Raw genomic sequence first — 226540 nt, forward strand, 5'->3', positions numbered from 1 at the left:
CAGGACTCCTGACATGGCGCCATGGTTGTTGTGGTGTCAGGACCGCGTTTTCGTTTCGTATTTCAGTGTCTGGTTGGTGCCGGGGTAGCGGGTTGCGGTGTTGGTGAGGTGGTCGCAGAGCTCGGTGAGGGCGGTGGTGGCGCGTCGGGTGGGGAGGGGGTCGAGGCGGATGGTGAGGGTGTCGCTGGTGGGGATGATGTCTCCGGTTCCGGTGAGGGCTTGTCTGATCAGGGTGTGGGCCTCGTCGTGGGCGCGGGCGTAGCCGGTGTGGACGCGTAGGTCGCGGGCGAGGGTGGTGATGGTGTTGAACGCGGCGATCCGGATGGCGTGGGTGAGGAGTTTGGTTTCGACGTCGAGGACCTGTTGTCCGGGGTTGACCTGGGCCAGGGGTAGCCGGGCTGGGGTGTTGGTGTGGGCCTGGTGGGCCAGGTCGTGGGCGTCTTGGGCGTCGAAGAGGGGGGCGGTGATCTTGTTGTGGTCGGCGCTGGTGAGCAGCATGTCGGTTTGGCCTGGTTGGGGGGTTCGCCAGTCGAGGAGGGCTGCGTCGGTGGTGGCTTGGAGGCGGTCGAGGCGGTTGCGGGCAGCGGTGAGGGTGTCGCGGCTGGTTTTCTTGGCCGGGTTGGGCACCATCCGGTGCGGGTCGTCGGGGGTGGTGGTGTAGTGGTCGTGGGAGTCGAGGGCGAAGTGCATGCGGGCGTAGCGGAAGTAGTTCTCCTGCCGCCACCGTGATCCCATCCGGTGCAGGATTTCGCCGGCGGGCAGGTCGGTGCGGGTGGTGAGGATGTGGGCTTGCCGGGTGCCGGTCTTGGTGTCGAGCAGGCGGGTCAGTTGCCGCATTCCGAAGGTGCCGCCGTGGTCGTCGACGGGCAGCTCGACGCGGGTGTCGGCGGCCTGCCAGGTGTGCCGGGTGCCGTGGTCGTCGGTGAACGTGATCGGCGCGAACAGGGCGGGGTCGATGTCGGGGGCGGGGCCTTTACGCCACGTCAACGGGTCGAACCCGTGTCCGGTCATGTGGGCGAACAGGGCCGGGGACCAGCCGCCCCGGTCGAACCCGACCAGGACCCTGCGGTCGTCGCCGACCGCGCGGCGCAGCGCGGGGAGCAGGCGGCGTAGTTCCGAGGCCAGGGAGGCGGCCGGTTCGGCCATCACCACCAGTACCGGGTCACCGTGGCCGTCGGAGATCCACGTCTCCACGGTCGCGGGGGCGGGGAACCGGAGCCGGGCGGCATGGGTTTTGGCGATCCTGCGGGTCCCTTGGTAGGCGCGGACATGCCCATCGACATACAACACGGCCCCGGCCTTGCTGTCGTCGTGGTGGTGGGCCAGGTGATGTGCCGCCATCGACGCCAACAGGTCCTCGGCCTTGCCGTGGCCGGCCAGGAGGCTGATCCTGCGGCGGATGGTCTTCACCTCCGGGGCCCGGTCCAACCCGAGCACCCTGCCCAGGGCGTACGGGTCGATCCGGGTGGCGCCCTCAGCGCGGGGTTCCCCCGCCAGACACCGCAACACCCCCTCCACCAACATCGCCTCCAGGCCGTAGAACCCGGCCGGCAACCCTCCATACACGCGTGTCGCGCAGCCGAGCAGGCCGGTGGCCTCCAACCCGGGCAAGGCCAGGAACAAACCAGCCAACGGCACCCTTCCGGCGGCATGGAACACCGGCGGCGCCTGAGACAACAACCCGGCCCGGGCCAGACCCCGCTCCACCGACCGCGACACCGGCGCAGGCAACACCGGCACCACCTCCAGCACCGGATCGGGACCCGGTGCTGACTCCCGCTCCGGCTCCGGCTCCTGCTCCGGTTGTTCGAGGGCGCGCCGCACACTGGTGACCGAGATCCCCACCGCGGCCGCGATCGACCGCAACGAGCCCCCCTCGGCGCGACGCTCCCGCACCTCGGCAAGGACCGCATCAGTGACCTTGCTCGGCCCTTTCGGGCCGGTCTTGCCCGTCACCACCCCCGCCACCCCCTCGGCGCGGAACGCCTTCGACCACCGCGACACCGTGTACGGGTCCACCCCGAACGCGGCCGCCACCTGGATCGCCTGCGCGGCCTTGATCCGCACCAACTGGACCGCCGCCAACCGGCGACCAGCCTCATCACCGACATCCCACGCGTAGACGAGGTTCCCGTGCAGGAACACCCGGCCACCCTCAGCATCCTCAACCAGACCACCGGCCAACCCAACCTCGACCGCCTCACCCGGCACCCACGCCAGAGGAGGATCCGCAGTCATGACCGCCATCATCCCACCCCCCAAACCTAATCCCCGATACGCACCAATTATGGCACATCTGGGGCGGCACCGCAGGCATTCCGCGAAGAAGAAGCACTAGTCAACCCCAAACAACTACACCAACACCCTCGACCATGTCAGGAGTCCTGGGTCTGGCCGATCCCCACGGGCGCAGCCGAGCCGAGCAGGCCGGACAGGCACCTCCCCTGCTGCCGCAACGCGATATCGACATCGATAGGGTCATGGCTCACCGTGATCATCACCGCGGCCTCTCCGCGTCAGAGCGGCCCCGCGTGGATGGTGCAAAGATGCACGCCGGGCCGCTTGCTCAGGTGTTCATCGGCAGCCTGACGCCGCCGACCACCCGAAACCAAATCCGGCCCGGCCAGCGACCGTCGTCGCCGAGCGTGACACGATCATCTGCACCATACGAGACGCACAACAGGATGTCGCAACCGCCGTCGTGTGTTTGACAGTCGTAATTGTGGCGGTGTGTGAGGATGATCCTACCGATTGGGATGCTCAATAGTCACTGAGCATAGTAACTTTAGTCACCGCTTCTGCGGGCCTATCCGATTTACTCGGACGCTGCTGCTACGCTCCCTGTATTCACGTCAGAGGAGCAAAATGTCAAGCCGAAAATCACATGTCATGGGCGCTTTGATCGTTGGGTGCCTCGCCTTCGGATCTCCTCTATTGCCGATGCTGCCTACAGTTTTTCCGGAAGGACGGTGACGCAGAACGGAGTGGAAGCGGGGAGGGCCTACGGGAACATTGCCATGGATATCGTCTACGTGCGGAACAATGCAACAGCAAAGGCCGGCGTATACAACGTTCGGGGAATCTATGTGATGGGTTACGCATGGAACTCTGCCCAGACGGTGTCTGTGCGCAGCACGAACACGACGAGCACGTCCTACACCAGCGTGGCGAACAAGGTGAGTTACGGGGCGCCCACATACGGCCCGTGGACCGGCGCGGCGAAGACGTGCGTTGATGTCGCCTGGGCGATAGATCCATGCGGCAGCCAGTCTCAAGGCCAGATCTAGTTGATCCGTGCTGAGGCTCTGACCGTTCGGTATCCCCGGACGAGGGCTCCCTCGGTCTCTGATGCTTCGTTCGCTCTGACCGGAGGAGTGACTGCTCTGCTGGGCGCCAATGGCGCTGGGAAGACAACACTCCTGCGCGCTCTGTCGGGGGCTCTCGAACCCACCGCGGGACGGGTCAGCGTCGATGACCTGGACCCCTATGATCGCCGTCAACGTATGACGGCGCTCCAGCACGTCGCCTACATGCCGCAGTCCGGCGCTGTCCCCCGCAATCTCTCGGCTTTCGAGTTTGTCAGCTATCTCAGTTGGATGCGCGGCCTGAGCCGGCCAGTGGCTGAGGCCCGCACGGCCCAGGCGCTTGAGTCGGTCGGGCTCAGCGCCCGCAGCGGAGACAAACTGGGCAAGTTGTCAGGAGGAATGGTCCGTCGAGTGTGGTTGGCGCAGGCCTTGGCCGCGGAGGCTACGGTCCTGCTGCTCGACGAGCCAAGCACAGGTCTCGATCCGCGCCAGCGGGCGACCATGGTTCAGCTGATCCGAGAACGAACGAGCGGCACCGTTGTGCTGTCCAGCCACCTGATCGAGGACGTTTTGTCTTTGGCGTCCTCTGTCATCGTGCTGCGGAGTGGTCACATTGTGTACCAGGGGGCCATCTGTCCTGAGATGAATGAAGAATGGCTCCTTGGCATGATCGGAGAGGCCGAGGAGTGAGTGCTATCGGCATGTGGCTCCGAGCGACGTGGAAGTTGATTCTACCTGTCCTTGCTTTGGCTCAGTTGGCTGTGATGGTCAATGTGCAGCCCGTTGAAGGAGTCCCCTTCGGCTGGAGGCTTGACTGGGCCTGGATGCTCTCGGTATGGAGTGGGGCGACACTCCTGCTGTCGCCTGCATCGGCTGCTGCGATTGTGGCGCTTGTGCTGCTGAACATCGGCCCCGACGTTCAGGAAGGGCTCCCTGCGAGTGTGCCGCGTTGGCGCCCTGTGGCGCACATTTCGTTGGCAGTTGCAATCCAAGGTTTGGTCGTTCAGGCCGTGGCGCTGGCTGTGGGCAGTCTTACCTGCTGGTTTTGCGCAGCCGACGCCCGTGGCATGACGCTGCCCTGGCAGTTCTTCACCGGGCCAGCAGCATTGCTGGCCGGCGTGTCAGTTGGCTCGGCAGTCGCACTGCTTGTACCCACTTTCTGGAGCATCCCCGGGGCACTGTTCGCCCTCTTCCTGGGGCATCGGGCCTTCTTCTGGAGGGGTTGGCCCGAGTTATTCACAACCGAGATGGCGACGTGGATGGTGACGGGAGGCCGACCGATCCCCAGGTTCCTTGCCGCTACGACGTTTCTCAACCTCGTCACCACCGTCGCGATCTGCTCCGGCCTGGTCTTCGTTGTGCACAACGGCCGCCGTCATCGTCCCTGGGTGGCCTTCTTCCTGTGCATCGGCGCGATCGCCACAGCATTGGCGATCTACCTGCCGTTCGTGTTCTCAGACGCCATGGACACCTATGAGCCACAACAATGACCGTGCAGATGTCGGCACGACTATGGCGCTGGCCGCTGTTCCTCGCCTCCGTGCTCGTGTCAATGCTGTGCGTGTGGCTGTTCAAAGACCAGTCGATGCACATCCCAGTTGCTGACGGGCCGCGCTATACGCGTCAGTTCGTCGTGGCCTGGATGCCCGTGTTCGGATCCATCCTGCTGATCGACCCAACGCCAGACATCACAGCCACATTGCCCAGGGCCCGCCTCGTCTATCTATGCCTGCGCTGCTCGATGCTCATCGGCACCCTCACTCCTCTGATGGTGGTCTGGAGCGACTCAACCGACATCAACCACAACCTCTACGACGCCTTCGCCGCCGGAGCGCTACTCACCCTGGCTATCATCACAGCCTCCCGCTGGCACGCAGCCGGCCTGTTGACATCATCGCTGGTGTCGGTCATCTGGCTCCTCATCGGTGACACCCTCGCCACGGCTCTCCGGTTCTCCGACATCACGGGCCAGCAGCTGAAACCAGGACCCTGCAACTGGCTACTCGCAGCCAGCACCCTGGGCACGGCCGGAGTCTTCGCCCTCAGAGGATCGGGATCAACCAACTGGCGCTGACAAGACGCCACACTCGCAGACAATAGACAACACCTCGCGAACGTCCGCTCATGCCGCGGACCGAGCGGAAGTTCACAAGTTCCGGAGGTGGCGGAGCTGAGGTGCCGCGCAGCGGCCGCCAGGCGGAATTACACGCGCGTAGTTTTCCCCAGTTGTGGACAAGGCTGTGGGCAACTCCATCCGCGTAGGATCGGCCCATGGCACGACTCGACTCCTGGCTGTGGGCTGTGCGAATGTACAAGACCCGCTCGTCGGCCACGGCCGCGGTGCGCGGCGGCCACGTTCGCGTCGACGACAAGCTGGCCAAGCCGTCGCAGCACGTCGTGCCCGGGCAAGTGATCAGGGTGCGCCGCGAGCAGGAGGAGAAGCTGATCCAGGTGGTGGACCCGAACCTGGAGAAGCGGGTCGGTGCGCCGATCGCCCAGGCGGCGTACCTCGATCGGACACCCGAGAAGCCGCCGCCCATCCCGGAGATGGTGGGCCGGGTGGCGGTCCGCGATCGCGGCGCCGGCAGACCCACCAAGCGGGAGCGCCGCGACCTTGACCGGCTACGGGATCGCTGACCTCAACGTCGATCGCGTCGCCGGGCGCACGTCCTCCAGCAGAACCCGTGCAGCGCGGGTGGCTGAACGGCTCAGGCGGACGGCTCAGTGGGGCGGAGGATCTCGGGCGGCAGTCCGCTAGGTGTCTCGCCGAGGGTTTCGCGGTACCACGTCGCGTAGGCGCGCACCGCCGTCGGCAGCGTTGCGAAGATGCGGTCCTCGCCCACCTTCTCGACGAAGCCAGCCGCAGCCAACTGATCGTGGAGGTCCTGCTTGACCCTGGCCATGGTGAAGATCACTGTCCTGGCCTCGAGACGCTCGCGGAGGAACTCGAGGGTGTCGACGGCGGTGAGGTCCACCTCCACGTTTGCCTCCGCATTGAGCAGGAACCACCGGACGGGCTGCGGCGCAAGGTCCACGGCCGCCTCCGCCCTGGCGAGGAAGTCGTCGGAGTTGGCGAAGAACAAGGGGGAGTCGTAGCGGTACACCACCAACCCGGGCACCTGGGTGGCGTCTGGGTAGTCGTCGATGTCGTGCATGCCCGCGACCCCCGGTGCGTAGCCGAGCACCCCGTCGTGCGCGTGGGCCATCCGCCGGATGAGGTCGAGCAGGGACAGCGCGATGGCGATCCCGATGCCGCCGAGCACCCCGAAGACGATGACGGAGACGGTGGTCACGGCGGTGAGCGCGAGCTCGCTCCACCGGAATCGCGCGATGCGCCGGATCTCCGCGACATCCACCAGCCTGGTGGCGGCGTAGATCACCAGCGCGCCGAGCGCCGCCATCGGGAACGTGGAGAGCACCGGACCGGCGAAGAGCAGCGTGGCGACCACCGCGGCCAGCGCCACCAACGAATGGAGCTGCGTGCGCGAGCCGACGGCGTCGCCCAACACCGTCCGCGACCCACTGGAGCTCACCGGGAACCCCTGCACCAGCCCGGTGGCGACGTTGGCGACCCCGAGGGCGAGGAGTTCCTGGCCGGCATCGACGGACTGCCGCCGTTTCGCCGCGAAGGCGCGGGCAGTGAGCACGTTGTCCGAGTAGCCCACCACCGCGATGCCCGCCGCGTAGGGAAGCAGCGCCAGCAGCGAAACGTCCGCCAGCCCGGGAAGCCTGGGTGCCGGAAGCCCGGACGGCACCTCACCCACGACGTCAAGCCCGTAGCGCTCCAGTCCGAACACCGCCACCACGGCAGCGGCAAGCAGCAGCACGATCAGGGGGCTGGGCAGCTTCGGGGCCAACCACCTCGCCGCGAACAACAGCACGAGTACCGCCGCGGCCATCGCCACCGTCGGGAGGTGCGCGTCTCCGAGGCGCGTCACGAACTCCCAGGTAGCACCCAGCGTGGACTCGGCCTCGATGTCCAGCTTCGCCACCTTGCCGAACTGGCTGACGATCATCAGCACCGCGATTCCCACCATGTAGCCCACCAGCACCGGCCGCGACAGCAGCGCAGCCAAGAAGGACAGTCGCAGTGCCCACCCCGCGACGCACACCAGCCCGACGGCGATCGCGAGCAGCGCCGCCACCTCGGCGTACCGCTCCGGGCCGCCCGCGGAGGCCACCAGGGCACCGACCCCGGCCGCCGTCATCAGCGCCGTCGTCGACTCCGGGCCGATGGAGAGCTGCCGCGACGAGCCCAGCGCAGCGTAGACGAGGAGTGGCGCGAGGATGGCCCACAGGCCGGCGACGGCGGGGAGGCCGGCGATGACGGCGTATGCCATCACCTGGGGGATGAGGTAGGCGGCCACCGTCACGCCGGCGACAGTGTCGCCGCGCAGCCACCGTCGCTCGTACCGGCGCAGCACCGCGACCCCGGGGAGGTAGCGCTCCCAGGCGGCGGGCGTCGTCGTCGACGGGTCCATGGACCGAATCTAGTGTCCCGCGTCGGAGGTTTGCTGCGATTCTCGCCCCAGCGGGCCTCGGTGTCGTCCGGGGTGTCCAGGGCCGCGAGCACGATCGGCTCGGCCAGTCTCCGGATGGGGGGTGAGTTGAGCAAATGGCAAGGGTCGCGGTGGGTCGCGCGCTCAGGTCACGCGGGGCGGTTTCCGCGAACCCTGCCATTTGCTCAACTCACCCCCCGGAGGGGGCGGGAGCCGGTCATGGGCGCAGGGTCAGGACGCGACGTCGACGTCCTGGGCGCGGTCGACGAAGTAGGAGTCGTCCATCGCCGGGTCAGGGGCGATGGGGATGTACTGGCGACGTACCCGCGCCTGGTCCCACTGACGGCCCTCGACCTCCTCACGTGCGCCGTTGACGGCGTCGCACTGCTCCTGGTTGAGGTAGAACTCGATGGCCTCCACCGCCTTGTCGGCGCGCAGGAACCGGTCCCCGTCCTCGCCGTCGGACGCGGCGGCGACGAGCCGGTCGACCGCTCGCTGCACCGTCGCCCGGCGAACCCGCCGCTTGGTCTTGGGCAACAGGTCGATCTTGCCGTCCTCGGACACGATGATCACCATGGCGCCCCTGCCTGCGCCCGCGAGGTAGCGGATGGCGGAGCTGAACCGGGAGCCGCGGGACGGGTCCCCGGTGCCGGTGGCGAGCCCGTCGAGGATGACGCCGACGGCGTGGCACTTGCCGTCCGGCGAAACCAGGACAGCGCCGTCGATGCCGGTGGCGGCCGACAGCGCCTCGGGGCCCAGCCGGCTGGGGGTGATGGCGTAGGCCTGGGGCAGGAGCCGTTGCGCCTCTGATTCGGCCTCGGGGTGGACCACGAGCATGGTGCCGTGCGGCTGCTGCAGTGCGGCCCGGGCGATCTGCCACAGGTAGCGGGCATTGCGGGCGGAGACCTCGGGGAACACGCGGTCCACGGTGACGGAGAATTCGTCCTCGTCCAGGAGTTCGCGCGGCATTGCGGCCACGCCGTTGTCGACCCGCAGGAACGGGACGTCCCCGTCCCACAGCTCCCAGGAGCCGTTGCCGGAGATGCGCGCCACGAAGGTGTGTTCGCGGGTGGAGCCCTCTTCCAGCTTGCCGAGGCCGTAGACCTCGCGCCCGTCGCACAGCAGATGCAGGTCTCCGGCGGACAGCTCCAGCACCTTGCGCAGCGATTGGGCGCGGCCGATGGGCACCGGGTGCTCGAGCGACATCACCGTCTTGATTCCCTCCCCACCGCGCGACGCCAGGAGGAGCGACCCCTTGCCCGCGCGCCCCTCGTAGGGCTGCGCGGAGACCGCGTCGAACGCCTGCAGCGCCCCGAAGGCAAGCTCCTGGCCGGTCCTGGCCACGACGGCGGAGACGAACAGGTCCGCGGCGGAGCGCAGCACGAACTCCGGGTCGATCCGTACCAGGGAGCCTGGGATCTGCCGGTCCAGCTCGCGGGAGGCCACGTCGAGGACGCTATTGATCACCGCCTCCTGGAACGAGCGGGCGGTGAGGAAGTCGTCTCCGGCGTCGTCGGGCAGCTGGGGGAGCTCCTTCCACTGGTCCTCCTGCAGGGCGAGGACGGGAAACACGGTGTGATCGCCGATCGTCACGCCCACGCCCACGAAGTGGATGCGCCCTCCGGCCCGGGCGGCGGCGTCGAGCTTGTCCGCGACGGCGCGCCTACGCGTGCGCGCCTCCAGCGCGGCCAGGTACGTGGGGGAGTTCTCGGCGGTGGCGTCGTCGTCGCGGAGGAGCTTGTTGAACCGTCGGGTGCCGAGGTGGGTGGACTGGGCGACGATGGCGCGGTCGAAGTGGCCTCGCGCGGGCTCCACGACCACGCCGGCGTCCCGGTCCAGGGGAATCCCGACGACGAAGGCGCGGGCGTCGAGGCCCGTCCCGGCTGCGTCGAGGACATCATTGGCCACCTGCTCCAGAGAGCGCCGATAGGTGGCCTGGCCTTCCCACAGCTCTGCGTTCACGGTGGGATCGTCCCACGTCCACTCATCGATGAACAATGCAGCCCTTCCCTGTCGTTCCAGCCCAACGTACCTGCGGGGCCGGGCGTACGCTGGAGGACAGGAGGCTTGCAATGAAGCATGCGACGAAGAAGTGGGAGAAGTTGCCGCCCTGGCTGCGCACCGCGCTGGCGTTGGGAGGGATGGCGGATGCGGCGCTGCGGGTGTACGCGTTGGTAGACGTGGCGAGGCGCCCTGAGGGTGAGATCAACGGATCCAAGACGGTGTGGGTGCCTGCACTGGCCGTGGTGAGTTCCATGGGCCTGCTGCCGTGCGCCTATCTGCGTTGGGGTCGCCGAACCAGCTGACAATACCCCTGGGGGTATACACTGGGCACATGAAGACCCAATTGCCCCCGTGGAAGCGCGTCCTCGTCGTGGTGGCGCACCCAGACGACGAGTCCTTCGGCCTGGGAGGAGTCATCGGTCGCCTCGTCGACGACGGGGCCGAGGTCAGCGTCCTGTGCCTCACCGCCGGTGAGGCGTCAACCCTCGGCGCCGCGCCCGACTTGGCACACACCCGCGCGCTCGAGCTCGAGGCCGCGGCCGAGGTGCTTGGCTGCCGGACCACCACCCTGCTCAACCATCCCGACGGCGGGCTGGGCGGCCGCGAGGTGGAGTTGGTCGCCGACATCGAGGGAGCCCTCGCCACCACGGACCCCGACGGCCTGCTCGTCTTCGCGGTGGAGGGCGGGGTGACCGGCCATCCGGACCATGAGGCGGCGAGCCGGGCCGCCATCACGGTCGCGGGGAGGCGAGGACTGTCGGTGCTGGAGTGGGGGCTGCCGGCGTCCGTGGCGTCGACGCTGCGGGACGAGTTCGGGGGAGGGTTCACCGGGCACGACGAGGCTGCGCTGCCCATCGTCGTGGCCGTCGATCGCAGCAGGCAGGTGGCCGCCGCGCATCTGCATGTCACTCAGGCCGTCCCGGGCAGCGTGCTCTGGCGCCGGTTGGAGTTGTTGGGCGACCGCGAGCATCTCCGGCTCACCTCGCCGGCCTGACTTCACGAAAGCTTCACATTCCCCTGGCGGGAGCTTCATGACGGCGCGGTGAACTGGACTCATCACCAACCAGTGATCACATCCAGAAGGAGCTCATCATGAAGCGCACCGTTTCCCTCATCACCGCAGGGCTGGCAGTGGCCGCCCTCACCTTCGGCGGGGCCACCCTCGCCTCGGCCGACACCGCCGCCCCCGACGCCGACGAGAATTCGTCCCTCGCGTTCAGCCGCGAGGAGGAGAAGATGGCCCACGACCTCTACACAGAGTTCGGCAAGCTGTACGACAGCGCCGTATGGGACCGCATCGCGAACAGCGAGCAGCGCCACTTCGACGCCATGGGGCGGCTCCTCGATCAGTTCGGCGTCGCGGATCCCAGCGCAGACAACAAGGCCGGCAAGTTCGACAACAAGGACGTCCAGAAGCTGTACGACGACTGGCTGAAGCAGGGCCAGAAGTCCGAGGCTGACGCCTTCAAGGCCGCCATTGCGCTGGAGACGCGAGACATCGCGGACCTCAAGGTTCAGCTGGAGAGCAACACCAACGATGACATCGAGGCCGTCTACGAGCGCCTGCTCGCCGGCTCCGAGAACCATCTCGCGGCGTTCACCGCCTGGGCCAACGGCGAACCGGTCACCGGTCTGCAGCAGGGCCAGCGCATGCAGCAGGGTCAGGGCATGCAGGGTCAGCAGAACGAGGCGCGCCGTGCGGAGCGCAGCGCGGTCTGTGACGGCACCGGCATGGAAGACACCGACCGCGGCAACGCGGACGGCCCGCGTGACGGCTCGGGCGACCAGCTGCGAGACGGCACCGGCAACGAGGACGCCCCGCGTCGTGGAATGAACCGCGGCAACGCCTGATCAACTGAGGACGGCGCCACTCTTGGGGGTGGCGCCGTTGTCATGCCCGGACCGGAGAATCAAGGTGAACGTCGCGCCCCGACCCGGGCCCGCAGACGCCGCGACCAGGTCCCCGCCGTGGGCCCGCGCGATCTGCCGTGCGATCGTCAGGCCGATGCCCGATCCTCCGCCCCGCTGATCCCCCTGTCGGTGATCCACCCGGTAGAACCGCTCGAACACCTTCTCCAGGTCCTCGGCGGCCAGGCCCACCCCGTCGTCGACGACCGTGACCATCACCCGCCCGGACTCTGCGCGGCACCTCACCGCGACACTCCCGCCCCGCGACACCGCCCGCAGCGCGTTGCCCACGAGATTGGTCACGACCTGCCCGATGCGTTGAGCATCGGCGTCGGCCCAGGCGGGCGGGCAGTCGACGGTGAGGCTGATGCCCGAGTCGACCGCCTGGGGGCGCAGCCGCTCCGCGGCCTCGGCGGCTGTCGCCCCGACGTCGGTCCGCTCCAGGCGGAGCTCCGTGCCCTCCTCCTGTGACTTGGACAGCGCCCCGAGATCCTCGGCCAGACGACGCATCCGCTCCACCTCCCGCCCGATGAGGCCGAGGTGCTCGGAGTCTGCCGGAACCATTCCGTCGGTCATCGCTTCGACGTACCCGCCGACGACGGTGAGGGGGGTGCGGAGCTCGTGCGCCACGTCGCCGAGCAGCCTGACCCGGCGGGCCTCGGTGCTGGCCAGCGACTGGCCGAGCGTCTGGAGATCGGAGCCCAGGTCGCTGAGTTCCTGCTCACGCACCACGGGGACCGTCACGTCGTAGTGGCCGGCCGCCATCTGCCGCGCGGCTTCCTGGAGCTCGCGGATGGGACGCATGAAGCGGCGGGCGACGAGGAGCCCGAGGGTCGCGGCGACCAGGACGCCGGCCCCCGTTCCGATCAGCAGGGCCAGGTCCATCGTCTCGACGATCTGCTGCCGGAAGCCCTGCCCCTGGCCGGGGCGCGGGCCGCGCTGTTGCATGCGGTCGTACAGGGCCGGTGCCAGCGCGCGCGAGAGGAGGAACGTGACCAGGGCGCCGATCGCCACCACCGCGACATGGCTCAGCGCCAGCCGCACCGCCAGGCTCCTCATGGCTTCCCCGCAGGGGTCTTGAGGAACCGGTAGCCCACGCCGCGAACAGTCCCGACGACGGCGGTGCCGTCGTCGCCGAGGGCCGCGCGGATGGTGCGGATGTGGACGTCGACGACCCGCTCGTCGCCGTAGAAGGCGTAGCCCCAGACCTGCTCGAGCAGTTGAGCGCGGGAGAAGACACGGCCGGGTTTGCGGGCGAGGGCCAGGAGTAGATCGAAGTCGAGGGCGCTGAGCGTGACAGGCTCGCCGTCGAGCGTGATCTCGCGGGCCGCCGGGTCCATGGTGAGGCCCGGGAAGCGGAGGGTTTCGTCGGGTGCCTCGTCGGCGGCGCGCGGCCTGCGCATCATGGCGTGCACGCGGGCCACCACCTCGCGGGGGCTGAAGGGCTTGACGATGTAGTCGTCGGCTCCGAGGCTGAGGCTGACGATCTTGTCCACCTCTTCAGCCCGTGCGGTGACCACGATGACGTAGACCGACGAGTTTGCGCGGATCCTGCCGAGTACGTCCAGGCCGGAGAGGTCCGGGAGGCCGAGGTCGAGCAGCACCACGTCGGGGCGCTGCTCTCCGGCGAGCCGGACGGCCTCCTCGCCTGTGCCGGCGGTGAGCACCGCCATTCCCTCGGCCTCAAGATAGGTCCGGAGAAGGGTGCGGATCTCGGGTGCGTCGTCGACGACGAGAACGGTGGGTGCCACGGTGCCTCCTGGGTCACACAATACCCAGATGGGTATGGGCGGGCGCGGGGACGGGACCCCAGTGAGGCCGGTCACGCTCAGCCCAGGTCGAGGTGACCGTCGCTACGGGCACGATTCCGCGGCCGGCAGGGTACGGGGGAGTGGTGCGGTCGAGCGCTCACCCAACAGATGCGGCCGCCCACCTTGCCTTGCGTCCATTCGTCAGCACCTGTGCATAGTTATGCGGCACCAACTGGTCATTCATGAACGCCTATGTCAGGATGTGGGGATCGATGACCAATGCAGTCGGTGTGCACGTTGGTGCCGGAATGACCCGGGGGTGAAGTTGCCCACGCCGAACGTGCGGCAGCAATATTCGGAGGACTGATGACAAGAATCCCCTTGCCCGGTGTGGACTACGGTGTGTCACCCGCGAAGCGTTGGCGCCTGGGCGAGACCCCATGGCGCGGCGACGACGGGTATCCGGCGCCCAGCGCCCGCCTGATCATTGACAACGACTTCTCCGGCGACCCGGACGACCTGTACCAGCTCGTCCACCACCTGCTCTCGCCGAGCGTCGAGATCCGCGCCATCGTCGCCTCCCACCTGCGCCCCCGCGACGGGATGGACCCCTCGGAATTCACCGCGACCAACGCCGAGCTGGTGGCCCGCGACGTCTTCGCCCGCATGGGTCTGGAGAGCACCGAGGTGATTCACCGCGGCGCCGAGGTTGCGCTGGAGGACGTCGACACGCCTCACGACACCCCTGCCGCTCGGGCCATCATCGCCGAGGCCATGCGCGACGACACCGACCTACCACTGTTCGTTGCGGCTGGTGGCGGCCTGACCGACGTCGCGTCGGCCTACCTGCTCGAGCCTGAGATCGCCAAGCGGATGACGCTGATCTGGATCGGCGGCCCCGAGCACGATGGCCTGGCCGTCCCACCGAAGAACGCCATGCCGATCGAGTACAACCTGCTCATCGACGTGAAGGCCGGCCAGGTGCTGTTCGGCGCCCAGGACCTCGAGATCTGGCAGATCCCGCGCGACATCTACCGCCAGTGCCTCGTCTCTGAGACCGAGCTGCGGCTGCGCGTCGCGAAGACCGGCCCGCTGGGCCAGTATCTCTACGACGAGGTCCGCGCGATCATGGGGGCCATCCGCGATTACGGCATGCCTGCGTTCGAGACCTACGCGCTCGGCGACTCGCCGCTCGTCCTGCTCACGGCGCTGCGATCGATGTTCGAGCCCGACTCCAGCTCAAGCTTCCACGTCGAGAAGCCCGCGCCGGAGATCACTGAGCAGGGCGCCTACCGTCCAATGCGCGGCACCCGCCCCATGCGCGTCTACACGCAGGTCGACGTGCGCCTCATGTTCGAGGACTTCTACCTGAAGCTGCAGGAATTCGAAGGCTGGCAAGCCGGCTGACCCAGCGTGCGCAGCACACTCGGCGCTCGCGAAGACCGGCTTCACCGGGACTTCGTCCAGGGTGCCCTGGCGGGCGCGGTCGAGGGCTGATCGGGTCACATGCGTCCCCTAGAAGGGGACGCCCGAACGGAGGATCACGTTGGCGTAAGGGGTCGCCTCGCCGGTGCGAACGGCGAACGAGGCGTTGCGCACCAGCGCCTTGAACTCCTCGTGAGGCACCCACTGGACTTCCGCCTCCACGTGGTGGTGAAGCAGGTCACCGATCGGCCCACCGCGGGCTTCCTGGGCAGCAATGACGCCGTCGATGACGACCTCCGCGCTGATCGCCGAGAGCACCTCGGCGAATCGCGGGATCCCGAAGACCAGGCTCAGATCGATGATCCGTACAGTGGTCGGGATCGGGAGGCCGCAGTCCGCGATGACGAAAGTGTCAGTGTGGCCGAGCCGCGCGATGGCCGCCGCGAGATCCGGGTTCAGCAGGCCGCTGCGTTTCATGAAAGCTCCGGGAGTTGAGTACCTGGCTGTGGATACGAGGACTGGGCCCCCTCGAACTGGACCGTATGCGCGGCGAACCTTGATGCGTACTGCGCCGCCGTCACCAGATCCAGGCCTTCTGACAGTCGAGCGGCGAGGGCGCCGACGAAGGCATCGCCCGCCCCGACGGTGTCCACCGCGCGGACCCGAGGGCTGCGGACGTGCTGAACACCGGTCTCGTTGGCCACGAGCGCTCCATGGGCCCCAAGCGTCAACACCACCGAGGCGATGCCCCGATCGATCAATGCGACCACGAGCGCCTCGGGGCCGGACGCCGAGCCGCCCATCTGCACCAGAACCGCCTCGGCTTCATGCTCGTTGACCACCAAGGGATCAGCTCGACGGATGACGTCCGCGGGAAGTGGAATGACAGGGGCCAGGTTGAGCAACCAGCGCCCACGAACCATCTCGGCGACCGCCACGGTGGCTGCCGCCGGAATCTCCCCTTGGGACACGACGATGTCGGCATACGCGATGAGGGGTGCCCACGCCTCGATGTGTGAAGGCGCGACCTGTGCGTTGGCTCCGGAGACCACCACCACAGTGTTCTCGCCGTCCTTCGCCACCGAGACCACGGCCAGCCCAGTGGGCCCGGGCAATTGGACGATGTGGCTGGTGTCTACCCCGGCATCACCCAGCAGCCGCAGCGCAGTGTGCCTGGAGTCGTCAGAGCCGACCGCTCCGAGCATCGTGGTGGGGGCGCCTGCGAGCGCGGCCGCGCAGGCCTGGTTGGCCCCCTTCCCACCGGGGGAGAGGCCGCCGCCCCTGGCCAACAGGGTCTCTCCGGGCATCGGATGGCGTTCCAGCCAGAGGTGCAGGTCCACGTTGAGCGAGCCAACAACCACAACTCCCACTTCACCCATCCTCATCCGGAGCGCGATGCCCCCTGGTGACTCTCCCCACTGAGCTGTCTCCCGGAGCGTAGCGCCGTCTCTCGCCCTGGGGGGCCCCGGCCTCCCCAAGAAGGTCGGGGCGGGGCCGTCCCGGGGCCGAACTTGCCCACGCGGAAGATCGCGGGCGCAAGGGTCGCCTGCGATTGACCATCGCCACGACCCGCGCTAGGATGAATGTGCAAGCACGGGTGAATAGATATGTGATCGATCAGGTCGCAGGGTCAGCAGGTGGACCCGATTCGCCGCCCGACCTCATACGAAGGAGACGCATCATGACTGCACCCGAGTTCGGAGCTGGGCTCTGGAACTTCGCCACCTACCTCGACCGCTACGCCACCGACGGCTACGGCCAGCCCCGCGGCACGCTCGACCAGATCGACCTGGCCGCGAAGGTCGGCGACATCACCTGGGTTGACCTCAACTTCCCCTTCTCGCCCGGGGTCTCCATCGACGACGTGAAGGCCAAGCTGGCCGAGCACGGCATCAAGGCCATCGGCCTCACCCCGGACATCTACCTGCGCGAGCACTGCAAGGGCGCGTTCACCAACCCCGATCCCGCCAAGCGCGCCTCCGCCATGGCGATCATGAACGACGCGGCCAACGCGGTGCGGGAGCTCGGCGCCAAGTACGTCAAGATCTGGCCCGGCCAGGACGGCTTCGACTACCCCTTCCAGGTGGACTACCGCGAGCTCAACCGCCTCGCCGTCGAGGGCATGCGCGAGCTTGCCTCCGGCCACCCGGACCTCAAGTTCGTCATCGAGTACAAGCCCCGCGAGCCCCGCACCCACATGTTCTGGAGCTCCGCGCCCAAGACCATCCTCGGCATCCAGCAGATGGGGGTGGACAACGTCGGCGTCCTCCTCGACTTCGGGCACGCCATGTTCGGCGGCGAGCCGCCGGCCGAGGCCGCCCAGATGCTCATCGACCACGGCCTGCTCTGGGGCATGGACGTCAACGACAACTACCGCGGCTGGGACGACGACATGATGGTCGGCTCCATCCACATGGTCGAGATCTTCGAGTTCTTCCACGTCCTCAAGGTCAACAACTGGGAGGGCGTCTGGAACCTGGACCAGTTCCCGTTCCGTGAGGACGCCGTTGAGAACGCCCAGCTGTCCATCCGGTTCCTCAAGGCCATCCACCGAGCCCTCGAGACGCTCGACGAGGAGGGCCTCGCCGCCGCTCAGGCCAAGCAGGACGCGCTCGGTGCTCAGCGCATCATCCAGAACGCGCTGCTCAAGTCGATGGCGGTCGATCTGTGAGCGACACCTCCAAGTGGGACTTCACCACGCCCGTGCTGGGACGGATCGCGAAAGACGCCTCCCGTGAGGACGTCGTCGCGCACCTGAAGTCCGCGGCGTACGAGCTGCGACGCAGGGATCCGATCATGATCGCCCATTCGGGCAACGGCCACATCGGCGGGGACTTCTCGATCGCCGACGTGCTGGTCACCCTGATGCTGCATGAGCTGAACCTCGACCCGGCCGAGCCCCTCGCGCCGGAGCGGGACCGCCTCGTGCTGTCCAAGGGGCACACCGCAGGCGCCCTGTACATCGCGATGGCGCTGGCTGGGTACTTCCCCGTCGATGAGCTGATGACGTTCATGGATCCGCAGTCGCGGCTCAACGGCCACCCGAACCGTACCTACATCCCAGGGATCGAGGCCAATACCGGTCCGCTGGGGCACGGGCTCCCGATCGCGGTGGGCACCGCGCTGGCCGCGAAGCTCGACGGCTCCCCGCGTCGCACGGTGGTGCTGCTGGGCGACGGCGAGCTGCAGGAGGGGTCCAACTGGGAGGCCATGATGACGGCCGCCCACTACGGGCTGGAGAACCTCGTCGCGGTGGTCGACCGCAACCATCTGCAGCAGGGCGCCCTGGTGGCCGACACCATGGGCCTCGAGCCGCTGGCCGACAAGTTCCGCGCGTTCGGGTTCACCGTCCGGGAGATGGACGCGCACAACTTCGACGACATCCTCGACACCTTCGGGCAGGCCCCTGAGCCTGGCAAGCCGACCTTCATCATCTCCCACTCCCACAAGGGCCATCCGATCTCCTTCATGAGCGACAACGTCGCCTGGCACCACCACGTGCCCACCGAGGCCGAGATCGACGGCATCCTGGCCGAACTGGAGGCAGCCAAGTGAGCACGCAGACCTACGATTGCCGCGACACCTACTCGAAGACCCTCCTCGAGTTGGCCAGGAACGACCGCAACGTGATCGTCGTCGTCAACGACTCCGTCGGCTCCTCGAAGCTGGACACGTTCAAGAAGGAGCTGCCGGCCCAGATGGTCAACGTCGGCATCGCCGAGCAGGACATGGTGGGAACGGCCGCCGGCCTGGAGAACGGCGGGAAGGTGCCGTTCGTCTCCGGCGCCGGGTGCTTCCTCAGTGCCCGGGCCACCGAACAGATCAAGGCCGACCTGGCCTACAGCAAGCGTCACGTCGTGCTCTGCGCGCAGAGCCCCGGAGTCGCCTACGGTGCGCTGGGCGCGACCCACCACTCCATCGAGGACGTCGCCTGGATGAGGATCCTGCCTCACATGACCGTCCTCGTGCCGGCCGACCCGGCCGAGACCGAGCAGGCCATCCGCTGGGCATACACGCACGACGGACCGGTCTACCTCCGCGTCTCGCGCGCCAAGGTGCCGGCCGTCCACCCCGAGGGCTACACGTTCGCCCCCGGCAAGGCCGTCGTCCTGCGTGAGGGCACCGACGTCACCATCGCGGCGAACGGCACCGTGCTGCACCGCGCCTTGGCCGCCGCCGAGCTCCTCGCCGACCGGGGAATCCAGGCCAGGGTCCTGTCCGTGGCCTCGGTGAAGCCCCTCGACGAGGCCGCGATCATCGCCGCGGCCAAGGAGACCGGCGGCATCGTCACGGTCGAAGAGGGCCTCGCCAGCGGTGGTCTCGGCGGGGCCGTCGCCGAGACGGTCGCGCGCAACCACCCCGTCCGTGTCGCGATGCTCGGCCTTCCCGACGCCTTCGCGCCCACCGGCTCAGCCGAGTGGATCCTCGACCACTTCGGTATGGACCCGGCCGGGATTGCCGACACGGCGGCTTCGCTGGTCCAGCGTTAGCGGCTGCCCGCAGGGCCCTCCCCGGCAGCGTGGAAGCCTGGGCGGGCCGGCGGGAGCCCGGAGAACGACGGCTCGACGGGCGTCCGATCGTAGTCAGATCGTTATCGCGTCAGCTTGGCGAATCGACACGGATGTGGTTGGCTGGGTATCAGTGCGGCAATGAATGAATATTCACAGATCACAAGGAAGTGACAATGCAGTCTTCAACCAGGGTCCCCCTATGGCGACGCCCTGCTTTCGTCAGGGCGGGCCTGGGTCTGGTCCTCCTCACGGTCGTCGTCGCCGGGACCAGGTTCTATGCACCGGGCACGGAGCCATCCTCTGGGGCAGTCATCGACGAAAACGTCATCGCCGACCCTGTCAGCTACGCGCAGAGCGTCTACGACGCCGACGTCGTCCCCGCCATCACCGACAACGCCGTTGACCTCACCGAACTCCTGGAAGCCCTGGCCAAGGACGAAGCGGCCGCCGACGAGTATGGATTCCGCAACGGCGGTTCCCCGTACTCGTTCCCGGTCCGCGTGACCGGCACGGTCGTGGAGGGGGCCTTCGGCGAGGCGGGGCTCGAGGTGGAAGGGCTGCCGTCGGATGTGACGGTCGGCGTGCAGACGGGACCGGCCGTCACGGGAACCGCAATCCGGGACGCCACCGGCGAGATCACGTTCGAGATGTTCCTCAACCAGATCGACTTCGCCTCCGTCGCCACCGAGCTCAACAACCGGGTCAAGGAGAATGTTCTGTCCGTCACGGACTTCGAGGCGCTCCTCGGCGACGAGGTGACAGTGGTGGGTGCGTTCACCCACGATGACCCCAGCCACATCAAGATCACCCCAATCTCCATCGAGGCCGCTTCATGACCTCGTTCCAGACGGCCCCCGTCGACCAGGTGGTGATGTCGGCCCGGGACGTCTCGAAGGTCTACGGCGGGACGCGGGCCCTGCGCAACGTCGATTTCGACATCAGGGCCGGGAAGGTGACCGTCCTCTTCGGGGAGAACGGCGCGGGCAAGTCCACCCTCATGCGCGTGATGTCCGGGATCGAGACGCCGACCGGCGGCACGCTGACCCTCGACGGCGAGGAGGTTGCGTTCAGCAGCCCCACCGACGCGGTGTCGCGGGGCGTGGCCATCATCCATCAGGAACTGAACCTGAGCCCCAACCTGACGGTCGCGGAGTCGATTTTTCTCGGCCGCGAACTCACGCGCTTGGGCATGGTGGACACCGCGGCACAGCAGAAGCGCGCCAAGGCCGCGCTGGACCGTCTGCAGGAGCCGATCGATCCGCGCGCCGTCGTGGGTGACCTCCGACTGGGTCAGCAACAGCTCGTGGAGATCGCCCGCGCACTGGACCAGGAGGCCCGGGTCCTCATCATGGACGAGCCGACCTCCGCGCTGTCGGCCAGCGAGGTCGAGGTCCTGTTCGGCGTGATCCGCGACCTGACCTCGAAGGGAGTCGCCGTCGTCTACATCTCGCACCACCTCGACGAGACCCTGGAGATCGGCGATCACGCCGTGGTGCTGAGGGACGGCGCTGTCGTCGCGACGCAGGAGATCGCGAACATCGACATCGGTTGGATCGTCTCGGCGATGGTCGGACGCTCCCACGACGACATGTTCACCGAGATCAACGCCGAGGTCGGGGGAGTCGCGCTCGAGGTCCGGGAGCTGACGTTGGCGGACCCCAGTCAGCCGGAGCGGCTGGCGGTCAACAATCTCTCGCTCGAGGTCCGGGCAGGCGAGGTCGTCGGCGTCTACGGGCTCATGGGTGCGGGGCGCACGGAGCTGTTCGAGACCCTCATCGGCCGCAACAAGCCCCAGGCGGGGGTGGTCACGCTCCTCGGCGACGACATCACCGGATGGAGTATCCGGGAGAGGATCGCGGCGGGGATGTTCCTGGTCCCCGAGGACCGGCAGCGCGACGGCCTGATTCAGGGCCAGTCTGTCGGATCCAACCTCTCGCTGGCCTCCGTGCACGAGTTCACCCGGGGCTTCATCACCGACGGCGGCCGGGAGCGAAAGCGGAACGACGAGGTGATCGCGTCCGTCCGGGTGAAGGCGTCAGGGCAGAGCGCACCGATCGGGTCGCTGTCGGGCGGCAATCAGCAGAAAGTAGTTGTCGGTAAGGCTCTGCTCACCGAACCGAAGGTGATCCTCCTCGACGAACCCACCCGCGGCGTCGACGTCGGCGCGAAGGCCGACATCTTCGCCTTCATGGCTGCCCTCGCCGCCAAGGGCGTCGCCGTGCTGTTCGCCACCTCCGAGGTCGCCGAGGCCCTGAACTCGACGTCTCGCCTCCTCATCATGTCTCGTGGCCGAATCGTGGCCGAGATTTCACCCGCGACCGCAACCAGAGAGCAGGTGCTCGCCGCCGCTGACGACTCTGAACTGGTCGCACTGGAGCACACAACGGAAGGACAAGCCCGATGAGCGCAGCCGCTGCCGGGAAGCCGCAGAGCCGCTGGACCCGAGCCGTCATCGGTGACCGGTCGGTGGGTGAGTTCATCCTCGATCAGCGCGCCTTCATCGCGCTGATCATCCTCATCATCGTCTTCGCGTTCCTCTCCGACACGTTCCTGTCTGGGTCCAACCTCCTGACGATGACCCGCCACGTGGCCTACAACGCCATCCTGGCCCTGGGCATGCTGCTGGTCATCCTGACGGGCGGCATCGACCTGTCGGTCGGCTCGATCGTCGGCTTGTCCGGCATCGTCGCCGGCGTCATGCTTGACGGCGTCGGGCTCAGTCTGTTCGACCTCAATGCCTACCCGTCGGTCCTCGTGGTCGTCCTGGTGGCACTGCTGGTCGGGACGGCAGTCGGATGGATCAACGGGACGCTCGTGACCAGGCTGGGCGTCGCGCCCTTCATCGCTACCCTGGGCTCCCTGTACATGGCCCGCGGCGCGGCGCTGCTGATCTCCAACGGCTCCACCTTCCCCAAGCTGCAGGGAGACCCGGCGCTCGGCAACACCGGCTTCTGGTTCATCGGCACCGGGCGGCCGCTCGGCATCCCGACGCAGATCTGGATCACCATCCTCGTCGCCATCGCCGTGTGGTTCCTCATCGCGAAGACGCCCTTCGGGCGTTGGCTGTACGCAACCGGCGGCAACCCGCGGGCCGCCGAACTCTCCGGTGTTCCAGTCAAGAAGGTCACCACCACCGTGTACATGATCTCGGGGGCGTGCGCCGCCATGGCGGGCCTGATCATCGCCTCAGAGCTCACCTCCGCGGCTCCCCAGGCGGGCAACGCATTCGAACTCAACGCCATCGCCGCAGTCGTCATCGGCGGCGCGTCGCTCGCCGGCGGCCGCGGCAGCGTCAAGGGCACCCTGATCGGCGCCTTCGTCATCGGGTTCCTCTCCGACGGACTGGTCCTCGTGGGCGTGTCCAGCTTCTGGCAGGTCTTCATCAAGGGCGCCGTGATCGTGTTGGCCGTCATGCTTGACCAGGTCCAGCAGCGCCTGCAGATCTCTCGTGCGGCCGCGGCTGCCGCCGCCAGCGTCCGCAAGGAGAAGGAGGCCGCAGAACACCCTGCAACCGCCTGACCAACGCTGGGACTGACTGACGTCAGCCACGGCCTGAACCCATCCACCCGCGCACATTCACAACGGAGGAAATCATGCGCAGACCACCCCTTCTATCCCTCGCCACCGCCCTCTTCGCGGCCACGTTCGCGCTGGCCGGCTGTTCCGGCGGCTCGTCCACCACACCCACAGCGGAGCCGACGACAGCGTCGAGCTCATCGGCACCCTCCGAGTCCACCGGCGGAACCGGCGAGGCGGGCGGAACGATCGCCGTCATCACCCCGTCGCACTCGAACCCGTTCTTCAAGGCCGAGGCCGACGCCGCCGTCGCCAAGGCCGAGGAGCTGGGCTACGAGACGACCTCGGACTCGCACGACGATGATCCGAACAAGCAGTCTGAGCTGATCGACGCCGCCATCTCGAGTGGCGCGGTCGCCATCGTTCTGGATAACGCGGGTGCTGACGTCACCATCGGTGCCGTGCAGAAGGCCGTCGACGCCGGTATCCCGGTCTTCCTCATCGACCGCGAGATCAACCAGACGGGGCTCGCGACGTCGCAGATCGTCGCGAACAACTCGCAGGGCGCCAGCCTGGTCGCCGAGGCCTTCGGCGCGGCGCTCGAGGGCAAGGGCACCTACGTCGAGCTGCTCGGCCGCGAGACCGACACCAACGCGGCGGTCCGCTCGGAGGCGTATCACAGTGTCCTGGATCAGTACCCGGATCTCGAGATGGTCGCCCAGGAGACGGCGAACTGGGATCAGCAGGAGGCATTCTCCAAGGTGGAGACGCTGCTGCAGCGGTACCCGGATCTGACGGGCATCATCGCGGGTAACGACACGATGGCGCTGGGCGCCGTGGCTGCCGTGGACGCGGCGGGCAAGTCCGATCAGGTGACCATCGCCGGATTCGACGGGGCGCCGGATGCGGTGCAGGCGATCAAGGACGGCAAGCTGTTGGCGACTGGTCTTCAGCCGGCCGTGGCGATCGCTGAGCTGGCTGTGGAGCAGGCTGACGCGTTCATCCGCACGGGTGAGACGGGGCAGCCGGAGAAGCAGTCCATCGACTGCGTCCTCATCGACGCCTCGAACGCCGACGGCTACACGCTGTTCGCCGTCGAGTGACACCCTAGGCGCGGGGTGACTGTCGAGAGTTGGACAGTCGCCCCGCGCCGCTCCTCGTGTCAGGGCACCTCAGTCGGATTGGGCCCCTGGACCGTCCATCGCCCCCGAGTCGAACCCACAAGGATCCAGATGTCTCAGCACCTTTCAGCGCCCTTCGGGCTCATGTCCGTCCATCCGGCCGAGGGAACACGGCGATGATCCTCGCAGTCGACCAGGGGACCAGCAGCACCAAGGCGACGCTGTTCGACGCATCTGGCGCGGCCGTCGCGTCGGCCTCGGTGCCTCTGGGGCAGGCGCATCCGCGTCCGGGCTGGGTACAGCAGGACGCCATGGAGATCCTCGACGGCGTGCGGACGGTCATCGCCGAGATCGCCGCCCGGCACCCCGTCGACGCCGTAGCGTTCAGCACGCAGCGGGAGTCCGCCCTGGTCTGGGACCGGGCGACGGGGGAGCCGGTCGGGCCGATGCTCGGCTGGCAGGACCGCCGCACCGCGCACCGCGTCGCCGAGCTGTCTGCTCACGCCGACCGGGTGCGGGAGATCAGCGGCCTGCCGCTGGACCCGATGTTCTCGGCGCTCAAGCTGCAGTGGCTGCTGGACTCGGTGGACCCGGACCGCAGCCGCTCCCGCGCCGGCGAGTTGGCGGTGGGCACCGTCGACTCCTGGCTCGTCACCCAGCTGACCGGCGAGCACCGCATAGAAGCCGGCAACGCGTCGCGCACGCAACTGCTCGATCTGGCGACGGGGGAGTGGAGCGAGGAGCTCTGCGAGCTGTTCGGCATTCCTGCTGCGGTGTTGCCGAGGGTCGCGGCCTCAGACGAGGCCACTGGCGAGGTCGCGGGCCTGGGCGGGCGACGGATCCATGCGGTCCTTGGCGACTCGCACGCGGCGCTGTACGGCCACGGCGTCCGGGGACCGGGCTCGCTGAAGGCTACGTTCGGCACCGGCTCGTCGGTCATGGGCCTGGTGGACGACGCGGCGAGCGTGCCCGCCGGGCTGGTCGGCACCGTCGCCTGGCGACTCGGCGACCGCACCGCGGTTGGCGTCGAGGGCAACATCCTGGCAAGCGGGGCGACCGTGGCGTGGTTGTCGCGGCTGTTGGGGCGCAGCGTCGAGGAGCTCGCCGGGCTGGCCCGCAGCGCGCCGGAGGATCACGGCGTGGTCCTGGTCCCGGCCGTCGCCGGCCTGGGCGCACCGCACTGGGACCCGACTGCCCGGGCGGTGCTCGTCGGTTTCGATCTCGGGACCGACCCCGGCATCCTGGCCCGAGCGGCCATGGAGGCGATCGCCCATCAGATCACGGACGTGGTCGACGCGGCGGAGGTCGCCGGGCCGGTGGAGGCGATCCTCGCCGACGGCGCCCCTGCCGCGGATGACTTCCTCATGCAGCTTCAAGCCGACCTCGGTGGTCGCACCGTCCGGCGTCCGAGGTATTCCGGCTTGTCCGCGCGCGGCGCTGCCCAGTTGGCCGCCGATGCGCTCGGCGGTGGGTTCGCCCCCGTCGAGTCGGATACCTTCGAGCCCCGCGGAAGCAACGCCGTCGCCCGGTCGCGGTGGGCCTCGGCGCTGGCCCTCACCCGCCGATAAGGCAGGAGGGCCGGTCTCCTTCGCTCCCTGAGGAGGGCCGTCCGCGCAGGGGCGGGTCCCGTCCCCGTCGCTCCCTGAGGAGGGCCGCCCGCGCAGGGGCGGGTCCCGTCCCCGTCGCTCCCTGAGGAGGGCCGCCCGCGAAGCGGCGCTGGCCGTCTCGAAGGGTTGTGACTGCCACCTTCACGCGCTTCTTGGGGTCGGGTGCGGGGAGCCGTGAGTCGATGCCCGGGCGGCCCTGGTCCAGGGTGTGGTTGATGGCTGCTGGTCAATCGGTGGTCGGGTGGTTGAGGCCGCCCGGGCATCGTCTCCCGTCTCCCCGCACGCGGTCTTCCTGTGGCGTGGTCTGCTCCGGGTATGGGCCGGCAGGGCGGCGTTGGTGTTGGGTCTGCTTGAGCGGGATGCCGGTTGGGTGGTCGTCGGGTTGGGCACCGCTGCGCAGTGCCGCCCTGCCATCCCTCACCCTTTGCTCTCGGGAGGGGGTTCGACCCTTCGAATACCCTCCGCGGTCTGGGCGTCCTGACTCGCCACGAGATCCACGAACCGGGTGAACGAGGTTTCGACGCGGGCGCGCGTCGCTTCGCTCCTTGCGGCCCGGCTCAACCAGCGTCATTCCGCTGGGTGAGCCGGGCCGAGCCGCGGAGCGGCGCGCCCGCGTCGAAGCCCCTGGCATCCGGTCCGGGGGCTTGACCGACGCTCCGCCGCGGGGGCGGGACGCCAGTGCAGCCCTTCACGCTCAGCCGAGGGCAGGGTGACCGGCACACCCTGGTGAGACTCGCGTGACTATCTAACCAGTCCCGAACAGTTATGCCGTCGCATCGACGGTCCGCGCATCACCGTGCTAGTTTCCGAGCGTGCCCATTCGCATTGCGCCCGAGCGGCTCCCCCTCGTCGTCAAGGTCGCGCGCCTCTATCACGAGCACGGACTTCGTCAGCCGGAGATCGCCGCGCGGTTGAACATGTCCCAGTCGCGGGTGTCGCGGCTGCTCAAGGAAGGCGTCGAGGCGGGCATCGTGCGGACCATCGTCGTGGAGCCGCCGGGAATGTTCTCCGAGCTCGAGGACCAGGTGCGAGACGCCTACGGGCTGCGTGACGTCGTGGTGGCGGGAGGGCCGGACGAGGCCGGCGAATCAGACGCGGCCCTCCTCAGCGCCATCGGCAGTGCGGGCGCACGCTACCTCGAGTCCACCATGCTTCCGAGCGACCGGGTGGGGCTGTCATCCTGGTCCGCATCGCTCCTGGCGGTGGTGGATGCCATGACCCCCCGCACCACCCGGACCGCCGAGCGCATCGTGCAGGTGATCGGCGGCGTCGGAGACCCCCGGGCCCAGGTGCAGGCCACCCGGCTGGCGGACCGTCTGGCGCAGGTCACAGGCGCGGAGGTCCACTACTTCAACGCCCCCGGTGTGGTCTCAAGCCCCGAGGTGCGGGCGTCGTTGATGTCGGACCCCCAGATCGCGGCGATCCGCGACGAATGGACCGGGCTCACGATGGCGCTCGTGGGCATCGGGAGCGTCCGGCCGTCCGCGCTGCTCGTCTCCTCCGGTAACACGCTCCCAGAGGCCGATCTTGAGGCCCTCGCGCGGCTGGGCGCGGTCGGCGACGTCTGCCTTCGCTTCTTCGACGCGCACGGCGTGCACGTCGATACCGAACTGGTGGACCGCACCCTGGGGATCGACGAGGAAACGCTCAAGGCCATTCCGCGGCGCATCGGTGTGGCCGGCGGCGAGCGGAAGCATGCCGCGATCCGAGCCGCGCTCGTGGGCGGGTGGTGCGACGTTCTGATCACCGACTCGCGGACCGCTCGCGCGCTGCTTGCCGACGGCTGAGCGCGGCAGAGGGGCCGACTGACGGGTTGCCCACTCAGCCCCCGGCGCTCCACGCCTTCCGCCACGACAGGCGCCCCGTCGTGTGGAGGAGGGCGCGACGGTACAGTCTGGCCCCCGCCAGGATCGTGACCGCGCAGAACGCCAGGGTCAACAGCAACGCCACCGCGGGCTCCCACCAGGTGGTCTCGCCGGCCAGGATCCGCATCGGCATCAGGATGGTCGACATCACGGGCACGAACGAGCCGATCACCTGAGCCTGGCCGTCCAGGTTAATGCCCAGGACGAAGACGCCGACGAGGATCAGCGTCAGCGGCATCGAAGTCGCCTGCACGTCCTCGATCCTCGACGCCATGGACCCTGCTGCGGCCCAGATGCAGGCCAGCGCGAGGAAGCCGAACAGGAAGAACGGCAGGTACCAGGCCACCGCCCCGGCCAGCCCAGGAAGCTCGATGTTGAGGTCGATGAACTGCAGGCCGAGCAGCCCCACGCCCGCGATCAGCGCCAGCTGCAGCAACGCCAAGGCCGTGCTTCCGAGCACCTTGCCCAGCAGCAGGTGCCGCACCGGAATGGCCGCGGCGAGGATCTCCACGATCCGCGACTGCTTCTCCTCCACCACGCTGGTGGCGATCGCCATCCCGAACATCAGCGACGACGTGTAGAAAAGCACAGCGAAGATCAGGCCGACGATATAGACCACCAGCCCCTGATCCGTGTCACCGCTCAGATCCCGGGTGACCAACTGGGTTCCGGCGAGCAGGTCATCGACCCCGACACCAAGGCGTTGCGCGTTGTCCTCGAGCGCCGACGCGGACACGAGCTCGATGAGCCCCAGCTGCAGCATCCGTCCCGACTGCCCGTCCGTCGCCATCGTCCAGACTCCGCCCTCTCTCACCAGCAGGGCGTCGGCGTCCCCGTCGCGCACCTGCTGTTCCCCGGCCGCGACGTCGGTGACCCGGACGGCGGTGGCCCGCGCCTCCGGATCGGCGGCCTGCATCCGCGCGTCGAGGCCGGCGACGAGCCGGGCCCCGTCGTCGTCGGTCACCGCGACCGTGTAGGTGGAGGCCCCGGCTGTGAGGAAGAACTGCACCACCATGAGGCCGACGATCAGGGCCAGGCTGAAGCCCGTGGAGAGCAGGAAGTTGCGGTCGCGGAGCTTGACGCTGATCTCGCGGGCCGTGACCAGGGCCCATGGATGCGTCCGCCTCCCCGGCTCTGCGTGGGCGGGGCGTGCGTCGGTCCTGTTCATACGGAGGCAACCTCCCTGTAGATCTCGCTCAGGCTGGGCACCACCCGCGCCAGCTCCCTCACCGGGCCCCGCCCGACGGCGTCGACGAGCAGCCGCTGCACCGCCTCGTCGCTCTCCGGCTCGATGACCACGCTCGTCGCCCCCGACGACACCACCCGTACGCCGCCGGCCGCATGCACCCAGCCGACGTCCCCGTCCACCACGAGCCGGTACCGCACAGGTGCCGTGCTTCGTAGTTCGTCGACGGTGCCATCAGCCACCACGCGGCCCTTGTGCAGCACGATCAACCGGTCGCACAGCCGCTCGACCAGCTCCAGTTGGTGGCTGCTGAAGAGCACCGGCACCCCGGCCGCGGTGTGTTCCCGCAGCAACGCCGCCATCTGGTCCACCGCCGTGGGGTCGAGGCCGGAGAATGGTTCGTCGAGGATCAGGGCTTGTGGGCCGCCGAGGACGGCGGCGATGATCTGGGCGCGCTGCTGGTTGCCGAGCGAAAGGGACTCCACCTTGTCCCGGGTCCGATCACCCAGGCCGAAGCGCACCAGCAGCTCCTCGGCGTGCTCCCGCGCCGCGCCCGCCCGCATGCCGTGGAGGCGACCCAGGTACACCAGCTGGCTCAGCACCGGCTGCTTCGGGTAGAGCCCGCGCTCCTCAGGCAGATAGCCGAACCTCGCCCGGTCCGACTGCCCGGCCGGCCGGCCGCGCCAGAGCACCTCGCCGGCAGAGGGCTGCAGCACTCCCATGATCATCCGCATGGTGGTGGTCTTCCCTGCGCCGTTGCCGCCGACGAACCCCACCATCTGCCCGGCGGGGACATCGAAGGAGACGTCGTCGACCGCGGTGAGCTGTCCGAACCGCCTGGTCAGGCCCCTGAGCTGCAGCATCCTCGTCCCCTTGCCTCGCCGCCACAGTACCGGTCGCGCAGCGCGGCTCCGCCGGCCTCAGCCCAGGCCCAGAAAGTCCACCAGCTCGGCGATGGCGGCCTCCGCCTCAGCGAGGGTGGGCATTTCGGCGAAGACGCGCAGGACGGGCTCGGTGCCGGAGAAGCGCACCACGAGCCAGCCGCCGTTGGAGAAGTAGACCTTGCAGCCGTCGAGGTAGCTGGTGTGGTCCACGGCAGGGGTGAACTCGGGCAGTTCCCGGCGGTCGAAGAGGGTGGCGACGAGCTCGGCGCGCCGCGCAGGCGTGAACGAGTAGGCGTTCTCCACCATCTGAGCGTCGCCGTACCGGGCGACGACGTCGGCCCACAACGAACTGAGTTTCCGGTTGCTGGCCGCCAGCATCTCCACCAGGAGCGACCCGGCGTACACGCCGTCCTTGCCCGCGATGTGGCCCCGGACCGTGAGCCCTCCGGAGGACTCTCCGCCGATCACGGCATCCGTCTCGGCCATCTTCGAGCTGATGTGCTTGAAGCCCACGGGCACCTCGTAGCACTTCTGCCCGTGGGCGGCCGCGACCCGGTCGAGCAGGTGCGTGGTGGCGATGTTGCGCACCACCGGCCCCGTCCAGCCCTTGCCGGTCAGGAGGTACTCGTACAGCAGCACCATGATCTGGTTCGCCGACAGGTAGTTGCCCTCGTCGTCGATGATGCCCAGCCGGTCCGCGTCACCGTCGGTGGCGATGCCGAGATCGGCGCCCCTCTCGATGACCGTCTGCCGCAGCTGGTGCAGCGTCTCGAGCTTCGGGGACGGCAGCCGTCCCCCGAACATCGTGTCGTGGCGGGAGTTGATGACGTCCACCTCGCAGCGGGCGGTCATCAGGACGGTCTGCATGCAGGTCTGTGACACGCCGAACATCGGGTCGAGCACCACACTCAGATGACGGTGCCGGATCGTCTCGACGTCGAGCTGCTCGAGGATGGCGTCGATGTACCAGTTCATCGAGAACTGCACGGTCACCAACGGATGGGTGCGCACCTCGAAGTCGGGCACCGACCGCACGTCCGCTGGCGTCAGCGCGTTGATCTGCTCCTGGAGGGAGGCGGTGACCTCGACGTCCGCGTCACGACCCCCTTCGACGAACACCTTGACGCCGTTGTAGACGGCCGGGTTGTGGGAGGCGGTGATCGCCAACCCGTAGGCGCACCCCAGGTTGCGCACCGTCCACATGATCATGGGCGTGGGGGCGGGGCGGTCGATCACCGTGACCGGGATGCCGTTGGCCACCAGCACCTCCGTGACCCACCACGCCGCGTCGGAGGAGAGGAAACGTCGGTCGTAGCCGACGACGGTGCCGCGGCCGGCGACCCCCTCGGCGTTCATGCGGTCAGCGAGACCCTGGGCCAGCAGCCGGACGTTCTCCTTGGTGAAGCCGTCGGCGATGATTGCGCGCCAGCCACCCGTGCCGAATTCGATCATGCTCGCACGGTAGCCGAGCCCGCACCCGGCGAGGAGCATCGGGGCAGGACCATTGCGCGTTTGCGCAGTGCCCCTGAGCGCGGACCCGCCTCCTCGACGGCGCCGCCTCCGTGGGGCGGGCGGAAGCGCACAATGGCTGCGCGAAGGAGGAGCCGGGCCGGGCGCTGATCCTAGGATGAGGGCCATGAACGAGACCATGCCCACCAAGGCCGTCATCCTTGCCCGCGGCCTCGGGACCCGGATGCGCCGCGCGGCCGACGTCGACCTCGACGAGGATCAGCGCAGGGCGGCTGAACTGGGGCTCAAGGCGATGATGCCGGTCGGTCTCGGCGACACCTCCCAGGGAGGGCTGCCGGCACGCCCCTTCCTCGACCATGTGATCAGCGAGCTTGCCGACGCCGGGCTCACCGACATCTGTCTGGTCATCGGACCCGAGCACAACCTCGTGCGCGACTACTACGCAGCGCTCGACCTGTCGCGGGTGCGGATTTCCTTCGCCGTCCAGGTGGAGGCCCTCGGCACCGCCGACGCCGTCCGGGCGGCCCGCGGATTCGCAGGAGGGGACCGCTTCGTGATGGTCAACGCCGACAACTTCTATCCCGCCGAGGCCGTCCGCGCACTCCTGCGGGCGCCCGGGACGGCCACGGTCGGCTTCGACGCGGCGGCGATGGTCAGCAGGTCCAACATCCCCGCCGACAGGATCGCCGCCTTCGCGATCCTGGACACCGACGCCGAGGGTCACCTCGTTGACCTGATCGAGAAGCCGTCCGCCGACGTGGTGGCGCGCTTCGGCCCGAATGCGCGGATCTCCATGAACTGCTTCCTGTTCGGTGCGAGCATCTTCAATGCCTGCGACGCCATCACACCCTCGGCGCGGGGCGAGTACGAGATCGTCGACGCCGTCCGCTGGCTGATCGCGGCCGGCGAGCCCGTCACGGTGGTCCCGGTGGCCGAAGGGGTGCTGGACATGTCCGGGCGCACCGATGTGCCCCTGGTGGCGGCCGCCCTCGCGAGCCGTCCGGTGCTGTTGTGAGCGGCTGGTTCGCCCCCGGACGCATCGAGGTCCTCGGCAAGCACACCGACTACGCCGGCGGCAACGTGCTGGTGTGCGCCGTCGACAGGGGCGTGACCGCGACGGTGAAGCCGGGCCGACGGGGGATCGAGGCGCGCAGCACGGCGCAGGAGGACGCCATCACCCTGGAGCCGGGCGTCGCGGTGCGCCTTCCTGCCGGGCACTGGGGCCAGTACCTCAACGTGGTGGTGGACCGGCTGGGCGCCAACTTCGGGCGCCTGCGCCCCGCGCGGCTTGCCATCGACGCGGACCTGCCGCTGGCCAGCGGCATGAGCAGTTCCTCGGCACTGGTCGTGGCGTCAGCCATGGCGTTGGCCCAGTTCAACGGCTTCGACGAGTCCGAGGCCTGGGTCGCGGCGATCCGGGACGACGTTGCGCTGGCCGGGTACCTGGCCTGCGTCGAGAACGGGAGCGCGTTCGGTGCGCTGTCAGGACGGGCCGGCGTCGGCACGTTCGGTGGATCCGAGGATCACACGGCCATGCTGTGCAGCAAAGCCGACCACCTCGGACTGTTCAGTTTCAACCCGGCCGCGCTCGTGGAGCGCGTGCGGCTCCCCGACGACCTCGCCTTCGTGGTGGCGGTCAGCGGCGTGTCGGCGGAGAAGACCGGCGCGGCGAAGGACGCCTACAACCAGGCCTCACGCGGGGTCGCTGAGCTGCTGGCCCGCTGGAACGCCGCCGCCGGGCGCGGAGACGCGAACCTGGCCGCCGCCGTCGAATCCGACCCGGAGGCCGCAGCGGTGATCGAGTCGCTCGTCGCGGACGAGCCGCGACTGCTCGCGCGCCTCCGCCAGTTCGTCGCCGAATCCACCTGGATCGTGCCGGCGTCGGTCGAGGCGCTTCGCGCCGGTGACCGTGCCGCGCTGGGCGAGTTGGTCGCGGCTTCCCAGAGGTGGGCGGCCGACGGTCTCGACAATCAGATCCCCCAGACCGAGGCGCTGGTCGAAGACGGCCGACGGCTCGGTGCGGTGGCCGCCTCCTCCTTCGGGGCCGGGTTCGGTGGCAGCGTGTGGGCGCTCGTGGATCGCGACGGTGCCGACAGCTTCGCCGCCGAATGGCTCGCCGGCTATGTGCGGGCCCACCCGGAGCCGGGAAGCCGTGCCGCCACCCTGGTCACCAGGCCCGCGGGGCCGGCTCACGCTCTGGCCGATTGAGGGAGAGGGAGGCGGTCTACCCGCCGTAGGTGATTCTCGACGACGGGTCCGGCTCCTCCTGGCGCAGCCGTTCCTCGATGGTCTCGTCGTGATCGGTGTCGTCGGTGTGGAGAGCCGAGTCCACCGGCGTCTGGGGATCGTTCGGGACCATCGAGGCGGCGTCAGCGCCGTCGTCGATGAGGTCAGCGGTGCCGAGGTCTTCGGCTGTCACCTCGCCGTAGGGGTGCTCGGCGTCGGCGACGTCCTCGGCGTCCAGCTGCTCGAGTCCGTCAATGCTGCCGTCTTGCGCGTCCATGCTCATGCGCCCAGCCTTGCACGGGATCGGTGCCAGACAAGGAGTTTGCGCGCCTCCTTCTGCGTGCCGGGAGCGACGCGGCCCAGCGGCGGAGGGCCTACTCGTCGAAGAGGCCGCGGATGTCTGCGGCCGTGATGGCCCCGGAGGAGAAGGAGCCCGAGTCGATGACCGAGGTGAACAGGTCCCGTTTGCGTTCCTGCAGCGCCACCACCTTCTCCTCGATGGTGTCCTCCGAGACCATCCGGTACACGTTGACCGACCTGGTCTGGCCGATGCGGTGGGTCCGGTCGATCGCCTGGCTCTCCGCAGCCGGGTTCCACCACGGGTCCAGCACGAAGACGTAGTCCGCCTCGGTCAGCGTCAGCCCGAAGCCGCCGGCCTTCAGCGAAATCAGGAACACCGGGTCCTCGCCCTCGCGGAACGCGGCGATGCGGGCCGGCCTGTCGCGGGTGTGGCCGTCGAGGTAGACGTGGCTGATGCCCGCCTCGCTCAGCGCCTCCCGCACGAGCTTGAGGTAGCCGGTGAAGCTGCTGAACACCAGCGCACGGTGGCCCTCCGAGGCGAGCTCCGTGACCTGCTCCACCAACGCGGACACCTTCGCCGACGGCGCCCCCGAGGCGTGCTCCGCGTCCACCAGGACCGGGTCCAGCGCCAGCTGCCGCAGCTTCGTGAGCGCACGGAAGATCGCCACCCGGTTGCGGTCCATGTCCTCCAGCATGCCCAGCACCCGCTGCCGCTCCCGGTGCAGGTACTTGTCGTAGACCCTGCGATGGGCGGGGGTGAGCTCCACCCGTTGCACCTGCTCGATCTTCTCGGGCAGCTCCTGCACCACTTCGCGCTTGGTCCGGCGCAGCACGAACGGCTTGATCCGCCGTCGAAGGGTCTCGAGGGCCAGAAGGTCGCGCTCGTTCTCGATGGGCTTCCGGAACCGTTCGGTGAAGTGGTCCGGGCGCGGGAACAGGCCGGGCGCCGACAGCGACAGCATGGACCACAGGTCCATCAGCGAGTTCTCCAGGGGGGTGCCCGTGATGGCCAGCGTGAACGGGGCGCCGAGCCGTCGGGCGGCCTGGTAGGTGCGGGAGCGGTGGTTCTTCACGAACTGGGCCTCGTCGAGGATCAGCCCGCTCCACTGCAGCGCCCGGTACTCGGCGTCCTCCAGCCGCATCAGCGTGTATGAGGTGACCACGACGTGTGCGCCCGCGACAGCCGCCGCGACAGTGTCGCCCCGGCGCTTCCCCGTGGCGGTGATCACCGCGACATTCAGGCCTGGCGCAAACTTCGCCGCCTCGTCGGCCCAGGTTCCCACCACGCTGGCGGGGGCCACGACGAGCACCGGCGTGCCGTCCAGCTCCCCGGCCTCGCGCGCCCGCTCCAGCAGGGCGAGGGTCTGGAGCGTCTTGCCGAGGCCCATGTCGTCGGCGAGCACCCCGCCCAGCCGCGCGTCCCAGAGCGCGGCCAGCCATTCGTAGCCGCGGAGCTGGTAGGGGCGCAGCGTGGCGCGGATCCCGTCCGGGAGGGCGGGCGCCGGGCGGTCGGCGTCGGGGAGGAGGTGCTCCACGGAGGCCAGCCATCGCTTGCTCTGGCGCGCGATCACGCCCAGCTCGACGAGCTCCTCCCACAGGGCGGCCTGGTAGGGGCCGATGCGAAGCGGGCCGTTGGGGCTTCCGTCGGTGAGCTCGCGGGCTTCCTCGATGAGCCGTCGGAGGTCCTGCAGCTCCGGGATGTCGAGGCGGAACCAGGTGCCGGAGTCCAGGAGCAGGGCGTCGTCCCCTGCGGCCAGGGCTCTGAACAGTTCCTCGAACGGCACCTCCTGGCCGTCGACGGAGACGGTGATGTGGAGGTTGAACCAGTCGCGGTCCTCGGTGTCGTCTGCTGTGAGGAGCACGACGGGGGCCTCCGAGGCCTCCTCGTAGGCCACCGCATCGCCCTCCTCCTGCACCTGCACCCCTGCTTCGAGCAGGTGGGGGAGGACGTCGGCGAGGAACGCGGCGGCCGCCATGCCCTGCAGCTCGTGGTGGGCGATCAGGACTGGGCGGGGGGTGGCCACCAGCAGTGAGGCGCCCACGACGCTGAGCAGCGCGACCACCGCCTCGGTGAGGCGCCGCTCCACCGGCACATCGCGCGGCGGATCCCCTGCGGCGTGCGCGAGAGGGACGACGGTGGGGCCCTGTCCGGCCACCGGCGACGGATAGGCGAACCCCCACCTGAGGTGCGTGACGTGGCCGGGGAGGTGCGTGAGGGTGAGGTGCAGGACGGGTGGGACGATCTCCGGGGCCTCGACGGTGCCGTCAGAGGTGGACACCGCTCCCGTGCGAGCGAGGGCCGGGTAATAGAGGGTCAGGAAGCGATTGACGTCCTCGGCGGGGATCTCGACCGCCTTCCCGTCGGCGAGGAGCCGGTCCAGCCCCTCGGCCGGTGGGGCGGCGAGCGGCCAGAGAGTCAGGGCGCCGCCGTCGAGCTGCCCCACCCCGTGGGCCGGGTTGCCGAACAGCAGGACCCGTCCTGGGGCGTGGGGATCCACCAGGGAGACGCGCGGCTGCGCGGTGATCCCGCCGTCTGGTGAGCGCGTGAGGTCCAGCGCGACCGTGGCGGAGTCGTCGCCGATCCGTACGGACCGCAGGCCCTCGCCGGCCAGTAGGACGACGCCGGCCGAGACCGCGCGCCGCAGCAGCGGCCAGGCGAGGGGGCCGAGGCTCGCGAGGTCCACTGTCGCGGGGACGCCGTAGGAGTAGGCGTTGTCGGGGCTCAGGAGGTGCAGCTGCGCCAGGGCCGCCCGATGCGCGGGGTTCAACTCCGCTGCCCGCCACGGTTGGGTGATGTCGCCCCACGAGGCGCCGGTCTTCACCCACGGGGTGCGGGCGCCCTCGCGGAGGGGCTGCAGCGTGATGCGCGACACGGCGGCCCCGTAGTGGACGGTGGGGACGGAGAACTCGAGGGCGAGCGCCCGTCCGGCGGTGGCGGAAGCGTCGCCGAGCTTGATCAGGTGCGCGAGCTGACTCTCCCATGTAGTGCTGGCGGGGCGTTGGCGGAGCCGTGCGCGCGCCGCGAGCATCACGGCGGCGACGTGCTTGCAGGAGCGGCCCATCGGGCAGCTGCACCAGTTGTCGAGGCGCCGGCCGCTGCGGGTGACCTCGACCTCGTAGACGTGGCGGCCGCTGCCGGTGACCAACGCCCCGAGTTCGTCGGGTGCGACGGTGAGGTCGCGGACGTGCCCGGCGTCGAAGTAGCCCTTGCCGCGGAAGTAGGTGGATGCGCCGAAGACCCGTTTCAGCTCGGGCTCGGAGAACTCCCGAACCCACTCCACGTCGTCAGGGTCCATAACGGACGAGGGTACCCGCTACGGGCTCGTGCCCGCGTCGCGTCGCTGGTCGTCCCGGCTCCTGGCGTTCATCCCGGACAACGACCAGGTTGGGGACAGTCGTCGGAAGTTATCCACAGGGGGTCGATGAAGCCCCGAATCGGCCGCGGCGGCTGCTGTGATGGGGCGACCTCAGAGAGAAGGGCGACGCAGATGGAAACAATGGACGTGCAGGTGGGCGAGGTCTGGGCGCACTACCCGGACGACTACCGGCCCAACGCGAGCAGAGTCGAGATCGTGCAGATCGTGCCTCGGCCCAAGAAGGACCGTTACCTCATCCGCTTCGAGGACGGTCGGGAGCGGGAGGTCGCGCGGACGCGCCTCAAGTGCAGATGGGAGGACGCCCAGGCCTACGAGGAGAAGCTGGCCGCGGAGGAGCTCATCCGGAATCAGGCCCCGGATTCCCGCCTGTCAGGATCCATCCGACGTGTCTTCCGGCTGGTCCCGCGCGAGGTGGCCACGCTGGAGCACTCTGGTCAGGTCGTCATCCACGACACTGCTCGGCTGGCTGCCCGGACGGGGCTGCCGATGGATGTCCTGCTGGCGGCGTGTGGACAGGTTGCGGAAGGCAGCAGTCTTCGTGTGTCGGCGCTGGGAGGCCAGAGGATCGCGATGGCGCTGTGCGTCGCGCACCCGGCCGAGGCCCTGCAGATCGCGCGCGGGCGAGACAGCTACGCGGACCACTACGACGACGAGCGCCCCGGCTACTTTTCACCCCGCCGGGACTATCGCTGGTACGCCGATGAGGAGGCCCCCGCCGGGGAGATCATCAGAAGCTGGTGTGGGGCGTTGCCCACCTCCCGGGCCGAGGCGGCCGCCGCGGCCGAGGCCGAGTGCCACCGGCTGTGGCTCCTCGCCCACCGGCTGGTCAATGAGCTGAGCAAGCACGCTCTCCCCTTGGCCGAGAACCTGCGCAAGGATCTGGTGAACAACCAGATCTCGGCCGACGACGTCCGCGCGGCCTGATTCGCGGCTTGGTGATGCTCCCAGGCGGCAGCCAAAGGTGATGTATCACCGGTGATACAGTGAGGAGATGGGAAGTGTGACGGTGCGAGACCTGCGCAACCGCAGCGCGGATGTGCTGGCGCGCGTGGCTCGCGGTGAGAGCCTGACGGTGACGCGAGACGGCGAGCCGGTGGCGGCAGTGGTTCCGCTCCCGCGTCGTCCACGAGGTGCCGCCGAGCTGGTCGACAGATGGAGGGCGCTGCCACGGGTGGATGCGGCAGCGCTCAAGGCAGACATCGACACCGTGCTGGATCCGTCGCTGTGAGTGAAGGGATTCTGGACACCTCCGCAGTGATCGACCTGGGCATCCTGGAACCCGCCTCGCTGCCTGCCGAGCCCATGATCACCGCAGTCACGATGGCGGAGTTGTCAGTGGGGCCGCACGTTGCGCGCTCGGATGTGGAACGTGCGGCCCGCCAGGCGCTGGTGCAGCAGGCGGAGGCGGACTTCGACCCCATCCCGTTCGACGGTGCCGCGGCGAGGGCCTTCGGGGTGGTGGCCGCCTCGCTGAGGTCTGCGGGGCGAAAGCCTGCAGCGCGCGCGTACGACGCGCTCATCGCGGCCACTGCGCTGTCACGCGGGCTGCCGATCTACACGGCCAACCCACGTGACTTCGAGGGGATCGCGGGGCTCGACGTGCGGGCCGTCCGGGCCGCGCACGCCGAGTCCTGAGGCGTCAAGCGGGGCTTCGATAGCGCAGCCGCGCCAGTGCCGGGCCGTCCCTTGCGTCCCCGAGAACGTCGCCACGGACGGCTACCACCGTGGACTTCGCCGGAGAGCCGGTCGTCCCCGCGCCCGGCCGAGTCGCGGTTGGTCGCCTCTGAGGCGCTGGCCGGGGCTATCGGTTTCCTTCCCCCGGGGTGGGGGATCCGGCGGGCCGGTGGGTGGCCAGCCGAACCTCCAGCCCGTCGAGGATGAGCTCGAGGCCGTAACCGAATTCGTCTGCGAACGTGTAGCCCGTCGCCACCTCGTCGATGAGCGCGGCCAGGTGGGGGTAGGGCTGAAGCAGCGATCCCACCGCGGCCGCGTAGTCCTCGGCGCCCTCAGCGCGGGAGGAGTCGAACGGGAGGTTCTGCTCGGTGAGGGCGAACCCGTAGACGTAGGCGTCGATCACGGAGAACGCGTGAGATGCCAACCTCGGCGGGAACCCGCCGCCCACCAGGCACCCGAGCACCGCATCGTGATGGTTGAGCAGCGCCGCGCCGGGGTTGGTTCGCGACTCGATGAGCCCCAACGTCCACGGGTGCGCGGCGAGCACCGCTCGCGCCGACGAGGCCCGGCGAACCATCCCGGCGCGCCATGGCTCCCCGCCCAGCGGCAGCTCGATCCGGGAGAAGATCCAATCGGCCAGCGCGTCGAGGAGGGCGTCCTTGCTGGCCACGTGGTGGTACAGCGACATGGCCTCCACCCCGAGCTCCCGCCCCACTGTGCGCATGCTGACCCCGCTGAGTCCTGAGCGGTCCGCGACGGCGACGGCGGCCTCGACGATGCGCTCCAGGCTGAGTGGCGTGCGGGATTCCATGGCTCCTCCTTGTGTTCTTACAGGTGTAAGGCTACAGTGAAGCGAGCAGACTTACACCCGTAAGGAGAGTCGTGAGAGCAGCAGTGGTGCACCGCTACGGCCCCCCCGAGGAGGTGGCGATCGTCGAGGTTCCCATCCCCCAGCCCGGCCAGGGCGAGGTGGTCGTCCGCGTCGAGGCGGTGGCCGTCACCTCCGGCGACGCCCGGATGCGGGCCGGCCGGTTCCCGGCCGGGTTCGGGGTACTCGCCCGGCTGGGTTTGGGCATGCGCGGGCCGCGCCGTCGGGTATTGGGCGGCAGCCTCTCGGGGGTCGTGGTCGGTGTGGGCGCCGAGGTCGCGGGGCTCGCGGTGGGCGACGAGGTGGCGGGCATGTCCGGCGCCCTCGGGGCGCACGCGCAGTACGTGGCGGTGCCGGCAGCCCGCATGGTGCCGAAGCCCGCCGGCATCACCCACGCCGAGGCGGCCGGAGTCCTGTTCGGCGGCACCACGGCGCTGTACTTCCTGCGCGACAGGGCCGGGTTGCGGGCCGGTCAGACCGCGCTGGTCAACGGGGCCTCCGGATCTGTCGGGTCCGCTGCTGTGCAGCTGGCCAAGGTCATGGGCGCGGACGTCACGGCGGTCACCAGCGCGGCGAACGCCGCCGTCGTGACCCGGTGGGGAGCGGACAGGGTGGTGGATTACTCGCAGACGCCGGTGTCGCGGCTGACCGGCACCTACGACGTGATGTTCGACGCAGTCGGCAACGTCTCCCGCTCTGAGGGGCTCCGGCTCGTCTCACAGGAGGGTGCTCTGGTCCTCGCCGTCGCCGGGCTCTGGGACACCCTCCGGGCGCGCGGCCGGGTGCATGCCGGCCCAGCTCCCGAGCGGCCCGAGGACTTCGCCTACCTGCTGGCCCTCGTCGCCGAGCGCCGGCTGGACCCCGCCGTCGAGGAGTTCGAGGGGCTTGGCCGGCTGCCGGAGGCGTACCGGCGCGTTGATTCCGGCCGCAAGGTGGGCAACCTCGTGCTCATCCCCGAACCCGATGAGGCAGGCTGAGGCCATGAGCGGCGAGACGGAGCTGACCACCCTGCTGGCGACGATGTCCCCCGTCGTGTGCCCTGGGGCCTTCGTCTTCGTGGTTGGCCCCGGGCCTGTGGAGGCTGAGGTGCTGGCCAGCGTCGTCGAATCGGAAGGTCTGAGCATGGTGCTTCGCAAGGAGGACGCGGACCGGCTCGGGTTGGACTACGACTATGTCGCGGGGTGGATCACGCTCACGGTGCAGTCATCGCTGGCCGCCGTCGGGCTGACCGCGGCTGTGAGCACGGCGCTGGCGGAGGCGGGCATCAGCTGCAACGTCGTCGCGGGGTACCACCACGACCACCTCCTGGTCCCGGCCGACCGGCTGGACGACGCCCTGGCGGCCCTTCGTCGCCTGGCCGGAAACGCGCGGGTGTGAGCGAGCCGGCCCAGCGATGAGGAGATCGACGGGGGAGGCTCGCAGCCGCGATCCGTCGCTTAGCCTTGAGGGATCCTGGTTGCGGAAGGCAACCCTGAACGAGGGAGTTCGCCATGACTGACCACACCTACAAGGTGACCGAGATCGTCGGTAGCTCGAGCGAGGGCCTGCAGCAGGCCATCGATGGGGCTGTCGCGCGGGCGTCGCAGACGCTGTCCCACCTGGACTGGTTCGAGGTGACCGAGATCCGCGGCCACATCCAGGACGGCCAGGTTGCCCACTACCAGGTGGGCCTGAAGCTCGGATTCCGCCTGGAGGACCACACGGCGTGAGCGCGACGCAGGACCGTCGTCGTCAGTAGATGAAGAAGGCGAACATGTCCGGGTTGTGGGCGTGCACGATGGCCATGAACACGATGGCGTCGAACAGCAGGTGCACCACCAGGACGTAGAGCAGGGAGCCCGTGCGCGCGAACAGGAAGCCCTGGATCAGTGCGAACGGGATGGTCAGAAGCGGTCCCCACTCGCGGTAGCCGAGCTCCCACAGGAACGAGACGAAGATGGTGGCCTGCAGAGCGTTGGCCAGCCACACCGGGAAGTGCCGCCTCAGCAGGGCGAAGCAGGTGCAGATGAAGAACAGCTCGTCCCAGGTGCCCACCGCGTTGACGCCGACGAAGAACCGCGCCAGTTCACTGGCGTCGGTGATGTGCGGCCAGTTGAGGTAGGCGCCGGAGCGGATGAAGTAGAACGGCAGGATCGCCCAGCCCAGGAACGGCACCGCGACCACGTAGATGACCTCTAGCCGAGACCATCGATGTTCCCCTCGCCAGGGGAACGTGATTGCCCGGCGGCGGTAGACGAAGCGGTCGATCAGCAGCGGCACCGAGACGGCGAGGATCAGCACCGCTCCGATGATGAGGAAGCGGTCCCAGCTCACGTCGGCCTCGACGGAGGTGGCGCTGACGATCGCCACACCCACCCCGATCAGCAGCAGGTCCCTGCCCAGCTCGCGGTTCACGAGACAGGCGGCCAGCAGGCTCAGTAGCAGCAGCGCGTGCCCCCATCCGGCCAGCTGGAACGCGAACAACAGGACCGCAGAGATCGACACCCCCGCCGCGGGGATCAGATCGCGCACCGACCATGCCTGAGCCGACGACGGGTCCTGAGCGAGGGGCGTCGGTGGGGAGGCCATGGGTCCAGCATTCCGCATGAGACGCCCGACGGTGGGGCGCGCGGCTCATGAATGGACCCAGGAGCCGCGCTGTCGAGTGGGGCCGGCGTCTCCCGCGCCGTCGAGGTGAGTAGGCTCGGTGGGGTAGTCAACGACGACCACGGGAGGATCACCATGCCCACGCTTGCCATCATCGGTGCCGGAGCCGGACTCGGCGCAACAGTCGCCCGCCGCTTCGCCAAGGAGGGCTTCTCGGTGGCGCTCATCTCTCGCACCGCCGAACGCGTCCATGCCCTCGCCGAGGAACTGACCGCGGAGGGCATCACGGCCCGGGGCTACGTGGCAAACGTCCGCGACCACGATTCCCTGCGGTCCGCGCTCGACGACGCGGCCGCTGACCTCGGCCCCATCGACGTGCTGCAGTACAGCCCGCTGCCGGCGAAGGAATTCCTGCGCCCAGTGCTGGAGACCACCGTCGAGGACCTGCAGCCGGCCATCGAGTTCTCCGTCTACGGGCCGCTCGTGGCGATCCATCACGTCATGCAGCACATGCGCTTCCGCGGAGGCGGCACGATCCTGCTCGTCAACGGTGGCAGCGCGGTGCGCCCGGTGGCGAAATTCGCCGGCACGTCGGTGGCGTTCGCGGGGGAGTCGGCATTGGGTCAGATGCTGCACGACGCCTTGGCGCCGGACAACATCCACGTCACCCAGCTGATCATCCCCGGCGGGATCATCGAGGGTCACCCCCGCAAGGACCCGACGGTGCTCGCCGAACGGCTCTGGGAGATGCACGCCACGAAGGAGCAGTTCCGTCACTTCGCCGGCGATATGGACCTCGACGGCTGACGGTCGAGGCCCGCACGGGGCCACTGGTGGGAGCCGAGCCGGGCCCTGACAGGATGGACCCATGACTGACGAGCGCCCTTGGGTGAAGCACTACCAGCCGGGGGTCCCGGCAGACATCGCCACCCCGCCCACCTCACTGGTGGAGATGTGTGAGGAGGCGGTCGCCAAGGGCGGCGACGGCGTGGCGCTGCAGTTCTTCGGCCGCGAGACCAGCTACCGGAGTCTCGGGAAGCAGATTGCCCGCGTCGCCGAGGGCCTGCGCAGGCTGGGCGTCCGCGCAGGCGACCGCGTGGCACTGATCCTGCCCAACTGCCCGCAGCACGTCGTCGCGTTCTACGCGGTCCTGCGGCTGGGCGCGATCGTCGTGGAGCACAACCCCCTCTACACCGCGCGCGAACTGCGTCACCTGTTCGAGGACCATGGCGCCCGGGTGGTCATCGCCTGGGACGCGGCCGTGGGCAAGATCCGCGAGCAGCCGAGCGACATCGAGGTCGAGCATGTCGTCTCGGTCAACCTGCTGCGGGCATTCCCCCTCGTCAAGCGCTTGGCGCTGCAGCTGCCTGTGCCGAAGCTGCGCGCCGCCCGCGACCGCCTCACCCAGCCGGCGCCCGGCACCATGCCCTGGGAGGACCTGCTCCGGGCGCCCGCCCTCGAACCCGCGCATCCGCGCCCCGCGGTCGACGACGTGGCCGTCATCCAGTACACCAGCGGCACCACCGGCCGCGCCAAGGGCGCGATCCTCACCCACCGCAACCTCTACGCCAACGCACTGCAGGGCGCGGCATGGATGCACGACGCCGTGGACGACCGGGAGGTGATCTACGCCGTCCTGCCCATGTTCCACGCGTTCGGCATGACGCTGTACCTGACCTTCGGCATCCTCAAGCGCGCCCGGATCGTCCTGTTCCCGAGCTTCGACGCAGACATGGTCCTCGACGCCGCCCGCACCACCCCGCCGACGGTGTACTGCGCGGTCCCGCCGATCTACGAGAAGACCGCCCGACGGGCCCTCGAGCGTGGCGTGAGCCTGAAGTCGGCCCGCTTCTGCATCTCCGGGGCGATGAACCTGACCGACCCGATCGTCGAGCTCTGGGAGGGGGTGGCCGGGGGGCTCCTCGTCGAGGGCTACGGCCTCACCGAGACCGCCCCCGTGGCGCTGGGGAATCCGTTCCACCCGTCGCGGCGCACCGGCACCATCGGCATCCCGTTCCCCAGCACGCGGATGCGCGTGGTGGACCCGGAGGACCCGTCCCGTGAGGTGCCCCAGGGGGAGCGTGGTGAGCTTCTGCTGGGCGGTCCGCAGGTGTTCCAGGGGTACTGGAACGCGCCAGGGGAGACCGAGGCGGTGCTGCTGCCCGGCGGATGGCTGCGCACAGGCGACCTGGTCACCGTTGACGCCGACGGCTTCACCACCATCGTGGACCGCGTGAAGGAGCTGATCATCACGGGCGGCTTCAACGTGTCGCCGACGGAGGTGGAGGCGGTCCTGCGTGCGCACGAGGACATCGACGACGCCGCCGTCGTCGGCCTGAAGCTGGAGGGCGGGGGAGAGCGCGTCGTGGCGGAGGTGGTTCCGCGCCCGGGCGCCACGGTGCATCCGGAGGCGGTGCGCACGTGGTGCAGGGAGCGGTTGGCCGCCTATAAGGTGCCGCGCGAGGTGGTGGTGGTCGACGAGCTGCCGAAGTCGATGCTGGGCAAGGTGCTGCGCAAGCAGGTCCGCGACCGTCTCGCCGCACGGGCCGTCTCCGCTCCCTGATCTTTCCCGCTGGTTGAGCCGCGCCAAGCCGCGAAGCGGCGCAACGCGCGTAGAAACCGAACCGCGCCCGGTGCAGGGAGCCCTGACCCGAGGCCCGGGCGGCCCCCTTGTCCACAGCCCTCCCCGTCGGCCTCCGGCCGGCCGTTGGTTCAGTTGTGGAGGCCGCCCGGGCCTCGTGCCAGCGCTCCCTGCACTCGTTTCCCTGTGGCGTGCTCGAGTCCGGGAGTGTGCCGTCAAGGCGGCCCTGGCTCGGATCTGCTCAGGCGGGATGCCAGTTGGGTGATCGTCGGGTTGGGCATCACAACGCACAGCCGCCCTGCCGTCACCCGCCCTCGCGGGCATCGCAGCGTCCTGCCGGACCTTCGCCCCTCGCCCCTCGACCCCGCCGTCGCCCTCGCGGGCAGCGCGGCGTGCAGCCGCCCTGTCGTCCCCCACCCTCGCGGGCCACGACGCGTCCTGCCGGACCCTCGCCCCTCGACCCCGCCGTCGCCCCTGCTGGGCATCTCGCGTGAGTGGGCCGATTCTGGCCCCGGGCTCTGGCTGTCCGGTGGGACTGGGCGCGTAGTCGGCACCAGATCCACCGAACAGGCATCGCGGGTCGCGGCTCGGGAGCAGTGTGGGCACGTCGGGTCTGGTTCGCTGATCCCAGTGCAGTGAAGCGGACCACTCACCGCGTCTACAGGGTATGGAGGCTGTGATGGAGCACCCGGTCGAGGTGATGACCAACGGGTTTGACAGGTACGTCGCCGCCCGCGGCGGCGAACTCTGGGTGGCCGCCTGGCTGCTCACCGGGGATCGGCAGCACGCCGAGGACCTCGTCCAGACGGCGCTGTCCAAGACCTACAGCCGCTACGACTCCTTCGACAACGACCACCACTTCGAGGCCTACGTCCGCACGACGATGTACCGCACGTTCATCTCCTGGTGGCGCCGGCTCCAGTGGCGCTCGGAGGTGCCCTCCGACAGCCCGCCGGACCGGCCGTCGGACGCAGGCGAACCATCGCTCGGCACCGACGTCCACCGCGCCCTCGCCGCACTCCCGCGACTCCAGCGCACCTGCCTCGTGCTGCGCTACTTCGAGGACCGCCCCACCCGCGAGGTGGCCGAGTTGCTGCGCATCCCCGAGGGGACCGTCACCTCCCACGTCAGCCGCGGGCTCGCCGCCCTGCGCATCTCCCCCCACCTCGCCCAGGAGGACAGGCCATGAACGAACAGGAATTCTCCGACGCCCTCCGCGACGGCGTCCCGCCCCGCCCGAGCGCTCGCGGCTGGGCGGCCGCCGCCAGGAACCGTGCGCGGAAGCGGCGAATGGGCGTGGCTGCGGCCGCGGTGGTGGCCGTCGTGGGCATGGCCACGCCGCTGGCGCTCCAGCTCACCGCGCCTCCGTCGGTGGTGTTGGCCACGCCCGAGCCCACCGCCGCCGCGACACCACTGGTCCCCGACCCCTGCCGTGACCCTCTCACCGGCGCCGAGACCCTTGTCGACGACGACCTCCCCGACGGCGCCACCCGCGTCTGGCTGTGCGGGCGCTCCGACACCGGGTCCGAGTTGGAGCTCGTGGGCGCGCCTGATCCGCTGGTCGCGCACGCCCAGGACGCCGTCGCGGCGTTCAACGCGCTGGAGAGGTCTGAGGGGGTGCTCGACTGCATGCCGAATCCGCTGGATTACACGGTGGTCGTCGAGTACGGCGACGGCGTGCACCGGGCGGTGCGGATCGCCGGCTGCGGCGACCTCCGGGACGCGACCGACATGTTCGACATCTTCCGAGCCGACGGCGCCGGCTACCTGAGCACTCTCCGCGAGCTGTGGAAGGCCGAGCGCGAGGAGTCCGGGTTCCAGTTCACGGGGGCGGCGCTCTGCGACTCCTCCTACGCCTCCGTCCTCCGGCCCTTGGAGTTGGACGGTCTGACGCGAGCGGTCGCCTGCCGTGCGGACGGCTCGGCGGTGGAGCTGGACTCCGAACTCACGGCCGATCTCCTCGCCGCGCTCCAGTCCGGCGACGCGTTGGCAAGCACGGAGGTGGGGTGGCAGGCGCCGCTCCCGGCCCTGGTCCTACTCACGCCCACGGGCGATCCCGTCTCGCTCCACCGGAATGACGCCACCTACTGGTGGGACGACGGCACGGCGCGCTGGATGTGGGGCCCGTTGGACGTTGCCCTAGAGGCGCGCATCGTCGAGGCGCAGGGCGTCGACGGCGGACCTGTTCCGTCCCCGTCCCCGACCCCTGTCGTGCTGCCGGACGAGCGTGGCGACGGCCTGGTCTCGACCGTGTGCGACGACATCCAGACCGGCACCCTCGCGGCCGAGGAGCTTCCCGGCACCGAGAACCTGCCCGACGGTGCCGCCCGGGCATGGCTCTGCGGCGACCGCTGGGCGACGTTCGGCGGGGTGGGCCCCATCGAAGCGCTGACCACGGACCCGGACCGCGTCGTCGACGCCATCAACCAGCTGCCCAGCCCCAACTATGAGGCGTGCACCGAGATGGGCGGCACCACCTACCACGTGGTGCTCGACTATCCGGACGGCACCCGTCGCGTCGTCTCCGCCGAGACCGTGAACTGCGAGTGGGTGGGCGGCTGGGGCAACCGCGCGGGCGGCGCCCAGCTGCTCCAGGACCTGCTCCCGCTGTGGACGGCCCAGCGCGAGGCGAACCCCGAGCCCTTCCTCGACGAGGTCTCCCTCTGCAGCGACAACGCGGGGATCGTCGGACTCAACTCGCTAGGCCCCGTGGAGCGCGGCTCGCTCTACCGCGGCTACGTGTGCGGCCTTCCCGCGGACCCCGCCGTCGGGGACGAATGGATGCAGCGTGAGCTCCCGGGCGACCTGGTCCTGGCCATCTCCCAGGCCACGGCCACCCCGGATGACCAATGGAACATCCCGGAGGACGGGCCGTACGTGGTGATGCTCACCCAATACGGCGACCCGGTCACCTACCTGATCGACGAGGACCTGCAGCTCCGGCTGGATCCCCTCGGCGTCCCCGACGGCGGTCCCTGGACCCCCGACGGCGACCTGGCGGGGGCGTGGAGTGAAATCCTCGCTGGCCTACGCGGCGGCACCCCCTGAGTGGACGGAACGCGTGCACGAAACGCCGCCCGAGTGCGAGGCCGTGTCCGCATTGGGCACCGGGTGGCCATCGGAACGGCGTGTCGTGCACGATGGGGACGGGGGTGCCGCGTCCGCCCACAGCGTAATTGAAAGATCAAGCAATCTCGTGCCATAGTTGACGCGTGAACAATCTCGCCATCATCGTCTCGTCCACCCGTCCGCAGCGCATCGGCGGCACCGTCAGCGAGTGGGTGGCCGACACCCTGGACTCCCACTGGGATGTCACCATGCTCGACCTCGCGGAGATCAAGCTCCCGTTCATCGACGAGGGCGCTCCCGCCGGCTCCGGCGTCTACACCCAGCCCCACACGCTGGCCTGGAAGGCCGCGATCGACGCCGCCGACGCGGTCCTGATCGTCACCCCCGAGTACAACGGCTTCTTCCCCGCGCCGCTCAAGAACGCCATCGACTACCTCTACGCCGAGTGGGACTCCAAGCCCGTCGCGTTCGTGGGCTACGGCTTCGGTGGTGGTGGCCGCGCGACGAAGGCCCTCACCCAGCTGATGGAGAACCTCAAGGCCGACGTCGTGGGCGCCACCGGTCTCGCCTTCAACACCGATGTCACGATGGAGGGCCGCGTGACGGCCGGCGCCGACAAGCTCGCCGAGCTGCACGCGCTCTCCGACAAGCTCGCAGACGCCGCCGCCTCGGACGACGCCGCGGCCTGACGAACCTCCCTCCGGCCAGTGGTGACTCAGTTGTTGCCGCTGGCCGGAGGCGTGCCCAGCGCCTCGATGGCGGCGAAGAACTCGTCCGCGACCTCGGCCTCGATCAACCCAGCCAGCGCGTCGAGCCTGGCCAGCGACGGAATGCCCACCACCGTGGTGTCCACCAGCGGGCTGCGCATCGAGAACTGCAGTGCAGCAGCGGCCAGATCGACGCCGGCCTCCCGCGCCAACTCGCGGACCCTCCCGACGTGCGCCGCGAACTCCACCGGCATGCCGTGGTACCCGTAGGTGCTCTCCCCGTTGGCCAGCGTTCCGCCGCCGAACGGCGCCGCGTTGAACACCTGCATCCCGAGCTCCCGCGCCCGCACATAGAGCTCCTCCGCGGAGCGGTCCACCAGCGTGTAGCGATTGTGGTTGAGCACCACGTCGAACAGCCCGGTCTCCACATACGCGCGCGTCTCTTCCAGCGGCCCGTACGCGATCCCGATCGCCCCGATGACGCCCTCGTCGCGCAGCGCGATCAGCGCCTCGACGGGGCCGCCAGGCGCGAGTGCCTCGTCGATGGTGATCGTGAACGGGTCGTGGAACTGATACAGGGGCAGCCGGTCGAGGCCCAGCCGCCCGAGTGACTCCTCGAGCGATCGGCGAACGCGCGCGGCGTCGAAGCTCCCCGTGACCGGATCCCGGTCCGCCTTGGAGAAGATCGCCTTGCCGGGCGGCAGGCCACCCGCCCGACCGATCGCGTCGCCGAGGAGGTGCTCGCTGCGTCCGTCGGCGTAGTTGTTGCTGGTGTCGACGTCGCCGAGCGGGGACGCAAGGAGCGCGTCGGCCAAGACCTCACCGTCGGGGCGCTCGCCTAGGCGTGACGCGCCGAGGGTGACGGGGGTGGTGTGAACGTGCGCCATGGGTGCCTCCTGGGTTCTGCTTCTGAGCCCGACCCTAGACGACGCCGCCCTACCCCAGCGGAAGAGTCAGGCCGGTGAGCTCCGCTGCGGCGTCCATGAGTCGCCCGGCGCCCACCGGATCCCGCGTCGCCCGTGAGGACCGGGCGAGCACCGGCAGTCCCTTCGTGATCCGGCGCGGGCCCCAGTAGTCGCCGTTGCGCGCCTCGGGGCACGCCGCGGCGGTGAGCACCGGCAGGGCGCCGTCGTGCTTGCCGTGGGCGAAGAGGCGCACGGGCGCCCGCAGGAGGCGGGCGCCGTCGGGCTGGTTGGTCGCGACCCCCGCGCGCGGCGGGGAGAGGAAATCGACGGCCGTGCCCGGGTGTGCGCCCATCGCAGCCGCGCCACCGCCGTGGCGTGCAAGGCGCCGGGCGAGTTCGTGCATCAGGGTTGTCGTGGCCAGCTTCGACTGGCCGTACTTCGCGAGGTCCGAGGCGCGGAGGTCAGGCCGGGGCACCGCGTCCGCCGCCAGCGGAGCTCCCCGGTCGCCGATGCTGCCCACGAGCACGCACCGGCCGTTCGAGGCGTTGATCAGCGAAAACAGCGGGGCGACGAGCGCGTAATGGCCGAGGAAGTTGGTGCCCCAGAAGAGCTCGTGCCCGTCAGCGGTCGTCCGCCCCCGAATGCCCTTGTCCGCCTCGGGCTTGACGTGGTTGGGGTAGCCGATCGCCCCCGCGTTGGCCACGAACAGGTCCAGCGTGGGGAGGCCAGCCAGCTGCTCGGCCGCGGCGCACACCGTCGACAGATCCGCCAGGTCCAGTGGCTGGTACGAGACCTCCGCCCCCCTGATCCTGGCCTGGATGGCGTGTTGCGCTGCGCGGAACCTGTCGGCGTTGCGCCCCGCGATCACGACGTGCGCCCCGAGGGCTGCGAGTCCCTCGGCCGTGAAATAGCCGATCCCCGTCGAGCCGCCGGTGACGACGGCGGTCAGGCCGGTCAGGTCCATCAGGCGGTGCCGATGGCCCCGCGCCGGACACTGGTTGTGTGGCTCAGGGGCTTCCATCCGTGACTCCTGGGGTGTGCGCGGGATGCCTCCACATCCGCGGCCCATCCGCCGGCCGCTACTCACCAGGAGGCTGTCCGGCACACGCTAATACACCCCGGGGGTCAGCCTGTTCCTGCTTGCGCTACGCGTCCTCGGGGCGTCCGCGACCGCGCTTGATCTCCCCGTGGCGGCGCTTGGTGGTCAGCCTGCGCTCAACCGAGCCCCGCGTCGGGCGGGTGCGGCGTCTCGGCGGCGACGGCGGGGCGAGCCCTTCACGGAGCATCGCAGCCAGACGCTCCCGCGCCGCACCCCGGTTCTGGCGCTGCGAGCGGGACTCGGCAGACACGACGGTGAGGACGGTGCCCGCAAGCCGGGACCGCAACCGGTGCAGGAGCCGCTCCCGCTGGACGTCGTCAAGCACGGCGGAGGCGGCCACATCGAAGGACAGCTGCACCCTCGAATCTGAGGTGTTCACGCCCTGGCCGCCGGGACCGGACGCGTGCGAGAACCGCTCGGTCAGCTCACCTGCCGGGACCACCAAGCCCTCCGGCAGCCCCGGCCCCGGTGCAATCCGCAGCTCGCTCACAGTGTCCAGGGTAGGCCGCTACGCCTCGCCTGGCTCAGCCGACGAGCCGCCCGAGCGAGTAGCGGGCGATGGGCGCATAGCCGAGGACCACCGGCCACGGCCCGTGCACGACGAGCCACGCCACACTCGCGCGACCCGACCCGGGCGCCGCCGCGTCGACCCCGTGCTCGAAGGACAGCCTCAGCGGGCCGCTGCGGACGCTCCAGGACCAGGTCCGCGCCGCCTCGTCGACCGCATCGATGCGGAAGTCCGCAACGATCCCGCCCAGGCCCGTCACCCGGCCGGTCGTCCCCGGCGTCACCATCGGTTCCGCGTACTCCACGCCGCGCAGATGCGGCGCCCATCGGGTCCACCACACCGGCCGGGTGTAGCGCTCCCACACCTCGTCCACCCGTAGCGGACCGCTCGCTGAGAGACGCAGCGCGCCGGACAGAGAGAGGTTCACCTCCTCAGTGTCCATCCCGGCACCCCCGATGAGGTCGACGGGGGCCGAACTCGCGCTCCTTCCGCACCCGCCACGGCAGGGTCCTGCCGCGGCGGAACCCGTCAGGACGTCACGTCGGCGGAGCGGAACCTCGCCCACGCCAGCGACGCGAACACCGCAACCCACCCAACCTGCACCAGCAGCCCCGATCCCAGCACGCCCCAGTCCACCTCGAGGCGGAGGAACTCGGCGAAGTCGAACCAGTGGTGCGTCAGCAGGTAGGGGTGGATGGCCGCGAGTTGCGGCAGGGAGTCCAGCACCGTGGAGACCACCGCCACCACGACCGTCGCGGCCATCGCCCCGACCGGGACCTCGGTCAGCGTGGAGATGAACACCCCCACCACCACCAGCCCCGTCAGGGACAGGGCGACATACCCCGCGACACCCAGCATCCGCGCCATCCCGGCCCCCAGGGAGACGGTGGTGCCCGACAGCAGAGTCATCTCTCCCAAGCCGAAGAACGCGCCCCCGGCGGCCAGCGCCATGACGGCGATCACCAGCACCGCGACCACCGCGAACGCCAGTGCCACCAGAGCCTTCGCCAGCAGCAGCCGTGTCCTGGCGACGGGCAGGGTCAGGAGGTAGCGCAGCGTTCCGGCCTGGGCCTCGCCCGCGATCGTGTCGCCCGCGGTGATGGCGATGGTCAGCGGCAGCAGGAACGGCAGGCACATGAACAGGGCCGCGACGACGAGGAACAGCCCGTTGCCGGTGACCCGTCCGATGAACCCCGGCCCCTGACCCTCCAGCCCGGAACCCTGCGCGATGAACAGCACGACGGCGAGGAGCAGCGGCACCAACGCCAGCCCGACGAGGAGCGCCAGCGTGCGGCGCCGGCCGAAGAGCAGCCGCAGCTCGCTGCGCAGCAACCTCCCGAAGGAACCCCTAGCGCGCGACATCGAAGCCCTCCCCAGTCAGTTCCACGAACAGCTGCTCCAGGCTGCGACGGCGGACGGTGAGACCGACGAGGTCCACCCCCGCATGCACCAACGCGGCGGACACGCGCTCCGGGGGCGTGGCCCCGAGCCGCGCCTGGACCTCCACGCCGTCGACGCGCACCTCGGCCAAGCCGAGGGTGCCGAGCACCTCGGTGGCCCCGGCCACGCCGTCGACGTTGGTGGTGACAACCACGCGCGGATCGTCGTCTGCGGCCAGTTCGTGGCGCTCCGCCTGGGCGAGGAGCTTGCCCTGGCCCATGATGCCGATGTGCGTGCAGACCTGCTCGATCTCGGCAAGCAGGTGGGAGGAGACCAGCACGGTGGAGCCCTCCGCGGCGAGCTCACGGATCAGGTGGCGGACCTCGCGGGTGCCCTGCGGGTCCAGGCCGTTGGTGGGCTCGTCGAGGACGAGCAGCTCGCGCGGACGCAGCAGGGCGGCCGCCAGGCCGAGGCGCTGCTTCATGCCGAGCGAGTACTGGCGGTACAGCTTCCCCGAGGCGGCGGTGAGGCCGACCCGTTCGAGCGCCGAGTCGATCCGGGACCGTGAGGTGCCCGGGTCTGCCGTGGCGTCGCACGCGTCGAGGCGGACCAGGTTGGCCCGCCCGCTGAGGTACGGCTGGAACGCCGGCCCCTCCACCAGCGCACCCACCCGCGGCAGCACCGACCCGCCGCTCTCGGGCATGGCCTCGTCGAGCAGCCAGGCGGCACCCGCCGTCGGCTTCACCAGCCCGAGCAGCATCCGGATCGTGGTGGTCTTCCCCGACCCGTTGGGGCCGAGGAATCCGTAGACAGCGCCGCGGGGCACCACCAGGTCGATCCCGTCGACGGCCACCTGGCCGGATCGGAATCGCTTGGTGAGCCCCTCGGTGCGGATTGCCGGGGCGCTCACGCCATCGCGCGCAGGGTCTCGGCGGGAACCGCCCCCACCAGGATGCGACCGTCGTCGGTCACCAGCACGCTGAGCAGCGCGGAGGTGAGCAGGCGACCCTCGGGCACCTCGGTGGTGAGCTGCTCGTAGAGGGCGGCGGCGTCGAGGTCCATGCCCGGCCCATGCTCGGGCTTGAACTCGTCCATCAGGTCCTGCGCCTCGTCGGAGCCGGTCGACGGGGTGGGCATGCCGCTCATCGCGCCCGGATCCTGGGCGATCATCGCGGCGACGTCCACGCCGGTGAGCTCGACCACGCTCTCCCAACCGGTGCCGTACACCGTGGGCTTCTGGTGGTCGCCCTCATGGGCGGGCATCTCGGTGCCCTCGGCGGGGATCGGGATCACGACGTCGCGCTGGGTGGCGCCGGCGGGGGTAGAGAACTCGAACACGGACTCGTTGGGGGCGGTGAAGTCCACGTCCGTGAACGACACCTCGACGGCGGGGGCCGCCTCGTCCTGCGTGCTCCAGGTTTGCACCCGCAGCGGGGTCATGGTCTCACCGTCGACTGCCAGCACCACGTGATCGACGAGGGTGCCGTCGGTGTCAGGGGTGACGACGAGCTGGTAGGCATCGCGCCCGGCGACGCTGATCTGCGAGTCGACGCGCACCGTCGAGTACTCCTCGACGTTGGCCAGCACCTTGGCCGCGGCCTCCTGCGGGGTGGGCAGCTCGTCCTGGCCTGCGAGGGCCTTCTCGCGGGCCTCGTCGCTCATCGTCTCCAGGCGGGCGCGGTCCGCGTCGCTGACGGTGTAGCGGACCACCTCATCGTCGGAGCTGGAATAGGTCCACATGTCCGTGCCGTCGGCCACCATCGAGTACTCGCTCATGGTGCCCAGCAGGGAGACGCGGGCGCGCTCGTCGCCGTCGGTCCAGACACGAAGCGTCGAGCTGCCGCCGAGAAGAGACATGGGATCAGCGCCGGACGCCTCGGTGAAGAGGAGTTCGGGGAGCCCGAGGCGGGCGGTGTGCACGACGGTGCCGGACATGGCCTGGGGCTCGGACTCGAGGACCCGCGCCACCAGTTCCTCGGCGGTGAGGTCCGGCAGGTTGCTGGACTCTCCGGAGGCGAGCAGCGGCTGCACGAGGAGGCCGACGGCGACAACGCCGGCCACGGCTATGGGGGCGATCCAGGGGGTGCGGAGGGCAGAGCGTCGTTCGGTCATGCGCCCACGGTAGACCGCCGTCGCTGTGAGGACGCTGAGAGCGCCCGCCCGCCGCCACTGGCCCGCTGGCAGGATGGGGGCGTGCGGGTACTGGTGGTCGACGACGAGCGGGGGCTCACCCGGGCGTTGCAGCGCGGCCTGGCGGCGGAGGGGTTCGCGGTGGACTGCTCGCACGACGGCGAGACGGGCCTCTCGCTGGCCACCCACGGCGATTACGACGCGATCGTCCTGGACGTGATGCTGCCCCGGCGCAACGGCTACGACGTGGTAGCCGCGCTGCGTGAACGCAAGGTGTGGACCCCGGTGCTGATGCTGAGCGCCAAGGACGGCGAGTACGACGTGGCGGATGCGCTGGACCTCGGCGCCGACGACTACCTCACCAAGCCCTTCTCCTTCGTCGTGCTCGTGGCCCGGCTCCGTGCCCTGGTGCGCCGTCCCGCGGAGGCCAGGCCGTCGGTGCTCGCCGTCGGCGCGCTCGTGATGGACCCCTCCGCCCGGACCGTGACACTCGACGGGGTGCTCGTGGATCTCACCACCCGCGAACTGGCGCTGCTGGAGTACCTGATGCGGCACGCGGACCGCGTGGTGGGCAAGGTGGAGCTGCGCGACCACGTGTGGGACGGCACAGGGGAGGACCTCAACGTGGTGGAGGTCTACGTCGGCTACCTGCGGCGGAAGCTGGGCCGCGACGTCGTCCTCACCATGCGCGGCGCCGGCTACCGAGTGGTGGGCTGACGGCGTGCCCGGCGAGGGGCGACGGTGGGGCGGGCTCTCACTACGGTTGCGGCTGACTCTGGTGACCGCCGGATTGTTGGCGGTGGGGCTCTCCCTGGGGGCGGTCGCGTTGTCGACGGTGGTGTCCGCGAGCCGGGTGATTGCGCTGGACGAGCTGGCGGAGGCTCGGGCGCTGACGGTGTCGCGGCTGGTGGCCGATGACCGGCTGCCCGAGCCGCTACCGGTGGCGGAGCCGGGGGAGATCGCGCAGGTGCTCGACGGCGACGGCCTGGTGGTGGCGAGCTCGGCCAACGCGAGCCGGACGCTGCCGGTGGTGGCGCCGTCGGAGCTCCCGGCGCTCACGGGAGCCGGCCCCGCGACGATGCCGACGGCCTACGACGCGCGGGCGCGGGTGGTGGCCCGAGCGGCGGACTGGCGGGGGGCACCGGTGACGGTGGTGGTGGCGCTGCCGCTGCGCGACGTCGAGGGGGTGCTGCAAGCGCTGCGGGTGTCGCTGGTGGGGGTGGTGCCCACGTTGACGCTGCTGCTCGCGGGCGTCATCTGGCTGGCGCTCGGCCGGGCGCTGCGGCCGGTGGAGCAGCTCAGGGTGGCCGCCGCCCGGGTGGCCCGCGAGGGCGGGCCGGGCGCGTTGCCCGTGCCCGCAGCCGACGACGAGCTCGGGGCGCTTGCGCGGACCTTGAACGAGATGCTGGACCGCCTGGACCGGGCCGCGGCTCGGCAGCGCGGGTTCGTCGAGGACGCGGCCCACGAGCTGCGCTCGCCGATCTCGTCTCTGCGCGCCGCCGTCGAGGTGGCGGAGGCGCACCCGGCGGCCTTCAGCAGCGGGGAGTTGGCGGCCGAGCTTGCGCCGGAGGTGCGGCGGATGCAGGCGCTCGTCGACGATCTGCTGCTGCTGGCGCGGGTGGGTGCGACGGGGGCGCGGCGAGACGACGCTGACCTGGCTGCCCTCGTCGGTGACGCTGTGGCCGGCGTGCGCGCGGGTGTCGCGGTGGAGGTGCGCGGAGCCGGCCGGGCGTGGGTGGACGCGGCCGCCGTCGGGCGGGTGGTGCGCAACCTGGTGGAGAACGCGGCCCGGCACGCCCGTGGTGTGGTGCGGGTGACGGTGTCCGACGGGGTGGTGGTCGTCGAGGACGACGGGGCGGGGATCCCGGCTGGGGATCGCGAGCGGGTCTTCGAGCGCTTCGTGCGGTTGGACGAGGCGCGTGAGCGCGAGGGCGGCGGCAGCGGGCTGGGCCTGGCGATCGCGCGGGAGATCGCCCGCGACCACGGCGGCGAGGTCACCCTGGGGGAGTCTGACCTGGGCGGGTTGAGCGCGACGGTGTCGCTTCCGGTGGGCCGTCCAGACGTGGACTAGGTCTCGCGCCGCGACACCATCTCCGCGATCCAGATCGGCGCGAACGGCGAGGTGCAGCCGGGCGGCGTCGGGTAGTCGCGCAGCACGCCCAGTCGCTCGCCGATCGAGACGGCGCGCTCACGCAGCGACGGGTTCTCGATGCCGATCTGCGCCAGGCAATGGTTCATCGCCCACTGCAGCCGCTCGGGCGACTCCGCCATCTGCGCCTCGATCAGGTCCAGAAGCCCGTCCAGATCGAGCCCCTCAGGGCTGCGCACCACGCGCTCGCTGGTCAGCGCCCACCCCGCGCTCGCGACGACCGGGTCCGGGTCCGCGAACCAGGCCAGGCGCAGCGACTCCGCATGGGTGCTCTTCTTGACGACGTAGTTGACCAGCCAGTCGTGCACCTTCGGCGAGCCGGCCCCGCGGAGCATGGCGTCCAGCTCGTCGAGGGAGTACAGCTTCGGCCGGCAGATGAGCAGGGCGAGCAGCCGGGCGGCGGAGTCGCCGGTGGACCACAGCTCGACGGCGAGGTCGTGGTTGGTCCTGACCCGCTTCGCCACGGCCCGCAGTCTCGTGAGGTTCACCCCGTGATCGTCGCCGTGGCGCTCGTTGACGGCCCGGATCTTGGGGTCCTCCAGCGCAGCAAGCTCGGTCAGCAACTCGGCCGCGGTCGCTGCGGTGGTCGCCGCCTCGCTCATGTCGTCTCCCTCGTGATGTGCGGATTCAGCCTACGTCGGCAGCGGCGGGGCAAGCGCCCTAATGTGGCGACATGAGAATCGTTGTCATCGGCGGAAGCGGGCACATCGGGAGCTACCTTGTCCCGAGGTTGGTCCGGGCCGGGCACGACGTGGTCAGCATCAGCCGTGGTCAGCGAGCCAGCTACGTCGAGGACCCGGCCTGGCGGGATGTGCGTCAGATGGTCGCCGATCGGGAGGCCGAGGAGCGCGAGGGGACCTTCACCGACCGCGTCGCTGCGCTCCGGCCCGACGTCGTCGTGGACCTGATCTGCTTCACGCTGGACTCTGCCACCGCGCTGGTCGAGCGACTCCGCGGGGAGACTGGGCACCTGCTGCACTGCGGGTCCATCTGGCGTCACGGCCCCAGCGAGCGCCTCCCGATCACAGAGGATGGCGGTACGCCGCCGGCTGGGGAGTACGGGATCGCGAAGTCCGCCATCGCGGCCATGCTGAAGGAGGAGACGAGGTCCGGCGGGTTGGTCACCACGTCGCTGCATCCGGGCCACATCGTCGGCCCCGGCTGGCATCCGATCGGCCCGCTCGGCAACGTCGATCCGACGGTGTGGCGCACCCTCTCAGCCGGCCAACCGCTCGAGATCCCCGGGCTCGGCGGCGAGTTCCTCCATCACGTGCACGCCGACGATGTGGCCCAGGCCTTCGAGGCGGCCATCGTGCACCGCACCGCGGCCGCGGGGGAGGACTTCAGTGTCGTGGCTCCGTCGGCGTTGAACGTGCGGGGGTACGCGAGGATCGCGGCGGGATGGTTCGGGCAGGCGGCGGAACTGCGCTCGGTGAGCTGGGACGAGTTCCGCGCGTCCGCCGCCGAAGGCGCCGCAGAGGCCAGCTGGGAGCACCTGCTGCGCAACCACTACCTCAGCATCGGGAAGGCGCGATACGCGCTCGGGTACGAACCCAGGTATCAGCCGGACGAGGCCATCCTCGAGTCAGTGAGGTGGCTGATCGAGCACGGAGAGTTGGAGGTCGCGGCGCCGCTGGTGGTGTAGCGAGCGCAGCCACCCTGAGCGATCACTCAGACGTCGAGTGCCTTCGCCTGCGTCACCCAGTCCTCACACTCAGCTACCGACAGCCCGATCACCGCTCCGTGACGGGTCTCGATCATCTCTTTCAGGTTGGCCGCGTTGCGGTGCCGGAGCTCCTTGACGGAGTCCACCCCGATGCTCTTGAGCATCTCCGCGTACTTCGGTCCGATGCCCTTGATCCTGGCGAGGTCGTTCTCTACGGATGCCATCACAGCTCCTCGAAGTGTTCGGTGCAATCCTTCGTTGGACTCATCCATCGTATCCAGCCCTGTCGCCGCGGGTGTCGATCTGACTAGGCCGCTCCTGGCTTTCTTGTCACGCCTCGTGCCCGGGTGTGAACCACAGAGCGTAAGCTCCGAGGCGGTCGCGAGGACCTCGGGGGTTCGGCACCCGGCACGCCTCGGTGAAGCCGGCCGGTGGAACACCGAGGGCCTGGATCACCCGCGCCCAGTAGTTCACCTGGGCGGCAGTGGTGGCAAGGATCACGATTTCACGCTCGCTGAACTCCGCCCTGAGCCGCGCCAGGTGCTCTGTGGGAAACGTCAGCGGTGTGGATGAGATCAGCCTTGCGTACTCGATGGCCAGCCGCTCCCGGTGGGTGAAGGTCTGGATGCCGTCAGGGTCGCCGCGGGCGAGCGCGGCCAGTTCGGCGTCGCTCAGCCCGGCGCGGTCATGCTCGTAGCTGTTCATGTCCACACAGAACGCACAGTTGGCGGTGATGGACGCGGTGACGCGGACCAGCTTCAGCAGCCGCTCGGAAGGTTCGCGATGCGCCACCAGCATTTCCAGCAGGCCGGAGCCGATCGCAGCCCTGGGATACCAGGCGAGCAGCCGGGCGGGCTCCATCCGGCGCCCTGTCGTGCGCTCGGCGATCCTGACCCCGAGTCGCAGCAGCGGATTCATCCGGCGCGGTTCACCGATCAGTGCCATGGCGCCATCATGGCAGCGCACTCGGACAATGGGCGGGAACTCCGCAACGCCAAGACCACGCGCGTCTTGTGGATGTCCCGGCCCAAAGGGTCGGGGTCTTAGGTTGTCGTCAGACAGCTGAGCGTTCGCTGTGGGGCTCAGCCACACACGCCATCCCGGTGGCTCAGGTGGCGCCCAGCGCCGTCGAAGCCCCGGACTGTGCGCTTCACGCTCCTGCCGAGGTGCTGATGCCGCCGGAATGGTGTCGTTGACGACGAGGGGTCTGCAACTTGCTACCCAGAGGGCGGCTTCTGCATATATGCGCAGATGCCGCTCTATGGGTAGCAAGTTGCAGACAAACACAAACCAGGGGGACCGTCTTTCCTCGCATGAGGGCGGGTTCGGCCGGGATACCACTCCGGCCCGCACGCGATGAACAACTACCGGATCTGCCGCGGACCGCTCGGACGTTCACAAGTTCCGGAGGTGGCGGACTGGGGTGTCGAGCTGCGCTTCACTCTGTGCACTTCTGCGCTCGGTAGTTTGTAGATCGGGACGCCCGGGGGAGGGTCGTCAAAAGTAGGGAGTGGGTCTTCCTGCTGCGGTGGCGGCGCCCCGTTCGTCAACGTTGGGTCCTGGAGGGATGTCAACGATGGCCGTGCGGTTCACGCTCATGCTTGATGAGCGAGCCCTGGCTAAGCTAGCTGGCGGCACCCGACCTCCAGCAAATATCCGGCAGCATCGGGCTTGAGTCGCAGTCGTCAGACCACGCCAACAGCACAGCCCCCTCCTGCCGTGAGCTATGTTGTGATCACCAATTCCCACCGGAGTGATGCTGCCATGAGCTTGACGATCCGAAAGATCCTCGAACGCGTTCAGAACGGGACCATTCGAGTCCCTGCGTTTCAACGCGGGTTTGTCTGGGACGCTGAACGTGTTGCGTATCTCATGGACTCCATTTACAAGGGCTACCCTTTCGGCGCGCTGATCCTGTGGCGGACAAAGGAGAAGCTTACGCATGAGCGACAGCTTGGCCCCTTCGTGCTTCCAGACGCGGAGCCCGATTATCCGATCGATTACGTCCTCGACGGCCAGCAGCGCCTAACTTCTATCTTCGGCGTCTTCCAGACGGACTTAACCGCCACCGAGGACGCGCCTTGGACGAAGGTGTACTTCGACCTCCGCGCGGAAGACGACCTGCAGGAGAGCCAGTTCCTAGCGCTTACGGACGAGTTAGTCGATCCAGTCCGTCACTTTCCCATCGGCACCTTCTTCGACGTCACTACCTATCGAAGGGCGACAGCGAAACTGCCCGAAGGAGATGCTAAGACGATCGACCAGGTTCAATCGATCTTCAAGGAGGCTGATATTCCGACACAGGAAGTCGCGACGGAAGACCGAGCCAAGGTCGCCATCGTCTTCGAGCGTGTGAATCGGCTGGGCATGGAGCTGGACACTTTCCAGTTGCTCAGCGCCTGGACCTGGAGTGAGGACTTCGATTTGCAGGAGCGCATCAAGGCGCTGGCCGACGAAGTTTCCCCCCACGGCTTTGGCGACCTATCTGAAGATACGAACCTGATCCTGAGATGCTGTGCGGCAGTTGTTGCCAAGGACGCGTCGCCTGCCGCACTGATGGGCCTCAAAGGGGTTGAAGTCCGGTCGCGGTTCGACGAGATCGAAAACGGAGTTCAAGGGGCGATTGATTTCCTGCGCAAGAATCTTCCTGTTCGCAACTTGAGTAACCTCCCCTACCCTTCTCTAATTGTTCCCCTGGCCGTCTTCTTCGCGGTGCCGGATGGCAAGACGGTTCAACTAAAGGACGATCAGCGCCGTGCAATGGAACAGTGGTTCTGGAGGTCCTGCTTCTCGCGTAGGTTCAGCGCCGCCGTTCTCCGCAACTTAAAGCGAGACATCCAAGAAGCAGAGAAGCTCCGAAATGACGGGGTCTCCCAACTTTCCAATGTGAGTGTATCTATCGATAGCGATTACTTCACAGATCAAGGCTTTACGATCGGGACCGTACACACTCGCACGACGGTACTCATGCTGGCCAGCTTGAACCCACGCAGTTTCGTTTCAGGGGCAAAGGTTGATCTGGATCGTGTGCTACAGGCGTACAACCGGGAAGAATTTCATCACCTGATGCCACGGTCATTCCTAAAAGAACGTGGAAAGACTGTCAGCGAAATCAACAGGCTAGCCAACTTCGCTATCATATCTGCCGCCGACAATAAGACCTTAGGAGGCGTGGCGCCTAGCATTTACAAGGCAAAAATGCCCTCGGGATCGATAGACGAGATCTTGGACGCGGCCGCGTGCCCTCACTCTCTCTTCGACGATGACTATGGAAGATTCCTGAGTGCGCGTGCGGACCGCCTAAGCACCGTTGCGAACGCATTAATGGGAGTCCCGCCCGTCACCGATCCCGCATAGCAGCGGTGACAGCGTCGCCGAAGGGACTGCGCCGAATGGGCAGCGAGGCGAACGCACTGTCTTACCGCGCCGCGGCCGATAGCCTTCGGCTGATCGCCGCGACCTCATCAGCCGAAGGCCCGGCGTCGCGAGGTTGGGCTGCTTCTACCGCTGACCGACGGCCAGGACATTTGATTTGGCGCGATTCAGCGAAGTTTGGGGACTAGGGTTCGGAGATTAACAATCTCGACTCTTGCCGCGCGGGTGAACTGTGACACTGTCATCTCCTCGGTCAGGCCGTCGGGTGTTCTCAGTTTGAGAGCGGCCTTAGACAAGGTCTTCGCCGCATTGCGATCGCTCTTTGTGAGGAAATGGACGGGGCGTTCGCCTACAACGAAGACTTGGCGCAGCCGGTCGGTAGAATCCAGCGACAAGCCCACAACGTCCGCGAACAGACCCCGTTGCCTCCCGCCGTCGGCGCCCTTCCACGACGAGAGCTTGAACTCGGCAATGCGATGGGTGGTTTCCAGATCGTACCGACGTTCGGGGTCATTCCCGGCCCCGAGCGACGGTCGCTTCAGCACCCGCTCGCCGGGTCGAAGAATTGAAGGAAGGACCTGCACAATCACGGCCGCATGGATCAGCGTGTCGATCATCCCAACGCGCTCTCGCACGATCAGTGCACTGTCGACTAGGTCCTCGTCGAGCCCCGACGTAGCGAGTACGTCGGCGGCGATGCCCGCGTCGGCGACTGACAGGCGTGCCTCTAAAGAAGCGATCGTCTTGGTCAGCGACTCAGAGGCCATATAGCGGTCGAGACGCTCAAACGCTTGAAAAGCAGCGCTTTGGTCTAGGACATCGGGCGCTTCATTCGTCCTGTCTGTGACCTGTGTTGAGCCGCCTCCCGCGCCAGGAATAGGACTAGTGAGAAACCCCAGCCTCTGGAAGAGCCGCAACGCGAAATGGCTGATGAAGGGCTCGTCAGTGATACCGGTTGATACTCGAAAGGCCTGCTTCGGAGGCCACCGCCGCCCCTTGACTTCCACCCAGTGGGTCTGGATCGGGTCTGGCGGCACGGCAGGCACACGGGCCATAACCGTCTCAGCGTCGAGTGACCGCACCACACCGTTCAGGGTGAACTCCATAGGGACAGCGTATGGCTGCCGGGCAAGCAAGCACTGCCCCCCTGGCAGCCTAAAGAAGCAGCCAGAGCTAGGAGCGAGCCCGTCCTGCGCGCGACACCTGCGGACGTTTCCTGTGCGAGACACATCCAGGACGGTCAGGAAGGGGCGCCTGTCCACACGGCCCACCTCGCGCAACGGTCCAACGTGGCTAGGTCAAGAGCCTTTCGGAACGCGCGGATCTGCCGCGATGAGCGCAGCCGGCAGGGAGGGCAGCCTCAGCAGAGGCCCAGCTACGTTCCCGAACCCGCACCGGAAATATGGTCCGTCCAAGCCCTCTCGGCTTCTTCGAGTGTCATCTCTTGGACCTGGGAGGCCGGGAGGTGCACCACGTAGAGCAGTGCGTCGGTCAACCATCTCGGGACTGGCTCAGGCTTCTCCGGTTCCGGGGTCGCGGTCAGGTCGCTTGCCTGCTTGGCGAAGAGCTCTAGAACCTCCGTGAGCGCCTTGGTCTTCGGTGAGGAGCCAGCGTTAGCGACGCGTTGCCTGATCTCTTCGTAGACCTCGTTGTCCTTGCGGTACCCAACTGCCCAGACCTCCGCGACCTCCACTCGGAAGTCTCCTGCGTCGTCCTGCACGACTCGCCATACGACGCGCCAGTCACGATCGCCGACGGCGATCTTGCGGTAGCCGATGAGACCGCCCAGCAAGGGGGCGCCTGCGTTGGGGTCGCGCTCGATCTGGATCATCTTTTTCAAGGCCCAGCGCACGATCTGCGGGTCGGCCTTGAACAAGGTCTCCAGGTCCTCGACCGCATCCCCGGTCAGGCGCACTAGACACCCGGGTACTTCCGGGTGCTTCTTCTCAACCATGCGTAACCGCTGGCCCGGGGCCGGACCGGAGTTGCGTTGTCACTCGCGGCCGGTGGCTAGGTCAGCGTCGAGCTCGGCCTCGAGTTCCACCCGGGCGAACCCGAACGCGGCGATGGCGTCGTCCAGATCGGTGCGGCTGCCAGTGTCAGAGAGCTCGCGCGACAAGACGAGGGAAGCGGCGATCAGGTCAGCCCGAACACGGTGAAGCTCGTCGAACTGTTCAACGGAGATAACGGCAGCGACCGCGCGCCCGTGGCGCTCGACGATGATGTCCTCACCACGCTCCGCATCCTTGACCAAGCCCGCGACACCGCGGCTGGAGGCTGCGGTAACGGACAGAGTCCGCTCGCGGTGCAGGTCAGCGAAGATGGTCATGACAAGAACTGTATAGGAATCTGTGCAGATTGCAAGAGCGTGCGCGTACCTCCCCGGTGAGAAGCTATCGATCCTGCGACTAGAGGTCTGGCCCAAGAGGGCCCTTGAACGAGAGCTGCGCAACGTCCGGTCATGCCGCTGGTTGGGGGTCGTGATGTCAGCGTCCGAGCCCGAATGACTGGCATGATGCTCCGGATAGCTCGTCTTGGTAGTCGCTGAGTGTGGTTGTACCTGTTGTGTGGCGGCCGTCGTGCATTTCGTCGCGGTCGCTGACCACTTGCTGGGCTGCCTGCGAGTCGAACCGTTGAATGGTGCGGTCGATCTCGCGGAGTTGCTCCAGGTCGGCCTCGGCTGCGCCGTTGCGTAGTTCCTCGCCGATCCAGGAGCACCGCCAGACCTCCAGCGCGATGTACTCGAACATGGTGTCCTCATACAACGCTTCCTCGCCGGCGGCAGGGTCGACTGCTTCCACTTCTGGGAAGTGGTCGCCGGCGGCGAGAGGGCCAGGCACTTTGGTGATGGCATCGGCCCAGACGGCCCTGATCTGCACTGAGGAGATCGCTTGCTGCCCGTTGGCCATTTCGATGGCGGGCTCGGCTTGACCTTCAACCCGGGCGGCCAGGGTGGGATCCCTCAGTTCAGCGGCAGATTCGACGGTGGTGCGGTCGCCGGGTTCGGCTTGCACGAGTTGAGTCACTCCCACGGCCAACGCCACGATCGCCATCACGGCAACGGTTCCGGCTATCACGATTGTGGTGCGTGTCACGAGGATCCTTCTCTTCTTGAGGGTCGGGGTGGGCGATTTAGGTGCCGATGAGGAAGGGCGCTCCGGTAGTCACCAGGTTGGTGTGAACCACAAGCCCCCCAAGGCTCGACGTGTCGACGGGACCCAGCCCCGGGTTGAACGCGGCAACTAGTACCGCGTCAGGCAACCTTGGCCCTCCTGATGATCGCGGCGCGTTTGAGGACTTTGCGGAGTCGTGGGTCGGTGGCGTGGGAGTTGCGCCAGATGATGTAGCGGCGGATCAGGCTGGCTTGCTCGCGATGGCTGTTGTGATCGGTGCCGTCGAGGGCGAAGTACCGCAGGCCGGTGAATTGCGCCTCGATCCGGTTGAGCCAGGAGCCGTAGAACGGGACGAAGGCGAGCTCGACGTTGTTGGCTGCGGCCCGGTCACCGACGCGGGTGTCGGTCTTGGTGGAGCGGTGCGGGCTGAAGTTGTCGAGCACGATCGCGATCCTCGTCTCGGGTGGGTGGAGCGTGCGGAGGTAGCGGCAGAACGCGTGGAACTCGGTGCGGGTCTTGCGGGTCTTGATGTGTCCGTAGAGCCGGTCGGTGGACAGGTCGTAGCCGGCGAGTAGGTGCCGTACTCCGTGTGGCCGGTTGTAGGTCGCTCGGCGCCGCCTCCGCCGGGGAGCGTCTTGGCTTCCCGTGCCGGTGGCGATCGGGGCCCACTGTTTGCCGGGGTGGGGCTGGAGGTTGAGGGGTCCGAACTCGTCCATACACATCACCACGGACGGATCACCCGGTGCGGGTTCCTTGCGGCCATCGGCGATGGCGTACAACTCCAGGACCCTGTTCTTCTTGGTCTCGTAGTCAGGGTCGGTGCTGGTCTTCCAGGTTTTCACGGCTTGGAAAGGAGACGCCTTGGTCACGCAGCAGCTGCCTGAGCCCTTCGTGAGAGATGTCTTCGACCACCCCCTGAGCGACCAGGTAGTCGGCCAGTTTTGACAGTGACCAGGTCGAGAACGGGAGCCCGTGATCACCGGGCCTGGCCAGGGCGATCTGGGTGATCGCGGCCCGATGCGCGGTGGTGAACTTCGGGGGCCGGCCACCGGCATACTTCGGGCGCAGCGAATCGAACCCGTCGGTGTTGAAGTTGTGGATCACATCACGGACCCGGTCGGCGCTGGTGAACGTGACCGCCGCGATCTGCGGAGCTTCCATGCCCTGGGCCGAGCGCAGCACGATCTGGGCTCGTCGCCAGGTGACAACCGACCCTGAGTCGCGCCGCACCGTGCGCAACAGCCGGTTGCCCTCGTCGTTGGTGATTTCCCGGACCCGAACACGTTCGGCCATCACGACACTCCTGAGGGGAAGAACAGGAACTGACCCCCACACGATCCCGCGTCCCGCAAGAGACCAGCGGACCCCAACCGGCGTGTCAGTCAATGTCGAGCGGCGTCCAACGTTGGTTGCTCCCGCGCTCAGTAGTCTTCGGGTCGGGCCAGTCTTCAAGTCGGCCCGCGACTCAGGGTTGTGTTCGCAGGAACCGGAAGATGCCGTAGGAGCGTCGGTGGTTGAGTCTTAGGTAGCGGATCCTGGGGTGCCACGGGCACTTCCGGCCGTGGAGCGGCCCGTCCAGCCAGAGGTCCCCGCCTCGGATTCTGCGCATGATGAGGTCACGGGTCACGTTAAGGGCGACGAACGCGCCGCACCACAGCCACCACTCGACTCCGAGCGGGGCCCACTGCGGGTGGTCTTCGCGATTGACAGCGAACCCGACCATGAACGCGAGCATCAATCCCACGTCCAGGCCCGACCCCGCCCCCAGTGGCAGACCGTCATCTCGGATGGCCATGAACAGCCGGACCCGGTACCACCCCAGGGTCCGGTGCAGGGACGTCGCAGCCTGTGCGACGGCTGCGTCATAGTCCGCCGCGCTGAACCACATATCTGGGATCAGCTCACCGGTCCTCGAGTCCATCATGTTGTGCCAGCTGACGTAGTTCGCATCGCGCGTGATGTCGGCGACCACCCGGCAGTCGTAAGCGCCGCAGTCGCATGACAGGAGTGGCACCCTGGCGCCCATTGCCAGGTCCTTGAATCGGCTCGCGTCCCTGGTTCCGAGAGCAAGCCCCTCGAGTCCCCGCACCACGCGCAGACACCTGAATCGCTCGATGATGGAGGTTCCGTCGATCACGGGGCAGATTCGCAAGGTGAGTTGTCGGTCCACCCAAACCCTGAACGACAGATCGTGGAGGCCCCTGTCCACACCACTCCCTACTCCCGTGAGTCGGCATCGGCGCTGGCGATGCGGCTCCAGCCTAGACGTCACGGCGGGCTGACGCCCCGCAGGTCGCGCAAGCGTAAGGCCACACTGCTGCACCCCATCACCCCGGGCTCAGAACCTCCGCCGGCAGCACGGACGATCAAGATTGACTCGAACACGACCTGGGCCAGGCCGAGCGGAACCTACTGCGTGGTCTCCGCCGTCGCGACAGCAGCCACGGCAATTCCGCAACAGGGCAAACGTTGACGGCCGCGGTACTAGCCCTCCCGTCGAGGCTAGCACCGGCGCCGCTCACTCCCGACTGCGCCAGGCCGTCGCCTGAGGGCCGGGTTCGATGGCCCGCGGTTCGGAACGCACGCTTCTGCCGCGGACCGCTCGGACGTTCACAGGTTCCGGAGGTGGCGGACTGGGGCGCCTCGCCGCAGGCCCGAGAAGCCGAAATTACACCGACGTAATCTGTGCACAGCTGTGGATAAGGCTGTGGAGAGATCACGCGAGGCCACCCAGGCGAGCCAACGCGGCGGCGGCAGCCCCGGCAATCACCACGAGCAGGAATGGCGCGCGCAGCACCAGGGCCACGGCGGCCACAAGCAGGGCCGCGGCGCGCGCGTCGAGCGCCACCGCAGTGCCAGATACGAACGCGTTGGTGGCCACGAGCGAGGCGAGCAGCCCCACCGTGACCCCGTGCGAGAGCTTCACGACCCACGGATTCTCGAGCCATCGCTCGGGAAGCAGGTAGCCGACCAGCTTGGTGACGTACGCGATCGCGCAGGCGGCCATGATCCAGAGCCACATCGTCATCGTGGGACACTCCGATCGACGTCCGGCGCGACCGTCGAGTCGCGGCGATGCTGGGCCAGAGTCATCGCCACCGCGACACCTGCCGCCACGATGATCGGAATCCCCGGCGGTACGAACGGTGCCACCGCCACCGTCACCACGGCGGCCATCACCGCGATCGCGATCGGGTCGCGGCTCCGTAGCCGCGGCCACAGCAAACCCAGGAACGCCGCGACAGCCGCGCCGTCGAGCCCCCAGGCCTTCGGGTCGCCCAGGGCGTCGCCGAGGAGGGCCCCCAACAGTGTGAACAGGTTCCACAGGACGAACACCGCGACACCTCCAGCCCAGAACCCCCGCCGCTCCTCGACGGGGTCCTCCGCGGCCGACGCGGTGGCGATGGACTCGTCGATGGTCAGGTGCGCGGCCACGAAACGTCGCCAGCCGCGCGGGCGGAGCATGGCGTTGGCGGTGACCCCGTAGATCGCGTTGCGGACCCCCAGCAGCGAGGCGGCTGCGGTCGCCGACGCCAGCGCCCCACCTCCGCCGACGACGCCGACGAACGCGAATTGCGAGCCGCCGGTGAACATCAGCAGGCTGAGCACGCATGCCTGCCCCACCGTCAGGCCGGCAGCCACGGCCAGTGCCCCGAACGAGATCCCGTAGAGCCCCGTCGCGACGCCCACCGACAGCCCGCGCCGCTGCGCGGGGCTCAGCGCCACCCTCACTCCACTGACCTCACAGGACAGACTGTTCCGCGGACTCGGCGATCACCGGCAGCCGCAGCACGAACTTCGCCCCGCGGTCCGGGTCGTTGCCCGCGCGCACCGAGCCGCCGTGCGCCCGCGCCGTGTGATCCACGATGGAAAGCCCCAACCCGGTGCCGGGGGTGTTGCGCGCCCGGTCCGAGCGGTAGAAGCGGTCGAAGATCAGCGGGAGGTCCTCGTCGGCGATGCCCGGGCCCTCGTCGACGACGGTGAGGGTGCCGTCTTCCAGCGTGACCACGATGGTGCCGTAGGAGGGCGAGAACTTCACGGCGTTGTCCAGAAGGTTGGTGATCGCGCGCTCCAGCGTCGACGGATCGCCCATGACGGGGGTGGGCTCCAGGGTGACGTCGAAGGTGATGTTGGGGCCTCGACGGCGGGCGCGCTCGATGGCGGACTCCGTCACCTCCGCCATGTCCAGGAGCTCGTGCGGGCGCTGGAGGTGGTCGTCGCGGGTGAGTGCCACGAGGTCTCCCACCAGTGCGGAGAACTCGCCCAGCTGCGCGGCGACGTCGCCCAAAATCACCGAGCGGGCGCCCTCCGGGAGCATGCCGGAGGTGTCGTCGGCCAGCAGCAGCTCGATGTTGGTGCGCATCGACGTGAGGGGGGTCCGCAGCTCATGCCCGGCGTCGGCGATCAGCTGGCTCTGCTGCTCCCGCGACGTCTGCAGCGAGCGCAGCATGAGGTTGAACGACTTGGTCAGCTCACCCAGATCATCTCGACCGTAGATCCGGATGGGGTTGAGCTGATCGGTCTGCGTGACGGATTTCACGGCCTGCGAGAGTCGACGCACGGGAGCGAGCACCGTCTGCGCCGCCCACAGCGCCGCGAGCGTGGTGGTCAGAACGCCCAGCGCGCCGGCCGCCAGCAGCGCGGCCCACAGTGAGCCGAGCGTGGATTCCAGTGCGACGGTGGGCCGCCCGTAGATCACGGCGTAGAACGCCCCGTCCACCGACATCGGCACCGACACCACGCGGTAGGAGGTGCCGTCCGCATCCAGGGTGCGGGCCGAGGACCCGGACTGCATCCGCGCCACCGCGATCTCCTCGGACCCGGCAGGCAGGGACACCGGCTGGCCGGGCACCTGCTTGACCAGCCCATCCGCCGCGACAAGAGCGAGCAGCCCATCGGAGGACCCCATCAGGTCACCCGAGAGCCCGCCCATGTTGGACACGTTCGACGCGATGGTCCCGGACGCCGTCTGGGCCACCGCCACCAGCTCACGATCCAACTGCTCCAGCAGGGACCACCGCGTCACGACGTAGGAGGTGGTGCCGACGACCAGGACCGACAGCGCCACGCTGATGCCCGTCAGGAGGGCAAGGCGCCACTGCAGCGACTGGCCACTGACGAGGCGGCCCAGGCCGCGGCGAAGCCGGATCCACCAGCTTCCGATCACGGGGGAGTTTCACGCAGGACGTAGCCGATGCCGCGCACTGTGTGGATGAGCCGGGGCCGGCCGCCAGCTTCGGTCTTGCGCCGCAGATACCCGATGTAGACCTCGAGCGAGTTGGCCGTGGTGGGGAACTCGAAGCCCCACACCTCATTGAGGAGGGTATTGCGCTCCATGACGCGGCGCGGGTTCTCCATGAACACCTGCAGCAGCGCGTACTCGGTGCGGGTGAGCGAGATGTGCTGCCCGGCGCGCGTCACCTCGCGGTGCTGCGTGTCCAGCGTGACGTCCTGGAAGGTCAGGACCCGCGACTCCGCCTCCGGCACGGGCTTCGAGCGCCGGGTCAGCGCCCGCAGGCGCGCCAGGAGCTCGTCGAGGGCGAAGGGCTTGACCATGTAGTCGTCTGCGCCGGCGTCGAGCCCGTCCACGCGGTCCCCGACGGCGTCGCGCGCAGTCAGGATGAGGATGGGGGTGTCGTTGCCGCCGTCCCGAAGCATTCGGGTGGTCTCGAGGCCGTCGAGACGGGGCATCATCACGTCCATGATGATGGCGTCGGGTGTGTAGCTGACCAGCTTCGCGAGGGCCTCGACGCCGTCTGCGGCGGTCTGCACATCGTCGCCCGTGTAGGTCAGTGAGCGGGCGAGCGAATCGCGTACCGCCTGATCATCGTCAACCACCAAGATCTGCATGATCGTCCCCCCAAACCTTCCTCCACGCCGGTGGCTCATTCTAGCCACCTGTGCCCCCGGCCTCGGTGAGCCAGACCCGCGCGGCTAAAGTGTGACCAATGTCAACGATTCTCTTCGTATGTTGGGGCAACATTTGTCGCTCCCCGATGGCCGAGCGGGTTGCACGGCGCCGAGCCGAGGAGCGTGGGCTCGACGTGCGGATCGCCAGCTTCGGGGTGTCCAGCGACGAGGTGGGCAACCCCATCGACCACCGCGCCGCGCGCACCCTGGAGCGTGCCGGCTACGACGCTTCGGGGCACCAGGCGCGCAAGATCGGGGCAGCCGACATCAAGGGCGCGGACCTCGTGGTGGCCGCAGAGCCGCTGCACGTCGCCCGCCTGCAGCGCATCGCCCCGTGTGCCAAAAACATCGTTCTGCTCAACGACTTCAACCCGGACAAGACCAAGGGGGAGCCGCTGACTGACCCGTGGTACGGCACGGAGGAGGGGTTCGAGGAGACGCTGGCAGACATCGAGGCCGCCGTCGACGGCGTGCTCGAGGCCGTCACCCGCGACTGATCCGGGGCGCGGCTATCGCACCCAGTCCGCACCAGCAGTGGTGGCTGGATGGAAGGATGCGGGGATGGCACTCACACGCAATCCCCTGGACATGCTGTTCATCGGCGGCAGCGGCATCATCAGCCACGCGAGCGTGGAACGGGCAGTCCGGCTCGGCCACCATGTGACGGTCCTCAACCGGGGGCAGTCCACCACGCACCCGCTTCCCGAGGACGTGGAGTTCCTGGTGGCCGACGTGCACGACGGTGCCGCCGTCGACGAGGTCCTCCGCGGCCGCGGGTTCGACGTCGTGGCCCAGTTCATCGCCTTCACCCCGGACCACGTGGGGCGCGACGTGGCCCGCTTCGCCGGGCGCACCGACCAGTACGTGTTCATCTCCTCGGCTTCGGCCTACCAGAGCCCGCCGTCGCGGATGCCGGTGACCGAATCGACCCCGCTGCGCAACCCGTTCTGGGAGTACTCGCGCAACAAGATCGCCTGCGAGGACCTCCTCGTGGCCGAGTACCGCGACAACGGATTCCCCGCCACGATCGTGCGCCCCTCCCACACCTACGACCGCACCCTGCTGCTCACCACCGGAGGCTGGACGGACATCGCCCGGCTCCGGGCCGGCCGGCCCGTGGTGGTGCACGGCGACGGCACCACGCAGTGGACCGTGACGCACTCGGCCGACTTCGCCGTCGGGTTCACCGGTCTCCTCGGCAACCCGCAGGCGGTGGGCGACACCTTCCAGATCATGGGCGACCACGCACCCACCTGGGACCAGATCTACACGTGGCTGGCCCATGCGGCCGGGGTGGCCAGCCCCGAACTGGTGCACGTGGCGTCGGAGACCATCGCGCGGGTGCTGCCCGACGTCGGACCCGGGCTCCTCGGAGACAAGGCGCACTCCATGGTCTTCGACTGCTCGAAGCTGCGGGCACTGGTGCCGGAGTTCAACCCGACGATCACCTACGACCAGGCGGTCGCGGAGCAGGTCGCCTGGTGGGACGCGCACCCGGAGAGGCAGATTGTCGACAGGGCGATGGATGCGGGCTTCGACAGGCTCGTCGACCACGCCAGATCGGTGTGACGGCCGGCCGCGGCGGGCCGCGGACGGCGCGGTAGCCTGTGTCCTTCCCTGGATCGCGAGCGAAAGGCGACGACGATGAGCCTGCTGGGCCGCAGCTTCCTCAAGGAGCTGGACTTCACCCCCGACGAGTGGCGCGAGCTCCTGGACCTCGCGGCCGAGCTGAAGGCGCAGCGCCGCGAGCGTCGCGAGAGCCCGCTCCTCGCCGGAAAGCAGGTGGCCCTGCTGTTCGAGAAGACCTCCACCCGCACCCGGTGCGCGTTCGAGGTGGCTGTCGCGGATCAGGGCGGCACCACCACCTATCTGGACCCGGCCGGCTCACAGATCGGCCATAAGGAGTCCGCCGCGGACACCGCCCGCGTCCTCGGCCGCTGGTACGACGCGATCGAGTACCGCGGTTCCGGGCAGAACGTCGTCGAGACCCTGGCGGCCCACGCCGGTGTCCCCGTCTACAACGGGCTCACCGACGACTGGCACCCCACCCAGATGCTGGCGGACCAGCTCACCATGATCGAGCACAGCGGCAAGCCGTTGGAGGAGGTTTCGTTCGCGTTCCTCGGCGATGCCCGCAACAACGTGGGCAACTCTCTGCTGATCAGCGGCGCACTGATGGGCATGGACGTGCGGATGGTGGCGCCGGCGTCGCAGCAGAACGCGGCCGAGATCGTCGCTGAGGCGCGCCGCCTCGCGGAGTCGACGGGTGCGCGGATCACCGTCACCGACGACGTGGCCGCGGGTGTCGCGGGCGTGGACTTCGTCTACACCGATGTCTGGGTCTCGCTCGGTGAGCCGAAGGAGGTGTGGGCCGAGCGAATCGAGCTGCTTCGCCCGTATCAGGTCAATGCCGAGCTGATGCGGGCCACCGGCAACCCGGCCACCAAGTTCATGCACTGCCTGCCCGCGTTCCACGACCTCAACACGACGGTGGGTCGGGACCTGTTGGAGCAGTTCGGCATCGAGGGCGTTGAGGTGACCGACGAGGTGTTCGAGTCCGAGGCGAGCGTCGTGTTCGACCAGGCGGAGAACCGGATGCACACGATCAAGGCGGTGTTGGTCGCAACCCTCGCCGGCTGACCTCCTCTGCTGGCTGAGGTGCCGCGCAGCGGCCTCGCTCCCTTTCCCGCTGGCTGAGGTGCCGCGCAGCGGCCTCGAAGCCTCAGAAACGCGAGCTGACAACGTCACTTCTCTTGGGCTTCGAGGCTCGTCGCTGCGCTCCTCGCTCCTGAGCCAGCGAGGGGTCTGCCGCTGGAGTCCCTTTCGAGGCGCCCAAGACGTAAGCTACGGATGCGTAAGTTAGTGGAGAGGAGGCCGCGTGCGCGGTCAAAGCCAGGACATGGTGCAGCTGCTGACCCCTGAGGGTCGACGCGTGAGTCACGACGACTTCGAGTTCACCGGCACCACCGCGGACCTCGTCGGCTACCTCCGCGACATGGTCCTCGCCCGGCGCTTCGACGCCGAGGCCACCGCCCTCCAGCGGCACGGCGAGCTGGGCCTGTGGACCCCGCTGATCGGGCAGGAGGCCGCCCAGGTGGGCTCGGCCCACGCACTCCGCCCCGCCGACGTGGTGTTCCCGTCCTACCGTGAGCACGCCGTCGCCATGGTGCTCGGCGTCCCGCTCACCAACATGCTGTCGCTGTTCCGCGGCACCAACGGCGGCTACTGGGAGAAGCTGGACGCCTTCAAGAACTACCAGATAGTCATCGGCTGCCAGGCGCTGCACGCCACCGGCTACGCGATGGGCCTGCAGCTCGACGGCGCCGTCGGCAACCACGACGACGAGAAGAACGCCGGCGTCATCGTCTACCACGGCGACGGCGCCGCCAGCCAGGGCGACGTCAACGAGGCCTACGTGTTCGCCGCCTCCTACAACGCGCCGGTGGTGTTCTTCTGCCAGAACAACCAGTGGGCCATCTCGGAGCCCATCGCGCTGCAGTCGCGCATCCCCCTGTTCCAGCGCGCCCAGGGGTTCGGCTTCCCCGGCGTGCAGGTGGACGGCAACGACGTGCTGGCCGTGAAGGCCGTCACCGACTGGGCGATGGCCCGGGCCCGCGCCGGCGAGGGGCCGGCCTTCATCGAGGCCTTCACTTATCGGATGGGCGCCCACACCACCTCCGACGACCCCACCAAGTACCGCGAGCGGTCCGACGAGGAGGAGTGGCGCGGCCGCGACCCCATCGCCCGCCTCAGCACCTATCTCCGCGCGGAGGGCGCCGTCGACGACGAGTGGTTCGCCGGCGTCGACGCCGAGGCCAAGGAGTTGGGGGCCGCCGCCCGGGCGTCGATCCCCCTGATGGAGAACACCACCATGGACAAGCTGTTCGCCACGGTCTACGCCGAGCCCACCGTCGCGCTGGAGGCGCAGCGCCGCGAGTACGCCGAGTTCGCCGCGAGCTTCGGGGAGGACGCGTGAGCGAGACCCTGACCATGGCCAAGGCCCTCAACCGCGGGCTGCGGCGCGCCCTGCAGGCCGACCCGAAGGTGCTGCTCGCCGGTGAGGACATCGGCAAGCTCGGCGGCGTCTTCCGGATCACCGAGGGCCTGCAGCAGGAGTTCGGGGAGAACCGGGTGGTCGACTCGCCGCTGGCCGAGTCGGGCATCATCGGCACCGCTGTGGGCCTCTGCATGCGCGGCTACCGGCCGGTGCTGGAGATCCAGTTCGACGGCTTCGTCTTCCCCGGCTTCTCCCAGATCGTCACGCAGGTGGCAAAGCTGCACATGCGCACCGGGGGACACACCAGGATGCCCATGGTGATCCGGATCCCCTACGGCGGTGGGATCGGGGCCATCGAGCACCACTCGGAGTCGCCCGAGGCCTACTTCGCGCACACCCCCGGGCTCAAGGTGGTCACGTGCTCGAACGCCAACGACGCGTACTGGATGATCCAGCAGGCCATCGCCTCTGATGACCCCGTGGTGTTCTTCGAGCCGAAGCGGCGCTACCACGCCAAGGACACCGTCAACTTCTCGGCCCGCCCGGCTCCGATGCACCAGGCGCAGGTGGTGCGCTACGGCACGGACGCCACGCTCCTCGCCTACGGGCCGATGGTCAGGACCTGCCTGGATGCCGCGGTGCTCGCAGCCGAGGAGGGGACGTCCCTGGAGGTGGTGGACCTGCGCACGCTGAGCCCCATCGACTGGGTCACCATCGAGTCGTCGGTGAGGCGCACGCGGCGCGCCGTCGTCGTGCACGAGGCGCCGAAGACGCTGGGGCTGGGCGCGGAGATCGCGGCCAAGCTGCACGAGGACCTGTTCTACGTGATGGAGGCCCCGGTGCAGCGGGTGGCCGGCTACGACATGCCGTATCCGCCGGCCAGGGTGGAGGAGGAGTACCTTCCGAGTGTGGACCGGATCCTTGACGCCGTCGACCGTTCGCTCGCCTACTAGGAGCCTGAGATGAAGCATCAATTCCTGCTACCGGATCCGGGCGAGGGCCTGCTCGAGGCGGAGATCGTGGCGTGGAGGGTCGCGGCCGGTGACGTGATCGACGTCAACGACGTGCTGGTGGAGATCGAGACGGCCAAGTCACTCGTCGAGCTCCCCTCACCGTTCGCCGGAACCGTGACCGAACTGCTGGTGGCGGAGGGCACGACGGTGGAGGTCGGGAGCCCCATCGTGGAGATCGACGACGGTGTGAGCGGCGATGAGGCGCCCACTGAGGAGGCGCCTGCTGAGGCCGGCCCCAACCTGGTGGGTTATGGGCCATCCGATCCGGGACCCGCGCGACGTCGTCGTCGGGGGCAGGGGGCGGACAAGGCCTCGGTGGCCGAGGCGATGTCCGCGGCCTACGGGCACCACGAGCCGGGGCGCCGGGCGGACGAGGTGCACCCCGCGGGGGCGGTCCACGCCCAGGCCTCCGGAGATCCGCTGCCGGCGCCGGGACGGGCGCCGTCGGAGTCCCAGTTGGTGTTGGCCTCGGATCATGGATCGTCGCGGGCGAAGCCTCCGGTGCGCAAGTATGCGATGGATCTCGGCGTGGACCTGGGCACGGTGGTGGGCACCGGGCCGGAGGGCACGATCACCCGCCGCGACGTGGAGGCCGCCGCCGCATTCCGCTACCTCGACGAGCAGCCCAAGCAGGGGCGCATTCTCAACGATCAGGCGGCTTTCCAAGCCGAGCCGAGGCTCGGCGAGGCTGCAGGTGGTGCTTCTGGGCAGGCGCACGCGGGGACCTCGTTCAGAGGGTCCAGCTTCGGCGGCGGATTCGGGCCGACGGAGGGGCTCGGGGGCTCCAACCCGCGGCAGGGCCGCGCCGAGCGCCGTGTCCCCATCAAGGGCGTCCGGAAGGCGACGGCGGAGAACATGGTGCGCTCCAGCCAGACACATGTGCACGTCACCGAGTGGATCACCGTCGATGTCAGCGCCACGATGGACTTCGTCGAGACGCTCAAGGGTCGCCGCGAGTTCACGGGCCTGAGGGTGTCGCCGCTGCTGGTCTACGCCAAGGCCATCTGCCTGGCCCTTGCGCGCAATCCGGAGCTGAACTCGTCGTGGGATGAGGAGCGGCAGGAGATCGTCTACTACGGCGACGTGAACCTGGGCATCGCGGCCGCCACACCCCGCGGACTCATGGTGCCCAACATCAAGTCCGCCCAGGATCTGAGCCTGCTGCAGCTGTGCCAGGCGGTGACTCAGCTGGTTCAGGTGTCGCGCGAGGGGAAGCTCCAACCCGGCGACTACTCGAACGGCACCTTCACCATCACCAACGTCGGCGTCTTCGGCATCGATGCGGGCACCCCCATCATCAACGGCGACGAGTCAGCCATCTTCTGCATGGGCTCCATCGAGCGACGCCCGTGGGTCGTGGGCACCGGGGCAGACGAGCGCGTCGTGCCCAGATGGGTCACCACGTTGGCGGTGGCTTTCGATCATCGGATCGTCGACGGAGAGCAGGGATCGCGGTTCCTGCACGACGTGGCCTCCATTCTTCAGGAGCCGGCCTTGGCGCTGCTTTATTGAGCGCGTTCCGGTCGATGCTGTTTAGTCGGCCGGATTGTGGGTACGTCACTACTACCAACCCACTACGAGGAGGAATCATGGGAGTCGACGACAAGATCAGCAATGCAGCCCAGGAAGCGGCCGGGAAGGTCAAGGAGGGCGTCGGCAAGGCGACCGACAACGAACGACTCGAGGCTGAGGGACACGCCGATCAGGCGTCGGCCGATGTGAAGCAGGCCGGCGAGAAGATCAAGGACGTCTTCAAGTAGAGCCCCCCCGGGCGAGCTTATTCAGTCTGACTTCGCATCAAGGCGAAAGCGCGGCCGGCCACTCACGTGGTCGGCCGTTGCTGTGTCCGGAGCGGAGTACGGCGCATCGATGTGGGCTCGCCCCGTCTGTGGATTGCAGGTGGCATGGTGACAACACCCCCTGAACCTGAGGCGCTCGCTGAGGTGCACCCGCCACTGGCGGAGGTGCTTCACCAAGTGCGCGTCGGCGTCCCGCAGAGCAGGGACGCGGCCTTCGACACCCTGAGGCGGCTCCTGGCCGTCCACGCTGACCCCGAACGGCTCGTGGCGCCGCGCGGCTCCCTCGGCGGCACCTGGAATGGCAAGGCCGCGCGTTCCCAGAGGGCCATCGCCGCGTCCATCGCCTTCCTGGAGATGGCTCGCCGGGATTCATTGGACTTCGTGATCGAGGCCGGGTTGCTGGAGGAGATCCTCGACGACTACCTGGCGCCAGGTCCGGCGGCCGAGCCGCCGGACGCGGAGAAGCGCGGGGAGTGAAATTGAGCCGGGCCTCCTGATCGCTGGCTGCCCTTGGCCCTCCTCCTCCGCTAGTGTGCGAAAGTACGGCGACCCACGCCGTCGCCTCACCCAGAGGAACCTCGAATGACCCTCGGTCTCAGTGGCGAAGAGGGGGCTCCGACCTCAGCGGCGCCCCGTGTCGGCATCGACATGTTCGTGCCGGATCCTGAGCTGGTGGCACCGCCGCGGGCACGGCTGGCTCTCGTCCAACCGGGGTCCCAGCGGGCGCAGCTGCTGAGCAGTGCGCTGGATGACAGCTACGACGTCGTCGCGGTGACCGATATCGAGGGCGCCATCGACATTCTGCTGGCCAATCCCCCGGAGATCGTCCTGGCGGATCTGGCAGGCTGGTCCGCGGGCCTGGACTTCCTTCGCGCCCTCCGTGCCGAGCCGGCGCTGGCTGGGAGCGCGGTGGTCCTTCTCGATGACCCGCCGGAGAAGTCGGGTGAGGTCGCCGTGGATCTTCCCCAACTGCGAATCCGCCTCGCGGCCGCGCTGGCCAGGGCCCGGCAGCGTTCCTTGGACGCGGCGTGGCGGCGCGCGCTTCTGTCCTCGCTGCACGACGGCGTGCTGATCTTCGACGCGGCGGGCGTTGTCATGGACATGAACCCCGCTTTCTCCCAGTTGTCCGGGTACACGATGGCCGATGGACCGTTCCGGCCTCCCTACCCGTGGTGGCCGACCGAGGAGGAGGACGCGGAGCAGAGAGCGGCGATCGCCCAGCGCCACCTCGAGGCCCGGGAAGGGTCATCGGGGACCAGCGAGGCGATGTTCTACGACTGTGAGCGTCGACCCTTCTGGGTCTCGGCGGCGGACGCCTCGGTCACGGATCCTGAAACGGGCCTCACTGCCACCATCCGCACGTTCCGGGACATCACGCGTCAGAAGGAGGCCGAGAGTCGCCGCGCGGCCGCCGCGCAGGTCAGCGCGAGCTTCGCGGGTGAGGACGACATCGCGACCCTGCTGGGGCTCTCGACCCACGGCTTCGAGTTGCTGTTCGTGGGGCGGTGCACCATCCAGATCGACCTGGGAGGCCCTGTCCTGTTCCACGGTGGGTCGACGGTGTCGGCCGACGAGCTGCCCCCGGAGGTCCTCGCCGGCATCGCTGGACGCCCGAGCGCCGACAGCGTCAGCCTGCGGCCCGGCATCCTGCTCGTCCCGCAGACGAGCCTCGCCGACTGCCGGGCGTGGATCCAGTTCCCGCGACCCAGGCAGGTCAGGCCCGACGAGATGATCGTGGCGGACCTTCTCGCGCAGGCCTTCGGCCTAGCCGTCGATCGCCTGATTCTCGCGCAGCAGAGCGCTGACAGGCAGGAGCACATGGCCCGCGGGATCGAGAGCCACCGCCTGATCGGTCAGGCGGTGGGCATTCTCGTCGAGCGGCACAGGCTGACGCCGGCCGACGCCTTCGAACGGCTCAAGCGCGCCAGCCAGGACCGAAACCTGAAGCTCCGCGCCGTGGCGGAGCTCGTCATCGAGACCGGCGCGGACCCGGAGACGCTTTAGGCGCCGCCGGCCGCCGCCGTGGCGTTGGCTTCGGTCTCGGCGATCTTGGTGAGGAGCTCGTCGGTGCGCGACTCCTCCTCGAGAGACTGGGTGAGGAGGTCGTAGCCGTCGTTGAGTCCGAGCATCTTGGCCCACCGTCGCATGGTGCCGTAGCGGGTGATCTCGTAGTGCTCGACAGCCTGTGCCGAGGCGATGAGGGCGGCGTCGGCGGCAGGGCTGCCCTGGTACTCCTCCAGGTGCTCATCGCCCTCCTTCAGGATGCCGTCGATGGCGTCGCAGCGCTTGCTGGTGGGCTTGCGATCGATCATGGCGAAGACCTTCTCGAGGCGATCGATCTGCCCCTGGGTCTCCCCGAGGTGGTGCTCGAGCGCCGCCTTCAGCTCGTCGGAGACCGCCGCCTCCTGCAACTTGGGGAGTGACGAGAGGATGTGTCGCTCGGCGTAGTACATGTCTCGCATGGTTGCGAAGAACAATGCGGCCAGATCCTTTTCAGCCATGGTTTCTGTTCCTTTCTCGGGGTGTGTGGAATGTGCTCCACGCTAGTCCGATCGGCCCGGCTATCAAGAGGTGGACAGGGGGAGTATTTCGCCCTGAACCGCCCCTGTTTAGAATCTGCGGAAGTGGGTACGTAATAGGGCTGACTGGCTCCGCCTGTCCAATGTTCGATGGGCTTATCCGGCGTGATCACTTTGCTCGATCCATGTTTAGACATCGCGATTGTGGGTAAGGACTGTGCAGGAGAGCACAAGCTCTCGCATGACCGAAACGTAATGGAGGATCACCATGGCGTACCCGAATGAGACACCCGCCGGTGGGCAGAGCGAGTACGGCGCAACTGTGGCGCCCCCCACTGTGCCAGGGCAGTCCGGCGCAACCACCTGGACCGGGTCTTCCGCCGATCAGAAGGGCACCGACCAGGCCAAGGAGGTCGCCTCTCATACGGGTGACCGGGCCAAGGATGTCGCGGCCACGGCCCAGGACGAGGCGAAGGCCGTCACCGACACCGCCAAGGATGCGGGTGGCCACGTCGTCGACACCGCCAAGCAGGAGGCCGCTGAGGTCATCGACGAGGCCAAGGCGCAAGGCCGGCGGCTGCTCGACGAATCGGTGTACGAGCTTCGGGCCCAGGCCGGGACCGGTCAGCAGATGGTCGCGGAGTTGGCCCGCTCGTTGAGTGGAGAGCTCCGGTCCATGTCACAGGCGGACCAGGACGGCATGCTCGCCGGCCATGTGGACAAGGCGCAGCGGTTCAGCGACGACGCGGCCGCCTGGCTGGAGAGCCGGCAGCCCGACGAGGTCCTGGAGTCGGTGCGTCGCTACGCTGCTCGCAACCCGTGGCAGTTCCTGGCCATCTCTGCCGGCGTCGGCTTCATCGGGGCGCGCATCTACCGCGGGCTCCAGGGCGCGAAGCCTGATGAAGACAGCCGGGCACAGCCCGCAGCCGCGTATCGTCCGGGCGCTGCCGTTCCAGGCTCGTATCCCACGCCGCACCTCAGCGACCAGTACCCACCGACGCCCTTGGGCGCTACCCCTCGTCGCGAGTCGCAGGTGGCCAACGAGACGTTCGTCGAGCCTGAGTCCCAGTACGAGGATCTCACCGTCGAGGGTGGGGATCCCTGGCGGGAGGGTCTCCGATGACCTCCCCCTACACCGATCCGGGCCCCACGGCCCGAGACCCCTACGGCTCCGGCTACGCGGACCCGACCATCCCGCTGGGCATGGACCCCGAGGAGGCTGAGAAGGAAGCCAGCTACGCCCGGTACCGGGCCGAGGAGCGGTCGCTTGGCGACATCGCCTCGGACCTGATCGACAACGCCACCACCCTGATCCGTCAGGAAGTGGAGTTGGCCAAGGTCGAGGCCAAGCAGTCGGCGTCGAAGGCGGGAAAGGGCGCCGGCATGCTCGCCGGGGCCGGCGTCACTGCCTTTCTGGGCCTGATCGCTCTCACGCTGGCCCTCTGGTGGGGCCTGGCCGTCCTGATGGGGTCGGCCCAGAACCCATCCCTGGGATGGAGCGGGGTGATCGTGGCCGTGATCTGGTTCGCGATCGCCGCCATCCTCGCCATGGCTGGGAAGAGTGAGTTCGCCAAGGTGCGGGGACTGCCCCGGACCGCTGAGACCGTGAAGAAGATCCCGAACGCTGCCACTGGCAATGAGGAGAAGAACTGATGAGCACCAACCCGGATGAGATCCGTCGAGATATCGAGCGCACCCGCGCTGAGCTGAGTGACAACGTCAACGCCCTCGGCGACAGCGCCAAGCCGAGCAACATGGTCCGCGAGCAGGTGGACCAGGTCAAGGAGGGCGTCCACAGCTTCAAGGAGCGGATCTTCGGCTCCGACACCAACCCCTACGACCATGGCGCGGTGGGCGAGGTGGGGGACAAAGCAGGCACTGCGGTGGCTGATGCCCGCGACGCCGTGGCCGCCGCGCCGCGCCAGGTGAAGGCGTCGACCCGGGGCAACCCGCTCGCCGCGGGCCTCATCGCCGCCGGCATCGGGGCGCTCATCGGAGGGCTGATCCCCGCTTCGCAGATGGAGAAGGAGCGCGCCACGCAGCTCAAGAACGCCGCGGAGCCGGCGATCGAGGAGCTCAAGGCGATGGCGACGGAGGCGAAGGACAACCTGCAGCCGCTCGCCGAGGAGGTCGCGGGGAACGTCAAGGAGGTGGCGCAGGGCGCCGGCCAGAACATCAAGGCCGACGCGCAGGCCGCCACCGACGAGGTCTCCGAGCAGGCCAGGGTCTCTGCCGAGACCGTCAAGGCCGACGCTCAGGTCAAGGCCGACGAGACCAAGGCGGAAGTGGACCGGCTCCGCACCACCTGACCGATGGGCCGGCCCGGGGGGTTTCCGGGCCGGCCCCGAGCACGCTGCAGACGGCGGCCCCTGCCCCGCCGCTCCCGGGAGTTCTGTGGCAACACCCCAGCGGGCTTCTGTCACGAGCCGACGACGTCTTCGGCGTCGAGGGTTTCGCCACTCACCACGTGCCCTCTACCGGGCTCAGGCAGGGTGTCTACACCTTGTTCCGTGAGAAGAAGGACGGATGTGTCGAGGTGGTCCTGCACCCTGGAACTGCGGGTGTTCAATCAGAGCCACCACCGCCAGTAAAGGCCTACTGAAGGGGATTCAGGCCCGAACGAGCATCAAATGCTGGAACAGGTTTCGGCCGGACGTATTCCGCCCTCCATAACTCACATGGTGAATTCGGTGCGGAGAGCGTGGTCATCGTCAACAGCGGGCCTGGAACCTCATCGCAATCTCCTGGTCGATGGTGTCGTTCCTTGTCCCGACTTAGAATCCCGCCCGCAACACGGCCTTTATGGCAACACGGCCTTTAGTTAGTGCTCGGCCTTATTGGCTCTCGGGGTAGTCGCCAGGGGTGAGAGACCTTGCGGGATGGCGTCGCTGACCACAACGACCGTGTCGATGGTCTTCCAGTCCACGTCGGAGCACCGTCGGCGAAGGTCCTCGATCTGAGCCACGGTGAGCACCGCGCCCTCCACAGGCACGACGAACACCTCGCTGTGGAACACGTGGCCCATGTCGCGGGTGCGGACCTCGGCCTCGGCCACCCACTCGGTCCGCAGCGCGGCCTGGCGGAGCTTCTCGATCACGGGGTGCGGGTCGTCGGAATCGATCGGGGTCGCCCGGGCGTCGAGCAGGGCCGCGACCGCTCCACGGACGTTCGTGACGCCGTCCTTGACGATGCTGGCCGAGACCAGGGCCGCGGCCACCGAGTCCGCCCACCACAGGCCGAACCCGATTCCCGTGACACCGGCCACGGTCGCCAGACCGGTCTGCCAGTCGGCCTTGAGCATGTCGGCGTCGGCGGCGAGCGTCTTGTCGTGCAGCTGCTCGGCGAGTCTCAGCTTCATCCGGCCGAGGATGACCGGTGGGATGGCGCTGAGCGTCATCACCACGATCATCAACCAGCCGGACCAGAAGGTGTATCCCAGGAGGGTGACGGCGCCCACTGGTGGCCGCTCGCCCTTGATCAGGCCCGAAGCCCCGTTGTAGAGCAGTGACGCTCCGAAGGTCAGGAGGGCCACCGCCGAGACGAGGTGACCTGCCGCGATGGCGCGGTGGTGCCCGTAGGGATGCTCGGGTGTGCGCGGCTTGCCGGCCCGCCACACCCCGATGAGGAATGCCACCGGCGGCAGGAGGGCGAGCGAGTCCTCGACGAAGGCCGTGCGCATCGCCTGGGACTGGCCGGCCGTGAGACCGACGGCCGCGATGATGAGGCCCATCACCACCAGCGAGATCCACTCCAGCCGGATGGCCCGGTGGAGGAGTTCGGACTGCTTCGGGGGGAGCACCGAATCGCGGGCGCTCATGCCCGGAGCCCTTCGGCGGCGAGGAACCGCTCCAGGTTGGTCAGCAACGCGTTCTCTCCCAGGCGGACCGCGATGATGAGTTTCACGGCCTTGCCGTCCGCGCCGATGGTGGTGGTGTACGGCCGGGTGAGGGCGGCGTGGGTGGACCACGGCGAGTCGGAGGTGAGGCCGCCGATGATGAGGTCCAGCTGGCCCAGCTTGATGAGCTCCATCAGCTCACTCTCGGCCCCCTCGCGCCACTCCACGGTGGCGCCGATGGTGTCGGCGTAGGCCTCGACGATCTCGGCCTCGGGACCTCCGACCGTCCCGTCGTCGGAGACCTCGGTGTGCGGCGGATGCGAGGCGACACCCACCAGCAGCGGGCCGTTCGTGGCGCGCTCCAGGGTTCCCTCCGGGTCCCGGGGGAAGGCCGGCTCGGCGCACCCGCTCAGCAGGACCACCAGGACGACTGCGATGCGCCACAGGCTGCGGATCATCTTCGGAGTCTGCCACGCGGGCCGACCCTTGGCCAGGGGTCCGTTGGGGCCCCGCGACACCGGGGGGCCCGACGCCTGTTTCGGATACGCCTGATGTGGGTACGTCCTCGACGGGGGCGCCAGCGGCCCCCGACAAGCAGAGACACGCCAGCCGGCCGGACCGGACCTGGCGCCGCTAGTGAAGGAGGGGCACGCCATGTCGCCCGGTGAACGATCCACGCGAGACAGCGAGCCTGAATCGGTTGAGCAGACCCGGGAGAAGGCCGCGACCGCGCCGCACCCCGACGACCCGAGGAAGCCGGACTCCCCGTCGGACCTGCACGGACCCTCCTGGCGGTACGCGCTCAAGCGGGCCGCGTCCGAGTTCTCCAAGGACCACGTCACCGATCTGGCCGCGAGCCTCACCTACTTCGCCGTGTTGTCGCTCTTCCCAATGCTGCTGGCGCTGGTCTCACTGCTGGGCGTCTTCGGGCAGGGGGAGCAGACGGCGCAGGGCATCAACCGGTTGATCGAGACCTATGCGCCGGCGGAGCTCTCGGATCTGCTCGGCGACACGATCACCGGCCTGGCCACGCAGGGGGGTGCGGGGCTGGCGTTGGCGACCGGCCTTGCGGGCGCGCTGTGGGCCGCGTCCGGGTACGTCGGGGCGTTCTCCCGTGCGATGAACCGGATCTACGAGGTGGAGGAAGGCAGGCCGTTCTGGAAGCACAAGCCGCAGATGCTGCTCCTGACGCTGGTTCTGGTCATCATCCTGGCCGTCATCGTCTTCGCGCTGGTGCTGTCCGGGGACATCGCACGAGGCATCGGTGGGCTCGTCGGTCTCGAAGACACCACCGTCCTGATCTGGGACATCGCGAAGTGGCCGGTGGTCATCGCCTTGGCGGTGCTGCTGATCGCCCTGCTGTACTATTTCACCCCCAACGTGAAACAGCCGAGGTTCCGCTGGATCAGCGTCGGCGCGGTGGTCGCGCTGCTCGTGGCCGCCCTGGCTGTGGCCGGCTTCTCGGTGTACGTGTCCAACTTCGCCTCCTACAACGCCACCTACGGGGTCATCGGTTCGGTCATCGTGCTCCTCCTCGGCCTGTGGATCATCAACAACGTCCTGCTCTTCGGCGCGGAGATCGACGCGGAGATCGAGCGGGGGCGCCAACTCCAGGCAGGGATCGAGGCCGAGGAGACCATCAAGCTGCCGCCGCGCGACACCAGGGCCTCGGAGAAGCTCTCCGACAAGCACGGCGAACTCGTCAGCCGCGGCAGAGAGCTGCGGGTCGAGCGGGGGAGGGACCACTCCCAGGACGAGTGAGGCCGGATCCACGTGTCGGGTCCTGGGCCCGAGAGTACGACCGCGACACCGACAGTGAAACACTTGTTGCCATGCCCTCGCCCACCCGGTTCCACGTCGACCTCGACGCCCTGCACGCCAACCTCGCCGTCGCCCGCGACCTGGCGGGCGGGCGGAAGGTCCTGGCGGCGGTCAAGGCGAACGCGTACGGACATGGACTCGTGGAGGTGTCGCGGAGCATCCAGCAGCGGGGCAGCGCGGACTGGCTCGGGGTGGCCCTCACGACGGAGGCGCAAGCCCTGCGTGACGTCGGAGTGACCCTGCCCATCCTCAAGTTCACCCCCACCCTGGCCGAGGACCTGCCTGAGGCCATCGCCGCGGGCGTGACGCTGTCCGTCGGGGACTCCCGCTCCGTGGATGAGACGCAGGCGGCGGCCAAGGCGGCGGGGGCCACCGTCGACGTGCACCTCAAGATCGACACCGGGATGCGGCGCGTGGGCGTCGACCCGGGAGACGCCGTCGCGCTGGCGGAGAGGCTGGCCGCGTCGTCGCGCCTGAGAGTCGGGGGCATCTTCACGCACCTCCCGGTCAGCGACGTGGCGCCAGGAGAGGAGTTCACCCGCGGTCAGCTGGCGCTCTTCGAGGCGACGGTGGCGCGGGTCGAGGAGGTGGTGGGCCCCGTCGAACTGCTGCACGCGGCCAACTCCGGGGCGGTCCTCGGTCACGACCTCGGCCGCACCACCATGGTGCGCCCCGGGATCATGATCTACGGCTCCTACCCTGACGCCGCCACGCCCCCCACCCGGTCGCTGCGCGATGTGGGCCGCTGGACCTCCCGCGTGAGCTTCCTCAAGCGGATCGCGGCGGGGGAGACGGTGGGATACGGGCGTACCTGGACCGCCCCCCGCGACACCTGGGTGGCCACGGTGGCAGTCGGCTACGGCGACGGGTACTCGCGGCTGCAGTCGTCGCGGGGCCGGATGCTGATCGACGGCCGCTCGTACCCGATCATCGGGCGCGTGTGCATGGACCAGACGATGCTGGACCTCGGTCCCGAGGAGCCGACCGTGGGGGTGGGCGACGAGGTGGTCCTGATGGGAACCAGCGGCGGCGAGCGCATCGGCGTGGAGGAGATCGCCCAGCTGATGGGCACCATCACCTACGAGGTGACCTGCCTGATCACCGCCCGCGTCCCCCGGACCTACTGACCGCTACTCGGCGGGCGCGCCCTCGGCGCGGCTTCGGGGCAGCTTGGGTCGCCTGCTGGGAAACTCATTCATGGCATGAATGCCGATGCTCCGGGTGCTCCACCCGTCGACGGCAGCGCCCACGCCACCACCCACGAACGGAATCCCGCGCAGCGCCCGCACACCAAGGCGCTTCCCGCTGACCTGATACAGCACCCGGTCCAGCAGCGCCCGCGACACCTGCCCGTCGAGCCGCGCGTCGAACACCGGCGCCGTGGCTACCACGAGCGGCGAGCTGGGCAGCACGCCCTTGCTCACCAGGTCCGCCATGGTGGACGGGCCGAGCATGACCATGAGGATGGCGGTGCGGACGCGCGGATCGCTGAGTTCATAGCCGCGCAGGTGCGCGATGCCCGCCACCAGCCTGGCCTGGAGGAACGTGGCTGCGGCGATGTTGGCCGGCACCGCCACCAGGGCCACGAAGAACCCACCCCAGTTCGTCACGAAGCCCTGGCCGCCGGCCATGGCGACGTGCTGGTTGATCATCCAGGAGATGGCCGACTCGGCGTCCGAGCGCTGCGCCAGCAGCTGCTTGGCGGCGTGTTTGGCGCCCGGCAGCTTGCCCTTGCCGTCGATGGCCAGCTGCAGGAGCTCATGGAGGACGTCGGCGGTGAAGTTCTCGGCTACCGCCACGACGTTTTGATCACTCATCAGCACACCCCTCTCTGCCCCAAGCGTCGCACACGCCCGCAAGCGCGTCGACCCTGGAAATGTCCCTAGGGGCTGCCAGACTGGGGGGATGCTGGGCGCCACGTTCGGCCGGCCCGAGGAGTGGCCGAGCCAAGATCTCATCGGATACTCCGAGGAGTTCGGCGCCGGTCTGGCGCTCGAGGCCTACGCCTGCGGCGTGTTCCCGATGCCGATCTACCACGACGGGGACGAGATGGGCTGGTGGTCGCCCATGCAGCGCGGGCTGTTGCCCATCCGCGGCCTCCACGTCACCAGGTCGCTCAGGAAGTCGGCCAAGCGCTACACCACGACGGTGGACCAGGCCTTCGGAGACGTGCTGGAAGCGTGCGCGGACCCGTCGCGCGACGGCGGATGGATCGACGCGCGGGTGGAGGAGGCTTACACGACGCTTCATGAGAAGGGGTGGGTGCACTCCGTCGAGACGTGGGATGCGGAGGGGCGTCTGGCTGGCGGGCTGTACGGCGTTCACGTCGGCGGCGTTTTCGCGGGGGAGTCGATGTTCCACCATCCCGAGCTGGGGCGGGACGCGTCGAAGGTGGCGCTGCTGCGCCTCGCCGTCGAGCTGGCGGACGCGGGCGTAGCGCTGCTGGACGTGCAGTGGCTGACCGAGCACCTCGGGTCGCTCGGCGCCTACGAGGTGCCACGGGAGGAGTATCTGGGGAAGCTCAGTGTGGCACTGGAGCTTCCCCGGTTGTCGTGGCGGCCACGGGAGGCCATGGACGGGGCGGAGTTGCTGAAGTCCTGGGACGTGGTGCGCTCAGCGGGCACACTGTCTGGGAGAGGAGGCGGCGATGCCTGAGCTGCCGGAGGTGGCCGCCCTGGTGGGCGCGCTCGACGAGAGGCTGCGCGGCCGCGTGATCGCCGCGGGCCACCTGGTGTCCTTCGCAGCACTGAAGACGTTCCGGCTCCCGCTGGAGGCGCTGGCCGGGCTGGAGGTGGCCGGCGTCTCCCGCCACGGTAAGTTCGTCGACGTGGACGCGCAGGGCGTCCACCTCATCTTCCACCTCGCCCGCGCGGGCTGGGTCACCTGGCACGACGAGGCCCCGCCGGTCCCGGCGAGGCCGGGCAAGTCCGGGCTGGCGCTGCGCATCGTCCTCGACGACGGCTCAGGTTTCAGCATCACGGAGGCCGGCACTCAGAAGCATCTTGCCCTCTACGTGGTGGAGGGACCCGAGGAAGTGCCGGGGGTCGCGGCGCTCGGCCCAGACCCGCTGAGCCCCGAGTTCACCGTCGATGACTTCCGGGCCGTGCTCGCCGCTGCGGGTCGCTCCCAGCTCAAAGGGGTTCTGCGTGATCAGAAGATTCTGGCGGGGATCGGAAACGCCTACAGCGACGAGATCCTGCACGCCGCCAGGCTGAGTCCCTTCAAGCCCGCCAACAGCCTCGACGAGGTGGCCTCGGCTGAGCTCTTCGGGCACCTTCGTGACGTGCTGGGCCAGGCTGTCGCGGCGGCCGCCCAGGTGCCGATCGCGCAGCTCAAGGACGCCAAGCGCGCCGGGATGCGGGTCCATGGGCGCGCGGGCGAAAAGTGCCAGGTGTGTGGCTCGACCATCGCCGAGGTGTCGTTCGCTGACTCGTCGCTGCAGTACTGCCCTGGCTGTCAGACCGGCGGGAAGCCGCTGGCGGACCGTCGGATGTCAAAACTCCTCAAGTAGCACTCTCGCCGGCGCCCTACGATGAGGAGATGAGCGACGGCGGAGTCATCGGCGACATCCAAGACAAGGCCAAGGACGTCGAGCACCATCCGGCCGCCGCCTGGGTCGCCGGAGCAGGGCACGTCGTCAACGGCGTCGTGCACGCCATCATCGGGGCCATCGCCATCGGGATCGCCCAGGGGGCCGCGGGATCCGCGGACCAGTCCGGCGCCATGCGGGCGATCAGGGCCAATCCGATGGGCGAGGCCGCACTGTGGCTGGTCGCCGGGGCGCTGTTCGCCTTGGCCGTCTATTCGCTGGCGGTCGCCGTCGGTGAGGTGACGCGGGAGAAGCGGGACGCGGCCAAGAGCGTTGGCCGGGCGGTGATGTACGCGGTGGTGGGCTCGGCGGCGCTGGTCTACGCCATGGGTGGAACGGCGGACGGTGAAGAGACCACCGAATCGCTCAGCGCCGAGTTGCTGCAGAGTTGGTGGGGCTCGTCGCTGCTGGTGCTGGCCGGCGTGGTGATCGCCGTGATCGGTGCGGCGATGATGGCCAAGGGCATCACGCGCTCGTTCCTCGAGGATGTTGAGCTTCCTCCGCGGTTCCGCCTGGGGTTCACGGCGCTGGGCATCGGTGGATACCTTGCGAAGGGGCTCGCGGTGGTGATCGTGGGCGTGCTGTTCGTGGTTGCGGTCTTCACCCGGGATGCGTCGGACACCGGCGGCCTCGACGGCGCGCTGAAGTCGCTCGCGGGCGTCCCGGGCGGCCAGGTGGTGCTCATCGCCATCGGGGTGGGTCTGATCCTCTACGGCGTCTACTGCATCGCGAGGGCGAGGACCACGGCGCGTAAGGGTCGCTGACGGCTCCGTCGTCGCCGTCGGCCGATGGCCTACCCTGAGGGGCGTGCTCGGATACTTCGGCCCCGCGGGGACCTTCACCCATCAGGCGTTGCGCACCATCACCGACGATGACGCGCTCGCGTTCGCCAGCGTCCGCGAGGCGCTCGACGCGGTGCGGCTGGGCCACGTGCGCGGCGCCGTAGTGCCCATCGAGAACTCCGTCGAGGGCGGGGTCTCGGCCACCCTCGATGAGCTGATCGCCGGCGCCCCGCTCGCCATCCGCGGCGAGATCGTCATCCCCGTCGAGTTCGGGCTGTACGTGCGCCCGGGCACCCGGCTCGATGAGGTCCAGCAGGTGCTGACCCACGGCCACGCTGCCGCCCAGTGCCGCGACTGGCTCGGCCTCATGGTGCCCCAGGCACACATCACCGAGGCCGGGTCCACCGCCGGCGCCGCCGCCGAGGTGGCCCGCCCGGACTCGCGCTACGACGCGGCGGTGTGCGCGAGGGTCGCGGGGGAGCTGTACGGCCTGGATGAGCTGGCCTATCAGATCGAGGACAACCCGGGTGCGGTGACGCGGTTCGTGGAGGTGGGTGTCGCGGGGCCTGTGCCTGAGCGGACAGGGGCGGACAAGACCACCCTGGTGGCCTACATGCGCGAGGACCACGCGGGCGCTCTGCTGGAGATCCTAGAGCAGTTCGCGGTACGCGGGGTGAACCTCAGCCGGATCGAGTCGCGGCCCACGAAGACGACGCTCGGCTCCTACTGCTTCTCGATCGACGTGGAGGGGCACCTGCACGACAAGCGGGTCGAGGAGGCGATGGAGGGCCTGCACCGGGTCTGCCCCACGGTGCACTTCCTCGGGTCCTACCCGCGCGCGGATAGGGCCCGCCCCGTCGTCGGCCACGGGTTCACCGACGAGGAGTTCGACGCCGCCGCGAAGTGGATCCGCACCCTGGGCTGACCCTCGCGGCTGAGCAGGGGGAGGGGCCTTCCAGCTAAATGTCATGCTGAGTGTCGACTACGACTCTGAGCCTGACAATTAGATAATCCGGAGTCTGGCTGGCTGAGGTGCGAGGAGCGCCAGCGACGAGCCTCGAAGCCTACGAAACGTGCGCTGACAAGGTCACTTTCTTCAGGCTTCGAGGCCGCTACGCGGCACCTCAGCCAACGGGAGGGGCCGGCAGGACCACCCGCACCGCCGCCGGCACCACGTCGAAGCGGATCCTCCGCACCGTCCCCACCACGTCGCCGTCCACCTGGCACAGCACCGGCTCGGCGTACTCCGCCGTGACGCTCCGGGCGTCGAAACGGTCCAGGAGCGGCTCCTCCGACGCCTGCCTGAGCACCCCACCGATCATCCGGGCCACGTCGCCTGCCGTCCGCGGCGACGCGACCAGCACCTCCAGCGATCCGTCGTGCGCGCTCGCCGCGGGCATCAGCGACACCCCCGGGTACAGGTCGCCCACGTTGCCCACCTCCACCAGAGACGCGTCCCGCTCCAAGGGCTCCCCGCCGTCGACGGTGAGCCTCAGCGACACCGGCCGTGCCCTGATGTGACCGAACCCCGCCCACACGTAGGCCGCGGGTCCCAGCGCGCGCTTGAGGGCCTCGTCGGTGTCGTGGAGGACGGCGGCATCCGCGCCGAGCCCCACCATCACCGCCGCGACACCCGCGACCCCGCCGTCGAGGTCCTCGTAGCGCATCAGGTCCATGTCCTGCGCCTCGCCCGTGAGCGCCAGCGCGATCGCCCGTCCCGCGTCGCGCGGCACGCCCAGGTTGCGGGCGAGCAGGTTGCCGGTGCCGGAGGGGAGGATGGCCACGGGCACTGCGCTGCCTGCCAGCGCGGCGCACACCTCACGGACGGTGCCGTCGCCACCGACGACGAGCACCAGGTCCGCCTCCGATTCCAGCGCGGCCCGCGCCATGCCCCCACCGGGATCGTGCTCGGTGGTGGCCAACCAGATCGGCGGCTCCCAGCCGTGCACTTCCGTCTCGTGCCCGACGAGGCGGTGCAGGACGGCGAGGTCGCGGACCTTCGTCGGGTTGTACACCACGACCAGACGCCCTGGCCCTGTGTGGGCGGGAGGCACGGGAAGCATGTGTACGTCCGCGATCAGGCATGCCAGGGAGGCGACGAAGCCGCCGAACAGGAATCCTCCCACCACGTCGGTGACGAAGTGGGCGCCGAGGAGCAGCCGGTCGGCCGCCACCACCAGGACCGTCGCGGTCCCCACCGCGCGGGCAGCCAGCACGACCCGCCGCGGCCGCCGCGTGATGGTGGTGAGGATGCCCAGGAGCATCGCCGCGACAGTGATGGCGACGGTGTGCGCCGACGGGTAGCTCAGGGGGTCGCTGCTGACCAGGTAGTCCCAGGGGCTGTCCGGACGGTCGCGGCCGATGGTGAGCTTGAGCAGTGCCGTGCCGGCGACTGCCAGCACCACCGCGATGAGGATCGCCCGGGCGATGGCGAGGAATCGTCGCCGGGACGCCCACCAGGAGGTGACGAGCAGGGCCGGATAGACGAGGGTGGGCGCGGTGATGAACGCCACCGCGGCAGCGGCCTGTCCCACCACTGAACGGTCGGAGACGGGGGAGTGCGGCCAGAGGTCGTCGACGAAGGTGGGCAGCAGCAGTGTCCACAGCAGGAAGGCGGCGCCGAAGGCCAGTGTCGCCGCGACCGTCACCGGCGACCGTCGCATCATGGGTCCGATTCTTCCACCGCACGCCGGGCTGGGGGCGGGGTGCGGTGGGCTCGGTCAGGTTCGGGCGCGCCAGGGTCGTCCGCGGACGAACAACCAGGGCAGCACGGCCGCGCCCATGACGATGCCGGTGACGGCGAAGGCCCAGCCGAAGCCGACGGCGTCGGCGATGGCCCCGGCCACCAGGGTGCCGGCGATGGATCCGAGATCCATGGACATCGAATAGCTCGACAGGGCCTGGCCACCGCTGCGGTTGGAGCCGATGATGTCCGCCATCAGGGCCTGCGAGGCGGGCGCGATGAACGCGGCCCCGGCCCCGGCCAGCGCTGAGAGGGCGAGGAAGATCCACAGGTTGTCCACCCAGCCGAAGAAGACCGTGGCCAGCGCGGACACGGCGAGGCCCACCACCAGGAAGGGCCGGCGCCCAACCCGGTCCACCAGGCGGCCGGTGGCCTGCTGGGTGACGGCGTTGCCGAGCGCGAAGAGGGTGAGCGCGATCCCGGCGGCCTGGGTGCCGATGGTGGGGATGGCCGCGGCCATCAGCGGCAGCAGCGCGATCCGCACCCCGAAGTTGGACCAGCCGTGCGCGAAGCCGGTGACCAGCAGCGCCCGGTAGTAGGGAAGCCCGATGGCCTCCGCGAGGGAGAGGGTGTCGCGGGCTTCCCCGTCGACGGGGCGGCCTCCGGTGCCGCCGCGCAGGAACACCACCACCACCGCGGCCGCGGTGAACACCGCACCGGCGTAGATGAAGAACGGGATCCGCAGCCCCAGGCCTTGCATGGCGGAGCCCAGGATGGGGCCGAAGATGCTGCCGAGCAGGAATGCGGTGCCGTAGAGGGACGACGTGTGCCCGCGCTGGGCGGGGGGAGACAACCGCACCAGCAGCGCCATCGCCGAGACGGTGAACATCACCGAGCCCATGCCGCCGATGCCCCGGAACACCAGTAGCCACCAGAAGTTGGTGGCCAGCCCGCTGAGCACGCTGGAGGTCCCCACGACGAGCAGGCCGACGATGTAGACCCGACGCTCCCCGAGCTTGTTGACCAGGGCGCCGCCGGCCGGGGCGAACAGCAGCCTGACGAGGGCGAAGACCGACACGATCGACGACGCGGCCATCAGCCCGACGTCGAAGGAGCGGGCGAACTGGGGGAGGATGGGGGCGACGATGCCGAAGCCGAGCGCGATGATCATCGCGGCGGCAACCAGCACCCAGATCTCGGCGGAGATCGGCTCACGTCGCCCCGTCGCCTGCCCGTCCTTCACCCACCCACCCTAGGCGACCCGGGGCCTGGGGCCGGGGCCGGGGTTGAGGGGTTTGAGCAAATGGCAGGGGTCACGGAGGCCCTCCTGCGGGGGCCGAGCGTGGGCCTCGCCGTGAACCCTGCCATTTGCTCAACCCCCCCACCCACGCCAGTTCCGCACCCCGCACGGGCGATGGCCGGCGGGTGGTGAGGGCCGAACTCGGTAAGGTTGGGGCCATGATCGATCCCAAGTGGCTCCGCACGGATCCAGACCGCATCCGACGCTCCCAGGCCGCACGCGGCGCCTCGGTCGAGCTCGTCGATGACCTGATCGCAGCCGACGAGGCCCGCCGCTCCTACATCCTCGCCTACGAGACCCTGCGCGCCGAGCAGAAGGGCCTCGGCAAGGAGGTGGCCAAGGCGAAGGGCGAGGAGCGTGCGGCCCTGCTTCAACGCACCGGGCAGCTGGCGGCGGACGTGAAGGCGGCCCAGGCCTCCGTCGACACCACGGAGGCCCACTTCACCACCCTGATAAAGCAGCTCGGCAACCTCGTCCTCGACGGCGTCCCCGAGGGCGGCGAGGACGAGGGCGTGGTGCTGGAGACCGTCGGCACGCCGCGGGACTTCGCCGCGGAGGGCTTCCAGCCGAAGGACCACCTGGAGATCGGCGAGCTCCTGGGCGCCATCGACATGGAGCGCGGCACGAAGATCTCCGGGTCGCGGTTCTACGTGCTCACCGGCATCGGTGCGCAGCTGGAGCTGGCGCTGCTGAATCTCGCCATGACGAAGGCGGCGGAGTGGGGCTTCACGGCCATGATCCCGCCGGCGCTGGTGAAGCCGTCGGCCATGGAGGGCACCGGATTCCTGGGCCAGGCGGCCCAGGACGTCTACCATCTTCCCGCCGACGACCTCTACCTCGTCGGCACCTCCGAGGTTGCGCTGGCCGCCTATCACTCGGGCGAGATCCTCGACGGCGCCTCCCTGCCCCGGCAGTACGTCGCGTATTCGCCGTGTTTCCGCCGCGAGGCCGGCTCCTACGGCAAGGACACGCGCGGCATCTTCCGCGTGCACTGGTTCGACAAGGTGGAGATGTTCGTCCACTGCGATCCGGCGGATGCGGAGGAGTGGCACCAGAAGCTGCTCGGCTTCGAGAAGGAATTCCTCAACCTGCTGGAGGTGCCGTTCCAGGTGCTCGACGTGGCCTCGGGGGATCTCGGCCTGTCGGCGGCCCGCAAGTTCGACTGCTACGCCTGGCTGCCCACGCAGCAGCGCTACCGCGAGGTCACCTCCACGTCCAACTGCACCGAGTTCCAGGCCCGGCGTCTCGGTATCCGCGGGCGGTTCGACGACGGGGTCCGCCCCGTCGCCACCCTCAACGGCACCCTGTGCGCGATGACCCGCATCATCATCATGCTGCTGGAGAACCACCAGCAGGCCGACGGCTCGGTGCGCGTCCCCGAGGCGCTGCGCGCCTACCTGGGCGGCCGTGAGGCGCTCGTCCCGCCGGCTTAGCTCACCCGTCGTTCGGCCGGAGGTCACCGGCCGTTCACGCGGATCTGGCAGGCTCACGGGACGCCCGGCCCGCCGGAGCCAGACAAGAGAGGTAACGCGTTGACGCAGTTCAGCCCCCAACTGGTGGCGCTCGACATCGACGGCACGCTCGTCGACCCGTTCGGCGACATGCCGCCGGAGGTGCGGGCCGCCGTACGCAGGGTGGTTGACGCCGGCGTGCCGGTGGTCCTGTCGACGGGTCGGTCCTGGATCTCCACCGAGATCATCCACACCCACCTGGACCTCCCGCCCGGCTGGGCGGTGACGTCCAACGGCGCCATGGTGGTCACCCACCCGCCCTTCGAGGTGCGCCACGAGACGCGCTTCGACCCCCGCGAGACGGTCCACAGGGTCGCAGAGTTGGCTCCCAGCGCCTGCATCGCGGTCCAGGACGGGCTGCACTGGCGGGTCAACCGGCCGTTCCCCGACGGCGAGCTGCAGGGGGACGTGGCGATCGAGAGCATCGAGGAGCTGGCGTCGCGGGAGGTGTCGCGCGTCATCGTGCGCGACCCCCACAGCTCCGAGGAGGTGTTCAACGGCATGGTCAGCCAGCTCGGGCTGCACGAGGTGGCCTACTTCATCGGCTGGTCCGCGTGGCTGGACATCGCCCCGAAGGGCGTGGACAAGGCCCACGGGCTGCAGATCGTGTGCGACGAGCTGGGCATCGACCCGGCCGACGTGTTGGCCATCGGGGACGGCCGCAACGACATCGAGATGCTGGAATGGGCGGGTCGCGGCGTGGCGATGGGCGACGCCCCAGACGTGGTCAAGGAGGCCGCGGACGCCGTCACGGGCAATTTCGCAGACCTCGGCACGGTCGACGAGCTTGCCCGCTGGTTCCCCCCGGTCGTGGCTTTCGGTCCCTGAGGAGGTGCCCCGCCTTAGGCGCGTGCGGGCCTCCTCAGAGAGGGGGGCGTCGCACGCGGAACCAGCGGTAGCCGTACCCCTCCAGGGTGACCGACAGGGCGCCGTCGTGCACCACCGTCGCGTCGCCGTCGAGCAGGTCCTCCACCAGGTCGTCGTCTCCGAGGACATCCGGCAGCGACACCGACACCGGATCGGCCGAGAAGTTGTGCACCGCGACCGCCGCAGACCCCTCCAGCGACATCCGATGCGCCAACACTGACCGCGCCTCTGTCGGGATCACCGAGAACTCTCCCCATCCCATCTCCGGCCGACGGCGCCGCACGCCGATCAGCGTGCGCAGGAACGCCCACAGCGAGTCCGGATCGTGCTCCTGGTCCGCGAAATTGACGTGTTGGGGCCCGTATCCGTCGGGCACGACCCGCTGGATCAACTTGCCTGGGGCCGCCGTCGAGAAGTCACCGTTGCGGCCGGGCCCCCACTGCATGGGGGTGCGCACCGCCATCCGGCCGGGCGCCTCAAGGTCCTCGCCCATCCCGAGCTCCTCCCCGTAGTACAGGGTGGGGGTGCCGGGCAGGGAGAACATCAGGCTGTAGGCCATCCGCACGCGGCGCGGGTCGCCGCCCAGCATCGGCGGCAGGCGGCGCTTGAGCCCGCGCCCGTAGAGCTGCATCTCAGGCTCCGGCCCGAACGCGTCGAACACCTCCTGGCGCTCGGAGTCGGTGAGCTTGTCCAGCGTCAGCTCGTCGTGGTTGCGCAGGAACGTGGCCCACTGGCACGTCGGGTGGATCTGAGGGCGGGTCTCCAGGGCCTTCACCAGCGGGCGGGGGTCCTCACGCGCCATCGACAGGTAGCTGGCCTGCATGGCGATGAAGTCGAACATCATCTGCAGCTCGTCGCCCGCGTCGCCGCCGAAGAACTTCCGCTGCTCCGCGTGAGGGACGTTGACCTCGCCCAGCAGCATCGCGTGACCCTTGCGGCGCTGCATGAACGCGCGCAGCTGCCTGATCACGTCGTGGGGATCGACCGCCATGGTCTGCGTGCCGGTGTTCTCCGCGTTCTGCATGAGGAACGGGACCGCGTCCACCCGGAATCCGTCGATTCCCAGCTCAAGCCAGAAGCCGACGGTGCGCAGAATCTCGTCCATCACCGCAGGATTGGCCAGGTTGAGGTCCGGCTGGTGCGCGTAGAAGTGGTGCAGGTACCACTCGCCGGTGCGATCGTCCTTCGTCCAGATGCCCTCCTCCTCGTCCGGGAAGACCACCTCGGCCGAGGTGTCGCCTGGGTCGGTGTCGCGCCATACGTAGTAGTCGCGGAACGGGTTGGTGGTGCTGCGCCGCGAGGCCACGAACCAGGGATGCTGGTCCGAGGTGTGGTTGACGATGAGGTCCGCGATCACGCGGATGCCCCGGTCGTGGGCGGTGCGGATCACCTCGACGAGCTCGCCGTGGTTGCCCAGCCGCGGGTCGACGCCGTAGAAGTCCTTGACGTCGTAGCCGTCGTCGCGGTCCGGGGAGGGGTAGAACGGCATCAGCCACAGGCAGGTGATGCCGAGTTGGGCGAGGTAGTCGATGCGTTGCGAGAGGCCGCCGAGGTCTCCCACCCCGTCGCCGTTGGAGTCGAGGAAGGTCTCGATGTCCAGGCAGTAGACCACTGCGCTCTTCCACCACAGGTCGCTGGTGTCGGTGATCCTCATCGCCGTCACCGGACCTTGGGGAGGACGTGCGCGCCGAACGCGTCGAGGTAGTCGGACTGGTCCTGGCCCACGTAGTGCAGGTAGATGTCGTCGAACCCGAGGTCTGCGTAGTCGCGGATCCACGCGACGTGCTGGTCCAGGTCCGGCGAGATGCGCACCACGTCGCGCACCGATTCAAGGGTGACGTGCTTCGAGGCCGCGTCGAAGCCTTCGACGGTGGCGATGTCCCAGGCGAGCGGCTCGCCCAGCACGTTCGAGCGCCATTGGTCGAAGGCGATCTGTTCGGCCTCCTCCATGGTGGGCGCCCACGACAGATGGAGCTGGAGCGCCACCGGTCCGCGCCCGCCCGCCCCTCGGTAGGCCTCGATCACCTCGCGCAGCACCTCGAGGTCCTGGTTGACGGTGATGAGGCCGTCCGCCCAGGCCGCAGCCCTCGCCGCGGAGGCGGCCGACACGGCCGGGACCAGCAGCGACGGCGGCTCCTCAGGCCGGTCCCACACCTTCGCGCGGTCCACGGTGATCAGGCCGCTGTGGCTGACCTCCTCGCCGTCGAGGAGGCGGCGGATCACGTCGACGCACTCCTCGAGGCGCTCGACCCGTTCGTCCTTCGCGGGCCAGCGGTCCCCGGTGATCGACTCGTTCATGGCCTCGCCGCTGGCCAGAGCCGTCCAGAACCGCCCCGGGAACATCTGCGCGAGCGTGCCGATCTTCTGCGCCACGACGGCGGGGTGGTAGCGCTGGCCGGGCGCGCAGACACACCCGAACGCCAGGCCGGTGGTCGCCAGCGCGGCACCGAGCCAGGACCAGGTGTAGCCCGAGTGCCCCTGCCGCTCCGACCACGGCTTGTAGTGGTCCGAGCACATCGCCATGTCGAAGCCGACGCGCTCGGCCCGCTGGACGTCGAGGAGCAGTTGGCGCGGCGAAATCTGTTCGTGGGAGGCGTGGAAGCCGATTCGGGTCATGCCCCCACTCTCGCCCGATCACCGCGACGGATTCAAGGATTTGCCGAAACTGCTCCGAGCTTCCCGCGACGGTGGGTTCAGGCGGCGACCACCCGTCGCGACCCCCGCAGCACGTCGGAGGCCACCGTCATCACCTCGACGGGGGTGGGTGCCGGCCGTTCTGGTCTGCGCCAGTCGAGCCCTTCCTCCTCGATCCTGCGGAGGTGACGTTTGATGGTGGAGACGGAACAGCCGATCCGGCTGGCGATCACCACCAGCGGGAGGTTCGGATGGGCGGTGCGGAGCCGGTAGATCTCGTGCGGGTCGTACTGGCGGCCCGACCTGACCCCGACGGCCGAGTCGAAGTCCTCCGGAGCCACCTCGATGGCGAGCCGGGCGCGGATCTCCTGCCGCTGCCGCCTGGTGGTGCCCGCCACGAAACCGGCGACGTCGAACTTGGTCACGGCGTCGGTGAGGCACGCGGCCAGCCGTGGACATTGGGCGCACATCGTCTCCGCCTGCGCCCGCACCATCGCCTGTTCGCGCCGCTCGCTCCGGGAGTCCGGAGTGACCCCGTCGTCGAGTAATGGGTGGAGGAAGACGTTTCTGTACCTCACACACTCTGTCATTTCAGCCATAGCTGCCCCTCGCTGCTGCTGTCGTCCTGGGTGGAATCCCAGGCACCAACGTTGCCAACAGCCGGGCCGTGTCCCGGTCCCAGGGATGGGAGTGCCTACCTGAATAAGCTGAGTGCTTGGCGACGGTCAATTGAGTATGGATACTCATTTCCGTCGTGTTGAGGGCGCGGACCAGATGCGCGGGAGCGGGATGACCAGCGATGTTGCGTGCCGTTCACCCACCGGTGGGAGGAGTTGACTTTCGGCCACTATGAAACCGCCGCTCACCATGCTGGGCAGGTGAGCGGCGGCTTGAGTGTCGCGGGGGAGGGCGAGGGGGTCAGTCGGTGCCGGACTCCATGGAGGAGCTGGCGACCGCCTCGTCGACGTCCGACGGGCCGGTGGCGCCGAGCTCGGCGATGGCGGCAGCGCCGCCCGCCTCGAGGCGCCCGATCAGGTCTTGGTGGCCCGCCAACAGCGTTCCCTGTGCCGCGTACAGCTCCAGCTTCTCGCGCGAATCGGCGATGTCCAGGTTGCGCATGGTCAGCTGTCCGATGCGGTCCGTGGGGCCGAAGGCGGCGTCCTCGACGCGTTCCATGGACAGCTTGTGCGGCTGGTAGGAGAGGTGGGGGCCGCGCGTGTCCAGGATGGTGTAGTCGTCGCCGCGTCGCAGCCGCACATCCACCTCGCCGGTGACGGCGGAGGCCACCCAGCGCTGGATGGATTCGCGCAGCATCAGCGACTGCGGGTCCAGCCAGCGGCCCTCGTACAGGAGCCGGCCGAGCTGGAGGCCCTGGGAGCGGTAGTTCGCGAGCGTGTCCTCGTTGTGGATGGCGCTGAGCAGGCGCTCGTAGGCGATCCACAGCAGCGCCATGCCGGGGGCCTCATAGATGCCGCGGGACTTCGCCTCGATGATGCGGTTCTCGATCTGATCGCTCATCCCCAGGCCGTGGCGGCCGCCGATGGCGTTGGCCTCCATGACGAGCGCGACGGGATCGTCGAAGCGGGTGCCGTTGAGCGCGACGGGGCGGCCCAGCTCGAAGCGGACGGTCACGTCCTCGGTGGCGATGGCCACCGCCGGGTCCCAGTACTTGACGCCCATGATGGGCTCAACGGTCTCCAGCGACACGTTGAGGTCCTCGAGGGTCTTGGCCTCGTGCGTGGCGCCCCAGATGTTGGCGTCCGTGGAGTAGGCCTTCTCCTTGGAGTCGCGGTAGGGGAGCTTGCGCTCGGAGAGCCACTGGCTCATCTCGTCGCGGCCGCCGAGTTGGTGGACGAACTCCTCGTCCAGCCACGGCTTGTAGATGCGCAGCTGCGGGTTGGCCATCAGTCCGTAGCGGTAGAACCGCTCGATGTCGTTGCCCTTGTAGGTGGAGCCGTCGCCCCAGATGAAGACGTTGTCCTCAGCCATGGCGCGGACCAGCAGCGTGCCTGTGACGGCGCGGCCGATGGGGGTTGTGTTGAAGTACGCCCTGCCGGCCGAGCGGATGTGGAAGGCGCCGCACGCGAGGGCGGAGAGGCCTTCCTCGACGAGGTGGGCACGGCAGTCCACCAGCCGCGACAGCTCGGCGCCGTACTGCACGGCTCGGCCGGGAACCGAGTCGATGTCGGGCTCGTCGTACTGGCCGATGTCGGCGGTGTAGGTGCAGGGCACGGCTCCGGCCTCGCGCATCCACGCGACGGCGACGGAGGTATCGAGCCCGCCGGAGAAAGCGATGCCGACGCGCTCGCCGACGGGGAGGGAAGTCAAGACTTTGGACACGGGGTCACTGTAGATGATGCGTGCCGGGCGCCTCGGAAGCGTCCGGCCCGGGAGAGCGTCGGCGCGTGGCAGGGTCGGCGTGCTCTGCACCCACTCTCGGCAGTTGTGTGACGCAACATTTGTGGCCGCCGCGATCGCGGTGCTCGGGGCTGACAAGGCTCTGAGCCGCACGATTGCTGGTCCCTCGGCGGCTGAATCCCGGGCTGGTGCTTCACCCGTCGTCCGGGGTGACACTGGCCTGAGAAGCAGAATGGTGGTGTGCCATGGGTACCCGCAGGCGACTGTCGGTCAAGGCGATCGCGTCGCGTCTGGTCATTGTCGCTCTGATCCTCTTCGGGGTGGCTCCAGTTCCATCAGCGCAGGCAGCCGACCTGTTTGGCCACGATGTGTCGTGGCCCCAGTGCCCGGCGCCAGGCGGCTATGGCCTCCCGATGCCGCCGTCGAGCACCCAGTTCGTCATCATCGGACTCACCAAGGGGTTGGCGTTCACAGAGAACCCCTGCCTGGCGAGCCAGGTGCAGTGGGTGACCTCGCGGTCAAAGCCCGCCCACGCCTACGGGATGGCCACGTATCCGACGGCGGCGCAACTCACTCAGTACGGGTCAACGGGGCCATGGCGGACGACCACGCTGGCTGGCCGGCTAAGCAACGTCGGCTACGCGGAGGCGAAGTATGCGGTGGCCTCTCTGCAGAGGATCGGCTGGAGGCCGCCCGTCGTGTGGATCGACGTGGAACCTCGGCCCAAGCAGCCGTGGCCGGCTGGGACGGCAGCCAAACGTGCCCTGAACCGCGCGATCATCGAGGGCTTCATGCGTGGGCTTTCGGACTCCAGCTTCAGCTACGGGCTGTATTCATACACGAACGGATGGAACGAGATCGTCGGGGCATGGAAGCTCCCAAACGTTCATGTGTGGGCCACGGCTGGGCGGCTCGACTACCCCAGTGAGGCTCTGGACCGGTGCACCCAGGCGAGCTTCTCCGGCGGCCCGGTACGCATTGCACAGTGGTATGACGACACGCGCGACTACAACCGGACCTGCGGCACCTACCAGTTCACATCGTTGGCCAAGCCGCGGCCGACGATGACGGGGTTCGTCAACGACCTGAACGGAGACTGGAGGAACGACCTCCTTGCCCGCAGCCCTGACGGAAAGCTGTGGCGCTACGCGGGCAACGAGCGGGGTCAGTTCACCAGGCAGCAGATCGGCACTGGGTGGGGAGTGATGAACCACCTCGAGGTTGTGGGCGACCTCAACGGAGACGGGGCCAGTGACTTCGTCGCGCGAGAAGCGTCCACTGGGTACCTGTACCTGTACGTCGGATACGGCTACGGAGGAGGGAGCCGCAAGCGGGTGGGTACAGGCTGGAACAGCATGGGCGACATCGCGGGCGTCGCAGACTTCAACGGTGATGGAAGGGCGGACCTTGTGACCGTCCAGAAGTCCACCGGTGAGCTCTGGCTTTACAAAGGAAACTCTCTGAGCACGCGCAGCCGGATCGGCACAGGCTGGAACGTGATGGATCTGCTGATCTCGACGGGTGACTTCAACTCCGACGGGACCTCGGACCTGATCGCACGGGAGCGCAGTACGGGCTACCTGTGGTTCTACCCCGGGAACGGGAGCGGCTCACTGCTCGCGCGAAGCCGTATCGGTACCGGCTGGGGTGTGATGGACATGATCGAGGGCATGTCGGACCTCACCGGGGACAGGATCCCGGACCTCATGGCACGACAGAGGTCCAACGGTGTGCTCTACCTCTACCCGGGAAACGGCACCGGGAGCCTCACCACGCGCTGGGCCGTCACTCATCCCGCTGGGGGATTGTGGGCCGGATTGAATTCCATCGCGTAGCCTCAGCTGCCGCGGAGTAGACCGTTGCGCCCGTCGCTAACCAAGAGGCCGAGGGCTTCGCGGTGGGCTCCTGCCGGGCGCGTTGGGCAGCGCCCAGAGGTTCCAGCCCATATTGACGCCACGAGGGCCCCGCCCTGACGAGCGAGGCGGCACGGACCGAGACCGTGCACAGTGCCGTAGTGAGTGTCACCTATTGGTGGCCATGCGCTGGGCGGCTAGTCTGTGTCCTGCCTCGCCGATGTAAACGCAGGCTCGTGTCAACTTGAGGAGTGATCGTGAAGCAGGTGATGGTCGTGTACGGCACGCGGCCCGAGGCCGTGAAAGTTGCTCCCCTGATCATGGCGCTTGAACGTTCCTCGGAACTCTCTCCCGTCGTGGTGAGTACGGGGCAGCATCGGGAGATGCTCGATCAGGTCAACAATTGGTTCGGGATCCACCCCGATCTGGACTTGGCCGTCATGCGGCAGGGTCAGTCACTCACTGATTTGGCTTCCCGCATTCTCGCGGGGCTGCCGGAGGCTCTAGACCGGGTGAAGCCAGACGCCGTCGTCGTTCAAGGGGACACATCAACGGTCGCCATGGCGGCCATCACGTGCTTCTACACAGAGGTGCCGGTGGTTCACTTGGAGGCGGGTCTTCGGTCAGGGGACATCCACTCTCCTTTCCCGGAGGAGGGAAACCGGAAGATCGTGGGGCAGCTCGCAGCGCTGCATCTCGCACCCACGGCAGAGTCTCGTTCGAACCTTCTGCGTGAGGGCGTGAACCCCGCTTCGATTGCGGTGGTGGGTAACACGGTCATCGACGCACTCCAGTGGACCTCGGAGAAGCCGGTGGAATTCACTGACAAGCGTCTGCACGCGGCAGCGCAGTCTGGACAGAGAGCCGTCCTCATCACCGCTCACCGGCGGGAGAACTGGGGGGACCGGATGGTGCAGATCGGCCGTGCAATCGCACGTCTCGCCGTTCTGTACCCCGATCGGATCTTCGTGTTTCCGGCTCATAGGAACCCCAAGGTGCGGGAGGCTGTGTCGCCTAGTTTCGTAGGGTTGGACAACGTCCTGATGATCGAACCTCTTGACTACCCGGAGTTTGTCCACGCGCAGAAGTGGGCGGACGTGATCCTGACGGATTCGGGTGGAGTGCAGGAGGAGGCGCCAAGCCTTGGGCGTCCCGTACTGGTGTTGAGAGAGAACACGGAACGGCCTGAAGCAGTGACTGCGGGGACCGTGAAGTTGATCGGAACCGACGCGGACCGCATTGTTTCTGAGACGCGGGCCCTGCTTGATGACCCCTCGCGCTATGCGGAAATGAGCCGTGCTGTGAATCCCTATGGGGATGGGCAGGCGTCTGTGCGCAGCGTGGCTGCCATCGGCGAGCTACTGGGGGTTGGTTGTCGCGTAGCCGACTTCGGCGCAGAGTGAGAAGGTGAGCGGTGAAGGTGGAGGCTGTACCGGCCGCTTCGTTGAAGGTGGTGACCGACCGTGGCTGATGAAGCAGCGCGTAGCTCCTCTGTAGGCCGTCAAGAGATCAGTGATGCTGGTCTGGTTCGCATCGGTGCTCGTCCGGGGATGATTGAGTATCTACGTCAATTGTGGCACTTTCGCAGATTCATCTGGTATGACTCCAGAGCCCGTGTTTCGGCGGGCAACTACGACGATTCGTTGGGGTTGGCCTGGATCATCATCAATCCGATTCTCAACGGGTTGACGTACTACCTCATCTTTGGAGTGCTCCTGGGAACGGGACGAGGTGTACCGAATTTCATCGCCTATCTCATCGTCGGAGTTTTCGTCTTCCGGTTCACATCCGCCTCGATCATGTCGGGTTCCCGAGCCATCACCTCTGGAAAATCTCTGCTTCGGGCGTTCAGCTTCCCCCGTGCAACACTCCCCATCGCCTCGAATGTGCGCGAGCTGTTGCAGACGGTGCCCACCTACATCGTCATGGCGATACTGGTCCTGCTCATTCCTCCCCTGGAACCCGTTACTGTCTGGTGGTTGGTGCTCATTCCGTTGACCGTTGTGCAGTTCACCTTCAATGTGGGGGTGTCGTTCATCTTGTCCAGGTTGGTGTCGCATCGCAATGACTATACGCATCTGATCAGTTTCGCCCTCAGGATCTGGATGTATCTGTCGGCTGTCTTCTTCTCAATCTCCCGCTTCGAAAGCAATGCGACAATCTATCTGATCATGCAACTCAACCCAGCATATGCCTTCCTCGACATCGCTAGGGAAGGGCTTCTCTACGGTGGACCCGCAGGGTGGCTCAGTTGGACCGTGGCAACGGTTTCGGCGGTGGGCGTCGCAGCAGTGGGTCTGCTCTACTTCTGGTTTGGTGAAGAGGCGTACGGAGAGGAATGATGACTGACAGTGCTCTCCCAACACCGTCGCTGGTTGTGGACCAGGTGGCGGTGACGTACCACGTGCGGACGAATCAGCTGAAGGAAGAGCCCCGAGGCTTGATGGCTCGGATCCGGAGCGCATCCCGCACTCATCATGAGGCGATCAAGGCTCTTCACCCGCTTAGCCTCGTCATCCGGCACGGTGAGAGCGTAGGTGTCATAGGCACCAACGGCTCAGGCAAGTCAACCCTGATGAAGGTTGTCTCAGGTCAGATTCAGCCGACGCAGGGGCGAATCATGGCCACCTCGACTCCTATCCTGCTTGGGGTCAATGCTGCTCTGCAGCCCTCCCTTACCGGCGATGAGAACATCCTGCTGGGGTGTCTGGCAATGGGCATGACACGGGAGCAGGTCCGTGAGCGTAGGGCAATGATCCTCGATTTGTCGGGTCTGGCAGACCATATCCATCTCCCGCTGCGGTCGTACTCGTCCGGTATGGCGGCCCGTCTGCAGTTTGCAATTGCCACAGCCCTTGACCCTGACATCCTGATCATCGATGAGGCGCTCAACACTGGTGATGCCCAGTTCAGAGACCGCACGCGGGGTCGAGTCGATGAGTTGCGAGCACAGGCCGGCTGTGTGCTGCTGGTCAGCCACTCGATGGAGACCATCCGTGACATGTGCACGCGAGCGATCTGGTTGGAGCAGGGCGATCTGATCATGGATGGTGACGTCCAAGAGGTGACCGAAGCGTATTCCACGTATGCGATCCATCGCGGTCGGAAGAGGGAACGCAGCGCTCGGCTACTGCGCGAGGAGAAGCAGGCTGCCCTCGTCCGTACCGAGGTGGCCTGGGTGCGGGGCTGAGTGTGCTTGGCCGTCTCGGAAAGCTGCGCTCTGCCGTCATGTACCGGCTGCGACGGCTCTGCGAGCGATTCGGTCGAGTAGGCGCCTCTGCTCGTTGGGGAGTCAGTGGGGTTCTGCGGCGGGCGTTCCATGTTGCACCACCGGGCGCAATCTGGCCAGAGGGTCGGCTTGCCTGGGGGGAACCCGCTCCGCCTTGGGATCCGCTCGTCCGATGGCTTGGGGGAGGGGCTCGTATATACGCGATCACCAGAGGCGTCACCATTCCGTCGGCCATCGAGCTCGACGGCGTGCGCACGCCTCTGGTGTCACTTGACCTTGAGCACCCATGGATCGAAGGCCTTGATGCTGGACAGCTCGAGGTGCTAGCGGGGTGTTGCTCGTTCACAGTGGGGACTGATCTGGGGGAGCGGCTTGGCATTCCCAGGCTCGCCCTGCACGAGCTTGAAGTACCCATATCCCGGGCAATGCTGAGCCGGCGGGCGGCGGAATCCAGACTGGCCCTCTTGGGCGATTGCCCTGCATCGGCTTCAGTCGCCGCAATCAGGTCTGTTGAGCGGCCGCGCACGGTTCTGATTGCAGGCCATGACCTCAAGTTCGCGCAGGGCTTCATCGCCTATCTGGCTAGCTGTGGTCACCGGGTTCTGGTGGACCAATGGGCGGGACACAACCGCCACGACGTGTCCCGGAGCGAAAGTATGCTGGCAGATGCGGACGCCGTGCTATGTGAGTGGGCACTCGGTAACGCCGTGTGGTATTCCCATCATCGAATGCCCCAGACTCGGCTGGCAGTGCGACTTCATCTGCAGGAGATCAACGGGGAGTATCTGCACCGGATGAAGCACCCAGATGCGTTGATCGTGGTGGGTCCATATATGAAGCGCATCGTCTGCAGGAACTTCGGCTTGCCCGAACAGCTGGTCGTTGCTGTACCCAATTCGGTGCGTGTGCCTGACACAACCGCAACGCACACTGATGTTCGCCGGTTCACGCTGGGATTGGTCGGCCTGGCGCCTGCACGAAAGCGACTTGACTTGGCACTCGACATCCTCGCGGGTTTGCGCGTCGATGATCCGAGGTACCGGCTGATTCTCAAAGGGAAACTTCCGGGGGAGCATGAATGGTTGAAGAACCGGACGTCCGAGCAGCGGTACTTTTCAGAGCAGTTCGCCCGGATTGATCACGAGTCGGCCCTGCGCGGCGGAGTGATCTTGAGCCCGTTCGAGCCGGACTTGTCGACGTTCTGGGCTCAGATCGGGTTCGCGCTCTCAACCAGCGACTTTGAGTCCTTCCACTACACGCTCCCGGATGGCGCGGCTCATGGTTGTGTTCCTCTGTCGCTCCCATGGAGGGGAGTGGACGAGCTTTACCCCAAGGCGTGGGTCACGACCGGCGTCGAGGACATGAGGTCCCAGATCCTCCGAGAATCCCGTGACTCGAGTGCGTGGGAGCAACGCGCGACTCAAGCCCGTTCTTATGTGCAGGCAAGCCTATCCGAGCGCACCGTTTACCACCGCCTCGAGGCGGCCGTCCTGGGCAGCCGGTAGAGCGCACCGAGCGTCCCGCGCGGTTGGTTCGTTGCTGGGCCCACAGTGCTGGGCCCCACCGGGCAACCGGGGATGGCTGGTCACCCTCTCAGGACTTCCATCCAGGCATGATTGGTGTGCTGGATATCGTAGGGTGCCACAATGTCGCGTGCGCGATCCGTGGCGTCGGCGTAGACATCCTCCGCACGCAGGCTCATGATCAACTCAGCGGCGGCCGGAGTTGAATCCACCAAGAAGTCCGAGCCGAAGACCTCTGCGGCCCCTGGTCGTGCCCACACCACTGGCAGCGCACCGCTCGCCATTCCTTCGGCGGGAGCCAAGTGGAAACTCTCCTCGTCAGACGGGGAGAGAATCCACCCCATCTTGGTCAGCCAATTCGCCATGTCCGCACCGAATGGTTCGAACACCACATGCTCCGCCAGCCGCGACGACCCGATCCGGTCAAAGAGGCCGAGGAAATACTCCTGCTGTTTGGGTTGACCCCAGATGTGTGGATACTCCCAAGGCATTCGGCCTTTCACGTGCAACGAGTACCGGGGATCGCTCTCGACGAGACTCTCCACGAGATCGATGGCACGGTCAAGGCGCTTGAGGCGAGGCACAATGCCCACGATGCCAAGACGGAAACGGGCATCTGTGTGTTTTGGCCGATCGAGGTCTTCGGTGTCGATTGTATTCGGGATGACCACGATCTTGTCTGCAGGCCATCCTGTGACTTCCACGATCTGGCTTTTCATATAGTCCGACACGGTGACGATGGCGTCAATGTTCGTGATGTTGATGTCTCGAAGCCAAGGAGCTCTATTCCTTACCTCGAAGCCATGTAACCGTACGACGAGTCGTTGGCGAACGTCTTTGTGCTGGGAGTACCACGCGGCGTTGGGACCGGCCCACTCGCAGATGATTGTGTGGGCGCCGCGCAGCAGCTGTGCAGAGCGTCTCGCATCGTGCTTGTGCAGCGTCTCCCACGGGTCCACGGCGAGATCGATGTCCACGCGGGATTTCAGCATCTCGAGAAGATCGCCGGCGAACTTGAGGTCGTGGCTGGCCACGAGGACCGTGGACTTCTGGCTCGGCGGATGCGCAGTGTAATCCGGTTCTACACGTCGAAAGTATGATTCAAGCCGGGTGGCGGTGGCTGCACCGGAGTACCAGGTGACGGCCTTGTGTGCCTGTCGTCTAGCCTCCGAAAGGAGTGGTACTGCATCGGCGATAGTACTTGCCACCGCCGTCGGATCCTGAGTGTCGACAAAGAGGGGGTAGTCGCTTCCGAAGATCGCCTCGTGCGCCGCTGTGCGGTTGATTAGCGGAGGAGTACCGGCCGCCGCATACTCCAGCATTTTCGTCGAGACTTCGACGCTCCCGTCGAGAGCTGGAGAGCGCCAACTCAGCCCAATGTCAGCGTTCGTCACCACGGCCACGGCATCCTCTCGTGACTTGCCGCCGAGAACGTTGACTCCCGCTGGAGGGCTCTTGAGGAGGGCTGCCATCGTCGTGGCCCACTCAGGCTCGCCCGGCCTTGCCTGTACCTTGTCCCCGACGACGTCGAGAGTGGCATTGACCCCCGACTCACGCAGCCATCTGGGGAGCTCGAATATGGAATCCGTGTGCCAGTCAGGGTGCAGTTTGCCCGAATATACGAGCCGCAGCAGTTCGGGCACCTCGTCGTGTTGATCCTGCTCGATGTCGACAAAGAAATCGTCAGGGACAACAGGGTTCATCAGGAGCGTCTTCCCGGCCAGGCTTGGAATCACAGCCTCCAGATAGGCGCGAGCTTCGGGGGTCTGCGCGAAGAAGCGGCGAGCCCTCTGTCCGACGTAATCAATCAGCTGTCTCTGCCGGGGAGTTGCCGGGACATGATAATCCGTGATGTAGGCCCAGACCTTGCCTTCGAGTGTTGGTTCGTCAGCGGCCGCTCTGTTGAGCCTGCTGCCGCGCAGGATGACGATGCCCGCGTCTGTCCGACGCGCCAGATCCCCGACGATCTTGGGGGCATGCTCACTCGGAATCATCGTCTCGCCCAGAGGGACTCTTGCCTCGTGCACAGTAACGTTCGGCAACAGCCTCAGCCGTCGCAACAGGCGATCGGTGACCACCGGCGCCTTGAGCTGCACATGAACATGTGAGTCGGTGCGAGCGATTGTCTCCGCGAGCGACACCAGCCATACCGCAGACCCGTCGATCACGTTGAGGTCAACGTCACCGTACAAGACAATCTGTCGAGTCATGTGTGAACCCCTTCACGACGTTCGCCAACGAGAGTGGTCAGGGCCTGCATGACTCCCGAGGCGCCCCCTTCCTTCGAGTCTTCCGGGAGCGCGACAATGTGCGTCCGCAGTGAGCGAAGGACGGTTGACCCGAGAGGACTGGTACCGCCACCGGGTACAACGTGCACCGTCATGCTTCGCTTCGCCGCCCACTCCACGACTTCGGCGATCTCTTCGAAAAGAACTGCTCCAACGGGCTCGAGGGCGGTCGCCCAGGGGCCTTCGGAGTTGGCTGTCTCATCAATGACAACCGCGCTGGGTAGGTGGTAGCTGAGCTCCGCCTGTGACAAGCTCGGGTGCAGCATGACTACGTGACAGTGCTCGCTGAGCCGGTCCGCCGTCGACTTTGGGCCAATGAGCGCTATCACTCGCCCCCGATGAGGTGGCGCGAGTGCTGCGCCCATCCCGTGGGTGGCCGCGAACAGTCGGGCTGAAGCCTGAGGGTCACGCTCAACGGCAGCCGCCTGTCTGCCTGCCAGCCGTGATGTCAGGTGTGCCTTCGGGGTGTAGGCCCCGATGATTCGCAGTTCCTCGCCGGTGTGTGTTGGTATGGCTGCGCCAAGTGCCGGAGCGCTCGGGTAGCCGTCTGTCCTGCGAAGACTCTTCATGACCCGGGACGTGAGGGCGCTCGTTCTGCCGAGTTTGTGAATTACAAATCCAGCGACAACCGTCAGCGGTATAGTCCCTGCTGCCGCGAACCAGAGATCCGATCTAGCGAGTTCGATCAACAGCAGCGCCATCCCGGTTGCAAGCAGCAGGATCGCGAGGGTCACGCTGCGGGTCTGGTCTCGTAATCTCGTCAGTAGCCGTCTCAGGGTCACTCGCATCTACGCGGCCTTATCGGAACAGCCCGCGCGTGTCGATGATTCGTTTCTCAGTGACAAGGTTCTTGTCGAGCGCTCTGAAGTCGCTGTGATCGACCAGAACAACCACGAGTTCGGCCTCATCGATGGCCGCTTCGGCGGTGGTTAGCGTGACATTGCGCTGGTCGCTCAAGGAGGCTGGGAGCTGCTGGATGTGAGGTTCAGCGATGAGGAATCGAGTATCGGGCAACTGGGCCGCGACTCTGACTGCTATCTCCACGGCTGGAGATTCACGCAGGTCGTCGATATCAGGCTTGAAGGCCAAGCCGAGCAGGGCGACAGAATGAAGCGCATGGTCGTTCACGTTCCGTGCGATCTGGGCGGTCACGTGCTCGGACTTTCCGTCATTGACCTCGCGGGCAGAACGGATCAACTTCGCCTGGGCAGGTGCGCTGGCGATAATGAACCATGGGTCCACAGCGATGCAATGGCCACCAACGCCCGGGCCCGGCTGAAGAATATTCACCCGGGGGTGATGGTTGGCCAACTCTATGAGCTCCCACACGTCGACGTTCAACTGCTCAGCAATGAGCGAGAGCTCGTTCGCGAAAGCGATGTTGACATCGCGATAGGAGTTCTCGACCAGCTTGGCCAGTTCTGCGGTGACCGCCGTCGTGGTGAGGATCTGTCCCTTGCAGAAGAGCCTGTAGAGGGCCTTCGCTGCCTCAGCCGCCTCCGGCGTGAGGCCTCCGACGATCCGGTCGTTCTCTACGAGTTCCACCATGACGCGGCCAGGGAGGACGCGTTCGGGGCAATGGGCGAAAAGCAGCCGTGCGCCGGAGAGATCGGGCCGGGAGTTGACGATGACCTGCGCCATGAACTCCGTCGTCCCAGGTGGCGACGTCGACTCCAGAATCACCAGTTCTGAACCGGTCAACTGGGTTGCGATGGCCGTCGCGGCAGCTTCAACGTAGCTCAGGTCAGCGGAGCGATCCTCCTTGAAAGGGGTGGGGACTGCGATGACGAACACGTCGGCCTTTTCGGGGGTCAGTGCGGCACGCAGCCTCCCGGACTGAACACCTTCTGCCACGTAGCCCGCGAGATCTGGTTCAACGAAGGGGACCGTTCCCGCGTTCACAGCGTTGACGGTCCTCTCGTTGACGTCGACGCCGACTACCTCGACGCCCTTGTGTGCCAGGATGGCAGCGGTGGGCAGGCCGATGTACCCGAGGCCTACGACGACAACTTTGGGGTGCTGAGTCTGAGGCACAATCAACTTCCTTTAGCTTGGACGCTTGGACGCGGGCGTCAGTCTAGGTGCTGTGCGCGCCCAAATGGTGCGCCGAGCACACGCGATCATACCAGCGACCTTAGGCTGGACTCGCTCCAAGAGACCGGTAGACGTGCCCGTAACGTTCAGCGTTGCTCCGCCAAGTCCTTTCGGACAGTACCCAGTCCCGGCCCTGGCGCCCCAGACGGTCAGCCAGTTCGGGGTCCGCAAGAAGGTGCCGGAGCGCCTCAGCCAGTGATTGGGGGTCGTCCGGGGCGCAGAACAGTCCGGTCTCATTCTCCTTCACTAGCTCCTGCAGCGCGGGAAGCCGGCTTGCTACGACGGGGCGTGCTGCTGCTGAGGCCTCGACGGGCTTTAATGGCGTCACTTTCCGGGTGACCTCCAGGTCCTTCCGCGGGACCGTGAAGACGTCGAGGGACTGATGCCAGAGCACTGCCTGGTCACGTGGCACCCGACCCGGGAACAGGCATCGTCCTTCGATCTCCAGCTGCCTTGCCAGTTGATGAAGGTACGGTCCCTGCACCCCATCTCCGACGAGCAATAGCCTCAAGGTGGGGAAGTCCCCCTGAAGGAGAGCGAACGCTCGAAGAAGATCGTCGTGTCCTTCGTACCCGACGAGCGACGAGACCGCGCCGATGTAGGTGAGATCAGGATCCAATCCCAGGCGTGATCGTGCTGCCCGCTTCGTCAGCGGCGATTCGAGGAAAGCCTGCCCCACTGCGTTGGGGCACAGCGTAATGGTCTCCGGATCGACGCCTGAGTCGAGGAGAGTCCGTCGCATCTCCTCGCCGAGCGTGACCACCGCGTCAGCGGCCCGCGCAGCGGCGGCTTCCCGCTCGTGGAACAGCCGGTGGTATTGCGAACCCTCAGACGTCTCTCCGTGCTTCGCAACCCAGGTGTCGGCTTGCTGCCCCCTGACTTCATAGATCCACGGTATTCCGTAGGCTTCTGCGACTGCTTTGACTGGCGCGGCGTTGTGGAACGGGGTGGTGGTATGCAGGATCGCAGGCCGGAACTGGTGCACGATCGCGCGCATCTCCTCCGCCTGCTGCTGCCGAGCCTCGAAATCATCCCCGGCGACACGCCATGGAAGGATGCGGTGGTATTCGATCCCATCGATGATGTCGATGTCGCGAGCCGTCAGCTTTCCCACTTGAACCGGGTATGCGATTCGTGTTACAGCCATGACGTCCCATCCCGCTTCGCGAAGGGCGAGCAGGATCGAGTGCGTGCGCTGTGGATAGCCGCTTGGCGAGTGCGGCAGCGAGTTTGTCAGCACATGTAATACTCGGTTGTTGATGGGCTTGTATTCGCCACCTGCCTTGATCTTGATCTCTCGACCGCTCAGCAGGTCGAGTCGGCCAGTGAATCTCCGAGCCACACTGCTGGCGGCGCCATATCTCCGGGCCCACCTGACGGCCCCGTCAATATCCCCGTCATACGCAGCCATCCTCGACGCGACGGACTGGACCAGCTTGAGGTTGTACTTGCTCTCTGGTATGGCGGCGAATGCACTGGTCGCCCATTCGCGTTCGTGGACGGCCAGCGCCATGTCGGCCAATCGAGCAAGCGTGCGCGGGCGCGCCTCGCGCGCGATCGCTGCGGTTATTCTCCGATGAAGATCAGGCTTGTCCCCGCTGATTGCCGCTGCCAGCGCGCCCAGTCGTGACGCAGGCGACGGCAGCAGTCGCTGAGTCGCTCGCGCAAGCGGCTGGATGATCCTACGCGGGAACGTCTCACTTGCCTGGACCACCAGGACAACGGGATCGTCCACCATGTGGTTCCACGTGAACGTGGACGCGAGTGAGAAATTCCGGAGAACCGACAGCACGCGGAGGTTGACGCGCCTCAGAGGCCGCGTGGTTGAGGGAGCGGCAGAGGCACGCCTCGCCTGTGCGTCTGGCTGGTGCATTCCCACAGGTTAGCTCCTGCATGGGGTGGAGCAGCTGCACTGTAGGGTGATGATCCAACGAGGGGTTGGCGCAAAGAGGGGCTGGGATGACGTTCTTAAGGGCAGGTTCCTTGGTGCTGGGCTGTGCGCTACAGGCGGTGCTAATGTCGCTGCCAGCAGCCGCTGACGACGGAGCGGTGGATGATCCTGTCGCTGTGATGCCCGCTGTCATCCAACGCACGCCGGAGCAGCGAATTGGAGGAGTCGATCGTTACGGCACCGCCGCCAACGTGGCGCGGTGGCTGCCCACCGGGGACGGCCGCCGCGTCATCGTGACCACGGGAGAGAACTTTCCCGATGCCCTTAGTTCTGGTCCCATGGCGGCTGGAACGGGTTCCCGAATGCTTCTTACACGCCGGGATTCGCTTCCCGAAGCGGTTGAACTCGAGCTGGGCCGATTGGCCCCGGAGGAAATCGTGATCGTGGGCGGCCCCACGGCTGTGTCGCCAGAGGTGGAAGCGCAGCTCGCCGCAGTCGCGCCTGTTACCAGGATCGAGGGGGTTGACCGCTACGCAACTGCGGCGAGCGTTGCGGGCTCCATCTCCACGTCTTCGCGAGTAGTCGTTGCTTCAGGGGAGGTCTATGCGGATGCACTTGCTGGCGGACCCCTCGCGGCAGAGTTGGGTGCCCCTTTGCTGCTCGCGCGTAGACTGAGCCTCCCATCGGCGAGCGCTGAGGCCCTCCGAAGGCTTGCCCCAACAGAGGTCATCCTCCTGGGTAGTTCCAGCGCCATCAGCGACGCCGTAGCCAGCGAGATCCAGCAGGTGTCCGGGGCCACGGTTCTGAGGATCGGGGGGGTCAATCGGTACGACACCGCGGCACAGGTTGCCAGTAGATTTTTCGAGCAGGCCGACACCGTGCTCATTGCGTCTGCCAACGCATTTCCTGACGGGTTGAGCGGGACGACCTTGGCGCATGCCTACGGCGCCCCTATCCTCCTCAGCTCTGATGGATGTGCGTCTCCGTATACCGCATCTGCTCTCGCAGCCCTCACGCCGGCGCACCTCTTCTACCTTGGCGGGCCGTCGGCTGTGACCAGCCAACCGATGCCGTGCGGCACTTCGGCTGTTCGCGCTGGGGTCAACCCCGCCGCGGCGAAGTTGCCGAACATCGTTCCCAGCGGCAGCCCTGGTGACGAGGCCTTCTATTTCGTACCGCACCAGGATGATGAGCTGATTTCCATGTCCGGCGGAATAGGCCGTGACATCAACGGAGGTCTGCGTGTCCATCTGTTCGTGATGTACCCCGGGACAACGACGAGGGTCAAGGAGACCCTCTGCACGCAACTGGATCGGTGTCTGAGTGACGAACAGATCTCTGCCTCCCGAAATGCCGAACTACTCACATCTGCAGAACGGCTGGGAGTCCCGGTCGGGAACGTCCATTTTCTCTACGTGGACGAGGAGTCGTCTGACGTCGACGAGGTGGTGCGCAGAGCGATGGCCAATGTCGTGTCCAGCGCTGGAGCGATGTCGCGTTACCGAAGCATGAGTTGGCTGGACGCGCACCCAAGCCACTTTCGTCTGGGCCACGGACTTCGGGATCTCTGTGACGCGCACGGGGTGGAGGATTGCGTGTTCTACCAGTCTCCGCTGTATCAGGATCGTCCAGAAGCGCTCGGGACAAGCCCCGTGGTGACTCCTGTCGGTGCTGCGTTGAGCGCCCTGCCGGCCAGGGTCACCTTTGCAGCCGCCGGCTACAAAGAGGACTACCCACTGATCGGGCGGCATTCGGTGGGCTGGCGCTCAGTGCCGCAACAGATCACCTGGGTTGAGGAGAATGCGTACTCCTGGGCACACGGTCGGGTGTGGGCCTCTGAAGCTGACGAAGCAGCGGCAGCAGATTGGATGGACCTATACCAGTCTCGATACTCGACAAGCACCGCTATGGCTCGAACGCAGACGCTGCAGCTTCCTTCGGAGGAGGAGTATGCCGGTGGCTGAACCCGCAGCTGCGGGGTCGACTCGGGCTGCTAATTAACCCACCCGGTAATTCCACAGCTGCTCGGCCACGCTCGGGTTGATGGCTGCGGGGCCGCCGAGGATGACGATTCGTTGAGGCTTGAGGCGCTGGAGTTCTGTGGCGATGACGTCTGGGATCGTGTCGGGGCGTACGAGGAGGAGAGGGCCGCCGAGGGTGGCGGCCGCTGCTGATCCTGACAGTGCGTCGGGAAAGTTGATTCCGCTGGCCACGTACGCCACGGGAGCGCCTGGTGCGAATACTGCCTGGGACACTGCGGCGGACGTTGAGAATCGGTCGGCTCCGGCGAGACGGGTCACCTGGCCGGCTGTGAGGGCAGTGAGCTGTTGGTCGATGGCGGGGTTGATTGCTGCTGGGCCGCCGAGGATGACGATGCGTTGAGGCTTGAGGCGCTGGAGTTCTGTGGCGATGACGTCTGGGAGTGTGTCGGGGCGTGTGAGGAGGAGAGGGCCGCCGAGGGTGGCGGCCGCTGCTGATCCTGACAGTGCGTCGGGAAAGTTGATTCCGCTGGCCACGTACGCCACGGGAGCGCCTGGTGCGAATACTGCCTGGGACACCGCGGCTGACGTCCCAAATCGGTCCGGTCCGGCCGTCACGGGCACGGACCACGTTGCCGACACCTGAGGGGAGCTGAGAACCACTCCGCCCGCTGTGGTGAGCCGCGCCCGGAAGCTGCGGGTTCCGGCCGTTGACTGGCCATAGGTCAGTGGGAGGTCGAAGCTCCCGTCGCTGTTGACGGTGCCCGTCGTGTGGTTCTGCCAGGCGCCGCTCACCAGCACCTGAGACGTGACCGTGCGGCCGCCGTATCCGGCGGCGTTGCCCTTCAGGCGGGCGGTCTGGCCCACCAGCACACCGGCCACAGGCTGCACCGTGATCGTGCCGAGGCGGTCCACCGTGAACTCCGCGCTGGTCAGCGTCCCCGCGGCCGAGGCCGCCTGCACCCGGTAGCGGGTACTGCCCACGGTGTTGGTGCCGAAGGTGAGCGGGATCGAGAACTGGCCGCGGGTGCCCGAGGTGACCCTCTGGTCCGTCGACCACCCGGAGGGGGTGTAGGCCTGCGTGAGGATCTCACGACCTCCTCCGCCGGGGCTGAGTAGGCCGGTGACGTACGCCGTCGCGCCCACCTTGGCCTGGGTCTGCGGACGGATCACCAGTTCGCTGGCGCCTGTGGCGGGGGCGGTCACGTTGTATTGGTACAGGTTGTACTTGACCATCAGGTTGATCACCTTGTTGGCGTACTGCGGATCAGTCGCGTAGCCGCCCAGGTGCACCTCAACGATGAAGCGGTCCGGGTTGTTGGTGTAGCTAAACGCCTTGGCGTATCGGGTCAACCTGCTCAGGAAGTAGCCGTGGTCGATGAACGAGTTCTGGTCGGTGTCGTACTTCCGGAACTGCGCGGTCGTGGTGTATGCAGTGCCGCTGGAGTTGTACTCGGTGGTGCTGACGGCGTAGCACCCGTTCTGATGCGGGCTCACCGTTGACGAGCACTTGATGCCGAACCAGTTCTTCGCATTCTTCGTCAGCGAAGACTCCCCCCAGCCGGACTCGAGGATCGCCTGCGCCATCGCCACCGACGCCGGCACCCCGTACTCTCGCTCCTCGGCCTGAGCCCAGGCCGAGGTCTTCGCAACAAACGTGGCTGCGTCCAAAGCGGCCGCGGGCTTGGCGATGGGCAGGAGCGTGGCCGCAAGTGCCACGGCAAGCAGCACTCTCAGGAGGATGCGCGGGGAAGGCATGGTGGTCATTCAATCTGCCGCCGCGTAGATCCGTCACCCGGAAGGTGAGGCGAAGGTTGAGGTTCACCGCCGCCGACGGGGGTGGGTTGTGGCCCGAAAGTCAGTGCACCAGGACGATCTTCCCTAGGTTGTCGCCGCCGGTCAGCTGCTCGTGCGCCCGGCACACCTCGTCGAACGGGATCCGCGTCTCGGGTGAGAGCCGGATGCGGCCGTCGGCGAGCATCGGCCACACCTCGGCCTCGACGGCGGCGCAGATTTCCGCCTTTTCCTCGGCTGGGCGGAACCGGAGCGAGGTGGCGGTGATGGTGGCCTGCTTGCTCAGCATCGCGCCCAGGTTGAGGGTGCCCTTCACCCCGCCCTGGAGTCCGATCACCACGATCCTTCCCCTCTTCCTCAACGACGAGACGTTGGCCTCGAGGTACTTGGCCCCGATGATGTCCAGGATCACGTCGGCGCCCTTTGTGGCCGCCTTGAGGGCCGCCACCCAGTCGTCGTGATAGTCGAGCGCGTAGTCGGCGCCGTGCGCGAGACAGTGCTCGAGTTTGGCCGGGCTCCCGGCAGTGGCCACGACGGTGGCCCCGAGGGCCTTCGCGTACTGGGTGGCGAACGTGCCGATCCCTCCGGCGCCGCCGTGCACCAGGAATACCTCTCCGTCCCGCAGCCTCCCCTCGCGGAGGTTGGACAGCACCGTCGCCGCCACCTCCAACACCCCGGCAGCGGACACCAGATCCACGCCCGGCGGTGGCGCGATGAGCTGGCCCGCCGGGGCCACGAAGTACTCGGCGTAGCCACCGCCGGCCAGCAGGCCCACCACCTCGTCGCCCGGCCTCCAGCGCTCGACACCCTCGCCGACCGCCTCGACGACGCCCGAGGCCTCGAGCCCGATGATGTCGCTCTCGCCGGGCGGCGGGGGATAGTGTCCCTGACGTTGCAGCACGTCGGCTCGGTTGACGCCGGAGGCGACGGTGCGCACCAGCACCTCTCCCGGACCAGGGGTGGGGGTGGGGACCTCACCGAGGGTGAGGGCGTCGACGTCTCCGGGGGTCTCCACGATCACTGCGCGCATGCTCCCACCCTGCCACACGCGCGCCCCTGGACGGAGGGCTGTGCGGCCCCTAGCCGTCCGTGGGATCGTCTTCGTCGCGGCCCTGCCAGGTGCAGAGGCACACCTCGTTGCCCTCGGGATCGCACAACACCCAGAACCGGGGCGCCGCCTCGTCGCTCACCAGCGTCCCGCCCGCGGCCAGCGCCCGGTCCAGCCGGTTCCTGGCCTCGTCGTGGGCCACCGTGAGGTCCAGGTGGATCCGGTTGCGCTGCGTCCTGGGCGCGTCCATATGCTGGAACCAGATGGGTGGGCCGATCAACTGGGGGTCGATCAGCGCCTCCGGCCCGTCGTCGGCGTAGCCCGTGATCGCGCGCCAGAAGGGGAGTACGGCGGGGATGTCGAGCGCGTCGATGGCGATCTCGATCTCGGCCAGGTTCGACGTCACCGGCTCGAGACCCCGAGCGGCCACCAGGTCCGCGACCGCTGACCCGAAGGCCACGTCGCGCTCAGTGATGCCGCCGGCGTCGTGGCTGGCCACGGCGAGGTGGACCCGCGAGTAGCGCAGGTCGATCTCCGGGTGGTGGTTGTGCTCCTCCGCGATCCGGCCGACGTCGTTGACGAGGTCGAGCGCGGACGTGAAGGAGCCGGCGTCGACAGTGAGGTGCATCCGGCCGAGGAGGTAGCGCCAGACGGGGAGAGCCTCGGAGGCTTGTTTGCGCGAGAGTGCCATGTTTCACACTAACCGCAGACGCGCGGAGTCGAGTCAGCCGGGCCAGACGAGTCCCCGGCGGCTCACAAAGCTGCGCGGGGCGCCGTCGACCGGGTCGGGGAACTCCAGGCGGTGGGCGAGCAGCCGCAGCGGGGTGGAGAAGTCGTCGATCTCCGTGGGCAGTACAACCGGGTACAGGGGGTCCCCGAGGAGAGGAATGCCCAACTGGTGGAAGTGGGCGCGGATCTGGTGGGTGCGGCCGGTGAGGGGACGCACCTCATAGAGCGCATGGTCCCCCCGCACCTCAAGGACGTCGATGTTGGTGATTGCGTTCGGCGGGAGGTTGAGAGTCTCGGTCTGCAGCGTGCCCACGCGTTTGACCAGGTGTGATTCGACGCGCCTCGGTAACTCGAGGGCCGGGTCGAACCGGGCGATGGCGTGGTAGACCTTGGTGGCGAGCCGATCGGCGAAGACGCTCTGGTAGGCGCCCCTCCATCGCTTCGCCGTCGTCATGAGCAGGACGCCGGCGGTGCCGCGGTCCAGGCGGTGGGCGGCCGACAGCTCTGGCAGGCCAAGCGCCGCCCGGGCCTTGACGACGGCCGACTCCAGGACGTGCCGCCCGCGCGGGATGGTGGACAGGAAGTGCGGTTTGTCGAACACCGCCACTCGATCGTCGAGGTGGAGGAGCGTGAGTTCTCCCGGCACCGGTGCCTCGTCGCGCAATTCCCGATGGAACCACACGAAGGTGTGGGGGCTGTAGTCCTCGAGCCCGGTCCACGGCCGGCCGTGGTGGTCGACGAAGACGCCCCGCGCCAGCATCTCGTCGACGTCCTCCGGGGACGGCGCTAGCTTGTGGACCAGCCAGTCACGCATCGTGGGCCAGGGCGCCGGATCGGAGGGGTCGCGGTCCGGGGTGCGCACCCAGGCGGCCTGCAATCCGTGGCGGGGCGGCAGTGGTGACTTCGGCGGCATCCCACTCCTCTCCAGCTCGGATACCGCACCCTACCCGCCGGCGTCGAGGCGCTAACATGGTCGGGCACTGGCGAGGTCGCATAGTGGACTAGTGCAGCCGCCTTGAAAGCGGCCGAGGGGCAACTCTCCGTGGGTTCGAATCCCACCCTCGCCGCTTCCGCGGGCCCGGAGCCCACTCTGAGTAGTCTTGGCCCATGCCCGAGAGCACCCACGTCATCAAGCCACAGCCACCCGTGCGCGCCTTCGTCACCGCCGCGGTGGCAGACCTTGCCGGCGCACTGCTGCTGGTGGCGGCGCTAAGCCAGGGGTGGCATGTGGCGTTCGTGGTGGTGGCAGTTCTCCTGCTCGTCGCCGGAACTGCACTGATGATCGGCGCTTTCGTGTCGCTCAACAGGCTGGCTGTCCGGTTCACCCTGACAGACGAGGGCTACCGGCTCCTCGGCCCAGGCGTCGATCACGCGGGGCAGTGGGCAGACGTGAGCAAGGTGACGCAGTCACAGGAGGGCTCGCACGTGACGATCTACCACGGCGCCGTCCGCCGCACCCACCTGCTGTTCCCCGGAGGGGATCGCGCCCAGATCGACGAAGTGCTGGCCGAGGTCCGTGCTCGCCTCAAGGCCGCGAAGGGCTAGACCGGGCCAGACCTCCCGACCTAGACCTAGCCCCCACCTCTAGATGCGCCTGGATGGCCTTTAGCACCTAACGAGTGATCCGCGCCGCACACCGCCACCGGCCACCAGGGTGACGGTGGCCGGTATGAGCGGGGTGAAGGAGGCCTCTGGGCAGTGTCGGTGTCGCCCGCTACGCTGAATGGGACTAGACGCGACGGGAAAGGAGTTGCAGCCATGGAAGCGCGCGTGCTCTACCAGGACCTCTTTCCTTTCGAGACTCCGCGATCGCTGGATGCCTTGCGAGGCCCCGCCACTGGGGTGCTTATCTTGCCTCGTACGGTGCACTGGGGCCCTGATCCGACTGCCGACCTTGACACGCGAAGCGGCCTCCACAAGGCGTACCGCAACCTGGTGCGGGAAGGAACCACTGACCTTCAGGAGGCCATGCTCAACGCGGCCCGGCTGGTCGAGGTGTGGCCTGACCTCGCGCTGCCTCCACGATGCCTTGCCCTCTGGGAGTCCCGGTTCCCCGAGTTGCGTCGGGCGGCGTCGACCTGATGCCGACCGGTGAAGAGCACCAGCGGCAAGCCGCTCGCATCATTCTGGCTGCGATCGGTCCGGCAGGATTCGCTCTCGCAGGCTCGGGTGCTATCCGCGAGCACGGGCTGATCGATCGGCCGACCAACGATATCGACCTGTTCGCGCCGGCCCGGGCCGCGGCTGGGTTCAGCGATGCCATCGACACGGCGATAGCGACGCTGACTGCCCACCGCTACACCTGCGAAGTGGGCCGGCTGAGCAGCCATTTCGCTCGCTTGCTGCTCACCACACGTGAGGGTTACGTCTTCGAGGTGGATCTGGGGCTTGACTGGCGCGCCCACGACCCAATCCGGCTGGAAGTTGGACCGGTCTTGGCGATCGAGGACGCAGTCGCGAACAAGGTGGGCGCGCTGTACAGCCGAGGCGAGCCACGCGACTACCTCGATGTCGATGCGATCCGAGAATCCGGCCGCTTCGCCGAGGATCATCTCCTGTCTTTAGCCGCCCAGCATGACCCGGGATTCGACGTGACCCTGTTCGCCACGCGACTCCGCGCTGTCGAATCGCTTGTTCCCGATGACATCGCGGAGTACGGCATCAGCTCCACAGACCTGGACGCGATCAAGCGTCGCCTCCTGACCTGGGGGCAGGGCCTCACGGGACACAGTCCCGAACCGACCGTCAGCCCAGACGCGTAGGATCGTGTCGAACCAGTCGCCAAGAACCCTCGGAGGCGACCATCAACGGCCCTCCGTCAGCCGTACCGAGGACCCTCGACCCCTGCACTGCATCAAACGCCCTAAGCACAGTAGGCCAGGATTAAGCCTGGGCTAAGCCGGACCTAGCCCTCATCGTCCTCCCCGCCGTGCCATGCGCACGCGTCCGTGACGTTCTGCGCGCCGTCGGTCAGGTCGCCGGTGGGGGAGGGTGAAGCGGAGCTGGCCGACGGTGACGCCGAAGCGGCGGCGGAACCGGTGGGCGATGCGACGGCGCTGACCGACGGAACGGCGGTGGGGCTGGGGGACGCGATGGTGGCCGCGATGGCCTCCTCAGCGGCGGCGCGCATCGCCTCGAAGTCCGGGTACTCGTAGGAGTACCCGTTCTTGCCGGGCGAGTACACGAGGCGCGTCACCGGAGCATCCTTGACCCGCAGCGCGAGCTCGACGATTGCCGGCAGGTCCCGCTGCGGAATGTCGGTGACGATCATCTGCGACGAGGCGGCGGCGATCGCCTCGTAGCGCGTCAGCATGGTGGCTGGGTTCGCCTGTCGGATGATGGCGCTGACGAGGCAGGATTGGCGGGCCATCCGGTCGTAGTCCGAGTAGTCCAGGCGGCTGCGGGCGTACCACATGGCGTCATATCCCATCAGGTGCTGGTCCGGGCCGGGCTCGAGGTAGCCGGAGGGCTTCATTCCCTCGCTGTTGCCGCCGATGGCCAGGCGCTGGTTGATGTTGACGGTCACCCCGCCCATCGCGTCGATGAGCTGCTGCACCCCGTCGATGTTGAGCATCGCGAAGTAGTCCACCTTGAGCCCGGTGATCCCCTCCACCCCCTGCTTGAGGGCCTCAGCGCCGCGGTAGGTGGAGCCGGCGAACAGGTCCGGGAAGCCGAGTTCGGTGTGCGCCCAGATGCTGTTGATATACCAGTCGCCGGCGGGCTCCCCGCGGAACCCGTTGGGGAAAGCCTCGTCCATTTCGCTGCCCTCGGGGAAGGGCGTGTACTGCACATTGCGCGGGATCTGGATGAGTGTGGTGGCGCCCGTGCCGGTGTCGATCGAGGCCAGCATGATGGTGTCGGTGCGGATGCTGAATTCCTCCACCTGATCAGCGCGGGAATCGCTGCCGTCCGCGCCGAGCAGAAGGATGTTGATGCGAGGGATGTCGGCCCACGGGTCCTCGTGCGCCTCGGCGGTGAGCGTGGGCCTCGAGGAGGAGGTCACCTCGTCCTCGCCCGTTGTGAACACGTTGTCGAGAAGAAGCGCCTGGTCGCGCGCGTAGCGGGCGCCGATGGCTGTGGGTGCCGTGACGCCGAAGGCCAGCACGGTCACCAGCACCGCACCGATGGCGCGCTTTACGCTGCCCAGCCGACGGGGACGCGTGGAGAGTTGGGTGACGGTGATGAGAGTGACCCAGACGAGCCCCAGGGCGATCAGAGTCACGCTCGCGATGGCGAGGAACTGAGTGCTCACCGCCAGCGTGGCCAGCCGGGTGGTGTTCGTCGCGGCGGAGTAGGCGAGGGAGAGCACACCGACGATCGCGGCCAGCCCGGTCAGGAGGCCGAGTGAGCGCAAGGCCGGCCGTGTGGCGCCCAGCAGACCGAGGCCTGGGACGAGGGCCGAGATGACCGTGAGCCCCATCGACTTCCTCAGGGACTGCCGAGGGCCGCCATCGGTGGCCATCCGGCGCCGCACGTTGGCCGGGAAGGGGATCTCGGCCCCGCCGTCCGCCTCGTATCCACGCGACGGAGTAGCGCCCGATGACGGAATGGCGTCACCGTCATCGTCGGGCGCGGCGCGTCGTGCCGGGCGGTCTTCGCTCATCAGGCTCCTCCTGCGGCAAGTCTAACCCCGGGCCGGTCAGGGCTCTGCGGCGGTGCGGGTGGGTGTTTGCCGCTGCGCCGAGCGCTCGGCTAGGCTGTGACGGCACTGGAGGTGTCGCCTAGTCCGGTCTATGGCGCCCGCCTGCTAAGCGGGTTTGGGGCTTCAACCCCATCGCGGGTTCAAATCCCGCCGCCTCCGCCAGTTGTGATCAAGCCCCTGGGAGCTGTGCTCCCGGGGGCTTTGTCGTTGCCGTAGAGAACCCCACTCCGCTACAAGGCGAGGTGACTGCGTTCCAGATCGAGGAGGAACTGCTTGCGTTCCGGGCCGCCGGAGTAGCCGGTCAGCTTCCCGTCGGACCCCACCACGCGGTGGCAGGGCACCACGATGCTGATCGGGTTGCGGCCGTTCGCCAGGCCCACGGCCCGTGAGGCGCCGGGGCGGCCGACGGCGACGGCCAGCTGTCCGTAGCTGCGCGTCTCCCCGTAGGGGATCGCGGCGAGCGCCGCCCACACCTCCTTCTGGAAGTCGGTGCCCGACGGGGCCAGGGGAAGATCGAACGAGGTGCGTTCCCCGGCGAAGTACTCCGTGAGCTGGCGGGTGGCGTCAGGGAGCGCGTCGTCGACGCGGTCGCCCCACGCGGACCCGGGCACCGGAGGGCTCTTGTGTCCGTCCATCAGCACAGCCACGAGGGCTCCGTCGCTGACGACGAGGGTCAGGGGGCCGATGGGGGAGTCCATCACGCTGTGGGTCATGTCGCGCACACCTTCCGCTGTGGTGCCAGGATACGACCGCCGAGGCGTTCGACAGGCCCCGAGGATCACTGGCCCTTGGCGGCGTACCTGGCCTCGGTGGCGGCCTTGAGGGGGCGCCACCAGTCCTCGTTGGTGCGGTACCAGTCGATGGTGGCCTGCAGGCCTAGGCGGAAGTCGGTGTAGTGGGGCGTCCAGGCGAGTTCCTCGCGGAGCAGGGCGGCGTCGATGGCGTAGCGGAGATCGTGTCCGGCGCGGTCGGTGACGTGGTCGTAGGCATCTGCCGGTTGGTCCATCAGTTCGAGGATGAGCTCGATGACCGTCTTGTTGTCCTGCTCGCCGTCGGCTCCGATGAGGTAGGTCTCGCCGATGCGGCCGTGCGTCAGGATCCGCCAGACGGCGGAGTTGTGGTCGTCGACGTGGATCCAGTCGCGCACGTTCGCTCCTGCGCCGTAGAGCTTGGGGCGGATGCCGTCGATGACGTTGGTGATCTGGCGCGGGATGAACTTCTCGATGTGTTGGCGGGGGCCGTAGTTGTTGGAGCAGTTGCTGAGGGTGGCGTTGACCCCGAATGATCGGACCCAGGCGCGGACGAGGTGGTCGCTGGCGGCCTTGGACGCGGAGTAGGGGCTGGACGGGTTGTAGGGCGTGCTGGGGGTGAACTTGGCGGGGTCGTCGAGTTGGAGGTCGCCGTAGACCTCGTCGGTGGAGATGTGGTGCAGGCGCTTGTCGAACTGCCGCACGGCCTGCAGGACGTGGAAGGTGCCGAGGATGTTGGTCTCGACGAAGATCCCGGGGCCTTCGAGGGAGTTGTCGTTGTGCGACTCGGCGGCGAAGTGGACCACGGCGTCGTGCTCGGCCACCAGTGTGCCGAGAAGCGGCGCATCGAGGATGGACCCGTGGACGAAGCGCACCCGTGCGGGGTCCAGGCCGGCCAGGTTGGCGGTGTTGCCCGCATAGGTCAGCGCGTCCAGGACCGTGACCGACACGTCCGTGTTGTCCACCAGCCAGTGCGCGAAGTTGCTGCCGATGAACCCGGCTCCACCGGTGACCAGAATCGTCTTCACAGCCAGTGAGCCTACCTGGCCGAGGCCCGAGCCACCGGTCAGGCCGGGGGCGGGCATCCGCGTCCGCCCTGTGTGCGTCTATGCCAAGGTAAGACCCATGCGGGGGATCATTCTTGCCGGCGGGACCGGCTCCAGGCTTCATCCGATCACTCTGGGTACCAGTAAGCAGTTGATGCCGGTCTATGACAAGCCGATGATCTACTACCCGCTGGCCACGCTGATCTTCGCCGGGATCCGCGACGTCCTGATCATCACCACGCCCCACGAGGCGCCCGCCTTCCATCATCTCCTGGGCGACGGCGAACAGTTCGGCGTCCACTTCACCTTCGCGGTGCAGCCCGAGCCCAAGGGGTTGGCGCAGGCGTTCACGATCGGGGCGGACTTCGTCTCCGGCGGACCTTCCTGTCTGATCCTGGGCGACAACATCTTCTCCGGCCCCGGCCTGGGATCGAGACTGCAGCGGCGCACCGAGTCGATCGACGGCGCCCTGGTGTTCGGCTACCAGGTGGCAGACCCCACCGCCTACGGCGTGGTGGAGGTTGACGGCAACGGGCTGGCCCTCTCGATTGAGGAGAAGCCGACCCACCCGAAGTCCCACTGGGCCGTGCCCGGTCTCTACTTCTACGACGAGCAGGTGGTCGACATCGCCACCAACCTTCGGCCGTCGCCGCGCGGCGAATTCGAGATCACCGACGTCAACCGCACCTACATGGAACAGGGCCGCCTCCACGTCGACCTCCTCCCCAGGGGCACCGCCTGGCTGGACACCGGCACCTTCGACTCCCTCAACGACGCCAGCAACTTCGTGCGCACGCTCCAAGCCCGCCAGGGCCTGCAGGTGGGATGCCCGGAAGAGGCGGCCTGGAGGCGGGGTTTCCTCACAGCCGACGAACTGGCCGAGCGCGCGGCGCGCTACGAGAAGTCCGGCTACGGCACCTACCTGCGCAACCTGTTGGGCTGACAACAGGTTGACGCCAGTCGGCTCGGGCCGCTGGACCTGCGTTTTTGCCGTTCACCTCAATGCCACGTATAGTTACGACTCGGCCAGCGCTCGTGGCTCAACGGATAGAGCATCTGACTACGGATCAGAAGGTTGGGGGTTCGAGTCCCTCCGAGCGCGCTGGAGATGGGCGTCGGGGTTTTCCCCGGCGCCCTTTCTTCTTCCCGGCCTAGCCAGGCCGCGGTGGTAGGTGGCGCCGACAGCGCCGAGTTGGAAGGATGTCCGCGTGACAACCGAAGTCTGGGCCCACCGTGGGGCGAGCGCCTATGCGCCGGAGAACACCTTGCCCGCATTCCAGTTGGCGCTCCAGATGGGGGCCAACGGCGTGGAGTTCGACGTTCAGCGCACCGCGGACGGGCACGTCGTAGCCATCCACGACGAGACCATCAACCGCACCTCCAACGGCTTCGGGCGCGTGGTCGATCAGACCTTGGAAGAGCTGCGCCACTGCGACTTCTCCAACGGCTTCGCCGGGCGCCGCAACGTCAAGATCCCCACCCTGCGCGAGGCGCTTGACCTGTTCCGGGGCACCGGGGTCCGCGTCAACATCGAGTTGAAGAACACCGTCGTGCTGTATCCCGGCCTCGAGGACGACGTGCTGGGCATCGTGCGGGACGCGGGCATGGAAGACCAGGTCCTGTATTCGTCGTTCAACCACTTCTCGCTGGCGAACCTGCGTGGCAGAGTGGCCCGCGAGCAGATCGGCCTGTTGTACTCGGATGGGATCTACGACCCCTGGAAGTACGCGAAGTGGTTCGGTGCCAGCGCCCTCCACCCCCACTACCTGGCCCTGCAGCAGCCCAACTTCGTCTGGCTCTGCCACGAGGCGGGCATCGAGGTCCACGCGTGGACGGTCAACAAGGACGACGACGCGCTCTGGCTCGCCGGTCTCGGCGTCGACGCGCTGATCACCAACTTCCCGGACCGGCTCGCCGAGGTGTTGCGCGCTCCCGGCCGCTAGCCGGATCGGTCGCGACGGCGCGTTGACGGCCACTAGGCTCGCCCCATGAGCGCCCCCGGCAACCCGTTCCGCCCCGAACTCTGGGAGGCGGTGGACGGCTTCGACTTCACCGACATCACCTACCACCGCGCCAAGAACGTCCCAGCGGTGCGGATCGCCTTCGACCGCCCCGAGGTGCGCAACGCCTTCCGGCCGCACACCGTCGACGAGCTGTACCGGGCGCTGGACCACGCGCGGATGTCCTCGGACGTCGGCTGCGTGCTGCTGACCGGCAACGGCCCCTCGGAGAAGGACGGCGGCTGGGCGTTCTGTTCCGGCGGTGATCAGCGCATCCGGGGCCGCGCCGGGTACCAGTACGCCGAGGGTGAGGGCGCGGACACCGTCGACGCAGCCAAGCTGGGCCGCCTCCACATCCTCGAGGTCCAGCGCCTCATCCGATTCATGCCCAAGGTGGTCATCGCCCTGGTCAACGGGTGGGCGGCAGGCGGGGGGCACTCGCTGCACGTCGTCGCGGACCTGACGCTCGCGTCACGGGAGCACGCGCGGTTCAAGCAGACCGACGCCGACGTCGGCTCCTTCGACGCCGGATTCGGATCGGCCTACCTGGCACGGCAGGTGGGGCAGAAGTTCGCCCGTGAGATCTTCTTCCTGGGCGACGTGCACGACGCCGAGGACGCGCACCGCATGGGCATGGTCAACCGGGTGGTGCCGCACGCCGAGTTGGAGGACCTTGGCCTGGAGTGGGCAGCGAAGATCTGTGGAAAGTCGCCGACTGCCCAACGGATGCTCAAGTTCGCCTTCAATGCCATCGACGACGGGTTGATCGGGCAGCAGGTGTTCGCCGGGGAGACCACGCGCCTGGCGTACATGACCGACGAGGCGGTTGAGGGTCGCGACTCGTTCCTGGAGAAGCGGGCTCCGGACTGGTCGAAGTTCCCTTACTACTACTGAGCGGCGGCGCCGCCGACTGACCGGTGTGAGTTGAGCCTATGGATGGAGTCGCGGCCGCTCTTGCGCTCAGCCGAGGAGGGTGAGTGCCAATGCCCAGGCCGACAGCAGGATCTCCAGCACGCCGATCTGCGCCGGGCGCCTCGGGGCCCGTGGCATCCAGAACGACCTCGCCACCAGCGCCACCGCCCACGGCAGCCACCACCACCCCAGCCAGCCGGCACCCCAGGCCGCGAAGGCCACCAGTGCGACGGCGGCGTGGTACGCCTGAGAGCGTTGGGCAGCGGACGGCTCGTTGCGCTCGCGGATCAGAGCCTTGACATGCAGCACGGTGCCCACGAAGTAGGCGGTGACCAGCACCATGATGGCCACGTCGCGCCACCTCGTCGGGTCCTCGGCGCCCCACGGCTGCAGCACCGCCATCAGCCCGCAGGACGCCATCACCATGAGGACACCGGAGGCCAGGGAGCGGTCGCGTCTCTTCCACGCCAGCCACAGTCCCGCCCCCACCAGCACCGCGTACACCGGAGCCCACAGCAGTAGCCCCCACCCTTTGAGGGCCACCGTCGTCAACCCCAGGACGGCCGTGGCGGCCCCGTAGGCGGCGAGAGCAGGAACGTAGCGGCCACGACGCTTGGCAGGTGCGCGGAGCAGGAGGGTCGCGGCGTTGTAGGCGAAGTAGGCGGCCAACCAGGTGAGGCCGAGCATCGCGTCACCCGCGTCGAGGGGGCGTGCGTCCCGCACCATCACCAGGCCCGCGAGGTATGGAACGACGAGCATGGCCCAAGCGCCGTGCTGCTTGGGCACCCAGCCCGCCGTCCGACCAGCCATCCGGCTACGCTAGCCCACCCGATTCCAGGCGCTGGGGGCGCCCCCAGCTCTGCACCGATCTATGTGGAGGGCGGTCTCTGTGCATATGCGCAGAGACCGCGCCATGGATAGATCGGTGCAGATCAGTTGGCCAGGCCGTAGAGACGATCGCCCGCGTCGCCCAGGCCGGGCACGATGTAGCCGTGCTCGTTGAGGCGCTCGTCGACGGCGGCCACCACCAGCGTGCACGGGACATCCAGGTCCGCCAGCAGGCGGTTCAGCTTCTCGATTCCCTCGGGCGCGGCGAGGAGACAGATGCAGGTGATGTCGTCCGCGCCGCGATCCACCAGATACTGCACCGCCCCACCGAGCGAGCCACCGGTGGCGAGCATGGGGTCCAGCACATAGCACTGCCGGCCCGACAGGTCATTGGGGAGACGCTCCGCGTAGGTCACCGGCTGCAGGGTCACCTCGTCGCGGATCATCCCGAGGAACCCCACTTCTGCTGTGGGCATCAGCCGAAGCATGCCGTCCAACATCCCCAGGCCCGCGCGCAGGATGGGCACCACCAGCGGCGCCGGCTGCGCCAACTTCACTCCTGTGGTGGCCGTGACCGGCGTCTCGATGTGGGTCTCCGTGATCCGCACCCCACGCGTGGCCTCGTAGGCCAGCAGCGTCACCAACTCCTCCACCAACCTGCGGAAAACCGGCTGCTCCGTGTTCTTGTTGCGCAGCAGTGTCAGCTTGTGATCGACGAGGGGATGGGTGACGACGCAGAGTTCCACGCCGCTTACCTTTCCACATCCGGCCCGGGCGTGCAGTGGTTGGGCCCCTGGGGATGTTTCCCGGGGATAGTCATGCAAGGATGGGGTGCGCATGCGACGAAAGGAGTGAGCCGTGGACGTATTTGAAGAGGACGCCGAGCCATTCGACCTCAACGACGTGGACAGCGAAGACTCCGCAGACTCGGAGGACTCAGAAGAGGACTTCGACGACCTCGAGGACGCCACCGAGGACGACGTGGACCTGGTGGTGGCTCTCTACCGTGAGGACGGCCGCGCGGTCGCGGTGCCCATGGACGTGGACCTCGCCAATGACCTTGACGAACTCATCACCCAGCTCGGACGCCTCCCCGGTGACTCGGGCGCCGACGGTTGGGTTTCGGTCGCGGGCGAATTCTTCGTGATCTGCCGCGTGCGCGGACGCACCGTCGAGGTGCTGCTCTCGGACGTGACGGCGGCCAACGACTGGCCCATCGCGCGCGACGTGGTGGACTATCTCGGCGAAGAGATGCCGGACGAAGACGACGATCCGGCCCCCCTCGGGGACCTATCCATGTACGCGGCCAGCGGTCTGCGGGCGATGGAGCTCGAAGCCATCGCCACGGACTACGACGAGGACTCCGACGTCCTCCTCGGCAGGATCGCGGCGAAGTTGAAGGTCGCGGCGGAGTTCGAGGGCGCCGTCGAGGCCTTCGACGACTAGAGCCGGCCAGTAGCGTGGGCACGCGCTGGCACGAGGCTATGCGCCTCGCGCTGGAGGAGGCGGAGGCTGCCCGGCGGCATGGGGACGTGCCGATCGGCGCCGTGGTTTTGGACGCGGCAGGTAGAGCAGTCGCACGGGCCGGGAACGAGCGCGAACTCACAGGCGACCCCACGGCCCACGCCGAGGTGGTCGCCATCCGTCGGGCGGCCGAGGCACTCGGTCAATGGCGCCTCACGAACTGCACCCTGGTGGTCACCCTTGAGCCGTGCACGATGTGCGCGGGGGCCATCGTCGCGAGCCGGATCGGGCATCTCGTGTTCGGCGCGTTCGACGAGAAGGCCGGCGCCGTCTCGTCGCTGTGGGACGTGGTGCGAGACCCGCGACTCAACCACCGTCCTACTGTCACGTCCGGCGTCCTCGCCGACGAGTGCGGCGCCGTCCTGGAATCCTTCTTCGGGGAGCGGCGCTAGTCAGCGTCAGTCCACCGCGACGATGCCGTCCCGCAGATCCGGCTGCACTCCCCGGAACACAACCGCCACCAGCACCGCCGAAACGGCGATCCCCGCCGCCACAAGGATGCCGCCGTGCCCGCCGGAGGCGTCGATGGCGATGCCAGCCGCGGCCGACCCGACAGAGGCGCCCAACAGTTGCCCGGTGCCGATCCATCCGTAGGCCTCGGCCGTGTCCGAGAAGGGGACGCTCCCGGCGATCACCGACGACACCGCGGCGAGAGCGGGCGCGATCCCGAAGCCGGCCAGGAACAGCGCCAGCGACAAACCCCAGAAGCCGCTGAGGATTGTGGCCAGCAGAAACCCGGCCACGACGACGAGCATGCGGAGCGCCATCGACCAGCGGGTGATGGGGCGGTTGCCGGCTGCCAGTCCGCCGAGGAGGGACCCGAACGCGGACAGGGCGAGCACACCGCCGGCCAGGACCGAGCCGTCGCCGAATGACGCGACGATGGCGGCCTCCATGGCGGCGAAGGCGCCGATCATCAGCAGCGACGTCACCGTCATGAGGAGCACCGCCGGGTTGGACAGAACCCGGCCGAAGCGTCGACGGTTGGGTGGGATCTCCAGGTGTCGGACCCGGGGTGTCAGGATGAACATCAGGCCGCCCACCACCTGGATCGCGATCACCACCAGCAGCGCCGGCCCGGACCCGAGAGCACCCACCAGCAGCGTGATCGCCACCGGCCCGATGATCCAGATGACCTCCTGCAGGGCGGCATCCAGGCTGAACAGCGCCGTGAGCAGGTGGCTGGGCGCCAGCTTCGGGTACAAGGTGCGGACGGCCGGGATCACCGGCGGCATCGCCGCGCCACCGACGGCGGCCAGAGCCATGGCGCCACCCAGCGGAACCGTCAGGAGGGCGAGCAGCGCGAACGCCGTCACCGAGATCACCAGCGTGGCAGTGAGCACGCGGAAGGTGCCCAGCCGGTTGAACAGCCTCGAGACGATCGGGCCCGCCACCGCCATGCCTACGGAGAACGAGGCGAGAACCAGCCCGGCCGCGGTGTAGCTGCCCTGCGTGTCGCGCACGTGCATGAGCACGCCGAGCGAATACATGCCCGCAGGAAACCGTGCAGCCAGTTGCGCGACCAGAATCAGGGCAAGCCCTGGGGCCTTGATCAATGCCGAAAAGTCACGCACCGGCCCAACCATACGGCCGCCCGTCGAAGCCCACCAACCGGCCGACGATACCGCCCCGCCAGCCAGAAGGGCATGCGATTGGTCAAAGCGAGGCGCCCTCGGTAAACTCTCCGGCGGTGATGTGTCTGAGCGGCCGAAAGAGCTCGCCTCGAAAGCGAGAGTGGGGCAACCCACCGGGGGTTCAAATCCCTCCATCACCGCGGAGTCCGTCAGGACGGAAAACCCCCAGCCTCAGGGCTGGGGGTTTCTTGCGTTCCTGCCCCTCTAGGAGCGCGACACTAGGGGGTCGGCGACGGTGCAGGCGGCGTCGGTGAGGGTGACACAGGCACCGACGGGGACGGCGAGGGTACCCGGCACACCTCTCCCGCCGGGGACTCCACCTGAGCCAGCGGAGCCTCGGCCATGCCGGCGAAATCTGTGCCCACCAGCACGTCGACGGTGCCGTCGACCCGGGTGTCGTAGTCGACCTGCGGCTCCACGAAGTAGGAGGAGACGAGCTGGATCTGCGCAGCCTCACGCTCGTTGGCCCGGATCATGGTGCCGACGACCCGCTCCTCGGTGTTGTCCACCTTGATGACGACGAAACCCGCCTTCTCCAGGTCCGTCTTCACCCTGTTGGCCAGCCCGCTGGTGAACCCGCCGTTGAAGACGCGCAGCGTGACGTCCACGGGCGTGACCACGGCGGCGGCTGTGGTGACGCAGGGGGTGGGCGACGGCGACGGCAACGGCTCGGTCAGCGCCTTCCATCCCCACGTCGCACCCCAGACGAGCAGGGCGAGCAGGCCCAGCAGCACGATGGGGGTGGCGATGAGCCTGAAGATGCGCACGGGCGAGGGTTCCTTCGTGGTCGTCCGGTGGGGGCTAGTTCAGTTCCAGGATTCTGGCATGCAGGGTCTGCCGCTGCTGCAGCGCAGCGCGCAGAGCCCGATGAAGGCCGTCCTCCAGGTACAGATCGCCCTGGTAGGACACGACGTGGGCGAAGAGATCGCCGTAGAACGTGGAATCCTCCTCAAGGAGGGCTTCGAGATCCAGGGTTCGCTTGGTGGTGACCAGCTCGTCCAGCCGGACCTGATGCGGCGCGATCGCGATCCACTGCTTCTGCGTGAAGCCGTGGTCCGGGTAGGGGCGGGAGTCGCCAACTCGCTTGAAGATCACGGGGCCACCCTACCGTGGGGCCTGAGCGAAGCGCCGTAGGTGTCCTGACTTGGCCTGCCGACGCGCCGCCCGCCCGCAGATCGACGGCGCGACCCTGTGGGCCTGTGCCAGAGTAGGGGGGTGAGCAACGAGGCACAGATCGAGACCATCACCGCGGGCTACACCTTCGACGCCCCCGCCGCGACACTGGGGGTCCTCAATGACGAGAGCCCCCTCGTCGACGCGAAGATCCGCATCCCGCTGGCCATGTTCAACCGGCACGGCCTGGTGGCCGGGGCCACCGGAACGGGCAAGACGGTGACCCTCCAGGTGCTCGCCGAGGCGCTCAGCAACGCCGGCGTCCCCGTCTTCGCCGCGGACATCAAGGGCGACCTCAGCGGCATGGCCTCGCCCGGCTCCCCGTCGGAGAAGCTGCTGGCCCGCGTCGCGAAGCAGGGCCAGGACTGGCAGCCGAAGGCATTCCCGTGCGAGTTCTACGCCCTGGGAGGCGAAGGCGTGGGGGTGCCCGTGCGCGCCACCATCTCGTCCTTCGGGCCCATCCTGTTGTCCAAGGTGCTGGGGCTCAACAAGGTGCAGGAGTCCTCGCTCGGCCTGGTGTTCCACTACGCGGACAAGGCCGGCCTCGCGCTGCTGGACCTCAAGGACCTCATCGAGCTGCTCAAGTACCTCACCTCGGACGAGGGCAAGCCCGAGCTCAAGGGCATCGGCGGCATCTCGACCGCCACCGTCGGCGTGATTCTCCGCTCGCTGATCACCGTCTCCGATCAGGGGGCGGACGTGTTCTTCGGCGAGCCCGAGTTCGACCCCGCCGAACTGCTGCGGGTGGCCCCCGACGGCCGCGGCGTGGTCTCGCTGCTGGAGCTGCCCCAGCTGTCGACGCGGCCGGCACTGTTCTCCACTTTCCTGATGTGGCTGCTGGCGGATCTCTTCACCTCGCTGCCCGAGGTGGGCGACATCGACAAGCCGAAGCTGGTGTTCTTCTTCGACGAGGCGCATCTTCTGTTCAACGACGCCTCGGATGCGTTCCTCGACGCCATCACCCAGACCGTGCGGCTCATCCGCTCCAAGGGCGTGGGCATCTTCTTCGTCACCCAGACCCCCAAGGACGTGCCCGACGACGTGCTGGCCCAGCTGGGCTCCCGCGTGCAGCACCAGCTCCGCGCCCACACCCCCAACGATGCCAAGGCCCTGCGCGCCACCGTCTCCACCTACCCCAACTCCGGCTACGACCTGGAGGAGGTGCTGCAGCAGCTCGGGATCGGGGAGGCCATCGTCACCGTGATGAGCGAGAAGGGTGCCCCCACCCCCGTGGCCTGGACGCGCATCTGGGCCCCCGAATCGCTGATGGGGCCGACGCCCGAGGACCAGCTCCGCGCAGGAGTGGCTCTGTCGTCACTGACCGCGAAGTACGGCACGCCGCTGGACAGGCACTCCGCCTACGAGGCGCTCACCCACAAGCTCGCGCAGGGGGCCGCTGCTGCCGAGGCGGAGCGCCTCGAGGCTGAGCGGGCGAAGCAGCTGCAGCAGATGGAGAAGGAGTTGGCGGCCGCCGAGAAGGAGCAGGCCCGCCTGGAGAGGGAGGCGCGGGCGGAGCAGGCCCGCCGCGACAAGGAGGCCCGCGCGGAGGAGGCCGCCCGCCGCCGCTACGAGCGGGAGAACCCGGGGCTGGTGGAGCAGGTGACCAAGTCCACCGTGTTCAAGGACCTCGTCCGCACTGCAGGGCGCGAGATCATCCGCGGCATCTTCGGCACCGGCCGGCGTAGCTGAGCGGCACAGTCGTCACTCGACGGTGTAGCGCTCCACGTCCGGGTCGTTACGGACGCGGTCCGAGATGGCCTGCAGCTGCTCGGCGAGGCCCTGTGCGGAGAGGGTGCCGCCCAGGAACTCCGCCCACGCGGCGTTGGTTTCCGGGCCCAACCCGTAGTGGGTGACGAATCGCCACGAGAACACGTGCTCCCCGGCGTCGGCCAGCAGACGCGCCTGGGAGGTCAACGCGGTGGACTCGAGGTCCGCGGGGACGCTCTCCCGCACGATCGTCGGCACGAGATGGGTTCGGGAGAAGTGGGCGGCGGTCTCCCGCGACAGCATCGTCCGCAGCAACTCCTTGGCGCCCGCGACGTTGCGCCCGTCCCTCGGCACCAGGAACTGCTCCGTCGGGGAGGCGTGCACCGCCGAGATCGGCAGTGTGGGGGCCGCGGTGAGGGTGGGCACCGGGGCGACCGTCATCGCGAAGTCGGCAGGGGCCACCTCTGACATTTCGCTGGCGATCCACGCCCCGGCCGGATACAGCAGGCCGGCGCCCTCGCGGACCCAGGCCGCCTGAGCCGTGAGGTAGTCGCCCCCGCGCAGCACGAACCCCTCGCGGACGCAGGTCTCGAGCTGCTCCAGCACGCCCTTCACGGCGGGGTGCGCCCACGCGTCCTCGGCCAGGTTGTCCAACGCCACCCGGACCTCGTCCCCGCCCTCCTTGACGGCCGACGCGATGGCCAGCTCCTGGTAGTAGTCGGCGGCCTCATCGCCCCACACGAACAGCGACCGCCCCAGCCTGCGCGCCGCGTCGCCCAACGCCAGGATGGCATCCCATGTCTGCGGCAGCTCCCAGCCCTGGGCGGCGAACTCGGAGGCCGAATGCCACAACCCGTACACGCTCAGCGCGTAGTTGATCGCCAGGAGCCTGCCGTTGAAGGTGCCCGCGGCGAGGACGTCGTGGTACAGGGTTTCGCGCAACACCTCGCCCTCCAGGGAGGGGGACTCGACAACGTCGTCGAGTTCGACGAAACGGTCCGCCAGCGTGGCCACGGGCAGCAGCGCGGCCCCAGAGTTGTCGACCAGGTCCGGAGGGGTGGCGCCGTCGGCCAGACGCGGCTCGACGGCGACCCGTACATCCTCAACGGCCGTCACCCGCACCCGCACGCCTGGATAGCTGGCCTTCATGATGTCGGCGGCGAACTCGACGTAGCCGGTGCCGAACGCGCCGTCGAAGATGACCGACTCCACCGTCGAGGGGGTGACCAGGCCGAAGGGGAGTTGGCTCGGGGAGGGGGAGGGCGCGGTGGAGGGGGAGGACGAGGGGCCGGGCGACGGATCGCCCGGGCACGCCGTGAGCGGCGCGACGGCGGCGACGGCGAGCGCCGACAGCACGCTGCGACGACTGGGACCAGACATGGGCTTCCTCCGGGTGAGCCAGGCAACTATAGGCCACGCCCCGGCCACGCCCCGGCCACCCCCCGAACGCGGCCTCCGCCGCAGGGCTCCGATCAGCGGCCGGTGCCCGCGTAGACGGTCGCGGCCTCGTCGGCGTCCAGACCGAAGGCGGAATGGGCGGCCTGGACGGCCCGATCCACCTCGTCGGCTCCCACGATGACCGAGATCCGGATTTCCGAGGTGGAGATCATCTGCAGGTTGACCTCCGCTCCGGCCAGCGCCTCGAAGAAGGTGGCCGACACGCCCGGGTGGGAGCGCATCCCCACGCCCACCACGGACACCTTGCCGATCTGGTCGTCGTAGAGCAGCTCGTCGTAGCCGACGGCGTCTTTGATGGCCTCGAGAGCGGCGATGGCGCGGGCCCCGTCGGCCATGGGCAGCGTGAAGGAGATGTCGGTGCGCACGTCCGAGAGGCGGGAGACGTTCTGCACGATCATGTCGATGTTGATGTCGTGCTCCGCGATGGCCTTGAAGATGCGCGCGGCCTCGCCGATCTTGTCCGGGACCCCCGCGACCGTGACCTTGGCCTCACCGCGATCGTGCGCGACACCGGTGATGATGGCTTCTTCCATGGATTCGTCCTTGTCGATCTCGTCCTGGCTCTTCACCCAGGTACCCGGCTTGTCTGAGAAGGAGGAGCGCACGTGGACCGGCACCCCTTCGCGGCGCGCGTACTCGACGCAGCGCAGGTGCAGGATCTTGGCGCCCGAGGCGGCCATCTCCATCATGTCCTCGTAGCCGATCGCGCGGATGTGGCGCGCCGACGGGACGATCCGCGGGTCCGCGGTGTAGACCCCGTCGACGTCGGAGTAGATCTCGCAGAAGTCCGCGCCGAGGGCCGCGGCCAACGCGACGGCCGTGGTGTCCGAGGCGCCGCGACCCAACGTCGTGACGTCCTTGGTGGTCTGCGACACGCCCTGGAAGCCGGCCACGATGGCCACGTTGCCCTCCTCCAGCGCCTTCTCGACGCGGCCGGGGGTGATGTCGATGATGCGGGCGTTGCCGTGGGTGGGGGTGGTGATCACGCCCGCCTGTGACCCGGTGTAGGACACCGCGTCCACGCCGAGGTCCGACAGCGCCATCGCCAGCAGGGCGGCGGACTGCCGCTCTCCCGTCGTCAGCAGCATGTCCAGCTCCCGCGACTTCGGCTGCGGGGAGACCTGAAGCGCCAGATCCATCAGCTCGTCGGTGGTATCTCCCATGGCGGAGATGACGATGATCACATCGTGGCCGTCCGCCCGGGTGCGGGCGATGCGCCTCGCGACGCGCTTGATCGACTCGGCGTCGGCCACCGACGACCCGCCGAACTTCTGGACAATGCGACCCATGCAAGACCTCCCTGGAACCCGTCACAGGATAGTTGCCACGGGGCATGGGCGGGAACTTCGTCCGAGGGTAGGGTCAGGCGTGTGACGCTGCCGATCCTCACCGCCGAAGAACAGCGCGTGCTCGGGTGCCTCCTGGAGAAGGAGATCACCGTCCCGGACACCTACCCCCTCACGCTCAACGCGCTGCGCAGCGCCTGCAACCAGAAGAACAGCCGCGAGCCCGTCGTCGAGTATGACGAGCGGACCGTGCAGGACGCGCTGCGCTCCCTGAAGGAACGCGGCTGGGTGCGGGTGACCTGGCTTGACTACGGCAAACGCACCCTCAAGTACGCGCAGTCGGTGGTGCCGGCGCTGGGGCTCGCCGACGACGAACGGGCGCTGCTCACGCTGCTGCTGCTGCGCGGCCCGCAGTCCGCAGGAGAGCTGAAGACCCGCGCCGAGCGGCTGCGCCCCTTCGCGGATCGGGCGGCGGTGGAGGCATGCCTGGCTGAGATGGCGGCTCGCGAGGAGCCCCTCGTGATTCAACTCGAACGCAAACCCGGACAGCAGGACGCCCGGTGGTTGCACCTCCTCGGTGAGCCGCCAGTCGGCGCGGCTCCAGCCGGTGTTGACCGGGAACAGGTGCTGGCGGAGGGGGTGGCGGCGCGCGACGCCGACGTCGTGGCCGCCTACGACGCGGTCGCGGCGGCCTACGCGGAGGACCGCCGGGCGCTGGGGGAGTTCGAGGAATGGTTCCTGGCCCGGATAGCCAAGCTCGCCGGCCCGCATCGCACCGCCGACGTCGGCTGCGGGGCGGGCGCGGTCACGGCGTTCCTGGCCGAGGAGGGCGCTGATCCGGTGGGCATCGACGTCTCGACGGCGATGGTCGCGGAGGCCGCGGCGCGGCACCCGAACATCGATGTCGAGGTGGGTGACATGCGCCGGCTGCTCCGCCCGACCACCGCCGCCGGATGGGGCGCCGTCGTGGCCTGGCACTCGCTGGCGCACTTCGCGCCCAGCGAGCTCGGAGGAATCATCCGTGGGCTCGCTGAGGTGCTGCTGCCGGACGGAGTGCTCGCGCTGGCGATTGAGACCGGCGTAACCCTGGACAGGCGCGACGAGTGGTTCGGGCAGGCAGTGAATCTGACTTTCGTGCGGCACGACGTGGCGGAGGTGCGCAGGGCGGTGGAGGCGGCGGGTCTCGGCTACGTCGAGACCTACCTGGTCTCCGACGACGAGCCGGTCGAGCGCCTCTACCTCATCGCCTGTGGCTGACACTCCCCGACCGGATATCCCGACGAGGTTCCCACACCTGGGCAGGAGTCCGGCACTAGCCTGGGGCCATGAATACCGTCCGGTGGGGGATCGTAGGAACAGGCGCTATCGCGCAAGGCGTCGCCGGTGACTTCCAGTTCGTCCCCGGGGCGGAGTTGGTGGCCGTCGCGTCGCGGACCAGGGGCAAGGCGCAGGAGTTCGCCGCCCACCACGACATCAGGCTCGCGTTCGGCTCCTACCGCGAGCTGCTCGAGTCCCCAGCTGTCGACGTGGTCTACATCGCCACGCCTCACCCGCAGCACCGCGACGTGGCTCTCGCGGCCATCGCCAACGGCAAGGCCGTCCTGGTTGAGAAGGCCTTCACCGCCACCCTCGCCGGGACCCAGCAGGTGGTCGATGCCGCCCGCGCGAAGGGCGTGTTCGCGATGGAGGCGATGTGGACCCGGTTCCTCCCCGTGATCGCCGCCGCGCGCGAGGTGGTGGCCTGGGGACGCATCGGCGACGTCGTCGGCGTCCAAGGCGACCTCTACTCGTTCCGCGAGTACCAACCCGAACACCGCCTCTTTGCGCCCGAGCTCGGCGGCGGCGCGATCCTGGACCTCGGCGTCTATCCGATCAGCTTCGCGCAGGCCTTCCTCGGAGACGCGAAGGAGATCTGCAGCCGGTCCCGGCTGTACCCGTCGGGTGTCGAGCGGGCCTCCGCGGTCAACCTCGTGCACGCCGGCGACGCCTTGTCGTCGCTGACGTTCGGATTCGACGGCTACGGCCCTGGCCGGATGGTCATCGTCGGGACGAAGGGCTGGATCGAGGTGGAGCCCCGCTTCCACCATCCGTCGATGCTCACCGTGCATCGCAACGGGGTGCTCCCCCGGATCATCGAGGCGATGCCGACGGGGCGCGGGTACTCCCACGAGTTCGCGGAGGTGACCCAGCGCATCCGCGAGGGGCTGACGGAATCCCCGACGATGCCGCTGAACGACACGCTCGAGGTGATGCGGATCGCGGAGGCGTGCCTGCATCAGGCGGGCATGACACACCAGGAGGCCACCGTCGACCTGGGGTGACGGCAGCCTCCTCGTCCCCCCATATCCGGCGTGTTGGGACTGGTGGTGACCACACAATGGATGTAGCGAGTCAACCGTGGACATCGTGCCCTGTCAAGGGTCCGACGCCCACGGCAGCTGGTCAGGCCTTGCGCAGGGCCACCCTGAGGCCGAGCTCGCTGTCCTCGTCCGTGGGAGCCTCGACGGGGCCGACGGTCAGCGCAACCGCCAGCACCTCGTCGGCGATGAACTGCCGGTGAGCCTCGACGGCCTCTGCCAGCTCGGCGTCCGCCTCGAGCTCCACCATGATCCGGTCCGACACGTTCAGGCCCGCGCGCTTCCGCGACTCCTGGATGAACCGGATGGCCTCGCGAGCCAGACCCGAGCGGATCAGCTCGGGCGTGAGCTCGAGGTCGAGAGCCACCGTCTCGCCCTGCTCGTTGACCACCGACCAGCCCTCGCGCGGGCGCTCCGTGATGAGCACGTCCTCGGGCGTGACCTCCACGGCCTCGCCCTCCACGTCGAGCACTGCGCGGCCGAGGTCGCGGAGCTGGGTGGCCAGCCAGGTGGCGTCCAACTCGGCGATCGCCTTGGCGACGATCGGGGTCCGCTTGGCGAACCTCTTGCCGAGGTTGCGGAAGTTGCCCTTGGCGAAGTAGTCCACCAGATCACCGTGGGCGGCGAAGGACTCGATGGACTCCACGTTGAGCTCGGCGCGGATCTCGGCCTGCAGGTCAGGCGAGAGTCGCTCGAAGATCGTCGACGGCACCAGCATCCGGCGCAGCGCCTGCCGGATCTTCACCTTCGACTCTGCCCGGGCCGCGCGGCCCAGTTCGACGGTGCGGCGGGTCAGCTCCATCGCCTCGCTGAGCTCGGGGATGATGAGCGACTCGTCGGCCACCGGCCAGTCCGCCAGGTGCACCGAGTCTGGGCCCTCGGGATCCGCCGCGTAGAACAGGTCCTGCCACACGCGCTCGGTGACGAACGGCATGATCGGCGCCAGCAGGCGGGTGAGCACGTTGAGCGTCTCGTGCAGGGTCCAGAGGGCGCCGTCGTCGCCCGCCCAGAACCGGCGGCGTGAGCGGCGCACGTGCCAGTTGGACAGCGTGTCGATGAACTGGCTGAGCACCGCGCCATAGTGCTGGGTGTCGAAATTGTCGAGGGCGCGGGTGGTGTCGACGACGAGCTGGTGGGTGGCCGAGGTGAGCCAGACGTCCAGCACGTGCCGCTCGGACACCGGTGGCGCCTCGCCCGAGGGCGTCCAGTTCGCGGCTCGCGCGTAGAGGGTGTGGAAGGCCACCGTGTTCCAGTAGGTGAGCAGCACCTTGCGGACCGTCTCGCCGATGGCCTGGTGGCCCACGCGGCGGGCCACCCACGGCGAGCCGGAGCAGGCCATGAACCAGCGCACCGCGTCCGCGCCGTGCTGATCCATGAGCGGGATCGGCTCCAGGACGTTGCCGAGATGCTTGCTCATCTTGCGCCCGTCGTCGGCGAGGATGTGTCCGAGGCAGACGACGTTGCGGTAGGAGGACTGCTCGAATACCAGCGTGCCGATTGCCATCAGGGAATAGAACCAGCCGCGGGTCTGGTCGATGGCCTCACAGATGAAGTCCGCCGGGTAGCGCTCCGCGAACACCTCCTCGGAGCCGGGCACGTGCGGGTAGCCCCATTGGGCGAACGGCATGGCGCCGGAGTCGAACCAGGCGTCGATCACCTCCGGAACGCGCCGCGATTCCTTCCCGCAGGTGGGGCAGGGGAAGGCGATGTCGTCGACGAAGGGGCGGTGCGGATCCAGCGCGCTCTGGTCGGTAGCGGTGAGCTCGCTCAGCTCGGCACGGGACCCGACGCACACCTGATGGTCATCCTCGCAGCGCCAGATCGGCAGCGGGGTGCCCCAGTACCGGGTCCGCGAGAGCGCCCAGTCCACGTTGTTGTTCAGCCAGTCACCGAAGCGGCCGTGCTTGATGGTCTCCGGGTGCCAGGTGGTGGCCTCGTTCTCCGCGAGCAGCTCATCCTTGATCTTGGTGGTGCGGATGTACCACGACGGCATGGCGTAGTAGAGCAGCGGGGTGTGGCAGCGCCAGCAGTGCGGGTAGCTGTGCGTGTAGTCCAGCACCCGGAACATGAGGCCGCGGGCCTGGAGGTCGGCGACGATCGCCTTGTCTGCGTCCTTGAAGAACTGTCCGCCGACCAGGTCGAGGTCCTCGTCGAAGGTGCCGTCGCGGCGCACGGGATTGACGAACGGGAGGCCGTAGGCGCGGCAGACGTGCATGTCGTCCTCGCCGAACGCCGGCGCCTGGTGCACGAGGCCGGAGCCGTCCTCGGTGGTGACGTACTCGGCGAGCACCACGAAGTGGGCGGGTGCCGGGAACTCCACCAGCTCGAGGGGGCGCTGGTAGGCCCAACGTTCAAGGTCGCGGCCGGTGAAGGTGTCGGTGAGGGTCCACTCGTCGCCGAGCACCTTGTCGGCCAGGGGCTCGGCGATGACCAGGGCCTTCTGCTCCGGGTGGGTCGCCACCCGGTAGGTGACCTCCGGGTGCACCGCGACGGCGGTGTTGCTGACCAGCGTCCACGGCGTCGTCGTCCACACCAGCAGGTCCACTTCGCCGGCGAGCGGGCCGGAGGTGAGCGGGAAGCGCACGTAGATCGACGGGTCGGTGATGTCCTCGTAGCCCTGCGCGAGCTCGTGGTCCGAGAGTGCCGTGCCGCAGCGCGGGCAATACGGCGCCACGCGGTAGTCCTCCTCCAGGAGGCCCTTGCCGTGGATCTGCTTCAGCGCCCACCACAGGGACTCGACGTACTCAGGCGTCATCGTCACGTACGCCTCGTCGATGTTGACCCAGTAGCCCATCCGCTCGGTGAGCTCGGTGAACGCGTCGACGTGGCGGAGCACGGAGGTGCGGCACTGCGCGTTGAAGGCCTCGATGCCGAAGGCCTCGATGTCGGCCTTGCCCGAGAAGCCGAGTTCCTTCTCCACCGCCAGCTCGACGGGGAGGCCGTGGCAGTCCCAGCCGGCCTTCCGCTCCACGCGGTGGCCGCGCATCGTCTTGTAGCGGGGGAACAGGTCCTTGAAGACGCGGGCCTCGATGTGGTGCGTGCCCGGCATGCCGTTCGCGGTGGGCGGGCCCTCGTAGAACGTCCACGGCTCGCCGCCGGCGGTGCGCTCGAGGGAGCGCGTGAAGGTGTCGCGCTCGCCCCAGAGGCTGAGGATCTCGTGCTCAAGTGCGGGGAAGTCCACCTGCGCGGGGACGGCGAGGTAGCCGGGGGTGTCCATGGTGGGGTCGTCGGTCATCGGGTGGTCCTTCTCATCGTTCTTCGCTGAGCTGTGAAGGGACGAGCCGAAGCCCGCGGTACCACCCTCCTTGGACGCCGAAGCGCCCCTCTTGTTCATGCCGCGGCCAGTTCTACTGAGCGGGGTGACCCCGCCGTTCTTCCGGCAGCTCCGAGGTGATGGCCTCATCAATGCCGTGCGGACGGGTCCATTATGCCGCTGGCGTCAAGATGAGGCGAACGGGCCGGTCGGAGGAGCTAGACCGCGGAAACGTGCCCGTAGTGGCGGTCTCCCTGGTCGGGGTTGAGCCTGGAGGCCGTTACTGGAGTCCCGCTGCCGCGATGGCCAGTAGGTTTGCCCCATGGCGATCTTCGACGTCCCCCTTCGCGAGCTGCGCCGGCGCGGCACCATCAAGTGGCGGCGCTGGGAGCCCGACGTGCTGCCCCTGTTCGTTGCCGAGATGGACGCCCACCTGGCGCCGCCCATCAGGGAAGCGCTGGAACGGGCGCTGGCCGACGGCGACACCGGCTACCCGGAGCTGCCTGCCTACCAGGAGGCATTCGCCGACTACGCCGATTGGCAGTGGGGCTGGCGGATCGACGTGGCGGACCAGAAGCTCGCCACGGACGTGGTCACCGGAATGCGCGAGGCCGTCCTCGCCTGCTCCGAGCCGGGCGACGCCGTCGTGATCAACTCGCCGATCTACCCACCGTTCCGGCACGTGGTGACCAGCACCGGGCGCCGGATCGCCGACGTGCCGCTGGTATCGGATCGGTTGGATCTGGACGGGCTGGAGGCAGCGTTCGCCGAGCAGCGGCCGAAGGTGTACCTGCTGTGCTCGCCACACAACCCCAACGGGACCATCCACACCGTCGACGAGCTGGCGAAGGTCGCGGAACTGGCTGAACGTTTCGGCGTCGTGGTGGTCTCCGACGAGATTCACGCCCCCTTGGCGGGGGAGGAGCACACCCCCTACCTGGCGGTGCCTGGAGCGGCCAACGCGCTGATCGTGACGTCGGCGTCGAAGTCCTGGAACCTGGCGGCGATCAAGGCCGCGCTCATCATCGGCGACCGCGGGCTGCTGAAGAAGCTCAACCCCATGACCCCCGACGGCGCCAGCTACTTCGGAGTGCTCGCACACTCCGCAGCGCTCAACGAGGCGCGCGACTGGGTGGCCGAGGCGGCTGCGGAGGTCGCGGCGAACAAGGAGTTCTTCGCCGACGAGCTGTCACTGCAGGTGCCTGAGCTCAGCTACACGCCCTCCGCCGGCACATACCTGGCGTGGCTGGACTGCGCGGCGCTGGGGCTCGACAGCCCCGGCAAGCACTTCCACGACGTGGGGCGGGTCCGGTTCAACCTCGGCCGCGAGTTCTCGCCGGAGACGAAGCAGTTCGTCCGGGTGAACCTGGCCACCTCACGGGAGATCATCGCGGAAGCGGTGGAGCGCATGTCGTCCGCGCTGGTGGGCATGCGCGCGGAGTCCGCTGCTGTGCGCGCCCGGCGTGCAGAGCCCATTATCGACGAGTGGGGCCTGGCCGACGCGCCCGGTCTGGACGACGCAACCCCCCTGCTGGGCGGGTACGCGGAGGTCCCGGGAAGCGAGCCCACCGTCGGCGTACCCACCTGGCACCAGACGGCGCCGATGCCGGCCGTGACCGACGCCGGACCCCCCACCGCGCCCATGCCGGCCATCATCGATGCGGGGCCGCCGACTGCGCCGATGCCGGCCGTCACCCACGCCGGACCCCCGACGGCCCCCATGCCGCTCCCTCCTCTGGCTGGGGTGCACACCAACTCGGGTGACTTCGTCAACGTGACCACCGCCGTCGTGATCGGCCGCGACCCCAAGCGGGCGGCCGGGTTCATCGATGCCGACCTGCTACGGGTGCCGAGCCCGCACCTGGACATTTCGCGCAACCATCTGGCGGTCGAGGTGGCAGGGGGCGGCGATATCCTCGTGCGAGACCTCCACGCGGTCAACGGCACTCTCGTGATCCCGCCCGACGGCACGCCGTTCACCCTGCGCGACGGCGCGTCCGCGCGGGTGGAGATGATGACGATCCTCGACATCGGCGAGGGAGTGTCGCTGCGGATCGAACCGCCCCGCGGCTGACCCACCCCTCGTGGGTTGAGCCGGGCCAAGCCGCGAAGCGGCGCAGCCCGCGTCGAAACCGACGTTGGCTCAAGGCGCGGTCGGGTGCGGTGAGCCGTGCGCCGAGGCCCGGGCGGCCGTTGTCCAGGGTCTCGTGGCTTGCCGCGGGCCCGTCTGCGGTTGGGTTGTCGAGGCCGCCCGCGTCTCTGCTCCCGTCTCCCCGCACTGGATCCCTCGTGGCGCGGTCGAGTTCGGGCGGGACCCGGCAGGGCGGGCCTGGGGCAGGTCTGCCCAGGCGGGACGCCAGTGGGTGATCCTCGGGTTGGGCATCACTGCGCGGAGCCGCCCTGCCGTCTCCCACCCTTGCGTCCAACTTCCGTTTCATCGGCAGGTCCTCACCTACCTCACCGTCACTTCTGGTGCCGTAGTCGACATCAGAAGTGACGGTCAGCGCCCTGGCGCCTCACCCCCGTTTCGCCAAATGTCATGGCTGGTGTCGACTACGGCACCGGCTATGACATTTTGGCACGCGGCGCAGACCCTGTCGAAGCCCCCGACGTTTCAGCCAGGCTCTGGGGAAGTCCCCAGGCGCGGCTCGCTAGACCTGTGTGCGGTGGAAGTTGAGGTGCGAGCGCGACGGCGTCGGCCCGCGCTGGCCCTGGTACCGCGACCCGTACTGCGACGACCCGTACGGATGCTCCGCAGGCGAGCTGAGCTGGAAGAAGCACAGCTGGCCGATCTTCATCCCAGGCCAGAGCTTCACCGGCAGCGTCGCCATGTTGGACAGCTCGAGGGTTACGTGGCCGGAGAAGCCCGGGTCGATGAAGCCCGCCGTCGAATGCGTGAGCAGGCCGAGGCGGCCCAGCGACGACTTCCCCTCCAACCGCGCCGCGACCGCCGGACCGAGCGTGACCCGCTCGTACGTCGACCCCAGCACGAACTCGCCGGGGTGCAGCACGAACGGCTCGTCCACCGGCGTCTCGATGAGGCGGGTGAGATCCGGCTGCTCCACCGACGGGTCGATCGACGGGTAGCGGTGGTTCTCGAACACCCGGAAGAACTTGTCGAGCCGCACATCCACGCTGGACGGCTGGACCATGCTGGGATCCCAGGGGTCGAGGAGGATCCCCCCTGTGTGGACTTCTCCGAGGATGTCGCGGTCGCTCAGCAGCATGGGCAGAGCCTAACGCCCCGCACGCCCTCAGCGACATCAGGACCATGCAGGCACGGCTAGGCTGGGTGAGCCGCGGCGCTGGCCCCGGCGACCAGCCCGACGGCGGGCGGCGAGGGGTGGCGGATGAGCGTCGGGCAGGGGGGCGGCGGCGGCATGGGCGGCGGCCGGATGCTCGGGCGCCTCGCGGCGGACCCGGCGATCAAGCAGCACAAATTGGACCGCGGCACCGCCCGTCGGGTGATCGCCTACGGCTCGCCCTTCAAGGGCCTCATCATCGCCTTCCTCGTCACCGTGATCGCCAGCAGCGCGCTGTCGGTGGCGCCGCTGCTGCTGTTCCAGCGGATCATCGACGACGGCGTGCTCGCGGGCGACATCGAGGTCATCATCTGGCTGGCGGTCGCCGTCGCCGGCATGGCGGTGGGGTCGGCGCTGCTGCAGATCGTGGAGCGATGGTGCTCGGCCAGGATCGGCGAGGGGCTGATCTATTCGATGCGCACCCAGATCTTCGACCACATGCTCCGGATGCCCATCGCGTTCTTCAGCCGCTCGCACACGGGGAAGCTGGTGTCGCGGCTGCAGTCGGACGTCAACGGCGCCCAGCAGGCGTTCACCTCGACGCTGTCCACCGTCGTCAGCAACTCCATCACGCTGGTGCTGGTGCTGGCGTCAATGCTGGCGCTGTCCTGGCCACTGACCCTGGCGGCGCTGGTGTTGTTGCCGATCTTCATGGTGCCGGCACGGATGGTGGGCACCAAGCTGGCGGGACTGTCGCGGCTGCGGATGACCCAGAACGCGGAGATGTCGGCCACCATGACCGAGCGGTTCACCGTCTCCGGGGCGCTGCTCGTCAAGCTCTTCGGGGACCTGGACACCGAGCATCGGATCTTCGCCAAGCAGTCCAAGGACGTGGCGGACTCGGGTGTGAAGATCGCGATGATCTCGCGGGTGTTCATGACGACGATGGGGCTCGTCGGGGCGCTGGCGACGGCGCTGTTCTACGGGTTCGGCGGGGTCGCGGCGGCACAGGACGAGTTGACCGTCGGGACGCTCACGGCGCTGGTGGCACTCCTCGCCCGGCTGTACGGGCCGCTGATGCAGCTGTCCAACCTGCGGGTGGACATCATGAGCGCGCTGGTCAGCTTCGAGAGGGTCTTCGAGGTCCTGGACCTCGAACCCCTGATCGTCGACGCCCCAGATGCCAAGCCCGTCTCCGGTCCTCCTTCGGTGGCGTTCCGCGACGTGTGGTTCACGTATCCGGACGCGGCGACGGTGTCGCTTGAGTCGTTGGAGCCGACGGCCGCCGCCGGGGAGTCGGCCAACCAGCCTGTGCTCAAGGGGGTGGCGTTCGAAGCTGAGCCCGGGCAGACGGTGGCGCTGGTGGGGCCGTCGGGGGCGGGGAAGACCACCATCACCCACCTGCTCGCGCGGCTGTATGACGTTGATTCCGGGAGGGTCGAGATCGCGGGGGAGGACGTGCGACGGCTGGCCCTTGCCTCGCTGCAGGATGAGATCGGCTACGTCACCCAGGACGCGCACCTGTTCCACGACACGATCGAGGCAAACCTCCGCTACGCCCGCCCGTCAGCAACGGCCGAGGAACTGTGGGCGGCGCTGGAGGCGGCGCAGATCGCGGGACTGGTGCGGCGGCTGCCCGACGGGCTGGGCACCGTCGTGGGCGAGCGCGGCTACCGGCTGAGCGGCGGGGAGCGGCAGCGGTTCGCGATCGCCCGGCTGCTCCTGAAGGCCCCGCCGATCCTGGTCCTCGACGAGGCGACGGCGCACCTGGACTCGGAGTCGGAGACGTTGGTACAGCGGGCGCTCGACACCGCCCGGGCCGGCCGCACCGCGATCGTCATCGCCCACCGGTTATCGACGGTGCGGCACGCGGACCAGATCCTCGTGGTGGAGGACGGCCGGGTCGTCGAGCGGGGAACCCACGCTGAGCTGCTGTCCGCAGGCGGGTCGTACGCCACGCTGTACGCCACCCAGTTCAGCGACTGAGGGCGCGACGGCGATCCGACCGGCTGACCGAAACGGCTGCCGGTGCCGGGAGCCGTGAGTCGAGACCCGGGCGGCCGCTGGTCCATGATCCGTTCGCACCCGCAGGTCTGCTTGGGTCGGGTCGTGAGGCCGCCCGGGCCTCGATTCCCGCCTCCCCGCACTCGTTCTGCGCGTGGCGTCGTCGGGTCCGGGTGCGGCCCGTCAGGGCGGCCCTGGCAACAGTCCGCCGAGGCGGGAGGCCAGCCGGGTGATCCCAAGGTTGGGCATCCCGACGCGGAGCCGCCCTGCCGTTCCCCACCCTCGAGGATTCGTTTCGATTCCCCATGCTCGTTTCAGCGACTGACGCCCTGGACCCAGCGAGCAAGGGGGACGGAGGCGGGGCGGCACTGCGCAGCGGTGCCCATCCTGAGGATCACCCAGCTCGCATCCCGCTCAGGTAGGCCCGGCCACAGCGCCGCCCCGACTACCGTCCTCCGGACCCGACCACGCCACAGGGCACATCAGCGGGGAGCCGGGAACCGCGCGGGCGGCCCTCAATCTGCCCAGCCACAGCAATGCCACGGACGAAGATCCGACCCGCCACCAGGGGGCCGCCCGCGCGTCGGCTCCCGGATCCCCGCACAACCCGCTCTAGTGCGGAGTAGTCACGCGACCAGGGTCAGTAGGCGGAGCCCATGCCGACGTGCTTCGAGGTGGCGACGCCGTCGGCTCCGTCGAGCACCGCCCGCGACCCCGACAGTCCCAGCCGCGTCGCCCCCGCCTCGACCATCGCATTGGCCGTCGCGTAGTCGCGGATCCCGCCACTGGCCTTGACGCCCAGGCGCTCGCCCACCGTCGCCGCCATCAACTCCACCGCGTGCACCGACGCCCCTCCCGCCGGGTGGAACCCGGTGGAGGTCTTCACGTAGTCCGCGCCCGCCGCCTCGGCGGCCTTGCACGCCGCGACGATCTCGTCGTCGGTCAGCGCAGCGGACTCGATGATCACCTTCAGCAGCCCGGTGGTCGCCTCGCGCACGGCGCGGATCTCCGCCTCGACGGCGTCAGCCCGGCCCTCCTTGAGAAGGCCGATGTTGATCACCATGTCGATCTCATCGGCGCCCAGCTGCGACGACTCCGCCGCCTCAGCAGCCTTCGTCGCAGCGGTGTGATTGCCCGAGGGGAACCCGCACACCGTGGCCACCTTCACGTCGCCCAGATCCTCTGTGATGGGCAGCATCGACGGAGACACGCACACCGAGTACACGCCCAGCTCGCGCGCCTCCGCGACGAGCGCGGAGACCTGGGCGCGGGTGGCGTCGGTCTTCAGCAGCGTGTGGTCCACCATCTGGGCGAGCGCAGAGCGCGTGATCTCCATGGATTGTCCTTCTCTTCCTGCTGGCCCGACGGTGGGCTGTTTCAACGGCCACGAGACTACGTGGATGCGGGGCGTTCCTGGTGTTTCGGAGCGGGCTACAGCCTTGGACGGCCCGATGAGCGGGACCGACGCCGCTGGGCGCATTTTCAGTGTGGGGTCAGGGACTGTCTACCGTCCCAGAATCCCCACTGGAAAAGCCCCTCACCCGGGGAGGTGGTCACCGGGCCGGATCGGAGTGTGGGCCGGCGCGAGCGGCAGCGTCACCGTGAAGCACGTCCGCCCCGGCCGCGACTCCACCGTCGCCGTCCCGCCGAATCCCTCGACGACCGCGCGCACGATCGCCAGCCCCAGCCCGGTGGACTGCGCCGCCGAGTGGGCCCTCGCATCGTCGGCCCGCACGAACCGCTCGAACACCTGCGGCAGCGCCTCCTCAGGGATCCCCGGCCCGTCGTCGATCACGTGGATCACCGCGACACCCGCGCCCGCCGCGTGCCCACCGAACGGCGCCCCCGGCAGCGCGGACACGGCGGTGGTCACCGTCGTGCCGGGCGGGGTGTGGGTGCGGGCGTTGGACAGCAGGTTCACCATCACCTGGTGCAACTGGTCGGCGTCCGCCAGCACCTCGACGCCCTGCTCCGGCAGGTCCAGCATCCAGCGGTGGTCGCGGCTGACGGCCTGCGCGTCGCTGACAGCGTTGAGCACCACCTCGACGGCGTCCACAGGCCTCAGGTCCACGGATGCGTCCGCGTCCAGCCGGGCCAGCAGCAGCAGGTCGTTGACCAGCTTCGTCATCCGCTCCGATTCGGCCCCGATCCGGTTCAGCGCGTGCGGGGTCCCCTCCGGTGAACGCTGCCCCAGCTCCGCGTATCCGCGGATCGCCGCCAGGGGATTGCGTAGCTCGTGCGACGCATCTGCCACGAACCGCCGAAGCTTCGCCTCCGAGCTCTCGCGCGCCAGCAGCGCCCCCTCGACGCGCCCCAGCATCTGGTTGAACGCCGTCGACAGCCGCGTCACTTCGTTGTTCTCGGGCAGCGGCCCGGTCTCGACCCGCGGCACAGCCACCGAGCCGCGCTCCAGCTCCAGCCGGCTCACCTCGTCGGCTGTGTCCGTCAGCGCCACCAGCGGCTGGGTGGCGCTCACCAGCACCGCGCGCGTCACCGCAGCAGTGGCCGAGATCGCCACGAGGCTCACAGCTGCCGCCAACAGCGACAACCACAGCACCGTCCGCTGAATGTCCGCCACCGGTAGGCCGACCACCACCGTCCCGATCGGGGTGGCGCGCGCCTGAACCCGGTAGTCGCCGAGCCCGGGGACGCTGACGGTGTGCTTGTTGTTGTCGACCGGGACCGCGAGCAGCGCCTCCCATGCCGCCACCGTCATCGACGAGCTGGTGGATCCGTCGCCGACGACCCCGCCGAGGGCCGTGCCGTTGGTGAGCTCCGCCGCGATGACGGTGCCCACCCTCATGCCGGGGGTCTCGAGGCCGGGTGGGCCGTCGTCGGGTCCGTCGCTGCGGCTCTGACGCACCTGCGCCGCGTCGAGTTCCGCGTCGAGCTGGTTGTAGAGGATGGTGCGCAGCGCCAGCACCGTGGTGAGGGCCACGAGGATGCCCATCACCGCGACCGTCAACACCAGCCGCGGCTGCAGCTGCCCCGCCAGCGACCCCCGCTGCTGCTCCCGTGTCATGCGCCCGCCGGGCGAAGCACGTAGCCGGCCCCGCGCATGGTGTGGATCATGGGCTCGCGGTCCGCGTCGATCTTCTTGCGCAGGTAGGAGATGTACAGCTCGACGACGTTGGCCTGGCCGCCGAAGTCGTAGTTCCAGACGCGGTCCAGGATCTGTGCCTTCGACAGGACGCGCCTGGGGTTGCGCATGAGGAAGCGCAGCAGCTCGAACTCGGTGGCGGTCAGCTTGATCTGCGCCCCGGCCCGGGTCACCTCGTGGGAATCCTCGTCCAGCACCAGGTCGCCGACCACGAGCTGCGTGTCGAGCCGCACGCTGGTGGCGCCGCTGCGACGCAGCAGGCCACGGAGCCGGGCGATGACCTCCTCCAGCGAGAACGGCTTGGTGACGTAGTCGTCGCCGCCGGCGGTGAGCCCGGCGACCCGATCCGACACCCCGTCGCGGGCGGTCAGGAAGATCACCGGCACGTCGGGTTGCTCGGCGCGGATGCGGCGCATCACCTCGAGGCCGTCGAAGTCCGGCAGCATCATGTCCAGCACCAGCGCGTCCGGCTGCGCCTCCCTCGCCACGCGCACCGCGTCGCTGCCGGTGGAGGCCGTATACACGTCCCACCCCTCGTAGCGCATGGCCATCGACAGCAACTCGATCAGGCTGGGCTCGTCGTCGACGGTGAGAATGCGGATCGCGGTGCCGTCGGGGCGCGTGAGGGGATCGGTGATTGCCATGGCACTACTGTGGCACCCCACCTGGGGCCCCAGCTATGGGTTACCTGTGAGAAGTCTGTGTGCCAGGCGCCTCGTCGATGAGGCTGTCTGTCTCGTCCCTGGGGCGCACGAACAGGGCGTCCAGCCCTGCGCGTCCGGAGCCGTAGACGAGGAAGAGCAGGCCGAGCGCGGCCTGGATGGCGTTGTACTCCCAGCCGCCCAGGTGCAGGTAGAACGGTCCGTTGGCGTTCGTGGTGAGGATGATGGCCACGTTGAGCACCACGATGCCCAAACCCACCAGGGGCGTTGCGAGCCCGAACGCCAGCAGCACTCCACCGATGAGCTCGAACGCGATGGTGGTCACCACCAGCCCAGTCCCGTAGGGGAGCCCGGCTGCTTCGAGGAGGGCCACCTGGGCGTCGATGCCCGTCTCCTGCCAGCGGTGCCACCCGTGCGCCACCAGCGTGACGCCTGCGACGATGCGCGCTATCAGCAGCGCGATGTCGCGCACCACCCGCAGAAATGCCTTCATGTTCAGCCCCCAGGCTTCAGTTCGTCCTTCTTACCTCTGATCAGCCTGCCAGAACTTCTCGATCCCAGGTGCTCCAACGCCAGGCGTCCCACCATTTGCTGATTGGTGACGACGCGCTGCGACCGCCCGTTGGTGAGGAACGTCAACGCCCAGCTCAGCAGCGTGGTGACGCGCTGCTTGAACCCGGCGATGTAGAGCAGGTGCAGGAACAGCCAGGCCACCCAGGCCACGAAACCGGTGAGCTTGATGGAGCCGATCGTCGCCACCGCCGCGAACTTGGAGATGGTGGCCATGGAGCCCTTGTCCTTGTAGGTGAAGGCTCCCGGATCCCCCGCGTGCTCGATGCGCGAGCGGATCTTGGCCGCGGCGTGCCTCGCGCCCTGGATCGCCCCCTGGGCCACGCCCGGCACGCCCGGCACGGACATCAGGTCACCCACCACGAACACCTCCGGGTGCCCGGGCAGCGACAGATCCTCGGCCACCACCACACGCCCGGCGCGGTCCAGCTCGGCGCCCGACTGGTCCGCCAGCGTGCGGCCCAGCTCGTTGCCCTGGACTCCGGCAGCCCACACCTTGGCGAACGACTCGATGCGCTCCTGCGTGCCGTCCTGGTACTTGATGGTGAGGCCGTTCTCGTCGACGCCCGTGACGAGCGCGTTCAGCTTGACCTCAACCCCCAGCCGCTCCAGCGTCTTCTGCGCCTTGGCGCCCAGCTCCGGGCCGAACGGCGGCAACACCTGCGCGGCGCCGTCGATGAGGAGCACGCGCGCCGTGCTCGGGTCGATGGTGCGGAACTCGTCGCGCAGCGTCGAGGTGGCCAGCTCGCGGATCTGCCCGGCCATCTCGACGCCGGTGGGCCCGGCGCCGACGACGGCGAAGGTCAGCATCCGCCGTCGCTCCTCCTCGTCGCGGGTGAACTCGGCGATCTCGAAGGAGCTGAAGATGCGCGCGCGCAGCTCGAGGGCGTCGTCGATGGACTTCATGCCCGGAGCGAAGGTGGCGAACTGGTCGTTGCCGAAGTAGGACTGGCCGGCGCCGGCGGCGACGATGAGTGAGTCGTAGGGGGTTTCGCTGAACTGGTCGTGGAAGCGCCACTTGACCACGCGGTTGGTCAGGTCGATGTCCTCGACGAGGCCCAGCAGCACCTGTGCGTTGGACTGCCTCCGCAGGATCTCGCGGGTGGCGGGCGCGATCTCGCCTTCGGACAGCACCCCGGTGGCCACCTGGTAGAGCAGCGGCTGGAAGAGGTGGTGGGTGGTTTTCGCGATGAGCGTGACCTCGACGTCGGCCCGCTTCAGCGCCTTGGCCGCGAACAGCCCGCCGAATCCGGAGCCGATGATGACTACGCGATGCCTGCTCATGCTGCCGCCTCAGGGGCTTGGGGGAGGGTGCCGGCCGTGTCGTTCATTCAGAAAGGGTAACCGCCCGCCGGCGGGGGCACCGCACTGTCGCGGATCGCGGCCGGGGTAGGCTGAACCGTCCTGGACCGAGGAGGAGGGCCCCCGCGTGACGTTGGCCGCCTGGCTCAGACCCACACCACACGGCCGGCCAGTGCACCCGTGGTGGTGGATCACGGCGGGCCTGCTGGCGGTGTTGATCCTTGTCGGGGCCCAATTCGCTGATGCGCCCGGATTGTTGGAGCGCGGCGACAGCTGGTGGCGGCCCCTGGTGTCCCTGCCCGCGCTGAGCGTCCTCGTGCTCGCCTGGTGGCAGCTTGGCCCCTTGTGGCGGCATCCCCTGGTGGCGGCGGCCATCTGGTCCGCGCCCATGATGTTCGCCCTGCCCATGTATTCCCGCGACGCGTACGCCTACGCCGCGCAGGGCTGGATGGTGGCGCGCGGCCTGGACCCCTACACCACCCCCCTGGGGGAGGCCGGCCTGCCCGGGCTGCTGGTGGGCGTTCACTGGCACAAGACCACCGCCGTGTACCCGGCGCTGTCGCTGGAGCTGTTCGGGATGATCGCGCGGCTGACCGGCAGCGACCTCTTCTGGACGACGGTGGCGCTCAGGGTGCCCAACGTGCTGGCCCTCATCGGCCTCGCCTGGGTGGTGCGACGGCTGGCAAGGCGGTTCGGCGTCGACGAGGGCCTCGCGCTGTGGGCGGGCGTGCTCAACCCGATCATGCTCGTGCAGTGGATCGGCGGGGTGCACAACGACGCAGTCATGGTCACCCTCGCCGTCGCCGCCGTCCTGGCCGTCACGGACCTGGGGTGGCGCGGGTGGCGAGGAGTCCTCGTCGCCGGTGTGCTGCTGGGGCTCGCCATGGGCGTGAAACAGACGGCGGCGCTGTACGGGCTCGGGGTGGTCGCCGTCGGGTGGGCGGCCCGCTTCCCGCACGGGCTTGCGCCCCCGACTCGCGACGGCGCAGCCCCAGCCCCAAGCCCGACGGCGGGCTGGTGGAGGCTCGCCGTGGTCGCGGCGGTGCCCGGCGCGGTCACGGTCGCGGTGTTCGCGCTGGTGTCGCTGCGGTTCGGCTTCGGCTGGGGCAACCCCACCGCCGGCAACCCGATCGGGGCCATGAGCAACGCGCCCCTGTCCTGGCTGGCGGAGGCGCTGCGCTACCCGCTGCCCGACGACGTGGTCAACCCGGCCGTCACCACCGTGTCGACGGTGCTGCTGCTGGCGGCCTTCGTCGCGTTGTGGGTCAAGCTCGGCCCCCGCGGCGACGACCCCCGGCGCCCGTGGGCGTTCATGCTGGCGGTGCTGGCCGCCTTCTGCGTGCTCGGCCCCGCGCTGCAGCCCTGGTATCTGACCATGCTGCTGCCGCTCTACGTGTTCTGGCTCGCCGGCCCACGCTGGGACCGGGCTTGGCTGGTGGTGGTGGTCGGTTTCACCCTGTTGCCGGCGTTGCAGACGCTGGTGGCGCCGCTCATCGCCATGCCTCTGCTCGCGGTGCCGCTGTGGTGGCTGTGGAGCGAGATGTCGCGGCGGGGCGTCTCGCCGCTGCCCCCGAGGTCCTCGCTTCGCTGACCCGGACGGAGACCACGGGGGGATGGCGGCAGCGCCCGCCGGGACTACCGTCGGGTCCTATGTCAGAGATCTCCTGGCCCGAAGGCGGCACCCAGTGGGCCGTCGAGGCCACCGGCCTGGTGAAGCGCTACGGCAGGCACCGGGTCCTCGCCGGCCTGGACCTTCACGTGCCACGCGGCGGCGTCCACGGCCTGCTCGGCCCCAACGGGTCCGGCAAGACCACCTCCATCCGCATCCTGCTGGGCCTCGTCCGCGCCCAGGCGGGCACCGTCACGCTCCTCGGGCACGACGTGCCCCGAGACCTGCCCGCCGTGATCGGACGGGTGGGCGCCATCGTCGAATCGCCGAAGTTCGCGCCGCGGATGAGCGGGCGGCACAACCTCGACGTGCTGGCCGACTCCATCGGCGTCACCCGCCGTCGCGTCACCGAGGTGCTGCTCGAGGTGGGCCTGGCCGCGGACGCCGACCGCGACTTCGGCACGTTCTCCCTCGGCATGAAGCAGCGGCTCGCGATCGCCGCCACCCTCCTCAAGCGCCCCGAGCTGCTGATCTTCGACGAGCCCACCAACGGGCTGGACCCGGTGGGCATCCGCGACATCCGCGCCACCATGCGTGACCTCGCCGACGCCGGCATCACGGTGCTGGTGGCCTCGCACATCCTCTCCGAGATCGAACAGATCGCGGACTCGGTCTCGATCATCGCGCAGGGCCGGGTGGTGGCGGAGGGGCCGATGGATCAGTTCCTCTCCGGTGCCGCGCCGCACGTCCGGCTCGGCATCGACCGCCCCGTCGAAGCCGCCGAGGTGCTGCGGCGCGGCGGGTGGCGGGTCGAGCCCGCCGAGGGAGGCCTGCGGGTGCTCGGCCGCGACGCAGCTCCGCCGGACCCCGCCGAGATCGCGCGCCAACTCGGCCGCGCCGACCTCTGGCCGGATCACCTCTCGCTGGATCGGCAGAGCCTGGAGCGGGTCTTCCTGGATCTGACCTCCGGCGCGGATCTCGTCGGCTCCCAGGGCCGTCGTCGGGACGTCGCATGAACATGCTGAGAGCCGAACTGTCGCGGCTGCGCTACAGGCGCCGCACGAGGTGGAGCCTGGTCGGGGTCCTGCTGATGAGCCTCATGGTGCCGGTGCTGTGGATGGAGGGCGCGCGTCCCCTGACCGGCGCGGACCACGACGAGGCGGCGGAGATCTTCGCCACCATCCCCGCCGAGCAGTGCCCGGACTGCAGGGTCGCGGACTACCTGCGCACCCCGTGGACGTTCAGCGACGTCGTCAACTCCGGCCTCATGCCGTACGCGATGCTGATGGGCGCTCTCGCGCTGCTGATCGTGATGTTGTCGGTGAGCTCCGATCTGCGGTCCGGGGCCATCGGAACCCAGCTCACCTTCACGCCCCGTCGATCGGTTCTGGTCGTGGCCCGTGCCGCGGTCGCCGGACTGCTCGGCGCCGCCCTGATGGCCACAGCGATGGTCACCAGCACCGTGGTGTCGGCGGTCTGGTTCGTGGCGATGAACGGATACGCCGCCCTCGACGCCACCACCAGCCTGCTCGCGCTGGTGCTGTCCGCCGGCTTCTACGGGGCCATCCTGGGCGTCCTGGGGGCACTGCTCACAGTGCTCCTCGGTGGAGCCTCGGGTGCCGGAGTGCTGGTGGTCGGCGTCTTCGTGGCCGACATCCTGGCTCAGTGGATCGGCTCCGAAACTGAGGCGGCGGCCTGGCTGCCTCATCTGCTCCCCACCCAGCAGGGCATAGCGCTGCTGGACGGCTTCGTCCTTGGCCAAGGCGCTCATGGGCAGCAGCTGTATGAGATCGGCCGCGCCGAGGCGGTGGTCTACCACCTCGTCGTCACCGCGCTGGCAGCGGCCGTCACCCTTCCGCTCTTCGAACGCCGCGACATCAAGAACTAGCGAAGACCAGCGGCTCGGTAGCATGGCGCCCATGCGTTACGTCTCCACCCGCGACACTGCAGGCCTGCCCGGCAAGCAGTTCAGCGACATCCTGCTCGAGGGCCTGGCCGCCGACGGGGGGCTGTACCTGCCGGAGAGCTACCCGACGGTGTCGCGGGACACCCTGGCCCAGTGGCGCACGCTGCTGGCCGAGAGAGGCTATGCAGCGCTGGCGTTCGAGATCGTGCGGCTCTTCGTCGACGACATCCCGGAGGCCGATCTTCGCGGCATCGTCGAGCGGGCCTACGAGCCGGCGAAGTTCCTTGACCCCGCCGTCGTGCCGGTCACCCGGCTGAGCGACGGGCTGTGGCTGGCCCACCTCAGCAACGGGCCCTCGGTGGCGTTCAAGGACATGGCCATGCAGCTGCTGGGAGAGCTGTTCGCCTACGAGCTGGAGCGTCGCGGCGAGACCATCACCATCCTCGGCGCCACCAGCGGTGACACCGGCTCGTCGGCCGAGTACGCCCTCCTCGGGAAGCCGCGGGTGCAGGTGTTCATGCTGTCCCCGCGTGGTCGGATGACACCGTTCCAGCAGGCGCAGATGTTCTCCATCGACGACCCCGCAATCGTCAACATCGCCGTCGACGGCGTCTTCGACGACTGCCAGGACCTGGTCAAGGAGCTCAACAACGACGCCGCATTCAAGGCCCGCCACCGGCTCGGCGCCGTCAACTCCATCAACTGGGCCCGCCTCATGGCGCAGGTGGTCTACTACTTCGCGGCCTGGCTGCAGCTCCCAGGGGACGAGCCGATCAGTTTCGCGGTGCCGTCGGGCAACTTCGGCAACATCGCGGCCGGGCACATCGCCCGCGAGATGGGCCTGCCCATTCACCGGCTCATCCTGGCCACCAACGAGAACAACGTGCTGGAGGAGTTCTTCCGCACCGGGCGGTACCGGGTGCGCGGGTCGGCGGAGACGCTGGCCACCTCGTCGCCGTCGATGGACATTTCGAAGGCCTCCAACTTCGAGCGCTTCGTGTTCGATCTGCTCGGCCGCGACGCCGCCCGCCTGCGCGCCCTGTTCGTCGACGATCTGGCCGACGGCGCGTTCGACCTGTCCGCCGCGCCCCAGTTCCTGGGCCAGCTGGGGCGATACGGGTTCGTGGCGGGCACCTCGACGCACGAGGACCGGCTGGCCGAGATCAGGCGGGTGTACGCCGCCGACAAGGTGATGATCGACCCGCACACCGCCGACGCGGTCCACGTGGCCGGCGGATCGGGCGTCGAGGGCAGGATCGTGGTGCTGGAGACGGCGCTGCCGGTGAAGTTCGCCGACACCATCGTCGAGGCCACCGGGATGGTGCCGCCGCGGCCGCCGCGGTTCGAGGGGATCGAGGACCTGCCCCGGCACGTGGTCGACCTCCCGTGCAGCGCGGATGCGCTCCGGGCGCTGATCGAGGAGAGGTCGGTTTCGCGCTAGGGGTTTGAGGCCGGCCTCTCGCGGGTAAGAGTTGGCCATGGACGCCTACGAGTTCGTTGGAGACTGGTCGGGGCAGCTCATCGCCACCTCGATCCACGCCGGCCATGACCTGCGCCCCGAGATCGCAGAGCTGTCGATCCTCAGCGAGGAGGACAGGCTCCGCGAGGAGGACCCATTCACTGACCGGATCGCTTCGCGCGCCCCCGCGCGGGTCCGGGTCAACCGCTCCCGCTTCGAGACCGACCTCAACCGCGTGCGCGACAAGACCGTCTACCGCCGCCCCGAGGACGCCTGGGGCCTGCGCATGTGGTCGCTCGATCCGCTTCCCGACGACGTGGTGGCCCGATCGCTGGAGGTCTACGACGGCTTCTTCGAGGCCCTCGGGGAGCGGCTCGACGAGGTGGCGGCCCGCGGGCCCTTCGTGCTCTACGACGTCCACTCCTACAACCATCGACGCCACGGCGAGGACGCCGACGCCGAGCCATGGCAGGAGAACCCCGAGGTCAACCTCGGCACCGGCAGCGTGGACCTGGACCGTTTCTCGCCCGTGGTGGAGGCATTCCGTGGATCCATGCAGGCGCAGGGCTTCGACATCCGCGAGAACGTGAAGTTCAAGGGCCAGAACCTGGCCTGGTGGGTCCACGACCGCTACCCGGGGGTGGGGTGCGTGCTGGCCATCGAGTTCAAGAAGACCTTCATGGACGAGTGGACCGGAGAGCCCGACGAGGCGCGCCTCGACTTCCTGACCGAGGCGCTCGGGCGAACCATGGACCCCGTCCTGCAGGCGCTGGCCGATGCCTGAGCCCAGCCCCCTGGCGGTGATCGACCGCGCCATCGACCACCAGCTGTCCCAGCTCGGGCAGAGCTTCCGGTTCGTGCTGGACGTCACCCCCGTCGACGCCGACGACGTGAAGGACGCGTTCCTGGCCGGGGACGTCGACGAGCCGTCGTTCACCTACCGGGAGCTGGAGACGGACCCCGAGGTGCTGCAGAACGTGCTGGAGCGGATCGACATCGGCGCCGTTCGGGACGGGAGTGTCGCGGCGCTGCTGGGCGGGAAGAAGCGCGAGCTGGGCCTGCAGCTCGCCATGCTGCGCGCCCGGGACTCCGCCGACTTCCGCCAGCTCAGCGTGGAACTCTACGGAGGGGTTCATCCCGACCTCCTCACCGCCGCCGAGTCGATCCTGGCGCGGGTGGAGACCCAATCGTGGGGCGGCGACCGGCTGACGCCGGAGGAGTTCCTCGATCTGGCCCGTGACGAGATCGACTACTACCGCTCCCTGGAGCCGGACGTCGACATCCATGCCGAGATCCGGCCGGACTCCACGGGCGTGATGGTCTCGGGCAACCTCCTGCTCATCGGGCCCGAGTCGTCGGTGGCAGCCGAGCGCGCCACCGCCCTCATCCAGCACGAGGTGGGCACGCATCTGGTCACCCAGGTCAACGGGTCCCACCAGCCGCTCCAGGTGCTCGGCACCGGGCTCTCGGGGTACGACGAGACGCAGGAGGGGCTCGCAGTGCTGGCGGAGGTGGCCTGCGGGGAGCTGACGGCGTCGCGGCTGCGGCAGCTGGCCGGACGCGTGGTCTCCGTGCACCGCATGTTGGGCGGGGCCTCGTTCCGTGAGTGCTGGGCCGCTCTGGTGGACACCGGATTCCACCCCGCGGGCGCGTTCACCACCATCATGCGCGTCTTCCGCTCTGGCGGGCTCACCAAGGACGCCATCTACCTGCGGGGTCTGCTCGACCTGCTCGCCCACCTGCGCCGGGGAGGCTCGCTCGATGCGTTGTTCCTCGGCAAGTTCTCGCTCGTGGACCTGCCGCTTGTCGACGAGCTCGCCGCCCGCGGCGTTCTCCACCCCCCCGTGATCGTCCCCCGCTGGTTCGACGACCCGGCCGGGCGCCGGCGCCTCGAGGCCGCCTCCCATGTCACAGACCCCACCGCCCTCATCCAAGGAGTTACCCCATGAAGATCGGATTCGTCGTCAACGACGTCATGACCGAGAAGCCCACCTACACCACCACCCGCCTCGCGATGCACGCGGCCAACCTGGGTCACGAGGCGTGGCTGATCGGCATGGGCAACTTCGCCTATGAGCCGGACGGCTCCCTCAGCGCCCGCGCCCGGGGTGGCGACGGTAAGAACTACCGGTCGTTGGAGCGATACCTGGAGGACGTTCAGCGCCCCGACGTCGAGGAGCGGCTGAAGCTCTCCGAGTTCGACGTGGTGATGCTGCGCAGCGACCCCGCCGACGACACGCAGGGTGCGGCCTGGGCCAACAACGCAGGAGTGGCGTTCGGGCAGCTGATCGCCTCGACGGGGGTGCTCGTCGTCAACGACCCCGGGTCGCTGGCCAACGCCTTGTCGAAGGCCTATTTCCAGCACTTCCCAGAGGTGGTGCGGCCACGGACACTCATCTCCCGCGACGAGACCCAGATCACCGCGTTCGTCAAGGAACTCGGTGGCAGGGCGGTGCTCAAGCCGCTGCAGGGCTCAGGCGGCAGCGGCGTGTTCATGGTCAACACTGACGAGTCGCCGAATCTCAACCAGATCATCGAGGCCATCGCCCGCGACGGCTACGTGGTGACCCAGGAGTACCTGGAGGAGGCGAAGAACGGCGACGTGCGCATGTTCGTGATGAACGGCAAGCCGCTGCAGGTCAACGGGAAGTACGCGGCGTTCCGCCGGAAGTCGGCCGGCTCGGACATGAGGTCCAACATGTCAGCCGGTGGCAAGGCGGTCGCGGTGAAGGTGACCGACGAGATGCTGGCCATGGTGGACGTGGTGCGGCCCAAGCTGGTGGCGGACGGGATGTTCCTCGTCGGATTGGACATCGTGGGGGACAAGCTGATGGAGGTCAACGTGTTCAGCCCTGGCGGGCTGGGCAGCTGTCAGTCCCTGTACGAGGAGAACTTCGCCATCCCGATCATCCAGGATCTGGAGCGCAAGCTCGACGTCCGCCGCCACCACCCCGGGCTGACCAACGTCAACCTCGCCACCCTCTGAAGGCCCCGTGGCGCCCTCCCTGCTGGCTGAGGTGGCGCGAAGCGGCCTCGAAGCCTCAGAAGCGTGAGTTGACAAGGAATGTCTCTGAGGATCCTGGTCAGGGTGCGCGGCGGCTGAGGGGGACCGGCCTCGCCCATGGGCGCCCTCGGCACGCCCAAACGCGGCGTGCCTTGCCCAACGCCCGACCCACCGCGACCGGTCCCCCTCATCCACCGCTCTTCCTTGACGCGCCCGTTCGCTGATGCCCAAGACGCCTCTCACCCGTTGGCTGAGGTGCCGCGTAGCGGCCTCGAAGCCTAGGAAACGCGCGCGACTAGGAATGTCTCAGAGGACCTGGTCAGGTTCACCAGACGTGCCATTGAGGCACTGGGGTCGAAGTCGCCGCACGGACGGGAGTTGAACGCGCGGGTGGGGGACGGCAGGGCGGCTCTGCGTCGGGATGCCCAGCGTGAGGGTCGCCGGACCGGCGTCCCGCCCGAACAGACTGTCACCAGGGCCGCCCTGACGGGCCGCGCCCGAACCCGACGACGCCACGGGGAATCGAGTGCGGGGAGACGGGGGGCGAGACACGGGCGGCCTCGATGCCCGGCCTGTGGCCAACTCGCGAGGGAAGGCTGAAAGCGGACAGCGGCCGCCCGTGTCTCGACCCACGACTCCTGGCACCGACGGCGGGGACCCTGGCACCGACGGCGGGGACCCTGGCACCGACGGCGGGGACCCTGGCACCGACGGCGGGGACCCTGGCACCGACGGCGGGGCGGGCCGGTCAGTCGGCGGCGACGATCTCGATCCAGTTGGCGCCCAGGCCCACGTCGTGCCGCGACACTTCGGTCAGCGCGCCGTCGGCGTCGGGCCGATAGAGCGCGACGACGCGGTCGATCTCGGAGGCCACCAGGAGCGTGTCGTCAGGCAGCACGACGAAGTGTCTCGGCTGCGCGACCACATCGGAGTGCGCGGTGGCTCGGCCCAGCGTCCCGTCCGCCGCGACATCCACGGCCGTGATGGTCCCGCGTGTGCGCTCGGCGCTGTACAGCCGCCGCCCGTCGGTGCTGAGGCGGAGGTCGGAGCACCAGATGAGGTCCTCCTCGCGCGGCTTGGCGCCGAACCGGCTGTGCGACAGCCCTCGATCGGTGGGGATGTTGGTGACCGTCTCGGCTGGGTCGAGGACTCCGGTGGCGGGATCGCGACGGTAGCGCAACGCCTCCCCGGAGTACTCGGTGTTGACGTAGAGGGAGGTCTCGTCCTCGTCGAAGATGAGGTGTCGGGGCCCGGAGCCCTCCGGGGCGGGGGACGACGGCGGGTCGAGCGGGGTGAGGGTCCCGTCGGCGCCGACAGCGAACTGCGCGATCAGGTCCTCGCGGAGGGACACGAAGTAGGCGAACCGGTCATCCGAGCTCAGCTGCACGCTGTGCATGTTCTGCCGGGGGATCGGCTCGCCGACGGGGGTGAGGGCCCCGTCGTCGGCCACCCGCCACACCTCGCCGAGGTGGTCGTGGTACGACGCGCTGAAGAGGAGCCCGCCGTCGGAGCTGAGCGTCAGGTACACGGAGGCGCCGTGCGCCGGGTAGCTGCCGAGCGTCTCCAGGGATCCGCCGGCGCCGAGCCGCAGCACCGTGACGCCCCGAGGGTCGCTGGTGCCGGCGAAGACCAGACCTCGCCCGCGATCCACTGCGAGGGGCAGTCCAGGCGCGACGACGGTGGTGGACACCTCGGTCAGGGTGTCATCGGCGATCCTCAGCGTGGTGAGGGTGCCGTCCTTGGAGTTTGCGACGAGGGCGAGGAGTGGTTCCATACCGCCAGCCTAGCTTTGGGGCGCAGATCGTTGGCTCTGGCGAGGAGTGTGCGGTAGATGTTCCTCCAGAAAGGGACTCGGGCGCCTGAGGGGCGCGAGCACCGTTCTGGAGGAACACCTGCCGCGGAGTCCGAGTCGGCTCGGCCGTGGCAACCCGAGAATCGCGTCTCGTCCCATCGTGAAGGCGCCTGGCCCTGTGCAGAAAGCAGGTTGAGCGCAGGGGGCTCAACCCGAACTTGATCGTTGCGGGGTCCTGTGTCAGACTTGAGTGAACTCGGCTCAAGGTCGAAGAATCAGACTTGTCTCCACAGGAGGAACTCCCATGGCTCGTGCAGTAGGCATCGACCTCGGCACCACCAACTCTGTCGTCGCCGTCCTGGAGGGCGGCGAGCCCACCGTCATCCCCAACGCGGAGGGCGCCCGCACCACCCCGTCCGTGGTGGCCTTCTCGACCTCCGGCGAGGTCCTCGTCGGTGAGGTCGCCAAGCGTCAGGCGGTCACCAACGTGGACCGCACCATCCGCTCCGTCAAGCGCCATATGGGCACCGACTGGAAGAAGACCCTCGACGGCAAGGACTACCGTCCCCAGCAGATCAGCGCCTTCGTGCTGCAGAAGCTGAAGCGCGACGCCGAGGCCTACCTCGGTGAGTCCGTCACCAACGCCGTCATCACCGTCCCCGCGTACTTCGGCGACGCCGAGCGCCAGGCCACCAAGGAGGCCGGCGAGATCGCGGGCCTCGTGGTGGACCGCATCATCAACGAGCCCACCGCCGCGGCCCTGGCCTACGGTCTGGACAAGGGTGACACGGAGCAGGCTGTCCTGGTCTTCGACCTCGGCGGCGGCACCTTCGACGTCTCCCTGCTGGAGATCGAGGGCGGCGTGTTCGAGGTGAAGGCCACCAAGGGTGATCCCCGCCTCGGTGGCGACGACTGGGACGCCGTCGTGATGGACTGGCTGGCGACGCAGTTCAAGAACAAGCACGGCGTGGACCTGTCCAAGGACAAGATGGCCCGCCAGCGCCTGCAGGAGGCCGCCGAGCGCGCGAAGATCGAGCTGAGCTCGGCGTCTGAGACCTCCATCAATCTGCCCTACATCACGGCCTCCGCCGAGGGACCGCTCCACCTGGACGAGAAGCTCACCCGCTCCGAGTTCCAGCGCATGACCCAGCATCTCCTGGACCGCTGCCGCGCCCCGTTCAACGCGGTGATCTCGGACGCCAAGACCTCCGTGGACAAGATCGACACCGTCCTGCTGGTCGGCGGCTCCACCCGTATGCCCGCCGTCGTGGACATGGTCAAGGAACTCACCGGCGGCAAGGAGCCCAACAAGGGCGTCAACCCCGACGAGGTCGTCGCGCTCGGCGCGTCGCTCCAGGCCGGCGTGCTCAAGGGCGAGGTCAAGGACGTGCTGCTCCTCGACGTCACCCCGCTGAGCCTCGGCATCGAGACCAAGGGCGGCGTGATGACCAAGATCATCGAGCGCAACACCACGATCCCGATCAAGCGCTCCGAGGTGTTCACCACCGCCGAGGACAACCAGCCCGCCGTGATGATCCAGGTGTACCAGGGTGAGCGCGAGTTCGCCCGCGACAACAAGAGCCTCGGCAACTTCGAGCTCACCGGCCTGCTCCCGGCTCCCCGCTCGGTCCCGCAGATCGAGGTGACCTTCGACATCGACGCCAACGGCATCGTGCACGTGGGCGCCAAGGACCTGGCCACCGGCAAGGAGCAGTCGATGACGGTCACCGGCGGCTCCGCGCTCGCCAAGGACGACATCGACCGCATGGTGCGAGACGCCGAGTCCCACGCCGAGGAGGATCGCAAGCGCCGCGAGGCCGTCGATATGCGCAACGAGGGCGACGCCCTGGTGTTCCGCACGGAGAAGCTTTTGGCCGAGCACGCCGATACCATCGGTGAAGACGTCAAGGCTCCGGTTGTGGAGGCCACCGAGGCGCTCAAGGAGGCCCTGAAGGGTGAGGACAACGATGTGGTGAAGGCCGCGATCGATGATCTCAACACGAAGGCCGCCTCGATGGGCCAGGCCATCTACTCCGCTGCCCAGGCGAAGCAGGCTCAGGAGTCGGCCGCGGCCGATGACTCCTCCGAGTCCGCTCAGGGTGACGACGACGTGGTGGATGCCGAGATCGTCGATGAGGAGAAGGACAACAAGTGACCGATTCGCAGTTCGTTCCGGACGGCGAGGCTGTGGGTGAGGGCGTCGAGGAGACGCCCTCACCCGAGGCCGTTGAGCCGGCGGAGGGCCTGGAGCTCCTGGAGGCCGTAGACAAGGTGGCCGAGCTCGAGGCGCTCGTCGCCGAGCGGACCCTGGATCTTCAGCGGGTCGCCGCAGAGTACGTCAACTACAAGAAGCGGGTGGACCGTGACCGCGACCTGGCCCGCCAGGCGGGCATCGAGGCCGTGGTCAACGACCTGATGCCGGTCCTGGACCACATCGAATTGGCCAGGCAACATGAGAACCTCGAGGGCGGCTTCAAGATGATCGCCGACGAGTTGGCGAAGGTGGCCGCGAAGCACGGGCTCACCGTCTTCGGCGCGGTCGGTGAGGCCTTCGACCCGAACCTCCACGAGGCGCTGATGGCGGTCCCCATGGAGGAACCGGTCGAGGTGGTCACCATCTCGCAGGTCATGCAGCAGGGCTACCTGCTGGGCAGCCGGGTTGTCCGGCCCGCGCGCGTCGCGGTCGCCAACCCCTGATCCACGCACGAGCGGAAAGGAGATGAACGACTAATGAGCACGAAGGACTGGCTCGAAAAGGACTACTACAAGGTCCTCGGCGTCTCCAAGAGCGCGAGTGCCGATGAGATCAAGAAGGCGTTCCGTCAGATCGCCAAGGACAACCACCCGGATCAGAACCCGGACAACCACGCCGCACTGGCGCGCTTCAAGGAGGCGTCGGAGGCAAACGCCATCCTGAGCGACACCGAGAAGCGCAAGGAGTACGACGAGGCCCGCAGCCTCTTCGGGGGCGGGTTCAAGTTCACCCGCCCCGGCCCGGGCGGCTCGCCGGGGTTCGAGGACCTGATCCGCAACGCCCAGGCCGGAGGCCAGGGAAACGCGGGCCTGGGCGACATCTTCGGTGGCCTGTTCGGGCAGACGGGTGCCACCCGTCGCGCCACCCAGCGGGGTCCGCGCCGCGGTGCGGACATCGAGGGGGACGTGACCATCACGTTCGAGCAGGCCGTCGAGGGCGCGACGGTGACCATGCGCACCATCTCGGACCAGCCGTGCCCGTCGTGCCGGGGGACCGGGGCGAAGGCCGGCTCGCTGCCGCGGGTCTGCCCGCGGTGCGAGGGGTCCGGGATGCAGTCCTCCCAGGCGGGCGGCGTGTTCCACATGAGCGAGCCCTGCACCGAGTGCCTCGGCCGCGGCCTGATCGTCGAGGACCCGTGCCCGGACTGCGAGGGCTCCGGCCGCGGACGGTCAGCCAAGACCATGCAGGTGCGGATCCCCGCGGGCGTGGCAGATGGGCAGCGGATCAGGCTCAAGGGTAAGGGCGCGGCCGGCGAGAACGGCGGCGCCTCCGGCGACCTCTACGTCTCAGTGAAGGTCACCCCACATCGGCTGTTCGGCCGGAGCGGCAACAACCTCACCCTCGAAGTCCCCGTCACGTTCACCGAGGCCTCCCTCGGCGCGGAGATCACCATCCCCACGCTGAGCGGGCCCAACGTGAAGCTGCGGGTCCCGCCGTCGACCCCCAACGGGCGCACCATGCGGGTACGCGGCAAGGGGGCCCGGAAGTCGGACGGCGCCATGGGTGACCTGCTGGTGACGCTCAACGTGCAGGTCCCCGAAGGCCTGACCGAGGAGGCCAAGCGGGCGCTGCTCGAGTACGCCGAGAAGGCCCACGAGTCCAACCCGCGGGCCTCCCTGTTCGGCGGGTGAGTGGGATGACGAGCCTGCCCCAACTCTTCGACGTGGACGCGGCCGTCTTCCCGGTGTCCGTGGCGGCGTCGCTGGCGGACATGCACGCCCAGACGCTTCGCGGCTACGACCGGCTGGGCCTGGTCGTGCCTCAGCGCGCCCGGGGCCGCGGCCGCCGCTACTCTCTCCGCGACGTGGCCAAGCTGCGTCACGTGCAGCAGCTCAGCCAGGTGGAGGGGATCAACCTCGAGGGCATCCGCCGCATCCTGGCGCTGGAGGCCGAGGTGGAAGGTCTGCGGGATCAAGTGGACCGCCTGAGCGACACGATCCGCCGCCTCCAGTCCCACGAGGCGGCGATGCGCGTGTTCACGGCGGAATCCTCCGGCGCGGTCCACGCGGGACGGTTCCGCCCTGTCCGGCGGCTCGCGCTGCCGGCCTCCGAGAACGAATAGGCCCAGGCCGGACCAGGGTCGGCTCCGGGCACAATTCAGGGCCTTCACCCCTGTGGCGACGGCGCCACTGGGGGCACACTGGAAGACGACGCCGGGCGATGCGCCCGGAGAGAAGGAAGAACCATCATGACTGAGCACGAGCACGACGCCACCCCCACGGCCAACTTCGTGGACGCCGAGGACGCGAAGGATTTCGAGGCCGAGCACGAGCAGGTGGTCGAGTCTGAGCAGCCTGAGAAGGTCTCCCCCGAGAACCTGGGAGACAACCTCGTCAAGGTGGCCACCGAGGCCGCGTACGCCGCCGTCGGTTTCGCCGGTTTCGTGGGCGACAGGGCCAAGACGTTCTACGAGGAGCAGCAGCGCCAGTACGTGGCCTCGCACCCCGACACGGACAGCAGCGAGGGCGCCAAGGCGTTCCTGGCGCAGATGCGCGAGCAGGTCAACAAGTTCGTCGATGAGCTCACCAAGGGGTACCGCGACATGGCTGAGCGCGGCCGCGGGGAGGCCCGCCACGCCGACGCTGAGAAGCCCGGCGAGCCCGAGGTGCCCGTCGAGCAGCCTGGACCACCCGCCTCCTAGACTGCTGGCATGTCCGACGAGCTGCTTCCCCACAGGCGCCTCAGGGCCGGTGACGCGGACCGCGACGCGGTGCTCAATGTCCTTCAACGAGCGCACGCCGCCGGTCGGCTCACCGTCGAGGAGCTGGGGGAGCGGCAGGACGCCGCCCTCCTGGCACGGTTCACCGACGAGTTCCCCCAGCTCGTCGCGGACCTGCCGGAGGGCGGCGAGCTCGCCGTCGGCCAGACGACGCTGTCGCCGCGGCCCCACCCCTTGCCAGCTGCTGTCGAGGGGGCGCATCCTTCCCTCACCATCCTGACGGGCAGAGAGGTCGACGTCGCGCCCGGCACCACCCTGTACCGCAACTTCGCGTGGTGGGGCGGCGACACCATCCACCTGGACGACGTGATGGGGCCGGGTGTGGTGCTCACGATGGAGCTGTCTGCGGTGATGGCCGGCCACGACATCTTCGTGCCGGCCGGCGTCCGGGTGATCGACGAGTCCATCGCCATCATGGCCGGCAACGACGTCGAGTCCGGGGCGAGGGGCGACGGATCCAACGGCACGCTCATCCTCAAGGGGTTCCTGTTCTGGGCGGGCAACGACGTGAAGCTGTCGTCCGGCCGCTAGCGATCCTCGTCCCCGTTGTTCACAGTGACCGTTGAGATTGCCTGTCAGCTCCAGTGACGACCCTTCGAGACGGGGCCACGCCGCTTCGCGGGCGGCCCTCCTCAGGGATCGGAAGCAAAGCGGTCGCGCCGCTTCGCGAGGCGACCGTGGAAGTCTCGAAGGGTTGAAAACCCGCGGCGAGACACAGGGGTGGGGGACGGCGGGGCGGCTAAGTTCGGTCCCTGAGGGTCCCGCGTCGCGAAGCGACCGCAGGACGTCTCGAAGGGTCGAGACCCGCGGCCAGACGCCAGGGTGGGGGACGGCAGGGCGGCTAAGTTCGGTCCCTGAGGGTCCCGCGTCGCGAAGCGACCGCAGGACGTCTCGAAGGGTCGAGAACCCGCGGCCAGACACAGGGGTGGGGGACGGCAGGGCGGCACTGCGCAGCGGTGCCCAACCCGACGATCACCCCACCGGCATCCCGCTCAAGCAGACCCGACCCCAGCGCCGCCCTTCCGGCCCGCACCCGGGACGAGACCACGCCACAGGGAGGACGAGTGCGGGGAGACGCGAGGCTATGCCCGGGCGGCCTTCACAATCCGACCACCGACCCGGCTGACCGGCACATCGAGACCCTGGGCAACGGCCGCCCGGGCATCGACTCACGGTTCACCGCGCCTGACCACAAGATCGGCGTGAAGGTGGTAGTCACGACCCTTCGAGACGGCACCCGCGCCTTCGGCGGCGCGCCTCCTCAGGGAGCGAGTGAGGGCGGCCCCCTCAGGGAGCGAAGGGGGCCGGCCTTCCTGATGCTCATTAAGCAAGACGCCCTTTGCGTAATGCTCAGGTTAGGTTACCCTTACTCGCGTGAGCATCTCGACCCTGCTGGAGAAGGCACAATCCCGGATCGCCAAGGCGACCAACCGGGGCGCTATGGCCCCCATGCCGGAATCGGCCGGGCATCGGCTGATCGAGGCCGAAGTGGTGGCCGTCGGATCGCCAGCCGCCTCCGTCCGGCGCATCACCCTCCATGCGGAGGGCTTCGTCGGGCTGGGTTTCGCGGGCGCCGACGAGTACTTCGGGCTCCTGATGCCCGGCCCCTCGGGCCGCCTGGTGCTGCCGGACCCTGACCGCCTCAACATCCGCGCCGCCGTCGCCGAGATCCCGCAGGAGGATCGGCCTGTTTTGCGCTGGTACACCGTGCGCCGCCACGATCCTGTGACGGGCACCGTGGATGTGGACATCGTCACGCACGGCACTGCGGGGCCTGGCTCGGCGTGGGCCTTGTCCGCAGCGGCGGGGGACCGCGTCGGCTTCCGCCAGTGCGGCGCGCTGTTCCTCCCTGGCGACGCCTCGCGCCTGTGCTTCGTCGTCGACGAGACGGCCGCGCCTGGCCTGTGCGCCATCCTGGAGTCACGCGACCTGGACCCGGACTGCCGCCTCATCGTCGAGGCCTCAGACCCGGCCCACCTGACCCCGCTGCCGTGGCACCCCGGTCTGACCGTGGTGAGCCGTGAGGGCGCGGCCCCGGGCGAGCGCGCCCTCGCGCTGCTGCGCGAGCTCGACGCGGAAGCGTTCGACTACTTCTATCTGTGCGGGGAGAGCGACCTTGCCTCCTCGTGCCGCCGCTACCTCGTCTCTGAGCGCGGCGTCGACAGGCACACCGTCCTGTTCTCCGGCTACTGGAAGCTCGGCCAGGCACGCGTCTGACCGGCCCTACCCTCAAGGAAACCCGATATGCCCCTCCTGTCCCGCGTAGCGGGCGCGGTTGCCGCCGTGCTCGCGCTCAGCGCCTGCTCCACCGGCCCCTCCGCCACGACCGACGGCGCCACCTCGTCGGCCACCGGCTCAGACTCAGCCTCGACGGCGAGCGACGCCTTCCCCGTCACCGTCACCCACGCCCTGGGGGAGACGGTCATCGAGGCCGAGCCCACCCGCGTCGCCACCATCGGCTGGACGGATCACGAGACGCTGGTCTCGCTGGGTGTCGTCCCCGTGGGTGCGGTGGAGATCACCTGGGGCGGCAACGCCGACGGCTCCACGGACTGGTTCGATGCGGCCGTGGCCGAGCTCGGCGGCGAGCAGCCCACCCGCTACGACGACTCGGCCGGCGCCCCGATCGAGGAGATCGTCGCGCTTGAGCCGGACCTGATCCTGGCCACGAACTCCGGTCTCACGCAGGAGGAGTACGACACTCTGAGCAAGGTGGCGCCCGTGGTCGCCTACCCCGAGGCACCCTGGTCCACCTCGTGGCAGGACTCGTTGGAGCTCGTCGGCGAGGCGGTGGGCCGCAGCGACAGGGCCGCCGAGGTTGAGGCCGAGACCAGCGCTCTGCTCGAGGACGCCGGGGCGGAGTACCCGGAGATCGCCGGGACGAGCGCGGCGTGGCTGTGGTTCGCGGCCGCCGACTACTCCAAGTTCGGCGTCTACACCGCCACCGACGCCCGCCCGCGGTTCCTCGACGCTGTCGGCTTCGACACCCCCGCCGTCGTCACCGAGCTCAGCGACGACGCCCCCGGCCAATTCTCGGTCGACGTCTCGGCGGAGCGCGCCTCGGAGTTCGACGCGGACGTGATCGTGTTCTACGTCGACGATTCGGTCAAGCTGGAGGACCTGCAGGCCGCCCCCCTGATCCAGGACCTGCCGGCGCTGAAGAGTGGGGCCTACGTGGCCTCGGGCGATCCGCAGCTGGCGCTGCCGCTGTCCAGCCCCACCCCGCTGAGCATCCCCGTCGCGGTGGAGAAGTTCCTGCCGCTGCTGGCGGAGGCCGCCGCCAAGGTCCAGTGACGCTGACCCGGGCGGCCGGCGGCCTCATCGCCGTCGGTTGCCTGGCGGTGGGTGTGATGGCCTCCTTCGCGCTCGGCTCGGTGCGCGTGCCGGTGGGCGACGTCGTGGCGTTCCTCACCGGCGGCGACCCGGCGACCGCCACGATCCTCGCCGCCCGCGTGGACCGCACCCTCGTCGGTGTGGTCTGCGGGGCGGCTCTCGCGTTGTCCGGGGCCATCCTCCAGGGGGTGACCCGCAACCCGCTGGCGGATCCTGGACTGCTCGGGATCAACGCGGGTGCGGCGCTGGCGGTGACGCTCGGCGTCGTGACGGGAGTGGGCGCCTCCCAGGGAACCGTCGTGGGGCTGAGCCTCCTGGGGGCGGGCGCGGCCGCCGTCTTCGTCGCGCTGCTCAGCCGCGGCCGCAACGACCCGGTCCTGCTCGTCCTCCTCGGCGCGGCCGTCACCGCCGCGTGCCTCAGCGCCGTGTCCGCCGTCACCATCCGCAACCAGGCGGCGCTGGAGGTGATGCGGTTCTGGCAGGTGGGCTCCATCGGGGGTCGCGGCCTGCCGCTGCTGCTGCCATCCCTGCCCGTTCTCCTCGCCGGTGCCGGGTTGACGGTGTGGGCCGGTAGCACGCTCAACACACTCGCAGTGGGCGATGACCTGGCCACCGCTCTAGGCACCCGCCTCGGTCGCACCAGGGCCGTACTCACCACCGGCGCGGTGCTGCTCGCGGCCGGTTCGGTGGCGGTCGTCGGCCCCATCGGGTTCGTGGGGCTCGTGGTGCCGCACGTCGTCCGGCTGCTGTTGGGGCCCGACTACCGCGTCGTGATCGCCGGCTCCCTGTTGCTCGGCCCGGTGCTGATGCTCGCCGCAGACATCATCGGCCGCGTGGTGATGCCCCCCGCGGAGATCTCCGCGGGCCTGGCGGTGCTCCTGCTGGGGGCCCCGGTGCTGGTGGCGTTGGTGCGCAGGTCGGTGCACGCATGAGCGCCGCCTCACTCCTCGCCGCGACGGTGCGCCGCCGTCGGCTCGTCCTGGCCGGTGCCGTCGTGGTGGTGGTCGGGCTGTTCCTCGCCCGGGCGCTGCTGGGTGACTACCAGATCGCCGCCGTCGACGCGGTGCGGATCCTGCTGGGCGCCGACCTGGGCCCGGCGAGCTTCATCTTCCTGGAGACCAAGCTGCCCATCGCGCTCGTCGCGCTCGCTTCGGGGATGGCGCTGGGCGGCTCCGGCGCGGCGTTCCAGTCCATGCTGCGCAACCCCCTGGCGAGCCCCGACGTGATGGGCGTGACGCTCGGCGCCAGCGCCGCCGCCATCACCGGTCTGGTCGTGTTCGGACTCAGCGGCGCCCAGGTCACCGCCGCGGCCTTCGCCGGCGGGCTCACGGTGGCGGTGGGGATCTTCGCGCTCTCCGGCGGCGCCCATTCGGCGTCGAACCGGATCATCCTCATCGGCCTCGGGCTGGCGTTCGCGCTGCAGGCGGTCATCCACTGGGTGCTCATCCGCGGCAGCGTCTACCAGGCCCGCGACGCGATGAGGTGGCTCGGCGGCAGCCTGAGCGGGGTGAACTGGGACGGCGTTGGCCGGATCTGGGTGGCTGTTGCGGTGGGGCTGCCGCTGCTGCTGATGCTGGGCCGTCCGCTGCGGCTGATCGAGGTGGGTGACGACCTGGCCGGTGGTCTGGGTGTGCGGGTGTCGCGGGTGCGGCTCGCGGTGCTGCTGGTTGTGGTGCTACTCACGGCGGCCGCGACGTCGGCGGCGGGGCCGATCGCCTTTGTCGGCCTCCTCGCCGGGCCCATCGCGCGCCGGCTCAACGCGGGGCGCTCGTCGTTGCCGCTGGCGGCGCTCGTCGGGGCGGTGGTCGTCCTCGGGGCGGACCTGCTGGGCGATGCGCGATGGCCGTGGGGCCCCCTGCCGGTGGGGATCATCACCGGGCTTCTCGGCGCGCCCATGCTGGTCGCGCTGCTGCTGCGTTCAACCTCGGAGGAGGAGATCCATGGGTGAGCTGATCGCACGCTCGGTCACGCTGGGCTACGGCGAGCGCGTCGTCGCACGGGACCTGGACGTGGAGGTGCCGGCCGGGCGGATCACGAGCATCGTCGGCCCCAACGGCTGCGGGAAGTCCACGCTGCTACGCGGGTTCAGCCGGCTGCTGGCGCCGTCGTCGGGGCAGATCCTCCTCGACGGCGACGACGTGGCCACGCTGCCGGCCCGGGAGCTGGCGCGCCGGCTGGGGTTGCTGCCGCAGTCGCCGATCACGCCGGAGGCGATGACGGTCGCGGAACTGGTGGGTCTGGGGCGTCACCCGCACCGGGGGATGCTGGGTGGATGGTCGCGGGCGGATCAGGAGGCCGTCGACGAGGCCCTGGAGATGACCCGGACGGCGGAGCTGGCGGGGCGACGCGTGGATCAGCTGTCGGGCGGGCAGCGGCAGCGGGTCTGGATCGCCACAGTCCTGGCGCAGCGCACCGCGACCCTGCTGCTCGACGAGCCCATCTCGTTCCTCGACATCGCGCGGGCGGTCGAGGTACTGGACCTCGTCGTCGACCTCAACCGGCAACGCGGGACGACGGTGGTGATGGTGCTGCACGACCTCAACCTGGCGGCGCGCTACAGCGACCGGTTGATCGCGATGCGCGAGGGCGCCGTTGTTGCGGCGGGTGCGCCGTCGGAGGTCGTCACGGAGGAGATGGTGAGCGACGTCTTCGGCGTGCCCAGCCGCGTGATCCCGGACCCCGTCTCGGGCACCCCGCTGGTGGTCCCGGTCGGCCGCCACCACGTCAGCCCTCCACCTCCTGGGTGAGGGGCGACGAGCATAGCGACGACCCCTTCCGTTGGCTGAGGAGCGAGGAGCGTAGCGACGAGCCTCGAAGCCTGCGAAACGTGAGCTGACAAGGTCACGTTCTTTAGGCTTCGAGGCCGCTTCGCGGCACCTCAGCCAGCGGTGGGGAGCGGTGGGGGACGGGATCGCGGCTCCTCAGCCAGCGGTGGGACGGCGGTTTTGCGGCGGCTGAGTCGGCGGCTGGGAGCGTTGAGGGCCCCTGCCGGTCAGCAGGGGCCCTCAGCGTCGGTGAACCGGGGTCAGATCATCGGGGTGGTGTGCCAGATGCGCTGCAGGTAGTCGCGCATCGAGCGGTCCGAGCTGAAGTAGCCGCTGCGCGCCACGTTGAGGATGGCCGAACGCGTCCACGCCTTCTGGTCGGCGTACTTCGCCTCCACCCTCGCCTGCGCCTCGATGTAGGGCTGGAAGTCCGCCAGCGCCATGAACCGGTCGTGGTGCAGCAGGTTGAACACCACCGAGTCGAACATGTGGGTGTCGCCGTAGCTGAACTCGCCCGAGAGGATGAGATCCAGCGCCGCCTTCAACTGCGGGTTGGACTCGTAGTACGAGCCAGGGTTGTAGCCCTTCGCGCCCAGCTCCGCGACCTCCGGCTCAACCATGCCGAACAGGAAGAAGTGCTTGTCGCCCACCAGGCGCCGGATCTCGACGTTCGCGCCGTCGTCCGTGCCGATGGTCAGTGCGCCGTTGAGCGCGAACTTCATGTTGCCCGTGCCCGACGCCTCCATGCCGGCCAGCGAGATCTGCTCCGAGAGGTCCGAGGCCGGGATCAGCTTCTCAGCCAGGGTCACGTTGTAGTTGGCCGGGAACGCCACCTTGAGACGACCCTCGAGCCGCTCGTCGGAGTTGACCTTCCTGGCCACGGAGTTGATCAGGTGGATCGTGTCCTTGGCCATCCGGTAACCGGGGGCCGCCTTCGCGCCGAACACGACGGTGCGCGGCGTGACCTCGGAAGCCTCGATCTTGCCGCTGATCACCTGCTCGTACAGCGAGACGATGTGGAGCAGCTTGAGGGACTGGCGCTTGTACTCGTGCAAGCGCTTGACCATCACGTCGAGCATGTGGCCGGCGGGGAGTTCGATACCGTCGCGCTTGAGCAGCAGATCGGTCAGGCGCTTCTTGTTCCACGCCTTGACTTCGCGGAACCTCTCCTGGAACTCGGGGTCGTCGGCGTAGGGCTCGAGCTCCTTGAGCCGCTCAAGATCCGTGACCCAGCCGGGGCCGATGTGGTCCGTGATGAGTTCGGCGAGCTTGAAGTTGGCCATCCGCACGAAGCGACGCGGGGTGACGCCGTTGGTGACGTTGGTGAACTTGTCCGGCCACAACTGGGAGAAGTCCGGCAGGACCTTGTCGCGGAGGAGCTGCGAGTGCAGCTCGGCGACGCCGTTGACCTTCGTGCCCGCGACGGTGGCGAGGTAGGCCATGCGCACCCCGCGCTCCGGGTATTCGGTGATCATCGACATTCTGCGGGCGCGCATCTCGTCGCCCGGGAACGCCTCTCGGACTTCGGCGAGGAACTCCTCGTTGATCCGGAAGATGATCTCCAGGTGGCGCGGCAACAGGCGGCCGAGCAGCTCGGTGGACCAGACCTCGAGGGCCTCGGGCAACAGCGTGTGGCAGGTGTAGGCGAAGCAGGACCTGGTGACCTCCCATGCCTCGTCCCACTCGAAGCCCTTGTCGTCGATGAGGACGCGCATGAGCTCGGGCACGGCGATGACGGGGTGGGTGTCGTTGAGCTGGAAGATGATCCGCTCCGACAGGTTGTGCAGGTCGAAGCCTTCCTCCAGTTCGTTGGTAAGGAAGTCGTGCAGCGACGCCGCCACGAAGAAGTACTGCTGCTGCAGGCGCAGCTCCTTGCCCTGCGGCGTCGAGTCCTCGGGATAGAGCACCTTGGAGATGTTCTCCGCGAAGGTCTGGGCGCGCACCGCCTGGGCGTAGTCACCTGCGTTGAAGATCTGAAGGTCGAACGCCTTGGTGGCCGATGCGCTCCACAGCCGCAGCGTATTGACGCGACCGTTCAGGTACCCCGGCACCATGTAGTTGTAGGGGACGGCCAGGACGTTCCAGGCGGGAACCCAGCGGGTGTGCTCGCGGCCGTCTTCGTCCAGGGAGGTCTCGGTGTGACCGCCGAAATTGACCTGGACGCTGGCCTCGGGGTGCGGGAATTCCCACGGCGAGCCGAGGGCCAGCCACGTGTCGGGCTGCTCGACCTGTCGCCCGTCGACGAAGGTCTGGCGGAAGATGCCGTACTCGTAGCGGATTCCGTAGCCGATGCTGGGGACGTCCATGGTGGCCATGGAGTCGATGAAGCAGGCGGCGAGGCGGCCGAGGCCGCCGTTGCCGAGGCCTGGCTCCACCTCCTGGGCGCGGAGCGTGGGGAGATCGATCCCGCACAGCTCCAGACCCTGCTTGGCGATGTCGCTCAGGTCCGTGGCGAGCAGCGCGTTGCCCAGCTGCCGTCCGAGGAGATATTCGGCGGACAGGTAGCCGATGGTCTTGACCTTCGCCTCGCGCGTGGTGCGCTTGGTCTCGAGCCAGCGGGCCATCAGGTAGTTCTTGACGGTGCTGGCGAGGGCGAGGTACTGGTCGTTGACGCTCGAGCCCGAGAGGGTCACACCCTGGTTGGTGTTGAGCTCGTGCAGGAACTCTCGCACGAAGCCGTCGACCGAGAACGGTGGGGCGCCGACGGGTGCCGTGGCGAGGGGGTGCGTCGGGGTGGAGGCGGGTCCGTATGTGCGGGTATCAGTGTTGGGCGTCTCGTCTGCGGGGAACGGCCGTCCAGGCTGCGCGATATCTGGCATGGCGCAAACATTAGTTGAGCGGCGGTAGAAACTCGCAACCCTCCGGGGTGCGGACGCCTCGTCGACGGCTGGTGGGGTGGATCCGCGCCGCGCCACAGTGTGGCACCCGACGACGACGTGCGGCTCCGGCGACCACCCCAGCCCCCCACTCGGATCCCTAGGATGGGGCCATGGTGATGCTCTACGTCCTTCTCGGGGCGATGAGCGTCGGGTCGCTGATGGCCATGATGACTGATCCCTTCAGCAGGTTGTCGATCGTTCGCCGTCCATATGTGGCGGAGATGAAGCTCAACGCCATCGAGGCGATCGACTCAAACGCCAGGCTGAGGGTGCGCACAGGCCTCCGCTACAGGGTGTTCGGGATGGCAAAGAACGCCTTTCACATCCTCGCCAGCCGGTACTCGTTGCGTCCCCGGACGGGAAGGGGCGCGTCAGTGGATCGGATCATCGAGGAGATCTACCGGCTCCGCTTCGATCCGTCCAAACTGTTGCTGATCTCGGGAGACCACTTCTCTTCGCTGTTCGTCCGCAATCTCGGCGTGTTCTACTACCCCACGCTGGACACCCAGCTGCCTGCCACCGACGATCAGTGGCGTGACCGGCAACTTGTCTATCTGCAGACGCTGGCCTACGCGCTCGGTGTTTTCGACAAGACCGATGACCTCGCCACCACCATCGTCCCGATTGGGCCGTGGGAGGCGACCTGCGTCAACTTCCATTCCTACCCGTCGGACACCCTCTACGGCATGCTGTACGCGCTCGGCGCGCTGCTCGGCAGAGAACCGGCTCGGGCGGCGAGCTACGGCGAGGAGCAGGCGGCACTCGGCACCCGGGAGGCTGCCGCACTGCTGCTTGACACCTACCGGGGCGCGTTGATCCGCCACTACCTGGGCTACCGTCGCCGCGTGTTCGACGAGGACCTCGGCCTGATCGACCCGTCGGTGACCATGTCCGGCGCCAAGGACATCGTGAAGCGTGAATCGTCCTTCTACGACAACGTGGTCTTCTGGAAGACCACCCACCTCGCCATGGATCTGGGCCTCATCCCCACGGACCTCAATTTCCTGGCCCGGCTGAAGTCGCGCATCCTCAACACGTTCTGGCTCGACGATGACGGACATTTCCTGGAGGACCTTTCCGCTGAGGGAACGTCTCGACGGCTCTACTCCTCGGATTGGCTCATCGTCCTGGCCACCCGCTTCCTGGATCCCGAGTCGCCTGATGAGCGGCACTATTTCGAGAGGTCCGTGGATTACATTCGCGCCGAGGGGATTGCGCACCCCTTCGCCATCAAATATCAACAGGAGCGGCGGTCGCATCGCCAATTCGCCGTGGTCCGCTTCGCGGTGCCGAACTACGGTGGCGACTCGATCTGGAGCTTCTGGGGCATGGAGTACATCAAGACACTCCTGCTGCTCTTTCGGTCCACCCGGTTGGAGGGGTATCTGGAGGAGGCGGATCGCCACATCGGGCATTTCGAGGCCGCCATGCGCCGCGATCGCGGCTTTCCCGAGGTGTACGACGCGCAGGGCGATCTGCTCCAGACGCCGCTCTACCGCAGCGTCCGGATGACGGGGTGGGTGATCGGATTCGATCAGGTGCGGGCCATGCGCAGGGCCTTGGCCGGAGGCTCGGCACAGCGCACGGCCGCCTGATTCTCAGGCTTCCCAGACCTCCAGCGCGTAGGCCCGTGCCCAGAACTGTTCCTCGTACCAGGTTGCGTCGACGAAGGCGGTGAGCATCCGCTCGCGGGTCGCGCCGTCGCTTGAGGCAGCCGTCTCATCGAGGAGTGTGATGGCCTCGCGCGTCACCAGTTGGAAGGCCGCGTCTGCGTAGGCGGCCACCCAGCCGGCGTAGGGGTGGCCGTCGAGGTGGGCGGCCCTGTCGGCGAGCGTGGCGCCGACGTCCGCGTAGACCCAGTAGCAGGGCAGCACCGCCGCCACCCCTACCGCGTACGGCTCGAAGGCGGTGGCCGCCAGCAGGGAGTTGACGTAGGCGCGGGTGGTGGGGGATGCGACGGCGGGGCGCGGAAGGTCGCGGAGGCGGTCGTCGGCCAAGAGAGCGTCGTGCATGAGGACCTCCGCCTCCACGGCCTCGCCGGCGCTCCGGGCCCAGAAGGCCGCCTCGCGGGAGGTGGGAGCGCGGGAGGCGAGCGTGGCCAGCGCACGGGTGTAGCCGCGGAGATAGAAGTCGTCCTGGCCGAGGTACTCGACGAAGCGACGAGGCTCCAGGGTGCCGTCGGCGAGCTCGGTGAGGAGTGGGAGACGGTCGATGCGCGCCCGGATGGCTGAGGTGGCCTCCCACGCCTGGGTGCTGAACGGGCCGGGGGTCCAGTCGATGCTCACAACCCCACCTCGGCGCGCCCCACGAGGTGGTCGACGGGGCCGTGACCCGAGTCGGGGGTGCGGCTGAGGGTCCACCGCGAGCCAGAGTCCAGGGCGCGCATCAGGTAGTCCCGGGCCTCCTCCACCGACTCCAGCCGCACGCCAGTGGCGCGAGTGTCGCCGCGGCGGGCGGCGACGGCGGCGATGGCGGAGCTGAGCGTGCAGCCGGTGCCGTGAGTATGGCGGGTGTTGAAGCGCGGGCCGGTCAGCAGCGCCAACTCTGTGCCGTGGGCGAAGACGTCGGTGAGCTCCGGGTCGGTGAGGTGCCCGCCCTTGGCCAGGACGGCGCGCACTCCTGCCGCCACCAGTTGCCGGGCCTGGCGGATGAGGCCGTTGGTGTCGGTCACGGGCGGTTGGTCCAGGAGGACGGCCGCCTCGGGGACGTTCGGAGTCACCAGGTCCGCGAGGGGGAGCAGGCGGGTGCGCACCACGTCGATGGCGTCGTCGGTGAGCAGCGCGTCGCCAGAGGTTGCGATCATGACGGGGTCCAGGATGATGAGGCCCGCGTCGTCGCGGCGTTCCTCCAGGACGTCTGCGACGACATTCGCGACGGCTGCGTTGGAGAGCATGCCCAGCTTCGTGGCGGCGACGGGGAGGTCGTCGAAGACGGCGAGGATCTGGTCGCGGACGAAGGCCGGGTCCACGGGGCGGGCCTGGCGGACGCCCTGCGTGTTCTGGACCGTGAGTCCGGCCAGCGCCGCCGCGCCATAGACGCCGAGCGCGGTGAAGGTCTTGAGGTCGGCCTGGATGCCGGCGCCGCCGCTGGGGTCTGAGCCGGCGATGCTGAGGGCGATCTTCGGGGTGGACGTGCGTGTCATCGGGTTCTCCAGAGTGCGAGCAGTTCGTCGGCGGCCGCTCGGGGATCGGGTGCGGTGGTGAGGGCTGAAACCACACAGATGCCGTCGACCCCGGTGGCGATCGCCACGGCGGCGTTGGTGGCGTTGATGCCGCCGATGGCGACAGTCTTGGCCCGTCCCGCGGTGCGCAGGACCAGGCGGGCGGCGCCGTCGAGGCCCAGGGCGGGGGCGGCGTCGGTCTTGGTGGGGGTGGCCCAGAGCGGCGAGAGGCCGAGGACGTCCGCGGTGAGGTCGCTCAGCTCCGCGTCCAGCTCGGCCTCGGTCGAGATGCTGAGACCGATGAGAAGGTCGCGGCCGAGGCGGGCGCGGGCCTGGCTGATGTCGCCGTCGTCCTGGCCCTGGTGGAAGTGGAGGCCGAGTTCCTCGGCGACGTGGAGGCGGTCGTTGACGACGAGCGCCGTGGTGCGTCCGGTGGCGTCGAATGCCCTGTCACGGGCGTCGACGCAGGCGCGGGCCAGGGCGAGGAACTCGGTGCCGTGGAGCTCCTTGTCGCGGATCTGCACCACGCCGGCGCCGCCGAGGATGGCCTGCTCGACGATCCCCGGCACGTGGGCTGGGCCACCCGACATCGCGGTGTCCGTGACGTAGTAGACGCGCCAGTCCACACCGTCGGCGAGGCCTGGCGTGGCCTGCGTCATGGCTGCTCCTCGACGGTGACGAGTGCGGCGACCTCGTCGGGGGTGAGCGCGTGAAGGGCGTCGAGCCAGGCGGTGCGGAAGCTGCCCGGGTGGCGGGCCTCGCGTGCTGCGGCCAGGCCCGCGGCGCCGAAGAGGGCGTGGGCGGCGACGACCGCGTCGTGGGAGGCGTGCGGGGCAGGGCCGTCGGCCCGGGTGGCGCCAAGGGTCGCCGCGACAGTCGCGCCCAGCGCGCACCCGGTGCCGATGACCAGCGGCATGAGCGGGTCACCGCCGGTGACGCGCGTGGTGCGGGTGGGGCTGACGATGACGTCGACGGGGCCGGAGATGGCCACGACGGCGCCGGTGCGTGCGGCGAGGCCTCGGGCGGTTTCGACGGCGGCCTCCACCTCGTCGGTGGCGTCCACTCCGCGCCCCCCGTCGCTGGCCCCGGCGAGGCCGAGGATCTCGGAGGCGTTGCCGCGGATGGCGGTGGGGCGGTGGGCGAGAAGGTCGCGGGCGAGCTGGGTGCGCACGGGGAGGGCGCCGACCGCGACCGGGTCCAGGACCCAGGGGGTGCCGGCGCCGTCGGCGGCCGCCGCCGCGCGCCGCATGCCCTCGTGCTGCTCGGAGAGCCCGTTGCCGACGTTGATGAGTAGGGCTGAGGCCACCGTCGCGAAGATGGCGGCCTCCTCGGGGAGGTCGATCATGGCGGGGGCGGCGCCGGCGGCGAGAAGCACGTTGGCGGTGATCTCGGGCACCACGGTGTTGGTCATGCAGTGCACCAGCGGGGTGGCGGCGCGGACGGCGGCGAGGATGGCGCTCGTCGGGTCGAGGGTGGAGGCGGCGCTGGCTTTGGTGGCGTCGTCGGGTGTGGAGGGTGTGGGGTTGGTCATGAGTGGTGGCTCCCTTCGCTAGCACGACCTAGATCAGGTGTTGCGGGTGTGTTCTCAGCCCCGACTTCGGGGCACCCCGGCGTCGGCGAGCCTACCAGCGCCCCGTCGGTCTCGCTCCGACGCCCGCCGCCGCGTTCGGCGCCTGCGTTCCGTCGCGGCGCCGCAGTCGGCCCCGTTCCCGAGCCCGCCGCCGCCTGCGTTCCGTCTCAGCGCCTGCATTCCATCCCTGCGCCTGCGTTCCGTCTCAGCGCCTGCGGTGCTATTCGACGCCTGCGCAATATCGCTGGCGTCCAGGAGCCGCCTGCGTTGCGTACAGGAGCCCGCGCTGTAGCTCTGGCGGCTCGAGTTTACGCAGGCGGCCCGGCGGCCGAGCACGTGCTCATCGGCTCGCGCCGCCAGCCAGGCAGGCTGACCTGGTCGTCGAGTTGAGCTGAGGACTTCGCAGCATGACCGGCCGACGCTCGCCCCCCTCACGTGTGGACAAGCCTGGTAGATCGCAGAAATTGGTTCCACTTATCCACAACTGACCAATTCACCCTGCCAACGAGGTGCCCACCGTCGTCAAATAGCTGGGTGAACGAACACTGGACGGCGCGACAGCTTCTTGACCTCGGCATCACCCCGAGCGACCTGAGATCCCGCGTGAAGAGCGGGGCCTTGCTGCGACTTCGACGGGGGCACTACGCAGCGACTTCTGAAGAGAGCCCGGAGGCCGAGCACCTGCGTCTGATCCGGGCGACAGTGCCCGAGGTGGCTTCTTCGAGCGTATTCAGCCACACTTCCGCGGCTGTGCTCCATGGGCTGCCCGTTCCGGCTGACGTGTTGGACGTGGTCACGATGATCCGGACAACTCCCGGGCACGGCGACGGCACAACCCACCTCCGAGTTCGCAACACGGCGTTGCTGCGCGAGCACATCACGGAGTTGGAGGGCTTGCCAGTGACCACACTGGAGCGAACGATCTGTGACGTTGCGCGGCTGTCCCCCTTCGAGTGGGGGGTGGCCGCGGCAGATGCCGGGTTGCGAGCATCTGCCGACGTGGCAGAGCTGCACCGCATTCTGCGGCTGCATCCACGGCTGCAGAGGGTATCCGTCGCCAAACGCGCGATCGCCGTCGCGGACGGTCGCGCTGAGTCCCCGGCAGAGTCGCTGAGCCGAGTTCAGATGATGCGCTGGAACGTCCCCGCGCCCGTGCTGCAGTACGAGGTCATCGACGAAAACGGTGTCCTCGTAGCTCGGACTGATTTCGGTTGGCCAGAGCTGGGGCTGGTCGGTGAGGTCGACGGCAAGGCCAAGTACGGTCGCCTCCTGAAGCCAGGGGAGAAGGCTGAGGACGCGGTGATGCGGGAGAAGCGCCGCGAGCAGGAGATCCGTCGTCAAGGACTCTGGCCCATTCGGTGGGGGTGGAAGGAAATCCACGACGGGCGACAGTTGGCGGCGCTCATCCGCGATGGGATCAAGAACGCCCTGCCCCGGGCCTCCTGATGCGCCTGCGCTGAGTTTCCCGGCCGGCGCTATAGCGCAGGCCGGGGTACGGAACACAGGCGCAAAGTGACCCAAGGCAGGCGTCGGGACTTAGGGCAGGCGCCGGGAGTCAACGCAGGCGCCGGGAGTCAACGCAGGCGTCGGGACCCAAGGCAGGCGTCGGGACTTAGGGCAGGCGCCGCGAGCGAACGCAGGCGTCAGCCGCCGACGGCGGCGCGGGCCGCCACGAACGCCTCCACCGCGACATCCAGGTCCGCCCGCGACAGTCCCGCAGACATCTGGGTCCGGATCCTGGCAGCCCCCCTCGGCACCACGGGGAACGAGAACGCCCGCACGTAGACGCCCCGGGCGAGCACCTCGTCGGCCATCCTCGCCGCCAGCACGGCGTCGCCGAGCATCACCGGCACGATCGCGTGGTCCGACTCCGGGATCTCGAAGCCCTCCTCCACCATCCGCCGCCTGAAGTACGCCGTGTTCTCGGCCAGCTGTTCCAGCAGCGACGACGACGACTCCAGCAGCTCCAGGCACGCGATTGTCGCCGCGACGATCGACGGCGCCAGCGAGTTGCTGAACAGGTACGGCCGCGACCGTTGACGCAGCAGCTCCACCACCTCACGCCTCGCGGACGTGTAACCGCCCGACGCGCCGCCGAGCGCCTTGCCGAGGGTGCCGGTGAGGATGTCCACGCGGTCGATGACCCCGAACCGCTCCGGCGTCCCGGCCCCCGTCTCGCCGACGAAGCCCACCGCGTGCGAGTCGTCGACCATCACCAGCGCGTCGTACTCGTCGGCCAGGGCGCAGATCTCGTCCAGCGGGGCGACGAAACCGTCCATCGAGAACACCCCGTCGGTGGCGATGACGCGGTGCCGTGCCCCCCGCGACGCCTCCAGCTGGGCGCGCAGATCGGCCATGTCGCGGTTGCGGTAGCGGTAACGGGCGGCCTTGCTCAGCCGCACCCCGTCGATGATGGAGGCGTGGTTGAGCTCGTCGGAGATGATGGCGTCCTCCGCACCGAAGAGGGTCTCAAACAGGCCGCCGTTGGCGTCGAAGCACGACGAGTACAGGATGGTGTCCCAGCCGTCGTGACCGTCGGGCCCGCTGCGCAGGAACGCCGTCAGGCGCACCTCGAGCTCCTGATGCAGCGTCTGGGTTCCACAGATGAACCTGACCGACGCCATGCCGAAGCCCCACCTGTCGTAGGCGCGCTTGGCGGCGGCGATCAGCACCGGCGAGTTCGCCAGCCCCAGGTAGTTGTTGGCGCAGAGGTTGATCACCTCGCCCGACGGCGTCCCGACGTGCGCTCCCTGCGCTGTCGTCAGCGGCGCCTCCGACTTGTACAACCCGTCGGCGCGCAGCTGCTCAAGCTCGCCGTGGATGTGGTCCAGGAATGCCATGGTGCTCCTCACTCGTCCCAGGTCAGGATGACTTTGCCGGCGTGCCCCGCCGCCGCGACATCGAACGCCTCGCGGAACCCTGTTGCGGGGAAGCGGTGCGTGATGACCCCCGAGATGTCCAGCCCGGAGCGCAGCAGGGCGCTCATGGCGTACCAGGTCTCGAAGATCTGCCGGCCGGTGACCCCCTGGATGGTCAGCATGTTGAAGATGATGGTGGTGAAGTCCACCTCGAGCGGCTTCGACGGCGTCCCGAGCAGCGCGATCCGGCCGCCGTGGGTCATGTGCGCGATCATCGACGACAGCGCCGCCCCAGATCCGGACATCTCCAGCCCGATGTCGAATCCCTCCCGCATGTCGAAGCGTTCGTAGACATCCGCCAGGTCTTCACGGGCGACGTTGACGGTGCTGCTCAGCCCCACGCGTCGAGCCAGTGCGAGCCGCTCGTCGCCGAGGTCCGTGATGACCACGTTGCGCGCCCCCTGGAACTTCGCGACGAGCGCCGCCATGATCCCGATCGGTCCGGCCCCACTGACCAGCACGTCCTCGGCGAGCGCCGGGAACTGCAGGGCGGCGTGGACGGCGTTGCCGAACGGGTCGAAGATCGCCGCGACATCCGGCTCCACCGGCGTGTGGTGCACCCACACATTCGACGACGGCATGGCGAAGTACTCGCAGAAGGCGCCGTCGACGCGGTACCCGATGCCCCGGGTGTTGCGGCACAGGTGCCGCTTCCCCGCGAGGCAGGCCCGGCAGCGCCCGCACACGTAGTGCCCCTCGCCGGAGATGAACTGTCCCACCTCGAGGCCTGTCACCGACGAGCCCAACTCCACGATCTCGCCGCAGAACTCATGCCCCAGGATGAGCGGGGTGGTCACCACCTGCGACGCCCAGCCGTCCCAGCCGTCGATGTGAAGGTCGGTGCCGCAGATCCCGGTGCGCATAACCCGGATGAGCACCTCGTTCGGGCTCGGGGTGGGACGCGGCAGCTCGATCAGCTCCAGCCCGGGGCCCGGCCGCGTCTTCGCTAGCGCCAACATGGACTCATCGTGGCAGATGACTCCCGGGCGGTGGGCCCGGGCGGGATGTGAACGTAGGCTTGACGGCATGTGTCGCAACATCCGGCCGCTGAACAACTTCGAGCCTCCCGCCACCAGCGACGAGGTGAACGCCGCGGCGCTGCAGTACGTGCGCAAGGTCGCGGGGGTCACCAAGCCCAGCAAGGCCAACGAGGAGGCGTTCCATCGCGCGGTCCACGCCATCGCCCACATCACGGCGGACCTGCTCGACGAGCTGGTCACCACCGCTCCGCCGAAGGACCGGGACGCCGAGCGCGTGAAGGCCCAGGCCCGCGCCGCCAAGCGCTACGCCACCGAGGCCGCATCGTGACGCGCGCCGCCGAGCTGCACGTGGGGGCCAGGCTCACGCCGTCGAAGATCGAGCTGCTCCAGGCCTGGCTGCCCACGCAGCGCTGGTTCTTCGGCGATCCCGCCACGCTCCAGCGCGCCGCCGGCTTCAGGCTGGTGGATCCCGACGGCGAGGTGGGGCTGGACTGCATGGTGATCTCCGCCGGAGGGGAGTACTACTTCGTGCCCGTGACGTGGCGCGCCGCGCCGCTCGACGGCGTGCAGCCGATCGGCACCCTGCAGCACTCGGAGCTTGGCCTGCGCTACTGCTACGACGCGGCGACGGACCCGGTGTTCGTCGACGAGGCGTCGCGGATCATCCGGGAGGCGGACCACGAGGCCGACCTGCGCGACGCCCACGGGGCGCAGCTCCCGATCACCATGACGGCGGACGGCACCGGAGCGCTCCCCGGAGAGGGCGAACGCCTGGAGGTCATGCGCCTGCTGATCAGGGCCGTGCCGACGCCGGACAACGCGGCCGGCTCGCTGATCGGCCGCTGGACGGACCACGAGGGCCCGCGCCACGACGTGCTCGCCATCCTCCACTGAGGGGACTCGCCACCGTGTGCAGGGTCGTGGCGCGACGAGCGACCGAGCCGATCTAGAAGCCCAACCCCTCTGACATCGCGCGGATGTGTTCCGCGCTGGTGCGCAGCCGTGACAACTCGTCCTCGGACACCGGAAGCTCCAGCTGCGTGCCCGCGCCGTCTCGGCCCACCACCGTCGGCACCGCCATGCACACACCCGAGATCCCGTGCCAACCCTCCAGCATCCGCGACACCGGCAGCACCCGCCGCTCATCGCGCAGCACCGACTCGATGATCCGCGTGGCGGCCAACCCGATGGCGTAGTTGGTGGCCCCCTTGCCCTCGATCACCTCGTAGGCCGCGTTGACCACACGGTGCGCGATGGCGTCCCGCTCATGCTCGCCCAGCCGCCCCGTCGTGCGCTCCCACTCGGTCAGGGGCACGCCGCCGATGGTCGCGGTGCTCCACATCGGGGTCTCGGTGTCTCCGTGCTCGCCGCACACGTAGGCGTGCACGTTGCCCACCGCGACATCACAGGTGGTGGCGATCAATTGCCGGAGCCGCGACGAATCCAGGACGGTGCCGGACCCGAACAGCCGGTTCGACGGCAGCCCGCTGATCTTGAGGGCGGCCTGGGTGGTGACGTCGACGGGGTTGGTGACCATGATGAAGGTCGCGTTGGGCGAGCGCTCGACCAGCGGCGGGATCACCTTGCGGATCAGCCCCACCGTCGAGCCGGCCAGGTCCATCCGCGTCTGGCCAGGCTTCTGCTTGGCCCCGGCCGTGACGACGACGACGTCAGCGCCGCGCGTGATGTCCACGTCGTCTGAGCCCTCGATCACCGCCTCGGGAAGGAACTGCCCGCCGTGGGCGAGGTCCAGCGCCTCGGCCCGCACCTTCGGGCCGTTGACGTCGTGCAGGACGACGTGCCGGGCGACGCCCCGGATGAGGGCCGCGTAGGCCAGTGACGATCCGACCGCGCCCGCGCCGACGATGGCCAGCTTGGCGCCTTCCCTGTACTGGGCTGATGACATGGGTCGATTCTGTCAGGTGTGCCAAGCTCCCGGAAGGCTCCGCCGGCGCGCCGTCAGTCCCGGATGATCATGGCCAACCCGCCGAAGGCCGGCAGCTCGACGCTGAACCCTCCCAGATCGTCGACGGTGCCCACCTTCCGCCGGGTGCTCAGGTCGAACACCCTCCCCGATGGCAGCGCCTCGGACTGAATGCGGGCCTCGATCTTCTCGGCCCCGAAGTTGAGGGCGGTGATCTGCGTGGCACCGACCTCCAGCTCGTTGACCAGCACCAGCAGCGCCTTGTGGCCCACCTCCGGCACGTCTACCAGGCGGCCCGACGCCAGGCCGTTGCGCTTGCGGACCTTGAGGACGGCCGCCAGGCGGGAGGCGAAGGAGGTATCGCGCTTGAGCTGCTCGGGCAGCGGCCCGTACAGCGTGCGGGCTCTGGGCATCCCCGAGGCGGACTTCCTCACCTCGGGCGCAACCCCGAGGATGTCGTAGGCGCCGCGCTCGATCCAGCGGGTATCGCCGCTGCTGATGAGGCTCTTCACCGCGTCGCGCTCCAGGGGCAGTGCCCCGACGAGGTCCCAGCCCGACAGCGCGAACACGCCCGGCTGCCACGCGTTGTACATGCAGAGCAGGAGGTGGGCGGCGGAGATCCGCCGGACGTCGCCGTCGGTGATGGTGCTCAGGTCCGAGATGCCGAGCGAGGCGGTGACGATCGATGCGGTGGTGCTCGCGATGCCGTTCTGCGTGAAGATCGCGTTGTAGGGCGCGGCGTCGCCGGTGAGCGTGTCGCGCATGGTCTGGCGGATGTGCTCGGCCAGGTCGTTGCCGCGGTAGTCGACCCCGCCCAGGGTGTACAGGTCGTCGCGATGCGCGGCCGCGAAGTGGACCAGTTCGTAGGTGAGCTCGTCGTGGTTCTGCATGGCGTGGACCAGCGAGGCCTGGTCGATGCCGATGTCCATCGCCTCGCGCAGCACCAGCCGCAGGAACTCGGTGTCGCTGGTGGCCAGCGCCACCTGGGCGGCGGGACGGGTGACGAAGTCGTAGGACAGGTCCGGGCCGACGGCGCCCGTGCGCTGGATGTCGTCCATCGCAAGGTTCAGCTCCTGGAAGGTGAAGCCGCCCACCTTGCGCACCAGTGAGCCGATGAGCTGGTTGGCGGCCTGGGACAGGGGATGGCCCTCGGACCAGGCCGGGGCGTCGACGGCGCGCTCCACGCCCAGGAAGCCGTTGGCGTCCAGCCGCAGTCCGCCCGAGCCAAGATCCAGCAGCGAGTGCAGGGCGTCGCCCATCACCAGGCGCATGCCGGCGCAGGTGGGGTCCAGCCAGTTGATGGTGGGCTGCCCCTCCTTGAAGTAGTGCAGGTAGACCCAGCGGCGCAGCTTGCCCTTGTAGTCGCGGATCGGCGGCGTGACGGACCAGTTGGTCTCCTTCACGCCCGGCTCGTAGAAGATGACGCGTTGCAGCGCGCCGATGATGTAGCCCTCGTCGGCCAGCGCCCTCTCCACCTCCGGCGTGAGGTTGACGGAGTCGCGTCCCTCAGGGACCTCTGGCAGCAGGTGCCACGCCGGTTCGGGGATGTCGACCATGTGGTAGATGCCCGGGTAGTCCCGGTAGTTGAGCTCCGCGAGCCTGAAGTCCGCGCCCTTGCCGGTGTGGCCAGGGACGATGTCGTCGATGATGGTGCCGTTGTGGCGGGTGGCCATTTCGCCCATCTCGCGGAACTCGTCCTCGGTGCCGAACAGCGGGTCGATGGCCATGGACATCCGGTCGAAGTGCCCGTCCACGCTGGGGGTCACCTCCCATCCGTCCAGCCCGCCGGCCAGCTTGACCGGGCCGGTGTGCAGCGCATCGATTCCGACGGCGGCGAACGCCTCCCACAGCTCGGCCGAGCCGAGCGCGCCGAGGAAGGACTGGCCCGGCGCGGTGATGTGCGACAGGGGATAGGCGGTGTACCAGACCGACGCCCGCTGAAGGGCGGCGCGGGGGTCCGGGTGGGCGTAGGGGTTGGACCACATGGTGTGGCTGCCGGCGAGCTGGCGGGCCACCTTCTGAGCGTCGTGGAGCATCGACTGCTCCTCCAGCCACTCGACGTAGGCGCGGTTCGAGCCCGACGGCTCGAAGGGCGGGGTGATGGGGCTCTCGTCGCCCTGACGACGGCGGGCGCGGGGGCGCAGCCTCGCCGGCCGCGCGGCGAAGCGGGCCTCGTCGAAGGTGATCTCGGGCATCTCCTCCTCATGGGGCTCGACGACACGGTCGGGCTCCTGGGCCGCTGTCTTCTCGGGGGCTTCGTCGGTGCGCTTGATCACGCGTCCGAGGCTACCGGGCCACGCGGCGGTGCCGCGGGGTTTCGCCGCTGCAGCCCCGTCCCGGCCCTGCCTGTGGACGCGCCACGGAGCAGGTGAGCGGGCACGACACGCCGTCGCACCTCGGCTCCGGCCACTCCTGAGGGCCTGGACCTCGATCGAAGCGGCGTTTCGTGCACGGTCGGCGGGCACTGCACGGAATCCGGAAATCAGGGTTGAGTGTAGTAGACTCAACTCTGAAACCGCTCCAAGGAGACACCCTGATGAACACCGAAAAGCTCACGACGAAGTCCCGCGACGCCGTTACGGCGGCGGTCCGACAGGCCCTCACCCACGGCAACCCGAACACCGAGCCCGTGCACCTGCTGCACGGACTCCTCCTCACCCCCGACAACACCGTCGGCGCGCTGCTCGAAGCCGCCGGTGCCGACCCCGCGCAGGTCGACGCGGCGGCCACCGCCGCGATCGGCAAGCTGCCCTCCACCAGCGGCTCCTCGGTCTCCCAGCCGGCGCTGTCCGGCCCGTTCGCGCGCGTCCTCGCCTCGGCCGAGACCCTCGCCGACAGCCTCGGCGACGACTTCGTCGCCACCGAGCACCTGCTGATCGGGCTGGCGATGGTGGCCTCGGACGCCAAGACCATCCTGGACCGAGCCGGCGTCACCACGGACGCGCTCAAGGCGAAGTTCGAGGAGCTGCGCGGCGGCAAGCGGGTCACCTCGGCGGAGTCCGAGGGTGGGGAGTCCGCGCTGGACAAGTACTCCATCGACCTCACCGAGCGCGCCCGCTCCGGCAAGCTGGACCCGGTCATCGGCCGCGATTCGGAGATCCGACGCGTCGTCCAGGTCCTCGCCCGCCGCACGAAGAACAACCCCGTCCTGATCGGCGAGCCCGGCGTGGGCAAGACCGCCGTCGTCGAGGGCCTCGCGCAGCGGCTCGTGGCCGGGGACGTGCCGGACTCGCTCAAGGGCCGACGCCTGGTCTCGCTGGACCTGGCGTCGATGGTGGCCGGCGCCAAGTATCGCGGCGAGTTCGAGGAGCGGCTGAAGGCCGTCCTCTCCGAGATCCGCGAGGCTGAGGGGCAGATCGTCACCTTCATCGACGAACTCCACACCGTCGTCGGCGCCGGGGCCTCCGGCGAGGGCGCGATGGATGCCGGCAACATGCTCAAGCCCATGCTGGCCCGCGGCGAGCTGCGGATGATCGGCGCCACCACGCTGGACGAGTACCGCGAGCGGATCGAAAAGGACCCGGCCCTCGAGCGACGCTTCCAGCAGGTCTACGTCGGAGAGCCGTCGGTGGACGACACCGTCGCGATCCTGCGCGGCCTGCGCGAACGCTACGAGGCGCACCACAAGGTGCGGATCACGGACTCGGCACTGGTGGCCGCGGCCGCCCTCTCGGACCGCTACATCACGTCACGGCAGTTGCCTGACAAGGCCATCGACCTCGTCGACGAGGCCGCCTCGCGGCTGCGGATGGAGATCGACTCCTCGCCGGAGGAGATCGACATGCTGCGCCGCGACGTGGACCGGATGACCATGCAGACCTTCCACCTGGAGAAGGAGGAGGACGAGGCGTCGAAGGAACGGCTGGCGGCGCTGCGCGCCGAGCTGGCAGATGCGCAGGAGAAGCTGCGCGGCCTCGAGGCGCGGTGGGAGTCGGAGAAGAGCGGGCTCAACCGCGTGGGCGACCTCAAGGAACGCATCGACCAGCTCCGCGTCGAGGCGGACAAGGCGCAGCGCGAGGGCGACCTCACCCGCGCCTCCCAGATCCTCTACGGCGATATTCCCGCCGTCGAGCGCGAGCTCACCGAGGCCGAAACCGCCGATACCACCCCCCAGATGGTCTCCGACGAGGTGGGCGCCACAGACATCGCCGAGGTGGTCGCGGCCTGGACGGGCATCCCCGTCGGGCGGATGCTGCAGGGCGAGAGCGAGAAGCTGCTCCACATGGAGGAGCGGATCGGGGAGCGCCTGATCGGCCAGGCCCCCGCCGTCAAGGCGGTCTCGGACGCCATCCGCCGCTCGCGCGCCGGCATCTCGGACCCGAACCGGCCCACCGGCTCGTTCCTGTTCCTCGGCCCCACCGGCGTGGGCAAGACGGAGCTGGCCAAGTCGCTGGCGGACTTCCTGTTCGACGACGAGACGGCGCTGGTGCGCATCGACATGAGCGAGTACTCGGAGAAGCACTCCGTGGCCCGCCTCGTCGGCGCCCCTCCCGGCTACATCGGCTACGAGGAGGGCGGCCAGCTCACCGAGGCCGTCCGCCGTCGGCCCTACTCCGTCGTGCTGCTCGACGAAGTGGAGAAGGCGCATCCTGACCTGTTCAACATCCTGCTCCAGGTGCTCGACGACGGCCGCCTCACCGACGGCCAGGGCCGCACGGTGGACTTCCGCAACACGCTGCTGATCATGACCTCCAACCTGGGCTCGCAGTTCATGGCGGATCAGCAGTTGTCGCGGGAGGAGAAGCGCACCGCCGTGATGGGTGTGGTGCGGCAGGCGTTCCGGCCGGAATTCCTCAACCGGCTCGACGATGTGGTGCTGTTCGACGCGCTGACCCCCGAGGAGCTGGGCCGCATCGTCGACATCCAGATCTCGAGGCTCAATCGCCGGCTGGAGTCGCGGCGGATCTCGATCGACGTGTCGGAGGCGGCGCAGCAGTGGCTGGGCGACGTGGGCTTCGACCCCGTCTACGGTGCGCGGCCGCTGCGTCGGCTGGTGCAGACCACGATCGAGGACCAGTTGGCCCGCGGGCTGCTGTCCGGGGAGATCCACGACGGCCAGACGGTGCGGTTCGACCGGATGGGCGACGCCATCTCGATGGTCTGACCGGCTGGCGCGCCGCGCCTGGAACTGGTCGCTCTGTGGGTGGGTAGACCAACCCGCAGAGCGACCAGTTCCGGAGGCTCAGTGGCCGATCTCGCGCCGCAGGGCCTCGACGGTCATCTTCGCGGTGTAGAGGTCCGCTCCGGTCAGCTCCCGGTACCGCTTGATGGCGGTGAGGGGGCGCCCGGAGCGGATCTCGTCCAGCAACTCCTCGCGCTCGTAGAACGTCAGCGGCCGAGGCGGCGCCGCGACCGCCTGCTGGCGCCGCTGCCGCTCCCTGCCCATCGCGGGGGCGATCACAAAGAGCCAGATGGCGACGGCGGGGATGAGAAACCCCATCCGGCCGCCCGTCATGGACGTGAGCACGATGGCCACCACGAAGATCCACCACTGCGAATACCAGGGCTTGCCGACGCCGTGGTGCGGGTGGGCGGAGGGCTCCGGCCGGGCCTCGTACCCGTAGATGGGTGGTGGCGCGGGCGCGCTCCAAGCGGCGTCGCCGAACGGCGTCATCTGCTCGTGCTGCTGACCGGGCCTGCGCCCGGGGAGGTCCGTGAAGAGGACGGTCAGGTCTCGCAGGGTCTTCGCCTCGAGGGCCTTCGACATGCGATCGCCGAACTCGTCGGAGGTCAGGCGGCCCTCGGACATGTGCTCCTGCAGCAACTCGACGGCCTCGTCGCGCTCCTGATCACCGATCCGCATCTCGTCGTAGGCCATGCTGACAAGGGTACGCCCGGCCGTCGGGCACGGCAGTCAGACCGGGGTCCCCCCCGACTCTGACTGCGGAGGTCAGGGTTGTTCGGCGGGATAGATCGGGTCGTCGTCGGTGTTGGGGTCGAAGAATCCCACCCCGTGCTTCCGGGCCAGGTTCCGGCCGGCCTCCACGGCCTTGTTCGCCTCCCCGTCGGGGCAGAGCGCCATCGTGAACGACGGGCCGCACCGGTAGGTGGTGGTGCCGTCGTCGGCGTCGGCCAGCGGACCGTTGACGGGCGGGAAGCTCTCGGCGAAGTCCGAGAACCAGCTGCGCAGCGCGAAGGTGCCGTTCTCGGGATCGTCGAGATCCAGGCCGGCGCCGCCGTAGCCGAGGCCTTCGGTCCAGGCGAGGAACGGCTCGATGTCGCGGGGGACCGAGGCGGGATCGAAGACGAGGATGTCGTAGCTCATGGAGGGCCTCCTTGCGTCGACGATATCCCCAGTGACTGGACGACGGGGCGAGTTCTGCGCCTCCGCGGCCCGGGTGCGGGTCCTGGCCGGGCCTTCCTCGGGCTTGCGCACGGCACCCCGGCATCCGCGCGCCCCTGGTCGCTGGTTTGATGAGGGCATGAATGCCACACTCCGAGACGTCAGGCGCGATTACTCCGGCGAGGGCCTCCCCTCAGACCTGGGCTCGTTCGACCCGTGGACCTTCCTGGACTCATGGATCGCGGATGCGTTGGCCTCCGAGGAGGCCGAGCCGACAGCCATGACTGTGTCCACCGTCGGCCTGGACGGTCGGCCGCGCAGCCGGGTCCTGCTGCTGAAGGAGGCGTCGCCGTCGGGGTTGGTGTTCTTCTCGCACTACGACTCGCCCAAGGGCGACGAACTGTTCGCAACCCCGTCGGCCGCGATCAACCTGTGGTGGCCCACCCTGATGCGCCAGGTCCGCGCGGTTGGCGACGTGGAGCGGCTGACCGCCCAGGAGAACGAGGAGTACTTCCGGAGCCGGCCTCGGGCCAGCCAGGTGGGGGCTTGGGCGTCGAAGCAGTCGCGGACGTTGGGGTCGCGGGCGGAGTTGGAGGCCAAGGTCGCGGCGGCGCAGGAGCGCTTCGCGGGCGTCGATGAGGTGCCCTGCCCCCCGGGATGGGGCGGCTACCGGGTGAGGATCGACGAGTTCGAGTTCTGGCAGGGCCAGCCGAGCCGGCTCAACGACCGGGTCTCGTGCCGCCTGACCAGCAGTGGCTGGGCCGCCAGACGACTCCAACCCTGAGGGCTTGGGCCCGGCCCGCGGAGGGCTACGCGGGCCTGAGCTCGAGCAGGCGTCCCCGGGAACCGTCCTGCACCAGCCAGATCGCCCCGTCCGGGGCCTGCGCCACCGCCCTGATGCGGGCACCCATGGGCCAGTTCTCCGCAGGGCTCGCCGCCTCGCCGTCGAGGTCCACCCGCACGAGGGCCTCTCCGGACAGCGCCCCGAGGAAGGCGTCGCCCTTCCAAGCGGGGAACAGGTCACCGGTGTAGATCATCAGCGAACCGGGCGAGATGCTCGGCGTCCAGAACGCCTTCGGGGGCTCGAACCCATCGCCGTCGGCGTGATCGGGGATCTCCCCGCCGCCGTAGTGCGACCCGTTCGAGGCCTCCGGCCAGCCGTAGTTGAGCCCGGGGGTGATGAGGTTGAGTTCGTCGCCGCCCTGGGGGCCCATCTCCGAGACCCAGAGCTGGCCCTCGCCGTCGACCGCCAGCCCCAGCGGGTTGCGGTGGCCGATGCTCCAGAACTGCGCCGCGACACCACCATCGGTGGCCCACGGGTTGTCAGGCGCAGGGTCGCCGTCGAGGGTGAGGCGCACGATCTTGCCGAGGTTGCCGTCCATCGCCTGCGCGGGGTCGAACTTCTGGCGGTCTCCGGAGCTGACGAACAGGTGCTCGTCCTGGATCAGCAGTCGGTGCGAGAAGTGGCCGTCGCCGTCCACCTTCGGGGTCTGCTCCCAGATGGTGTCGACGGCGCTGAGCGTGGCTGACTCGACGTCCAGACGGGCGCGCCCCACGACGGCGCCGGTCCCGCCGTCGCCCCGCTCCACCCAGGAGAGGTAGACGGTGCCGTCGTCGGCGAAGGTGGGGCCGGGGATGAGGTCGCCGAGGCCGCCCTGGCCCGCGGCCACGACGTCGGGGACTCCGCTCACGTCGCGCACCGTGCCGTCGGGGTCGCGGAGTTTGAGTGCGCCGCCGCGCTCGGTGACGGCCATGGTGCCGGTGCCGGGGAGGAACGCCAAGGCCCAAGGTTCGTCGAACTGCTCGTGCTCCACGACCGTGAACTCGTGCGTCTCCGGAACGGCGCTCTCCGTTGCGGGCGTTGTCGGGGAGGCGATGGGAGCAGTGGCTGAGGACGTGCCGGGGCTGGGCGCTGACGTAGGAGTGGGTGCCTCGGCCGGGCCCGAACAGGCGGCGAGTCCGGCGAGCGCAAGGGCGGCTGGGGCGAGTCGTCGCATGCTCCGACGCTACCCGCCGCCCTCAAGCCGGCGGCGGGGCCGCGCCAGGCAATGCCTCCGGCGGGGCTGAGCAGCGAGGAGCGCAGCGACGAGCCTCGAAGTCAGAAAAACGTGAGCAGACAAGGTCATGTTCTTCAGGCTTCGAGGTCGTGCGCGGAACCTCAGCTAGCGGCGGGGGGAGTAAGCAGCACCTTGATCGCGGTGCGCTCGTCCATCGCGGTGTAGCCCTCGGCCGCCCGATCCAGCGGGAGCGTCAGGTCGAAGACCTTGCCGGGGTCGATCTCACGCCGCCAGATCAGGTCGATCAGCTGAGGCAGGAACCGACGCACCGGCGCGGGGCCGCCGTGCAGGTGAACACCGGAGAAGAACAGCTCCATGCCCGGCAGGCTCACGTCGTGCGCGACACCCACGTACCCCACATGCCCGCCGGCGCGCGTGGCCTTGATGGCCTGCATCATCGACTCCTGCGTGCCCACCGCCTCGATCGTCGAGTGCGCACCCAGCCCGCCGGTGAGCTCCTTGATCCGGGCCACGCCCTCGTCGCCGCGCTCCTCGACGATGTCCGTGGCTCCGAACTCCCGAGCCAGCGCCTGACGGTCCGCGTGGCGGCTCATCGCGATGATCCGCTCCGCGCCCAGCTGCTTGGCGGCGAGGATGCCGAGGAGGCCGACGGCGCCGTCGCCCACCACCGCGACAGTCTTGCCCGGCCCGGCCTCCGCCGCGACAGCCGCGAACCAGCCCGTCCCCAGCACGTCGGAGGCGGCCAGCAGGGAAGGAACCAGGTCGTCGTCGGGCATGCCGGGCGTGGCGACGAGGGTGCCGTCGGCCAGCGGGACGCGCAGGAACTCGGCCTGGCCCCCCGTCGACGCCGCAGCCTGGCGCTGCACGCAGTGGGTGTGGTAGCCCGACGCGCAGATCTCGCACGTGTTGTCGGAGGCGAAAAAGGAGCCGACGACGAAGTCCCCCGGCTTCACCGTGCGGACGTCGCTGCCCACCTCCTCGACCACGCCGACGTACTCGTGGCCCATCGGCGTGGGCCCGTCCTGGTGCTCGATCCCGCGGTAGGGCCACAGGTCCGAGCCGCAGATGCACGACGCGGTGACGCGCAGGATGGCGTCGGTGGGCTTGACGATGGCCGGCCTGTCGCGGTCCTCGACGCGAACGTCGCCGGGTCCGTACATCACAACTCCACGCATGGTGTTCTCCTCATAGTCCTGGGGTGCTGACCGTTGCCCGCACTCACCCATCACCCATGAAACCCGCCCCGCACCCTCCGGGAAAGGGCCTGTCATGAGGTGTACCGGCAGGGCATCCCTCGGGCGCGACGGGCGGCGTTACCGTGGGTGGGTGGACAACCGAGACGCAGTGCGCGAGTTCCTCACCAGCCGGCGCGCCAAGATCACCCCGCAGCAGGCCGGCGTGCCCGCGTCCGGGCAGCGTCGGGTGCCGGGGCTGCGGCGGAGTGAGGTCGCGACGCTGGCGGGGATGAGCGTCGAGTACTACTCCAAGCTGGAGCGGGGGCAACTGGCGGGGGCGTCGCCGTCGGTGCTGGAGGCGATCGCGCGGGCGCTGCGCCTCGACGACGCCGAGCGCGAGCACCTCTTCGACCTCGCATCGGCGGCCCAGGGCGGCGGGATGGTGGCGAGGCCGCGTCGTCGCTCCGACAAGCAGTGGACCCCCACCCCCGGGCTGCAGTGGATCCTCGACGCGATGCGCGACGCTCCGGCGGCGATCGGGAACGGTCGCGGGGACCTGCTGGCCGCCAACCACCTTGGGAGGGCGCTCTACTCGGACCTGCTCAAGGATCCGCGGCCCAACTTCGCACGCTTCACCTTCCTAGACGAGGCCGCCCGGCGGTTCTACCCGGACTGGGACTACTTCGCCGACATCACCGTGGCCAACCTGCGCACCGAGGCCGGCCGCGACCCCCGCGACCGGCAGCTCCACGAGCTGGTCGGTGAGCTGTCGACGCGCAGCGAGGAGTTCCGCCGACGGTGGAGCGCTCACGACGTCCGCATCCATGCTGCGGGCACCAAGCACTTCCATCATCCGGTGGTGGGCGACCTCACGCTGGCCTACGAGACGGTGGACCTCCGCACGGGCGGGGGAGTGGCGATGACGGTGTATGCGGCCGAGCCGGGGTCGGCCTCTGAGCACGCGCTCCAGTTGCTGGCCAGCTGGGCGGCGACGTCGATCCCCATGCCGGACCGGGCCGACGCCTGATCGTGGTCAGCCGCCGAGACGGATCCAGTGGTCGCCGCGCGCACGGAGCCCCAGGGTGACCGCCCGTGCGCCCATGAACACCCCGCTGAACGACACCCACAGCCAGGTCAGCCCCGTCTCCCCGGCGGGCAGGGTCAGCCCGAACAGCGCCACCGGCGCGTAGACCACCACGGTGATCACGCCGGCGATGGCCAGGTAACGTCCGTCGCCCGCCCCGATCAGCACCCCGTCGAGCAGGTACACGTACCCGGCCAGCGGCAGCGCCACCGCCACGATCACCAGCAACCGGGCCACCAGGGCGCTGACCTCGTCGTCGGGGGAGAAGAACGAGGCCACGGGGTGGCGCAGCAGCACCGCGACCAGCCCGATCACTGCGCCACCGCCCACCGACCACCAGGTCATCAGCCGGGTCGACGAGCGGGCCTCGCGGGCGTCGCCGGCGCCCAGGGCGGTGCCGATGATGGTCTGCCCGGCGATGGCCAGGGCGTCGAGCGCGTAGGCCATCAGCCCCCACACCTGCATGACGATGTGGTGGGCAGCCAGTCCGGCGGCGCCCTGCGCGGCCGCGACGTACGTGGTGATCAGCAGGGCGATCCGCAGCGTGACGGTCCGCAGCAGCAGCGGAACCCCGACGGCGAGGCTGCCCATCATCTCCGCCCACGACGGCCGCAACCGGGCCCCGGCGCGACGGGCCTGCACCGCGACCAGGGCAGCCGCCGTCGTCCCGAGGGCCACCTCGGCGAGCGCAGTGCCGAGCGCGGCGCCGGCGATCCCCATCCCCGCGCCGAACACCAGCGCCACGTTGAGGACCAGGTTGAGGACCGCGCTGCCGATGGACAGCACCAGCGGGGTGCGGGCGTCCGCGAGGCCGCGGAAGGTGCCTGTCGCGGCGAGCATCACCAGCATCCCGGGAAGGCCGGGGATGGACCAGCGCAGGTAGCTGACCGCCTGGGTGTGGATGTCGCCGGCGGCGCCGAGCGCCGAGGCCAACCAGGGGGCCGTCGCCCACACCGCGGCGCCAACGGTCAGTCCGATCAGCCCGGCCAGCCACATCGCCTGCACCCCGAGCCCGATGCCGTGGGACCGCTGACCGGCGCCGATCTGCCGGGCGACCACCGCCGTCGACCCGTAGGCCAGGAAGATCATCAACCCGGTGACGGTGGTGAGGAGGCCCGAGCCGATGCCGAGGCCGGCCAGCGGGATGGTGCCGAGCGTGCCGACGATCCACGTGTCGGCCAGCATCATCAGCGGTTGCGCGACCAGGGCGGCGAACGCGGGCACGGCGAGGGCGAGGATGCGGCGGGAGAGGCTCATGGCGTGCGGGAGTCTACGCGGGCTAGGCTCCCCCCGTGGACCGCCTCATCCCTGACCGCGACACTCCCGGCGCGTTCTGGGTGCGGTTCGGCCCGACGTCGCAATCGTGGGTGAATCCGGCCCGGCCGGACTTCCTTGCCTTCGAATATGTCCAGCACATCGCGATGGTTCTGGACCACACCGTCCTCGGCGCCCCCGTCGACCGCCGGCTCCGCATCGTCCACCTGGGCGGCGCGGGCATGTCGATTCCGCGGTGGGTCGCGTGGCGCCGGCCGGGCACGGCGCAGGTGGTGTGCGAGCCGGACGCGGAGCTCACCGAGGAGGTCCGGCGCAAGCTCCCGTTGTCCCCGCGCTCCGGGATCAAGGTGCGCGACACCGACGGCCGCGCGGGTCTGCGAGCCATGCCGGACGCCTGGGCGGACGTCATCATCGTCGACGCGTTCGACGGCGCCCAGGTGCCCGGCGAGCTCGCCACCGTCGAGTGCCTGGACGAGCTCCGTCGGGTGGCCCGCAACGAGGCCGTCGTGATCTACAACGTCACGGACCGCGCGCCGTTCGCCTGGGGCAAGCGACTGGCCGGCGGGCTCGCGGAGCGCTGGCCGCACCTGTTCCTGGGCGCGGAACCGGTGGTTCACAAGGGGAAACGCTTCGGCAACATGGTCCTGGTGGGAAGCGATGCGCGCCCGAACCTCGCCGGGATCGAGCGCGAGTCCCGGAGGGTGAGCGTCGGCTACCGCTGGATCACCGGACGCGACGCCAAGGCGTGGCCCGGAGGCGCGCAGCCCTTCGTCGACGGCGAGGCCGAGCCCTCGCCGGGACCTGCGGGTCGCGGGTGGTAGGCGCGCCGTGATCCTCCACCTGGTCCGGCACGGTCAGTCCACCTGGAACCTGGAGCGCCGCCTCCAAGGGCAGCGGATGGATGTGCCGCTCACCGCCCTCGGCCGGGCGCAGGCCGACGGCGCCGCCCTCGCGCTCGCCGACGCCCCGCTGGCCGGCGTCGTCACCTCGGACCAGCTCCGCGCGCTTCAGACGGCTGAGGCCATCGCCTCTCTCGTCGGCGTTCCGACCCACCAGACGCCGCTCCTGCGCGAGCAGGCCCTCGGCGCGCTGGAGGGCTTCACCTACGACGAGCTCACGGCCGAACCCGTCCCGGACGGCCAGCACATCAGCGAGATCCGATGGGGCGGGGGCGAGTCGGTGCGGGACGTGCACGCCCGGCTCACCACCTTCGTCGCCCTCCTCCGCGACACTCACGCCCCAGGCGCCGAACTCGCCGTCGTTTCCCACGGCGACACGCTGCGGATCCTGCTCGCCGTGCTCGAGGGTCGCGGCCACCGGGAGGTGGAGTGGATCGAGTTCGCCAACGGGCAGATCCTCACCCGCACCCTCTGAGACGCCAGCCCGTGGTCAGAACGGCGGGTCGCGGCGCTGAAGCCACAGCTGTGCCCGCGTCGCCGCCCGGCTGGCGGGCCGCGACCACCACGCCGCGCCCCGCAGCGCGGCCCTCGCGGCGTTGAAGCCAGCGCCCCCATGAACGCCTCCGCCGGGATGAGTGCCTGCCGAGGCGAGGTAGAGCCCGTCGAGGTGCGTGACCGGCCCGCCCAGCCCTGCCACCGGACGCCACGGCCCCTGCTGGAACAGCTGCGAGGTGCCCGCCCCGAGGGCCCCGCCGACGAGGTTGGGGTTGGCCGCCGCGAGATCCCGCGGCGTCTGGACCCAGCGACCCTGCTCGAGGTCGCGCCACCCGGGTGCAAGCTCGTCGAACATCGCCTCGACGGTGCCCAGCGACCGCGCCACCCCGTCGGCCCCCGTCACGGGCAGGTGGGTGTAGGCCCACAGCGACTCCGTGCCCGACGGCGACCGCGACGGGTCCGCGGTGGTCATCTGCCCCACCAGCGCGAACGCCCGGTCCGGGACCTCCCCGGCCGCGATGTCCGCGTGCCAGCGCACCAGCTCCCGGGACGACAACCCCGCGTGCACGACGGCGGCCTCCCGCGCCCGCGACGCCCGCCACGGCATGGCCCCGCCCATCAGCAGGTTGAGCTTGAGCGTCGGTGGGTCCCACGCGAACCGCTCGAGGCGCTTCATCAGCCCTCCGGGGACGGAGTCGGACGGCAGCAGCGTCCGATACAGCGCCGTTGCGGACACGTCCGCGACCACCGCGCGCCGCGCCCCCACCGTCGTCCCGTCCGCCAGCCGCACCCCGACCGCCCGTCCTCCGCTCACCGAGACCCCTGCGACGGGGGAGCCCAGCTGCACCGCCGCCCCCGCGGAGGCCGCCCGCGACACCAACGCCCCAGCCAACGCCCCGGCTCCCCCGCGGGGCACCGGGAAGCCCACGTCCTGGGCGAGCATCGCCAGGAGGAACCCCATCAGGCCGCTGACCGGGGCCAGCGGGGAGACATCCGCGTGCATGGCGTTGCCGGCGAGGAGGTCGCGGGCGCGGTCCCCTCCGAACCACTCCCGCCCCATCCGGTCCGACGGTAGGAGCGCGAACCGCGCGAAGTCCAGCAACCCGGCCGCGCCCAGCACCCGGGCCAGGCGCGCCGCGCCCCCGACCGGCGGCCAGCCGCGGAGCAGCGCGGCCAGCAGTGGGTCCTTCACCCGCCGCCAGCCGGAGACGAGCCTCAGCCACGCCTCGCCGTCGCCGGGGTGGTCCTCCTCCAGCGCGGCCGCGGTCTCCTCGGGCGTGGCCTCGATGGCGGAGCCCAGAGCGTCGTGGGAGGAGGAGACGTGCACCACGGCCGGGCGCCGGTCCGCCCACTCGAGCCCGTGGCGCTCCAATTCCAGCGCCCGCAGCACGGGAGAGGCCTTCCCCAGCGGGTAGCAGGAGGAGAACTCGTCGACGACGAACCCGTCGATCTCCCGATGTGCGACGGCGCCTCCAGCCTTGGACCGCCCGTCGAGGACGAGGATGTCCCAGCCGGCGTCGGCCAGCAGGGTGGCCGCGACCAGCCCGTTGTGGCCCGCCCCGATGACCACCGCGTCGACCACCCGTTCACCCATGCCCCGAATCCTATGTACGCGGCAAGGCGGGAGTGCCTGCCGTCGTAGGCTCGGAGGAGCGACGAGAGGAGCCGCGACCGTGATCGATCTCCCACCCATCACCTGGCAGGCGGTGCTGACCGGCCTGATTGTGCTGCTCGTCGGAGTGGGGGTCGGTTTCGTGGCGAGGCTCGTCGTGCAGCGGTTCCTCGCCTGGCGGGGCCGCAGCGAGAGCTCCACCCGCGTATTCTCCGGGCTGGCGCAGGGCGTGATCGTCGTGCTCTCCGCCGCGGCCGCGATCACCGTGGTGTTCCCCAGCGTGAAGCCCGTCGATGTCCTGGGTGGCATCACCATCGTCTCCCTGGCGGCCGGCATCGCGTTCCAGACCGTGCTGGGCAACATGTTCGCCGGCATCGTGATCCTGGCCCGGGACAGGTTCCGCGTCGGCGACCAGATCTCTGTGCTCGACCACTCCGGAACGGTCAGCGAGATGGGTCTGTCCCACACCGCCCTGCGCACGTTCGACGGCCGGCTGGTCCTGATTCCCAACTCATCCCTGCACTCGGAGATCGTCACAGTCCAGACGGGATATGAGCGTGTCCGCTCGACGGTGACCGTGGACCTCGACGACGCCACAGACCTGACCCATGCGCGGCTTGTGGCATTGGAGGCGATGCGGGAGATCCCGTCGATCCTCTCGGAGCCGGCGCCTGAGGCCCTACTGCGCGAGATCGGCACGGCCACGGTCAAGATGGATCTCCGCTTCTGGTCCGGGGCCCGCCAGTTGGAGACCCGCACCGCGCAGGACGCAGTGATCCAGCACGTGGTGGAGGCCTTCAGGCAGCACAGCGTGAAGTCCGGCGACGACGTCGTGACGATCAAGCTCGTCGACGGCGGCCGCGCGACTGACTCAGTGCAGTGAGCCCCCCGGGCAGGAGCCCGGCGTGCGGTCACTGTTCCTCCAGAACCGCTCTCGCCCCCCTGTGGCCCCCGAGGACCGTTCTGGAGGAACAACTGCCGCAGACCTGTCCGTAGACTCGACCCTTGTGGACGCACTGAAGCCGCCGCGACGAGGCGGAACCCTCCCCCTCGTCATCGCCGTCGCGCTCATTGTCCTCATCCTTGTCACGCTCGGCGCCACCAGCCCGCGGCCTCCGCTGGTCGAGGTCCTCCCCAAACCCACACCCACCGCGACACTCGGGCCCGAGGTCCCGCTCCCCAGCCTCAACCCACTGCCGTCACAGTCTCCGGTGTATCCCATGCCGGACGTGGAGCCTCTGGTGCTGCCGGGGTGGGCCGACGATGTGGTCCGGATCCTTGCCGCCGTCGCACTCCTCGCGCTGATCGGGACCTTCCTCTACCGCCTGTCCGGTGAGCTGATCAGGACCGAGCGTCGGCACGCTGCCGAACCCACCGGCGCCGAGTCCGAGATCCCGGAGATCGACGACGAGGAACTGGTCGAGGCGCTGGACGAGACGGTCGCGGAGCTCCGCCTGGGCATGGCCGTCGACGGCGCCGTCATCGCGTGCTGGCGGCGGCTCGAGCAGGCCGCGGTCTCGTCGGGCATCTTCAGGAAGCCCGCGCAGACGTCTCAGGAGTTCACCGTCGAGGTGCTGAGCCGGGCGGTGGTGGACGCCGCGGCCCTCGAGGAACTCGCCGAGTTGTATCGCCAGGCGATGTTCTCCACCCATGAGCTCACGGACGCCCACCGCGACCGTGCCGTCTCCGCCCTCGAGGCCCTCAGCGCGCAGCTCAGCGGGAGGGCAGCGCCGTGACGGCTGCGTGGAGCCTCATCGCCCGGCTCGCCGTCGGGATCGGCGTCGCCTCGCTGTTCATCCTGATCGACGACGTGGCCTATCTCCGAGTCGAGCCCACCCTTGCGCTCGTCGCCGGAATGGTGGCGGCCGCGGCGTCGTGGGCCGTCAACCAGGTCCTGCCCGCCGCGGACCAGCCGGAGTGGAAGCAGCCGTCCTGGCACACCCGCTCCCCGCACTTCCAGGCCGACATCCGCACCCGCCGCCTCGCCTCGGTCCTCGCCCACGCGCAGCCGGGCCGGGGCTTCGACTCCCGGCGCGTCGCCCGCCAACTCACCGAGCTCACCGTGAGGCGCCTGGTCACCTCCGGGCGCATCGATCGACCCGCCCGCGGCGCCGACCCCCTCGACGGCGCCGACGCACACCTCTCGCCCGCGCTGCTGACCTACCTCCGCAGCGCGGAGGCCGAGCACCCCCAGGTGCTCAACCGCAAGACCTTGCACGCCCACCTCAAGGAGATCGATTCGCTATGAGCACCCCCGCCGCGCTCACCCAGGCCCAGGCCACCTCGCTCGTGCAGCAGGTGCTCGACGCCGTCGACACCGCCCTCGTGGGGAAGCGCGACCAGATGACCCTGGTGCTGGCGGGTGTGCTGGCCGGCGGCCACGTGCTGCTCGAGGACCTGCCGGGCCTGGGCAAGACGTTGGCGGCGCGCTCCCTGGCGCAGGCGCTCGGCCTGGAGTTCACCCGCGCCCAGTTCACCCCGGACCTGCTTCCCGCCGACCTCACCGGCTCCTACATCTTCGACCAGCACACGTCCGAGTTCAGCTTCCGCGAGGGCCCCATCTTCACCGGCCTGCTCCTGGCCGACGAGATCAACCGGACACCGCCCAAGACCCAGTCCGCGCTGCTGGAGGCGATGCAGGAGCGGCAGGTCACCGTCGAGGGGCACACGTTCGTGCTGCCGCGACCCTTCCACGTGCTGGCCACCGCGAACCCGATCGAGCACGAGGGCACCTACCCGCTGCCCGAGGCTCAGCTCGACCGGTTCCTGCTGCGGCTGGCCTTCGGGTATCCGTCGCTCGACGAGGAGTGGGACGTGCTCTCCCGGCGGATGGGGCGACGGCGGGAGGAGATCGTGGTCGACGCCGTCCTCGACCCTGCCGGGCTGCTCGCCGTGCAGGACTGCGTCGAGAACATCCACGTGGCGGAATCGGTGGGCCGCTACGCCATCGATCTGGTCCGCGCCACGCGTGAGCATCAGGACACGATGGTGGGGGCGTCGCCGCGAGGGTCGCTGTCGCTGCTGCTGTGCTCGCGGGCGCTGGCGCTGATCGAGGGCCGCGACTTCGTCATCCCCGAGGACATCAAGCGCCTCGCCGTGCCCGCGCTCGGGCACCGGATCGTGATCCGGCCGGAGCTGTGGCTCAACAACGTAGCGCCGGAATCGATCGTTCGGGCGGTCCTGGACGTGGTGCCGGTGCCGGACGCGGAGAGCCTCTGATGCAGGTCACGCACACCCCCGCGCTGCTGCGGTCCCTCGGGGTCGCGGCGGTGCTGGGCGTGCTCGCGATCGTCGCGCAGCGGGCCGACGTCGCGGTCCTGATGGCGCCCTTCGTCGTCCACCTGGCGTGGGCGTGGGCGGTTCGACGGCGCGGCGAACCCGAAGTGGAGGTGAGGCCGAAGGCGGTGGTGGTGCCCGAGGGGGAGTCGGTGCCGCTGGTGACTCGCGCGTCGCAGGCGTGGCCGTCGTCCGTTGTCACGCTGCAGTGGCCGGTGCGGCCGGGGATCGCGGTGGAGCCCGACGCCGGCACGGTGCTGGATGCGGTGGCCGTTGAGGGCTCGAGTGTCGCGGTGCAGCCCGAGCGCTGGGGTCGCTACGACGTGGGCCCCGGCTCGGTGTCCGTGGCGGACCTGAGCGGGAGCTGGCGCGCCTCGGCCGCGCTGCCCCGCGTGCAGATCACCGTGCGGCCGGCGTCCTCGACGCTGGAGGGCGGCAGCGGGGTGGCCCATCCGATCGGCATCGTCGGCATGCACCGCTCTCGGCATCGTGGCGACGGCAGCGACCTGGCCGATGTGCGCGAGTTCCGCCCCGGGGACAGGCTGAGGCGGATCAACTGGCGGGTGACGTCGCGGCTGGGGAAGGTGCACGTCAACTCGACGCTGACCGAGCGCGACACGGACGTCCTCATCGTCGTCGACACCCTCCTCGACGTGGTCCCCGCGGATCCGACGGCGCCCACGAGCCTGGATGCGACGGTGCGCGCGGTCGCGGCGATCTCCCGCCACTACGTCGGCTTCGGGGACCGCGTGGCGGTCCACGACCTCGGCCGACGGATCGGCCATGTCCGCTCCGGCACCGGGCCCCGCCAGGCGAGGGTGGTGCTCAACGTGCTGTCGCGGGCGAATCGCAGCGTGCCGGACTGGGACATGCTGCGGCCCGTCGGCACGGTGACCAGCGGGATGCTGGTGTTCTTCTGCTCGCCGCTGCTGGAGCGGGAGTCGCAGGACGAACTGGTGCGGCTCCGCAGACTCGGTGCGGAGGTGATCGCGGTGGACACGCTGCCGGAGGGGATCGGGCGGTTCGAGGACATCGGGGCTTTCCGCCGCGACACCTTCCTCGGCGAGGCCTGGATGATGCGCCGGATGGAGCGCGACGACGCCATCGAGCGGCTGCGCGGCATCGGCATCCCGGTGACTCCGTGGCGTGGGACGAGCAGCCTGGCGAGCGTGCTGCTCTCGATGGAGGCGGCGCGCTCCGCCCCGAGGCGGGTGCTCGGCCGATGAGGGACCTCGCCGAACTGGTCGCCGCGTGGATCTACGCGCTGCGGATCACCAGTGGTCAGCAGTGGGTGCTGCGGATGGTGGTCCTCGCGTCGGGCCTGTCCACCGCGGCCCTGTGCGCGGTGTGGTTCCCGACGGTGGTCTCGTCCGCCCTGTTTGCGGTCGCGGTGCTGATGGCGTTCGCGTCGGTGGTGCGCCCGGACTCCGCGGCACCGCTGGGGCTGGTCGCCGTCGTCGCCCTGTCGTGGCTGTCTGGGGGCGCGGGCTCGTCGTGGTGGGAGTGGCTGGCGGTGGCCGGCCTGGTGGCCGTGTTCCACCTGAGCGTCGCGTTCGCTGCGGCGGCGCCGTCGTACGCGACGATCACCGGCCGCGCGGCTCACCGGATGGTGCGAGGGCTGGCGGGTTTCGTGGGCGTGAGTGTCGCGGTGGGGGCCGGAGTGATCGTCCTGACCGCCCTGCCCGACGATGCGCTCGGGCTCTGGTGGGTGGTCGCGGGGTCGCTCGCCCTGGCCTCGGCGACGGTGGGTCTGGTGGCCGCGCTCAGACGCCCCGGCTAGGGGCTCAAAGGCGCTGTTTGAGCGCTTACCTACGGTAGCGTAACCTTGTAGGTAATGACTCTTCAGGGCGCCACCGGCGCCCCGCCTCAGGCGCACAGCTCGGTGGTCAAGCGCGTGCTGAGACAGGCCCGCTCGGGGGCCCGGAAGGTGGCCGAGGCGCTCGCCACGCCACTGCTCCCCGAGGACTTCCTTGACCTGATCGACCCGCTGCGCTCCGGCGCGGACCTGCGCGGCCGCGTCGTGGCAGTCCGCCCCGAGACCGCCAGCGCCACCACGGTGGTCATCAGGCCGGGGCGCGGGTGGCGCACCCACAGGCCCGGCCAGTACACCCGCATCGGCGTGGACGTCGACGGGGTCCGCCAGTGGCGCGCCTACTCCATCACCAGCCCGGTCAACGACGCGGGCACCATCACGCTGACCATCCGGGCCATCGCTGAGGGCAAGGTCAGCAACTACGTCAAGGCGCACCTCAGGCCCGGGGCCGTGATCCTGCTGGACCAGGCCACGGGAGACTTCGTCCTCCCCAGCCAGGTGCCGGACGCCGTGCTGTTCCTCACCGCCGGCAGCGGGATCACCCCCGTCATGGGGATGCTGCGCAACTCGCCGCTGCCGCGGGACGTGGTGGTGGTCCACTCCGCGCCCACCCCCGAGGAGATGCTGTTCCGCACGGAACTCCGGGCGCTCGCCGACGCGGGTCGGATCCGGCTGATCACCCGCTTCACCAGGGCGGCGGGCGTGCTGCCCGTGACCGAGCTCGACTCCGTCGTCCCGGATTGGCGCACCCGGCACACCTGGGCCTGCGGCCCCACCGCCCTGCTCGACGACGCCGAGGCACACTGGGCCGACGCCGGCCTGGCCGACCACCTGCACACCGAGCGGTTCCGTCCGCGGATCCACGCCGTCGGCGAGGGCGGGGAGATCACCTTCACGCGCTCAGGAATCACCACCGCGGCCGACGCGTCCACCACCCTGCTCGACGCGGGCGAGGAAGCCGGCGTGCTGATGCCGTCGGGCTGCCGGATGGGCATCTGCTTCAACTGCGTCGTCCCCATGACCGAGGGCAGTGTCCGCGACCTCCGCACGGGGGACCTGACCACCGCCAACCCCGATGACCCCGTCATCATCCAGACCTGTGTGTCGGCTGCGGCTGGCCCATGCCATCTCCGAATCTGAAGGCCTCACCATGACCGAGACAGTGAAGAACCGCCCGAACCGCATCACCACCTCCCGCCCGCAGGAACGAGCCGAGATCTCGGCCAGCGGCAAGCACAACCCCATCGCCCACCTCAGCCCGGAGGACATCGAGGACATTGGCCGCGAGCTCGACGCCATCCGCGACGAGATCATGGCCAGCCGCGGCTCCGACGACGCGGCCTACATCCGTCGTGTGATCAGGACGCAGCGCTCCCTGGAGCTGGCCAGCCGCGTCGTGCTGCTGTTCTCCAGGTTCCCGCCCGCGTTCGTCCTCGGCACCACCGGGCTGACGGTGGCCAAGATCATCGAGAACACCGAGATCGGGCACAACATCCTCCACGGCCAGTGGGACTGGATGCGCGACGAGAAGATCCACTCCAGCACCTGGGAGTGGGACTTCGCCTCGCCCGCGGAGCAGTGGAAGAAGTCCCACAACGTCGAGCACCACACCTACACCAACGTCGTGGGCATGGACAACGACCTCGGCTACAACGTGCTGCGGGTGGACCCGGACCAGGAATGGAAGCTGCTGCACCTCTTCCAGCCGGTGACCAACTTCTTCACGGCGCTGTTCTTCGAGTACGGCATCGCCGCCTACGACCTCGACCTCAAGGGCTGGAGCGAGGGGACCAAGGACAAGCAGGTGTTCAGGGAGGACCTGAAGAAGGTCTTCGCCAAGATCCGCACCCAGATGACCAAGGACTACCTGGTGCACCCGCTGCTGTCGGGGCCCTCCGCGCTGTCGACGCTGATGGCCAACGCGATCGCCAACACCGCCCGCAACGTGTGGACGCACTCGGTGATCTTCTGCGGCCACTTCCCCGAGGGCGTGGAGACGTTCGAGACGGAGTCCATCGAGGGCGAGACGCGGGGCGAGTGGTACGTGCGGCAGATGCTCGGGTCGGCCAATATCTCGGGCAGCAAGCTCATGCACATCATGACCGGGCACCTGTCGCACCAGGTGGAGCACCACCTGTTCCCCGACATGCCCAGCAACCGCTATGCCGAGATCTCCCCGAGGGTCCAGGCGCTCATGCAGCGCTATCACCTGCGCTACGTCACCGGGCCGCTGCCCAAGCAGGTGGCCTCCGCGTGGGGCAAGGTGTTCAGGTACTCGCTGCCCAACAAGAAGCCGGGCACCAGCCAGTGGGCCGAGGTGGCCTCGGCCGCCCGCGCCGCGGTGGGCGACGTGGTGGACTCCACCCGCGGAATGTGGCGGCGTCCGCGGCAGGCGGCCATCGGCGCCATGGCCTAGCGCTAGCCTGAGCGCACGATGATCCTTGCGCTCCTTGTCTCGCTGTTCGCCGGTCTGGCCACGTCCATCGGCGGGCTCCTGGTGGTGCGCCGAAAGACGCTGGGGCGACGGTTCCTGGCCGTGGCCCTGGCGTTCGCGGCCGGGGCCATGTTGATGATCTCCTTCATGCAGATCCTGCCGCTGGGCATCCAATGGATGGCGGAGACCTACCCCCGCGCCACGGCGGAGGGGCTGGTATTCGCCGCGTTCTTCGTGGGCATCCTCCTTGTCCTGGCGATCGACCGGCTCCTTCCCGCCTCGCTCAACCCGAGCGAGATCGAGGGCCGCGAGGCGGCCATGGGGTCCAAGGACGCGGCGCGCAACACGCGCCTGCTCCGCAGCGGGCTCCTCGTAGGGCTGGTGCTGGGGCTGCACAACTTTCCCGAGGGCATGGCCACGTTCTTCAGCACCTACCAGGACCCGAAGATCGGCCTGACGCTCGCCGTCGCCGTCGCGATCCACAACGTGCCGGAGGGCATCGCTGTCGCGGCGCCGGTCTATGCGGCGACGGGGTCGCGGGGCAAGGCCTTCTGGTGGGCCACCGTCTCCGGGTTGACGGAGCCCATCGGCGCCTTGGTGGCCGCGGCTCTGATCAGCTGGGTGGTACCGGAGTCCGTGCTGGGACTGTTCTACGGGCTGGTGGCCGGGATGATGGTGTTCCTTGCGCTGGACGAGATGCTGCAGGCGTCGTGGCGCTACCAGACGGACAAGCACCAGACCATCTACGGCATGCTGGCCGGGATGGCGATCGTCGCCGCGAGCCTGGTCATGTTCGCCGCGGCCTGAGGGACACGGGGCCCCGGCCGCCCGTCCCCGCTGGCTGAGGTGCCGCGCAGCGGCCTCGAAGCCTATGAAACGTGAGCTGACAAGGAGCGTTTCTTAGGCTTCGAGGCTCGTCGCTTCGCTCCTCGCGCCTCAGCAAGCGGGAGGGGGCTCGTCGCTCCTTGCGCCTCAGCCAGCGGGAGGGGGCTCGTCGCTCCTCGCGCCTCAGCCAGCGGGAGAGGCGAGGTGGTCGGGGTCCAGATCGATGCGACGCAGGAGCTGCGCGTTCAACGCGACGATGATCGTCGACAGCGACATCAGCACCGCCCCCACGGCGGGGGACAGCACCAACCCGACGGGCGCCAGCACTCCCGCGGCAAGCGGCACCGCGACGATGTTGTAGCCCGCCGCCCACACCAGGTTCTGGATCATCTTGCGGTAACTCGCCCGCGACAGGTCGATCATGGACAGCACCGCCCGTGGGTCGTTGCCCGCCAGCACCACGCCGGCCGACTCCATCGCCACGTCCGTCCCCGCCCCGATCGCGATCCCCACCTCGGCGCGGGCCAGGGCGGGGGCGTCGTTGACGCCGTCGCCCACCATCGCCACGGTCAGCCCGCGACCCTGCAGCTCGGTCACCTTGGTGTCCTTGTCCTGCGGCAGCACCTCGGCGAACACCTCGTCGATGCCCAGCTCGGCGCCGACGGCCTCGGCGACCTGCCGTGCGTCGCCGGTGACCATCGCCACCCGCACGCCGCGATCCTGCAGCGCCCTGACCGCAGCCTTCGACTCCGCGCGGACCTTGTCCTCGACGGCGACCGCCCCGATCACCTCACCGTCGCGGATGACGTGCAGCACGCCGGCTCCCCGCCCGGTCCACGAGTCAGTCGGCCCCGTGAGAGCCGACGGCGTCTCCAGCCCCAGCTCGCGCAGCAGGGTGGGCCCGCCCACCTGGATCGTCGAGCCGTCGACGGTGGCCCGCACCCCGCGGCCGGTGGACGCAGAGAAGTCCGTCCCGCGCCGTCGGATGCCCGAAGCCTCCGGGTGCTCGGCGGCCGCCGCGACGATCGCCCGCGCGACGGGGTGCTCGCTGTCCGCCTCGGCCGCCGCCGCCAGGGACAGCAGCTCGGCCTCGGACACCCCGGCCGCCGCGATATCCGTCACCGCGTGCGCGCCCTCCGTGAGGGTGCCGGTTTTGTCGAACAGCACGACGGCGATGGTGCGCATCCGCTCCAGCGCCATCCGGTTCTTGATCAGCACGCCGTTCTTGGCGGCGCGCTCGGTGGAGATCGCGATGACAAGCGGGATCGCCAGGCCCAGTGCGTGGGGGCAGGCGATGACCAGCACGGTGACGGTCCTCACCACGGCCTGGTCAGGGCTGCCGAGCAGGGTCCACGCGATGGCGGTCACGATGCCCGCGCCTAGCGCGAACCAGAACAGCAGCGCGGCTGCGCGGTCGGCCAAAGCCTGCGCCCGCGACGACGAGGCCTGAGCGTCGGCCACCATCCGTTGGATGCCCGCGAGGGCGGTGTCGTCGCCGGTGGCCTCGACACGAACCCGCACCGTGTTGTCCGTCGCGACGGTGCCCGCGACGACGCGCTCGCCCTCGCCGCGGGCCACGGGCTGCGACTCCCCGGTGATCATCGACTCGTCGAACTCGGCCGCGCCGTCGACGATCGTCCCGTCCGCGGGCACGCGGGCGCCCGCCCTGACCAGCACCACGTCGTCGACCGCCAACTCCGCGATCGGGACGACGACCGTCCCGTCGTCGGTCACCCGCTCCGCCTCGCTGGGCAGCAGCTCGGCCAGGGCGTCGAGCGCCGACGACGCGGCCCCGAGCGCCCGCATCTCCATCCAGTGGCCGAGCAGCATGATGGTCACCAGCAGCGCCAGCTCCCACCAGAAGTCGAGTTCGAAGCCGCCGATGCCGAGCGTTGTGACCCAGGAGGCCACGAACGCGACCGTGATGGCCAGCGAGATCAGCAGCATCATCCCCGGCTGACGCGTCTTCAGCTCGCGCCAGCCGCCCTTGAGGAACGGCACCCCGCCGTAGGCGAAGATCGCGGTGCCGAGGACGGGCGCGATCCAGGTGGAGCCGGGGAATTCCGGCAGGTGGTATCCGAGCAGGTGCGCCACCATGGGGCTGAAGACCACCACCGGGATGGTCAGCGCCAGGGACACCCAGAAGCGGTTCTTGAACATCGCCGTCGAGTGCCCGGCGTGCTCCCCGTGAGAGTGGACCTGCTTATCGTCTGCCCCGGAGTGGGCGGCGCCGTGGGGCATCGCCTGCCCGTGAGTGCCGTGGCCGGCGTGGTTGTCGTCGACCGCCACGCCGCCGTGATCGGCATGGCCAGCGTGTGGGTCGGGGGAGGTGTGAGGGTTCTGGTGCTGTGACTGCTCCATGTCTCAGGTATATACCCCCAGGGGGTATCAGATCAAGCCTTTGGGGGAAACGTGTTGCCCGACGCCCCCCCCAGAGCGCCGGGCAACACGGGATCACTCGTAGCGCAGCGAGTTCACCGGATCCGCCCGGGCTGCCCGCGCCGCCGGGAACGTCCCGGCGAGAAAGGCGATGGCGACCACCAGGGCGATGACCGCCCCCACCGCCAGGGGGTCGAACGCGATCAGCGTGAGCCCTGGCAGATCCGCCAGGAGGGTGCGCGACAGCACCCGGCTCAGGACTCCGCCCGCCACCATGGCCACACCCACGCCCAGCACGCTCCCGAGCAGGCCGATGACGGTGGCCTCCAGGCTGAACAGCCCGAACACCCGCCCGTTGCCCATGCCCATGGCCTTCATCAGGCCGATCTCGCGGGTCCGCTCCTGCACCGACATGTACAGCGTGTTAACGATCCCGAAGCTGGCGGCCAGCAGCGCGATGACGGCGAAGGCGTTGAGCACGAGCACGATCCCGTCGATGACGGTGGTGAACGTCCCCAGCTGGTCGGAGACCGTGACGGCGGAGTAGCCGGCGTCCGCCAGCCGGTCCTGGAGCGCTTCGGTCTCCTCCGTGGTGGCGCCGGCGTCGTACCAGACGGATGCCTCCGCGTAGCGGTCCTCCTCGTCGGCGGGGAGGCCCGTGTTTTGCGCCTCCTCGAGGGCCACGCTGAGGGTGTCGTTGAGCACGATGCTCGCGCCCGTGGGGGAGGCGAGTCCCTCCTCGGCGACGCCGACGACGGTGGCCTCCATGGTGTGCGCCGTGCGAAGCGCGTCGCTGATCTGCAGGGTCACGCTCTGGCCGATCGCGTCCGCCTCGTCGGCGAAGCCGAGCGGCTCGACGTAGGACACGGGCAGCACCAGCTGTGACTCGTCCGATGCGTCGTCGGGAGCCTGGCCGGCGATCAGCTGGATCTCCTGGCCGGACACGAGGCTGCCCACGTTGACGACGTAGGGGGTGCCGTCGCCCGCCTGGATGAAGTCCGGGCTGAGCGATCTGGTGGGCTGCACGTCCAGCACGCCGTCGATGCCCGCCAGTTCGTCGAGGTCGTCCTGCGTGAGCGCGGTGACCACCCCGCCGCCGCCGGGGCCGGGATGGTCGCTGCTGATGGCGTCGGGGTCGTACTCGCGGGGCCCGGAGGCGCCGCGCATGCCGGACTCGCCCTCCGCCGTGCGGGTCACGGTGAGCACGTCCGAGGCGCCGACGGCGGTGACCGTGTCGTCGATGTAGCGGTTGATGCCGGTGCCCAGCCCGCTGGTGAGGGTGAGCGTGAACGCCCCGACGAAGATCGCCAGGACCGTCAGGATGGTGCGGGTCTTGGAGCGCCACACGTTGGCGAACGCCGATGAGACGAGGTCATGGGCCTTCATGCCGCCACCACCTGCTCGTCGCCGACGAGGAGCCCGTCGCGGATGAGGAGGCGGCGGTCGCAGCGTGCGGCGAGGTCGTCGTCATGGGTCACGATGATGAGCGTGATGCCGTGCTGGCGGTTGAGGTCCAGCAGGATGTTCTCGACGACGGCGCCGGTGGCCGAGTCGAGGTTGCCGGTGGGCTCGTCGGCGAAGATGATCCGAGGAGTGTTGATCAGGGCCCGCGCGATCACCACCCGCTGTTTCTGGCCGCCGGACAGGTCGCTGGCCTTGTTCCTGGACTTGTCGTCGAGCTCGAGCTGCTCCAGCACCTCCATGCCACGCCGCCGTCGCTCGTTGCGCGGGACCCCTGCGATCTTCAGCGGCAGCGTGACGTTGTCGAGCACCGTTGCGCTCGGCGTGAGGAAGAACTGCTGGAACACGAACCCGAAGGTCTGGTTGCGGGTGCGGTTGAGCCGACGTCCGCGCAGCTCACCGGTGTCGACGCCCTCCAGCGTGATGCTGCCCGACGTCGGCGCGTCCAGCAGCGCGAGCGTGTGCATGAGGGTGGACTTGCCGGATCCGCTCTTGCCGAGGATCGCGATGCTCTCGCCCGGCCGGATGTCGAGGGTGACGCCGCGGAGCGCCTCGAAGCTGTTCTGGCCGCGGCCGTAGGTCTTGTGCACCTCGCGGGCCGAGATGATGGGGCTGGTCAACTGATCCTCCTGATGAAGCCTCCCGCGTGAACGGGTGGCACCGTCAATCATCCGCAGCCTGCGCCCCTGACGCATCGTCTCGATGTGGGCTCCTGCGGTACTGCGCCGGTGGTACGTGTGGCCTGCCCTAGCGCCCACGCCGGGTCTCACCGGAACGAGTACGACTCCACGTGCAGCCGCTCCGCGGCCACCCCGGCCCTGCGCAGGTCGGACGCCAGCTGCTGCATCATCGACGTGGGCCCGCACATCCGCACTCCCAGCTCGTCCGCGTCGACGCCCCCGGCGGTGAGGACGTCCGCGGCGCTCACCCTGGGCTCGGCTGTGGTGTCGATGAAGCGCACGGTGAGCCACGGATACCGGGCGGCGCTGTCCAGCAGTTCCCCCTCCATGGGGCTCGCGACGGCGTCCCGACGTGACCACAGCAGGGTCACCCGTCCACCCGGTCCGTCTTCACCGGCCGTCCGGATGGTCGCGATCATGGGCGCGATCCCCGCGCCGCCGGCCACCCAGACGTTGCTGGGCTCGTGCGGGACTGGGTCGGTGGACCCCTGTGGGGCGCTGAGCCACACGCGGTCGCCCACCGCCACACGCTCGACGAGCCGGCGCGTGCCCCTGCCGGACGCCTTCACCCCCAGCTCGAGTTCCCCGTCGGGGCTGACGCCGGCGACGGTGAACGGGTGCGCACGCTCGCGCGCGGACCGCAGCCCCAGGTACACGAAGTGGCCCGGCAGGAATCCGCGGTCGCGATCGGGCTTGACGTGGACCATGGCCACGAGGTCGCTGAGCCGGTGGACCTGCGTGACGGTGCCGTTGCGAAACCAGCCACGGGCGTGGCGGGCGAGCGTCCGGTCGAGCACCGCCCACACGCCGTAGGCGCACACGACGACGTAGACCGCACGGAGTGCCACCGACGACGGTGTCAGCTCCGCGTCCACGAAGCCGTGATACATCGCCACAAGGACGTACGCGGCGAGCACGGCGTGCATGATCCGCCAGATGTCATAGCTGCTGCGGGCGATCCACCCGAGGGGACCGCGCCAGCGGGCCGCCCGCGTTCCCGGCGCGAGGAACGCCCAGGCGATGAGCAGCACCGTCACCTTCTCCATGACTTCCATGACTGTGGCGGTGAGGCTCGGCTCGCCGCGGGTGGCCATGATCCGTGGATGCACGATGGCCAGGGCGAACCCGAGCGTCCCCGCCACCCGGTGCCACCACAGCTGCGCGTCGATCCCACCGAAGAGCCTCGCCGGCGCCGGGCGCTGGGTGATCGAGAGCATGGCGGCGGACATCAACCAGATCGCCTCCACGCCCAGGGTCTCGCCCACGCGGTCGCCGAGGGGCTTGTCGGCCGGCAGCAGCGTCATCCACAGCACCGCGATGACCACGGCGCCCACGACGGTGGCCACCATCCCGGGGCGCAACCACAGCCCTGCGCCGGGCGGACGGAGTGACACGGTGCTGGCGTGATGCGGCATGGTTGCATCCTTCGCCCTGGTCCCTGTGCCGCGCATCCGCCCGGCGCGGCAACCGGGGCCTACTCCGATCGCAGTAGGTCAGGGGTGCCCGACGCGGACCAGGCCAGACTGGTAGGCCGCCACCACCAGCTGGGCGCGGTCGCGCAGGTTCAGCTTGGTCATGGCGCGGTTGAGGTGCGTCTTGACCGTGAGCGGGGAGAGCACCAGGCGGTCAGCGATGTCGTCGTTGGTGAGGCCCTCCGCGGCCAGGGCCACCAGCTCGCGCTCGCGGTCGGTGAGCAGCGGGAGCGGGAGCGGGCCACCCGACTCTGTGGCCTGGGCGACGCTGGTGGGCTGGGCGAGGAATCTCGCGATCAGCCCCTTCGTCGCCGTCGGTGACAGCAGCTGGTCGCCCGCGGCGACGATGCGGATGGCCTCCAGCAGCTGCGCCGGTTCGACTCCCTTGCCGAGGAACCCCGAGGCCCCGGCGCGGAGGGCCTCGAAGACGTACTCGTCCAGCTCGAAGGTGGTCAGGATGAGAACCCGGACCCCGGCCAGGTCGTCGTCGGCGCAGATCCTGCGGGTGGCCTCCAACCCGTCGAGCACTGGCATCCGCACGTCCATGAGGACGACATCGGCGGCCGTCTCGCGCACCAGCCGGAGCGCCTCCTCCCCGTCGGCGGCCAGGCCCACCACCTCCAGCTGGGGGTCCGAGTTGATCAACGCCGCGAACCCGCTCCTGACCAGGGCCTGGTCGTCGGCGAGCACCACTCGGATGGTCATGAGTCCTCCCTCAGAAGGGGCAGCTCGGCGGTCACGACGAACAGGCCGGGGTCGTGGGTGAGGGTGAGAGTTCCGCCGGCGGCCAGCACGCGTTCGCGCATCCCCATCAGGCCGAAGCCGCTCGATGGCCCCTGTTCCCGCTCCCCGGGGGGCACCGGGTTGCTGATCTCGATGCTCAGCGTGTCCCCGCGGTGGATGACCACGCTCACGGGGGCGCCCGGTGCGTGCTTGCGCGCGTTGGTCAGGGCCTCCTGCACCAGTCGATGCGCGGCGTGGCCGGCCAGCGGGGCCACCCCGTCGAGGCCGGTGGGTCCGGTGACGGTGAGGGGCACGCCGAGCCTGCGGGCCGCGTCGAACGTGTCGGCCAGGTCCGTGGGGGCGGGAGCCGCGGCGGAGGGAACCAGGCTCTCGTCCTGGCGCAGGACGCCGAGGATGCCCTGTAGTTCGTCGAGCACGGTGGCCGCGGCCGCGCGGATGTGGCCGATCGACGCCTCGGCCGTGGCAGGGTCACTGCGCAGGAGGTGTCCGGCGACGCCCGCCTGGACGTTGATCACGCTCACGTGGTGGGCCATCACGTCGTGCAGCTCGCGCGCGATGCGGACCCTGTCCTCGGCGACGAGGCGCAGCGCCAACTGATCGTTGGCCGCCTCCGCGCGCTCTGCCCGCTGCTCGAGGGCCTCCACCATCAGACGCTGGCTGCGCGCCGCCAACCCGATCGCCGTCCCGATCCACAGCCAGAGGAACCCCTCGCCCGGCTTCCCCCACCACGGCGCCCCCGAGAGCACACCCGCCAGGGTGGCGCTCACGAGCACGACGGTGGCGCCGGCGGCAGAGATCATCACCGTGCGGCGCTCCCGGTGCAGGGCCAGCGAGAACGCCAACGCGGCGGGGGCGAACGGGGCCAGGTTGAGCGGGTGACCGCTCGCCTGCGCGATCGCGGACGCCGCGACCGACACCCAGAAGGCGGGGGCAAGGTGCCACCGGCGACCCAGCAGCGCGGTCGCGGCCACCAGGGTGAGGGCGACGTCGAGCCACCCGTAGGCGTACGGCGCGCCGCCGTGGGGTGGGCTCGAAGCAATCGTGGGGCCCGCCACGAGGGTCAGCATCGCTGCGGCGCCCACGACGGCGAGCTCCGCGGGTAGGCGGAGGGTGTGACGTGGGGCCATAGCCGTCACCTTAGGCGCGAGGCGGGCGCGGGCGCGTCGTCCACGCGCAGGCTGAGCGGGGTACTGCGGGCGGAGTAGGACATGATGTGTATTAGTATCTGCGTATGCACGCGGACAAGAAGGCTCAGGACGTCCCCTCGGAGTTCGTCGACCTCGCCGCCGAGGTGCTCGCCCTGCTGTCGGACCCCACCCGGATCCGGGTCATCCTCTCCCTCCAATCCACGGACGAGCTGTCCGTGGGTGAACTGGCCGAAAGGGTCGGCAAGAATCCCTCCGGCGTGTCCCAGCACCTTGCCCGGCTCCGGATGGCGCGCATGGTCACCACCCGGCAGGACGGCACCAAGGTTCTCTACAAGCTCGCCGACGAGCACGCCCTCGGCGTCATCCTGGAGGCCGTCAGGCAGGCGGAGCACTCCGTCGCTGCGACCGGGCAGACGCCGCTGCACCACACCGTCGGGGGCGATGAAGAGCCGCGGTACGGTGCCGACGGGCTGAGCCCTCGCCGTCGGTCCGTCGGCGCCTAGGCGCGGTGCCCACCATGTTGACCGTCCTCCACGACCGCACCTACCGGAATCTGTTCTCAGCCCAGGTGATCGCCCTCCTCGGCACCGGACTGCTCACCGTCGCCCTTGGTTTGTTGGCGTTCGACATCTCGCCCAGCAGCGCAGGAGCGGTGATGGGGCTCGCCATGTCCATCAAGATGGTGGCCTACGTGGCCGTCGCCCCCGTGATGTCCGCCCTTGTCGCCCGCATGCCACGCAAGCCGCTGCTCATCACCGCGGATCTGGTGCGGGCGGCCGTCGCGCTGTGCCTACCCTTCGTCAGCGAGGCTTGGCAGATCTACGTGCTGATCTTCCTGCTCCAGTCGGCGTCGGCCACGTTCACCCCGGCCTTCCAGGCCCTCATCCCGTCGGTGCTGCGCGAGGAGCGCGAGTATACGCGGGCCCTGTCGTTGTCGCGGCTGGCCTACGATATGGAGGCGCTTGCCAGCCCTATGATCGCGGCCGTGCTGCTGGCGGTGGTCGGGTATCAGGACCTGTTCGTCGGCACCGTCGTGGGCTTCCTCAGCTCAGCAGCCCTGGTGGCCGTCACCCGGCTCCCACGGATGGAGCCGTCGCCGCCTGCGCCGTTCCTCGAACGCCTGACCAGCGGGACCCGCCACTTCTGGGCGGCGTCCGAACTGCGTGGCCTCCTGGGGATCAACCTCGTGGTGGCCGCCACCACCGCGATGGTGATCGTCAACACCGTCGTGATCGTGCGCACCCACCTCGGTCGGGGTGAGGGTGACCTGGCCTGGCTGCTGGCCGCCTACGGGGCCGGCTCGATGCTGGTGGCGTTGGTTGTGCCGCGGCTCCTCGAGCAGTTGCCCGACACGCGGGTGATGCTCGCGGGCGCCGCCATCCTCCCCGTCGCGCTGGCAATGGCCGCCGGAGTCCTCGCCTGGGTCGACAACGCGCTCGCCTGGTTGCTGATGCTCGTGCTCTGGTTCGTCATCGGGGCCGCGACATCCGCAGTGCTCACGCCGTCGGCGCGGCTCCTGCGCAGGAACTCGACGGAGCAGACCTGCCCGGCGGTGTTCGCCGCCCAGTTTTCGCTCTCGCATGCGTGCTTCCTCCTCACGTATCCGCTCGCAGGACTGCTGGGTGCCCAGTTCGGGCTGCCAGGTGTGGCGGCGGTGCTTGTGGGCGTGGCGGTGGTCGGCCTGGGGTGGGCGCGCTCGGCGTGGACGGTGGTACCCCAGGTCTCGGACGAGACGTTCGTCCACCGAGGTTCACGTACTATCGACGCGTGAACGACGGTCATAGTCCTTTGCCCTCCGGGGCCGCCCAGATGTCTCTGAGCCCTTCGACGGGGGTGAGGCAGCGATGATTGTCGAGTGGCTACTGCTCCTGGCCGTGGTTGTGCTGATCGCCGCGAACGCCATGTTCGTGGCCGCCGAATTCTCCCTGGTGGCCGTGGACCGTCCCACTGTGGCGAGGCTCGCCGAGACGGACCCGAAAGCGAAGTCGCTGCGCGAGGCACTCCGCACCATGTCGACGCAGCTCTCCGGCGCGCAGCTCGGCATCACCATCACCAGCCTGGTGGTCGGCTTCATCGCGGAGCCTTCGATCGCGACGCTGCTCCAGGTGCCGATCCGCGCCGCCGGCCTGCCTGAGGAGACGGCCTCCGTGGTGGCCTTCACCGCAGCCTTCCTCATCGCGACCATGGTCCAGATGGTGTTCGGCGAGCTGGTGCCCAAGAACTGGGCCATCGCTGAGCCTCTGAAGGTGGGGCGGGCGGTGGTGGGGTTCCAGCGTGGCTTCACCTGGGTGAGCAGGCCGCTGCTGTGGTTCCTCAACGGCACCGCCAACCACATCGTCCGCGCGCTGGGCATGGAGCCGCAGGAGGAGCTCGCCTCCGCCCGTTCCGCGCAGGAGTTGGGATCGCTCGCCGCCCGTTCCGCACAGCAGGGCCTGCTGGGCGAGGAGCTTGCGAGGCGGCTCGAACACTCCGTGGCACTCAACGAACGCACTGCTTCCGACGCCATGACCCCGCGACCCCGCGTCCGCTTCCTCGAGCTCGACGAGACCGCGTCGGACGTTCTCGATGCGGTCCGCGCCAGCGGCCACGCGCGTTTCCCGGTCATCGGCGAGAGCGTCGACGATGTCCGAGGGGTCGTGCTCTTCAAGGACGCACTGGCGATCCCCTCGGCGGACCGCGCTGGCCGCACCGTCCAGGACCTGGTCCGCCCCATCCGGGCCGTGCCCTCGACGATGCCCCTGGGCTCGGTGCTCGAGGTCCTGCGACTCGGGGTACAGATGGCGGTCGTCGTCGATGAATACGGCGGCACCGACGGCATTGTGACTCTTGAGGACGTGGTGGAGGAGATCGTCGGCGAGATCGATGACGAGCAGGACAACCCCACCCGCGCCTACCGCCAGCTGGAGGAGCGGCGTTGGTCCTTGTCTGGGCTGCTCCGGCCGGACGAAGCGAGCGAGACACTGAGCATCGAACTGCCCGAGGGACGCGAGTCCGACACCCTGGGCGGCCTCATCACAGAGCAGCTCGGCCGCTTCCCGCGGGTGGGCGATGAGGTGCTTCTCGGCGTCCGCGACGAGACCAGACCCGACGGCGATGGGCTACCGACCCCGGCGGTCGCGCGGCTGAAGGTCACCCGGCTGGATGGTTGGCGCGTCGACAGGCTCACCCTGACCGTCGAGGATGCCGAGGAGGGTGAGGGCAATGCTTGATTCCACCGCCATCCTCATCGCCATCGCGCTGCTGATCGGCAACGCTTTCTTCGTCGGGGCCGAGTTCGCGCTCATCGCCGCTCGGCGCACGCAGATCGAGCCGCGGGCCGCCGCCGGGTCGCGTTCGGCCCGGATCACGCTGCGGGCCATGGAGCGGGTCTCGCTCATGATGGCCGGCGCCCAATTGGGCATCACGATGTGCTCGCTCGGGCTCGGCGCCATCGGCGAGCCGGCCGTCGCGCATCTGCTGGAGATCCCGCTGGCCGCGATCGGCATCAGCGGCGCCGCGCTGCATACCGTGGCGTTCGTCATCGCGCTGGCCATCGTCGTGTTCCTGCACATGGTGCTGGGGGAGATGGTGCCGAAGAACATCGCCATCTCCGGCCCCGAGCGCTCCGCCCTGATCCTCGGGCCCATCCTGTACGGGATCGTGCTTGTGCTCCGTCCGCTGATCTGGCTGCTCAACTGGATCGCCAACGCGGTGCTGCGCCTGCTGAGGGTGAAACCGAGGGAGGAGATCGCGTCAGCCTTCACCGCCGACGAGGTGGCCGCCTTCATCGCGGAGTCGAGGGAGGAGGGGTTGCTCGAAGATCGCGAACACCAGCTGCTCAGCGGGGCGGTCAGCATCGGGACTGAGACCGTCGAGGCGGTGATGGTCCCGCTAGGCGACCTCGTGACGCTCCCCTCCGAGGCCACGCCGGCCCAGGTGGAGGCGGAGTTCCTGCGCACGGGATACTCGCGTTTCCCTGTCGCAGCGCAGGAGGGCCACGTCGTCGGCTACGTCCACCTCAAGGATTTCCTCGGGCTGACCGACGACGAATTCACCCGTCCCCTAGGCGAGCACGTGGTCCGGCCGCTGGCCACCATCGCGAAGGACGCCACCCTGGAGGCCACGCTCGCCGCGATGCAGGCCGGAGGCACGCACTTCGCGCTCGTCATTGACGGCGAGCAGACGGTGGGCGCGGCCATGCTGGAGGACGTCGTCGAGCGGCTGATCGGTGAGGTCAAGGACGCTGCGACGGTGGCGCGGCGGTAGGCGCCTCTGCATTCTGCTACCTAGAGAGCGGCATCTGTGCATATACGCAGATGCCGCTCTCTAGGTAGATAGTTGCAGACGCTCGAGGCCGATCAGGCGGTGATCTCCACGGTGGTGGTCAGCTCGCAGGCGGAGCTGCCGCCGACGAAGACATCGACCACGGTGGCATCCTGCACCCAGGTGCGGGTCGCGGCGCTCCAGTAGCGCAGCTGGTCGGGACCCAGCTCGAACTCGACCTCCACCGAGGCACCCGCGGGCACGTGCACGCGCTGGAAGCCTTTGAGTTCGCGGACCGGACGGGTGGAGGTGCCGTAGCGCTGGTGGATGTACAGCTGGGCCACCTCGTCGGAATCCACTTCGGAGGTGTTGGTGAGTGTCACCGCTACCCTGGCCGTCTCCCGGACCGCGACACTCGCCGGCGCCCGCAGGTCCGAGTAGCCCACCGTGGCATAGGTGAGGCCGTGCCCGAAGGGGTAGAGCGGGGTGCTCTCCTCGTCCCAGTAGCGCTTGTCCGCCTCCTCCGGCTGGAAGGTGCGGTAGTGCGAGTGCACCATCGGCACCTGGCCCACGTGTCGCGGCCAGGTGAAGGGCAGGCGGCCGGCGGGGGAGACGTCGCCGAACAGCACCCGGGCGACGGCGTCTCCGCCGCGCACACCCGGGTACCAGACCTCGACGATGGCGTCGGCGTGTCCGTCGGCCCAGCGCAGGTCGAGCGGGCGGCCCGACATGACGAGCACGACCATCGGCGTGCCGGTGGCGTGGACGCGCTGCAGGAGTTCGAGCTGGCGGCCGGGTAGATCGAGCGTGGAGACCGAGGCCTTCTCGCCGATCATGTTCTGCGGCTGGCCCACCACCACGACGGCGACCTCAGACTCGGCGGCCAGGGCGACGGCGCGCTCCAGCTCGGCGTCCTCGTCGAAGCCCTCGGGGGTGTGCGGCAGCTCGCTCGACTCGTGGGCGTCGAACATCGACGGGTAGAGCCGCGTGGCGACGGCGGTGGCCGGCGCGTACTCGACGCGCGTCCCCTCTCCGGCGCGGCGGCGGATGCCGTCGAGGAGGGTGACGGACTCGGACTCGTCGAAGTCGAAGATCCAGGGGCCGAGGATGTCGCGCGTGGAGTTGGCGAGGTCGCCGAGCACAGCGATGGAGGCGGCGGCCTTCAACGGGAGGACGCCGTCGTTCTTCAACAGGACGGCGGTGCGTTCGGCGGCGTCCTGGGCGGCGTCGCGGTGGGCGGGATCGTCGAGGATGGCGGCGGTGGTGGCCTCGTCGACGAAGGGCTGCTCGAACAGTCCTGCGGCGAACTTGGCGGTGAGGACGCGTCGGACGGCCAGATCAATGGTGGCCTCGTCGACCAGCCCGTCCGCCACGGCCTGCGGGAGGCGCGTGTAGGAGGCGTCGAACATGGCCATCTCCATGTCCAGCCCGGCGTAGACCGCGCGGGCGCCGGCGTCGGTGAGGTCGCGGGCGAAGTGCTGGGTCTCGAGCGATCGCACCGCGTTGGCGTCTGAGACGACGAAGCCGTCGAAGCCCAGTTCGTCGCGGAGCATGTCGGTGAGCAGCCAACGGTTGCCGCTCGCGGGCACGCCGTTGAGGTCCATGTAGGCGCTCATGATGTTCTTGGCGCCGGCGTCGATGGCGGCCTTGAAGGGCGGGAAGTAGACGTTGTGCAGCTCCGCGTCCGAGATGT

At 68.9% G+C, this 226540-nt stretch carries 207 protein-coding genes, 4 tRNA genes, 1 pseudogene and 1 riboswitch (1 of these 213 cut by a window edge); of the genes and pseudogenes, 118 read left to right on the forward strand and 94 right to left on the reverse strand.

The window, feature by feature from the left end; genetic code table 11:
- Positions 1–36 precede the first annotated feature (36 nt).
- Entirely contained in the window at positions 37–2238 is a 2202-nt protein-coding gene (locus ACZK39_RS11245) for a helix-turn-helix domain-containing protein (RefSeq protein WP_463613339.1), read from the reverse strand.
- A gap of 137 nt (positions 2239–2375) precedes the next feature.
- Positions 2376–2498 carry a hypothetical protein gene (locus tag ACZK39_RS11250; protein ID WP_463613340.1) on the reverse strand — a complete coding sequence of 41 codons (123 nt, stop codon included), beginning with the start codon at positions 2496–2498 and terminating at the stop codon, positions 2376–2378.
- A 789-nt stretch (positions 2499–3287) separates the two neighbouring features.
- On the opposite strand from ACZK39_RS11250, the gene ACZK39_RS11255 reads away from it, so the two are divergent.
- From ACZK39_RS11255 to hslR, 4 genes are all read left to right on the forward strand, one after another.
- Positions 3288–3995: an ABC transporter ATP-binding protein gene (locus ACZK39_RS11255; RefSeq protein WP_463613341.1), complete on the forward strand. Its 708-nt coding sequence runs from the start codon at positions 3288–3290 to the stop codon at positions 3993–3995.
- On the forward strand, positions 3992–4795 hold the full coding sequence (locus ACZK39_RS11260) for a hypothetical protein (RefSeq protein WP_463613342.1): 804 nt from the start codon (positions 3992–3994) through the stop codon (positions 4793–4795). The genes ACZK39_RS11255 and ACZK39_RS11260 overlap by 4 nt, the downstream gene beginning before the upstream one ends.
- Positions 4792–5379: a hypothetical protein gene (locus tag ACZK39_RS11265; protein ID WP_463613343.1), complete on the forward strand. Its 588-nt coding sequence runs from the start codon at positions 4792–4794 to the stop codon at positions 5377–5379. Before ACZK39_RS11260 ends, ACZK39_RS11265 begins: the two co-directional genes overlap by 4 nt.
- A 197-nt stretch (positions 5380–5576) precedes the next feature.
- Entirely contained in the window at positions 5577–5942 is a 366-nt protein-coding gene (gene hslR, locus ACZK39_RS11270) for an Hsp15 family ribosome-associated heat shock protein (protein ID WP_182781378.1), read from the forward strand.
- Positions 5943–6013: 71 nt separating this feature from the next.
- Here the strand turns inward: hslR and sulP are convergent, their stop codons facing one another.
- Both sulP and ACZK39_RS11280 read right to left on the reverse strand, forming a co-directional pair.
- Positions 6014–7786 (reverse strand): SulP family inorganic anion transporter, encoded by a 1773-nt coding sequence (gene sulP, locus ACZK39_RS11275; RefSeq protein ID WP_459055404.1) that lies wholly within the window; start codon positions 7784–7786, stop codon positions 6014–6016.
- A 249-nt stretch (positions 7787–8035) separates the two neighbouring features.
- The gene (locus ACZK39_RS11280; RefSeq protein ID WP_459055403.1) at positions 8036–9766 is read right to left on the reverse strand and encodes a hypothetical protein; all 1731 of its coding nucleotides are present in this window, start codon (positions 9764–9766) and stop codon (positions 8036–8038) included.
- Between the two features lie 110 nt (positions 9767–9876).
- Between ACZK39_RS11280 and ACZK39_RS11285 the strand changes: the two genes are divergently transcribed.
- The 3 genes from ACZK39_RS11285 (at position 9877) to ACZK39_RS11295 (ending at position 11659) form a co-directional block, all read left to right on the forward strand.
- Positions 9877–10110 carry a hypothetical protein gene (locus ACZK39_RS11285; protein ID WP_459055402.1) on the forward strand — a complete coding sequence of 78 codons (234 nt, stop codon included), beginning with the start codon at positions 9877–9879 and terminating at the stop codon, positions 10108–10110.
- Between the two features lie 29 nt (positions 10111–10139).
- Positions 10140–10802 (forward strand): PIG-L deacetylase family protein, encoded by a 663-nt coding sequence (locus ACZK39_RS11290; RefSeq protein ID WP_459055400.1) that lies wholly within the window; start codon positions 10140–10142, stop codon positions 10800–10802.
- 98 nt (positions 10803–10900) lie between these two features.
- Entirely contained in the window at positions 10901–11659 is a 759-nt protein-coding gene (locus tag ACZK39_RS11295; protein ID WP_459055398.1) for a DUF2202 domain-containing protein, read from the forward strand.
- On the opposite strand, the gene ACZK39_RS11300 is transcribed toward ACZK39_RS11295, so the two are convergent.
- Positions 11660–12775, reverse strand: a complete 1116-nt coding sequence (locus tag ACZK39_RS11300) for a sensor histidine kinase (protein ID WP_459055397.1) — start codon at positions 12773–12775, stop codon at positions 11660–11662. It lies immediately after the preceding gene.
- The gene (locus tag ACZK39_RS11305) at positions 12772–13467 is read right to left on the reverse strand and encodes a response regulator transcription factor (RefSeq protein ID WP_459055396.1); all 696 of its coding nucleotides are present in this window, start codon (positions 13465–13467) and stop codon (positions 12772–12774) included. The genes ACZK39_RS11300 and ACZK39_RS11305 overlap by 4 nt, the downstream gene beginning before the upstream one ends.
- A gap of 366 nt (positions 13468–13833) precedes the next feature.
- On the opposite strand from ACZK39_RS11305, the gene ACZK39_RS11310 reads away from it, so the two are divergent.
- On the forward strand, positions 13834–14874 hold the full coding sequence (locus tag ACZK39_RS11310; protein ID WP_459055395.1) for a nucleoside hydrolase: 1041 nt from the start codon (positions 13834–13836) through the stop codon (positions 14872–14874).
- A gap of 108 nt (positions 14875–14982) precedes the next feature.
- Here ACZK39_RS11310 and rbsD read toward each other — a convergent pair whose 3' ends face one another.
- Together rbsD and ACZK39_RS11320 are read right to left on the reverse strand one after the other, a co-directional pair.
- Positions 14983–15369, reverse strand: coding sequence for a D-ribose pyranase (rbsD, locus tag ACZK39_RS11315; protein ID WP_459055394.1), 387 nt, complete (start codon positions 15367–15369; stop codon positions 14983–14985).
- Positions 15366–16262: a ribokinase gene (locus tag ACZK39_RS11320; protein ID WP_459055393.1), complete on the reverse strand. Its 897-nt coding sequence runs from the start codon at positions 16260–16262 to the stop codon at positions 15366–15368. The genes rbsD and ACZK39_RS11320 overlap by 4 nt, the downstream gene beginning before the upstream one ends.
- Before the next feature lie 311 nt (positions 16263–16573).
- Here ACZK39_RS11320 and ACZK39_RS11325 point away from each other — a divergent pair, with 311 nt between their 5' ends.
- The 9 genes from ACZK39_RS11325 (at position 16574) to ACZK39_RS11365 (ending at position 27434) form a co-directional block, all read left to right on the forward strand.
- Positions 16574–17563, forward strand: coding sequence for a sugar phosphate isomerase/epimerase family protein (locus ACZK39_RS11325; RefSeq protein ID WP_459055392.1), 990 nt, complete (start codon positions 16574–16576; stop codon positions 17561–17563).
- Entirely contained in the window at positions 17560–18447 is an 888-nt protein-coding gene (locus ACZK39_RS11330) for a transketolase (RefSeq protein ID WP_459055391.1), read from the forward strand. Before ACZK39_RS11325 ends, ACZK39_RS11330 begins: the two co-directional genes overlap by 4 nt.
- A complete protein-coding gene (locus tag ACZK39_RS11335) occupies positions 18444–19382 on the forward strand; it encodes a transketolase family protein (RefSeq protein WP_459055389.1) in 939 nt (312 codons plus the stop codon). Before ACZK39_RS11330 ends, ACZK39_RS11335 begins: the two co-directional genes overlap by 4 nt.
- Positions 19383–19576: 194 nt before the next feature.
- Complete coding sequence (locus ACZK39_RS11340) at positions 19577–20239, forward strand: DUF2291 family protein (protein ID WP_459055388.1); 663 nt, start codon at positions 19577–19579, stop codon at positions 20237–20239.
- Positions 20236–21807: a sugar ABC transporter ATP-binding protein gene (locus ACZK39_RS11345; RefSeq protein ID WP_459055387.1), complete on the forward strand. Its 1572-nt coding sequence runs from the start codon at positions 20236–20238 to the stop codon at positions 21805–21807. Before ACZK39_RS11340 ends, ACZK39_RS11345 begins: the two co-directional genes overlap by 4 nt.
- The gene (locus ACZK39_RS11350) at positions 21804–22922 is read left to right on the forward strand and encodes an ABC transporter permease (RefSeq protein ID WP_459055386.1); all 1119 of its coding nucleotides are present in this window, start codon (positions 21804–21806) and stop codon (positions 22920–22922) included. The genes ACZK39_RS11345 and ACZK39_RS11350 overlap by 4 nt, the downstream gene beginning before the upstream one ends.
- Positions 22923–22996: 74 nt before the next feature.
- Positions 22997–24022, forward strand: a complete 1026-nt coding sequence (locus ACZK39_RS11355) for a D-ribose ABC transporter substrate-binding protein (RefSeq protein WP_459055384.1) — start codon at positions 22997–22999, stop codon at positions 24020–24022.
- Between the two features lie 194 nt (positions 24023–24216).
- On the forward strand, positions 24217–25608 hold the full coding sequence (locus ACZK39_RS11360) for an FGGY family carbohydrate kinase (RefSeq protein ID WP_459055383.1): 1392 nt from the start codon (positions 24217–24219) through the stop codon (positions 25606–25608).
- 851 nt (positions 25609–26459) lie between these two features.
- On the forward strand, positions 26460–27434 hold the full coding sequence (locus tag ACZK39_RS11365) for a sugar-binding transcriptional regulator (RefSeq protein ID WP_220489060.1): 975 nt from the start codon (positions 26460–26462) through the stop codon (positions 27432–27434).
- 34 nt (positions 27435–27468) lie between these two features.
- On the opposite strand, the gene ACZK39_RS11370 is transcribed toward ACZK39_RS11365, so the two are convergent.
- From ACZK39_RS11370 to ACZK39_RS11380, 3 genes are read right to left on the reverse strand one after another with little or no spacing between them, the layout of a single operon-like run.
- Positions 27469–28680 carry an ABC transporter permease gene (locus ACZK39_RS11370; RefSeq protein WP_463613344.1) on the reverse strand — a complete coding sequence of 404 codons (1212 nt, stop codon included), beginning with the start codon at positions 28678–28680 and terminating at the stop codon, positions 27469–27471.
- Positions 28677–29561, reverse strand: a complete 885-nt coding sequence (locus ACZK39_RS11375; RefSeq protein ID WP_459055380.1) for an ABC transporter ATP-binding protein — start codon at positions 29559–29561, stop codon at positions 28677–28679. The genes ACZK39_RS11370 and ACZK39_RS11375 overlap by 4 nt, the downstream gene beginning before the upstream one ends.
- 57 nt (positions 29562–29618) lie before the next feature.
- Positions 29619–31073: a phosphoglucomutase/phosphomannomutase family protein gene (locus ACZK39_RS11380; RefSeq protein ID WP_459055378.1), complete on the reverse strand. Its 1455-nt coding sequence runs from the start codon at positions 31071–31073 to the stop codon at positions 29619–29621.
- Positions 31074–31218: 145 nt separating this feature from the next.
- On the opposite strand from ACZK39_RS11380, the gene ACZK39_RS11385 reads away from it, so the two are divergent.
- Complete coding sequence (locus ACZK39_RS11385; RefSeq protein WP_459055376.1) at positions 31219–32067, forward strand: nucleotidyltransferase family protein; 849 nt, start codon at positions 31219–31221, stop codon at positions 32065–32067.
- Positions 32064–33260, forward strand: coding sequence for a galactokinase family protein (locus ACZK39_RS11390; protein ID WP_459055375.1), 1197 nt, complete (start codon positions 32064–32066; stop codon positions 33258–33260). The genes ACZK39_RS11385 and ACZK39_RS11390 overlap by 4 nt, the downstream gene beginning before the upstream one ends.
- 16 nt (positions 33261–33276) lie before the next feature.
- On the opposite strand, the gene ACZK39_RS11395 is transcribed toward ACZK39_RS11390, so the two are convergent.
- Positions 33277–33561, reverse strand: a complete 285-nt coding sequence (locus tag ACZK39_RS11395; RefSeq protein WP_182798891.1) for a hypothetical protein — start codon at positions 33559–33561, stop codon at positions 33277–33279.
- A 91-nt stretch (positions 33562–33652) separates the two neighbouring features.
- The gene (locus ACZK39_RS11400) at positions 33653–36874 is read right to left on the reverse strand and encodes a DEAD/DEAH box helicase (protein ID WP_463613345.1); all 3222 of its coding nucleotides are present in this window, start codon (positions 36872–36874) and stop codon (positions 33653–33655) included.
- A 192-nt stretch (positions 36875–37066) separates the two neighbouring features.
- Here ACZK39_RS11400 and ACZK39_RS11405 point away from each other — a divergent pair, with 192 nt between their 5' ends.
- From ACZK39_RS11405 to ACZK39_RS11415, 3 genes are all read left to right on the forward strand, one after another.
- The gene (locus ACZK39_RS11405; protein WP_463613346.1) at positions 37067–37879 is read left to right on the forward strand and encodes a hypothetical protein; all 813 of its coding nucleotides are present in this window, start codon (positions 37067–37069) and stop codon (positions 37877–37879) included.
- A gap of 67 nt (positions 37880–37946) precedes the next feature.
- Positions 37947–38183, forward strand: a complete 237-nt coding sequence (locus ACZK39_RS11410) for a type II toxin-antitoxin system Phd/YefM family antitoxin (RefSeq protein ID WP_182781396.1) — start codon at positions 37947–37949, stop codon at positions 38181–38183.
- A complete protein-coding gene (locus ACZK39_RS11415) occupies positions 38180–38590 on the forward strand; it encodes a type II toxin-antitoxin system VapC family toxin (RefSeq protein ID WP_220489059.1) in 411 nt (136 codons plus the stop codon). Before ACZK39_RS11410 ends, ACZK39_RS11415 begins: the two co-directional genes overlap by 4 nt.
- A gap of 166 nt (positions 38591–38756) precedes the next feature.
- Here ACZK39_RS11415 and ACZK39_RS11420 read toward each other — a convergent pair whose 3' ends face one another.
- Positions 38757–39440: a TetR/AcrR family transcriptional regulator gene (locus ACZK39_RS11420; protein ID WP_182798888.1), complete on the reverse strand. Its 684-nt coding sequence runs from the start codon at positions 39438–39440 to the stop codon at positions 38757–38759.
- Positions 39441–39511: 71 nt separating this feature from the next.
- Between ACZK39_RS11420 and ACZK39_RS11425 the strand changes: the two genes are divergently transcribed.
- From ACZK39_RS11425 to ACZK39_RS11435, 3 genes are all read left to right on the forward strand, one after another.
- Complete coding sequence (locus ACZK39_RS11425) at positions 39512–40474, forward strand: NAD(P)-dependent alcohol dehydrogenase (RefSeq protein WP_463613347.1); 963 nt, start codon at positions 39512–39514, stop codon at positions 40472–40474.
- 4 nt (positions 40475–40478) lie between these two features.
- The gene (locus ACZK39_RS11430; RefSeq protein WP_463613348.1) at positions 40479–40874 is read left to right on the forward strand and encodes an ACT domain-containing protein; all 396 of its coding nucleotides are present in this window, start codon (positions 40479–40481) and stop codon (positions 40872–40874) included.
- A gap of 113 nt (positions 40875–40987) precedes the next feature.
- Positions 40988–41206 carry a dodecin gene (locus ACZK39_RS11435; protein ID WP_182781401.1) on the forward strand — a complete coding sequence of 73 codons (219 nt, stop codon included), beginning with the start codon at positions 40988–40990 and terminating at the stop codon, positions 41204–41206.
- 22 nt (positions 41207–41228) lie between these two features.
- Here ACZK39_RS11435 and ACZK39_RS11440 read toward each other — a convergent pair whose 3' ends face one another.
- On the reverse strand, positions 41229–42065 hold the full coding sequence (locus ACZK39_RS11440; RefSeq protein ID WP_182798886.1) for a CPBP family glutamic-type intramembrane protease: 837 nt from the start codon (positions 42063–42065) through the stop codon (positions 41229–41231).
- 51 nt (positions 42066–42116) lie between these two features.
- Here ACZK39_RS11440 and ACZK39_RS11445 point away from each other — a divergent pair, with 51 nt between their 5' ends.
- From ACZK39_RS11445 to ACZK39_RS11465, 5 genes are all read left to right on the forward strand, one after another.
- A complete protein-coding gene (locus ACZK39_RS11445; RefSeq protein WP_463613349.1) occupies positions 42117–42890 on the forward strand; it encodes an SDR family NAD(P)-dependent oxidoreductase in 774 nt (257 codons plus the stop codon).
- 61 nt (positions 42891–42951) lie between these two features.
- The gene (locus tag ACZK39_RS11450; protein WP_463613350.1) at positions 42952–44646 is read left to right on the forward strand and encodes a long-chain-fatty-acid--CoA ligase; all 1695 of its coding nucleotides are present in this window, start codon (positions 42952–42954) and stop codon (positions 44644–44646) included.
- 697 nt (positions 44647–45343) lie between these two features.
- Positions 45344–45853 carry a SigE family RNA polymerase sigma factor gene (locus ACZK39_RS11455; RefSeq protein WP_220489058.1) on the forward strand — a complete coding sequence of 170 codons (510 nt, stop codon included), beginning with the start codon at positions 45344–45346 and terminating at the stop codon, positions 45851–45853.
- The gene (locus ACZK39_RS11460; RefSeq protein ID WP_463613351.1) at positions 45850–47712 is read left to right on the forward strand and encodes a hypothetical protein; all 1863 of its coding nucleotides are present in this window, start codon (positions 45850–45852) and stop codon (positions 47710–47712) included. The genes ACZK39_RS11455 and ACZK39_RS11460 overlap by 4 nt, the downstream gene beginning before the upstream one ends.
- A 164-nt stretch (positions 47713–47876) precedes the next feature.
- Complete coding sequence (locus tag ACZK39_RS11465) at positions 47877–48422, forward strand: NADPH-dependent FMN reductase (protein ID WP_463613352.1); 546 nt, start codon at positions 47877–47879, stop codon at positions 48420–48422.
- 26 nt (positions 48423–48448) lie between these two features.
- Here ACZK39_RS11465 and ACZK39_RS11470 read toward each other — a convergent pair whose 3' ends face one another.
- The 7 genes from ACZK39_RS11470 to ACZK39_RS11500 form a co-directional block, all read right to left on the reverse strand.
- Positions 48449–49327, reverse strand: coding sequence for an aldo/keto reductase (locus ACZK39_RS11470; protein WP_463613353.1), 879 nt, complete (start codon positions 49325–49327; stop codon positions 48449–48451).
- A 49-nt stretch (positions 49328–49376) separates the two neighbouring features.
- Positions 49377–50366 (reverse strand): SDR family NAD(P)-dependent oxidoreductase, encoded by a 990-nt coding sequence (locus ACZK39_RS11475; RefSeq protein ID WP_463613354.1) that lies wholly within the window; start codon positions 50364–50366, stop codon positions 49377–49379.
- A gap of 124 nt (positions 50367–50490) precedes the next feature.
- Positions 50491–50934, reverse strand: a complete 444-nt coding sequence (gene arfB / locus ACZK39_RS11480; protein ID WP_182781409.1) for an alternative ribosome rescue aminoacyl-tRNA hydrolase ArfB — start codon at positions 50932–50934, stop codon at positions 50491–50493.
- A gap of 34 nt (positions 50935–50968) precedes the next feature.
- On the reverse strand, positions 50969–51379 hold the full coding sequence (locus ACZK39_RS11485; protein WP_220489057.1) for an SRPBCC family protein: 411 nt from the start codon (positions 51377–51379) through the stop codon (positions 50969–50971).
- 101 nt (positions 51380–51480) lie between these two features.
- Entirely contained in the window at positions 51481–52314 is an 834-nt protein-coding gene (locus tag ACZK39_RS11490) for a DUF2705 family protein (protein ID WP_182781410.1), read from the reverse strand.
- Positions 52301–53242: an ABC transporter ATP-binding protein gene (locus ACZK39_RS11495; protein ID WP_459055361.1), complete on the reverse strand. Its 942-nt coding sequence runs from the start codon at positions 53240–53242 to the stop codon at positions 52301–52303. Before ACZK39_RS11495 ends, ACZK39_RS11490 begins: the two co-directional genes overlap by 14 nt.
- Entirely contained in the window at positions 53239–54444 is a 1206-nt protein-coding gene (locus ACZK39_RS11500) for a LolA family protein (protein WP_459055360.1), read from the reverse strand. Before ACZK39_RS11500 ends, ACZK39_RS11495 begins: the two co-directional genes overlap by 4 nt.
- Before the next feature lie 81 nt (positions 54445–54525).
- Between ACZK39_RS11500 and ACZK39_RS11505 the strand changes: the two genes are divergently transcribed.
- Together ACZK39_RS11505 and ACZK39_RS11510 are read left to right on the forward strand one after the other, a co-directional pair.
- The gene (locus ACZK39_RS11505) at positions 54526–55179 is read left to right on the forward strand and encodes a response regulator transcription factor (RefSeq protein ID WP_463613355.1); all 654 of its coding nucleotides are present in this window, start codon (positions 54526–54528) and stop codon (positions 55177–55179) included.
- A 61-nt stretch (positions 55180–55240) separates the two neighbouring features.
- Complete coding sequence (locus tag ACZK39_RS11510; RefSeq protein WP_463613356.1) at positions 55241–56533, forward strand: ATP-binding protein; 1293 nt, start codon at positions 55241–55243, stop codon at positions 56531–56533.
- Here ACZK39_RS11510 and ACZK39_RS11515 read toward each other — a convergent pair.
- Positions 56530–57213 carry a DNA alkylation repair protein gene (locus tag ACZK39_RS11515; protein WP_463613357.1) on the reverse strand — a complete coding sequence of 228 codons (684 nt, stop codon included), beginning with the start codon at positions 57211–57213 and terminating at the stop codon, positions 56530–56532. The genes ACZK39_RS11510 and ACZK39_RS11515 overlap by 4 nt on opposite strands.
- Before the next feature lie 71 nt (positions 57214–57284).
- Here ACZK39_RS11515 and ACZK39_RS11520 point away from each other — a divergent pair, with 71 nt between their 5' ends.
- Positions 57285–58256 carry an NAD-dependent epimerase/dehydratase family protein gene (locus ACZK39_RS11520; protein ID WP_463613358.1) on the forward strand — a complete coding sequence of 324 codons (972 nt, stop codon included), beginning with the start codon at positions 57285–57287 and terminating at the stop codon, positions 58254–58256.
- 26 nt (positions 58257–58282) lie between these two features.
- Here ACZK39_RS11520 and ACZK39_RS11525 read toward each other — a convergent pair whose 3' ends face one another.
- Together ACZK39_RS11525 and ACZK39_RS11530 are read right to left on the reverse strand one after the other, a co-directional pair.
- On the reverse strand, positions 58283–58501 hold the full coding sequence (locus ACZK39_RS11525) for a DUF4332 domain-containing protein (protein ID WP_220489054.1): 219 nt from the start codon (positions 58499–58501) through the stop codon (positions 58283–58285).
- A gap of 106 nt (positions 58502–58607) precedes the next feature.
- On the reverse strand, positions 58608–59222 hold the full coding sequence (locus tag ACZK39_RS11530; RefSeq protein ID WP_459055355.1) for a carboxymuconolactone decarboxylase family protein: 615 nt from the start codon (positions 59220–59222) through the stop codon (positions 58608–58610).
- Between the two features lie 774 nt (positions 59223–59996).
- On the opposite strand from ACZK39_RS11530, the gene ACZK39_RS11535 reads away from it, so the two are divergent.
- On the forward strand, positions 59997–61634 hold the full coding sequence (locus tag ACZK39_RS11535; protein ID WP_463613359.1) for a GmrSD restriction endonuclease domain-containing protein: 1638 nt from the start codon (positions 59997–59999) through the stop codon (positions 61632–61634).
- A gap of 185 nt (positions 61635–61819) precedes the next feature.
- Here ACZK39_RS11535 and ACZK39_RS11540 read toward each other — a convergent pair whose 3' ends face one another.
- From ACZK39_RS11540 to ACZK39_RS11590, 11 genes are all read right to left on the reverse strand, one after another.
- Positions 61820–62758 carry a hypothetical protein gene (locus ACZK39_RS11540; protein ID WP_463613360.1) on the reverse strand — a complete coding sequence of 313 codons (939 nt, stop codon included), beginning with the start codon at positions 62756–62758 and terminating at the stop codon, positions 61820–61822.
- A 269-nt stretch (positions 62759–63027) separates the two neighbouring features.
- A complete protein-coding gene (locus ACZK39_RS11545; protein ID WP_182798877.1) occupies positions 63028–63606 on the reverse strand; it encodes a type II toxin-antitoxin system RelE/ParE family toxin in 579 nt (192 codons plus the stop codon).
- A gap of 39 nt (positions 63607–63645) precedes the next feature.
- Entirely contained in the window at positions 63646–63981 is a 336-nt protein-coding gene (locus tag ACZK39_RS11550) for a type II toxin-antitoxin system Phd/YefM family antitoxin (RefSeq protein WP_463613361.1), read from the reverse strand.
- A gap of 157 nt (positions 63982–64138) precedes the next feature.
- The gene (locus ACZK39_RS11555) at positions 64139–64747 is read right to left on the reverse strand and encodes a hypothetical protein (protein ID WP_463613362.1); all 609 of its coding nucleotides are present in this window, start codon (positions 64745–64747) and stop codon (positions 64139–64141) included.
- A 158-nt stretch (positions 64748–64905) separates the two neighbouring features.
- On the reverse strand, positions 64906–65607 hold the full coding sequence (locus ACZK39_RS11560; RefSeq protein ID WP_463613363.1) for a transposase: 702 nt from the start codon (positions 65605–65607) through the stop codon (positions 64906–64908).
- Positions 65576–66058: a helix-turn-helix domain-containing protein gene (locus ACZK39_RS11565; RefSeq protein WP_463613364.1), complete on the reverse strand. Its 483-nt coding sequence runs from the start codon at positions 66056–66058 to the stop codon at positions 65576–65578. Before ACZK39_RS11565 ends, ACZK39_RS11560 begins: the two co-directional genes overlap by 32 nt.
- A gap of 172 nt (positions 66059–66230) precedes the next feature.
- A complete protein-coding gene (locus ACZK39_RS11570; protein ID WP_463613365.1) occupies positions 66231–66902 on the reverse strand; it encodes a hypothetical protein in 672 nt (223 codons plus the stop codon).
- Positions 66903–67481: 579 nt separating this feature from the next.
- Entirely contained in the window at positions 67482–67793 is a 312-nt protein-coding gene (locus tag ACZK39_RS11575; protein WP_182781431.1) for an AzlD domain-containing protein, read from the reverse strand.
- Positions 67790–68491, reverse strand: coding sequence for an AzlC family ABC transporter permease (locus ACZK39_RS11580; protein ID WP_370586028.1), 702 nt, complete (start codon positions 68489–68491; stop codon positions 67790–67792). Before ACZK39_RS11580 ends, ACZK39_RS11575 begins: the two co-directional genes overlap by 4 nt.
- A gap of 16 nt (positions 68492–68507) precedes the next feature.
- Positions 68508–69896 carry a HAMP domain-containing sensor histidine kinase gene (locus ACZK39_RS11585; protein ID WP_220489101.1) on the reverse strand — a complete coding sequence of 463 codons (1389 nt, stop codon included), beginning with the start codon at positions 69894–69896 and terminating at the stop codon, positions 68508–68510.
- Between the two features lie 32 nt (positions 69897–69928).
- Positions 69929–70615: a response regulator transcription factor gene (locus ACZK39_RS11590; RefSeq protein ID WP_182781433.1), complete on the reverse strand. Its 687-nt coding sequence runs from the start codon at positions 70613–70615 to the stop codon at positions 69929–69931.
- A 98-nt stretch (positions 70616–70713) separates the two neighbouring features.
- Here ACZK39_RS11590 and ACZK39_RS11595 point away from each other — a divergent pair, with 98 nt between their 5' ends.
- The 9 genes from ACZK39_RS11595 (at position 70714) to ACZK39_RS11635 (ending at position 79488) form a co-directional block, all read left to right on the forward strand.
- The gene (locus ACZK39_RS11595) at positions 70714–71172 is read left to right on the forward strand and encodes a low molecular weight protein-tyrosine-phosphatase (RefSeq protein ID WP_463613366.1); all 459 of its coding nucleotides are present in this window, start codon (positions 70714–70716) and stop codon (positions 71170–71172) included.
- Positions 71173–71236: 64 nt separating this feature from the next.
- Complete coding sequence (locus ACZK39_RS11600) at positions 71237–72244, forward strand: NAD-dependent epimerase/dehydratase family protein (RefSeq protein ID WP_459055347.1); 1008 nt, start codon at positions 71237–71239, stop codon at positions 72242–72244.
- Positions 72245–72319: 75 nt separating this feature from the next.
- A complete protein-coding gene (gene argF / locus ACZK39_RS11605) occupies positions 72320–73315 on the forward strand; it encodes an ornithine carbamoyltransferase (RefSeq protein ID WP_463613367.1) in 996 nt (331 codons plus the stop codon).
- A gap of 238 nt (positions 73316–73553) precedes the next feature.
- The gene (gene pdhA, locus ACZK39_RS11610) at positions 73554–74651 is read left to right on the forward strand and encodes a pyruvate dehydrogenase (acetyl-transferring) E1 component subunit alpha (protein WP_463613368.1); all 1098 of its coding nucleotides are present in this window, start codon (positions 73554–73556) and stop codon (positions 74649–74651) included.
- 14 nt (positions 74652–74665) lie between these two features.
- Complete coding sequence (locus tag ACZK39_RS11615; protein WP_463613473.1) at positions 74666–75625, forward strand: alpha-ketoacid dehydrogenase subunit beta; 960 nt, start codon at positions 74666–74668, stop codon at positions 75623–75625.
- Between the two features lie 9 nt (positions 75626–75634).
- A complete protein-coding gene (locus tag ACZK39_RS11620) occupies positions 75635–77197 on the forward strand; it encodes a dihydrolipoamide acetyltransferase family protein (protein WP_182798871.1) in 1563 nt (520 codons plus the stop codon).
- A 77-nt stretch (positions 77198–77274) separates the two neighbouring features.
- On the forward strand, positions 77275–77445 hold the full coding sequence (locus ACZK39_RS11625) for a CsbD family protein (RefSeq protein ID WP_182798870.1): 171 nt from the start codon (positions 77275–77277) through the stop codon (positions 77443–77445).
- A 144-nt stretch (positions 77446–77589) separates the two neighbouring features.
- The gene (locus tag ACZK39_RS11630; RefSeq protein WP_463613369.1) at positions 77590–77961 is read left to right on the forward strand and encodes a hypothetical protein; all 372 of its coding nucleotides are present in this window, start codon (positions 77590–77592) and stop codon (positions 77959–77961) included.
- A gap of 105 nt (positions 77962–78066) precedes the next feature.
- The gene (locus ACZK39_RS11635) at positions 78067–79488 is read left to right on the forward strand and encodes an ANTAR domain-containing protein (RefSeq protein WP_459055343.1); all 1422 of its coding nucleotides are present in this window, start codon (positions 78067–78069) and stop codon (positions 79486–79488) included.
- Here ACZK39_RS11635 and ACZK39_RS11640 read toward each other — a convergent pair.
- Positions 79485–79985: a YciE/YciF ferroxidase family protein gene (locus ACZK39_RS11640; protein ID WP_182798867.1), complete on the reverse strand. Its 501-nt coding sequence runs from the start codon at positions 79983–79985 to the stop codon at positions 79485–79487. The two genes, ACZK39_RS11635 and ACZK39_RS11640, sit on opposite strands and share 4 nt — an antisense overlap.
- Before the next feature lie 286 nt (positions 79986–80271).
- Here ACZK39_RS11640 and ACZK39_RS11645 point away from each other — a divergent pair, with 286 nt between their 5' ends.
- The 3 genes from ACZK39_RS11645 to ACZK39_RS11655 are packed head-to-tail and all read left to right on the forward strand — an operon-like array spanning position 80272 to position 82312.
- On the forward strand, positions 80272–81126 hold the full coding sequence (locus tag ACZK39_RS11645) for a hypothetical protein (protein WP_463613370.1): 855 nt from the start codon (positions 80272–80274) through the stop codon (positions 81124–81126).
- Positions 81123–81656, forward strand: coding sequence for a phage holin family protein (locus tag ACZK39_RS11650; protein WP_220489053.1), 534 nt, complete (start codon positions 81123–81125; stop codon positions 81654–81656). Before ACZK39_RS11645 ends, ACZK39_RS11650 begins: the two co-directional genes overlap by 4 nt.
- Complete coding sequence (locus ACZK39_RS11655) at positions 81656–82312, forward strand: DUF3618 domain-containing protein (protein ID WP_463613371.1); 657 nt, start codon at positions 81656–81658, stop codon at positions 82310–82312. Before ACZK39_RS11650 ends, ACZK39_RS11655 begins: the two co-directional genes overlap by 1 nt.
- A 512-nt stretch (positions 82313–82824) precedes the next feature.
- Here ACZK39_RS11655 and ACZK39_RS11660 read toward each other — a convergent pair.
- Both ACZK39_RS11660 and ACZK39_RS11665 read right to left on the reverse strand, forming a co-directional pair.
- On the reverse strand, positions 82825–83820 hold the full coding sequence (locus tag ACZK39_RS11660; RefSeq protein WP_182798864.1) for a cation diffusion facilitator family transporter: 996 nt from the start codon (positions 83818–83820) through the stop codon (positions 82825–82827).
- On the reverse strand, positions 83817–84296 hold the full coding sequence (locus tag ACZK39_RS11665; protein WP_463613372.1) for a transporter substrate-binding domain-containing protein: 480 nt from the start codon (positions 84294–84296) through the stop codon (positions 83817–83819). Before ACZK39_RS11665 ends, ACZK39_RS11660 begins: the two co-directional genes overlap by 4 nt.
- A 196-nt stretch (positions 84297–84492) precedes the next feature.
- Between ACZK39_RS11665 and ACZK39_RS11670 the strand changes: the two genes are divergently transcribed.
- Together ACZK39_RS11670 and alr are read left to right on the forward strand one after the other, a co-directional pair.
- Entirely contained in the window at positions 84493–85599 is a 1107-nt protein-coding gene (locus tag ACZK39_RS11670) for a YihY/virulence factor BrkB family protein (RefSeq protein ID WP_463613373.1), read from the forward strand.
- 71 nt (positions 85600–85670) lie between these two features.
- Positions 85671–86786 carry an alanine racemase gene (gene alr / locus ACZK39_RS11675; RefSeq protein ID WP_463613374.1) on the forward strand — a complete coding sequence of 372 codons (1116 nt, stop codon included), beginning with the start codon at positions 85671–85673 and terminating at the stop codon, positions 86784–86786.
- 3 nt (positions 86787–86789) lie between these two features.
- Here alr and ACZK39_RS11680 read toward each other — a convergent pair whose 3' ends face one another.
- Complete coding sequence (locus ACZK39_RS11680) at positions 86790–87476, reverse strand: hypothetical protein (protein ID WP_463613375.1); 687 nt, start codon at positions 87474–87476, stop codon at positions 86790–86792.
- An 88-nt stretch (positions 87477–87564) separates the two neighbouring features.
- On the opposite strand from ACZK39_RS11680, the gene aat reads away from it, so the two are divergent.
- Genes aat through pheA form a run of 4 tightly spaced genes read left to right on the forward strand, consistent with a single transcriptional unit; the run spans position 87565 to position 90955 of the window.
- The gene (aat, locus tag ACZK39_RS11685; RefSeq protein ID WP_463613376.1) at positions 87565–88314 is read left to right on the forward strand and encodes a leucyl/phenylalanyl-tRNA--protein transferase; all 750 of its coding nucleotides are present in this window, start codon (positions 87565–87567) and stop codon (positions 88312–88314) included.
- The gene (locus ACZK39_RS11690) at positions 88307–89170 is read left to right on the forward strand and encodes a DNA-formamidopyrimidine glycosylase family protein (RefSeq protein WP_463613377.1); all 864 of its coding nucleotides are present in this window, start codon (positions 88307–88309) and stop codon (positions 89168–89170) included. The genes aat and ACZK39_RS11690 overlap by 8 nt, the downstream gene beginning before the upstream one ends.
- 29 nt (positions 89171–89199) lie before the next feature.
- A complete protein-coding gene (locus tag ACZK39_RS11695) occupies positions 89200–90012 on the forward strand; it encodes a DUF1206 domain-containing protein (protein WP_463613378.1) in 813 nt (270 codons plus the stop codon).
- A gap of 43 nt (positions 90013–90055) precedes the next feature.
- A complete protein-coding gene (gene pheA, locus ACZK39_RS11700) occupies positions 90056–90955 on the forward strand; it encodes a prephenate dehydratase (protein WP_463613379.1) in 900 nt (299 codons plus the stop codon).
- A 199-nt stretch (positions 90956–91154) separates the two neighbouring features.
- On the opposite strand, the gene ACZK39_RS11705 is transcribed toward pheA, so the two are convergent.
- Both ACZK39_RS11705 and ACZK39_RS11710 read right to left on the reverse strand, forming a co-directional pair.
- Positions 91155–92696, reverse strand: coding sequence for a bifunctional phosphatase PAP2/diacylglycerol kinase family protein (locus ACZK39_RS11705; RefSeq protein ID WP_463613380.1), 1542 nt, complete (start codon positions 92694–92696; stop codon positions 91155–91157).
- Positions 92697–92750: 54 nt separating this feature from the next.
- Positions 92751–93956, reverse strand: a complete 1206-nt coding sequence (locus ACZK39_RS11710; protein ID WP_220489052.1) for an MFS transporter — start codon at positions 93954–93956, stop codon at positions 92751–92753.
- Between the two features lie 215 nt (positions 93957–94171).
- Between ACZK39_RS11710 and serS the strand changes: the two genes are divergently transcribed.
- Together serS and ACZK39_RS11720 are read left to right on the forward strand one after the other, a co-directional pair.
- Positions 94172–95446 carry a serine--tRNA ligase gene (gene serS / locus ACZK39_RS11715; protein ID WP_463613381.1) on the forward strand — a complete coding sequence of 425 codons (1275 nt, stop codon included), beginning with the start codon at positions 94172–94174 and terminating at the stop codon, positions 95444–95446.
- 99 nt (positions 95447–95545) lie between these two features.
- A complete protein-coding gene (locus ACZK39_RS11720) occupies positions 95546–96352 on the forward strand; it encodes an HAD family hydrolase (RefSeq protein WP_463613382.1) in 807 nt (268 codons plus the stop codon).
- Positions 96353–96386: 34 nt separating this feature from the next.
- Here ACZK39_RS11720 and ACZK39_RS11725 read toward each other — a convergent pair whose 3' ends face one another.
- The 4 genes from ACZK39_RS11725 to argG all read right to left on the reverse strand — a co-directional run bounded on the left by ACZK39_RS11725 (position 96387) and on the right by argG (position 101365).
- On the reverse strand, positions 96387–98045 hold the full coding sequence (locus tag ACZK39_RS11725; protein ID WP_463613383.1) for an alpha-amylase family protein: 1659 nt from the start codon (positions 98043–98045) through the stop codon (positions 96387–96389).
- A gap of 5 nt (positions 98046–98050) precedes the next feature.
- The gene (locus ACZK39_RS11730; protein WP_463613384.1) at positions 98051–99007 is read right to left on the reverse strand and encodes a TIGR03885 family FMN-dependent LLM class oxidoreductase; all 957 of its coding nucleotides are present in this window, start codon (positions 99005–99007) and stop codon (positions 98051–98053) included.
- A 77-nt stretch (positions 99008–99084) separates the two neighbouring features.
- Positions 99085–99603 carry a winged helix-turn-helix domain-containing protein gene (locus tag ACZK39_RS11735; protein WP_463613385.1) on the reverse strand — a complete coding sequence of 173 codons (519 nt, stop codon included), beginning with the start codon at positions 99601–99603 and terminating at the stop codon, positions 99085–99087.
- Positions 99604–99943: 340 nt separating this feature from the next.
- Positions 99944–101365 carry an argininosuccinate synthase gene (gene argG, locus ACZK39_RS11740; protein WP_463613386.1) on the reverse strand — a complete coding sequence of 474 codons (1422 nt, stop codon included), beginning with the start codon at positions 101363–101365 and terminating at the stop codon, positions 99944–99946.
- Positions 101366–101628: 263 nt separating this feature from the next.
- Between argG and ACZK39_RS11745 the strand changes: the two genes are divergently transcribed.
- The 5 genes from ACZK39_RS11745 (at position 101629) to ACZK39_RS11765 (ending at position 107970) form a co-directional block, all read left to right on the forward strand.
- Complete coding sequence (locus tag ACZK39_RS11745; protein ID WP_463613387.1) at positions 101629–103218, forward strand: FG-GAP repeat domain-containing protein; 1590 nt, start codon at positions 101629–101631, stop codon at positions 103216–103218.
- Between the two features lie 275 nt (positions 103219–103493).
- Entirely contained in the window at positions 103494–104639 is a 1146-nt protein-coding gene (gene wecB / locus ACZK39_RS11750; RefSeq protein ID WP_463613388.1) for a non-hydrolyzing UDP-N-acetylglucosamine 2-epimerase, read from the forward strand.
- 60 nt (positions 104640–104699) lie between these two features.
- Positions 104700–105578, forward strand: coding sequence for an ABC transporter permease (locus ACZK39_RS11755; protein ID WP_463613389.1), 879 nt, complete (start codon positions 104700–104702; stop codon positions 105576–105578).
- Positions 105578–106426 carry an ABC transporter ATP-binding protein gene (locus ACZK39_RS11760; protein WP_463613390.1) on the forward strand — a complete coding sequence of 283 codons (849 nt, stop codon included), beginning with the start codon at positions 105578–105580 and terminating at the stop codon, positions 106424–106426. Before ACZK39_RS11755 ends, ACZK39_RS11760 begins: the two co-directional genes overlap by 1 nt.
- Before the next feature lie 287 nt (positions 106427–106713).
- Positions 106714–107970 (forward strand): glycosyltransferase family protein, encoded by a 1257-nt coding sequence (locus tag ACZK39_RS11765; RefSeq protein ID WP_463613391.1) that lies wholly within the window; start codon positions 106714–106716, stop codon positions 107968–107970.
- Positions 107971–108050: 80 nt separating this feature from the next.
- On the opposite strand, the gene ACZK39_RS11770 is transcribed toward ACZK39_RS11765, so the two are convergent.
- From ACZK39_RS11770 to ACZK39_RS11785, 4 genes are all read right to left on the reverse strand, one after another.
- Positions 108051–110198 carry a glycosyltransferase gene (locus ACZK39_RS11770; RefSeq protein ID WP_463613392.1) on the reverse strand — a complete coding sequence of 716 codons (2148 nt, stop codon included), beginning with the start codon at positions 110196–110198 and terminating at the stop codon, positions 108051–108053.
- Entirely contained in the window at positions 110195–111010 is an 816-nt protein-coding gene (locus ACZK39_RS11775) for a hypothetical protein (protein ID WP_463613393.1), read from the reverse strand. Before ACZK39_RS11775 ends, ACZK39_RS11770 begins: the two co-directional genes overlap by 4 nt.
- A gap of 64 nt (positions 111011–111074) precedes the next feature.
- A complete protein-coding gene (wecC, locus tag ACZK39_RS11780) occupies positions 111075–112310 on the reverse strand; it encodes a UDP-N-acetyl-D-mannosamine dehydrogenase (RefSeq protein WP_463613394.1) in 1236 nt (411 codons plus the stop codon).
- A 100-nt stretch (positions 112311–112410) separates the two neighbouring features.
- Complete coding sequence (locus ACZK39_RS11785) at positions 112411–114243, reverse strand: glycosyltransferase family 4 protein (protein ID WP_463613395.1); 1833 nt, start codon at positions 114241–114243, stop codon at positions 112411–112413.
- 86 nt (positions 114244–114329) lie between these two features.
- Here ACZK39_RS11785 and ACZK39_RS11790 point away from each other — a divergent pair, with 86 nt between their 5' ends.
- A complete protein-coding gene (locus tag ACZK39_RS11790) occupies positions 114330–116225 on the forward strand; it encodes a cell wall-binding repeat-containing protein (RefSeq protein WP_463613396.1) in 1896 nt (631 codons plus the stop codon).
- Positions 116226–116258: 33 nt separating this feature from the next.
- On the opposite strand, the gene ACZK39_RS11795 is transcribed toward ACZK39_RS11790, so the two are convergent.
- The 4 genes from ACZK39_RS11795 to ACZK39_RS11810 form a co-directional block, all read right to left on the reverse strand.
- Positions 116259–117998 (reverse strand): cell wall-binding repeat-containing protein, encoded by a 1740-nt coding sequence (locus ACZK39_RS11795; protein ID WP_463613397.1) that lies wholly within the window; start codon positions 117996–117998, stop codon positions 116259–116261.
- Between the two features lie 100 nt (positions 117999–118098).
- Positions 118099–119064 (reverse strand): NAD(P)H-quinone oxidoreductase, encoded by a 966-nt coding sequence (locus ACZK39_RS11800; protein ID WP_463613398.1) that lies wholly within the window; start codon positions 119062–119064, stop codon positions 118099–118101.
- 49 nt (positions 119065–119113) lie between these two features.
- Positions 119114–119773 carry a 4a-hydroxytetrahydrobiopterin dehydratase gene (locus ACZK39_RS11805; protein ID WP_463613399.1) on the reverse strand — a complete coding sequence of 220 codons (660 nt, stop codon included), beginning with the start codon at positions 119771–119773 and terminating at the stop codon, positions 119114–119116.
- 33 nt (positions 119774–119806) lie between these two features.
- Positions 119807–120625 carry a pseudouridine synthase gene (locus ACZK39_RS11810; protein ID WP_463613474.1) on the reverse strand — a complete coding sequence of 273 codons (819 nt, stop codon included), beginning with the start codon at positions 120623–120625 and terminating at the stop codon, positions 119807–119809.
- Positions 120626–120793: 168 nt separating this feature from the next.
- Here ACZK39_RS11810 and ACZK39_RS11815 point away from each other — a divergent pair.
- From ACZK39_RS11815 to ACZK39_RS11830, 4 genes are all read left to right on the forward strand, one after another.
- Positions 120794–120878 (forward strand) — tRNA-Ser (locus ACZK39_RS11815).
- Positions 120879–120918: 40 nt separating this feature from the next.
- The gene (locus ACZK39_RS11820; RefSeq protein WP_463613400.1) at positions 120919–121356 is read left to right on the forward strand and encodes a hypothetical protein; all 438 of its coding nucleotides are present in this window, start codon (positions 120919–120921) and stop codon (positions 121354–121356) included.
- 390 nt (positions 121357–121746) lie between these two features.
- The gene (locus ACZK39_RS11825; RefSeq protein ID WP_463613401.1) at positions 121747–121893 is read left to right on the forward strand and encodes a hypothetical protein; all 147 of its coding nucleotides are present in this window, start codon (positions 121747–121749) and stop codon (positions 121891–121893) included.
- Positions 121893–122573 (forward strand): nucleotidyl transferase AbiEii/AbiGii toxin family protein, encoded by a 681-nt coding sequence (locus tag ACZK39_RS11830; protein WP_463613402.1) that lies wholly within the window; start codon positions 121893–121895, stop codon positions 122571–122573. Before ACZK39_RS11825 ends, ACZK39_RS11830 begins: the two co-directional genes overlap by 1 nt.
- Before the next feature lie 143 nt (positions 122574–122716).
- On the opposite strand, the gene ACZK39_RS11835 is transcribed toward ACZK39_RS11830, so the two are convergent.
- Positions 122717–124414, reverse strand: a complete 1698-nt coding sequence (locus ACZK39_RS11835; RefSeq protein WP_463613403.1) for an LCP family protein — start codon at positions 124412–124414, stop codon at positions 122717–122719.
- Positions 124415–124521: 107 nt separating this feature from the next.
- Between ACZK39_RS11835 and ACZK39_RS11840 the strand changes: the two genes are divergently transcribed.
- Positions 124522–124615, forward strand: a tRNA-Ser gene (locus ACZK39_RS11840).
- Positions 124616–124683: 68 nt separating this feature from the next.
- Here ACZK39_RS11840 and ACZK39_RS11845 read toward each other — a convergent pair.
- Together ACZK39_RS11845 and rfbB are read right to left on the reverse strand one after the other, a co-directional pair.
- Positions 124684–125166: a methylated-DNA--[protein]-cysteine S-methyltransferase gene (locus tag ACZK39_RS11845; protein WP_463613404.1), complete on the reverse strand. Its 483-nt coding sequence runs from the start codon at positions 125164–125166 to the stop codon at positions 124684–124686.
- 65 nt (positions 125167–125231) lie between these two features.
- Complete coding sequence (gene rfbB / locus ACZK39_RS11850; protein ID WP_463613405.1) at positions 125232–126230, reverse strand: dTDP-glucose 4,6-dehydratase; 999 nt, start codon at positions 126228–126230, stop codon at positions 125232–125234.
- Positions 126231–126327: 97 nt separating this feature from the next.
- Here rfbB and rfbA point away from each other — a divergent pair, with 97 nt between their 5' ends.
- The 4 genes from rfbA to ACZK39_RS11870 all read left to right on the forward strand — a co-directional run bounded on the left by rfbA (position 126328) and on the right by ACZK39_RS11870 (position 129142).
- On the forward strand, positions 126328–127191 hold the full coding sequence (gene rfbA / locus ACZK39_RS11855; RefSeq protein WP_463613406.1) for a glucose-1-phosphate thymidylyltransferase RfbA: 864 nt from the start codon (positions 126328–126330) through the stop codon (positions 127189–127191).
- A gap of 86 nt (positions 127192–127277) precedes the next feature.
- Positions 127278–127350: transfer RNA gene (locus ACZK39_RS11860), tRNA-Arg, on the forward strand.
- Positions 127351–127456: 106 nt separating this feature from the next.
- Entirely contained in the window at positions 127457–128191 is a 735-nt protein-coding gene (locus ACZK39_RS11865; protein WP_463613407.1) for a glycerophosphodiester phosphodiesterase, read from the forward strand.
- Between the two features lie 45 nt (positions 128192–128236).
- Entirely contained in the window at positions 128237–129142 is a 906-nt protein-coding gene (locus ACZK39_RS11870) for a 1,4-dihydroxy-2-naphthoyl-CoA synthase (RefSeq protein ID WP_463613408.1), read from the forward strand.
- A 66-nt stretch (positions 129143–129208) separates the two neighbouring features.
- Here the strand turns inward: ACZK39_RS11870 and ACZK39_RS11875 are convergent, their stop codons facing one another.
- A complete protein-coding gene (locus tag ACZK39_RS11875) occupies positions 129209–129970 on the reverse strand; it encodes a YwiC-like family protein (RefSeq protein WP_463613409.1) in 762 nt (253 codons plus the stop codon).
- A 122-nt stretch (positions 129971–130092) separates the two neighbouring features.
- Positions 130093–130734 (reverse strand): uracil phosphoribosyltransferase, encoded by a 642-nt coding sequence (gene upp, locus ACZK39_RS11880; protein WP_370585671.1) that lies wholly within the window; start codon positions 130732–130734, stop codon positions 130093–130095.
- A gap of 112 nt (positions 130735–130846) precedes the next feature.
- Between upp and ACZK39_RS11885 the strand changes: the two genes are divergently transcribed.
- A complete protein-coding gene (locus ACZK39_RS11885; RefSeq protein WP_182798814.1) occupies positions 130847–131434 on the forward strand; it encodes a tRNA adenosine deaminase-associated protein in 588 nt (195 codons plus the stop codon).
- A 38-nt stretch (positions 131435–131472) separates the two neighbouring features.
- Positions 131473–131904: a tRNA adenosine(34) deaminase TadA gene (gene tadA / locus ACZK39_RS11890; RefSeq protein ID WP_463613410.1), complete on the forward strand. Its 432-nt coding sequence runs from the start codon at positions 131473–131475 to the stop codon at positions 131902–131904.
- A gap of 6 nt (positions 131905–131910) precedes the next feature.
- On the opposite strand, the gene ACZK39_RS11895 is transcribed toward tadA, so the two are convergent.
- Positions 131911–133086, reverse strand: coding sequence for an MFS transporter (locus ACZK39_RS11895; RefSeq protein ID WP_463613411.1), 1176 nt, complete (start codon positions 133084–133086; stop codon positions 131911–131913).
- A gap of 115 nt (positions 133087–133201) precedes the next feature.
- On the opposite strand from ACZK39_RS11895, the gene ACZK39_RS11900 reads away from it, so the two are divergent.
- Positions 133202–133286 (forward strand) — tRNA-Ser (locus ACZK39_RS11900).
- 78 nt (positions 133287–133364) lie between these two features.
- Here the strand turns inward: ACZK39_RS11900 and ACZK39_RS11905 are convergent.
- Together ACZK39_RS11905 and ACZK39_RS11910 are read right to left on the reverse strand one after the other, a co-directional pair.
- Positions 133365–133913, reverse strand: coding sequence for a LytR C-terminal domain-containing protein (locus ACZK39_RS11905; protein WP_463613412.1), 549 nt, complete (start codon positions 133911–133913; stop codon positions 133365–133367).
- Positions 133914–133947: 34 nt separating this feature from the next.
- A complete protein-coding gene (locus ACZK39_RS11910; protein WP_182781498.1) occupies positions 133948–134241 on the reverse strand; it encodes a type II toxin-antitoxin system VapB family antitoxin in 294 nt (97 codons plus the stop codon).
- Between the two features lie 120 nt (positions 134242–134361).
- Here ACZK39_RS11910 and ACZK39_RS11915 point away from each other — a divergent pair, with 120 nt between their 5' ends.
- Complete coding sequence (locus ACZK39_RS11915) at positions 134362–136008, forward strand: helicase HerA-like domain-containing protein (RefSeq protein WP_463613413.1); 1647 nt, start codon at positions 134362–134364, stop codon at positions 136006–136008.
- A gap of 12 nt (positions 136009–136020) precedes the next feature.
- Here ACZK39_RS11915 and ngcE read toward each other — a convergent pair whose 3' ends face one another.
- The gene (gene ngcE / locus ACZK39_RS11920) at positions 136021–137406 is read right to left on the reverse strand and encodes an N-acetylglucosamine/diacetylchitobiose ABC transporter substrate-binding protein (RefSeq protein WP_463613414.1); all 1386 of its coding nucleotides are present in this window, start codon (positions 137404–137406) and stop codon (positions 136021–136023) included.
- Positions 137407–137498: 92 nt separating this feature from the next.
- Complete coding sequence (locus ACZK39_RS11925; RefSeq protein ID WP_463613415.1) at positions 137499–138773, reverse strand: aspartate kinase; 1275 nt, start codon at positions 138771–138773, stop codon at positions 137499–137501.
- Between the two features lie 81 nt (positions 138774–138854).
- Between ACZK39_RS11925 and ACZK39_RS11930 the strand changes: the two genes are divergently transcribed.
- Both ACZK39_RS11930 and ACZK39_RS11935 read left to right on the forward strand, forming a co-directional pair.
- Positions 138855–140027: a DUF480 domain-containing protein gene (locus tag ACZK39_RS11930; protein WP_463613416.1), complete on the forward strand. Its 1173-nt coding sequence runs from the start codon at positions 138855–138857 to the stop codon at positions 140025–140027.
- 68 nt (positions 140028–140095) lie between these two features.
- Positions 140096–141091 carry a Gfo/Idh/MocA family protein gene (locus ACZK39_RS11935; protein WP_182798806.1) on the forward strand — a complete coding sequence of 332 codons (996 nt, stop codon included), beginning with the start codon at positions 140096–140098 and terminating at the stop codon, positions 141089–141091.
- A 121-nt stretch (positions 141092–141212) separates the two neighbouring features.
- On the opposite strand, the gene ileS is transcribed toward ACZK39_RS11935, so the two are convergent.
- Complete coding sequence (gene ileS / locus ACZK39_RS11940) at positions 141213–144362, reverse strand: isoleucine--tRNA ligase (RefSeq protein WP_463613417.1); 3150 nt, start codon at positions 144360–144362, stop codon at positions 141213–141215.
- A gap of 340 nt (positions 144363–144702) precedes the next feature.
- On the opposite strand from ileS, the gene ACZK39_RS11945 reads away from it, so the two are divergent.
- Positions 144703–146454, forward strand: coding sequence for an aminotransferase class I/II-fold pyridoxal phosphate-dependent enzyme (locus ACZK39_RS11945; protein ID WP_463613418.1), 1752 nt, complete (start codon positions 144703–144705; stop codon positions 146452–146454).
- 577 nt (positions 146455–147031) lie between these two features.
- On the opposite strand, the gene dcd is transcribed toward ACZK39_RS11945, so the two are convergent.
- The gene (dcd, locus tag ACZK39_RS11950) at positions 147032–147607 is read right to left on the reverse strand and encodes a dCTP deaminase (RefSeq protein ID WP_459055257.1); all 576 of its coding nucleotides are present in this window, start codon (positions 147605–147607) and stop codon (positions 147032–147034) included.
- 123 nt (positions 147608–147730) lie between these two features.
- Here dcd and ACZK39_RS11955 point away from each other — a divergent pair, with 123 nt between their 5' ends.
- Positions 147731–149608: an ABC transporter ATP-binding protein gene (locus ACZK39_RS11955; RefSeq protein WP_463613419.1), complete on the forward strand. Its 1878-nt coding sequence runs from the start codon at positions 147731–147733 to the stop codon at positions 149606–149608.
- Between the two features lie 658 nt (positions 149609–150266).
- Here ACZK39_RS11955 and deoC read toward each other — a convergent pair.
- From deoC to ACZK39_RS11980, 5 genes are all read right to left on the reverse strand, one after another.
- Positions 150267–150962, reverse strand: coding sequence for a deoxyribose-phosphate aldolase (deoC, locus tag ACZK39_RS11960; protein WP_463613420.1), 696 nt, complete (start codon positions 150960–150962; stop codon positions 150267–150269).
- Positions 150963–151163: 201 nt separating this feature from the next.
- The gene (locus tag ACZK39_RS11965; RefSeq protein ID WP_463613421.1) at positions 151164–152648 is read right to left on the reverse strand and encodes a sensor histidine kinase; all 1485 of its coding nucleotides are present in this window, start codon (positions 152646–152648) and stop codon (positions 151164–151166) included.
- Positions 152645–153370, reverse strand: coding sequence for a response regulator transcription factor (locus ACZK39_RS11970; protein ID WP_182781509.1), 726 nt, complete (start codon positions 153368–153370; stop codon positions 152645–152647). Before ACZK39_RS11970 ends, ACZK39_RS11965 begins: the two co-directional genes overlap by 4 nt.
- A 40-nt stretch (positions 153371–153410) precedes the next feature.
- Complete coding sequence (locus ACZK39_RS11975; protein WP_182781510.1) at positions 153411–153881, reverse strand: DoxX family protein; 471 nt, start codon at positions 153879–153881, stop codon at positions 153411–153413.
- 2 nt (positions 153882–153883) lie between these two features.
- A complete protein-coding gene (locus ACZK39_RS11980; RefSeq protein ID WP_463613422.1) occupies positions 153884–155242 on the reverse strand; it encodes an NAD(P)/FAD-dependent oxidoreductase in 1359 nt (452 codons plus the stop codon).
- Between the two features lie 145 nt (positions 155243–155387).
- On the opposite strand from ACZK39_RS11980, the gene mptB reads away from it, so the two are divergent.
- The 7 genes from mptB to ACZK39_RS12015 are packed head-to-tail and all read left to right on the forward strand — an operon-like array spanning position 155388 to position 163220.
- The gene (gene mptB, locus ACZK39_RS11985; RefSeq protein ID WP_463613423.1) at positions 155388–156851 is read left to right on the forward strand and encodes a polyprenol phosphomannose-dependent alpha 1,6 mannosyltransferase MptB; all 1464 of its coding nucleotides are present in this window, start codon (positions 155388–155390) and stop codon (positions 156849–156851) included.
- A 59-nt stretch (positions 156852–156910) separates the two neighbouring features.
- Complete coding sequence (locus ACZK39_RS11990; RefSeq protein ID WP_463613424.1) at positions 156911–157885, forward strand: ABC transporter ATP-binding protein; 975 nt, start codon at positions 156911–156913, stop codon at positions 157883–157885.
- Positions 157882–158757, forward strand: coding sequence for an ABC transporter permease subunit (locus ACZK39_RS11995; protein ID WP_463613425.1), 876 nt, complete (start codon positions 157882–157884; stop codon positions 158755–158757). Before ACZK39_RS11990 ends, ACZK39_RS11995 begins: the two co-directional genes overlap by 4 nt.
- A 31-nt stretch (positions 158758–158788) precedes the next feature.
- A complete protein-coding gene (gene thrC, locus ACZK39_RS12000) occupies positions 158789–160216 on the forward strand; it encodes a threonine synthase (protein ID WP_463613426.1) in 1428 nt (475 codons plus the stop codon).
- Positions 160217–160253: 37 nt separating this feature from the next.
- A complete protein-coding gene (locus tag ACZK39_RS12005) occupies positions 160254–161018 on the forward strand; it encodes an N-formylglutamate amidohydrolase (protein WP_463613427.1) in 765 nt (254 codons plus the stop codon).
- Positions 161011–162183, forward strand: coding sequence for a peptidase MATCAP family protein (locus tag ACZK39_RS12010; RefSeq protein WP_463613428.1), 1173 nt, complete (start codon positions 161011–161013; stop codon positions 162181–162183). The genes ACZK39_RS12005 and ACZK39_RS12010 overlap by 8 nt, the downstream gene beginning before the upstream one ends.
- The gene (locus ACZK39_RS12015) at positions 162180–163220 is read left to right on the forward strand and encodes a glutathione synthetase (RefSeq protein ID WP_463613429.1); all 1041 of its coding nucleotides are present in this window, start codon (positions 162180–162182) and stop codon (positions 163218–163220) included. The genes ACZK39_RS12010 and ACZK39_RS12015 overlap by 4 nt, the downstream gene beginning before the upstream one ends.
- A gap of 766 nt (positions 163221–163986) precedes the next feature.
- Here ACZK39_RS12015 and ACZK39_RS12020 read toward each other — a convergent pair.
- Entirely contained in the window at positions 163987–165012 is a 1026-nt protein-coding gene (locus tag ACZK39_RS12020; protein WP_463613430.1) for a lactonase family protein, read from the reverse strand.
- 322 nt (positions 165013–165334) lie between these two features.
- On the opposite strand from ACZK39_RS12020, the gene dnaK reads away from it, so the two are divergent.
- The 11 genes from dnaK (at position 165335) to ACZK39_RS12075 (ending at position 176083) form a co-directional block, all read left to right on the forward strand.
- Positions 165335–167185, forward strand: a complete 1851-nt coding sequence (dnaK, locus tag ACZK39_RS12025) for a molecular chaperone DnaK (RefSeq protein ID WP_182798789.1) — start codon at positions 165335–165337, stop codon at positions 167183–167185.
- Positions 167182–167727 (forward strand): nucleotide exchange factor GrpE, encoded by a 546-nt coding sequence (locus tag ACZK39_RS12030; protein WP_182781525.1) that lies wholly within the window; start codon positions 167182–167184, stop codon positions 167725–167727. Before dnaK ends, ACZK39_RS12030 begins: the two co-directional genes overlap by 4 nt.
- Positions 167728–167760: 33 nt before the next feature.
- Positions 167761–168915, forward strand: a complete 1155-nt coding sequence (dnaJ, locus tag ACZK39_RS12035) for a molecular chaperone DnaJ (protein ID WP_463613431.1) — start codon at positions 167761–167763, stop codon at positions 168913–168915.
- Between the two features lie 5 nt (positions 168916–168920).
- Positions 168921–169346 carry a heat shock protein transcriptional repressor HspR gene (locus ACZK39_RS12040; RefSeq protein ID WP_182781527.1) on the forward strand — a complete coding sequence of 142 codons (426 nt, stop codon included), beginning with the start codon at positions 168921–168923 and terminating at the stop codon, positions 169344–169346.
- A gap of 126 nt (positions 169347–169472) precedes the next feature.
- Positions 169473–169925, forward strand: a complete 453-nt coding sequence (locus ACZK39_RS12045; RefSeq protein WP_459055234.1) for a hypothetical protein — start codon at positions 169473–169475, stop codon at positions 169923–169925.
- Between the two features lie 9 nt (positions 169926–169934).
- Entirely contained in the window at positions 169935–170534 is a 600-nt protein-coding gene (locus ACZK39_RS12050) for a DUF1707 SHOCT-like domain-containing protein (protein WP_459055233.1), read from the forward strand.
- 843 nt (positions 170535–171377) lie between these two features.
- Entirely contained in the window at positions 171378–172220 is an 843-nt protein-coding gene (locus ACZK39_RS12055; RefSeq protein ID WP_463613432.1) for a siderophore-interacting protein, read from the forward strand.
- A 27-nt stretch (positions 172221–172247) separates the two neighbouring features.
- Positions 172248–173297, forward strand: coding sequence for an iron-siderophore ABC transporter substrate-binding protein (locus tag ACZK39_RS12060; RefSeq protein WP_182781531.1), 1050 nt, complete (start codon positions 172248–172250; stop codon positions 173295–173297).
- On the forward strand, positions 173294–174268 hold the full coding sequence (locus ACZK39_RS12065) for a FecCD family ABC transporter permease (RefSeq protein ID WP_463613433.1): 975 nt from the start codon (positions 173294–173296) through the stop codon (positions 174266–174268). Before ACZK39_RS12060 ends, ACZK39_RS12065 begins: the two co-directional genes overlap by 4 nt.
- Positions 174265–175284: a FecCD family ABC transporter permease gene (locus ACZK39_RS12070; protein WP_463613434.1), complete on the forward strand. Its 1020-nt coding sequence runs from the start codon at positions 174265–174267 to the stop codon at positions 175282–175284. The genes ACZK39_RS12065 and ACZK39_RS12070 overlap by 4 nt, the downstream gene beginning before the upstream one ends.
- A complete protein-coding gene (locus ACZK39_RS12075; RefSeq protein WP_463613435.1) occupies positions 175277–176083 on the forward strand; it encodes an ABC transporter ATP-binding protein in 807 nt (268 codons plus the stop codon). The genes ACZK39_RS12070 and ACZK39_RS12075 overlap by 8 nt, the downstream gene beginning before the upstream one ends.
- A gap of 278 nt (positions 176084–176361) precedes the next feature.
- Here the strand turns inward: ACZK39_RS12075 and ACZK39_RS12080 are convergent, their stop codons facing one another.
- On the reverse strand, positions 176362–178920 hold the full coding sequence (locus ACZK39_RS12080; protein WP_182781534.1) for a glycogen/starch/alpha-glucan phosphorylase: 2559 nt from the start codon (positions 178918–178920) through the stop codon (positions 176362–176364).
- Between the two features lie 170 nt (positions 178921–179090).
- Here ACZK39_RS12080 and ACZK39_RS12085 point away from each other — a divergent pair, with 170 nt between their 5' ends.
- Positions 179091–180575 carry a hypothetical protein gene (locus ACZK39_RS12085; RefSeq protein WP_463613436.1) on the forward strand — a complete coding sequence of 495 codons (1485 nt, stop codon included), beginning with the start codon at positions 179091–179093 and terminating at the stop codon, positions 180573–180575.
- 3 nt (positions 180576–180578) lie between these two features.
- On the opposite strand, the gene ACZK39_RS12090 is transcribed toward ACZK39_RS12085, so the two are convergent.
- The 4 genes from ACZK39_RS12090 to thiM form a co-directional block, all read right to left on the reverse strand.
- A complete protein-coding gene (locus tag ACZK39_RS12090) occupies positions 180579–181265 on the reverse strand; it encodes a TenA family protein (protein ID WP_459055226.1) in 687 nt (228 codons plus the stop codon).
- Positions 181262–182122, reverse strand: a complete 861-nt coding sequence (gene thiD, locus ACZK39_RS12095) for a bifunctional hydroxymethylpyrimidine kinase/phosphomethylpyrimidine kinase (protein WP_463613437.1) — start codon at positions 182120–182122, stop codon at positions 181262–181264. The genes ACZK39_RS12090 and thiD overlap by 4 nt, the downstream gene beginning before the upstream one ends.
- Positions 182119–182799: a thiamine phosphate synthase gene (locus ACZK39_RS12100; protein ID WP_463613438.1), complete on the reverse strand. Its 681-nt coding sequence runs from the start codon at positions 182797–182799 to the stop codon at positions 182119–182121. The genes thiD and ACZK39_RS12100 overlap by 4 nt, the downstream gene beginning before the upstream one ends.
- Positions 182796–183671, reverse strand: coding sequence for a hydroxyethylthiazole kinase (gene thiM / locus ACZK39_RS12105; RefSeq protein WP_463613439.1), 876 nt, complete (start codon positions 183669–183671; stop codon positions 182796–182798). Before thiM ends, ACZK39_RS12100 begins: the two co-directional genes overlap by 4 nt.
- Positions 183665–183760: riboswitch (TPP riboswitch) on the reverse strand. It overlaps the preceding gene by 7 nt.
- Positions 183761–184244: 484 nt before the next feature.
- On the opposite strand from thiM, the pseudogene ACZK39_RS12110 reads away from it, so the two are divergent.
- Both ACZK39_RS12110 and ACZK39_RS12115 read left to right on the forward strand, forming a co-directional pair.
- Positions 184245–184346: pseudogene (locus ACZK39_RS12110) on the forward strand (type IV toxin-antitoxin system AbiEi family antitoxin domain-containing protein); the annotation flags it as partial.
- 75 nt (positions 184347–184421) lie between these two features.
- Entirely contained in the window at positions 184422–185156 is a 735-nt protein-coding gene (locus tag ACZK39_RS12115; protein ID WP_463613476.1) for a hypothetical protein, read from the forward strand.
- Positions 185157–185353: 197 nt separating this feature from the next.
- On the opposite strand, the gene kbl is transcribed toward ACZK39_RS12115, so the two are convergent.
- Both kbl and tdh read right to left on the reverse strand, forming a co-directional pair.
- Positions 185354–186550, reverse strand: a complete 1197-nt coding sequence (gene kbl, locus ACZK39_RS12120) for a glycine C-acetyltransferase (RefSeq protein ID WP_463613440.1) — start codon at positions 186548–186550, stop codon at positions 185354–185356.
- Between the two features lie 8 nt (positions 186551–186558).
- Positions 186559–187587, reverse strand: a complete 1029-nt coding sequence (gene tdh / locus ACZK39_RS12125) for an L-threonine 3-dehydrogenase, zinc-binding type (protein ID WP_459055216.1) — start codon at positions 187585–187587, stop codon at positions 186559–186561.
- Positions 187588–187654: 67 nt separating this feature from the next.
- Here tdh and ACZK39_RS12130 point away from each other — a divergent pair, with 67 nt between their 5' ends.
- Together ACZK39_RS12130 and ACZK39_RS12135 are read left to right on the forward strand one after the other, a co-directional pair.
- Positions 187655–187936: a DUF2277 domain-containing protein gene (locus ACZK39_RS12130; RefSeq protein WP_182781542.1), complete on the forward strand. Its 282-nt coding sequence runs from the start codon at positions 187655–187657 to the stop codon at positions 187934–187936.
- The gene (locus ACZK39_RS12135; protein ID WP_182781543.1) at positions 187933–188502 is read left to right on the forward strand and encodes a maltokinase N-terminal cap-like domain-containing protein; all 570 of its coding nucleotides are present in this window, start codon (positions 187933–187935) and stop codon (positions 188500–188502) included. The genes ACZK39_RS12130 and ACZK39_RS12135 overlap by 4 nt, the downstream gene beginning before the upstream one ends.
- Positions 188503–188554: 52 nt before the next feature.
- Here ACZK39_RS12135 and ACZK39_RS12140 read toward each other — a convergent pair whose 3' ends face one another.
- Complete coding sequence (locus tag ACZK39_RS12140; RefSeq protein ID WP_463613441.1) at positions 188555–189514, reverse strand: L-lactate dehydrogenase; 960 nt, start codon at positions 189512–189514, stop codon at positions 188555–188557.
- A gap of 53 nt (positions 189515–189567) precedes the next feature.
- Positions 189568–191808, reverse strand: coding sequence for a maltose alpha-D-glucosyltransferase (treS, locus tag ACZK39_RS12145; RefSeq protein WP_463613442.1), 2241 nt, complete (start codon positions 191806–191808; stop codon positions 189568–189570).
- A 260-nt stretch (positions 191809–192068) separates the two neighbouring features.
- On the opposite strand from treS, the gene clpB reads away from it, so the two are divergent.
- Positions 192069–194636 carry an ATP-dependent chaperone ClpB gene (gene clpB / locus ACZK39_RS12150; RefSeq protein ID WP_463613443.1) on the forward strand — a complete coding sequence of 856 codons (2568 nt, stop codon included), beginning with the start codon at positions 192069–192071 and terminating at the stop codon, positions 194634–194636.
- 78 nt (positions 194637–194714) lie between these two features.
- Here clpB and ACZK39_RS12155 read toward each other — a convergent pair whose 3' ends face one another.
- On the reverse strand, positions 194715–195350 hold the full coding sequence (locus ACZK39_RS12155) for a DUF1707 SHOCT-like domain-containing protein (protein ID WP_463613444.1): 636 nt from the start codon (positions 195348–195350) through the stop codon (positions 194715–194717).
- A gap of 72 nt (positions 195351–195422) precedes the next feature.
- Positions 195423–195797: a hypothetical protein gene (locus ACZK39_RS12160; protein WP_459055205.1), complete on the reverse strand. Its 375-nt coding sequence runs from the start codon at positions 195795–195797 to the stop codon at positions 195423–195425.
- A 157-nt stretch (positions 195798–195954) separates the two neighbouring features.
- On the opposite strand from ACZK39_RS12160, the gene pdxH reads away from it, so the two are divergent.
- Complete coding sequence (gene pdxH / locus ACZK39_RS12165) at positions 195955–196599, forward strand: pyridoxamine 5'-phosphate oxidase (protein WP_463613445.1); 645 nt, start codon at positions 195955–195957, stop codon at positions 196597–196599.
- Between the two features lie 25 nt (positions 196600–196624).
- Here the strand turns inward: pdxH and ACZK39_RS12170 are convergent, their stop codons facing one another.
- Together ACZK39_RS12170 and ACZK39_RS12175 are read right to left on the reverse strand one after the other, a co-directional pair.
- Positions 196625–197812, reverse strand: coding sequence for a PQQ-dependent sugar dehydrogenase (locus tag ACZK39_RS12170; RefSeq protein WP_463613446.1), 1188 nt, complete (start codon positions 197810–197812; stop codon positions 196625–196627).
- 161 nt (positions 197813–197973) lie between these two features.
- Positions 197974–199008: a zinc-dependent alcohol dehydrogenase family protein gene (locus ACZK39_RS12175; protein WP_463613447.1), complete on the reverse strand. Its 1035-nt coding sequence runs from the start codon at positions 199006–199008 to the stop codon at positions 197974–197976.
- Between the two features lie 151 nt (positions 199009–199159).
- Here ACZK39_RS12175 and ACZK39_RS12180 point away from each other — a divergent pair, with 151 nt between their 5' ends.
- Positions 199160–200035, forward strand: a complete 876-nt coding sequence (locus ACZK39_RS12180; RefSeq protein WP_463613448.1) for a helix-turn-helix transcriptional regulator — start codon at positions 199160–199162, stop codon at positions 200033–200035.
- A gap of 6 nt (positions 200036–200041) precedes the next feature.
- On the opposite strand, the gene ACZK39_RS12185 is transcribed toward ACZK39_RS12180, so the two are convergent.
- On the reverse strand, positions 200042–201349 hold the full coding sequence (locus ACZK39_RS12185; protein WP_463613449.1) for an MATE family efflux transporter: 1308 nt from the start codon (positions 201347–201349) through the stop codon (positions 200042–200044).
- 35 nt (positions 201350–201384) lie between these two features.
- On the opposite strand from ACZK39_RS12185, the gene ACZK39_RS12190 reads away from it, so the two are divergent.
- Positions 201385–202188, forward strand: a complete 804-nt coding sequence (locus tag ACZK39_RS12190; RefSeq protein ID WP_463613450.1) for a spermidine synthase — start codon at positions 201385–201387, stop codon at positions 202186–202188.
- A gap of 7 nt (positions 202189–202195) precedes the next feature.
- Positions 202196–202741, forward strand: a complete 546-nt coding sequence (locus ACZK39_RS12195; RefSeq protein ID WP_463613451.1) for a histidine phosphatase family protein — start codon at positions 202196–202198, stop codon at positions 202739–202741.
- 15 nt (positions 202742–202756) lie between these two features.
- On the opposite strand, the gene ACZK39_RS12200 is transcribed toward ACZK39_RS12195, so the two are convergent.
- On the reverse strand, positions 202757–204355 hold the full coding sequence (locus tag ACZK39_RS12200; RefSeq protein ID WP_463613452.1) for a phytoene desaturase family protein: 1599 nt from the start codon (positions 204353–204355) through the stop codon (positions 202757–202759).
- Positions 204356–204434: 79 nt separating this feature from the next.
- On the opposite strand from ACZK39_RS12200, the gene ACZK39_RS12205 reads away from it, so the two are divergent.
- The 9 genes from ACZK39_RS12205 (at position 204435) to zupT (ending at position 212703) form a co-directional block, all read left to right on the forward strand.
- The gene (locus tag ACZK39_RS12205) at positions 204435–205256 is read left to right on the forward strand and encodes a mechanosensitive ion channel family protein (protein ID WP_463613453.1); all 822 of its coding nucleotides are present in this window, start codon (positions 204435–204437) and stop codon (positions 205254–205256) included.
- Positions 205257–205380: 124 nt separating this feature from the next.
- Positions 205381–206109 carry a DUF4129 domain-containing protein gene (locus ACZK39_RS12210; RefSeq protein WP_463613454.1) on the forward strand — a complete coding sequence of 243 codons (729 nt, stop codon included), beginning with the start codon at positions 205381–205383 and terminating at the stop codon, positions 206107–206109.
- A complete protein-coding gene (locus ACZK39_RS12215) occupies positions 206106–206621 on the forward strand; it encodes a hypothetical protein (protein ID WP_182798756.1) in 516 nt (171 codons plus the stop codon). Before ACZK39_RS12210 ends, ACZK39_RS12215 begins: the two co-directional genes overlap by 4 nt.
- The gene (locus ACZK39_RS12220) at positions 206618–207592 is read left to right on the forward strand and encodes an AAA family ATPase (protein ID WP_182781561.1); all 975 of its coding nucleotides are present in this window, start codon (positions 206618–206620) and stop codon (positions 207590–207592) included. The genes ACZK39_RS12215 and ACZK39_RS12220 overlap by 4 nt, the downstream gene beginning before the upstream one ends.
- Positions 207592–208875 (forward strand): DUF58 domain-containing protein, encoded by a 1284-nt coding sequence (locus ACZK39_RS12225; protein WP_182798754.1) that lies wholly within the window; start codon positions 207592–207594, stop codon positions 208873–208875. The genes ACZK39_RS12220 and ACZK39_RS12225 overlap by 1 nt, the downstream gene beginning before the upstream one ends.
- A complete protein-coding gene (locus ACZK39_RS12230) occupies positions 208872–209429 on the forward strand; it encodes a hypothetical protein (protein WP_182798753.1) in 558 nt (185 codons plus the stop codon). Before ACZK39_RS12225 ends, ACZK39_RS12230 begins: the two co-directional genes overlap by 4 nt.
- Before the next feature lie 54 nt (positions 209430–209483).
- On the forward strand, positions 209484–210602 hold the full coding sequence (locus ACZK39_RS12235; RefSeq protein ID WP_182781564.1) for a ferredoxin reductase: 1119 nt from the start codon (positions 209484–209486) through the stop codon (positions 210600–210602).
- 10 nt (positions 210603–210612) lie between these two features.
- Complete coding sequence (locus tag ACZK39_RS12240) at positions 210613–211878, forward strand: fatty acid desaturase family protein (RefSeq protein WP_463613455.1); 1266 nt, start codon at positions 210613–210615, stop codon at positions 211876–211878.
- Positions 211879–211896: 18 nt separating this feature from the next.
- The gene (gene zupT / locus ACZK39_RS12245) at positions 211897–212703 is read left to right on the forward strand and encodes a zinc transporter ZupT (protein ID WP_463613456.1); all 807 of its coding nucleotides are present in this window, start codon (positions 211897–211899) and stop codon (positions 212701–212703) included.
- Positions 212704–212904: 201 nt separating this feature from the next.
- On the opposite strand, the gene ACZK39_RS12250 is transcribed toward zupT, so the two are convergent.
- The 6 genes from ACZK39_RS12250 to ACZK39_RS12275 form a co-directional block, all read right to left on the reverse strand.
- Positions 212905–215082, reverse strand: a complete 2178-nt coding sequence (locus tag ACZK39_RS12250; protein ID WP_463613457.1) for a copper-translocating P-type ATPase — start codon at positions 215080–215082, stop codon at positions 212905–212907.
- Positions 215083–215175: 93 nt separating this feature from the next.
- Complete coding sequence (locus ACZK39_RS12255) at positions 215176–216486, reverse strand: ABC transporter permease (protein WP_463613458.1); 1311 nt, start codon at positions 216484–216486, stop codon at positions 215176–215178.
- The gene (locus ACZK39_RS12260) at positions 216483–217181 is read right to left on the reverse strand and encodes an ABC transporter ATP-binding protein (RefSeq protein WP_463613459.1); all 699 of its coding nucleotides are present in this window, start codon (positions 217179–217181) and stop codon (positions 216483–216485) included. Before ACZK39_RS12260 ends, ACZK39_RS12255 begins: the two co-directional genes overlap by 4 nt.
- Positions 217182–217327: 146 nt before the next feature.
- On the reverse strand, positions 217328–218656 hold the full coding sequence (locus tag ACZK39_RS12265) for a ferric reductase-like transmembrane domain-containing protein (RefSeq protein ID WP_463613460.1): 1329 nt from the start codon (positions 218654–218656) through the stop codon (positions 217328–217330).
- 78 nt (positions 218657–218734) lie between these two features.
- Positions 218735–219418 (reverse strand): response regulator transcription factor, encoded by a 684-nt coding sequence (locus tag ACZK39_RS12270; protein ID WP_463613461.1) that lies wholly within the window; start codon positions 219416–219418, stop codon positions 218735–218737.
- The gene (locus ACZK39_RS12275) at positions 219415–220584 is read right to left on the reverse strand and encodes a sensor histidine kinase (RefSeq protein WP_463613462.1); all 1170 of its coding nucleotides are present in this window, start codon (positions 220582–220584) and stop codon (positions 219415–219417) included. Before ACZK39_RS12275 ends, ACZK39_RS12270 begins: the two co-directional genes overlap by 4 nt.
- Before the next feature lie 104 nt (positions 220585–220688).
- Here ACZK39_RS12275 and ACZK39_RS12280 point away from each other — a divergent pair, with 104 nt between their 5' ends.
- From ACZK39_RS12280 to ACZK39_RS12295, 4 genes are all read left to right on the forward strand, one after another.
- Positions 220689–221108, forward strand: a complete 420-nt coding sequence (locus ACZK39_RS12280) for an ArsR/SmtB family transcription factor (RefSeq protein ID WP_463613463.1) — start codon at positions 220689–220691, stop codon at positions 221106–221108.
- Positions 221109–221122: 14 nt separating this feature from the next.
- Entirely contained in the window at positions 221123–222376 is a 1254-nt protein-coding gene (locus ACZK39_RS12285) for an MFS transporter (RefSeq protein ID WP_463613475.1), read from the forward strand.
- 73 nt (positions 222377–222449) lie between these two features.
- Positions 222450–223814, forward strand: a complete 1365-nt coding sequence (locus ACZK39_RS12290; protein WP_463613464.1) for a hemolysin family protein — start codon at positions 222450–222452, stop codon at positions 223812–223814.
- Positions 223807–224850: a hemolysin family protein gene (locus tag ACZK39_RS12295; RefSeq protein WP_463613465.1), complete on the forward strand. Its 1044-nt coding sequence runs from the start codon at positions 223807–223809 to the stop codon at positions 224848–224850. Before ACZK39_RS12290 ends, ACZK39_RS12295 begins: the two co-directional genes overlap by 8 nt.
- A 92-nt stretch (positions 224851–224942) precedes the next feature.
- Here ACZK39_RS12295 and ACZK39_RS12300 read toward each other — a convergent pair whose 3' ends face one another.
- Positions 224943–226540, reverse strand: the 3' portion of a protein-coding gene (locus ACZK39_RS12300) for a glycoside hydrolase family 3 N-terminal domain-containing protein (RefSeq protein WP_463613466.1). Its footprint extends 673 nt past the window's final position; the window shows 1598 of its 2271 coding nt (coding positions 674–2271); its start codon lies off the right edge, out of view; the stop codon is at positions 224943–224945.

This window comes from Tessaracoccus luoxuelianae (assembly GCF_055326245.1).

Excerpts from the sequence above, each read along its gene's own strand:
- ACZK39_RS11540 (WP_463613360.1), bottom strand. The coding sequence starts at position 62,758 with ATGGAGTTCACCCTGAACGGTGTGGTGCGGTCACTCGACGCTGAGACG.
- ACZK39_RS11970 (WP_182781509.1), bottom strand. The coding sequence starts at position 153,370 with ATGGCAATCACCGATCCCCTCACGCGCCCCGACGGCACCGCGATCCGC.
- ACZK39_RS11400 (WP_463613345.1), bottom strand. The coding sequence starts at position 36,874 with ATGGACCCTGACGACGTGGAGTGGGTTCGGGAGTTCTCCGAGCCCGAG.
- ACZK39_RS12045 (WP_459055234.1), top strand. The coding sequence starts at position 169,473 with ATGACTGAGCACGAGCACGACGCCACCCCCACGGCCAACTTCGTGGAC.
- ACZK39_RS11370 (WP_463613344.1), bottom strand. The coding sequence starts at position 28,680 with ATGAACAGGACCGACGCACGCCCCGCCCACGCAGAGCCGGGGAGGCGG.
- ACZK39_RS11845 (WP_463613404.1), bottom strand. The coding sequence starts at position 125,166 with ATGACCCACAGCGTGATGGACTCCCCCATCGGCCCCCTGACCCTCGTC.
- ACZK39_RS12275 (WP_463613462.1), bottom strand. The coding sequence starts at position 220,584 with ATGGCCCCACGTCACACCCTCCGCCTACCCGCGGAGCTCGCCGTCGTG.
- ACZK39_RS11420 (WP_182798888.1), bottom strand. The coding sequence starts at position 39,440 with ATGGAATCCCGCACGCCACTCAGCCTGGAGCGCATCGTCGAGGCCGCC.
- aat (WP_463613376.1), top strand. The coding sequence starts at position 87,565 with ATGCTGGGCGCCACGTTCGGCCGGCCCGAGGAGTGGCCGAGCCAAGAT.
- ACZK39_RS11670 (WP_463613373.1), top strand. The coding sequence starts at position 84,493 with ATGTCGCCCGGTGAACGATCCACGCGAGACAGCGAGCCTGAATCGGTT.
- ACZK39_RS11925 (WP_463613415.1), bottom strand. The coding sequence starts at position 138,773 with ATGGGTCGCATTGTCCAGAAGTTCGGCGGGTCGTCGGTGGCCGACGCC.
- ACZK39_RS11340 (WP_459055388.1), top strand. The coding sequence starts at position 19,577 with ATGCAGTCTTCAACCAGGGTCCCCCTATGGCGACGCCCTGCTTTCGTC.
- ACZK39_RS11830 (WP_463613402.1), top strand. The coding sequence starts at position 121,893 with ATGCCGACCGGTGAAGAGCACCAGCGGCAAGCCGCTCGCATCATTCTG.
- ACZK39_RS11730 (WP_463613384.1), bottom strand. The coding sequence starts at position 99,007 with ATGACCCGAATCGGCTTCCACGCCTCCCACGAACAGATTTCGCCGCGC.
- ACZK39_RS11550 (WP_463613361.1), bottom strand. The coding sequence starts at position 63,981 with ATGACCATCTTCGCTGACCTGCACCGCGAGCGGACTCTGTCCGTTACC.
- ACZK39_RS11760 (WP_463613390.1), top strand. The coding sequence starts at position 105,578 with ATGACTGACAGTGCTCTCCCAACACCGTCGCTGGTTGTGGACCAGGTG.
- ngcE (WP_463613414.1), bottom strand. The coding sequence starts at position 137,406 with ATGTCTGGTCCCAGTCGTCGCAGCGTGCTGTCGGCGCTCGCCGTCGCC.
- ACZK39_RS11650 (WP_220489053.1), top strand. The coding sequence starts at position 81,123 with ATGACCTCCCCCTACACCGATCCGGGCCCCACGGCCCGAGACCCCTAC.
- ACZK39_RS11470 (WP_463613353.1), bottom strand. The coding sequence starts at position 49,327 with ATGGCGCACGTTCACACCACCCCCGTCACCCTCGGCGCGTCACGCCTA.
- rbsD (WP_459055394.1), bottom strand. The coding sequence starts at position 15,369 with ATGAAACGCAGCGGCCTGCTGAACCCGGATCTCGCGGCGGCCATCGCG.
- ACZK39_RS11310 (WP_459055395.1), top strand. The coding sequence starts at position 13,834 with ATGACAAGAATCCCCTTGCCCGGTGTGGACTACGGTGTGTCACCCGCG.
- argF (WP_463613367.1), top strand. The coding sequence starts at position 72,320 with ATGAGCCTGCTGGGCCGCAGCTTCCTCAAGGAGCTGGACTTCACCCCC.
- ACZK39_RS12295 (WP_463613465.1), top strand. The coding sequence starts at position 223,807 with ATGCTTGATTCCACCGCCATCCTCATCGCCATCGCGCTGCTGATCGGC.
- ACZK39_RS11745 (WP_463613387.1), top strand. The coding sequence starts at position 101,629 with ATGGGTACCCGCAGGCGACTGTCGGTCAAGGCGATCGCGTCGCGTCTG.
- ACZK39_RS11820 (WP_463613400.1), top strand. The coding sequence starts at position 120,919 with ATGCCCGAGAGCACCCACGTCATCAAGCCACAGCCACCCGTGCGCGCC.
- ACZK39_RS11355 (WP_459055384.1), top strand. The coding sequence starts at position 22,997 with ATGCGCAGACCACCCCTTCTATCCCTCGCCACCGCCCTCTTCGCGGCC.
- ACZK39_RS11525 (WP_220489054.1), bottom strand. The coding sequence starts at position 58,501 with ATGGCATCCGTAGAGAACGACCTCGCCAGGATCAAGGGCATCGGACCG.
- ACZK39_RS12130 (WP_182781542.1), top strand. The coding sequence starts at position 187,655 with ATGTGTCGCAACATCCGGCCGCTGAACAACTTCGAGCCTCCCGCCACC.
- ACZK39_RS11410 (WP_182781396.1), top strand. The coding sequence starts at position 37,947 with ATGGGAAGTGTGACGGTGCGAGACCTGCGCAACCGCAGCGCGGATGTG.
- ACZK39_RS11955 (WP_463613419.1), top strand. The coding sequence starts at position 147,731 with ATGAGCGTCGGGCAGGGGGGCGGCGGCGGCATGGGCGGCGGCCGGATG.
- ACZK39_RS11545 (WP_182798877.1), bottom strand. The coding sequence starts at position 63,606 with ATGGTTGAGAAGAAGCACCCGGAAGTACCCGGGTGTCTAGTGCGCCTG.
- ACZK39_RS11300 (WP_459055397.1), bottom strand. The coding sequence starts at position 12,775 with ATGAGGAGCCTGGCGGTGCGGCTGGCGCTGAGCCATGTCGCGGTGGTG.
- ACZK39_RS11380 (WP_459055378.1), bottom strand. The coding sequence starts at position 31,073 with ATGCTCCTCGCCGGGTGCGGGCTCGGCTACCGTGCGAGCATGATCGAA.
- ACZK39_RS11680 (WP_463613375.1), bottom strand. The coding sequence starts at position 87,476 with ATGAGTGATCAAAACGTCGTGGCGGTAGCCGAGAACTTCACCGCCGAC.
- ACZK39_RS11475 (WP_463613354.1), bottom strand. The coding sequence starts at position 50,366 with ATGGAAGCCCCTGAGCCACACAACCAGTGTCCGGCGCGGGGCCATCGG.
- ACZK39_RS11395 (WP_182798891.1), bottom strand. The coding sequence starts at position 33,561 with ATGAGCATGGACGCGCAAGACGGCAGCATTGACGGACTCGAGCAGCTG.
- ACZK39_RS11980 (WP_463613422.1), bottom strand. The coding sequence starts at position 155,242 with ATGAGCAGGCATCGCGTAGTCATCATCGGCTCCGGATTCGGCGGGCTG.
- ACZK39_RS11590 (WP_182781433.1), bottom strand. The coding sequence starts at position 70,615 with ATGCAGATCTTGGTGGTTGACGATGATCAGGCGGTACGCGATTCGCTC.
- ACZK39_RS11595 (WP_463613366.1), top strand. The coding sequence starts at position 70,714 with ATGTCAACGATTCTCTTCGTATGTTGGGGCAACATTTGTCGCTCCCCG.
- ACZK39_RS12060 (WP_182781531.1), top strand. The coding sequence starts at position 172,248 with ATGCCCCTCCTGTCCCGCGTAGCGGGCGCGGTTGCCGCCGTGCTCGCG.
- ACZK39_RS12015 (WP_463613429.1), top strand. The coding sequence starts at position 162,180 with ATGAAGATCGGATTCGTCGTCAACGACGTCATGACCGAGAAGCCCACC.
- hslR (WP_182781378.1), top strand. The coding sequence starts at position 5,577 with ATGGCACGACTCGACTCCTGGCTGTGGGCTGTGCGAATGTACAAGACC.
- ACZK39_RS12255 (WP_463613458.1), bottom strand. The coding sequence starts at position 216,486 with ATGAAGGCCCATGACCTCGTCTCATCGGCGTTCGCCAACGTGTGGCGC.
- ACZK39_RS11265 (WP_463613343.1), top strand. The coding sequence starts at position 4,792 with ATGACCGTGCAGATGTCGGCACGACTATGGCGCTGGCCGCTGTTCCTC.
- ACZK39_RS11810 (WP_463613474.1), bottom strand. The coding sequence starts at position 120,625 with ATGCGTGACTGGCTGGTCCACAAGCTAGCGCCGTCCCCGGAGGACGTC.
- ACZK39_RS12185 (WP_463613449.1), bottom strand. The coding sequence starts at position 201,349 with ATGAGCCTCTCCCGCCGCATCCTCGCCCTCGCCGTGCCCGCGTTCGCC.
- ACZK39_RS12020 (WP_463613430.1), bottom strand. The coding sequence starts at position 165,012 with ATGGAACCACTCCTCGCCCTCGTCGCAAACTCCAAGGACGGCACCCTC.
- ACZK39_RS11360 (WP_459055383.1), top strand. The coding sequence starts at position 24,217 with ATGATCCTCGCAGTCGACCAGGGGACCAGCAGCACCAAGGCGACGCTG.
- ACZK39_RS11325 (WP_459055392.1), top strand. The coding sequence starts at position 16,574 with ATGACTGCACCCGAGTTCGGAGCTGGGCTCTGGAACTTCGCCACCTAC.
- ACZK39_RS11600 (WP_459055347.1), top strand. The coding sequence starts at position 71,237 with ATGGCACTCACACGCAATCCCCTGGACATGCTGTTCATCGGCGGCAGC.
- ileS (WP_463613417.1), bottom strand. The coding sequence starts at position 144,362 with ATGACCGACGACCCCACCATGGACACCCCCGGCTACCTCGCCGTCCCC.
- tdh (WP_459055216.1), bottom strand. The coding sequence starts at position 187,587 with ATGTTGGCGCTAGCGAAGACGCGGCCGGGCCCCGGGCTGGAGCTGATC.
- ACZK39_RS11990 (WP_463613424.1), top strand. The coding sequence starts at position 156,911 with ATGTCAGAGATCTCCTGGCCCGAAGGCGGCACCCAGTGGGCCGTCGAG.
- clpB (WP_463613443.1), top strand. The coding sequence starts at position 192,069 with ATGAACACCGAAAAGCTCACGACGAAGTCCCGCGACGCCGTTACGGCG.
- kbl (WP_463613440.1), bottom strand. The coding sequence starts at position 186,550 with ATGGCATTCCTGGACCACATCCACGGCGAGCTTGAGCAGCTGCGCGCC.
- ACZK39_RS11565 (WP_463613364.1), bottom strand. The coding sequence starts at position 66,058 with ATGGCCGAACGTGTTCGGGTCCGGGAAATCACCAACGACGAGGGCAAC.
- ACZK39_RS12290 (WP_463613464.1), top strand. The coding sequence starts at position 222,450 with ATGATTGTCGAGTGGCTACTGCTCCTGGCCGTGGTTGTGCTGATCGCC.
- ACZK39_RS11375 (WP_459055380.1), bottom strand. The coding sequence starts at position 29,561 with ATGCTGCAGCTCAGGGGCCTGACCAGGCGGTTCGGACAGCTCACCGCG.
- ACZK39_RS11995 (WP_463613425.1), top strand. The coding sequence starts at position 157,882 with ATGAACATGCTGAGAGCCGAACTGTCGCGGCTGCGCTACAGGCGCCGC.
- ACZK39_RS11285 (WP_459055402.1), top strand. The coding sequence starts at position 9,877 with ATGAAGCATGCGACGAAGAAGTGGGAGAAGTTGCCGCCCTGGCTGCGC.
- ACZK39_RS11245 (WP_463613339.1), bottom strand. The coding sequence starts at position 2,238 with ATGACTGCGGATCCTCCTCTGGCGTGGGTGCCGGGTGAGGCGGTCGAG.
- ACZK39_RS11520 (WP_463613358.1), top strand. The coding sequence starts at position 57,285 with ATGAGAATCGTTGTCATCGGCGGAAGCGGGCACATCGGGAGCTACCTT.
- ACZK39_RS12225 (WP_182798754.1), top strand. The coding sequence starts at position 207,592 with ATGCAGGTCACGCACACCCCCGCGCTGCTGCGGTCCCTCGGGGTCGCG.
- ACZK39_RS11805 (WP_463613399.1), bottom strand. The coding sequence starts at position 119,773 with ATGGCACTCTCGCGCAAACAAGCCTCCGAGGCTCTCCCCGTCTGGCGC.
- ACZK39_RS11440 (WP_182798886.1), bottom strand. The coding sequence starts at position 42,065 with ATGGCCTCCCCACCGACGCCCCTCGCTCAGGACCCGTCGTCGGCTCAG.
- ACZK39_RS11575 (WP_182781431.1), bottom strand. The coding sequence starts at position 67,793 with ATGACGATGTGGCTCTGGATCATGGCCGCCTGCGCGATCGCGTACGTC.
- ACZK39_RS11705 (WP_463613380.1), bottom strand. The coding sequence starts at position 92,696 with ATGATGCGACGGTCGCCGGTGACGGTCGCGGCGACACTGGCCTTCGGC.
- ACZK39_RS11690 (WP_463613377.1), top strand. The coding sequence starts at position 88,307 with ATGCCTGAGCTGCCGGAGGTGGCCGCCCTGGTGGGCGCGCTCGACGAG.
- ACZK39_RS11515 (WP_463613357.1), bottom strand. The coding sequence starts at position 57,213 with ATGAGCGAGGCGGCGACCACCGCAGCGACCGCGGCCGAGTTGCTGACC.
- ACZK39_RS12085 (WP_463613436.1), top strand. The coding sequence starts at position 179,091 with ATGGTGATGCTCTACGTCCTTCTCGGGGCGATGAGCGTCGGGTCGCTG.
- ACZK39_RS12075 (WP_463613435.1), top strand. The coding sequence starts at position 175,277 with ATGGGTGAGCTGATCGCACGCTCGGTCACGCTGGGCTACGGCGAGCGC.
- pdxH (WP_463613445.1), top strand. The coding sequence starts at position 195,955 with ATGAATGCCACACTCCGAGACGTCAGGCGCGATTACTCCGGCGAGGGC.
- ACZK39_RS11405 (WP_463613346.1), top strand. The coding sequence starts at position 37,067 with ATGGAAACAATGGACGTGCAGGTGGGCGAGGTCTGGGCGCACTACCCG.
- ACZK39_RS12265 (WP_463613460.1), bottom strand. The coding sequence starts at position 218,656 with ATGCCGCATCACGCCAGCACCGTGTCACTCCGTCCGCCCGGCGCAGGG.
- dnaJ (WP_463613431.1), top strand. The coding sequence starts at position 167,761 with ATGAGCACGAAGGACTGGCTCGAAAAGGACTACTACAAGGTCCTCGGC.
- ACZK39_RS11500 (WP_459055360.1), bottom strand. The coding sequence starts at position 54,444 with ATGACCGAACGACGCTCTGCCCTCCGCACCCCCTGGATCGCCCCCATA.
- ACZK39_RS12235 (WP_182781564.1), top strand. The coding sequence starts at position 209,484 with ATGACTCTTCAGGGCGCCACCGGCGCCCCGCCTCAGGCGCACAGCTCG.
- ACZK39_RS11835 (WP_463613403.1), bottom strand. The coding sequence starts at position 124,414 with ATGAGCGAAGACCGCCCGGCACGACGCGCCGCGCCCGACGATGACGGT.
- ACZK39_RS11455 (WP_220489058.1), top strand. The coding sequence starts at position 45,344 with ATGGAGCACCCGGTCGAGGTGATGACCAACGGGTTTGACAGGTACGTC.
- ACZK39_RS11460 (WP_463613351.1), top strand. The coding sequence starts at position 45,850 with ATGAACGAACAGGAATTCTCCGACGCCCTCCGCGACGGCGTCCCGCCC.
- ACZK39_RS11655 (WP_463613371.1), top strand. The coding sequence starts at position 81,656 with ATGAGCACCAACCCGGATGAGATCCGTCGAGATATCGAGCGCACCCGC.
- dcd (WP_459055257.1), bottom strand. The coding sequence starts at position 147,607 with ATGCTGCTGAGCGACCGCGACATCCTCGGAGAAGTCCACACAGGGGGG.
- ACZK39_RS11870 (WP_463613408.1), top strand. The coding sequence starts at position 128,237 with ATGAGCGCCCCCGGCAACCCGTTCCGCCCCGAACTCTGGGAGGCGGTG.
- ACZK39_RS12240 (WP_463613455.1), top strand. The coding sequence starts at position 210,613 with ATGACCGAGACAGTGAAGAACCGCCCGAACCGCATCACCACCTCCCGC.
- ACZK39_RS11725 (WP_463613383.1), bottom strand. The coding sequence starts at position 98,045 with ATGAGGATCACCGACACCAGCGACCTGTGGTGGAAGAGCGCAGTGGTC.
- ACZK39_RS11445 (WP_463613349.1), top strand. The coding sequence starts at position 42,117 with ATGGACCCAGGAGCCGCGCTGTCGAGTGGGGCCGGCGTCTCCCGCGCC.
- ACZK39_RS12170 (WP_463613446.1), bottom strand. The coding sequence starts at position 197,812 with ATGCGACGACTCGCCCCAGCCGCCCTTGCGCTCGCCGGACTCGCCGCC.
- ACZK39_RS11665 (WP_463613372.1), bottom strand. The coding sequence starts at position 84,296 with ATGATCCGCAGCCTGTGGCGCATCGCAGTCGTCCTGGTGGTCCTGCTG.
- ACZK39_RS11430 (WP_463613348.1), top strand. The coding sequence starts at position 40,479 with ATGAGCGGCGAGACGGAGCTGACCACCCTGCTGGCGACGATGTCCCCC.
- ACZK39_RS12100 (WP_463613438.1), bottom strand. The coding sequence starts at position 182,799 with ATGACGCAGGCCACGCCAGGCCTCGCCGACGGTGTGGACTGGCGCGTC.
- ACZK39_RS12155 (WP_463613444.1), bottom strand. The coding sequence starts at position 195,350 with ATGGCCTACGACGAGATGCGGATCGGTGATCAGGAGCGCGACGAGGCC.
- ACZK39_RS11875 (WP_463613409.1), bottom strand. The coding sequence starts at position 129,970 with ATGGCTGGTCGGACGGCGGGCTGGGTGCCCAAGCAGCACGGCGCTTGG.
- ACZK39_RS11800 (WP_463613398.1), bottom strand. The coding sequence starts at position 119,064 with ATGCGCGCAGTGATCGTGGAGACCCCCGGAGACGTCGACGCCCTCACC.
- rfbA (WP_463613406.1), top strand. The coding sequence starts at position 126,328 with ATGCGGGGGATCATTCTTGCCGGCGGGACCGGCTCCAGGCTTCATCCG.
- ACZK39_RS11450 (WP_463613350.1), top strand. The coding sequence starts at position 42,952 with ATGACTGACGAGCGCCCTTGGGTGAAGCACTACCAGCCGGGGGTCCCG.
- ACZK39_RS11965 (WP_463613421.1), bottom strand. The coding sequence starts at position 152,648 with ATGACACGGGAGCAGCAGCGGGGGTCGCTGGCGGGGCAGCTGCAGCCG.
- thrC (WP_463613426.1), top strand. The coding sequence starts at position 158,789 with ATGCGTTACGTCTCCACCCGCGACACTGCAGGCCTGCCCGGCAAGCAG.
- ACZK39_RS11490 (WP_182781410.1), bottom strand. The coding sequence starts at position 52,314 with ATGTCGCGCGCTAGGGGTTCCTTCGGGAGGTTGCTGCGCAGCGAGCTG.
- ACZK39_RS11350 (WP_459055386.1), top strand. The coding sequence starts at position 21,804 with ATGAGCGCAGCCGCTGCCGGGAAGCCGCAGAGCCGCTGGACCCGAGCC.
- ACZK39_RS11645 (WP_463613370.1), top strand. The coding sequence starts at position 80,272 with ATGGCGTACCCGAATGAGACACCCGCCGGTGGGCAGAGCGAGTACGGC.
- ACZK39_RS12005 (WP_463613427.1), top strand. The coding sequence starts at position 160,254 with ATGGACGCCTACGAGTTCGTTGGAGACTGGTCGGGGCAGCTCATCGCC.
- ACZK39_RS11345 (WP_459055387.1), top strand. The coding sequence starts at position 20,236 with ATGACCTCGTTCCAGACGGCCCCCGTCGACCAGGTGGTGATGTCGGCC.
- thiD (WP_463613437.1), bottom strand. The coding sequence starts at position 182,122 with ATGACACGCACGTCCACCCCGAAGATCGCCCTCAGCATCGCCGGCTCA.
- ACZK39_RS12175 (WP_463613447.1), bottom strand. The coding sequence starts at position 199,008 with ATGCGTGGAGTTGTGATGTACGGACCCGGCGACGTTCGCGTCGAGGAC.
- ACZK39_RS12280 (WP_463613463.1), top strand. The coding sequence starts at position 220,689 with ATGCACGCGGACAAGAAGGCTCAGGACGTCCCCTCGGAGTTCGTCGAC.
- ACZK39_RS11975 (WP_182781510.1), bottom strand. The coding sequence starts at position 153,881 with ATGAAGGCATTTCTGCGGGTGGTGCGCGACATCGCGCTGCTGATAGCG.
- dnaK (WP_182798789.1), top strand. The coding sequence starts at position 165,335 with ATGGCTCGTGCAGTAGGCATCGACCTCGGCACCACCAACTCTGTCGTC.
- ACZK39_RS11290 (WP_459055400.1), top strand. The coding sequence starts at position 10,140 with ATGAAGACCCAATTGCCCCCGTGGAAGCGCGTCCTCGTCGTGGTGGCG.
- ACZK39_RS11640 (WP_182798867.1), bottom strand. The coding sequence starts at position 79,985 with ATGGCTGAAAAGGATCTGGCCGCATTGTTCTTCGCAACCATGCGAGAC.
- ACZK39_RS12230 (WP_182798753.1), top strand. The coding sequence starts at position 208,872 with ATGAGGGACCTCGCCGAACTGGTCGCCGCGTGGATCTACGCGCTGCGG.
- ACZK39_RS11935 (WP_182798806.1), top strand. The coding sequence starts at position 140,096 with ATGAATACCGTCCGGTGGGGGATCGTAGGAACAGGCGCTATCGCGCAA.
- ACZK39_RS11695 (WP_463613378.1), top strand. The coding sequence starts at position 89,200 with ATGAGCGACGGCGGAGTCATCGGCGACATCCAAGACAAGGCCAAGGAC.
- ACZK39_RS12070 (WP_463613434.1), top strand. The coding sequence starts at position 174,265 with ATGAGCGCCGCCTCACTCCTCGCCGCGACGGTGCGCCGCCGTCGGCTC.
- ACZK39_RS12250 (WP_463613457.1), bottom strand. The coding sequence starts at position 215,082 with ATGGAGCAGTCACAGCACCAGAACCCTCACACCTCCCCCGACCCACAC.
- ACZK39_RS12050 (WP_459055233.1), top strand. The coding sequence starts at position 169,935 with ATGTCCGACGAGCTGCTTCCCCACAGGCGCCTCAGGGCCGGTGACGCG.
- ACZK39_RS11770 (WP_463613392.1), bottom strand. The coding sequence starts at position 110,198 with ATGACTCGACAGATTGTCTTGTACGGTGACGTTGACCTCAACGTGATC.
- ACZK39_RS11795 (WP_463613397.1), bottom strand. The coding sequence starts at position 117,998 with ATGCCTTCCCCGCGCATCCTCCTGAGAGTGCTGCTTGCCGTGGCACTT.
- ACZK39_RS11635 (WP_459055343.1), top strand. The coding sequence starts at position 78,067 with ATGACCCTCGGTCTCAGTGGCGAAGAGGGGGCTCCGACCTCAGCGGCG.
- serS (WP_463613381.1), top strand. The coding sequence starts at position 94,172 with ATGATCGATCCCAAGTGGCTCCGCACGGATCCAGACCGCATCCGACGC.
- ACZK39_RS12080 (WP_182781534.1), bottom strand. The coding sequence starts at position 178,920 with ATGCCAGATATCGCGCAGCCTGGACGGCCGTTCCCCGCAGACGAGACG.
- ACZK39_RS12160 (WP_459055205.1), bottom strand. The coding sequence starts at position 195,797 with ATGAGCTACGACATCCTCGTCTTCGATCCCGCCTCGGTCCCCCGCGAC.
- ACZK39_RS11625 (WP_182798870.1), top strand. The coding sequence starts at position 77,275 with ATGGGAGTCGACGACAAGATCAGCAATGCAGCCCAGGAAGCGGCCGGG.
- ACZK39_RS12285 (WP_463613475.1), top strand. The coding sequence starts at position 221,123 with ATGTTGACCGTCCTCCACGACCGCACCTACCGGAATCTGTTCTCAGCC.
- thiM (WP_463613439.1), bottom strand. The coding sequence starts at position 183,671 with ATGACCAACCCCACACCCTCCACACCCGACGACGCCACCAAAGCCAGC.
- ACZK39_RS12140 (WP_463613441.1), bottom strand. The coding sequence starts at position 189,514 with ATGTCATCAGCCCAGTACAGGGAAGGCGCCAAGCTGGCCATCGTCGGC.
- ACZK39_RS11620 (WP_182798871.1), top strand. The coding sequence starts at position 75,635 with ATGAAGCATCAATTCCTGCTACCGGATCCGGGCGAGGGCCTGCTCGAG.
- ACZK39_RS11435 (WP_182781401.1), top strand. The coding sequence starts at position 40,988 with ATGACTGACCACACCTACAAGGTGACCGAGATCGTCGGTAGCTCGAGC.
- tadA (WP_463613410.1), top strand. The coding sequence starts at position 131,473 with ATGCGCCTCGCGCTGGAGGAGGCGGAGGCTGCCCGGCGGCATGGGGAC.
- ACZK39_RS11945 (WP_463613418.1), top strand. The coding sequence starts at position 144,703 with ATGGCGATCTTCGACGTCCCCCTTCGCGAGCTGCGCCGGCGCGGCACC.
- ACZK39_RS12040 (WP_182781527.1), top strand. The coding sequence starts at position 168,921 with ATGACGAGCCTGCCCCAACTCTTCGACGTGGACGCGGCCGTCTTCCCG.
- ACZK39_RS12220 (WP_182781561.1), top strand. The coding sequence starts at position 206,618 with ATGAGCACCCCCGCCGCGCTCACCCAGGCCCAGGCCACCTCGCTCGTG.
- ACZK39_RS11785 (WP_463613395.1), bottom strand. The coding sequence starts at position 114,243 with ATGCACCAGCCAGACGCACAGGCGAGGCGTGCCTCTGCCGCTCCCTCA.
- ACZK39_RS11530 (WP_459055355.1), bottom strand. The coding sequence starts at position 59,222 with ATGGCACTGATCGGTGAACCGCGCCGGATGAATCCGCTGCTGCGACTC.
- ACZK39_RS11295 (WP_459055398.1), top strand. The coding sequence starts at position 10,901 with ATGAAGCGCACCGTTTCCCTCATCACCGCAGGGCTGGCAGTGGCCGCC.
- zupT (WP_463613456.1), top strand. The coding sequence starts at position 211,897 with ATGATCCTTGCGCTCCTTGTCTCGCTGTTCGCCGGTCTGGCCACGTCC.
- ACZK39_RS12010 (WP_463613428.1), top strand. The coding sequence starts at position 161,011 with ATGCCTGAGCCCAGCCCCCTGGCGGTGATCGACCGCGCCATCGACCAC.
- ACZK39_RS11250 (WP_463613340.1), bottom strand. The coding sequence starts at position 2,498 with ATGATCACGGTGAGCCATGACCCTATCGATGTCGATATCGCGTTGCGG.
- ACZK39_RS11790 (WP_463613396.1), top strand. The coding sequence starts at position 114,330 with ATGACGTTCTTAAGGGCAGGTTCCTTGGTGCTGGGCTGTGCGCTACAG.
- ACZK39_RS11615 (WP_463613473.1), top strand. The coding sequence starts at position 74,666 with ATGGCCAAGGCCCTCAACCGCGGGCTGCGGCGCGCCCTGCAGGCCGAC.
- sulP (WP_459055404.1), bottom strand. The coding sequence starts at position 7,786 with ATGGACCCGTCGACGACGACGCCCGCCGCCTGGGAGCGCTACCTCCCC.
- ACZK39_RS11385 (WP_459055376.1), top strand. The coding sequence starts at position 31,219 with ATGAACGAGACCATGCCCACCAAGGCCGTCATCCTTGCCCGCGGCCTC.
- ACZK39_RS12270 (WP_463613461.1), bottom strand. The coding sequence starts at position 219,418 with ATGACCATCCGAGTGGTGCTCGCCGACGACCAGGCCCTGGTCAGGAGC.
- ACZK39_RS12200 (WP_463613452.1), bottom strand. The coding sequence starts at position 204,355 with ATGGGTGAACGGGTGGTCGACGCGGTGGTCATCGGGGCGGGCCACAAC.
- deoC (WP_463613420.1), bottom strand. The coding sequence starts at position 150,962 with ATGGAGATCACGCGCTCTGCGCTCGCCCAGATGGTGGACCACACGCTG.
- ACZK39_RS11630 (WP_463613369.1), top strand. The coding sequence starts at position 77,590 with ATGGTGACAACACCCCCTGAACCTGAGGCGCTCGCTGAGGTGCACCCG.
- ACZK39_RS11660 (WP_182798864.1), bottom strand. The coding sequence starts at position 83,820 with ATGAGCGCCCGCGATTCGGTGCTCCCCCCGAAGCAGTCCGAACTCCTC.
- alr (WP_463613374.1), top strand. The coding sequence starts at position 85,671 with ATGCCCTCGCCCACCCGGTTCCACGTCGACCTCGACGCCCTGCACGCC.